At 45.2% G+C, this 184237-nt stretch carries 160 protein-coding genes, 7 tRNA genes, 3 pseudogenes and 1 riboswitch (1 of these 171 cut by a window edge); of the genes and pseudogenes, 136 read left to right on the top strand and 34 right to left on the bottom strand.

The window, feature by feature from the left end; genetic code table 11:
• Positions 1-1305, bottom strand: partial view of a DNA polymerase IV gene (dinB, locus tag HXT41_RS05605; protein ID WP_064621618.1) — the 5' portion only. 6 nt of this gene lie to the left of the window's left edge; the window shows 1305 of its 1311 coding nt (coding positions 1-1305); the start codon lies at positions 1303-1305; its stop codon lies beyond the left edge, outside the window.
• A gap of 109 nt (positions 1306-1414) precedes the next feature.
• Here dinB and HXT41_RS05610 point away from each other — a divergent pair, with 109 nt between their 5' ends.
• From HXT41_RS05610 to HXT41_RS05815, 42 genes are all read left to right on the top strand, one after another.
• A complete protein-coding gene (locus tag HXT41_RS05610; protein ID WP_004105538.1) occupies positions 1415-2347 on the top strand; it encodes an EamA family transporter in 933 nt (310 codons plus the stop codon).
• Between the two features lie 112 nt (positions 2348-2459).
• Positions 2460-2546: transfer RNA gene (locus HXT41_RS05615), tRNA-Ser, on the top strand.
• A 308-nt stretch (positions 2547-2854) separates the two neighbouring features.
• A complete protein-coding gene (locus HXT41_RS05620; protein WP_415691676.1) occupies positions 2855-5713 on the top strand; it encodes a peptidase in 2859 nt (952 codons plus the stop codon).
• Positions 5714-5896: 183 nt separating this feature from the next.
• The gene (locus HXT41_RS05625) at positions 5897-6190 is read left to right on the top strand and encodes a metal-sensitive transcriptional regulator (RefSeq protein WP_004109707.1); all 294 of its coding nucleotides are present in this window, start codon (positions 5897-5899) and stop codon (positions 6188-6190) included.
• A 16-nt stretch (positions 6191-6206) separates the two neighbouring features.
• Complete coding sequence (locus tag HXT41_RS05630) at positions 6207-6875, top strand: YigZ family protein (protein ID WP_415691677.1); 669 nt, start codon at positions 6207-6209, stop codon at positions 6873-6875.
• A 10-nt stretch (positions 6876-6885) separates the two neighbouring features.
• On the top strand, positions 6886-7512 hold the full coding sequence (locus tag HXT41_RS05635; RefSeq protein ID WP_421788627.1) for an AbrB family transcriptional regulator: 627 nt from the start codon (positions 6886-6888) through the stop codon (positions 7510-7512).
• Positions 7513-7520: 8 nt separating this feature from the next.
• Positions 7521-9695, top strand: coding sequence for a 4-alpha-glucanotransferase (gene malQ, locus HXT41_RS05640; protein WP_421788629.1), 2175 nt, complete (start codon positions 7521-7523; stop codon positions 9693-9695).
• 260 nt (positions 9696-9955) lie between these two features.
• On the top strand, positions 9956-10405 hold the full coding sequence (rplM, locus tag HXT41_RS05645; RefSeq protein WP_012913824.1) for a 50S ribosomal protein L13: 450 nt from the start codon (positions 9956-9958) through the stop codon (positions 10403-10405).
• Between the two features lie 17 nt (positions 10406-10422).
• Positions 10423-10911, top strand: a complete 489-nt coding sequence (gene rpsI, locus HXT41_RS05650) for a 30S ribosomal protein S9 (protein ID WP_410310961.1) — start codon at positions 10423-10425, stop codon at positions 10909-10911.
• Between the two features lie 356 nt (positions 10912-11267).
• A complete protein-coding gene (adhE, locus tag HXT41_RS05655) occupies positions 11268-13973 on the top strand; it encodes a bifunctional acetaldehyde-CoA/alcohol dehydrogenase (protein ID WP_116773821.1) in 2706 nt (901 codons plus the stop codon).
• 326 nt (positions 13974-14299) lie between these two features.
• Entirely contained in the window at positions 14300-14608 is a 309-nt protein-coding gene (gene rpsJ / locus HXT41_RS05660; protein ID WP_003808013.1) for a 30S ribosomal protein S10, read from the top strand.
• 16 nt (positions 14609-14624) lie between these two features.
• The gene (gene rplC, locus HXT41_RS05665) at positions 14625-15275 is read left to right on the top strand and encodes a 50S ribosomal protein L3 (RefSeq protein ID WP_004105519.1); all 651 of its coding nucleotides are present in this window, start codon (positions 14625-14627) and stop codon (positions 15273-15275) included.
• Positions 15276-15280: 5 nt separating this feature from the next.
• Positions 15281-15946: a 50S ribosomal protein L4 gene (gene rplD, locus HXT41_RS05670; protein ID WP_012913826.1), complete on the top strand. Its 666-nt coding sequence runs from the start codon at positions 15281-15283 to the stop codon at positions 15944-15946.
• Positions 15947-15951: 5 nt separating this feature from the next.
• Positions 15952-16248 (top strand): 50S ribosomal protein L23, encoded by a 297-nt coding sequence (gene rplW, locus HXT41_RS05675; protein WP_004105515.1) that lies wholly within the window; start codon positions 15952-15954, stop codon positions 16246-16248.
• Positions 16249-16282: 34 nt separating this feature from the next.
• Positions 16283-17113: a 50S ribosomal protein L2 gene (rplB, locus tag HXT41_RS05680; RefSeq protein ID WP_004574091.1), complete on the top strand. Its 831-nt coding sequence runs from the start codon at positions 16283-16285 to the stop codon at positions 17111-17113.
• A gap of 15 nt (positions 17114-17128) precedes the next feature.
• Complete coding sequence (gene rpsS / locus HXT41_RS05685; protein WP_004114357.1) at positions 17129-17407, top strand: 30S ribosomal protein S19; 279 nt, start codon at positions 17129-17131, stop codon at positions 17405-17407.
• A gap of 16 nt (positions 17408-17423) precedes the next feature.
• Positions 17424-17783, top strand: coding sequence for a 50S ribosomal protein L22 (gene rplV / locus HXT41_RS05690; RefSeq protein WP_004105510.1), 360 nt, complete (start codon positions 17424-17426; stop codon positions 17781-17783).
• 2 nt (positions 17784-17785) lie between these two features.
• Positions 17786-18604, top strand: a complete 819-nt coding sequence (rpsC, locus tag HXT41_RS05695) for a 30S ribosomal protein S3 (protein ID WP_004574090.1) — start codon at positions 17786-17788, stop codon at positions 18602-18604.
• A gap of 4 nt (positions 18605-18608) precedes the next feature.
• Entirely contained in the window at positions 18609-19028 is a 420-nt protein-coding gene (gene rplP, locus HXT41_RS05700) for a 50S ribosomal protein L16 (RefSeq protein WP_004109684.1), read from the top strand.
• Complete coding sequence (gene rpmC, locus HXT41_RS05705) at positions 19028-19279, top strand: 50S ribosomal protein L29 (protein WP_004105502.1); 252 nt, start codon at positions 19028-19030, stop codon at positions 19277-19279. The genes rplP and rpmC overlap by 1 nt, the downstream gene beginning before the upstream one ends.
• Positions 19280-19281: 2 nt before the next feature.
• A complete protein-coding gene (gene rpsQ / locus HXT41_RS05710; RefSeq protein WP_004114365.1) occupies positions 19282-19548 on the top strand; it encodes a 30S ribosomal protein S17 in 267 nt (88 codons plus the stop codon).
• Positions 19549-19638: 90 nt separating this feature from the next.
• The gene (gene rplN, locus HXT41_RS05715; protein WP_004574089.1) at positions 19639-20007 is read left to right on the top strand and encodes a 50S ribosomal protein L14; all 369 of its coding nucleotides are present in this window, start codon (positions 19639-19641) and stop codon (positions 20005-20007) included.
• A gap of 1 nt (position 20008) precedes the next feature.
• The gene (rplX, locus tag HXT41_RS05720) at positions 20009-20344 is read left to right on the top strand and encodes a 50S ribosomal protein L24 (protein WP_012913827.1); all 336 of its coding nucleotides are present in this window, start codon (positions 20009-20011) and stop codon (positions 20342-20344) included.
• Positions 20341-20913 (top strand): 50S ribosomal protein L5, encoded by a 573-nt coding sequence (gene rplE / locus HXT41_RS05725; protein ID WP_004109679.1) that lies wholly within the window; start codon positions 20341-20343, stop codon positions 20911-20913. Before rplX ends, rplE begins: the two co-directional genes overlap by 4 nt.
• A gap of 1 nt (position 20914) precedes the next feature.
• Positions 20915-21100, top strand: coding sequence for a type Z 30S ribosomal protein S14 (locus HXT41_RS05730; RefSeq protein WP_003808046.1), 186 nt, complete (start codon positions 20915-20917; stop codon positions 21098-21100).
• A gap of 86 nt (positions 21101-21186) precedes the next feature.
• A complete protein-coding gene (rpsH, locus tag HXT41_RS05735; protein WP_004105495.1) occupies positions 21187-21585 on the top strand; it encodes a 30S ribosomal protein S8 in 399 nt (132 codons plus the stop codon).
• Between the two features lie 16 nt (positions 21586-21601).
• Positions 21602-22141, top strand: a complete 540-nt coding sequence (gene rplF, locus HXT41_RS05740; RefSeq protein ID WP_004109673.1) for a 50S ribosomal protein L6 — start codon at positions 21602-21604, stop codon at positions 22139-22141.
• Position 22142: 1 nt separating this feature from the next.
• The gene (gene rplR, locus HXT41_RS05745) at positions 22143-22514 is read left to right on the top strand and encodes a 50S ribosomal protein L18 (protein WP_004109670.1); all 372 of its coding nucleotides are present in this window, start codon (positions 22143-22145) and stop codon (positions 22512-22514) included.
• Positions 22511-23239 (top strand): 30S ribosomal protein S5, encoded by a 729-nt coding sequence (gene rpsE, locus HXT41_RS05750; RefSeq protein ID WP_004574087.1) that lies wholly within the window; start codon positions 22511-22513, stop codon positions 23237-23239. The genes rplR and rpsE overlap by 4 nt, the downstream gene beginning before the upstream one ends.
• Entirely contained in the window at positions 23239-23421 is a 183-nt protein-coding gene (gene rpmD, locus HXT41_RS05755; protein ID WP_004105491.1) for a 50S ribosomal protein L30, read from the top strand. Before rpsE ends, rpmD begins: the two co-directional genes overlap by 1 nt.
• Before the next feature lie 2 nt (positions 23422-23423).
• Complete coding sequence (rplO, locus tag HXT41_RS05760; RefSeq protein ID WP_004109667.1) at positions 23424-23879, top strand: 50S ribosomal protein L15; 456 nt, start codon at positions 23424-23426, stop codon at positions 23877-23879.
• A gap of 194 nt (positions 23880-24073) precedes the next feature.
• Positions 24074-25417, top strand: coding sequence for a preprotein translocase subunit SecY (gene secY / locus HXT41_RS05765; RefSeq protein WP_004574086.1), 1344 nt, complete (start codon positions 24074-24076; stop codon positions 25415-25417).
• A 28-nt stretch (positions 25418-25445) separates the two neighbouring features.
• A complete protein-coding gene (locus HXT41_RS05770) occupies positions 25446-26006 on the top strand; it encodes an adenylate kinase (RefSeq protein ID WP_012913828.1) in 561 nt (186 codons plus the stop codon).
• Positions 26007-26148: 142 nt separating this feature from the next.
• Positions 26149-26367, top strand: a complete 219-nt coding sequence (gene infA / locus HXT41_RS05775) for a translation initiation factor IF-1 (protein ID WP_004105485.1) — start codon at positions 26149-26151, stop codon at positions 26365-26367.
• A gap of 20 nt (positions 26368-26387) precedes the next feature.
• A complete protein-coding gene (rpmJ, locus tag HXT41_RS05780) occupies positions 26388-26501 on the top strand; it encodes a 50S ribosomal protein L36 (RefSeq protein WP_003842636.1) in 114 nt (37 codons plus the stop codon).
• A 144-nt stretch (positions 26502-26645) separates the two neighbouring features.
• Positions 26646-27023, top strand: a complete 378-nt coding sequence (rpsM, locus tag HXT41_RS05785; protein ID WP_004105472.1) for a 30S ribosomal protein S13 — start codon at positions 26646-26648, stop codon at positions 27021-27023.
• A gap of 83 nt (positions 27024-27106) precedes the next feature.
• A complete protein-coding gene (gene rpsK, locus HXT41_RS05790; RefSeq protein ID WP_004105468.1) occupies positions 27107-27505 on the top strand; it encodes a 30S ribosomal protein S11 in 399 nt (132 codons plus the stop codon).
• A 79-nt stretch (positions 27506-27584) separates the two neighbouring features.
• Entirely contained in the window at positions 27585-28580 is a 996-nt protein-coding gene (locus tag HXT41_RS05795) for a DNA-directed RNA polymerase subunit alpha (RefSeq protein WP_004574084.1), read from the top strand.
• 77 nt (positions 28581-28657) lie between these two features.
• On the top strand, positions 28658-29092 hold the full coding sequence (rplQ, locus tag HXT41_RS05800; protein WP_004129014.1) for a 50S ribosomal protein L17: 435 nt from the start codon (positions 28658-28660) through the stop codon (positions 29090-29092).
• A gap of 127 nt (positions 29093-29219) precedes the next feature.
• Positions 29220-30479: an Mbeg1-like protein gene (locus HXT41_RS05805; protein WP_004109646.1), complete on the top strand. Its 1260-nt coding sequence runs from the start codon at positions 29220-29222 to the stop codon at positions 30477-30479.
• 118 nt (positions 30480-30597) lie between these two features.
• The gene (locus HXT41_RS05810) at positions 30598-31515 is read left to right on the top strand and encodes a tRNA pseudouridine synthase A (protein WP_103013792.1); all 918 of its coding nucleotides are present in this window, start codon (positions 30598-30600) and stop codon (positions 31513-31515) included.
• A gap of 90 nt (positions 31516-31605) precedes the next feature.
• Positions 31606-31691, top strand: a tRNA-Ser gene (locus HXT41_RS05815).
• A 164-nt stretch (positions 31692-31855) separates the two neighbouring features.
• On the opposite strand, the gene HXT41_RS05820 is transcribed toward HXT41_RS05815, so the two are convergent.
• Positions 31856-32857: a hypothetical protein gene (locus tag HXT41_RS05820; RefSeq protein WP_102703347.1), complete on the bottom strand. Its 1002-nt coding sequence runs from the start codon at positions 32855-32857 to the stop codon at positions 31856-31858.
• Between the two features lie 170 nt (positions 32858-33027).
• On the opposite strand from HXT41_RS05820, the gene nusA reads away from it, so the two are divergent.
• From nusA to HXT41_RS05870, 10 genes and pseudogenes are all read left to right on the top strand, one after another.
• Positions 33028-34110 (top strand): transcription termination factor NusA, encoded by a 1083-nt coding sequence (gene nusA / locus HXT41_RS05825; protein WP_004109632.1) that lies wholly within the window; start codon positions 33028-33030, stop codon positions 34108-34110.
• Between the two features lie 318 nt (positions 34111-34428).
• Positions 34429-34576 (top strand): annotated as a pseudogene (locus HXT41_RS05830) (translation initiation factor IF-2 N-terminal domain-containing protein); the annotation flags it as partial.
• 176 nt (positions 34577-34752) lie between these two features.
• Positions 34753-37284 (top strand): annotated as a pseudogene (infB, locus tag HXT41_RS05835) (translation initiation factor IF-2); the annotation flags it as partial.
• A gap of 2 nt (positions 37285-37286) precedes the next feature.
• Positions 37287-37811 (top strand): 30S ribosome-binding factor RbfA, encoded by a 525-nt coding sequence (gene rbfA / locus HXT41_RS05840; protein ID WP_103013795.1) that lies wholly within the window; start codon positions 37287-37289, stop codon positions 37809-37811.
• Positions 37812-37859: 48 nt separating this feature from the next.
• Positions 37860-38963, top strand: a complete 1104-nt coding sequence (truB, locus tag HXT41_RS05845; RefSeq protein ID WP_103013796.1) for a tRNA pseudouridine(55) synthase TruB — start codon at positions 37860-37862, stop codon at positions 38961-38963.
• Between the two features lie 61 nt (positions 38964-39024).
• Entirely contained in the window at positions 39025-40269 is a 1245-nt protein-coding gene (gene ribF, locus HXT41_RS05850) for a bifunctional riboflavin kinase/FMN adenylyltransferase (RefSeq protein ID WP_199172871.1), read from the top strand.
• A 90-nt stretch (positions 40270-40359) separates the two neighbouring features.
• On the top strand, positions 40360-41403 hold the full coding sequence (locus HXT41_RS05855; protein ID WP_103013797.1) for an ADP-ribosylglycohydrolase family protein: 1044 nt from the start codon (positions 40360-40362) through the stop codon (positions 41401-41403).
• Positions 41404-41457: 54 nt separating this feature from the next.
• The gene (locus HXT41_RS05860) at positions 41458-42579 is read left to right on the top strand and encodes a PfkB family carbohydrate kinase (protein ID WP_103013798.1); all 1122 of its coding nucleotides are present in this window, start codon (positions 41458-41460) and stop codon (positions 42577-42579) included.
• Positions 42580-42658: 79 nt separating this feature from the next.
• The gene (locus tag HXT41_RS05865) at positions 42659-44182 is read left to right on the top strand and encodes a purine-cytosine permease family protein (protein WP_103013799.1); all 1524 of its coding nucleotides are present in this window, start codon (positions 42659-42661) and stop codon (positions 44180-44182) included.
• Positions 44183-44224: 42 nt separating this feature from the next.
• The gene (locus HXT41_RS05870; protein ID WP_102155434.1) at positions 44225-44782 is read left to right on the top strand and encodes a cysteine hydrolase; all 558 of its coding nucleotides are present in this window, start codon (positions 44225-44227) and stop codon (positions 44780-44782) included.
• Positions 44783-44810: 28 nt separating this feature from the next.
• Here the strand turns inward: HXT41_RS05870 and radA are convergent, their stop codons facing one another.
• The gene (gene radA / locus HXT41_RS05875) at positions 44811-46298 is read right to left on the bottom strand and encodes a DNA repair protein RadA (protein ID WP_103013800.1); all 1488 of its coding nucleotides are present in this window, start codon (positions 46296-46298) and stop codon (positions 44811-44813) included.
• A gap of 107 nt (positions 46299-46405) precedes the next feature.
• Between radA and HXT41_RS05880 the strand changes: the two genes are divergently transcribed.
• Both HXT41_RS05880 and HXT41_RS05885 read left to right on the top strand, forming a co-directional pair.
• The gene (locus HXT41_RS05880) at positions 46406-47062 is read left to right on the top strand and encodes a hypothetical protein (RefSeq protein WP_004109607.1); all 657 of its coding nucleotides are present in this window, start codon (positions 46406-46408) and stop codon (positions 47060-47062) included.
• A gap of 106 nt (positions 47063-47168) precedes the next feature.
• Complete coding sequence (locus HXT41_RS05885) at positions 47169-47258, top strand: 30S ribosomal protein bS22 (RefSeq protein ID WP_004268639.1); 90 nt, start codon at positions 47169-47171, stop codon at positions 47256-47258.
• A gap of 138 nt (positions 47259-47396) precedes the next feature.
• On the opposite strand, the gene rpiA is transcribed toward HXT41_RS05885, so the two are convergent.
• The 4 genes from rpiA to HXT41_RS05905 form a co-directional block, all read right to left on the bottom strand.
• A complete protein-coding gene (rpiA, locus tag HXT41_RS05890) occupies positions 47397-48095 on the bottom strand; it encodes a ribose-5-phosphate isomerase RpiA (protein WP_004110197.1) in 699 nt (232 codons plus the stop codon).
• A gap of 598 nt (positions 48096-48693) precedes the next feature.
• Complete coding sequence (locus HXT41_RS05895; RefSeq protein ID WP_103013801.1) at positions 48694-49779, bottom strand: ribonuclease H family protein; 1086 nt, start codon at positions 49777-49779, stop codon at positions 48694-48696.
• Between the two features lie 35 nt (positions 49780-49814).
• Positions 49815-51488 carry a phosphoglucomutase (alpha-D-glucose-1,6-bisphosphate-dependent) gene (gene pgm, locus HXT41_RS05900; RefSeq protein WP_004112076.1) on the bottom strand — a complete coding sequence of 558 codons (1674 nt, stop codon included), beginning with the start codon at positions 51486-51488 and terminating at the stop codon, positions 49815-49817.
• Between the two features lie 30 nt (positions 51489-51518).
• Complete coding sequence (locus HXT41_RS05905; protein ID WP_103013802.1) at positions 51519-52619, bottom strand: diacylglycerol/lipid kinase family protein; 1101 nt, start codon at positions 52617-52619, stop codon at positions 51519-51521.
• 381 nt (positions 52620-53000) lie between these two features.
• Here HXT41_RS05905 and HXT41_RS05910 point away from each other — a divergent pair, with 381 nt between their 5' ends.
• The 5 genes from HXT41_RS05910 to HXT41_RS05930 all read left to right on the top strand — a co-directional run bounded on the left by HXT41_RS05910 (position 53001) and on the right by HXT41_RS05930 (position 62129).
• Positions 53001-54818 (top strand): L,D-transpeptidase, encoded by a 1818-nt coding sequence (locus HXT41_RS05910; protein WP_116431919.1) that lies wholly within the window; start codon positions 53001-53003, stop codon positions 54816-54818.
• The gene (locus HXT41_RS05915) at positions 54815-56299 is read left to right on the top strand and encodes an App1 family protein (protein ID WP_415707408.1); all 1485 of its coding nucleotides are present in this window, start codon (positions 54815-54817) and stop codon (positions 56297-56299) included. The genes HXT41_RS05910 and HXT41_RS05915 overlap by 4 nt, the downstream gene beginning before the upstream one ends.
• Positions 56300-56388: 89 nt before the next feature.
• Positions 56389-58869 carry a S9 family peptidase gene (locus HXT41_RS05920; protein WP_421788634.1) on the top strand — a complete coding sequence of 827 codons (2481 nt, stop codon included), beginning with the start codon at positions 56389-56391 and terminating at the stop codon, positions 58867-58869.
• Between the two features lie 169 nt (positions 58870-59038).
• A complete protein-coding gene (locus HXT41_RS05925) occupies positions 59039-59749 on the top strand; it encodes a Crp/Fnr family transcriptional regulator (RefSeq protein ID WP_004110206.1) in 711 nt (236 codons plus the stop codon).
• 58 nt (positions 59750-59807) lie between these two features.
• Complete coding sequence (locus HXT41_RS05930) at positions 59808-62129, top strand: transglycosylase domain-containing protein (protein ID WP_421788636.1); 2322 nt, start codon at positions 59808-59810, stop codon at positions 62127-62129.
• A gap of 143 nt (positions 62130-62272) precedes the next feature.
• Here HXT41_RS05930 and HXT41_RS05935 read toward each other — a convergent pair whose 3' ends face one another.
• Positions 62273-63427 (bottom strand): quinone-dependent dihydroorotate dehydrogenase, encoded by a 1155-nt coding sequence (locus HXT41_RS05935; RefSeq protein WP_248893607.1) that lies wholly within the window; start codon positions 63425-63427, stop codon positions 62273-62275.
• A gap of 203 nt (positions 63428-63630) precedes the next feature.
• On the opposite strand from HXT41_RS05935, the gene HXT41_RS05940 reads away from it, so the two are divergent.
• From HXT41_RS05940 to rsmD, 15 genes are all read left to right on the top strand, one after another.
• Positions 63631-64488 (top strand): DeoR/GlpR family DNA-binding transcription regulator, encoded by an 858-nt coding sequence (locus tag HXT41_RS05940; RefSeq protein ID WP_064621441.1) that lies wholly within the window; start codon positions 63631-63633, stop codon positions 64486-64488.
• Positions 64489-65018: 530 nt separating this feature from the next.
• Positions 65019-65588: a peptidase gene (locus HXT41_RS05945; RefSeq protein ID WP_421788638.1), complete on the top strand. Its 570-nt coding sequence runs from the start codon at positions 65019-65021 to the stop codon at positions 65586-65588.
• A gap of 412 nt (positions 65589-66000) precedes the next feature.
• The gene (gene rpsF, locus HXT41_RS05950; RefSeq protein WP_004574062.1) at positions 66001-66297 is read left to right on the top strand and encodes a 30S ribosomal protein S6; all 297 of its coding nucleotides are present in this window, start codon (positions 66001-66003) and stop codon (positions 66295-66297) included.
• 150 nt (positions 66298-66447) lie between these two features.
• On the top strand, positions 66448-67029 hold the full coding sequence (locus tag HXT41_RS05955) for a single-stranded DNA-binding protein (RefSeq protein ID WP_410309389.1): 582 nt from the start codon (positions 66448-66450) through the stop codon (positions 67027-67029).
• 135 nt (positions 67030-67164) lie between these two features.
• The gene (rpsR, locus tag HXT41_RS05960) at positions 67165-67413 is read left to right on the top strand and encodes a 30S ribosomal protein S18 (protein WP_004105399.1); all 249 of its coding nucleotides are present in this window, start codon (positions 67165-67167) and stop codon (positions 67411-67413) included.
• Positions 67414-67429: 16 nt separating this feature from the next.
• Positions 67430-67876 carry a 50S ribosomal protein L9 gene (rplI, locus tag HXT41_RS05965; protein WP_102703364.1) on the top strand — a complete coding sequence of 149 codons (447 nt, stop codon included), beginning with the start codon at positions 67430-67432 and terminating at the stop codon, positions 67874-67876.
• Positions 67877-68155: 279 nt separating this feature from the next.
• A complete protein-coding gene (gene mvk, locus HXT41_RS05970) occupies positions 68156-69358 on the top strand; it encodes a mevalonate kinase (RefSeq protein ID WP_421788640.1) in 1203 nt (400 codons plus the stop codon).
• 135 nt (positions 69359-69493) lie between these two features.
• Positions 69494-70591: a diphosphomevalonate decarboxylase gene (mvaD, locus tag HXT41_RS05975; protein WP_103013808.1), complete on the top strand. Its 1098-nt coding sequence runs from the start codon at positions 69494-69496 to the stop codon at positions 70589-70591.
• A 9-nt stretch (positions 70592-70600) separates the two neighbouring features.
• Positions 70601-72940: a type 2 isopentenyl-diphosphate Delta-isomerase gene (gene fni / locus HXT41_RS05980; RefSeq protein ID WP_415693577.1), complete on the top strand. Its 2340-nt coding sequence runs from the start codon at positions 70601-70603 to the stop codon at positions 72938-72940.
• A 128-nt stretch (positions 72941-73068) separates the two neighbouring features.
• A complete protein-coding gene (rpmB, locus tag HXT41_RS05985; RefSeq protein ID WP_012913853.1) occupies positions 73069-73263 on the top strand; it encodes a 50S ribosomal protein L28 in 195 nt (64 codons plus the stop codon).
• A 103-nt stretch (positions 73264-73366) separates the two neighbouring features.
• A complete protein-coding gene (locus HXT41_RS05990; RefSeq protein ID WP_103013809.1) occupies positions 73367-75778 on the top strand; it encodes an ATP-dependent DNA helicase RecG in 2412 nt (803 codons plus the stop codon).
• Positions 75779-76067: 289 nt separating this feature from the next.
• A complete protein-coding gene (locus HXT41_RS05995) occupies positions 76068-77216 on the top strand; it encodes a PfkB family carbohydrate kinase (protein ID WP_076002633.1) in 1149 nt (382 codons plus the stop codon).
• 320 nt (positions 77217-77536) lie between these two features.
• Entirely contained in the window at positions 77537-78475 is a 939-nt protein-coding gene (locus tag HXT41_RS06000) for a nucleoside hydrolase (protein ID WP_033888576.1), read from the top strand.
• A gap of 118 nt (positions 78476-78593) precedes the next feature.
• Complete coding sequence (locus HXT41_RS06005; protein WP_004110247.1) at positions 78594-80018, top strand: MFS transporter; 1425 nt, start codon at positions 78594-78596, stop codon at positions 80016-80018.
• A 254-nt stretch (positions 80019-80272) separates the two neighbouring features.
• Complete coding sequence (gene rsmD, locus HXT41_RS06010; protein WP_103013810.1) at positions 80273-80857, top strand: 16S rRNA (guanine(966)-N(2))-methyltransferase RsmD; 585 nt, start codon at positions 80273-80275, stop codon at positions 80855-80857.
• A 708-nt stretch (positions 80858-81565) separates the two neighbouring features.
• On the opposite strand, the gene trmD is transcribed toward rsmD, so the two are convergent.
• The 7 genes from trmD to cysS form a co-directional block, all read right to left on the bottom strand.
• Positions 81566-82432 carry a tRNA (guanosine(37)-N1)-methyltransferase TrmD gene (gene trmD / locus HXT41_RS06015; RefSeq protein ID WP_199172883.1) on the bottom strand — a complete coding sequence of 289 codons (867 nt, stop codon included), beginning with the start codon at positions 82430-82432 and terminating at the stop codon, positions 81566-81568.
• Between the two features lie 41 nt (positions 82433-82473).
• Entirely contained in the window at positions 82474-83073 is a 600-nt protein-coding gene (gene rimM, locus HXT41_RS06020) for a ribosome maturation factor RimM (protein ID WP_174182733.1), read from the bottom strand.
• Between the two features lies 1 nt (position 83074).
• Positions 83075-83308 (bottom strand): RNA-binding protein, encoded by a 234-nt coding sequence (locus HXT41_RS06025; RefSeq protein WP_004105376.1) that lies wholly within the window; start codon positions 83306-83308, stop codon positions 83075-83077.
• A gap of 2 nt (positions 83309-83310) precedes the next feature.
• Positions 83311-83781, bottom strand: coding sequence for a 30S ribosomal protein S16 (rpsP, locus tag HXT41_RS06030; protein WP_033888579.1), 471 nt, complete (start codon positions 83779-83781; stop codon positions 83311-83313).
• A gap of 116 nt (positions 83782-83897) precedes the next feature.
• A complete protein-coding gene (locus tag HXT41_RS06035) occupies positions 83898-85073 on the bottom strand; it encodes an endonuclease/exonuclease/phosphatase family protein (RefSeq protein ID WP_174182662.1) in 1176 nt (391 codons plus the stop codon).
• Positions 85070-86740, bottom strand: a complete 1671-nt coding sequence (ffh, locus tag HXT41_RS06040) for a signal recognition particle protein (protein WP_004105368.1) — start codon at positions 86738-86740, stop codon at positions 85070-85072. The genes HXT41_RS06035 and ffh overlap by 4 nt, the downstream gene beginning before the upstream one ends.
• Before the next feature lie 88 nt (positions 86741-86828).
• Positions 86829-88466, bottom strand: coding sequence for a cysteine--tRNA ligase (cysS, locus tag HXT41_RS06045; protein WP_116432045.1), 1638 nt, complete (start codon positions 88464-88466; stop codon positions 86829-86831).
• A gap of 471 nt (positions 88467-88937) precedes the next feature.
• Between cysS and HXT41_RS06050 the strand changes: the two genes are divergently transcribed.
• The 6 genes from HXT41_RS06050 to rpmF all read left to right on the top strand — a co-directional run bounded on the left by HXT41_RS06050 (position 88938) and on the right by rpmF (position 93635).
• Positions 88938-90275, top strand: coding sequence for a nicotinate phosphoribosyltransferase (locus HXT41_RS06050; RefSeq protein ID WP_004110271.1), 1338 nt, complete (start codon positions 88938-88940; stop codon positions 90273-90275).
• 234 nt (positions 90276-90509) lie between these two features.
• On the top strand, positions 90510-90839 hold the full coding sequence (locus tag HXT41_RS06055) for a DUF3039 domain-containing protein (RefSeq protein ID WP_004110275.1): 330 nt from the start codon (positions 90510-90512) through the stop codon (positions 90837-90839).
• A gap of 126 nt (positions 90840-90965) precedes the next feature.
• On the top strand, positions 90966-91514 hold the full coding sequence (coaD, locus tag HXT41_RS06060) for a pantetheine-phosphate adenylyltransferase (RefSeq protein ID WP_012913867.1): 549 nt from the start codon (positions 90966-90968) through the stop codon (positions 91512-91514).
• Between the two features lie 15 nt (positions 91515-91529).
• A complete protein-coding gene (locus HXT41_RS06065; protein WP_116431911.1) occupies positions 91530-92567 on the top strand; it encodes a hypothetical protein in 1038 nt (345 codons plus the stop codon).
• Between the two features lie 2 nt (positions 92568-92569).
• Complete coding sequence (locus HXT41_RS06070) at positions 92570-93256, top strand: YceD family protein (RefSeq protein WP_004110281.1); 687 nt, start codon at positions 92570-92572, stop codon at positions 93254-93256.
• A 184-nt stretch (positions 93257-93440) separates the two neighbouring features.
• Positions 93441-93635, top strand: a complete 195-nt coding sequence (gene rpmF, locus HXT41_RS06075) for a 50S ribosomal protein L32 (RefSeq protein ID WP_004574042.1) — start codon at positions 93441-93443, stop codon at positions 93633-93635.
• 49 nt (positions 93636-93684) lie between these two features.
• On the opposite strand, the gene rnc is transcribed toward rpmF, so the two are convergent.
• A complete protein-coding gene (rnc, locus tag HXT41_RS06080; protein ID WP_116994885.1) occupies positions 93685-94515 on the bottom strand; it encodes a ribonuclease III in 831 nt (276 codons plus the stop codon).
• Positions 94516-94642: 127 nt separating this feature from the next.
• Here rnc and HXT41_RS06085 point away from each other — a divergent pair, with 127 nt between their 5' ends.
• The 3 genes from HXT41_RS06085 to HXT41_RS06095 all read left to right on the top strand — a co-directional run bounded on the left by HXT41_RS06085 (position 94643) and on the right by HXT41_RS06095 (position 98294).
• On the top strand, positions 94643-96757 hold the full coding sequence (locus HXT41_RS06085) for an ABC-F family ATP-binding cassette domain-containing protein (protein WP_116994884.1): 2115 nt from the start codon (positions 94643-94645) through the stop codon (positions 96755-96757).
• A gap of 66 nt (positions 96758-96823) precedes the next feature.
• A complete protein-coding gene (gene rph / locus HXT41_RS06090) occupies positions 96824-97585 on the top strand; it encodes a ribonuclease PH (protein WP_012913873.1) in 762 nt (253 codons plus the stop codon).
• Positions 97586-97607: 22 nt separating this feature from the next.
• Positions 97608-98294: a non-canonical purine NTP pyrophosphatase gene (locus tag HXT41_RS06095; RefSeq protein WP_004110290.1), complete on the top strand. Its 687-nt coding sequence runs from the start codon at positions 97608-97610 to the stop codon at positions 98292-98294.
• Positions 98295-98307: 13 nt separating this feature from the next.
• On the opposite strand, the gene HXT41_RS06100 is transcribed toward HXT41_RS06095, so the two are convergent.
• Both HXT41_RS06100 and HXT41_RS06105 read right to left on the bottom strand, forming a co-directional pair.
• Positions 98308-98388 (bottom strand) — tRNA-Leu (locus tag HXT41_RS06100).
• Positions 98389-98458: 70 nt separating this feature from the next.
• A tRNA-Thr gene (locus HXT41_RS06105) sits at positions 98459-98531 on the bottom strand.
• Between the two features lie 353 nt (positions 98532-98884).
• On the opposite strand from HXT41_RS06105, the gene pgi reads away from it, so the two are divergent.
• The 10 genes from pgi (at position 98885) to HXT41_RS06155 (ending at position 111712) form a co-directional block, all read left to right on the top strand.
• Positions 98885-100579, top strand: a complete 1695-nt coding sequence (pgi, locus tag HXT41_RS06110) for a glucose-6-phosphate isomerase (RefSeq protein WP_004110292.1) — start codon at positions 98885-98887, stop codon at positions 100577-100579.
• Between the two features lie 171 nt (positions 100580-100750).
• A riboswitch (M-box (ykoK) riboswitch) is annotated at positions 100751-100911 on the top strand.
• A 105-nt stretch (positions 100912-101016) separates the two neighbouring features.
• Positions 101017-101163, top strand: a complete 147-nt coding sequence (locus HXT41_RS06115; protein WP_004574037.1) for a hypothetical protein — start codon at positions 101017-101019, stop codon at positions 101161-101163.
• Between the two features lie 260 nt (positions 101164-101423).
• Complete coding sequence (locus HXT41_RS06120; protein WP_116431906.1) at positions 101424-103172, top strand: ABC transporter permease; 1749 nt, start codon at positions 101424-101426, stop codon at positions 103170-103172.
• An 80-nt stretch (positions 103173-103252) separates the two neighbouring features.
• The gene (locus HXT41_RS06125) at positions 103253-104767 is read left to right on the top strand and encodes an ATP-binding cassette domain-containing protein (RefSeq protein WP_116432044.1); all 1515 of its coding nucleotides are present in this window, start codon (positions 103253-103255) and stop codon (positions 104765-104767) included.
• 247 nt (positions 104768-105014) lie between these two features.
• On the top strand, positions 105015-105380 hold the full coding sequence (rplS, locus tag HXT41_RS06130; RefSeq protein WP_004105329.1) for a 50S ribosomal protein L19: 366 nt from the start codon (positions 105015-105017) through the stop codon (positions 105378-105380).
• Between the two features lie 28 nt (positions 105381-105408).
• A complete protein-coding gene (gene lepB, locus HXT41_RS06135) occupies positions 105409-106197 on the top strand; it encodes a signal peptidase I (protein WP_421788643.1) in 789 nt (262 codons plus the stop codon).
• Between the two features lie 66 nt (positions 106198-106263).
• The gene (locus HXT41_RS06140) at positions 106264-107007 is read left to right on the top strand and encodes a ribonuclease HII (protein ID WP_004110301.1); all 744 of its coding nucleotides are present in this window, start codon (positions 106264-106266) and stop codon (positions 107005-107007) included.
• A 13-nt stretch (positions 107008-107020) separates the two neighbouring features.
• Positions 107021-108124, top strand: a complete 1104-nt coding sequence (locus HXT41_RS06145; RefSeq protein ID WP_012913876.1) for a LacI family DNA-binding transcriptional regulator — start codon at positions 107021-107023, stop codon at positions 108122-108124.
• Positions 108125-108394: 270 nt separating this feature from the next.
• The gene (locus HXT41_RS06150) at positions 108395-110950 is read left to right on the top strand and encodes an ABC transporter (RefSeq protein WP_174182659.1); all 2556 of its coding nucleotides are present in this window, start codon (positions 108395-108397) and stop codon (positions 110948-110950) included.
• 51 nt (positions 110951-111001) lie between these two features.
• Positions 111002-111712, top strand: a complete 711-nt coding sequence (locus HXT41_RS06155; RefSeq protein ID WP_033888582.1) for an HNH endonuclease family protein — start codon at positions 111002-111004, stop codon at positions 111710-111712.
• A gap of 53 nt (positions 111713-111765) precedes the next feature.
• Here HXT41_RS06155 and HXT41_RS06160 read toward each other — a convergent pair whose 3' ends face one another.
• The 3 genes from HXT41_RS06160 to trxA all read right to left on the bottom strand — a co-directional run bounded on the left by HXT41_RS06160 (position 111766) and on the right by trxA (position 115034).
• The gene (locus HXT41_RS06160) at positions 111766-113394 is read right to left on the bottom strand and encodes an MDR family MFS transporter (RefSeq protein WP_102155413.1); all 1629 of its coding nucleotides are present in this window, start codon (positions 113392-113394) and stop codon (positions 111766-111768) included.
• Between the two features lie 163 nt (positions 113395-113557).
• On the bottom strand, positions 113558-114544 hold the full coding sequence (locus tag HXT41_RS06165) for a G5 domain-containing protein (RefSeq protein WP_102155412.1): 987 nt from the start codon (positions 114542-114544) through the stop codon (positions 113558-113560).
• Between the two features lie 148 nt (positions 114545-114692).
• Positions 114693-115034, bottom strand: coding sequence for a thioredoxin (gene trxA / locus HXT41_RS06170; protein ID WP_012913881.1), 342 nt, complete (start codon positions 115032-115034; stop codon positions 114693-114695).
• Between the two features lie 106 nt (positions 115035-115140).
• Between trxA and serS the strand changes: the two genes are divergently transcribed.
• Together serS and HXT41_RS06180 are read left to right on the top strand one after the other, a co-directional pair.
• Positions 115141-116427, top strand: coding sequence for a serine--tRNA ligase (gene serS, locus HXT41_RS06175; protein WP_119522418.1), 1287 nt, complete (start codon positions 115141-115143; stop codon positions 116425-116427).
• A 196-nt stretch (positions 116428-116623) separates the two neighbouring features.
• Positions 116624-116708: transfer RNA gene (locus tag HXT41_RS06180), tRNA-Ser, on the top strand.
• Positions 116709-117078: 370 nt separating this feature from the next.
• On the opposite strand, the gene HXT41_RS06185 is transcribed toward HXT41_RS06180, so the two are convergent.
• The 4 genes from HXT41_RS06185 to HXT41_RS06200 all read right to left on the bottom strand — a co-directional run bounded on the left by HXT41_RS06185 (position 117079) and on the right by HXT41_RS06200 (position 122328).
• A complete protein-coding gene (locus tag HXT41_RS06185) occupies positions 117079-118392 on the bottom strand; it encodes a hydroxymethylglutaryl-CoA synthase (RefSeq protein WP_415691680.1) in 1314 nt (437 codons plus the stop codon).
• A 23-nt stretch (positions 118393-118415) separates the two neighbouring features.
• Positions 118416-119750 carry a hydroxymethylglutaryl-CoA reductase, degradative gene (locus HXT41_RS06190; RefSeq protein WP_421788646.1) on the bottom strand — a complete coding sequence of 445 codons (1335 nt, stop codon included), beginning with the start codon at positions 119748-119750 and terminating at the stop codon, positions 118416-118418.
• Positions 119751-119836: 86 nt separating this feature from the next.
• Positions 119837-121099 (bottom strand): acetyl-CoA C-acyltransferase, encoded by a 1263-nt coding sequence (locus tag HXT41_RS06195; RefSeq protein WP_174182655.1) that lies wholly within the window; start codon positions 121097-121099, stop codon positions 119837-119839.
• 647 nt (positions 121100-121746) lie between these two features.
• Positions 121747-122328, bottom strand: a complete 582-nt coding sequence (locus tag HXT41_RS06200; RefSeq protein WP_421788648.1) for a xanthine phosphoribosyltransferase — start codon at positions 122326-122328, stop codon at positions 121747-121749.
• 189 nt (positions 122329-122517) lie between these two features.
• On the opposite strand from HXT41_RS06200, the gene HXT41_RS06205 reads away from it, so the two are divergent.
• The 23 genes from HXT41_RS06205 (at position 122518) to HXT41_RS06315 (ending at position 148587) form a co-directional block, all read left to right on the top strand.
• A complete protein-coding gene (locus HXT41_RS06205; protein WP_421788650.1) occupies positions 122518-125535 on the top strand; it encodes an ATP-dependent helicase in 3018 nt (1005 codons plus the stop codon).
• Between the two features lie 142 nt (positions 125536-125677).
• On the top strand, positions 125678-126091 hold the full coding sequence (locus HXT41_RS06210) for a DUF4418 family protein (protein WP_004110325.1): 414 nt from the start codon (positions 125678-125680) through the stop codon (positions 126089-126091).
• A gap of 38 nt (positions 126092-126129) precedes the next feature.
• Positions 126130-127341: an FtsX-like permease family protein gene (locus tag HXT41_RS06215; protein WP_116440369.1), complete on the top strand. Its 1212-nt coding sequence runs from the start codon at positions 126130-126132 to the stop codon at positions 127339-127341.
• 2 nt (positions 127342-127343) lie between these two features.
• Positions 127344-128126, top strand: a complete 783-nt coding sequence (locus tag HXT41_RS06220) for an ATP-binding cassette domain-containing protein (protein WP_116431897.1) — start codon at positions 127344-127346, stop codon at positions 128124-128126.
• A gap of 436 nt (positions 128127-128562) precedes the next feature.
• On the top strand, positions 128563-129189 hold the full coding sequence (rpsD, locus tag HXT41_RS06225) for a 30S ribosomal protein S4 (RefSeq protein WP_004105277.1): 627 nt from the start codon (positions 128563-128565) through the stop codon (positions 129187-129189).
• A gap of 141 nt (positions 129190-129330) precedes the next feature.
• Positions 129331-130005, top strand: a complete 675-nt coding sequence (locus HXT41_RS06230) for a histidine phosphatase family protein (RefSeq protein WP_004119283.1) — start codon at positions 129331-129333, stop codon at positions 130003-130005.
• A gap of 148 nt (positions 130006-130153) precedes the next feature.
• Complete coding sequence (locus tag HXT41_RS06235) at positions 130154-130600, top strand: DUF948 domain-containing protein (protein ID WP_174182731.1); 447 nt, start codon at positions 130154-130156, stop codon at positions 130598-130600.
• Entirely contained in the window at positions 130600-130845 is a 246-nt protein-coding gene (locus tag HXT41_RS06240; RefSeq protein WP_174182652.1) for a hypothetical protein, read from the top strand. The genes HXT41_RS06235 and HXT41_RS06240 overlap by 1 nt, the downstream gene beginning before the upstream one ends.
• Positions 130846-131051: 206 nt before the next feature.
• Positions 131052-133736: an alanine--tRNA ligase gene (gene alaS / locus HXT41_RS06245; RefSeq protein ID WP_102703380.1), complete on the top strand. Its 2685-nt coding sequence runs from the start codon at positions 131052-131054 to the stop codon at positions 133734-133736.
• Positions 133737-133790: 54 nt separating this feature from the next.
• Positions 133791-134249: a Holliday junction resolvase RuvX gene (gene ruvX, locus HXT41_RS06250; RefSeq protein ID WP_004110340.1), complete on the top strand. Its 459-nt coding sequence runs from the start codon at positions 133791-133793 to the stop codon at positions 134247-134249.
• A 45-nt stretch (positions 134250-134294) separates the two neighbouring features.
• Complete coding sequence (gene mltG, locus HXT41_RS06255; RefSeq protein ID WP_012913894.1) at positions 134295-135485, top strand: endolytic transglycosylase MltG; 1191 nt, start codon at positions 134295-134297, stop codon at positions 135483-135485.
• Between the two features lie 172 nt (positions 135486-135657).
• Positions 135658-136074, top strand: coding sequence for a peptidase A24 (locus tag HXT41_RS06260; RefSeq protein ID WP_080551028.1), 417 nt, complete (start codon positions 135658-135660; stop codon positions 136072-136074).
• Between the two features lie 49 nt (positions 136075-136123).
• Complete coding sequence (gene aroC, locus HXT41_RS06265; RefSeq protein ID WP_421788655.1) at positions 136124-137311, top strand: chorismate synthase; 1188 nt, start codon at positions 136124-136126, stop codon at positions 137309-137311.
• Positions 137308-138990, top strand: a complete 1683-nt coding sequence (locus HXT41_RS06270; RefSeq protein WP_004110702.1) for a bifunctional shikimate kinase/3-dehydroquinate synthase — start codon at positions 137308-137310, stop codon at positions 138988-138990. The genes aroC and HXT41_RS06270 overlap by 4 nt, the downstream gene beginning before the upstream one ends.
• Positions 138991-139009: 19 nt before the next feature.
• On the top strand, positions 139010-139465 hold the full coding sequence (locus tag HXT41_RS06275; protein ID WP_004110700.1) for a type II 3-dehydroquinate dehydratase: 456 nt from the start codon (positions 139010-139012) through the stop codon (positions 139463-139465).
• A 62-nt stretch (positions 139466-139527) separates the two neighbouring features.
• Positions 139528-141210, top strand: a complete 1683-nt coding sequence (locus HXT41_RS06280) for a CTP synthase (RefSeq protein WP_012913898.1) — start codon at positions 139528-139530, stop codon at positions 141208-141210.
• Between the two features lie 332 nt (positions 141211-141542).
• Positions 141543-143081 carry a Fe-S cluster assembly protein SufB gene (sufB, locus tag HXT41_RS06285; RefSeq protein WP_049762345.1) on the top strand — a complete coding sequence of 513 codons (1539 nt, stop codon included), beginning with the start codon at positions 141543-141545 and terminating at the stop codon, positions 143079-143081.
• The gene (gene sufD / locus HXT41_RS06290; RefSeq protein WP_116994872.1) at positions 143081-144328 is read left to right on the top strand and encodes a Fe-S cluster assembly protein SufD; all 1248 of its coding nucleotides are present in this window, start codon (positions 143081-143083) and stop codon (positions 144326-144328) included. Before sufB ends, sufD begins: the two co-directional genes overlap by 1 nt.
• A 9-nt stretch (positions 144329-144337) precedes the next feature.
• A complete protein-coding gene (gene sufC / locus HXT41_RS06295) occupies positions 144338-145114 on the top strand; it encodes a Fe-S cluster assembly ATPase SufC (protein WP_004110671.1) in 777 nt (258 codons plus the stop codon).
• A 103-nt stretch (positions 145115-145217) separates the two neighbouring features.
• Positions 145218-146549, top strand: coding sequence for a SufS family cysteine desulfurase (locus HXT41_RS06300; protein ID WP_033888639.1), 1332 nt, complete (start codon positions 145218-145220; stop codon positions 146547-146549).
• A gap of 86 nt (positions 146550-146635) precedes the next feature.
• Positions 146636-147337 (top strand): Fe-S cluster assembly sulfur transfer protein SufU, encoded by a 702-nt coding sequence (gene sufU / locus HXT41_RS06305; protein WP_004110667.1) that lies wholly within the window; start codon positions 146636-146638, stop codon positions 147335-147337.
• Between the two features lie 32 nt (positions 147338-147369).
• Positions 147370-147843, top strand: a complete 474-nt coding sequence (locus tag HXT41_RS06310) for a metal-sulfur cluster assembly factor (protein WP_004110664.1) — start codon at positions 147370-147372, stop codon at positions 147841-147843.
• Between the two features lie 57 nt (positions 147844-147900).
• A complete protein-coding gene (locus HXT41_RS06315; protein ID WP_049762312.1) occupies positions 147901-148587 on the top strand; it encodes an alpha/beta hydrolase in 687 nt (228 codons plus the stop codon).
• On the opposite strand, the gene HXT41_RS06320 is transcribed toward HXT41_RS06315, so the two are convergent.
• From HXT41_RS06320 to HXT41_RS06330, 3 genes are all read right to left on the bottom strand, one after another.
• Positions 148584-149252 carry a DUF4125 family protein gene (locus HXT41_RS06320; protein ID WP_415690163.1) on the bottom strand — a complete coding sequence of 223 codons (669 nt, stop codon included), beginning with the start codon at positions 149250-149252 and terminating at the stop codon, positions 148584-148586. The two genes, HXT41_RS06315 and HXT41_RS06320, sit on opposite strands and share 4 nt — an antisense overlap.
• On the bottom strand, positions 149249-151255 hold the full coding sequence (locus HXT41_RS06325) for a DUF4037 domain-containing protein (RefSeq protein ID WP_116994871.1): 2007 nt from the start codon (positions 151253-151255) through the stop codon (positions 149249-149251). Before HXT41_RS06325 ends, HXT41_RS06320 begins: the two co-directional genes overlap by 4 nt.
• Positions 151256-151476: 221 nt before the next feature.
• Positions 151477-151550: transfer RNA gene (locus tag HXT41_RS06330), tRNA-Pro, on the bottom strand.
• A gap of 238 nt (positions 151551-151788) precedes the next feature.
• Between HXT41_RS06330 and lysS the strand changes: the two genes are divergently transcribed.
• Positions 151789-153486 (top strand): lysine--tRNA ligase, encoded by a 1698-nt coding sequence (gene lysS / locus HXT41_RS06335; RefSeq protein ID WP_012913904.1) that lies wholly within the window; start codon positions 151789-151791, stop codon positions 153484-153486.
• Between the two features lie 155 nt (positions 153487-153641).
• Entirely contained in the window at positions 153642-154382 is a 741-nt protein-coding gene (locus HXT41_RS06340) for a phosphoglyceromutase (protein WP_004112459.1), read from the top strand.
• Positions 154383-154538: 156 nt separating this feature from the next.
• Here HXT41_RS06340 and phoU read toward each other — a convergent pair whose 3' ends face one another.
• Complete coding sequence (gene phoU / locus HXT41_RS06345; RefSeq protein WP_004110636.1) at positions 154539-155219, bottom strand: phosphate signaling complex protein PhoU; 681 nt, start codon at positions 155217-155219, stop codon at positions 154539-154541.
• A 189-nt stretch (positions 155220-155408) separates the two neighbouring features.
• Between phoU and HXT41_RS06350 the strand changes: the two genes are divergently transcribed.
• Positions 155409-156677 carry a sensor histidine kinase gene (locus HXT41_RS06350; RefSeq protein WP_116431885.1) on the top strand — a complete coding sequence of 423 codons (1269 nt, stop codon included), beginning with the start codon at positions 155409-155411 and terminating at the stop codon, positions 156675-156677.
• A 35-nt stretch (positions 156678-156712) separates the two neighbouring features.
• On the opposite strand, the gene HXT41_RS06355 is transcribed toward HXT41_RS06350, so the two are convergent.
• Positions 156713-156979 carry a DUF2530 domain-containing protein gene (locus HXT41_RS06355; protein ID WP_004110629.1) on the bottom strand — a complete coding sequence of 89 codons (267 nt, stop codon included), beginning with the start codon at positions 156977-156979 and terminating at the stop codon, positions 156713-156715.
• A 185-nt stretch (positions 156980-157164) separates the two neighbouring features.
• On the opposite strand from HXT41_RS06355, the gene HXT41_RS06360 reads away from it, so the two are divergent.
• The 3 genes from HXT41_RS06360 (at position 157165) to HXT41_RS06370 (ending at position 160313) form a co-directional block, all read left to right on the top strand.
• Positions 157165-158310, top strand: a complete 1146-nt coding sequence (locus tag HXT41_RS06360; RefSeq protein WP_116773805.1) for a CHAP domain-containing protein — start codon at positions 157165-157167, stop codon at positions 158308-158310.
• Between the two features lie 113 nt (positions 158311-158423).
• Positions 158424-159146: a C40 family peptidase gene (locus HXT41_RS06365; RefSeq protein ID WP_116994870.1), complete on the top strand. Its 723-nt coding sequence runs from the start codon at positions 158424-158426 to the stop codon at positions 159144-159146.
• Between the two features lie 141 nt (positions 159147-159287).
• Positions 159288-160313: a universal stress protein gene (locus HXT41_RS06370; protein ID WP_004105206.1), complete on the top strand. Its 1026-nt coding sequence runs from the start codon at positions 159288-159290 to the stop codon at positions 160311-160313.
• A gap of 668 nt (positions 160314-160981) precedes the next feature.
• Here HXT41_RS06370 and HXT41_RS06375 read toward each other — a convergent pair.
• Positions 160982-162283, bottom strand: coding sequence for a glycosyltransferase (locus HXT41_RS06375; RefSeq protein ID WP_421788660.1), 1302 nt, complete (start codon positions 162281-162283; stop codon positions 160982-160984).
• Positions 162284-162405: 122 nt separating this feature from the next.
• On the bottom strand, positions 162406-162825 hold the full coding sequence (locus HXT41_RS06380) for an OsmC family protein (protein ID WP_421788662.1): 420 nt from the start codon (positions 162823-162825) through the stop codon (positions 162406-162408).
• A 151-nt stretch (positions 162826-162976) separates the two neighbouring features.
• On the opposite strand from HXT41_RS06380, the gene HXT41_RS06385 reads away from it, so the two are divergent.
• The 9 genes and pseudogenes from HXT41_RS06385 (at position 162977) to HXT41_RS06425 (ending at position 173073) form a co-directional block, all read left to right on the top strand.
• Positions 162977-163849: a thymidylate synthase gene (locus HXT41_RS06385; RefSeq protein WP_421788664.1), complete on the top strand. Its 873-nt coding sequence runs from the start codon at positions 162977-162979 to the stop codon at positions 163847-163849.
• Positions 163850-163893: 44 nt separating this feature from the next.
• Positions 163894-164529, top strand: a complete 636-nt coding sequence (locus tag HXT41_RS06390) for a dihydrofolate reductase (RefSeq protein ID WP_421788666.1) — start codon at positions 163894-163896, stop codon at positions 164527-164529.
• Positions 164530-164592: 63 nt separating this feature from the next.
• A complete protein-coding gene (locus HXT41_RS06395) occupies positions 164593-165147 on the top strand; it encodes a low molecular weight protein-tyrosine-phosphatase (RefSeq protein ID WP_076002669.1) in 555 nt (184 codons plus the stop codon).
• Between the two features lie 151 nt (positions 165148-165298).
• The gene (locus HXT41_RS06400; RefSeq protein WP_076002670.1) at positions 165299-166666 is read left to right on the top strand and encodes a dipeptidase; all 1368 of its coding nucleotides are present in this window, start codon (positions 165299-165301) and stop codon (positions 166664-166666) included.
• Positions 166667-166781: 115 nt separating this feature from the next.
• A complete protein-coding gene (locus HXT41_RS06405; RefSeq protein ID WP_076002671.1) occupies positions 166782-167420 on the top strand; it encodes a DUF3043 domain-containing protein in 639 nt (212 codons plus the stop codon).
• A gap of 189 nt (positions 167421-167609) precedes the next feature.
• Positions 167610-168383 carry a DUF4191 domain-containing protein gene (locus HXT41_RS06410; RefSeq protein WP_102155780.1) on the top strand — a complete coding sequence of 258 codons (774 nt, stop codon included), beginning with the start codon at positions 167610-167612 and terminating at the stop codon, positions 168381-168383.
• A gap of 442 nt (positions 168384-168825) precedes the next feature.
• A complete protein-coding gene (locus HXT41_RS06415) occupies positions 168826-169434 on the top strand; it encodes an ECF transporter S component (protein WP_076002672.1) in 609 nt (202 codons plus the stop codon).
• Between the two features lie 54 nt (positions 169435-169488).
• A pseudogene (locus HXT41_RS06420) lies at positions 169489-172231 on the top strand (ATP-binding cassette domain-containing protein).
• Positions 172232-173000: 769 nt separating this feature from the next.
• Positions 173001-173073: transfer RNA gene (locus HXT41_RS06425), tRNA-Arg, on the top strand.
• 20 nt (positions 173074-173093) lie between these two features.
• Here HXT41_RS06425 and HXT41_RS06430 read toward each other — a convergent pair.
• A complete protein-coding gene (locus tag HXT41_RS06430) occupies positions 173094-173357 on the bottom strand; it encodes a Txe/YoeB family addiction module toxin (RefSeq protein ID WP_080550925.1) in 264 nt (87 codons plus the stop codon).
• A 17-nt stretch (positions 173358-173374) separates the two neighbouring features.
• Positions 173375-173650: a type II toxin-antitoxin system RelB/DinJ family antitoxin gene (locus tag HXT41_RS06435; protein WP_174182636.1), complete on the bottom strand. Its 276-nt coding sequence runs from the start codon at positions 173648-173650 to the stop codon at positions 173375-173377.
• A 740-nt stretch (positions 173651-174390) separates the two neighbouring features.
• On the opposite strand from HXT41_RS06435, the gene HXT41_RS06440 reads away from it, so the two are divergent.
• From HXT41_RS06440 to HXT41_RS06450, 3 genes are all read left to right on the top strand, one after another.
• Positions 174391-180438, top strand: a complete 6048-nt coding sequence (locus HXT41_RS06440; RefSeq protein WP_421788669.1) for a Rib/alpha-like domain-containing protein — start codon at positions 174391-174393, stop codon at positions 180436-180438.
• Between the two features lie 272 nt (positions 180439-180710).
• Positions 180711-182342 carry a SpaH/EbpB family LPXTG-anchored major pilin gene (locus HXT41_RS06445; RefSeq protein WP_421788671.1) on the top strand — a complete coding sequence of 544 codons (1632 nt, stop codon included), beginning with the start codon at positions 180711-180713 and terminating at the stop codon, positions 182340-182342.
• Positions 182343-183010: 668 nt separating this feature from the next.
• Entirely contained in the window at positions 183011-184141 is a 1131-nt protein-coding gene (locus HXT41_RS06450) for a class C sortase (RefSeq protein ID WP_421788673.1), read from the top strand.
• Positions 184142-184237: the final 96 nt, after the last annotated feature.

Consider the following 184237-nt stretch of genomic DNA (forward strand, 5'->3'; position numbering starts at 1 on the left):
TCCAATGTGGGCAGCGTTGTTGCCGTATTTTTTGCGAACGGCATCTAAAGCGTGTTCTGCGTGACGCAATCTAGTATTTTTATTCATTGTGGACATGATGTTTTGTGTAGGATTTTTAGATTCGCGAGTATTTTCCTCCAGAATATCGTTTAGAGAAGGCTGAAGTGAAACTTTGTTTGCTGGCACAAGATTATTCGCTGTAACACCAGCTAAACGAACTGGGCTTAAAAGCTTTGTGTTATTGCCTCCAAGAATGTAATTATGCACAGTTGGATTAGCTTTAGAAAGCAAAACAACGACATGCTCGTAAAACTCGTGTGTTGAATCAGTTGCGTTTTGCAAAGTAGAAGATCTAGTAACATAATGCAAGTCGCCAAAGCGTAGTTTTAACGTTATAGTGCGTGCCATAAGTTTTCTGTTTCGCAACTGTTGAGTTACTTCGCTGCAGCATTGCTGTAGTAATTGTTTAACAGCATTCTCGTTCGTGGTATCTGTATCAAGAGTTCGCTCAGTTCCAATGGATTTTTCAGGGGCATGTGCAGTCACAGTGCGCTCGTCTATGCCCCTAACTGATTGATATATCATTCTTGCTAAGATTTGCGAACCCGTTATGCGAGTAAGCGTTGCTTCGTCAACATTTTTAAGCGACGCAACAGTAGATAAGCCCCAATCCTCAAGCTTATGTATTAAAGATGAGCCAATTCCTGGTATTGCGCGCAATGGCATTATTGACACAAAATCTTCATTACATTTTTGCGGAATAAGAAGCATTCCGTTAGGTTTTGCGTTAGTTGAAGCCATCTTTGCAATAAGTTTATTGCTGGCAATGCCAACCGAGCATGTAATATGATACTTTTCAAATACTTCTTTTCGTACCCAAGTTCCAATATTTACAGGCGATTTCCACTGTAATAAAGCCGATTTAACATTCATATAGCATTCGTCAACAGAAACTTTTTCAACTTGATTAGTAATATGCAAAAAAATATTTTCAAAAATACTTTTGGAAACGCTTGAATAGTAAGGAATGTCAACTGGCAAGAAAACTCCTTGTGGACAAAGATTTCTAGCTTTAACAACGGGCATAGCGGAATTAACGCCGTAAGCGCGCGCTTCGTAGCTTGCTGCAGAAACAACAGCGCGATTGCCTGTGCCGATAATAAGCGGCTTTCCTTTAAGCTCCGGGTGTCTTGCAACTTCTAAAGAAGCATAAAATGCATCCATGTCGACATGAAGTATGTTACAACCTGAGGTGTCGTGCCCCCAATCACGTTTCGCTGCTTGTACTCTCGGTGCTGTACTCATAAGTTTATAATAGAACAAACGTTCGATTTTATGGAAAAAATTTGTGGATTAAACTAATGTTTTTGTAAAAAAGCGTATGTCGAATCAATATTCATGTAGGGTTGTTGCTATGAAGCAATTTGTCGTCAATCTTTTACATCGCATGCCTGTGCTGCTTATTATCGTCATTGAGGCTTCAATGGTGTATACAGCAACTTCTGTTGCAAAAGTAGCTTTTAGCCAATTGGATCCTCTGTATGCAGTGTGGTATCGCGTAGGATTTATGACATTGTTGCTTTTGGCTTGGAGAAGACCATTTTCTCGCAGCAAACGTAGTCTTTTGCCAAAAACGCTACGAGAATGGGGGATTGTTGCAGCTGTTGGCGTGTCGTTAGTTGCTATGAACACTATGTTCTATGTTGCTATTAGTTGCATGGCTGTTGGTGTTGCGGTAACTATAGAATTCATAGGTCCCTTGCTTGTAGCTGTTATTACAGGTCATGAATGGCGAGAGCGTGTGGGAATTGTGATTGCTGTTTGTGGCATTATGCTGTTAGCTAGCGCTTCTATACATAGTTCAGTAAGCCCGCATTTTCTAATTGGGTTATTCGCCATTCTTGTTGGCGGTTCAATGTGGGGCCTATATATTGTTTCAGGTCGCATGTTGGCAAAAAGTTCGCACGCTATTGATCGTGTAAGTGTTGCAGCTCTTATTGGTTGGCTGTTGCAATCTGTTGTTCTTGCTGTTCCTGCAGTGCAGCATGTTATTTCGCCTAAACCAGAAGCTACTTGGGCTGCTCGCCCTGGTGGTTCTTTTGCTTTACTTGCGTTAATGTTGGTTATTGCAATATGTGCTTCTTTCTTCCCAACTTTGCTTGATCAGGTTTTATTGAAACGTGTTACTTCTGCAAAATACTCTGTTATGCAAGCGTTGTATCCTGCAATCGCGGTTATTATTGGAATGGGATTTGGTGAAATTCCAACATTGACTGATATTGCAGGAATAATTCTTGTTATGTTTGCTGTAGTTGTAACGTTTTCTGGAGATCACAATCCTGTGTAGCACTGGATATTGTTATATTAAATGTTATCTTAAAGTGTGTCGCCAAGCTTGTTTACAGTCCTTAAGAGGTGCTATAGTGTCAATCTGTTGCTGTTATGTACAGTAAACAAGTGGAGTCATGCCTGAGTGGCCGATAGGGGCACCCTGCTAAGGTGTTAGTCGTGTAAGCGGCTCGAGAGTTCGAATCTCTCTGACTCCGCGGATTACTCCGGATTGCTTTTTGCAGTCCGGAGTTTTTGTTTTTTTTAAAAATCTCCACATGAAAAAATTGGGTAAGCGGCGGGTAAACGGCAAAAATTTAGGCAAGAGATTTAAGCAAAATTGTGGATTTGTGCATAACTTTTATCCAAATACTACCTTTTAACCACAATACTAAAAAAATATTTACGCAAATCTTTTCTAAAGTCATAGTTGATGTCATGAGCGCTTACTCTAGTGTTCAATGCAAATAGAAAATTATTCTCATAATTCGCTATTGCATTAAGGGTTGGGTTAAAGGAGATTTTTATGGAAACATATTTGGGGAAGCATACTAATTTTAGTTGTGCGAATAAATTGCGAAACCTCATGAAACAAAAAAATATTCGCAAAATGTTGGCATTGTTTACTTCCGCAGTACTAGTTCCTTCGGTGCTTTGTTCGCAAATTGCTATGGGATCTGTCGATAAATTAACGGGTTATTATTACAAAAAGTCGAATACTGTTGAATGGCTAAGCGAAAAGATTGCAAGGCTAAGGCTCGGTCCTGTTACGGATAAGTGGGAGGGTAGAAAGAATTCTATTTTTTGCATGGAATCTTCCGTGTTTATAGATTACAAAGGCAATATTAAGCAGATGAATGGTGAAGATTATCGTATTGCTGCAAATATTATTAAAACGCACAACAACAATGACGATGATTTAACTCAGGCTGCTTTGGCGTTTATGATTCATAATCATTTTGATATTAATCAAGATAGATGGAAGGAGGCTGTTGAAAACGGATTTGTAGACGTTGAAACAGAAACTTTAAGGAATAAGGCAGATAAGTTGTGGCAGCAGGGTGTTAAAGAAACTCCGGTTAAGGCTGTGCTAAAAAATGATTACACTAAGGGCAAGCGCATTGGCGTAATGCATATTAGTCTGCAAAATTCTAATGGAGATTCTTTAGGAGGAGTACCTATTAAAGTAAAATCCTCAAATAATCTTATTAAATTTGCTAACGGATCTGAGTCTTTTGAAGGAAAATCTAAAAAAGAAGGTTTAGATATTACTTGGAACGCACTTGATGCTGGAAACGCTCGAATTGAAGTTTCTTTTAACGCTCCAAAAGCTGAACGTTTATTCTCTCCAGATGGTCAAGATGTGATTAGATCTTTTGAAAATACATGGTATCCGCAAGATTTTTCTTTTGGTGTAGAAAAAACTTTCCAGCCGTTACTTAAGTCGAAAATATCAAAGCATGAGCTGCGTGCAGGAGAGCAGGTAGATAGTACTGTAACTAGCAGTGTTGCAGGAAATGATTCTTGGCCAGAAAATGTTCGTCTTCGCGCGCAAGGCTACTATTTTGTAGGTTCAGCTGAAGATATTTTGCATATTCAACAGCGAAATAGTGGTGAATCTGCTAAAGAGTACTTGAATCGCATGCGTTCTATGCCTAATTTGCGCCAAGTTGCTGCGGCTAAAGCTAATTTCTCTAATTCTGGCGAAACTATAACTGCAGTAGCAAAACGCGCTAATGGCGATATTACAGCATCTGATCTTGATAAAGCAGAAGCTTATAAAGTAAATGATTTAGAAGCAGGTTTGTTTGGCACATGGGTTTGGATTATTTCTCGCGATTCTCAGAATAAATCTGACCGAGAGTTTCTGAAAGATGATGTTGTGCAGCTATTTGGTTCTACAGACACTACGGCTGTTCATCAAGCAACCGTGAGCTCAGATATTGTTGCTAAGCAGCAAACTGTTGGGCTTAATACGGAAATTGTTAATGAGATTACTGTAAGAGGTCTTCCTGAAACTTACGGATCTTTTAAGGGAAATAACAGTTACGGCTTTAATGAAGATAAAAAAGCGCATATTCGCGTTTGGTGGGCTGGTGCAGGTAGCGAAAATCCTACTAAAAAAGACAACGAAAATTATATGCCGGGATCTAAAGGCGAGCCGTCTTATCAAGAGCCAAAAGAAGATAGTCATCATCGTTTGATTGCAAAGTGGGATGTTCCTGCAGTTAATGGCGTGTACAAGATTGGCAACGGAAATATTACGCTTAGACCTATTGCTGGAACTGATAGGTCTACTACTGAGCCGAAAGTTTTGGAAAATAACGTGCATATTCGCGCTAATAAAAATAGTGAGTCAGGATGGTATGTGTTTGTTTATGATTTTCCTGGTTCTTCACGCGCTTTAGCTCATAAATCCGCGTATGACGGATTGTGGAGTCGTGCCTTAGTTGAACCGGATGTTTTAACTACCCCTGTATCTGTTACAACTAGAGTAAGCGATGAAAAAGTTAAGGCTGGTGAAAAGTTCCACGATAATGCTCGTATTACTGGCACGTTGCCAAAAGGAAGTTACGTAGTGTTTAGTGCATACGAGTATGAAGATGGTAAGGGGAATAAGAGTGATTCTAATGGAGCTAAATGTAGCGATGCTAAGAATGGTGACGCTAAGAATGGCGATGCTAAGAATGGCAGTGATTCTGAAACTAAGGAGATTAAGAAAGCTAAGAAAGCTAAGGAAGCTAAGGAAACTAAAGAGACTAAGGAAACTGTAATATCTGCTGAAATTGAGAAAAAAATGCCTCAATCTCGCGTAAATATTACAAATAAACAAGCTGAAGAAAGTAAAAAGTCTTCTATTTCTGTAAGTTCTGCAGATATTACATTAGATCATGAAGGAACTGTTTATTGGAAAGCTGAAGTTTACGATGCTCAGGGTAATCCTTTAGCAACTCACGCATTGGGTGTAGAAGGAGAGACTGTGCAAGTTTCCGGCGGCGAGGATCGTTCTAAGAATGATGAAAATGAGGAGAATAATAAAGAAAACAAAGAAAATGTAGAAGAAAATCATAGTAAAACTGGCAGTGATGATTCAACTGATTCGAAAAATGATGTGAATGATAATGCTTCCAATCAACACGACAGCACAAATAGCAACGAAAATGCTAATAAGAATTATGTTAATCGAAGTAATACAATTCCAACATCGCTTGCTGTTACTGGTGCTTCTTCAATAACTGTGATACTTCTGGCTGTTATTACGTTAACCTTTGCTTCAGGTTTATCGTTAGGTCGTTTTTCATCTATAGTTCCTAAGCATGGGAGAATGTCTGGTGGAGCGCGACATGGCGGGATTCCTCCAATGAGGCGTCGGTTAGTGAAATAGTGCATTTTTAATGTAGAATATTTGGCGCGTTAGTCTATTGAGATTTTTTTGAAGTAGATTAACGCGTCATTTTGCAATAAATAATACGATGATGCATAATATAGATACAACGATTTATTGTATTAATTTATATATGATGTTATAACCTTTATGTGGTTGTGTAATTGATAAATCGGAGTAACGATGAAAAATTATGATATTGATAAAGAAAAACTGATAGTACGCATGCATCGAGTACAAGGTCAGCTTGCAGCAGTCAATACTATGATTGAAAACGATGCGAAGTGTCAAGATGTTCTTATGCAGCTTTCCGCTGCAACTGCTGCTTTACATTCTTTAGCAGTGATAGTGGCAAGGGAACATGTCAATAAAGAAATACATGAATCTGTAAAAATTGGTACCGAAGAAGGTGCCGATGCAGCAATGGAAGATATTTCTGGTATCATTGACAGGTTATTGCGTTACGAAAAAGCGTAGTATTGGGTAGTATCTAGTGACTAATTCGCATAATATTCTGCACACTGTTCGTCAATTGCAATCGCAGCCTTTCGAGGCTTCTTTCGTAGAGAAAAAATCAGAGTTTATTGGATGCATTTGTCATATTGATAATCTTGACGATGCTGCGGAATTTATGCAATCAGTGCGTTTTAAGAATCCTAAAGCTCGCCATGTTGCGTATGCTGCAATTTGTGGCTCGTCGAAAGCTCAATTGCATGAGCGCATGAGTGACGATGGTGAGCCAACTGGAACAGCAGGAAAACCAATATTAGATGTACTTAGATCGTCAAATTTAACAGATTGTGTAGTAACAGTAACGCGATATTTTGGTGGTATTTTGCTTGGAGCTGGTGGTCTAACCAGAGCTTATGCGCGTGCAGCAAGTATGGCAGTAGAATCTGCGCAAATAGTTGATATTATTACGTGCACTCGTTTTACTTGCAAGTTGCAATATCAACAATTGCGAATGTTGCAGCATATTGTAAGCCAAATGGAAGGCATAATTGACAACGAAATTTATGGTGCTGAAATTTCTCTTAATATTGCTATTCCAACTTTAAAATCACAAGAATTTCTTGATATGGTTCAGAATGCTTTTTCTGGAAGTGTTGTGCCGGAAGCAGATGGTACTCTAAGTAATAAGCTGATAGATACTAAGCGTTAAAGGTGATTTCATGGAAAAGACTAATGAAAAAACAAACACTATTGACGATTCATCTTATGAACCTTTAACTGCTGTATATGAGCATTTACGACATAGCGAAGATTCAGCTGAGCTTCATGAATTTGCTAGGAGAGAATTACCGGATCGATCAGACCAAGCGGCATTTTCTAGAGCCACCTCCTTGCTTGAAGCAGTTGCAGGTAATATCAATACTCCAGAAGAAGACCGTATTTATTTAGCTACAGAAATGCCTTTCCCAAACATATTAGTGAAACTTTCTGAAGATTCTGCTGATAAAGTACGTTTGGCTGTTGCTGAAAATAAAAATGCTAAAAATTGGTTAGTTGGAAGACTTACTAAAGATTCATGTAACGCAGTTCGAAATGCTGCATTATGCAATCCAAAAGCTTCTTGGAAAATGCGTTTAGAGGGTGCGCAATCGGATGGCATAAGTGTTGAAACATTGAAATATCTCGCCTCCCTTGGTGTTAGTGCAGAAGAAAACGCTCCAATTGTATTAGCTTCCATGGTACGAAGAGCTGTTGCGCTAAATCCTGGTGTTCCACAAAATGTGCTGCAAGAACTATGCAACGATAAATCTGAAGATGTATCATCAGCGGCGCGCAGTCGTTGCTAACGCGAATAATGGAGCGTATGGATAATACAACAGATGAAGAAGTAGCAATGAAGCCATTACACCGTCTTGCTGAATTAATGGGCGTTGGCGTGAGTTTTATTGGTTCGGATAATCAAAAACACGAGATTCAAGATAACGTATTAGTTTCTGTCTTAGGCGCATTAGGCGTAGATGCTTCCACAAATGAGACAATAGAAAGATCTACAAACGACGTTTTAGCGTATCGACACGGTCGTATTGTTGCTCCAACAGTTTTGCACACTGTTGGCAAATGTGATGAAGTTACAGTTAATACGGGAATATTAGAATACCCAGTTGCAACATTGACATTGGAAAATGGTGAACAATATAAAGGCGATTTAACTATTGTTCCTAACGAAAATGATGTTGCATACCCTGTAAATGGAAAATTTGTTGCAACATCTCTTATAAAAATTCCTGAAGATGTGCCAATGGGTTATCACACATTGCGTGTGATAGTTGGTGAGAGACAAGAAGAAGCAACACTTATTAGTGCTCCAGAAAGCATTGATACGCTGAATTCCTTAGAGTCCAATGGAGAACAGCTTTGGGGATGGATGGCACAACTTTACTCAATCCGTTCTTCGAAGTCTTGGGGTGTTGGTGATTTTGCTGATTTGGCGACTCTTCTTACTGAAGCTAAGCAAAAAACTGGCGCTGACTTTGTGTTAATAAACCCAATGCATGCAGGTGAGCCTATAACTCCGCTTACTCCATCCCCATACCTGCCGGTTGCTCGAGGAATGGTAAACGTAACGTATATTAGCCCAGAAAGTATTCCTGAGTACGAAACGTTAAATGATAAAACTCGCAAAGAAATTGAAAAGCTTCATGGACAGGTTGAGCCGCTTAACAATGACGCGCAAATAATAGACCGTGATTCCATGTGGCGTGTAAAAATGCGTGCATTGTGGCTGATTTTCAAGGCTGGTATGTCTGAAAATCGCGCTCGCATTTTTAATGAGTTTAAGCATGAGATGGGTGACAGGCTTGAATCTTATGCCACTTGGTGCTTGTGCTACGACAAGTGGGGTGTTCCAAAGGGTGACGATTGCTGGGAGAAAACTCTTACTAAGGATTCTGAGCAAGTTCGCGAATTAGCTAATCGTTTCCCAGATACTCTTGAGTTTTATCGTTGGCTTGAGTGGGTTGCTTTTACGCAATTGCATGATGCTCAAGTTGCTGCACGTAAAGCTGGTATGAAAATCGGCATTATGTCTGATATGGCTGTTGGCGTGCATCCTGCAGGATCTGAAGTTTGGTGGAATCCGGAGAGATTTGCTAACGGAGCTACTGTTGGCGCTCCACCTGATTACTTCAATCAGCAAGGTCAAGATTGGTCTCAGCCACCTTTGCACCCATTTGAGCTTGAGCGGACTGGTTTTAAAACATACCGAGATATGGTTCATGGAATGTTTGCTTCAGCAGGTGCTGTTCGCATTGACCATATTCTTGGACTTTTCCGCTTATGGTGGATTCCAGAAGGTTCAGCTCCAAGTGGCGGTGCTTATGTTTACTACGATGCTGATATTATGCTTGGCATTTTGGCAATTGAAGCCGCTCGTGCTCACGGTGTAGTTGTTGGCGAAGATTTGGGTGTTTTGCCCGCAAATGCTTTGGAAGTGTTGCGCAAGAAGGCTGTGCTTGGTTGCACGGTTGAATGGTTCGAAGAGCGTGACGGCGAATTCCGTACTCCAGACAAGTGGCGCGAAATGACGCTTGCATCTGTAAATACGCATGATTTGCCTCCTGCTGCCGGCTATTTGCGCTATGAGCAAGTTAATATTCGTGAGCGCTTGCACTTGCTTACTGGTTCTGTTGAAGAATTCCGCGCTGGAGCTGAGGCAGAGCATCGCGCTATGATGCGAATGTTGGTCAAAGGTGGTTATTTGGATGCTCAGTTGCTTGAGGATGAGGATGCTCATACTCAGGAGATTGTTGAAGCATTGTACCGCGCTTTGAAGGCTGCTCCTTCCAGATTGTTGGCTGCTTCTTTGGTCGATGCAGTTGGAGAGTGTCGTGTGCAAAATCAGCCTGGAACGAATGACGAGTATCCGAATTGGCGTATTCCATTAGCTGATGGTGAAGGCAATCCTGTGTCCTTGGATAATATGTTTGATTTGCCTCGAGTGCAGTCGCTTTCTGCGATTATGAATGCATAACATTTTGTGATTTATTTTGTTTGACAATTTGTTTAGCAATTTGTTTTGTATTCGTCTCAGCCTTATATAAAATAGACACTTGCAAGTAGTCGCCACTTGGCGATATACTTGCAGATTGTTGTGTTTCCCTAAGGGGTCCTTCAAAGCGCTTTTCCCACTCGCCATCGAGGACTTTCAGGGAGCCCACGGATTATGAGTAAAATATTTTCTATAAACCAAGAAGATATACGCTCGAAACACAATAGAGAAAAGGTACGATTGTGAAGACTTTCACACCGAAACCAGCAGATTTAACTCATGACTGGTACATCATCGATGCCACTGACGTGGTACTTGGTCGTTTGGCCTCTCAGGTAGCAATCTTGCTGCGTGGTAAGAATAAGCCAACGTTTGCTCCTCATGCTGATTCTGGCAATCACGTTATTATTATTAACGCTGAAAAGATTGCTTTGACTGGCAATAAGTTGAGCAAGGAACTGTATTCCCACTCTGGTCGTCCGGGCGGCCTTCGTCGTGATAGCTATGCAGAGCTTTTGGAAAGGAATCCAAAGCGTATTATCATGGCTGCCGTTAAGGGTATGCTTCCAAAGAATCGTCTTGCTAAGGTGCAGCTTGACCGTCTTCGTGTGTTCACCGGAGCTGAGCATCCGCACACTTCGCAGAAGCCACAGGTCTTCGAGATCGCTCAGGTCTCTCAGCAGGCTAAGTGAGATCAAGGAGAATAGATATGGCAGAAAATAACAACTCCGCGGTTCTTGAGAACGAAGAAGAACTGACTAGCTACACCACTGAAACCAATGCTGGTGCAGGCACTGGTACTTCCGCCATCGAGCCAGGCTACGGCACTGGTCGTCGTAAGGAAGCTGTTGCTCGCGTGCGTTTGGTTCCTGGCTCCGGTAAGTGGACTATCAATGGTCGCACTTTGGAGGAGTACTTCCCATCTCGTTTGTTGCAACGCGAAGTGAATTCACCAATCGTGTTGCTCAAGCTTGAAGGCAAGTTTGATGTTGTAGTCCTCGTTGACGGTGGTGGTACCACTGGTCAAGCTGGTGCTATTCGTTTGGGTGTTGCTCGTGCATTGAATACTATCGATCGCGATGCAAACCGTGTTGCTTTGAAGAAGGCTGGCTTCTTGACTCGTGACGCTCGCGTTGTGGAACGCAAGAAGGCTGGTTTGCACAAGGCACGTCGTGCACCTCAGTTCTCGAAGCGTTAAGTTTCGCGAATTTATATTTACAAATGGCTCCTGGTTTTGCTGGGAGCCATTTTTGTATTTTTTATTATTTATTAAATTTGTTGAGTAAATGTTATAAATAGTGTGTAATTATCTGTCAAAATTGACATTCTAGAAAAATTTATCTATTAATCGAACATAAATCATTACAAAAAAGAACAAATAACGAACAATAGAGGATAAAGCTCGCTCATAAATAGCGCAACTCGCTTCAAAGATGCGAAAGTACAGCAAAGAGACTAAATTGTGACTTGTATCACATATTTAGCGGTGAATACTAAATTAGTTTGTTCATAAGTCTATTGATACCGCTGGTGGAACTATCGAGGAGGATACTCATGGTTGAGGCACAACACCAAGCCGAAACTGGCAAAACTGCTAGTGCTGATGACATTGCGTTAGCTGCTCAAAATGAAGTTGATAAACTTGTTGAAAAAGCAACTGTCGCTTTGAATGAGTTTGAGAAGCTTAATCAGCAGCAAATTGATCATATTGTTGCTAAAGCTTCAGTGGCAGCGTTGAATAAACATTTGGTTCTTGCAAAGATGGCTGTTGATGAAACAGGTCGTGGTTTAGTAGAAGATAAAGCTACAAAAAATATCTTTGCATGCGAACATATTACGCATTATCTAGCAGGTCAAAAAACAGTTGGTATTATTCGCGAGGACGATGTTCTCGGAATTGACGAAATAGCTGAACCGGTTGGTATTGTTGCAGGCGTCACTCCAGTTACAAACCCAACTTCTACAGCTATTTTTAAGTCGCTTATTGCACTTAAGACTCGTTGCCCAATTATTTTTGGATTCCATCCTTTCGCGCAAAAGTGCTCTTCTGAAGCAGCTCGAATTGTTCGCGATGCTGCTGTGGCTGCAGGCGCGCCAAAAGATTGCATTCAGTGGATTGAGCATCCTTCAATTGAAGCTACTGGTGCATTGATGAAACATCCAAAGATCGCAACTATTCTTGCAACAGGCGGTCCTGGAATGGTTAAGGCGGCGTATTCTTCAGGAAAACCTGCTCTTGGTGTTGGTGCTGGAAATGCTCCTGCATATGTCGATAGTGATGTTGATATTGTGCGTGCTGCAAATGATTTGATTCTTTCAAAGCATTTTGATTACGGAATGATTTGTGCAACAGAGCAAGCAATTATTGCGCATAAGGATGTATATGAGCCATTGCTTCGCGAATTGAAGCGCAGGAAAGCATATTTTGTTAACGCTGACGAAAAAGCTAAGCTTGAACAATATATGTTTGGATGCACTGCATATTCTGGAAATACGCCAAAACTTAATTCTGTTGTTCCTGGTAAGTCTCCGCAATATATTGCGCACGAAGCTGGATTTGAAATTCCAGAAGATGCTGTGATTTTGGTTGCAGAGTGCAAAGAAGTTGGCGAAATGGAGCCGCTTACTATGGAAAAGCTCGCTCCTGTACACGCAATGCTTCGCGCAGAAAATAAGGAACAAGGCTTCAAGATGTGTGAACAGATGCTTGTGCATGGAGCTGGTCACACTGCTGTAATTCACACAAATAATCAAGATCTTGTGCGCGAATATGGTGTTCGTATGCATGCTTGCAGAATTGTTTGGAATTCTCCTGGATCTCTTGGTGGCGTTGGAGACATTTACAACGCGATTGCTCCTTCGCTTACTCTTGGATGCGGATCTTATGGTGGAAATTCCGTTTCTGGCAACGTACAAGCTATAAATCTTCTTAATATTAAGCGTATTGCACGAAGGAATAATAATATGCAATGGTTCAAGATTCCGGCTAAAACTTATTTTGAGCCGAATGCTATTCGTTATTTGAGAGATATGTACGGCGTTGAGCGCGCAGTTATTGTGTGCGATAAAGTTATGGAGCAACTTGGCGTAGTCGATAAGATTGTTGATCAGCTTCGTGCTCGAGATAATCGCGTTAGCTTCCGTATTATTGATTATGTTGAGCCTGAGCCAAGCGTTGAAACAGTTGAGCGTGGCGCAGCAATGATGCGTGACGAATTCCAGCCAGACACAATTATTGCTGTTGGTGGCGGTTCTCCAATGGATGCTTCTAAGATTATGTGGCTTATGTACGAGCATCCGGAGATTTCTTTCGCTGATTTGCGAGAAAAGTTCTTCGATATTCGTAAGCGCGCATTTAAGATTCCGCCTCTTGGTAGCAAAGCTAAGCTTATTTGCATACCAACTTCTTCCGGAACTGGTTCTGAAGTTACGCCTTACGCTGTTATTACAGATCACAAGACTGGATACAAGTATCCTATTACGGATTACGCTTTGACTCCAACGGTCGCAATAGTCGATCCTGTTTTGGCTCGTACTCAGCCGCGTCGATTGGCGTGCGATTCTGGTTTTGATGCTTTAACTCATGCTATGGAAGCTTATGTTTCTGTTTACGCAAATGATTTTACGGATGCTATGGCTTTGCACGCTTCGAAACTTATTTGGGAAAATCTCAACGATTCTGTGAATTGTGAAGATTCTCAGCGCAAGATTGAAGCAAAAGAAAAAATGCATAATGCAGCTACTATGGCTGGAATGGCGTTTGGTTCTGCATTCTTAGGAATGTGCCACGCTATGGCTCATACTATTGGTGCTTTGTGCCACGTTGTACACGGTCATACGAACGCAATTTTGCTGCCTTACGTTATTCGTTATAACGGTCAAATTCCGCAAGAGCCAACTAGCTGGCCAAAGTACAACCGCTATATTGCTCTTGAGAGGTATCAGGAGATCGCTAAGAATCTTGGTGTAGATCCTGGTAAAACTCCTGAAGAAGGCGTTGAAAATCTTGCTCGTGCTGTTGAAGAGTATCGAAATGAAAAGCTTGGCATGGACGCTTCGTTTAAGGCTTGTGGCGTAGACGAAGAGTACTACTGGTCGATACTTGACAATATTGGCATGCGTGCTTACGAAGATCAGTGTGCGCCTGCAAATCCTCGCATTCCACAAATTGAAGATATGAAGGATATTGCTATTGCTGCATATTATGGTGTTTCTCAAGAAGAAGGCCATCGCATGCGCTTGGAGCGTGAAGCGGCGTAATTATTTGCATATCTAGTTAATAATGGCAGAAGCTCAACTATAATTGTAGTTTCTGCCATTTTTTGTTGGAAAATAGCCGACACGCCCGGTTTTTAATAATCGAAGGTTGATGGTTTAATTACTTAGTTGCCTGTTTTAAGGCTCGCATATTGTAATTAAAAAAAGCGAGCGCGGAAGCAAAAACTTTGAATCGAAATTTTTTTTTGTATGAATAGGTTTCTGATGCCGCGCACTGATGTGGAATTACCCTAGGGGTTTATTCTCGCCGGTGCCCTTGAATTCAGGTTGGTAAACAGTAAACGAATCGCTAGAAAGGGCGGACGGCAATGGCGGGACAGAAAATCCGCATCAGGCTTAAGTCCTATGACCATGAGGTCATCGACCAATCGGCGAAGAAAATCGTCGAGACGGTGACGAACGCGGGCGCCACAGTGGTGGGTCCGGTTCCTCTGCCGACCGAGAAGAACGTGTTTGTTGTTATCCGTTCTCCTCATAAATACAAGGATTCTCGCGAGCATTTCGAGATGCGCACTCATAAGCGTCTCATTGACATCGTAGATCCAACGCCAAAGGCTGTGGATTCTTTGATGCACATTGACCTGCCTGCGGATGTAAACATCGAGATCAAGCTGTAGGAAGGGGGAGAAAGTAATGTCGCAGAATAAGAATCGCACTGCATTGCTCGGCCGCAAGCTGGGTATGTCGCAGGTTTGGGATGAAAACGGCTTCTTCGTCCCCGTAACTCTGGTTGAAGTTGCTACTAACGTAGTTACCGCTGTAAAGACTGTAGAGTCTGACGGTTATTGCGCAGTACAGCTCGGTTACGGCCAGATTGATCCTACCAAGGTGACTAAGCCATTGGCTGGTCATTTTGCAAAGGCTGGTGTAACTCCTCGTCGTCACCTCGCTGAGGTGCGCACCGAGAACGCGGCAGATTATCAGCCAGGTCAGGAATTGACTGCTGAATTGTTCGCTGAGGGTTCTGAAGTAGATGTCACTGGCACTACCAAGGGTAAGGGTTTTGCTGGCACTATCAAGCGTTGGGGCTTCAAGTCCTATCGTCGTACTCACGGCTCGCACAAGAACGAACGTCGCCCAGGTTCTGTGGGCGCTTGCGCAACTCCAAGCCGCATTTTGAAGGGCAAGCGTATGGCTGGTCGCATGGGTCATGTGACTTCCACCGCGCTTAACCTCACCATCGTTTCTTCGGATGTCGAGAACGGCATTCTCGCTATTAAGGGCGCTGTTCCAGGTCCTAAGGGCGCAATCGTTCTCGTCCGTTCGGCAGTGAAGGGAGCCTGATAATTATGGCAAACGTAACTCTGAACGTCACTGATACTAAGGGCAATGCAAACGGAACCGTTGAAGCTCCTGCTGAAATTTTCGGCATCTCCAACGAAGACGTTTTAGCTCACGGTCCACTGGTTCATCAGGTCGTAATCGCTCAGCTTGCTGCTGCTCGTCAGGGCACCCATGCTGTGAAGAATCGTGCTAATGTTTCCGGCGGCGGTAAGAAGCCATGGAAGCAGAAGGGCACCGGTCGTGCTCGCCAGGGTTCCATTCGTGCTCCTCAGTGGGTACATGGTGGCGTTGTTCACGGTCCAGTTCCTCGTAAGTACGATCAGCGTACCCCGAAGAAGATGAAGGCAGCTGCTCTTCGCTACGTTCTTTCGGATCGTGCAAATGCTGGACGTATTGCTGTAGTTGACTTTGGTATTAAGGATGTTCCATCCACCAAGACAGCTGTTGCAGCACTTACTCCTGTGACCAATAACCAATTCACTACTGTTGTTCTTTCTCGTGAGAACATCAATGAGTGGATGTCTGTACGCAACATTCCAACTGTTCACGTGATCTTCGCTGATCAGCTCAACACTTACGATGTTGTTACAGCTCAGTACGTCGTCTTCTCCAAGGAAGGCTTCGAAGCCTTCGTTGCTGCTAAGACCGAGCCTGTCGTTAAGGAGGCCTGATTTAAATGGTCGCAGTCCATAACCCAGCACATGACGTAATTCTTAAGCCAGTTGTTTCTGAAAAAAGTTACGCAGCTTCTGATCGTGGTCAGTACACTTTCGTAGTGGCTCCAGATGCTAACAAGGTTCAGATCAAGCAGGCTATCGAAGAAATCTTCAAGGTCAAGGTGACAAACGTTAACACTTTGAACCGCGCTGGCAAGTTGAAGCGCTCTCGCACCGGTTTCGGCCGTCGTGTGAACCAGAAGCGTGCTATTGTCACCGTGGCTGAAGGTCAAACGATTGACATCTTTGGTAACTGAAGGCTAGCCGAGAAAAGTAAAGGAATACTATATTATGGCTATCCGCGTTTATAAGCCGACGACTGCAGGCCGTCGCAACGCTTCGGTTTCGGATTTTGCCGAGATCACGCGTTCTACGCCTGAAAAGTCGCTGGTACGCAAACTCAGCAAGACTGGTGGTCGTAACTCTTACGGCCGCATGACTTCTCGCCATCGCGGCGGTGGTCACAAGCGTCAGTATCGTCTCATCGACTTCAAGCGTTGGGACAAGGATGGCGTGCCAGCAAAGGTCGCTCATATTGAGTATGACCCTAACCGTTCCGCTCGCATCGCTTTGTTGCATTACGCAGACGGTGAGAAGCGTTACATTATCGCTCCTGAAGGCGTTGCCCAGGGTGATGTTATTGAGACCGGCGCTCAGGCTGATATTAAGCCAGGCAACAACCTGCCTCTGAAGAATATCCCAACTGGTACCGTGGTTCACGCAATTGAGCTTCGTCCACTTGGTGGTGCGAAGATTGCTCGTTCCGCTGGTGCTGCTGTTCAGCTCGTCGCTAAGGATGGTGCTTATGCGCAGTTGCGTATGCCATCTGGCGAAATTCGTAACGTGGACGCTCGTTGCCGCGCTACTGTTGGCGAAGTAGGTAATTCCGATCACGCCAATATCGAGCTTGGTAAGGCAGGTCGCGCACGTTGGCTTGGTCGTAGACCAATCACCCGAGGCGAATCCATGAACCCTGTGGACCATCCACATGGTGGTCGCACCCGTGGTGGTAAGCCACCAGTTTCTCCATGGGGCAAGGGCGAGGTTCGTACACGTCGTCCAAAGAAGGCTTCGAACAAGATGATTGTTCGTCGTCGCCCGAATGGTAAGAACCGCAAGTAAGGGAGTGTCGAATAGATGACTCGTAGCATCAAGAAGGGCCCTTTCGTCGACGCCCACTTGCAGAAGAAAGTCGACGAGCAAAACGACAAGGGTACGCACAATGTCATTAAGACTTGGTCGCGTCGTTCGATGATCACTCCTGATTTCATTGGACACACCTTTGCCGTACATGATGGCCGCAAGCATGTGCCGGTATTCGTTACCGAAGCCATGGTTGGTCATAAGCTCGGTGAGTTCGCCCCGACCAAGACCTTTAAGGGTCATGTGAAGGACGACAAAAAGGCACGCCGCTAAAGGAGAGTTAGGACACATGGAAGCTAAAGCAATCGCTCGTCACGTTCGCGTGACGCCGCGCAAGGCTCGCCGCATGGTCGACCTCATCCGAGGCAAGCGTGCAAGCGAAGCTATTACCATTTTGAAGTTTGCTCCTCAGGACGCATCATTGCCGGTGCGCAAGGTTCTTGAAAGCGCGATTGCTAACGCTCGCGTTAAGGCTGAAAAAGCCGGTGAACCATTCCGTGAGCAGGACTTGGTCATCAAGGAAACCTATGTGGACGAGGGTGTAACGCTTAAGCGTTTCCGTGCTCGTGCACAGGGTCGCGCTGCGCGCATTAACAAGCGCACAAGCCATATCACTGTTATCGTCTCGCTTAAGGAAGGAGCCCGCTAAAGATGGGTCAGAAGATCAATCCTTTCGGCTATCGCCTGGGCATCACCGAGAATCATCGCTCTAAGTGGTTCTCTGACTCCAACAAAGCTGGCGAGCGTTATCGTGACTTCGTCCTTGAGGATGACAAGATTCGCAAGGAAATGAGCCATGACCTCGAGCGTGCTGGCGTATCTCGTATCGTTATCGAGCGCACTCGTGATCGCGTTCGTGTAGATATTCACACTGCTCGTCCGGGTATTATCATCGGTCGTCGTGGCGCTGAAGCTGAGCGCGTTCGCGCAAAGCTCGAGAAGCTCACAGGCAAGCAAGTACAGCTCAACATCTTCGAAGTGAAGAACGCTGCACTTGACGCTCAGTTGGTTGCTCAGGGAATTGCGGAGCAGTTGACAAACCGTGTTACATTCCGTCGTGCTATGCGTAAGGCACAGCAAGATGCAATGCGTGCAGGTGCCAAGGGTATCCGTATCAAGCTCTCCGGTCGCCTTGGTGGTGCCGAAATGAGCCGCTCTGAGTTCTATCGCGAGGGTCGCGTTCCACTGCAGACCCTTCGTGCCTTGATTGATTACGGCTTCTTTGAAGCTAAGACCACATACGGTCGTATCGGCGTAAAGGTCTGGATCTACAAGGGTGATATGACCGAGCGTGAGTTCGAAGAGCAGCAGGCTCAGCAGGGTAAGCGTGAAGGTCGTCGTGGTGGCGATCGTCGTCCACGTCGTGGCGCACGTCCTGCTAACCAGCAGAAGGCTGCTGAAGCACAGGCTGAAAAGCCAGCTGAAGCTGCAGCTGCTGAAGCTCCTGCCGCAACGGAAACGAAGGAGTGAGCAGATGCTTATCCCAAAGAGGACTAAATATCGTAAGCAGCACCGTCCTACCCGTAGCGGCATGTCTAAGGGTGGCACCGAGATCGCTTTCGGCGATTTTGGTATTCAGGCGCTGGCTCCGGCTTACATCACTAACCGACAGATCGAGGCAGCTCGTATCGCAATGACTCGCTACATTAAGCGTGGCGGTCGTGTGTGGATTACGATCTTCCCAGATCGTCCATTAACCAAGCACCCGCTTGGTGCGCGAATGGGTTCCGGTAAGGGTGCTCCAGAATTCTGGATTGCCAACATCCACCCAGGACGCGTAATGTTCGAGATCGGTGGTGTTTCTGAGGACATCGCTCGCGAGGCTTTGCGCCGCGCTATCGATAAGCTCCCAATGAAATGCCGTGTTATTGCGCGTGAAGGCGGTGACATCTGATGCCAGTCGGAACTGCAGACTACACCATCAAGAATTTGAACGAGAAGACAAATGCTGAGATCGAAGGCTTCTTGAAGAAGTCTAAGGAAGAGCTATTTAACTTGCGCTTCCAGGCAGCAACTGGTCAACTCGAAAACAGCGCTCGCCTCAAGGCGGTCAAGCACGACATTGCCAGGATGTATACTATCCTGCGTGAGCGTGAACTCGGCATCAGCCAAGAGCCTGGCGCCACTGAGGTCAAGGAGAAGTAAGCATGGCTGAGAACCAAGAGCGCAACTTCCGCAAGGTTCGTCGCGGCTACGTCGTGTCCGAGGCCATGGACAAGACAATCGCCGTTGAGCTGGAGCAGCGTTCGACACACCCGCTTTACGGTAAAGTCGTTCGCTCCACCCGCAAGGTCAAAGCCCATGATGAACACAATGAGGCACATATTGGCGACCTCGTGAGTATTATGGAAACTCGGCCACTGAGCAAGACCAAGCGTTGGCGTCTCGACTCGATTATCGAGCGCGCCAAGTAAACAAGTTCGGCAAGGCTCCGCGCTTCACCTGTGTCTGCTAATGTGTAGACACAGGTGAGTGGGGAGAACCAGCTCGGCTAAGGAGAATCAATGATTCAGCAGGAAACGCGGCTTCATGTCGCCGACAACACGGGTGCTAAGGAGTTACTTGCCATCCGCGTGCTCGGTGGATCGAAGCGACGCTATGCCGGCATCGGCGACATCATCGTCGCCTCCGTCAAGGACGCGATCCCTGGCGGGTCGGTCAAGAAAGGCGACGTAGTTAAGGCTGTCGTCGTCCGTACTGTCAAGGAGCATCGCCGTGTCGATGGTTCCTATATTAAGTTCGATGAGAACGCCGCCGTAATTCTCGGCTCCGGTCGTGAACCAAAAGGCACTCGTATCTTCGGACCAGTCGGTCGTGAATTGCGTGATCAGCGCTTCATGAAGATTGTGTCCCTTGCTCCGGAGGTGATCTGATATGGTAGCCAAGATTAAGTCCGGCGACCAGGTGAAGGTCATTCGCGGCAAGGATCGCGGTAAGGAAGGCAAAGTAGTTCGTGTACTAGCCGATGACCGTTTGATTGTAGAAGGCGTTCAGATCGTTAAGAAGCACGTTCGCGCCACCCAGCAGGGTCAGCAGGCGGGCATTGTTTCGGTTGAGGCTCCAATCCATCGCTCTAATGTGATGGTTATTGATCCAGAGACCAAGCAGCCTACACGCGTTGGCGTGATTGTTAAGCAAGAGGCTCGTGACGGCAAGGTTAAGACCGTGCGCGTGCGTGTCGCCAAGAAGTCCGGAAAGGAGCTGGCATGACCGATACTACAGTTGAGTTGCCGGCAACTCCGCGCTTAAAGCAACAATACAAGGATGAAATCGTACCAGCCTTGGAGAAAGAATTCGGCCACACTAATCCTATGCAGGTGGCTCGCGTGCAGAAGGTTGTCGTCTCTATGGGTGTCGGCGCTGCAGCTCGTGATTCTAAGCTCATTGAAGGTGCGATTAAGGATCTCACTTTGATTGCCGGCCAGAAGCCAAAGGTAACTAAGGCAAAGAAGTCTGTCGCTCAGTTCCATTTGCGCGAAGGTCAGGCTATCGGTGCTTACGTAACTCTTCGTGGCGATCGTATGTGGGAATTCTTGGATCGTTTGCTCACTCTGGCTTTGCCTCGTATCCGCGATTTCCGTGGTATCAATGGCAACCAGTTTGACGGTCAGGGTAATTACAACTTTGGTCTTACGGAACAGTCTATGTTCCATGAGATTGATCCTGACTCGATTGATCATCAGCGTGGTATGGACATCACCGTGGTGACTACCACCAAGGACGATGTGGAGGCCAAGTCTTTGCTTAAGCACCTCGGTTTCCCATTCAAGGAGAACTGAAATGGCAAAAACCGCTCTGAAAAACAAGGCGGCCGCCAAGCCGAAGTTCAAGGTACGCGCTTATACGCGTTGCCAGGTTTGTGGTCGTCCTCACTCCGTGTATCGCAAGTTCGGTCTGTGCCGCATCTGCCTTCGTGAGAAGGCTCATCGCGGTGAGTTGCCGGGTGTTACGAAGTCCAGTTGGTAAATATCGACGCTGAAGGTCCACTGCTTGAAGACAAAGTTCTCATATAGAGGCGGTGGAAACCACGGCGAGAAAGGGCGTTAGCCCACATGACAATGACAGATCCAATCGCAGACATGTTGACACGTCTGCGTAATGCGAGCGCGGCAAAGCACGATACCGTGGAAATGCCGTACTCCAAATTCAAGGCGAATATCGCCGAGATTCTGAAGCACGAAGGCTATATTAAGGACTTCGCTGCTAAGGAAGCTAAGGTTGGACAGACGTTGGAAATTACGTTGAAGTATGGCTCCAATGGCCAGCGTTCTATCCAGGGCATCAAGCGCATTTCTAAGCCAGGCTTGCGTCGTTACGCAAAGTCTGATGCTTTGCCAATGCCTCTTGGTGGTCTCGGTATTGCTATTATCTCGACCAGCTCGGGATTGTTGACTCAGAAGGAATGTCTCGATCGAGGCATTGGCGGCGAAATCGTCGCCTACGTATGGTGAGAAAGGAGAGCTGAAGATGGCATCGCATATTGGTAAGCTCCCCGTCGACATTCCTGCAGGCGTGGAAGTAAAGATTGAAGGTCAGTCCTTCAGCGTCAAAGGCGCTAAGGGTTCTGATTCTTATGAAATTCCAGAGGGAATCACCGCAGCAGTCGCTGACAATCAGATTGTTCTGACTCCAGTTGACGATTTGCGTCCAACTCGTGCAAAGCATGGTTTGGCTCGCGCAATTGTTGCTTCTATGGTGAAGGGTGTACATGAAGGCTACACCAAGACTTTGGATATTGTCGGTACCGGTTATCGTGCAGTGATGAAGGGCAAGGGCATTGAGTTCTCGCTCGGTTATTCTCACACTATTACCGTTCAACCACCGGCAGGTATTGAGTTCGAGTTGCCAAATCCTAACCAGGTAATCGTAAAGGGCACCGATAAGCAGACTGTTGGTCAGGTTGCTGCTAACATTCGTAAGCTTCGTGCTCCAGAACCTTACAAGGGTAAGGGTATTAAGTACACCGATGAACGTATCCTGCGCAAGGCTGGAAAGGCTGGTAAGTGATATGAGCGTTAAGATTTTCGGTAAGGGTACCAAAGTCGCACGTTTGCGTCGTCACGCCCGTCTTCGTAAGCACATTGCCGGCACATCTGAACGTCCTCGTTTAGTTGTTTCCCGTTCTAACCGTCATATGGTTGCTCAGATTGTGGATGATACCAAGGGAATTACTTTGGTAAGTGCTTCCACTTTGACTGCTGACTTCGCTGGTTTCACTGGCACGAAGACTGAAGCTGCAACCAAGGTTGGCGAATTAGTAGCGGCTAAGGCGAAGGAAGCGGGTATCACCGCTGTAGTCTTCGACCGTGGCGGTAACAAATATCATGGTCGCGTCGCAGCAGTGGCTGAAGGCGCCCGTCAGGGAGGTCTGGCACTGTGAGCGACAACGAAAAGGAAACCCAAGTGGCTGAAGAAACTCAGAACACTCAGGCATCCGCTGAGGAGCGTAACGATGATCGTCGTTCTCGCCGTAACAAGGGCGAGGGTAAACGCGGCGAACGTCGTAATCGTCGTGAAGAAAACCGTGGCGAAGAGCTTCTGGATCGCGTAGTTACTATTAACCGTGTTTCCAAGACCCACAAGGGTGGTCGTACCTTTAGCTTTGCAGCACTTGTTGTTGTTGGCGACGGTAAGGGCACTGTTGGTGTTGGTTACGGCAAGTCTCGCGAAGTTCCAGCTGCTATTGCTAAGGGTCAGCTTGACGCTAAGAAGCATATGTTCACTGTTCCACGCATTCGTGGCACCGTCACTCATCCAGTGCTCGGTCACGATGCTGCTGGTACTGTGTTGCTCCGTCCAGCTGCTCCAGGTACTGGTGTAATTGCTGGTGGTGCTGTACGCGCTGTTATGGAATGCGCCGGCATCACGGACATCCTCACCAAGTCCATGGGCTCTGCAACTGCTGTAAACGTAGTGCGTGCTACTGTGGACGCTTTGAAGAAGCTCGAAGAGCCAGAAGAGATTTCTGCTCGTCGTGGTCTTTCTCTTGAGGAAGTCGCTCCTGATGCTTTGCTCCGTGAGCGTGCTGCTGGCATTGCCGAAGCTCGCAAGGCTCGCGAAGAAGCTCAGGCCGCCAAGGCATCTGAAGCAAAGGATGGTGAGTGATGTCAAATTTGAAGATCACTCTGGTGCATGGTTTAGTTCATACAACTGAGCGCCAGCGCGCGAATGTTCATACGCTCGGCCTTCATAAGATTGGTCACAGCGTAGTTCGCGAGGACACCCCCGTCAATCGTGGCTTGGTTATGGCCGTTCGTCACTTGGTGAGCGTCGAGGAGGTCGACTGATTATGGCTAACGAAGAACCAATGCTGCATATGCACACGTTGCGTCCAGCTCCAGGAGCTAAGAAGGATCGCATCCGTGTAGGTCGTGGTGAAGGCTCTAAGGGTAAGACCTCAGGTCGTGGTGATAAGGGCACAAAGAAGCGTTATCAGGTTCGTCCTGGCTTCGAAGGTGGTCAGCTCCCACTGTATATGCGCTTGCCTAAGTTGCGTGGCTTCAAGAGTCCTTTCAAGAAGGAATTCCAAGTCGTCAACGTTGCAGATCTTGCTGACCTTTTCCCAAAGGGTGGCGAGGTTACTGTAGCTGACCTTATTACTAAGGGCGCTGTACGTGATGGCTATCCTGTAAAGGTTCTTGGCGATGGTGAATTGACTGTTGCTTTGACTCTTAAGGGTATGAAGGCTTCTGCTTCTGCTAAGGCAAAGGTTGAGGCTGCCGGCGGCTCCATCAGCGAAGAGTAGTTAAAGGCTACTTAAAGCTTGATGCAGTTATAAATCTGTGATAGTCCCTCTAGCATTGTCTAGAGGGACTATTTTTATCACCAAAACTCACAATAACCTATTTCAGTAGGTACCGTGGGTTAAACTATCGTCTCAGAGTTTGTTTTTTGCACTGTTGCGCCTAGGAGTGCGCGAAAAAAGGGAGGAAGACCCAGGTGAAAACGTTAATCCAGGCCTTCAGGACGAAGGAGTTGAGGAACAAGATCCTCTTCGTCTTCGCTATGATAATTATTTATCGTATTGGTTCATTTATTCCGATTCCGGGTGTGGACTATAAAGTTGTGCACGCTTGCACTGTTAAATTAGCTTCATCGAGCGAGAACTTTATTGGGTTAGTTAACTTGTTCTCAGGTGGCTCGCTGTTGCAGCTTTCTATTTTTGCTTTGGGTGTTATGCCTTACATCACTGCTTCCATTGTGATTCAGCTTTTGCGCGTGGTTATTCCTCGCTTCGAAGCTCTTCATAAGGAAGGTCAGTCTGGAGAAACAAAGCTTACGCAGTACACGCGTTACCTAACTATTGGATTGGCAATTTTGCAATCTACTACGATTTTGGTAACAGCACGTACGGGTGCTTTGTTTAATTATCAGTGCGGAAATAATATTATTCCAGACGGAAGCATGTGGAGCCTTATTGTCATGGTTTTGATCATGACTGGCGGCACTGGTCTTATTATGTGGATGGCAGAACTCATTACCGATAAGGGTATCGGTCAAGGCATGTCTGTCTTAATCTTTATGTCTATTTGCTCTGGCTTCTTACCAAAGCTTTGGGAGATTGGTTGGGGAACCAACGGTTCTAATGGCGATTGGAATAAGTTCGCTATTGTTGGTGGCGTTTTGATTGTTATCCTCATATTTGTTGACTTTGTTGAGCTTGCTCAGCGTCGTATTCCTGTGCAGTATACGCGTCGCATGATTGGCCGAAAAATGTATGGCGGCTCTTCGACTTATTTGCCATTAAAGGTAAATATGAGTGGTGTTATTCCACCAATCTTTGCTTCGTCAATTCTTGCTGTTCCTACCCTTATTGCTCAGTTTGGAGATAAGAGCAAGGCTTGGGTGAATTGGATTGAAGCTAATTTGGCTAATTCCACTTCTGCTTGGTATATTGCGTTTTACACAGTAATGATTGTGTTCTTCTGCTTCTTCTACACAGAGATTACTTTTAATCCTGATGAGACTGCAGATAACATGAAAGAGTATGGTGGCTTCATACCAGGCATTCGCGCTGGTAGTGCTACAAGTCATTATCTTAGCTATGTTATGAATAGGTTGAATACTGTCGGTGCTATTTATTTGCTCTTTGTTGCATTGATTCCTACCGTTTTGATTATGGCTTTGCATTTGAATACAAAATTGCCATTTGGTGGTACAACAATTTTGATTATTGCTGGCGTTGGTTTGGATACGTTGCGTCAAGCAAAGGCTCAGACTGAACAATTCCAGTATGCTGGTTTCTTGTTCAAGCATGATGAGCAAAAGCAAGTATCTAAGTAACTACAGTTATTGAGCTAAGGAGATGAATATGCGATTACTAATTATGGGTCCACAGGGCGTTGGAAAAGGCACTCAGGCCGCTTTGTTAAGTGAGCATTATGGCATTCCAGCGATTTCTACTGGTGATATTTTCCGCTATAACCTTAAGAATCATACTGAGCTTGGAAAACAGGTTCAGGGATATCTTGACAAGGGCGAGTTGGTTCCAGATGAGCTGACTAACAGCATTGTTAAGGATCGTCTTGCTCAGGACGATGCAAAGAGCGGCTGGATTCTCGACGGTTATCCTCGCAACGCTTCTCAGGTTCAAGCTTTGGATCGTATGTTGGAAGAGCTTGGCACTCCTCTCGATCACGTTGTGGCTCTCGAGGCTGAGCGCGATGTTTTGCTCGAACGCATGCAAAAGCGTGCAGTGGAGCAAGGTCGTTCTGACGATACTCCAGAAGTAATTGCTAAGCGTTTAGAAACGTATGAGAAGGAAACAGCTCCATTGCTTGATATCTATGATAGCCGCGGTCAGTTGGTTGAAGTAGATGGCGTTGGAGATATTAAGGAAATCAATAATCGCATTGTTGAATCACTTAATTAAGTAGTGCGTTTTTAAATTTAAAAAGTAAAATGCGTTCTGTTCGACACGCCGAGTGTTGAATGGGACGCATTTACTGTATTATAAAAGATTGGCGTGTCTTCGGATGCGCAAAGTAGTATGCCCAAGGAACGGAACGAGGCTCATGGCAAAAGACGGTGTGATTGAAGTCGAAGGCACGGTAGTAGAAGCACTACCAAATGCGATGTTTCGCGTTCAGCTTGAGAATGAGCACATTGTTTTAGCTACGATTTCTGGTAAGATGCGTAAAAATTATATTCGCATTCTTCCTCAAGATCGTGTAGTGCTAGAAATGAGCCCTTACGATCTAAATCGTGGGCGTATTACGTACCGTTATAAGTAAGGTACAAGCAAAGGAAAACCATGAAGGTCAGCCCTAGCGTGAAGAGGATCTGCGAAAACTGCCGCGTGATCCGCCGTCACGGCCGCGTCATGGTGATCTGCATTAACCCACGTCATAAGCAGCGTCAGGGCTGAGCAGATTTCCATCGCGGAATACAAAGAATAAGGCGCTAAGTCACAGCCTAAGCTGAACCCTGGGTGCGCAGGCCCAGGCCGCACTTAATTTCTATTAATGCGGAAGACTTGGTGCACGACCTGCGTAACAGTAAAGGAATTACAATGGCACGTCTTGCCGGAGTAGATATTCCCAATGAGAAGCGCATTGAGATTGCCCTCACCTACATTTTTGGTGTTGGTCGTACTCGCGCTAAGGAAACGCTTGCCGCGACCGGTGTTAATCCGGACACTCGCGTCAAGGATCTTACGGATGAACAGCTGATCACCTTGCGTGATTATCTTGAGGCCAATTACAAGATTGAAGGCGATTTGCGTCGTGAGATTGACGCTGACATCCGTCGTAAGATTCAGATCAACTGCTATCAAGGCCAGCGTCATCGCAAGGGTCTTCCTGTGCGTGGTCAGCGTACTAAGACTAATGCTCGTACTCGCAAGGGTCCGAAGCGTACTGTCGCCGGGAAGAAGAAGGCCACCCGATAGTAGTCGGTGGTCGGCTCTAGGCCACGGATATATTTCCATCGTCTAGACATACCAACTCATTCGTCATTAGGAAACGAGGGTCAATGGCAGCTGCAAAGCAAGCCTCGCGCAAGCCGCGTCGCCGGGACCGCAAGTCGGTGCCGGTTGGGCAGGCGCATATTAAATCAACATTCAATAACACGATTATCTCCATTACCGATCCATCCGGTGCAGTCCTTTCTTGGGCTTCCGGCGGTGATGTCGGCTTTAAGGGTTCCCGTAAGTCGACTCCTTACGCTGCAGGTATGGCTGCTGAGTCTGCTGCACGCAAGGCAATGGAGCATGGCCTCAAGAAGGTCGACGTGTTTGTTAAGGGTCCAGGTTCCGGTCGTGAAACCGCTATCCGTTCCCTCCAGTCCGCGGGTCTCGAAGTTGGTTCTATTACCGACGTTACCCCACAAGCGCATAACGGCGTACGCCCACCAAAGCGTCGCCGCGTCTGAGCACTCTTACGAATCCATCCATCCAACCCGCTTATGGGCGGCGAGTGCACCACCGACCAGAAGCTGAAAGGATACCAAAGTGCTTATCGCACAGCGTCCGACACTTACCGAGGAATCACTGAATCCCCAGCGTTCTCGCTTTACTATTGAGCCGCTGGAACCAGGTTTTGGCTACACTCTCGGCAATTCGCTGCGTCGTACCTTGTTAAGCTCTATTCCAGGTGCTGCCGTTACTTCGGTTCGCATCTCTGGAGCTTTGCATGAGTTTACGACTCTGCCAGGTGTTGAAGAAGATGTCACTGAAATTCTGCTGAACATCAAGGGCATCGTGCTCACGAGTGAGTACGACGAGCCTGTAGTGATGTATTTGCGCAAGAATGGTAAAGGTGAGGCCACTGCTGGAGATATTACTCCTCCAGCCGGTGTTACTATTGCTAATCCTGACTTGCATATTGCTACACTCGCAGAAGATGGTGAACTTGAAATTGAGTTTACTGTTGAACGCGGTCGCGGTTACGTGCCAGCTCAGATGAACAAGCAGGAGAACAGCGAAATCGGCCGCATTCCTGTGGATTCGATCTACTCACCAGTTTTGAAGGTGAGCTATAAGGTCGAAGCTACCCGCGTGGAACAGCGCACGGACTTCGATAAGCTCATCCTGGATGTGGAAACCAAGCCAGCTATTACACCGCGTGATGCAGTTGCATCTGCAGGCTCGACTTTAGTTGAGCTTTTCGGTCTTTGCCGTGAGCTTAACGTTGATGCTGAAGGTGTTGAAGTTGGTCCAGCGCCAACTCATGATGAAGCTGATTCTCAGTTGGCTATACCGATTGAAGATATGAATTTTACTCAGCGTAGCTATAATTGCTTGAAGCGTGAGGGTATTCATACAGTCGGCGAACTGGTAGTTCACACTGAGCAGGATTTGCTCGATATTCGTAATTTCGGCATGAAATCCATCGATGAAGTTAAAGAGAAGTTGCAGGCAATGGGTCTGTCTTTGAAGGCTTCACCGATTGGCTTCGACGCCAATAATCTCGAAGGTGGCACTTTCTTCTCGCCTGAAGACGAGTAAGTTCCGCCTGCAATCGTCGTAACGTTCGGATGTTCGGGTTGATGCCCACCTGAACGATGCGACAATAAGGAGTAATAATGCCTACACCGAAACAAGGCCCTCGTCTGGCTTCTAGCCCGGCTCATGAGCGCCTGATGCTGGCCAATATGGCGACCAGCCTCTTCCAGCACGGTCGTATCGTAACGACGTTGCCAAAGGCAAAGCGTCTTCGTCCGCTTGCTGAGCGTTTGATTTCGTTCGCTAAGCGTGGCGATTTGCATTCGCGTCGTCGTGTGTTGCGTGTAATTCGCAACAAGTCCGTGGTTCACGTGCTTTTCACTCAGATTGCTGAGCAGATGAAGCAGCGTGAAGGTGGTTACACACGTATCGTGAAGATTGCTCCACGTCGTGGTGATACCGCTCCTCAGGCAATTATTGAGCTCGTAACTGAGCCAGTAAGCCCAAAGAAGGCTGTTGTGAAGGAAGCTGAAGCAGCTACCAAGGTTGCAGCTAAAGAAGAAGCTGCCGAGTAGTTTGCATTCCAGCTTTACGCATCGGTAAAGTGAATCTTAAAGCAAGCGTTTAATCGCTTCTTGAAGAATTGCTAAAACGAGTCGAGGATTTCCTCGGCTCGTTTTTTGTTTGTATTATTATTAAGTTATGCCGAATATTTTGGATCAAGTAAGAAGCGATTTTCGTACTTTTGCTCAAAGAAGTTTTAATTCTGTTGATGCTTTGATTTTGTGTGAGCTTTCATACATAAATATGCCAAAATCTATTCCGCTATATAACAGTGAGTCAAAAGTTATTTCGACTACGCCTATTTACGATCTGCTACGTTTTGAAGATTTTTCGTCGATGTTTTCTTCTGGAGTAGCTAAGGTTGATAAGTTTCGTCAAGAGTTACTTTTTGCAGTTGCAGCTAATCCGCGCTACAGAGGTATTAAAGTAGGCGAAATTCTTGAACGATTTGATAAATCGAATGCTCATGAATCTTGTGAACAGCAGTTTGCTGGTGTTACTTTTGACCTTAGTTCTTGTGAAGGAATTGATAATCCGAATACTATTGTTGTTGCTTTTAGAGGAACTGATAATACGCTTGTTGGGTGGAAAGAAGATTTTAATATGGCCTTTCGCTGCCCAATTCCAGCTCAGGAGTCAGCAGCAGAATATTTAATTTCTGTAACACAAAGATATAGTAAATATATTGCAAAAAAAGCTAGTTTATTACAAAAAATTTCCTCGTTTTTCGCAAAATCAACTAATTCGAAGCGTGACAATTGCGATAACAATAATAAGCGCGATAATAATAACAAGCGCAATAACAGCCCGAATATTATTGTCACAGGTCATTCAAAAGGTGGGAATATGGCGTCCTATGCTACTATGCGATTGGATGCGGAAAATGAAAAACTTGGCAATCTTGTATCTAAAATTTATTCAATGGATGGGCCGGGTTTTGCAAATGATGTAGTAGATACTAGCGTTTTTTCGTGCGTGGCAAGTCGAATAGAGAAAGTTGTGCCGCAATCTTCGATTATTGGGCTTCTTATGGATAATGGATTGCCATATAAAGTAGCTAGGGCTGATTCTGTTGGTTTAATGCAACATTTTGGCATGTATTGGCATGTTGAGGATGGTGATTTTGACTATCGAGATGAAGTTACTGCTCGCGCTGCTGCAATCGCAAAAGCTATGAATTCTTGGATGTTTGATTTGCCTGTTGAGGAACGAAAACGCAGGATTGATAGTGTGTATAACGTTTTGTCGAGTTTAGGTTATCCTACTTTTGATTTATTGGGTTCTCATTGGTCTGAGCTTGTGCCAAAATTACTTGGAATGGCAACGCACTTGGATGCGAAGTCTTATGAGCTTATACGCGGAATTATTGCTGCTGTTGCTGGCGTAGGCGTGAAGTAACTGTGGTGAAGCAAGCTTTATGAGTAACTGTAGATGGAAAGTAATACTAAGCGGAAGCAACTGTAAACGGAATTTAATTGCGGAATTATTTAGTTACGACGAATGGAAGGTTTTTTAAATGCGACTTCGCTTAGATTTAGCGTATGATGGCGGCGGATTTTACGGTTGGGCTAAGCAGCCTACTTTGCGCACCGTGCAGGGTGAAATTGAGGGTGCTTTGCATACAGTATTGCGTGTTCCAGAAGGGGATGCTGCTGAGCCGCTGCGCCTTACTGTGGCTGGACGTACGGATACGGGCGTGCATGCATCGCATCAGGTTTGTCATCTTGATGTTTGTGAAGAAACTTTATTGCGATGCGTAGGTCATACTGGATTGGACGGTGTTTGCGCGCTCGAGTACAGGCTTAAGCATGTTTTGCCACAAGATATTTCGTTGCATAAGGTTAGCGTTGCGCCCATTGGTTTTGATGCACGCTTTTCTGCGTTAGAGCGCACGTATGTGTATCGTATTTGCGACGCTTCTGATTATTGTGATTATGACCCTCGTATGCGCGGTTTTGTTTTGAAACTTGATGATGTTTTGGATGTTGATGCAATGAACCAGGCTGCGAGGCTTATGATTGGCCTTCACGATTTTGGATCTTTTGCGCGCCCTAATCCTGGAGGCACTACTATTCGCGATGTAAAAAGTGTCTGTTGGGAACGCGTGGGAACGCGTGCTAATGACGTGCGCGTTAAGCTTAAAACTGGATGCGTGCCGCCTGTTGAGCAGGGTTTGCTTGAATTTACTATTGTCGCTGATGCTTTTGCGCACAATATGGTGCGTTCTCTTGTGCAAGCTTGTGTGCAAATTGGTTGTGGGAAGCGTTCTTTTGATTGGTTTGAGGAAAAGATCAATGTTCCTCTTCGTGAAGGCTCGACGGGTCCAATTGATCCTCATGGATTGACATTGGAATATGTAGCTTATCCTCCTGATGAGGAGCTTGCTTCTCGCGCTGAAAAAATTCGCGCTCGCCGTGATTCTGCTGAGTTATAGCGTTTCAACTCGCCATAAATTTATATTCGCGCCATGGTTTACAATTGAAAAGTTGCGTTTGCGCGCGATTTTGTTGCGCGAATCGTAAGTGGATGAATGTCCGAGCGGTCTAAGGAGCACGCCTCGAAAGCGTGTGAGGGTAAAATCCTCCGCGAGTTCGAATCTCGCTTCATCCGCGAATTAACCAAGCCTAAAGCATGTAAAATTGCTTTAGGCTTTTTAATTCGCCGAACTTCGTAAGCGATCGTAATCCGTGCGAACTTTCTCTCGCGTTTGAAGTCGAGTCCTATTTTGTGTGTAAAGGGAATGCCCTATAGGCTAAAAGCCCCAAGGTTAAGTTTTACTTCAAAATAAGCTTCGTATCAGTAGGATACCCAAGTTCATAAGCTCTTAGCAGTCTAGATGTGATTAATTGCACAGTTGCATTTTTAAGAGTTTGTTGAGCGCGTATTACAGAATCGTTATCATCGCTTTTTGTAGTAACGTTATTCTCGGATGCATTATTATTTTTTGACGTAATAGTTATTATTTGATTAAAAGCAGCTAGCTCTTCTCTAGCGCAATCCATATAAGCTATAGCGGTAATCGACAGATCTTTTCCGCTTGCTGAATCATGTGTTTTTCCGCTTTCTAACGCCTCTTGAGGAATATCGTAAACTTTTTTGCGCAAGTCTGTTCCTTCTCCTGCAACTCGCATAAGAGTTTGAGCGTTTGTCGACGCCATATCGCTGTATTCCAATGTTATATTTTGCTCTTTTCTCGCTGCTAGTGTTTGTAAAATAAAAGCAAGTTTGTCTTCAGCTTCTGCAGCTTGAGCTAAGGGTTGATGTGTCCATTTGAAGTTTTTGTAATGATTTATTACTTCTATAAGATTCGCGTATGAATCGTGCTCCATTTGTTGCGCTGTTGTAGTTTTTGTATTTTCTGAGCTTTCGTTTCCGCTTTTATTGCTTACATTATTTGAATTTTCGTTACTATTTTTCTTCGAAAGCATTTCCCATTGAGCTTGCGTGCTGTATATAATGCTTTCACTTAATCTTCCTGGGCATTGCTGAGCGACAGTTTTCCAATATTTTGCTGCGGTTTCAAAATTCTTAATGGATGTGTTGTTTTGGTTCTTTTTGATTTCACGCTGCTTTTTTTGCGCAAGTCTGTATGCTTTAGCACATGCATTTTCTGGAGCTGCTGTGTGAACTGTATGCTCGACGTGAATGTTTTGTAATGTTCCACAGGCTGTTAGCAGTGGAGATATTAAAACGCATATAAGAAGCACGAGTGCTCTGGCAATACTGCGTTTTACTTGTTTGCGCATGTCATTTAACAAAACATAAAGTGTCTGCATAATCTACTAAAATAGCCACTGACTGTGACCAATATCGATTTATTAATTTGGTATTTGTTCTAAGTCTGCAACAATTAAAGCTAACTGTCGTTAGAAGAAAAAATAAGTGTGCTTTAATAGTTACAATTAATAATCATAAATTAATGCGTTATAACGAGAGGACGTGCGCGATGGAATTGGATTTGGCGGGAATGCATCAGCTTGCGGCACAGCAGGGGATTAATGCCGAGGAGCTGGACGAGGCGCTCGCCGAGGCCTTGCGTCTTGCGTATATGAAAACCGCTCATCCTGCAAAGCATGTGCGAGTTGAATTGGACGAACGTGCAGGTTCGTTCACTGTGTGGGCTAGGGATGAAATTCCTGGTAAACCTACTGAAGATAACCCGTATCCAGCTCCAACGCTGGGAGAGGAGTATGACGATACTCCTCATGATTTTGGTCGTTTAGCTGCTGCAACGGCTCGTCAAGTTATTAGTCAAATTTTCCGTAAAGCTGAAGATGATCGCGTGTTTGGTGCGTTTTCTGGTCAAAAAGGAAAGCTTATTAACGGCATTATTCAACAAGACGCAAAAGATAACACTAATATCCACGTTGCTGTTGGAGATGTTGAAGCTATTTTGCCGCGTCGCGAGCAGGTTCCAGGTGAACGTTACCGCCATGGTGAGCGTATTCGCGTATATGTTGTAAATGTTGCTCGTGGTCTGCGTGGTCCGGAAATTGTTGTTTCACGTTCACATCCTGAATTAGTTCGTCGTCTTTTTGAGCGAGAAGTGCCGGAACTTGTTTCTGGAGCAGTTTCTATTATGTCGATTGCACGTGAAGCCGGAGCTCGCACAAAGATTGCTGTTAGAGCTAATACTGAAGGTGTGAATCCAAAGGGTGCTTTAATTGGTCCTGGCGGTTCACGCGTGCGTGCTGTAATGGAAAACTTGGGTCAAGAGAAGATTGATATTGTCGATTGGTCGTCTGATCCAGCAAAGTTTGTTGCTGCTGCTCTTTCGCCTGCTACTGCTACACAAGTGCAAGTAGTGAGTGAAAAGAATCAAACTGCAGTTGCTTTTATTCATGATGCTCAGCTTTCTCTTGCTATTGGTAAAGAAGGTCAGAACGCTCGTTTGGCTGCAAAGTTGACTGGTTGGAAGATTGGTATTGAGTCTGCGGAAGAGCATGCTAAGAAGGTTGCTGCAGCTCAAGCACAAAATGCTCAGCCTGCTTCAGCTGATTTGAATAATAACGCATCTGCTGCTGAATAGATTGTTAATTGAGAAGTGCTAAATATTTTTAGATTGATATTTTCGCAATGTTTAGCACTTCTTGATTGTTTATTTTGCTAGTGGTGTGCAAATAAAGTAGTCTCTCGCGTGGCATTTAGCGACACTCGAGTCAATCCAACGTTTCGAGTATGCTAAAAGCTGGAATCTGGGCGAAAGGCAATCGCCATCGTCCGGCGGGAGACGAGGTATAAGATCATGGTCGCACGATGATATATCGCACGATAATAAATAATAAGCTCGCAATAATGTAAAGTGGTCGCGTGTACTAGCGCTGCCACAGACAGAGGAGAACACTGAGTGGTTAAAAAGCGCGTGTATGAACTGGCCAAAGAATTTGGTGTAGACAGTAAAACCGTGTTGGAGCGTTTGAAGAGCATGGGCGAATTTGTTAAGTCTGCTTCTTCAACAGTTGAGGCTCCAGTAGTTCGTCGTTTGCAAACAGCGTTAGCATCTGACGGAAATAAGTCCGAAAAGGCATCTAGTGCAAGTAAGCCTGCTGCGCCAAAAGCTAAGCCTCAAGCTAAGCCGCAGACTAAACCTCAAGCTAAAGATTCGTCACACAGTGATTCTGTAGCTGGCTCTTCTGCTAACCAGCCTGTGCACAACACAGCTTCTCATTTTGTTCCAAAGCCGGGTGCAAATCATACTCGTTCAAACAATCCTTCGCGTTCTAATGCTGCTGCCGGCGAAAATAGAAAAAATGATCGTCGCAATGATAATCGCGGCGAATCGCGACAGCAAGCTCAAGGTCAATCTCACTCAGATCGTTCACAGATGCCTCCTCGCCCTCGTCCGCACCAGAATGCACAAGGTGCAGGCGCATCTGCTCCACGTCCTGGTAATAATCCGTTTAGCCGTAAGCAGGGTATGCGTGCTCCTACACCTGGAGATATTCCACGTCCTCATCCGATGTCTCGTCCTGGTGCTGAAAATGGCCGCGGTGGTCGTCCAGGTCAAGCTGGCTCTGGACCTCAAGGTTCGCGTGGTGAACGTGCAGAACGCGGTGGCCGCTCGCGTGGTGGCCGCTCTGGTCAAGGTGGCGCACGCTCATCGCAGTGGTCGGGTCAGCGTCGTGGTCAAGGTGGCGCAGGTGCTGGCTCTGGTGCATCTTCTCGCCCATCTGCAGAATCTCGTTTTGCATCTCAAGGAGCTAGCTTCCAGGCTGCTGCAGCAGGCGCACCTAATGGTGGTCCATCGCGTGGCGGCGGTCGCGGTCGTGCAGGAGCTGCAGGCGCATTCGGTCGTCAAGGTGGTAAATCTTCTAAGGCTCGTAAGAATCGTTTAGCGAAACGTCGTGAATACGAAGAGCTTAAAGCACCAGTGATTGGCGGCGTGCGTATTCCTTCTGGTAACGGCGCTACGATTCGCTTGCGTCAAGGCGCAACTCTTTCTGATTTGGCGGAAAAGATTGATGTAAATCCAGCAGCTTTGGTAACTGTGCTCTTCCACTTGGGAGAAATGGCAACATCTACACAATCTTTGGATGAATCAACATTCCAAATTTTGGGTGAAGAAATCGGCTGGAATATCAGCATTGTTTCTGCTGAAGAAGAAGATAAAGAGCTTTTGCAGCAGTTTGACATCGATTTGGACGAAGAAGAGCTGCAAGAAGATGACGATTTGCAATCTCGTCCGCCTGTTGTTACTGTTATGGGTCACGTCGATCACGGTAAAACTCGCTTGCTTGATACCATCCGTAAGTCGAATGTTATCGATCGCGAAGCAGGTGGCATTACTCAGCGTATCGGTGCTTATCAAGTAACTGTAAATCTTGAAGGAAAGCCTCGTAAGATTACGTTCCTCGATACTCCAGGCCACGAAGCGTTTACTGCTATGCGTGCTCGCGGTGCTGAGCTTACAGACGTTGCAATTCTTGTTGTTGCAGCAGACGACGGCGTAATGCCTCAGACTGTTGAAGCTATTAACCACGCTCAAGCTGCTCATGTGCCAATTGTTGTGGCTGTGAACAAGATTGATGTTGAAGGTGCCAACCCAGATAAGGTTCGCGGTCAGCTTACAGAATACGGTTTAGTTGCTGAAGATTACGGTGGAGACACCATGTTTGTGGATATTTCTGCAAAGCAGGGCACGAACGTCGATAAGCTTCTTGAAGCTGTGTTGTTGACTGCTGACGCTGAGCTTGATCCTAAAGCAAATCCAAATATGGATGCTCGCGGTGCAACTATCGAAGCTCGACTCGATAAGGGTCGTGGTGCTGTTGCTACTGTTCTTGTGCAGCAAGGTACTCTTCACGTTGGTGATTCTATCGTTGCTGGCACTTCTTATGGTCGTGTGCGCGCTATGCTTGACGAGAACGGCAAGCATTTGCAGGATGCGGCTCCTTCCACTCCTGTTCAGGTGCTTGGTTTGACTTCTGTTCCAACCGCTGGCGACTTGTTCTTGGTTACTTCGGACGACCGTTCTGCTCGTCAAATTGCTGAAAAGCGTGCAGCTACAGAGCGTGCAGCTCAGCTTGCTAAGCGCCGCAAGGTTGTGTCTCTTGAAAGCCTTAAGGAACAGTTCGCTAAGTCTGAAGTTGACATGCTGAACATCGTTATTAAGGGCGATTCTTCTGGTTCTGTTGAAGCTTTGGAAGATTCCTTGATGAAGATTGAGGTCTCTGAGGAAGTTGGCATCCAGGTTATTCACCGCGGTGTTGGTGCAATTACTCAGAATGATGTGAACTTGGCAACTGTCGATAAGGCTGTGATTATTGGCTTCAACGTGCGTCCAAACCGTCAGGTTGCTGATTTGGCTGAACGCGAAGGTGTGGAGGTTAAGTACTACTCGGTTATTTACAAGGCAATCGAAGATATCGAAGCTGCTTTGAAGGGTATGCTTAAGCCAGAATTTGAAGAGGTTGTCACTTCTCACTCTGAGATTCGCGAAATCTTCCGTTCTTCCAAGTTCGGCAATATTGCTGGTGTTATGGTTCAAGATGGCGAGGTCAAGCGCGGTACGAAGTGCCGTATTTTGCGCGACGGCGTTGCTACAGTCAACGACTTGGAGATTTCCAGCTTGCGTAGGTTTAAGGATGACGTGCAATCCGTTAGCGAAGGTTACGAAGCTGGTATTAATCTCGGCAGCTTTAATGACATTGAGCTTGGCGATATAATCGAAACCTTTGAAATGAAGCAGATTGAGCGCAAGTAATTATGGCAGGAACGAATCCTAGAGCTGCACGTATTGCAGCATTAATTCAGCGCGTAATCGCTTCTAATATGGAATCGCATTTGCATGATAAGCGTTTGGCAAGTGTGACTATTACGGAAGTGCGTGTTACGAACGATTTGCAAATTGCAAAGGTTTACTGGACTCAACTTGGTCACGAAGGCAAAGAGCAGGGCGAGCGTCAGCGTGCAGCACAAGCTTTGCAGCAGGCTCACGGTCGACTGCGCTCTTTGGTCGGTGCAAAAGCTGGATTGCGTTTGACTCCTCAATTGCAATTCATTTATGACGAAGTGCCGTCTGAAGCGCACGAAATTGAGGATATTCTTGTTGCAGCTCGTCATCGTGATGAAGAATTAGCTAAGTTGCGTGAAAATGCTAAGTATGCTGGTGATGTCGATCCGTATAAGAAGCCACGCGAAGTTGAAGAATCTGACGATGATTTCGAAGAGGGCGACGACTTTGAAGAGGGCGACTTTGAAGACATGTCTGAATCGTCTGACAACAATTAGATCTCAAAGCAAACTCAATGTGAATCGTATAGTAGTTAGATTTAACTTATGTGCATACCAGATTCGGGATTACTGCTTGTAGATAAGCCGCAAGGTGTTACAAGTCACGATATTGTTGCATGCGCTCGTCATTTGTTGCATACAAAGCGAGTTGGGCACGCAGGAACGCTTGATCCTATGGCAACAGGATTGCTAATCATAGGTTTTGGCAATGCAACGCGACTTTTAAATTACATGTTGGGGCACAATAAAACCTATGAAGCAGTAATCCGCTTAGGAGAAGCAACTACTACTGATGACGCAGAAGGTGAGATTCTTCCGGATAATGCATTAAATATAGGTCCGGGGGTTCATGTCGATAATGACGACACGTCTTTTGAAAAGTCACTGTCTTTTGAGCGAATTAAGCAAGTTGTTAGCGAAAATTTAGTAGGCAAAATTATGCAAGCTCCTACTGCTTTTTCTGCTATTAAAATTAATGGTCAACGAGCTTATGATTTAGCGCGCGAAGGAAAATCAGTAGAGATTGCTCCTCGAGAGATATTTGTTAGTGATTTTTCAGTAAGTAATCCTCGAATTACTAGGGGAGTGAGTGGGAAACTCGTATGCGATATATCTGCAAAAGTTTCTTGCAGTAGTGGAACATATATTCGCGCTTTAGCTCGCGATTTAGGTCGCTTACTAGGAGTTGGTGGACATCTTACTCAGCTTCGTCGCACTAGCATTGGTGATTTTTCGGTTACTGATTCGCGAGTTCTTAAACTTCGCGCTCAAATGCGAGAATTTACTGATCGCAATGGAGTATTGCAGCATCGCTCAAAAGCAGTTCCTAGTGACGATTTTGACGCAAATAATATGCTTCCTAAAATTTGCTTAAATATGATGGATGCAGCTTCGCATTCGCTTCCAACTTTAAGCATTGATGAGAATCAAGCTAAAGACTTACGTTTTGGGCGCTGGATTGAGCTTAAATCTGGCATAAATTACGAAAATTATCCTGCAATAGCGTACGTTCAAAACGCAAATACTGAGGAATGTGACGTTGTTGCAGTAGTTGAATTGACAAAAAATATAAAAAGTAATCAAATCAAACCAATTGTGGTATTTCCGGCAAGCGAGAAGACTGGTAAACTAGATAAGTATTTAAAATAACGAATTGCGTATTTTGCGTAGTTTGCTTGAGTAATGCTTGAACGCGGATAGTAAGGATATCATGAAGGTCATCGACATTCGACCAGATGCCAACGGCATGATTAATTGGCCAACGTTAAGTGCGGAGCGTAAAGCGGTTGTTACCATTGGCGTATTCGACGGTATGCACAAAGGTCATCGCGAGGTTATTCGTCGTACTGTGGATCTTGCGCATCGTCATGGAGCGTTTTCAGTAGTGATTATGTTTGATCCACGTCCAAGCGTAGTGCATGCTAATCCTGATTTATACGATGATTTTGGCGACGTTAATTCTAAACTTCCGGACGATCCTGATGCTCTTACAAGCGTGCGTCAACGTTTGCGCGTGATGTCGCAGTTGGATGTTGATCATGTTGTGATTGTGCGCTACAGCCTTGCTTTTGCTGCAAAATCGTACCGTTTCTTCTTAGGTCAGCTCGTTGGAAAGCTTGGTATGCGAGCATTAGTTCTTGGCTCTGATGCTGCGCTTGGTGCTCGTCGTGCTGGTGATATCAAAGCAATTCGCGAGTTGTCTCAAGCAACTGGAGTTTTTGAGCTTATTGAAGTAGAGGATTTGGGTCCAGACGACGTTCGCGTGCCTGATCCTATTGTTCGTGAGGTTCCACAGGAGCCTGGAGACCCTAAAGATCCTTCTGATGGCATGAATAAAGCTGAATATCGTGCTTGGAGCAAGAGCATGCCAAATAAGAAAGTGCGTGCTTGGAGTTCTACAAATGTGCGCTGGATGTTGGCTACTGGTCGAGTCAAAGAAGCGCGTGAAATTTTGGATCAGCCGCATCGCGTTGAAGGAACAGTAGTTCATGGAGACGAGCGTGGGCGCGAGATTGGATTCCCAACAGTAAATCTTGGCGAAAAAATTGAAGGCTATGTGCCAGTTGATGGCGTGTACGCAGGCTGGGTTGTTGATTTAGATGCTGACAATAAGAACGATGTCAGACCATCGAAAAATGCTGTTCCGGATGTGAGTGTTTTGCGTCGTGACGAGCTTCATTTAGGCGTTCATTCTCCGTGGCGTTGGCCTGCTGCGATTTCTATTGGAACTAAGCCAACATTTAATAAAGATGGCGAAGAAGATGCAGAGCGCACTGTTGAAGCTTACGGATTGTTCGACGATTGGAAAGACTTGTACGGGCATCGTGTTTGCATCGAGTTTGCTAGTTTCTTGCGCCCGCAGCAGACTTTTGATTCGGTTGATGCGCTAAAAGATATGCTCAAAGCTAATGTTGAGCAAGTGCGCGAGATTACAGATGCTGAGTCTGAAATCTGATTTTGATATTTGTTTAGCTGCGTTTAATTGCGTTTAGCTTATAGCCCAAGTGCTTTTAAAATTGTGTCTGCGAAAGCATAAAATATACTTATGATAAACGCAGCAATCAATCTTGAGCAAAGTGAAACATATAATCGCGCGTTTGGAGCTATTGTTGGTCTTGCTATAGGCGATGCGCTTGGAATGCCAACTCAAAGCATGAGTGCTCAAAGCATACGCCGTTTTTATGGCGGTCCAATTACAAAATTAATGGACGCTGTAAGTCAGCAGCCAATCGCGCCAAATATGAAAGCAGGTTCTGTAACAGACGATACGGAGCAAGCTTTTTTACTTGCTGAACGCATAATCGCAGATAATGGCAATATTGACAACAACAAGTATGCGCAAAATCTTCTAGATTGGGAAGGTGCAATGCGCGAAAAAGGTTCCTTGGATTTGCTAGGACCGTCAACTAAGTCAGCTTTAAAAGCACTTGTAAATGGAGTAATTCCTGAAGAAACAGGCAAATTTGGCACAACTAATGGTGGTGCAATGCGCGCGACACCAATTGGCATTGCTTTCAAACCAGGTGAATCGCTTGCTAAGGCAGCCAGAAAATCATGCTTAATTACTCACAATACGACTCAAGGAATTGAATCTACAACACTCGTTGCTGCGGCAGTAAGTTTAGGTATTGAAGGTTGTGAAAATCCGCTTAAAGAAGCAATAAAATTCGTAAAATTGCTTCCAAAATATGGTAATTGGAGCGCAAAAGCAAGCGTTATAAGTAGGGTCGAATTTTTCACTAAAAAAGCTGAGGAGTTGAGTTGCTTATCTGTAAGTGACGATGATTTTGCTGAAATGTTGCAAAATGATTGTGGTACAAGTGTTGAAGCTAATGAATCCGTAGCTGCAGCTTTCGCAATTGCAACTCGCTTTGCAAATGAACCAACCAAAGCTGCGTGTTTTGCAGCATCGATTGGCGGAGATACCGATACGATTGCTGCAATGTGTTCTGCGATGTTGGGCTCACAGTATGGGTTGCAAGTGTTCGATGAAAAAATACGAGAACGCGTTTTAGAGAATTTGCGAGTCGATCACTGCTACGACGTAGAAAAGATAGTGTATGCTTTGTGCTTAATGAGAAAAAATTAGAAGATTGAGAAAAGTAGAGAATATGCTGCATAGTAGCTTTCAGAGGCGATTGCAATGTACGAATCAAACATAAGCTTGAATGAAAAAGCAAGTTTGGTCGTGCCGCAAGTAATCTCACTTGGTCAAATTATTGTAGATGTAACTATGAAAGTTAGCTCTGTTCCTAAACCAGGTGAAGACATATTTGCAAACTCGTATAGTATGAGCGCTGGTGCAAGTTACAACATGCTATTTGCTGCAAGTCAAATGGGAGCTAAAGCGCAATGGGCTGGCGTTTTGGGTGAAGGATATTTTGCAAATATTATTTCTAAAGCTTTAAACGAAGCACGTATTTCGCATATTGGCACAAAAAATTCCATGCTTGATTCAGGATTTTGCATAGCTCTTACGGATAAAAGCGCAGAACGAACTTTTATATCTACTAAAGGTGCGGAAACTAGTGGTGACGAGCATGCTTTTGACTTTGTAAATCCTAATCCGGAAGATGTTGTGTACATTAGTGGATACACGTTTGTGAGTCCTATAAAACGTGCGCTTTTGCGGTTTATGCTAAGAACAAGCGGTTTGTGCGGTTTAAGTAGTAGTGCTTTAGAGAGTTCTTTTGATAAACACAAGCGCCGGTTTACAGCGATTTTTGATGCGTCGCCAATGATTGCAAATATTTTAGATGAAGATTTAAAAGCCTTGATTGACTACGCGCCAATTTGGTTGTGTAATGCTAGAGAAGCTGAGATTTTAGCAAAAAGGCTTAACGCTTGGGGAAATGACGAAATCGAAGATGATTGCAGCGAAGATGCTGACGAAAGCAAAGATGCTGATAGCAAAAACTTTAATGACGAAACAAATAATCAACTTACAAAACGAAAGATTGAGCGTTTACAGCGTGCGCTAAGAGCTCCCCTCATCGTTCATGCAGGATCTCACGGAGCTTGGGTGTGTGATTTAGGTAAAGAAGCCGAGCATATTAAAGGATTTCAAGTAAAAGCAGTAGATACGAATGGAGCTGGCGATGCGCATACTGGCGTACTTGCGGCTTGCATAGGCTACAAAATGACGCTTAAGCAGGCTGTTTTATGCGCGAATGCTGCAGCTGCTATTGCTGTCACAAAATATGGGCCTGCAACGTGTCCTACAAAAAAGGTGATAGAAGATTTTATTAAAACAAATGTTTATTAATACCAACATTTATTGGATTTTCTTAAATTATTCACAAATCTATAAAACAAAATCAATATAAAAAGAAGCTAGGTGAAAAATGAGTAAAGCTCAAGTAGGAGAATCTAAAACTCAACAAGCCACAGACTCGTCGAGTCAACATTCCTTAAGCATTGAGGAACAAGGCATAGACACAATCAGTGAAAGCGAGCGCAAAGGAACGCCATCAAGCCTATTCTGGCCGTGGTTTGCAGCGAATATTTCCGTATTTGCAATGTCGTACGGAGCGTGGGCGCTTGGTTTTGCAATATCCTTCTGGCAGGCAACGTTAATGACAATAATCGGCGTAATTGTGTCATTCCTGCTGGTTGGAGTGATTTCAATAGCCGGCAAACGTGGAAACGCTCCAACAATGGTATTGACTCGCGCAACGTTCGGCGTACGTGGAGCAAACATTCCAGCAGCACTAAGTTGGATTGCAACGCTCGGATGGGAGATTTCTCTAGCAATAACTGCCGTTCTTGCAATGGCAACAGCCGCAGAAAAGATCGGCTGGGGTAGTGGTACGAGTGTTAAAATCGTGAGCACAATCATCGTAGTTGGATTAATTGTAATTGTTGGAATTTACGGCTACGACTTAATTATGAAGTGTCAGCAAGTTATAACAATTGTAACGGGAATAATCACTCTTGGATTCTTCGTACTAGGTTGGGGACACATAAACTTTGCTGCGATTGGTCAAATTCCAAACGGATCTCTTCCTGCAATGCTCGGTTGCTGCTTCTTCGTTATGACTGGCTTCGGCGTAGGCTGGGTTAATGTTGCGGCTGATTACTCTAGATACTTGCCTAGAAAATCTTCAAATAGCGGAATCGTTTTTTGGACTACTTTTGGAGCGTCAATTGCAAACGTGTTCCTAATTTTCTACGGTCTTCTACTCGCAGCTTCTAATATGGAATTAGCTCAAAACGTTGGAAACGACCCGATTGGAGCAATTGCTGCAATCTTGCCAGCGTGGTATTTGATTCCGTACACGATTGTAGCGGTTCTAGGACTTATGTCTGGAGCAATTATGGACAATTATTCAAACGGTCTTGCGTTGCTATCTTTTGGAATACGTATTCCTCGAACTGTTGCAGCAATTATTACTGCAATTCTAACTACTCTTGGCGTTGTTTATGTCACGTTCTTCTCCGACACATTTATTGGACCATTCCAAGGCTTCTTAACGACTTTGGGAGTGCCAATGGCTGTTTGGGCTGGAATGTTTACTACGGATGTGCTTGTTCGCAAAAAAGATTATTGCACTGAGGACTTGTATAAGCCGGAAGGTCGCTACGGTGCTTGGAATGTTAAAGCTTTTGCAATTCTTTGCGTTGGAACGATTGTTGGATGGGGTTTGGTCGTAAACTCTGCAGCGAAATGGCTTACATGGCAAGGTTATTTGCTTTGGTTTGTTGGCGGAAAATCAAGTAGCTGGGCTGGTGCAAACTTGGGCGTAATAGTTGCGCTACTAATCGGCTTAATTGGCTCTTTAATTTTCCAGCGTAAAGATATTGCTAAGCAAGAAGCGGATTTGCCAACAAGCGAAGTAGGTTTGCAGACAAGCGAAATTGCAGAATAAAAATAAAAATGAAAAAGGATATTCGTATGAAAGGATATTCAAATGATTAAAGAAGACGAATGGTTAGTGGTAATCGACAGACAGCGCGTTTTTTGCGAAAGTGAGTGGTCGACTTGGGCGTGTGCAGATCACACTTACGATTCAACAACAGAAGCTTTTACAAAACTTGCAAAAGCTTATGGTAATCGAGTAATTTACACGCGCTATGTAGCACCGCTTAAGCCAGAAAACGCTTGGATTGACTATTTTAAAGATTGGCCACAATTCCTCGTAAAACCTGATGACCCAATGTATGACTTCACTCCAGAAACAGCAGAACTTGCGGAAGGTCACACTGTAGTTACTTGCGAAACTTTCGGAAAGTGGGGTAGGAAACTTAAGGCTGCATTAGGCGAATGTCGCAAAATAACAATTTGCGGAGTTGCAACAGATTGTTGCGTATTAACAACTGCTTTAGCTGCAGCGGATAATGGCGTTGCTGTGCGTATTGCAGAAGATGCTTGTGCAGGAAGCACGCCGGAAAATCATAAGCTAGCTCTTAAAACTATGGAGCTTTTTACACCGCTTATAACAGTGTGCAGCACAAGCGAAATTCTTTAAAGTAGTAGCACTTGGGCATTTGCTTAGCTTATAGCCCAAGTGCTTTCAACGCTTCTCGCACTGTGCTAACTTCAATAATTTCTAATCCTGGAATATTAACATTTTTCCACATATGGCAAACTATTGCGCGCTTATATCCTATTCGCGCAGCCTCGCGCAATCGCGGCTCTATTCTTGGCACTGGGCGAACTTGACCAGTTAAGCTCATTTCACCAATTGCGCAAGTTTTAGGAGTTACTGCTTTCCCGGCAGCAGTGCTAGCTAAAGCTGCTACGATTGCTAAGTCGCAAGACGGCTCTTTTGCCAACGCTCCTGCAATAGTAGATACGTACAAATCTTTTGCAAGCAAATTAACGCGTCCGTGACGATACAAAACTGCTGTAAGCATTGCAAGACGGTTAGAATCAACACCAGAAACTGCGCGGCGAGGAGTAGGCAGAGCTGATTGCGTTACAAGTGCTTGTATTTCAATCGGCAGGCTTCTGTGTCCTTCAAGCGTAAAAGTGACGCAAGTTCCGTCGTTTGTGCAATCTTGCGCATTTTTACCTTGATTAGCGTTTTCTGTAGAAGACAAAAACAGTCCGGAAGGATCCGGCACTTCCTCAATTCCTTCACCGCTCATGTCGAAGCATCCAACTTCGTCTGTAGGTCCAAAGCGATTCTTTACGGCTCTTAGCATGCGTAGTGCTGTTTGTGTGTCGCCCTCAAATTGACATACTGTGTCAACTAAATGCTCAAGCGTTCGCGGCCCTGCTATTGAACCATCTTTTGTAACGTGCCCAACTAAAAGTATCGGAATATTGTTAGCTTTAGCAACGTCGATAAGTGCACTCGCAACTTCTCTAACTTGTGTAGAACCGCCTGTAATACCATCTACTTCTTGTGCGGAAATCGTTTGCGCAGAATCGACAATAGCAAGCGTAGGGTGATGCGTTTCAATAAGATCCAGCACAGTGTCAAGATCGCCTGTTGTTGCAAGTAATAAATAATCGTTTACAGCGTTAATTCTAGACGCGCGCAATTTAACTTGTGCTGCTGATTCCTCGCCGGAAATATACAATACCGGGGGAGTGTTGCTTTCTTTTGATTGCTTAGATACGTAAGCTGCTGTTTTTAGAAGTAGTGTTGATTTTCCGATACCTGGCTCTCCTGCTATAAGAGTTACGGAGCCTGGCACAAGTCCTCCGCCTAATACGCGATCGAATTCGCTAAAACCAGTGTGGATGCGCATTGCGTCGTCTGCTTGAATTTCGCTAATTGGTTGCGCGGATGTTGCTGAATCGAGAGTTGAATGTGCGCTATTGCGATTAGAAGTAGTTATGCTATCTGGTGAATATGCGCGCGATGCTGTTGTTGCGCGCGGTGTACGTGTTGTACGAGATAATCCGCTAACTCGCGCTTCTCTAAACTCGTTCACTGTGCCCCATTCGCCACATTCAGGGCAGCGACCGTACCATTTTGAGCCGCTCCAACCGCATTCAGAGCATAAATAGTGAAGAGTAGATTTACTAGCCATATCTCGACGCTATACGCTTTATTAGACAATCATATTTTGTATTTGTTTTTGATTGTAAAGCGCTTTTGCGTACTAAAAGCGTCATCGCGATGTGACATAATGCAAGTATGTCGAAATCGAATGCTTCAAGTATGAATGCTTCAAAGATGGGTGCGTTGAATATGAATTCCTCAAGTGTCAATAATTCATCACACAGCAAGTTATTAGTTGTGTTGACTTCAGCTGCAGTAATTGTGGTTTTGGCTCTAATTTCAGCATTTATGTGGCCAGGTTGGGCATTAAATCACGAAAACGTTGCGAGCAAAAATCATATGGTAATGCCTAAAACGCCTTCTATACCATCGAAACCTTTGCCAGCATCTTCTACGGCATTGCTTAAGGCTATGCCAGATAGCGTACTTGATTTCGCTCGTGTTGACGCTATACCTAGTGCAACTTGGACTGAATCGTCGCCTTTGGAGGAATATTCTGTTAAGTACTCAACTGGTCAGCCAGATGGGGAAGTGTCTGTAACTGTTGCTCAATGGTCGAATCGTGATTCTGCAAACAAACAGTATGAGGCGTTAGTTGATGGACTTAAGGGTTCTGATATCGCAAGTGGAAAAATTCAAGTTTCTGGCAAGACTTCCGGTAGCTATGTGTTGCGAAATGATGAAAATGATAAATCACAGGCTAGTGCATTGTGGCAGAACGATACCGCTGTTTTTGAAGTGAACGGCGCAAAGCAAGCAGTAGAGCGTTTTTATCACAGATTCCCAATGTAAATTGTTGTAAAAAAAATGATGTTCTTTGTAATATCACTCCACAAAGTCGTTAAAACGGTGTAACATTAGGCAAGTTGCACACTTTACATAGGAATGGAGGCTTCAGATGGGTTCTGTCATCAAGAAGCGCCGCAAGCGGATGAGCAAGAAGAAGCACCGCAAACTGCTGCGTAAGACTCGTCACCAGCGCAAGTAATTTTCTTGCTATGCGTTGATGCGTGTCTGAACGTTTAGGCACGTGAGACTTTTTTTGAAGCGTCGGTTTTCCCGGCGCTTTTTTATATACAAAAAAATAGAGCCCGTGTTTACAGACTCTACTTTTCGCTTAGTTTCGCTACTTATTTGGGTTGGTAAGCGTGCGAGGGCCGTTAGGATCGCCGACGATCACGGTGTCAACCATGTTCAAGAACAAGCCGTGTTCCACAACGCCAACAGTTTCAATCAAATCCTTCGCCAACTCCTGTGGATGCTCAATGCGCTCCATATGCAAATCAACCACGAAGTTGTTCTCGTCGGTGCGAACTTCTTTGCCGTCTGCATCAAGACGCAAAACTGGCTTATATCCGCGCTTTTCGAACTTACGAATCACTTGCGCGGAGCCGAATGGAATCACCTCAACAGGAAGTGGGAACTTGCCAATCGTGTCGACTACCTTGCTTGCATCAACAATCCACACAATGCGGTCAGAGTTAATAGCCACAATCTTTTCCCAAAGAAGAGCTGCGCCGCCGCCTTTAATTCCGTTGAAATTCTTGTCAACTTCGTCGGAGCCGTCGATTGTAACGTCAATGTGATCCACTTCGTTAATGTCGAGAATCTTAATGCCGTAGCCTTCTGCTTGCTCTTGTGTGCGACGAGAAGTGGTAACTCCCGTAAAGCTCAAGCCTTCTTCCTGAACTCTGCGGCCAAGCTCGTCAACCAAGAAGCGCACTGTAGAGCCGGTGCCAAGGCCAACCATCATTCCATTCTTTACAATCTTTGCGGCTTCAATGCCTGCTGCTTTTTTAAGCGCATCTTGTTGTGCTTTATCCATTATCCCTGCTTTCTTGTTTTTGTTATTCCCGAGTTCGCCGATGAACTTCCATCGCTATTTGCGGGAGAGGCTTTGTGTTTTTATGCGTGCCTCATTTTCGTACATTTCCATATTAGTCTGCGTGCAGATTTTTAGGGCTATGTGCATTTTAATTGTGCCTTCATTCATTCACGGGATATTCGTGTGGTAGAGATTTGAGATTTTTTGCACTGATTGGATGCTTGCACGTTCATGAAGTTTTGCAGTTGCGCTCTGCAGACGTTGAGTATTTATTGCTTAGAGAACACTAGCGTCATTGCTACTGCATGGTGCCACACCAGGCACTCATACCACACCACAGAACGCTAGCGGTTTTATTAGTAGTGGGAGATAGGAATTGCTTGGTCGAGCAATATAAAAGCGGAACGATAGTAATAATCTTGTTGATGAATACTATTTTTGCAGAAAAAGTAAGTAAAAAACTAAACTTAACTATGCAACCGCTAAGCTCAAATAAGGTATAAGAGCGGAGCGCTGCGAGACAAGTAATTCCTATCTCACACAGCCACTTCAGAAATCCGCCAGCCAAACACCACACTAAACGAATTGCAAAAAATAGCTATGAAAGGTAGAAGGCGGTTGGAGATAAATGCAAGGTGCCGTCTGGTTCTACGTAGCCGTTTACGTTGATTGTGCCGGAAATAAAGCGCGCCTCGCCGTTAAAACTTGGGCTTGTGTTTGGTGGTGGAGTAAATTGCAGCACGCCAGAAACACTTAATCCTTGAACTGGTTTAGATGCAGTTTGCGTAACATTTTGCTTTGTTTTTGGAACTTCTTGAACAATAGTTATAGCATCTTGCTGGTGTGCAACTTGCTGGTGTGCATCTTGTTCATTTTCTATTGATAGTGCATCTTTTTCGCTATTTTCTAACGTTTCACGCTTTGTTTCACGCGCTTGTTCGCGCGCTGATTCATTTGCAGATTCAGTTAGATCACTAGTGTTTTTACTATTTTGTGCAGAAAAATCAGGATTAATATCTTCGCCAACTGTGCGTTCAAGATGGTATTTTGCATGAGAAATTTTGCCATCTAAAAGCATTTTCGCATCACTTGGCACATTCGTACCTTTTGCATATTCAGAAGCAAGAAGCGACTTCCAGCCTTCTAAAGGCAAGTATCCGTCCTTCAAACCATTTCGGCAATCTTCCGCATATCCGCGCGCTAATGTATCAACTTTTTCGTTTCCTTCGTTTCCTGCGTGACCCTTAACCCACACGAATTTTACGGCGCCTTCGCGCTTAGTAATTTCCGCGTCGATTGCTCGAATCAGCTCGGCATTTTTAACAGGTTCATTTTTAGAGTTTTTCCAACCGTTCTTTTTCCATCCGTGAATCCACGTAGTTGCGCAGTTTATAGCGTATTGTGAATCACTTTCGATTGTGAGCGGCTCTCTTCCAGGATGTGCTCGTAAAGCTTCCAAAACCGCGCATAATTCGCCAATTTGATTTGTGCCATTAGTTGCGCCTCCAGCATCTGCATTGCCTGTGTGATGATGTTCGTTAGAGCTACCAGACTCGTCAATGTGATCTGCCCACGCCCAACCCATTGAACCATTTGGGTTTCCGAGCGCGGAACCGTCTGTTGAAACAACAATCATGACAAAACCTTTCAAAAATGCGCCGGCTGCAGATTGCAACCAGCGCAATTAGTAGATTTCTTTATTTACGCAAGATTATTACGTTACGCTAAAGCCTTGTCGACTACAGCAGTAGCTTCCTCAAGCACCTTGTCAAGTGCTTCTGGAGAAACGAAGGATTCTGCGTAAACCTTGTAAATATTCTCGGTACCAGATGGGCGAGCAGCGAACCAGTTGTTCTTCGTCGTCACCTTCAAGCCACCAATCTTTGCGCCGTTTCCAGGAGCTTCTGTAAGCTTTGCGGTAATATCTTCGCCGGCAAGCTTGGTTGCTTCCACGTCGTTGCCGCTCAAAGCTGCGAACTTCTGCTTCTGCTCAAGCGTGGTTGGGGTATCAACGCGCTTATACCAGCTTTCGCCAAAGCGCGCAACCTGATCCTGGTGAAGCTGAGCTGGGTTCTTGCCAGTCTTTGCAGTAATTTCCGCAGCGAGTAAATCAGGAATCAAACCATCCTTATCGGTGGTCCACACGCGACCATCTTTGCGCAAGAAGCTCATGCCGGAGCTTTCCTCGCCGCCGAAAGCAACTTCGCCGCTAAAGAGTGGGTCAACGAACCACTTGAATCCAACAGGAACTTCCACAAGCTTTGCGTTAATAGAAGCAGCTACGCGGTCAATCAAGGAAGAAGACACAAGCGTCTTGCCGATAGCAGTATTCTTTGGCCAATCCGGGCGAGCACCGCCGAACAAGTACTCCACGCACACCGCGATGTAATGGTTCGGGTTCATAACGCCCCAGTTCGGGCACACAATACCGTGACGGTCAGCATCTGGATCGGTGCCGCCAACCAAATCGTACTTATCCCAAGCGCCAGCGTTAAGCTGATCAACTAAGCCCTTCATTGCGTAAGGGGAGCTTGGATCCATACGAATCTTGCCATCGTGGTCAATAGTCATGAATCGCCAGGTTGGGTCAACTTCTGGACGCACAACGCCAATGTTCAGGCCGTACTTTTCGTTCATAAGTGGCCAGTAGTTTACGCTTGCGCCGCCGAGTGGGTCAATTCCCAAACGCACGCCGCTGGAACGAATCACGTCGAAGTCGATTACGTTTGCCAAATCGCTAACGTAGTGTTCGCGGTAATCGAAGCCTTCAACCAAATCAGACTTGATTGCTTCCTCGAAAGGTACGCGCTTTACGGACTTGTAATTGTCGAGCAATTCGTTTGCGCGAGCTGCAATTGCGTTAGTTACTTCTGCAGGTGCAGGGCCGCCTGTTACAGGATCGTACTTAAAACCACCGTCGGTTGGTGGGTTGTGTGAAGGAGTGACGACAATGCCGTCAGCCAAGCCGTCGCCGCTAAAACGCTGAGTGCCGTCGGCTGCGCGATTATGCGTCAAAATAGCTTGAGAAACAACAGGAGTTGGCACGAAATCTCCGCGAGAATCCACGCGAACGTGAACTCCGTTAGCAACCAAAACCTCAATAGCGGTTTTTTGAGCAGGCTCAGAAAGAGCGTGCGTATCGCGACCAATATAAAGAGGACCAGTTACGCCAGCTTTCTTGCGATATTCAGCAATAGCTTGCGTAATTGCCACAATATGAGCTTCGTTAAACGAAGTTTTTAAAGCAGAACCACGGTGACCGGACGTGCCGAAAATCACGCGCTGTTCTGGAATGTTGGAATTTGGAACTTCATCATAGTAAGCGCCAACCAAAGCGTCGACGTCGACTAGATCTTCTGGGGTGGCGGGCATTCCCGCATTTTTTGCTACCATAATTTTTTATTTTGCCACGGTGCTTGTATTTTATTTATTTTTTGGCACTCTTACGCACAATGCTTGCTTGTCAACAGTGAAGCGCAAATGTTTCGTATAGCCCAAAATGTCGCCGTCTACTTGCACTGGAGCAGATTTTTCTAATTGCACTTCTGCGCTAAAACCTTGCGTTTGGTCAATTCTTGAGCCTGCAGAAAGCGAATCCTGCTGGAGCGCGCGCCCTGTTAGCGTTTGGTGTATTACTCCTCGGAACAAATTAGCCCAACCAATTAAACCGCCCGAAGTGTCAATAATCTCAAAATCAAGCACACCATCGTCATATGCTGCTTCTGGCATAAGCGAAAACATAGGAATCTGACCGCAATTTCCAGCCATAAGTGTGCGGAAAGTCAATCCTTTTAGCACGCTTTCGTCGCCATTCGAACGCTGTAAGGTAACGGTTGCGCGATATTTTGGCATAAACAAATGCTTTACGCCAGAGACAAAATAAGCAAGCCAACTAATATTCTTTTTTAAGTTTGGATCAGTGTCGTCAATCATTAACGCGTCAAAACCAATGCCTGCAATAATTAAGAATGCGTGTCCATGATCTTCTTCTGGATTGTCGAGAATCGTTACGCGCCCAACGTCAACCTGCCTAGAGCCGTGAGAAGTTGCAACACGCAACGCAGCATCCACGTCGTTTACTGGAATTCCCATATTTCTAGCAAAAAGATTGCCAGTTCCAATAGGAATAATTCCCATCGCGTGACCTTTACCGCTTACTGCGCTCGCAACAGTACGAACCGTGCCATCTCCGCCTACTGCTACTACTACGTTAGCTCCGTTTGAAAGTGCTTCTAAAGCGCATTCGCGTCCATCTTTATCTAACTGTGTATCAATAATTTCGTAGGTTAAATTGCGTTCTTTGCAATAATTTTTAATACTTTCGCGATACGATTTCGCTTGTGGTTTTGAAGGATTAAGTATGAATGCGTAATGCACTGAGTCGCCATGTCGTTGAGCAAGTTTTTCTGCCAAATGATGACGTTTTAAAGCGCGCGAAACAATCATGATGACGAATGGAGCGAGTACAAGCGCGAATACAATCATCATAAGAGCAATAGTCGCTTGAATAGGCATAGTTGGCATACCTCCTATTCTTGCACATTATTTTTTCTACAATACTAAATTTTGCGGCATATTGCGAATATTTACGTTTTTTACACATTTGTATAGTATGTATTGTTTTTATAAATACCGTTTATTGCTTGTATTAGATGTTTATTAGTTACTCATCAGGTGTCGGCTAGTTGCTAGTTAATTGTGCATTTTGATGCTTTTGCTTGTTCTTTGCTCGTTTTTCACGTGTATTATTCGCATTAATTCTGTACTAAATATTTAGTTAGTTATATAGCTAGTTATGTAACCAGTTATGCTCTCCTGCTTCGCTAATACTAATTTCGTGCGTCGCTAGTGGTAAACTGTGCAAGCGTATCTGTCGCATACAACTATTGAGCAGAGGTTTTGAATATGGCTGAATTACAGCAAAATTTTGAGGGAGATGAATCCCTCAATATTACACCTAGTAATATGCCTGATGATGCTAGTGACGATACTGTTGCTTTTATGCAGGTTCCTCAAAGTCATGTAGAAGATCAAATAGCTGATAATTCTGTTAATTATGAGGGAACTCTTGCTGATAATTTAGACGAAGTCGCCGATGAAGAAGATACTTCTGGAGACATTGTTGACGATATCGTTGAAGATATTGCCGGTAATAAGAAGAATGTGTTTGGTAATAATGCTGCATCTTATGGCATGTATGCAAATGCAACTCCTGCCGATTCAACTGCAACCGATTCATTTAGAGTAGTAGAGCCGAAAGCAAAGAAACATCGTACGAATCGTTCCGCAATGGCGTTGATGTATTCGCTTCTTATTTTTGTTATTTTGTTAGCAGCAGCATTTTTTGCACTTCATTTGTATTTCAACAATCGAGTTGCTCCAGGTGTTGATTTTGGTGATGCTTCTATTACGCGCAATCTCACTGGCTATCAGGAAGATTCTGTAAGCAAGACTGTTCAGAATGCTGTGGATCATAGCGAATTAGAAATTAGTGACGATCAAGGAAATAGTATTGATGCAGATTTGAGTCAGCTTGGTGTCAAGATTGATAAGAACGCAACTGTAAAAGCTATTATGAATGCTAAGCGAGATAATTTATTTACTCGTATTATGCCTTGGGTTCATCAAACTGTGAGCTTGAAAGCTGTACGTGATGATTCTGCTTTGGATTCGTACTTATTGCATAAGTTTATTCGTGAGAAGGATCGTGCTGTACCTTATAGTGCAGTTTTCGACAAGGATTCTGAATCTTACAAGGTAGAGGATGGCATACCTGGTCGCACTATAGAAACTATGTCTGTTCGTGAAGCAGTAAAAAAGTTAATTGCTTACCCTGGTAAAACAGTAAAAGTTTCTGTTACATCTCGACGCACTGACGCTCCTATTAAGCTTGATGCAGCGCAGAAACTTGTAAATGATTTAAATAAACTTCTTGAGAAAAAAATCACGTTTAATAACGGTGACGGTAAAGATTTTACGGTTCCAAAAGAAGCGATTGCGTCTTGGATCAGTATAAAAGCAGATACGACTCGCCGTAAGCTTTCTTACACAATTGATGCAGATAAAGCAGATTATTATTTGTCTCAAGTTCTTCCAAAAGAACTTAATCAGCAAAAAATTAATCAAGAAGATGCAATTGATAAAGAAGGTAGGTTTATTTTCACAACGCTTAAAGGTTCTAATGGTGTTGAAATTAACTATTCCAATAGTGTTGCGAAAAAGGCTGTAGAATCTTTGCGCAATGGCAATGATTTCAAGATGGCTGTTCCTGCGAAAATCACTAAGTTTACCGTTGAAAAGAAGCTTGTTGAAATGCGCATTGTTGTTGACAAAACAACCCAAACGGCTTCTGTTTATAAGAATGATGAACTTGTAAAAACATTCCCTGTTTGCACAGGTAAGCGCGGTGCTGATGATTCAGCTTCCGGCACATTCTTTATTTACTTGCGTTATGCTTCACAAGATATGCGCGGTAGGAACGGCGATGGCTCTCCTTACTTCTCTCCTGGAGTGCGTTGGGTTAGCTATTACCATGGTGGAGAAGGCTTCCACACTGCTTCTTGGAATTATAAGGGTATTGCAACTGGCGATGCTGCAAATCACGGCTCTCATGGTTGCATAAACATGTATGAGCAGGATGCTCGTTGGATTTTTGAAAATTGCCCACGTGGCACTATTGTACAAATTGTTGGCACGACTCCAGATGGTCCGGTACGCGAATGAGCGAATCTGTGGGTAACTCACTTAACAAAGATGAACGCGCCGAAGAACTTTTGCTTTCTGCGCGTTCTAATCTTGAGTGTGTGCAAAGTCCACAATCTACTCCGAAGTTAGCTGCGTCTAGACGAATTAGCAGCGCGCCAATTCCTGTGCATGTTACTGCAACATTGTTTGACACTCCGTCTAAAGCTGAGTGTATTGACAATAAGCCATTGCTTGTGCGTTTTGGTCGCAGGCTCGTTACGTCTATTGTCGGCATGTGGATGCGTCTTGCTGGTCGTGTTGCTCGTCGTCTTGGCTGGTTTCCAAGTGTTGAGCCATATATTGGGTATGGAACGCATAGATATGCTCGCTTGATTTGCAGAACTGTGTATGCTCCAAAGCTTGGTCATCATTCTGCTCTAAAACGCGGAATTTACGCGATGCTTGTTGTTCCTGCTGTGCGTGTGCGCGTGGCTTTGTCTATTGACGGTATTCCTGTAGAAACAGCTCAAATTGGCGATTCTGAAATATACGATAAGCCTGAAGGTTCGCGCGATGGTAGTGCAGAGTATTGTATTTCTGACCGTGCAGGGTATTTAGATTTAATTACTGAGCGCGCTTTAGAGCCTGGTCGTCACGTTGTTTCGTATTCTGTTAGTGACCGTGAGCCTGTAAAAGCGAGCTTGTTTGCTATTGACGCAAATGTTCCTGTTGGTGTTATTTCGGACGTTGACGACACTATTATGGTAACTCAAGCGCCTTCGCCAATTCGTGCTGCTTATAACTTGCTTATTATGAATCCTGCTCATCGTTCGCCAGTTACTGGAATGTCTGAGTTTTTCCAGTCTTTAGAGCGTTTACGTGACGATATTCCATTTTTCTATCTTTCTACTTCTCCGTGGAATGTTGAGGCTTCAATTCGTCACTTTATTGATCGCGAAAAGTTTCCTGAGGGTCCTCTTCTTCTTCGTGATTTGGATCCACGTCCTAAAACTTTTATCCCAAACGGACCGCAGCATAAATTAGAATTTGCAACTCAGCTTATGGATGATTTTCCGGGTATGCGTTTTGTGCTTATTGGCGATGATGGTCAAAAGGATCCTTTAACGTATGCGAATATTATTCGTAAGCATCCAGGTCGTGTGCTTGCAGTAGGTATTAGGCAATTGCGTAAGCATGCTACTGTTGAGGATTTTCGTCGTAAATTATCTCGTGATTTTGCGGTTGCTTTAAGTGCGTCTAAGCGTGCATATGTTTTTTCGGATGCTCTTGATACTACGTGTGAAGCTGCGCAAGAAATTCCTACTATGGCGATCGAAAAATTACATAATGCTAACGAGTTTTCTGGTGATATTGATGATTTTGATGATGCTCAAATGCGCATAATTGAAGCAGAAGGTGCTGTTGGTACTTTGCAAGGCGTGCCATTTTTTGCAGCTCCTCAAGGCAAAGATTTAGCCAAAGTAATGCTTCCGTTTATAGAGGAAGCGATTGCGAAATAGTATAAAATAATTGCAAAATAATTTTGTAATATTAAAGAATTGCAGAAAATATTTCGTTACTAATATATAAAAGCTGAAGAAAATACTTAATGAAAATTAAAAGAGGTGTAGCTATGAGTAATCAAGATTTCGCAAAGCCAAAAGCAGCAGAACGCATACCGTCGGCACGTGAATTCCATGGCGACACTTATATAGACGAATATGCTTGGATGAAAGATCGCAATAATCCTAAGCTTATGGAATACGTCAATAGTCAAAACGCTTATACTGAACAGCGTGTAAAGCACTTAGAAAACTTGCGTTCTACATTGTTTGACGAGTTGCGTTCAAGAGTTCAAGAAACAGACATGTCTGTTCCTGTGCGCATGAATAATTATTGGTATTACGTGCGTACTGAAAAAGGCAAACAATACGCTGTGCAATGCCGTATGAAAGTCAAAAATAGTGACGATTGGAATCCGCCAACTATCGACAATTCTGCAAAACCTGGCACAACTGATGGTGAAGAAATTTTATTTGATGCAAACCTTGAATCTGAGCACTCTGGTGGCAAGTTCTTTAGAGTCGGTGGAATGGATTTGAGTACCGATGGTTTGAGAATGCTGTACGGTGTCGACACTCAAGGCGATGAACGCTTTAACTATTTTATTCGTGACTTTTCTACAAAAACATGTTCTTGGTTGCAGTTAGAAGAATCGTGGGAAAATCTTGCTTCTGCTTCACTTTCTCCAGATGGAAAATGGGTGTTTTATGTAAAGCTTGATGATGCTTGGCGTCCTTATCAAGTTTGGAGGCATAAGGTTGGCACTAGCGTTTCTAATGATGTAAAAGTTTTTGAAGAAACTGACGAGCGATTTTTTGTTGACGTGTATGAAAGTTTTGACGAACGATACATGATGATCAGTAGTAGTTCAAAGACTACGTCGCGCGTGCTTATGCTTCCTTTGAGCAATCCTGAAGGCGAATTCCGTATGGTTATTGAGCCGGTTGAGGGGGTGGAATACGATATTTCTTTCGCTTGCTTTGAGAATGCTGGCGAAAATGGTGAAGATATTCCAATTGCGATTGTGTGCCATAACGCTAAAAATCCTAATTTTGAAATTGACATTATTGATATGAGAGGAAATTCCGGCAAGTTTGATGAGCATATAACGTATAAGCTTTCGGATGGAGTATGTGTTGCGTCGGGTTCTCCTTATGGTTGCGAGCAGGGAGATGCTTGGCAACAAGGTGCTGGAAGTGAGCCTATTACAAAGCCTTATAATTCGCTTCAAAATCCTGAAATATTGCAAAATGCAGTTGGATTGAGCATAAGCGGATTGTCAATGTACAAAAATTATGTGGCACTAGCTTATCGTTCTCAAGGTTTGCCGCATTTGGCTGTAATGAGCAAGAAGCGCGCTGTTGAAGATTTTTTGCAAGCAAAACCGTGGCGTTTTTGCGAAGTGCGACCGCTTTCTTCCCAGCTTGCGAATCAATTTACGGATCAACTTTCTTCTCAACTTGCGGATCAAGCGCAAGCCGAATCACGTGCTGCGCTCGCAAATATTTCACAAGAAGAAATCAACAATAATCGCCTATTGAGTATTTCTATGACTGGAAATCCTTCGTACGAAGCTCCGCGTATGCGTTACGCTTTTGGTAGTTATGCGACTTTAGGTCAACTTCGCGAGTTGGATCCTTTAACAGGCGAAGATGTGTTGCTCAAGCAAGGTAAAATTTTAGGTGAATTTAATGAGCGCAATTATGCTGAAAAGCGCGTTTGGATTACTGCTCGAGATGGTGAGCGTGTGCCAGTGTCTCTTGTATGGTGTCCGAATAAAATTTCTCAAACTGACTCAATGTTTATTACTGGTTATGGAGCGTATGAAGTTAGTTCAGACCCTACTTTTTCTGTCGGTCGCTTGAGTTTGCTGGATCGCGGCGTGTTATATGCGCAAGTGCATGTGCGAGGCGGCGGCGAAATGGGTCGTGCGTGGTATGAACAGGGTAGGCGCGTCAATAAAAAGCATACTTTTGAAGATTTTGCTGATGCCACGCGTGCTTTGCAAAATGCTGGTTTTGCTTCCGCTTGTCATACTGTTGCAAACGGTGGTTCAGCAGGAGGCTTGCTTATGGGTGCTATAGCAAATATGGCTCCGGAATGTTATGCAGGAATTGAAGCAGACGTGCCTTTTGTAGATGCCCTTACGTCTATGCTCGACTCTTCTTTGCCGCTTACTGTAACAGAGTGGGATGAGTGGGGCAATCCACTCGATGATCCTGAAGCTTATGCTTATATGAAATCGTATACTCCTTACGAAAATGTGCCTTGCGTAAAAATGGAAGATGGTCGCAAAAAGTTAGCTGATTTTCCGAAAATCTTAATCACGTCCTCTATTCACGACACGCGCGTGCTTGTTACGGAACCTTTAAAATGGCTCGCTAAATTGCAAGCTTCTGGAGTTGACGCAATTGCTCGTATTGAAACTGACGGTGGTCACGGTGGCACTTCTGGCAGGTACAGGCAATGGCAGGAGTTAGCTTATGAAAACGCATGGTGCCTGCATGTTATGGGTATAAACAGTTAGTTGGAAGCGGCAGAAACTTTACTGCGTTGTAAAGTAAATGTCGTTTCCACGCCTTTCGTGATATCATGGGTCAAGTGATGTGCGTTTTTCGCTTGCGTTTGCGCTCATTTACATACAGGTAGTTCAATGGAGATATCTACTTATTGCTTAATGAAGGGGTAGAGCAGCAATGGCAACACTCAACGTTGACAGCGATGAATTTTCACTGCAACATACCGCATTGTTTAAGCAAGTTCCAGCTGATCAAGTAAAAGAATTGATGCAGTATTTACAAGAATCAACATTTAAAAAAGGTTCTGCAATTTTTAATGAAGGCGATACTGACCATCGAATGTACTTGCTTGAGCGTGGAAGAGTAAAATTAGTTCGTCATTCAAACGACAATCGTGTGCAATTGTTAAGTATTCACACTCCTGGCGAAATTCTAGGCGAAATTCCCGTTTTTGACCCTAGCGGCGGTCCTCGTACAGCTTCAGCAATATCTATTACCAACAATACTAGAGTTTTATGGCTAGAAAATGACGTGTTATTCCATTGGTTAAACAATCACCCTAGTGTTGCAGTAGATATGCTTCAAGTGCTTGCAGCGCGCATGCGAGCAAATAATGAGCGAATTTCCGATTTAGTTTTTATGGATGTTCCTGCTCGTTTAGCAAAGACTTTGCTGAATTTAGCTTCAAGATTTGGTGAGCCTATGAGCGATGGCTTGCTTGTGCCGCATGATTTAACGCAAGAAGAGCTTGCGCAACTTGTTGGCTCGTCACGCGAAACAGTTAACAAAGCGCTTATGGATTTTGCAAACAGGGGTTGGATTATGCGCCAAGGCAGGTCAATTATTATCTATAAGCCTGGCATGCTTATTCGTCGAGCTGAACGTTAAAATGCGAATGTTTATGATGTCAGTTTTCAAGTAGAGGCAAACCTTTAAAATAGTACGCATGCCGAAAAAGAATTCACTGACTGTTCGCCGTGTGTTAGCGCTGTTCCTTACCTACATCACTTTGTGTGTTGCAGGAGGTATTGCAGCAAGTATTATGTTTGTTCCTGGCGTAATGAGCGTGAATAGTGTAGTGAAAACAGTAGTGCCTTCACTTCGCGTTGACGGCATCGATTTTGATGTTACCGCGTTGCCGCAAAAATCGCGACTTTACGCTTCTGATGGCAAAACTATTATTGCAACTTTTTATGCTCAAAATCGCACTGTAGTGCCGCTTCGACGCATATCGCAATATATGCAGCGAGCAATGGTTGCTCGTGAAGACCGTCGATTCTTTGAGCATTCCGGCGTAGATATGCAAGGTGTTATTCGCGCATTCGTGCAAACATTCGTTAAAAAGGGAGATATGCAAGGTGGCTCTTCCCTAACCCAGCAATATGTAAAAAATGTGCTTATGATTAAGGCTCGCGAAAATAACGATTCTTTAGCTGAGTATCACGCTTCTGAAGGCACTATTGCACGTAAATTACGCGAAATGCTTATTGCAATTCAAATGGAGAAAAAATACTCTAAACTTGAGATTTTGCAGGGATATTTAAATATTGCGCAGTTCGGTAGCAATAATATTTACGGCGTAGAAACTGCAGCTCATCGCTACTTCAATACGAGCGCTGCAAAACTTAATCTTGTGCAATCAGCAACTATTGCTGCAATTACAAAGAATCCTTCGCGTTATGATCCTTCTATTGAAACAAATCAGCCTGAAGCGCAAAAGCAGCGCAATATTGTACTTGATTTAATGCTTCGTCAAGGTTTTATTACTAAGAGCGAGCATGATTCCGCTGTTACTATTCCTCTTAAAAGCACTCTTAACATACAGAGGGAAGTTTCTAAAATTGGATGTCAAGCTGCAGGCGACGCAGCATTCTTCTGCGATTATGTGACGAAGAAAATTTTGCACTCTCGCGAGTTTGGTAAAACTGCTGCCATGCGAGAAAAGTTGCTTACTGAGGGTGGTCTTGATATTTACACAACTATGGATTTGCGTGCTAGCAAGGCTGCTATGAAAGCTGCTAGAGATACGATTCCTGTGAACGATAAGAGCGGTTTTGAGGTTTCAATTGCGGCAATTAAGCCTGGAACTGGTGAAGTTTTGGCGTTCGGCAGTAATCGTATTTATGATGCTACGGATGCTGCAAAATCAGATCCTACGCATACTGCTTTGAACTACGCTGTAGATGAGCGCGATGGTGGCGGTCTTGGTTGGCAAATTGGTTCTACTTGGAAGCCAATTAATATGGTTGCGTGGATGCTTGCTGGAAAGTCAATTAATCAGCCTCTTCGCACTTCTATGCTTTATAATAATGCTGATTTTAATTGCAGCAAATTCCGCGGAGTTGGTAGTTGGTCAGTTCAAAACTCTGGTGGTGGCACAACTAATCCGGAAACTCCTTTGCAAGGTCTTGTGCGCTCGCATAACACTACTCAGGCTTCTATGGCTCAGCAAATTAAGCTGTGTTCAATCGCGGATGCTGCTCGCATACTTGGCTACCACAATTCGCCTCTTGGTCAGGAAAGCGTGTATTCTGCTAACTCGCTTAATCCGCCTATGACGATTGGTTCTGTGCAAGCTTCGCCTTTAACTGTGGCGAATGTGTATGCAACTATTGGTGCTGATGGCGTGGCATGTGATCCTATTGCTATTAAGCGAGTTGTTGACAAAAACGGTAAGCGTTTGAAAGTTCCTAGTGCGCATTGCCATCAAGCAATTCCAAAGGGAATCGCTCAAACTGCTGCTTATGCGCTGAATCAGGGTGTTGTGCAACCTGGCGGCGAGGCTTCAACTACACAACTTGATGGCGGTCGCAAGACTTTCGCAAAAACTGGTACTAACGAGCAGTACTACATGACTACAGCTGGTTTTGTGCCGTATCAAGTTGCTTCGTTTGTGGCAGTTGGTAACGCTGAATCACAGAAAAGCTTTAATGGCATGACTATTAACGGTCGCACAAGGGCAGCCTGGTATGGTATGTATATTGCAACCCCAGCGTGGAAACAGTTTATGAACGACTATTTGAAAGCTGCTAACATTCCTGTTGACAACGATTATGGCAAGCCTGATCCAAAGTACACTGCCGGTGGAACTCTGCCTGGCACGCCTAAAAATACTGTTAAAACTGATCAGCAGAAGCGAGATGAAGACGCCAGAAAGCAGGCAGCACAAGAACAGCAGGAAGAAGCTAAGACGCAAAAGAACATGCAAGATCAGTACGGCACTGCTCGCCGCGACGACTATGGTGATTCAGAAACTGATAATTACTAAATGGTATTTGTTAACTCGTAATTGCTAGTTAACTTACTAAATACTAAGTTGTTTTGTGCTGTTCCTTATACAAATAAACCCTTACTTATGCTACTTGATTGTGAGCAAAGTAAGGGTCATTTTTAGCGCAAATACGCACTGTGCTAGTTCAAATCCGCACCAACTGCGTCTGCAACATGCTCAAAGCCGTCGCGTTTCAAAAGATCCGCAAGTCCGCGTTTCAGCGTCGTGATTTGCTGTGGTCCTCTGTACATAAGTGACGTAATAAACATAACCAAGTCAGCACCTGAGCGAATCTTCTCATATGCTTGCTCTGGCGTAAATACTCCGCCAATGCCTGCAATAGCAAAACGTTCACCAAAAGCTTTGCGCGTGCGTCGAATAAGATCGTTGCTTGCGCTATAGGTAGGACCTCCAGAAAGTGCTCCTTGCCAATCTTCCGGAACATCAAGTCCTGCGCGATTCTTTTGCAAGTTTGCAATACTTACTCCGTCAACTTTATGTTCGGCAAGTACGTCAAGCAGAGATTTGAACTGTTCCCAACCGCCGTGTAAATTAAGCGGCATCTTAACTAACGTTGGCTGAGGTCGCTTAATAGTGTCAAGATCGGTGAATAATTTGTCAAGTGCTTCCGGCTGACTAAATGGTTCACCCACACGCGTGTTCGGGCATGAAATATTTACTTCAATTATTGAGCTTTTTCCGGCTGCACGTTCCATAGAAATATGGTAGTCTTCAATTCCTTCTTCCAAGTCGCCAACTAAGTCGTCGTTTGTGCGCGCAATAGAAATAGACATATTCATAGATTTTGCGTGCGTCCAAGCTTTCTCGGCTCGTGCAACAACGGCTTCGCTGCCATCGTTTGCTAGTCCTGCGTGTACAAGAATAGAGTCATATTCTGGAAGGCGATGATACCAAGGTTTTTGATTTCCTTCGCATGGTCGGCTTGTGGTAGAGCCAACTGTTTCAAATCCAAAGCCGGCGTTGTCTAGCACGGTTGCCATTTGGCAATTTTTATCTAGTCCTGCACTTAAGCCAAACGGGTTTGCAAAATTCACACCCATAACGTTAGTTTCTAGCACCGGGTCTGTGTAGTTAAGCATTTCGCGAAGAAGCCACATTAACCCAGGAGTGCGCTCGCTAAATTTGCAAAAATTAATCATGCGATCATGCGCTTCGTCTGGAGGAATGTTAAAAACGAAATGCGGTTTAATAATGTGTTTGTATGAGAATGTAAAAAGGTCTGTCGTTGTTTTATTGACGACATTGTGTAATGAGTGTTCAGAAACGTAATACATATTTATATAGTAGGGCATTATTGTTATATACGCCATTCCTTAGTGTATTTTGTGCGTTTTCTTCCTTAGTACGCGTTCGTTTTTGTGCGATTTTTCACAAAACCTGCTTTACTTGACAACAAAATGTGCGTTCTTTTCGTTTTAATGCCCTGAAACGCTCAATTACGTTTGTTTTTTGCGTTTACGTGTGCGATAATGTTCGTATGATTTCTTCACAGCGTCAACATTTGATTTTAAGTCGTCTCCGTACGCGCGGTGCTGTTCGCATTACTGCGCTTTCTAAAGAACTGAACGTTTCTGCTATGACGGTTCGCAGGGATATCGCAGAGCTTTCGGATCGTGGGCTTTTAAAGCGCGTTCACGGCGGTGCTGTAACGACTAATACTCTGCTTTCGGAGCCGCTGTTTTCTGTAAAGTCGCAAATGGACATTGGTTTGAAGGATGCGATTGCGCGTTTGGCTGTGGACTATGTTTCTCCTGGGGATGTGATTGCTATTGGCGGCGGTACCACTGCTTATGTGTTTGCGCAGCATTTGCTCGAGTCTCGCAGGGCTTCTGGCATTACGATTTTGACTAATTCGATTCCTGTTGCGGAGCTTGTGCAAGCTTTAGAGTCGAAGGATGTCGAGGTTATTGTTACCGGCGGCGTGATTACGCGTTCCAATTCGCTTGTTGGGCCTATTGCAGATAAAGTTGTTGCTTCTCTTCGTGTGAATACCGTTTTTCTTGGCACGCATTCTGTGTCTCTTCCTCGCGGATTCCTTATGCCAAATTCTTTGGAAGCTGCTACTGATATGGCGTTAATGGATATTGCGGATCGCACGATTATTTTGACGGATCATACTAAATGGAGTTGTACGTCGCTTTCGCTATTTGCTCGTTTTGATCAGGTTGATACTGTTATTACCGACGATGGTTTGGATGCTGATTCTCAGCTTCGCACGCGTGAGCTTGTAAAGGATTTGGTTTTGGCACCTGTTATTGACGAGCGAGATGTTCTTGATGCATCTAATGGTGACGATTTAGCAAATTCTGAAGATTCTGACGATTTGCTTGATTAGTATTTTGCAAGTATTTTTGCAAAGTTTGATTTTGCGCGCTGATGATTTTAATGCCCGAGTGAGTTATTTACTCGGGCATTTTGTTCTTGCTGTTTGGTTTGGTTTCAAGTGTGCCGATGTTTAAACAAATTTTGCTATGTTTAAATAAAGCGTGCCGATGGTTAAATATTGCGTTTTTTGTTGTTTTATAAGGCTGTTAGAGAAATCACAAAACTCAAACCTTAAAGAAAGCTGAAAAAATGTTAAAAAAATCCAGTATATGGCGTGTCGCGTAATTTTTATCAAAAAATACAGAAAAATGCCGTAAATATTTCTGCTTTTTAATGAATATAACGAATATTTATCAAGATTTTTTGTATTTTTGATGCTGAGAAACCTGAATTTTAGTGTTGAGTTTTCTGAGAGCTTGCGGTAAGTTTTAACTCAGTTACCGGTTGAATCCCTAGTTCACTGGTACGAGCGGGAAACCGCAAATGGCAAATTTTTCTTCGCATACCCTAGTGCGAAGGAGAAGAAGAAAGGAAAATATTATGTTGAATAAGAAGGCTATCGCCGCATTCGCTGCTGGCGCCACCCTCCTCTCTGGTTTCGCTTTTGCTGTCCCAGCAATGGCTGAGACTCCTGCTGCTCCTGCTGCTCCTGCTGCTCCTGCTGCTCCTGCTGCTCCTGCTGCTCCTGCTGCTCCTGCTGCTCCTGCAGCTCCTGCTGAACCTACTTATAATAAGTCATTCTATAAGACTGAAGACGCTGGAGAGCTTGATGCTCGTTTGGCTAAGGAGAAGGCTGATAAGGAGGCTAAGGCTAAGGCTGAAGACGAGAATGATAAGTATGAGCATTCTCCATTTGGCAATAAGGACATGGATTACGCGAAGTGTGTGAAGCTTTACGGTAAGGATTCTCTCGAGTGCAAGGCTGTCGCTGACTACCTCAAGCGTCATGGTCAGAAGGTTGATGACAAGGCTAACGACAAGAAGTCTGACAAGAAGTCTGATAAGAAGGCTGCTCCATTGGCTAAGACCGGTGCTGCTGTAGCTTTGGCTGCTGTTGCTGCTTCTGTGCTTGCTGGCATGGGTGCTGCTCTTCGCAAGATCCGTCACTAAGCTGAAATCTGATTCAGTGATGAATCATTTGGGCTTTAGCTTATTGGTTGATCGTTGAGTCGGTTTTTCTGTGAATTACTTAGTCTAGTGTGCTGAAAGGTGCGCTAGACTAAGTTTTTTTATGACAATTTTGTGCTCTGCACGCTCGTGTTCACGTCTTCGTCCTCTTTTTACGCAACTGTAAAGTTTCTGTCGTTATTTGCTGGTTTCGCGGCTTTTTCTTTACGCTGCTGTAAAGTTTCTGCCGCCTGACACCATCGTTTAAGCGCGTAACTCTCGTCGTCATGAGCGTGCTGTAAAATAGCAAAGTTGTGTGCGGTTTTGGTGCTTATCATCAAACATATCGCGCATATTTTGCAAACACACTCCTGCTGTGGAAGGTCCACAGCCGATAGTCCGAAGGAGGTGGGTGATGTCTGCACATAAGTATGAACTGATGTTCATTGCAAATCCTGAGCTGGATGAGCACGGTCTTAAGAAGTTGACCGAGCAGTATCTTGAGCTTGTCACCAACGAGGGCGGTTCCGTTGACGGCACCGATTACTGGGGTCGCCGCAAGTTTGCCTACGAAATTGAAGGCAAAACCGAAGGTAACTACGTTGTGGTGAACTACACTGCCGAGCCATCTGTAAGTGACGAACTTGACCGTGTTTTGAACCTTAATGAATCTGTAATCCGCACGAAGATTCTTCGCAAGGACGCTAAGTAAAAACTAGCAAAACTAAGTAAGCTCTAGTGAATTAAATAAAAACTAGTTAAGCTAAATAAATACGTAAACAACCGCGCATAAGTTGCGCACAAAATTGCCAGTAATCACTGATATGTGATTACGAGTAAAGCGAGAAAGAAAAGGCACGATATGGCAGGTGAAACGATTATTACCGTCGTGGGAAATCTCACTTCGGATCCTGAATTAAGGGCACTTTCCAACGGTGCTTCTGTTGCGAGCTTTACCATTGCATCCACACCTAGAACGTTTAATCGTAATACGAATCAGTTCGAGGATGGGCCTGCATTATTTATGCGTTGCTCAGCGTGGAGAGACTTGGCAGAACATTGTGCAAACAGCCTTTCTAAAGGCACGCGCGTGATTGCTCAGGGCAGGTTGTCGCAGCGTTCGTATCAAGCGCAAGACGGCTCGAATCGCACAGTTGTTGAACTTACGGTTGACGAAATTGGTCCATCTTTGCGTTATGCAACTGCGCAAGTTAACCGCCAAAGCTCTTCAACAGGTTTTGCTGGTGGCTCGCGCGCATCAAATGCTGCTGGCGTAGGTTATGCTGGCGGAGCAAATTATGCTGCTAGCCAGGCTGCTTCTCAGCATGCTGCAAGTTCTTCAGCGGCTGATCCGTGGAGTGCTGCTGCGCCAACAAACGATAGTTTTTCAACTTTCGGTGCTAATTCTGATTTTGGCGGCGATTCTGAAGAACCTGAGTTCTAGCGTTTTAGTTGAGCTATAGATAGCGTATTTATTTGTTTATTTATGCACTTATTTACGCGCTTACTTAATCCTTATAAATACATCATCAGTTACATGTTATGCAAAAAGCATAACGGATTTGAGAGAGGACATCTTATGTCACGCAAAAGGCCGCAACCACCGGTCAAGCCTTTCAAGAAGAAGCCAAATCCTTTGAAGGCTGCCAAGATTACTGAAATTGATTATAAAGACGTTGCTTTGCTGCGCAAGTTCGTTTCTGACCGCGGCAAGATTCGTTCCCGTCGTATCACCGGCGTAACCGTGCAGGAACAGCGCAAGATCGCGAAGGCAGTGAAGAATGCTCGCGAAATGGCTTTGCTTCCTTACGCCACTACCGGTCGCTGATTGAGAGGATAGGAATATGGCTGAAACCAAGGTTATTCTTACCAAGACTGTTGCCAACCTCGGTCACTCTGGTGACGTTGTTGAAGTTAAGGCTGGCTATGCACGCAACTACCTGATTCCTCAGGGTCTTGCTTTTGCATGGAACAAGGGTGCTGCTTCCCAGATTGAAGCAATGCGTCGCGCTCGTCTTGCCAAGGCTGTTGCCACTCGTGAAGAGGCAGTTGCAGCTAAGGCTCAGATTGAAGGTACCGTTGTGGAGCTTTCTGCTAAGGTTTCCGAATCCGGCAAGCTTTTCGGTGGCGTTTCTGCCGAGAAGATTGCTGCCGCTTTGGCTTCCAAGGCTCAAGTTGAGGCTCGCGCAATTAAGGTTGCTACTATTAAGACCACTGGTGAGTTCCCAGCAACCGTAACGTTGCATCCGGAAATCACCGCTTCCTTTACTGTTAAGGTTGTGGCTGAGTAAGTAGCTTTGTGAATTTTACAAAACATGTTGTAGCAAGCAGATTCTTGCTTTTAGTGGTTTTCTGCTTGTAATACATGTGGATTGAACTTAAGCATTAGCTCTGCGTTTGCGTTGTATTGAGTTTTCTCATTGCGATGCTGCGCAGAGTTTTTTTATGCTGCAATATTTTGAAAATGTGAATGTGTTGTAAGTGTCACGTGCGTAACGTAGTTTTTTAAGTTCTACTCGACTAAATTAGAACAGTTGGAAAATTACGAAATTATCAAGGAGATGCAAACTGTGCTGGAAAGCAAATATGAACTGGCCGACGAGTTTAGTATGAACGCAAAAGCGCAAGATGCCAGCATATCTGCTATTCGCAATGACGAAGAGTATGCTTGTAAAAATTCCGCAATTACACCTTCCGCAATTACGAATCTCGAAAACGCAATAAAATACAGCAATCACAAAGGATACGGCGAAACTTGCGCGAAGGTTATTCTTTTTGGCGAACATTCCGTGGTTTATGGTCATTCTGCAATAGCTTTGCCGCTTAAAAACTTGCGTATGCGCGCTGTCGTAACTAATTGCAATGAATCTTTAGTACCTGTATCGTGTAAATCTTTATCTTCTGCTTCGTGTGAATCTTTAGCATCTGCATCACGCGAATCTTTAGCATCTACGACGAATCTCGATTCACATATAACTCTTTCGTGCCTTGACTTTACTGGCAAACTTTCCGAAATTCCTACGCGCTTTAATAGCATACAAACAGCAATTCGCGCGTCGCTAGAGTTTGCAGGGTGGAGCGGTGAGAATTTGCACATTTTTACCGAGTCTGATTTTCCAGCAGAACGAGGTCTTGGCTCGTCTGCGGCTGCTGCTGGTGCTATAATTCGTGCGATTCTTGACTATTATGGCGTTTCAGCTAGCGATGATGAGATTTTTAAGTTGACGCAGACTGCTGAGTGCGTGGCTCACGGACGTTCTTCAGGCTTGGATGCCACTGCAACCGCTGCTTCCTGGCCTGTGCGTTTTAGTCGTGGCTGTTTTGATCGCATGGAAATTAACATGCGTGCGTGGCTTGTTTTGGCGGATTCTGGATGCAAAGGAATGACTCGCGAAACAGTTGAAGCTTTGCATTCTCGTTTAGAATCGAATCCTGTTGAAGTTGGAGCGCAGCTCAATAAATTGGGGGAGATTGCGGCTGTTGCAGAAGATGATTTGGTGTTTGGTCGTATTGAAAATATGGGTAAGCAAATGACTTTCGCACACCGTATTTTGGCGGATTTGGGCGTAAGTACTGCGAAACTTGACACTTTGGTAGATGCTGCTTGCAAACATGGCGCGTTGGGTGCAAAACTTACTGGCGGAGGTGGTGGAGGATGTGTCATTGCGCTGGCTGATAGTGAGGATGCTGCTAAGCGAGTGAGTGAAGCTTTTAAAAATGCAGGAGCTTGCGATACGTGGATTGTGAATATAGGTGATTCTGCAATAAATTGAATCTTATTTTTACTTGAAATGTAGCATAAACTTTACAGTTATTTAAAGAAAAGAAGCTTGTGCGCACTGTTTTGCTAAAACATTGACTAGCACATTAACAAACGAGAATTACGTATCTGCCGCAAAAGGAACAGTATGCAAAATGTTGAAATTCAGCCAAAAATAACGTTTGACGCTAGTCTTTCACCCAACTCAGCTTTTGCTAAAGCAAACGCGAATATTGCGCTGATTAAGTATTGGGGTAAGCGCGATGAAAAGCTGATTTTGCCTTATACTTCCTCGCTTTCGCTCACCCTTTCGGATTTGTTTACAACTACAAGCGTAAGTTTTGCGAATAATCTTGAACAAGATACTTTTACTTTAGATAATGAAAAGATTTCGCCGTCTGCAAAACCTTTTCGTCGCGTAGTCGCTATGCTCGATTTGGTGCGTGAAATTGCAGGAATTTCAACGAAAGCAAGCGTTATTTCGCATAATATTGTGCCAACTGCTGCCGGTCTTGCATCGAGCGCGTCTGGTTTTGCAGCTCTTGCGTCTGCTGCCTCGTACGCTGCTGGATTAAACCTAACTCCACGAGAACTTTCTAGACTTGCAAGATGTGGTTCTGGTTCAGCTTGTCGTTCGATTTTTGGAGGACTTTCAATTTGGCATGCAGGTTGCGACGACGAAACATCTTACGCAGAGCCTATTGAAAACGCACAAGTTGCGCTTAAAAATTTAAACCTTGCTATGATTGTTGTTACTTTGGACGATAGCAAAAAGCCGATTTCTAGCCGAGAAGCGATGCGCAGAACGGTTGAAACTTCGCCAACGTATATGCAATGGGTTGAGCAGTCGAAAGACGATCTTGAAATTGCTAAAAACGCAATTAAGCGAGCAGATATTGAGCAATTGGGTGAGGTTGTTGAACGCAATGCTTTTGGAATGCACGAAACTATGCATAATGCTGTTCCGTCGGTGAATTATTTAACTAGCAGCACGCATATTGTGCTTGAAGCGGTTAAAAATATGCGAAAAGATGGTTGGCTGGTGTGGTCTACGATGGATGCTGGTCCAAATGTGAAGGTGCTTACTTCTGGAGATGATGCTTATCGTGCGATGTGTCAGTTGCGCTCGCGAGTTGAGGATGGTTTACGTAATTCTAGCGTTTTTTGTAATACAGAATATTGCGAGCCGAAATTTGCGATTGCGCTGCCAGGTGACGCTGTGACGGTGAGTACGAGTTTAAAATAGGCGGATAATATGACTCAAGTGCGCTCTAGTGCCCCAGGAAAGCTTTATATTGCTGGCGAGTATGCTGTTGTTGACGGCTGTGCTGCAATTGTTGCTGCTGTTAATCGTTATGTAACAGTTAGCATAAGTGATGAAACCTTAAACGAAGAGTTACGCGAAAATTTGCAGAAAAATGCGCCTAGTAGCAGAAATTATTGTGGTGTGATTACGTCAGATGCTGAAAAATATAAACCGCTTCTTTGGGCGCGTGCATCCGACGGAAGTATTGAAATACAAAACGACGGAAAATATGCTTATGTGCTCGCTGCAATGGGCGTAGTCGACGCTTATGCTAGTGAGAAATGTGCGCCAAATATTAACCGAAAAAGTTACAATGTGCATATTTTTAGCGAACTTGATGATGTAAAAACTGGTAGAAAATACGGTCTTGGATCTTCTGCTGCAGTAACTGTTGCAGTTATCCGCGCGTTGTGCAAATGGTATGATTTGAATCTTTCGACTCCAGAAATTTGCAAGCTAGCATTGATTGCGTCGTCGAGTGTTAAAAAATCCGGAAGCGGTGGAGATGTTGCTGCCAGCTCTTATGGCGGTTGGATTATGTATCGCGCGTATAACCGAGAGTGGCTTGAAGCTGAGCTGACGCTAGTAAAATCCGGATGCTCTGATTTCGGTGAGTTGTTGTACAAAAAGTGGCCACGACTGGAAGTTAAGCGTTTAAATGTAGATAAGTCGCTAAAACTTTTAGTCGGGTGGACTGGTTCTCCTGCGTCTAGCGCAAAGCTAGTAAGTAGCGTAGAAAGTAGCGTTAAAACTAGTGCTGAAGGTAGTACGGAAAGTAGCGTCGAAACTAGTGCTTTTGACAATAAAAATCAACTTTTTACTTACGAAGATTTTTGCAAACAAAGTGAGATTTGCGTGCAAAAACTTGCGCGCGCAATTGAAAAGTTTGAAATAAGCGAAATTTCTAGCGGTTTTGCTCAAAATCGTGCGTTGTTACAAAAATTAAGTGCTCTTACTGGAACTGTTATCGAAACACATGAACTTACAAAATTTATTGAAATTGCGACTTGTGCCGGTATTCCTGCAAAAACTAGCGGCGCAGGCGGGGGAGATTGTGCAATTGCGCTGTCGACAATTTATGACAATAATGTAATTGAAACTATGAAATCTACTTGGGAAGCCAATGGAATAAAGCCATTGAATATTGATGTTACGGAAATTTTTGGAACTGGTAAGCCTTCTGAAAATATTGTATTAGACGCGTTTGTTAAGAGTCGCGAACCTAATGCACAATCTGCTCAATCTTGCACAATACAAAACCGCAAAGACGCGCATATTGCGCTTGCGGACAAGCAGTATAAAACTCGTGCAGATTCAGATTTTGACAAAGTGCGTTTTGTGCCGAATGCTTTGCCGCAAGTTGCGCTTGAAGAAATTGACGCTAGCGTGAACGTGCTAGGAAGCGAAGTATGCGATTCTGTGCATTGGTGCTCGCCGATATATATTAACGCAATGACCGGCGGAAGTGATGCTGCTAAAAAAGTGAATGCAAGTCTTGCTAGAGTTGCTGCAAAAAATTCTGTTGCTATGGCGAGTGGATCTTTGAGTGCTGCTCTTCGAGACGAAACTTTACTCAGCACTTTCAGTGTCATAAGAAGCGAAAATCCACATGGATTTGTGATGGCAAATGTTAGCGCTGGAACTAGTGCGTCTGATGCATTGCGTGCTGTAAACATGATTCATGCGAATGCGTTACAAGTGCATTTAAATGCTGCACAAGAGTTGGTTATGCAAGAAGGCGATCGCGATTTTCGAAATTGGTTGTGCAATATTGAGTCTATTGTCAGTGCGTGCGAAGCACTAAGCGTGCCTGTGATTGTGAAGGAAACTGGATGCGGAATTTCTGCTAAAGATGTTCATCGTCTTAAAGATGTTGGAGTGCGCACTGTAGATGTTTCTGGTCGTGGCGGAACTAATTTTGTAACAATAGAGAATGCTCGCAGGAACTTAGGCGACTGTGATTATTTGGCTGATTGGGGTCTTACTACTGTTGAGTCGCTGGTTGACATACGCAAGTGTGATTCGTTAAAAAATATGGAAGTTTTCGCAAGTGGAGGAGTTCGCACGCCTTTGGATGTTGTGCGTGCGTTGGCTTTGGGTGCTTCTGCAGTTGGTGTCGCTGGCGAGTTTTTGCATACGCTTATGCATGAAGGTGAGGATGCGCTTTCTTTGCAAATTGATAACTGGCAGAAGCAAATTAGGGTGATTATGGCTCTTCTTGGATGCAAGACAGTCAAGGATTTACAAGAAAAGACTGAGTTCGTGCGCGCGGATTGTCTTGGTAAGTGATATACTTGTGTAGTTGTGCGTTCAAGCGTGCTTATTTGTTTATGCAATGTGCGTAAGTAATTTGCGTAAGTAGTTCGTGTGTTTGAATGACGCAAGACTTGCAAGTCAAAGAAAATAGGAGTCCAATTATGGCAGCTCGTTGCGCAGTATGTGGCAAGGGACCTCAGACTGGTTTCACTGTTTCACATTCGCATATCCGCAATAAGCGCACCTTCCGCCCGAACCTTCAGCCGGTTCGCACCACCATTGATGGCGAGAACGTTCGCCTTCGTGTGTGCGTGAAATGCATTAAGGCTGGCAAGGTTCAGCGCGTTGAGGCGTGATTTGCGCATTGTATTGCGTTTAAATTGTAAGGCCCTGAGTGTTGCTCGGGGCTTTTTTGTATTTGCATATTTTTTCGTGCGCACGTTATATTCCTGATTGCGAATGATTTATAATCGAAATATGCTAAATACGCCCACGAACTCAGCCAAAATGCATACTTCGCTTTGTGCAATAATCAGCAATAAGCGACGCGTTTCTGCATTAAAATCTTTGGGCATAGTCACAGTCAAAGACGCGCTAACTTACTACCCATTTAGAGTCACAAGTCCACTGAGAATTGCGAACTTAAAAGATGTAAAAATTGGCGAAGAAGTGGCTTTCTATGCGCAAGTTCAGTCAATTAACGTTGTGCCTATGAACGCTCGTCGCGGTTTTAGAATCGAAATTAACGTTTTGCAAGATATGCAAGTGGTAGCTCAGCTTATTTATTTTTCTAAAAATCGTCAATACGCTCAGTGGCTTTCCGCAAAGATGCATGTTGGCGAAATGGTTGTTGTTGGCGGCATGTCTAGCGCTTTTAATGGTAAATTGCAATTTACGCATCCTCAAATTCTTACTGTATCTGCTGCAGAAGAAAGCGATAGCTTGCATCAATCTCGCGATACTGTAAGAAGCGTGGAAGATGGTTTGGCGCGTATGAGCGCTCCTATGCCCGTGTATCATGCAAATTCGCGAATCTCTAGTGAGCATATTCACGAAACAATACTTTCTATGCTGTCTGCACTTTCTGAAGATTCTGCATCTTCCGCATCTTCCGCAGCTTGCGCTACTGAATCCCTGCAAATCCCAAATATTACGCCTGAATCAGTGCTAAAAAAACGTAACCTCATGACTAGAGCGTCAGCAATATACTCAATTCATAATCCGCAATCAGTTGACGAATTTTATAAAGCTGTTGACTCGTTGCGCTATGAAGAAGCTTTTATTTCCCAAGTAGCTGTATTGCGATCTCGTGAAGATTCTAAAGATAATCAAGCAAAATCTTGTAATAATTCTCTTATAAGAAATGAATTTGTGGAAAGTTTGCCGTTTGAGCTTACTGCAGGTCAAAAAGATGTAATTGATGAGATTGTACGTGACATGCGTGAGCACCATCCGATGCGTCGCTTGCTTCAAGGTGAAGTTGGTTCCGGAAAAACAGTTGTTGCGCTCGCTGCAATGCTCGAGGCAGTTGGATCAGGCTATCAGGCTGTGCTTGTGGCTCCTACTCAAGTTCTGGCGTCTCAACATGCCGAAAATTTGCGCCAAATGATTGCGCGCGCGAATCTAAAAGTGCCTGTAATCGTCGTAACTGGCGGCATGAGACTTGCGGATCGCAGACGTGCGCTAGCGAGTGTGGCAAGTGGAGAGCCTTCGCTTATTGTTGCAACTCATGCAGCGTTCTCGTCGACTTTTAAGCCGACTAATTTAGCTTTGGTAATTATTGACGAGCAACATCGTTTTGGTGTTGAGCAGCGCGATGTTTTGTTGCGCAAAATGAGCGTAGATTCGCATAATAGTGCTGAAAAGTCTTTTACACCGCATCTTTTAGTAATGACTGCAACGCCTATTCCGCGCTCTGCTGCTATGACGTGGTTCGGTGATTTGGATGCTTCGTATTTAACTGAACTGCCTGGAGGTAGAAAACCTATTCGCACTTTTGTTGTGCAAGAATCGGATGCGAATACTATGGCGAGAATGTTTGCGCATATTCGTGCTCGCATTGATGCAGGTGAGCGTGCGTATGTTGTTTGCGCGCATATTGATGATGATTTTAATGAGGATTCTGGTAGGGATTCTGGTAGTGCTTCTGTTAGTAATTTTGGTAGGGATTTTGATAGCGATGAATCTGAAGGTTTTGAAGATGTTTCGCAATCTGTGCAATCTAATCAATCTGAAGAAAATAACGCAGATTCTTTGCGCAAACTTCATACAGTTAACGGCATTTTGAAGCGGCTTTCAGCTTTGCCGCAATTTAAAGGCGTTACTTTTGCTAAGCTTACTGGTCGCGACGATGATGCTACGAAACGCGAAACGATGGAACGTTTTGCGCGCGGAGATGTGCAAGTTCTTGTAGCTACAACGGTTATTGAGGTCGGTGTTGATGTGCCTCAAGCGAGTTGCATTGTGATTTTTGACGCGGATCGTTTTGGTCTTGCGCAATTGCATCAGTTGCGTGGACGTGTTGGGCGTGGTGGCACGAATTCTTGGGCATTTTTGGTTGCGCAAACTGAGGATGGAAGTCTTGCTCAAGAACGTTTGCAAGTTGTTGAAAATTCGCTAGATGGTGCCGTAATTGCTAAGAAAGATTTGGAATTGCGCAATGTTGGCGATGTTCTTGGCGATAAGCAGTCGGGTGGTCGCTCGAGTTTGAAGATTTTGCGAGTTGTTAAGGATGCAAAGATTATCGCTATGGCTCGTGAAGATGCGTTGGAGACTTTGCAAAAAGACACTCATCTTGTTTCGTTGCCGTATCTTGCAGGTGCAGTGCTTGATTTTACGAGAGGTGGAAGTGCGCAAATCGTAAGCAATTAAAATTCTAAAGTTCTGAATTTGCGCGCAAAATATCTTATAAAGATTACAATATTGTATGAATAAATTATCCTATAAAAAAAGTATAAAGAAAAAATTATTGCATATTTATGCACTTAATTTAGTAAAAAATACGGTAAGAAACTATTTTTAATTGATAATTAATATCAACTTTTGTTGGATATAATATAAAAAAACAACAAAATTACATAAATTTACGTGCATATTATGAGAATTGTGAATATCCTAGATAGTAGGCATCATTTGTAATCACAATAGAGATGAGGCGACAATGACCGAACGCGAACAACAAATCTTGACTTGGATTCAACAAAACCCGATGATTAGCCAACAGGAACTTGCAAATCTCGCAGGAATTACTCGTTCAGGTGTGGCTGCTCATATTTCCAATTTAATTCGCAAAGGATATTTACGAGGTAAGGGATATATTGTTACTCCTCCAAGTTATGTGACTGTTGTTGGCGGAATTAGCATGGATGTTCTTGGCATTGCTTGCGGAGATTTGATGGATTACACGTCTAATGCTTCCCGTGTGCGCTATATGCTAGGCGGTGTTGGAAGGAATATTGCAGTCGCGTTGGAACGTCTTAATATTCGCACAAGCATGGTTTCTGTCTACGGTGGCGATCACAACGGAGAGCTTTTCCGCATTGATGCTGCTGCAAACGGCTTAGATATTGGTTATGCGAAGCAACTTCCTGAGTCAATGACTGCTTCGTACATGTATGTTGGTGACGCTTCTGGTCAGCGTTTGCTTGCTTTAGACGATATGAGTATTTACGACCACATGACTCCTGATTTTTTGCGTGAGCGCATGTCCATTATTGAAAATGCTGATATTTTGGTGTTGGATACTAATATTCCGCAAAAGTCAATTGAGTGGCTATGTGACCGTTATCGCCGTCCTATTATTGTTCGTGCAATTACGGATGCAAAAGCTCCTCGAGTGCTTTCTAGATTGTCTCGTATTGACACCCTTATTTTAGATACTGCTGAATCGCAGGCTTTAACTGGCGTTAATGCTGTTGACGAGCGTTCTGCAATTCGCTGTGCGAATGTGCTTCTCAAGCGTGGAGTAAAACGTGTATTTGTAAATGCCGGTCGCGCAGGAGTTGCTTATGGTGTTGCAGATGAGGGAGTGTCGTTCTATCCTGTCCCAGTTAAGCGCGTCCAGAGAATGATGCTAACTCGCGGAAATAGCAATGTTGGTGTTGAAGCAGTCGGCAACGACAACGGTTCTAGCGATGCTGCTACTGCGGCGCTTATTTACGCGCGATATAACGAATTTGATTCTTCAAAAACTGGCAGATTTGCGGTTGCTGCTGCAGCTTTGAATACTGAATCTATGCAGCCTGTACATGAGTTGTTTAATCCAGAACTTATTTCTCAACGCATGACGAATATTCATGAGCGCATTTAATTAGTGCTTTTTGCGCTGATTTTATTTCTTTTATTTAATTTACGAATTAATCTTGTAAATTTTTCTTGCATACAATAGTAGGTCTGCTATACTTGTTATTAGTCATTTGTTTAGTTATATAAACAAATGTTAGGTAATTAGTGTTGTATGATGCAATGGAGCGTATGTGCAGCGAAATGCGTAGTGGCGTACGAGCATGGATCATAGAGCAATTTACGCATAAATTAACAGCAGTTAGTAGCAAACGTAATAGCAAAAATAACTGAAAACTATTTACGTAAGTTATTAACAAGAAGTTAGTTATCTACGAAGGAGTAATGATGACTTCAATCATCCTAGATTGCGATCCTGGCCATGATGACGCCATGGCTATTCTGTTGGCACTTGGTAACCCAAATATTGAGTTGCTCGGCGTAACTACAGTTGGCGGCAACCAAAGCCTTGAAAAAGTCACGTATAATGCGCGTGCAACTCTCGAAATGGCTCGTGCAACTCACATTCCAGTTCACGCAGGCTGCGACCGACCAATGGTCCGCCCTCTGGAAGTTGCGGCTTCCGTGCACGGCGAAAGCGGCTTAGACGGCGTAACGCTTCCAGAACCAACGCGACCATTGGACGAAGGCCACGCTGTAAATTGGATTATTGATACGATTATGAGCAACGAACCTGGCACGATTACGCTTGTACCAACTGGTCCGCTCACCAATATTGCTATGGCAGTGCGCCTTGAGCCACGAATCGTAAGACGTGTGAAGGAAGTTGTGCTCATGGGCGGCGGATATCACGTTGGTAATTGGAGCGCGGTTGCTGAGTTTAATATTAAGGTTGATCCAGAATCTGCGCATGTTGTGTTTAATGAGGATTGGCCTATTACTATGGTCGGTCTTGATTTGACACATCAGGCACTTTGCACTCCTGAAGTGCAAGCAAAGATTAATGCTATTGGCACGCCTCTTTCTGCGTTTGCTAGCGGTTTGATGGACTTCTTCCGTAAAGCGTATAAGGATAATCAAGACTTTATTGATCCGCCAGTTCATGATCCTTGCACGATTGCTTATTTGATTGACCACAGTGTGGTGGCTACTCGTCGCTGCCCTGTAGACGTTGAAATTAAGGGCGAATTAACAGTTGGTATGACCGTTGCAGATTTGCGCGGACCAGAACCATCCGCAGAAGAATGCCATACGCAAGTTGCAACCAAACTTGATTTCGATAAATTCTGGGATTTGATTATTGACGCGCTGAAGCGTATCGGCTGATTTGTACTAGAATTATTCACGATATTTTGCGCAACAATACTGCAAATTTACCGAAAGAAAATAAAGCGGCAAAGTTGCGCGAAAATAAAATTTATACGAAATTTGATATGAGGCTATTATGACTGAAGTTTCATCTCCAACGCCTTCCATGCTAGACAAGGGTGGGCGATCAATTGTTGCGTTAATGACGGCGCTACTCGTTGCTATTTTTGCTTTCCAGCTCAACGCTTCAATGCTTTCTCCAGCATTAGCAACAATGACAAAAGAGCTTCACGCAACCGATACGCAAATCGGCTTAACTCAAACAGTGTTCTTTACTGCTGCTGCTTTATTCTCACTGTTTTTGCCGCGCTTATCTGATTTAGTCGGTCGTAAGAAGGTGCTTATTGGCATTTTGATTTCAACGATTGCGGGCTGCGTAGTGTCTGCGCTTGCTCCAGATGTGAATATTTTGATGCTTGGACGTATTTTGCAGGGTGCTTCTGGTCCTGTAGTGCCGATGTGCTTGATTATGCTTCGCGTGCGCGTAACTGAAGAAAAGCGTTACGCAAAGCTAATGGCAATTTTGACATCTGTAAACGGTGGTATTGCTGGCGTTGATGCGTTGCTTGGCGGTTGGCTTGCTGGAAAGTTTGGTTTCCGTTCGGTGTTCTGGACTATGGCAGGTATTGCTGTAGCGGCAGTGATTATGGTGATTGTTGCTGCTGAAGAATCTTATGCGGAGGAAACTTCAAAGATGGATTGGTTGGGCGTTGTGACGCTTGGTATTGCGTTCCTTGCAGCATATCTTGCTATTAATGAAATTGATAAGCTTGCAAATGCTAACTTGACTATGGTTGCAGGCCTTGTGGTAGTGGCTGTAATCTTCTTCGCGATTTTCTGGAGAATTGAAGGAAAGATTGCTGCTCCTTTGGTTTCGACGCATTACATGAAGCAGCGTCGCACGTGGGGCTTGCTTTCTTGCACGCTGCTTACCATGACTGGCGTTTTTGCTTTGATGAATGGTGTAGTGCCGCAGCTTGCTCAGGATGCTAAGTTTGGTGCTGGCTTGGGTGCTGACGTGGTGAGCTTTGCAACGTTGACGCCTTACGCAATTATTGGCTTCTTGTTTGGGCCTGTGGCTGGTATGCTGGCTGCCAAGTTTGGTTACCGTTTGGTACTTCGTGCTGGCATTATTGTCAGTGTGATTGGCGTTGTGTTTGGTATGTATGTTGCTAATAATCCATCGGTGTGGTCTTTGGTTGCGCTTTCGCTGGCTTTGGGCGTAAGCTACGCAGGTGTTGCAAACATTATGCTTAACGGACTTGGTATTGTGCTTTCTCCAAAGGATAATCCAGGATACTTGCCAGGCATGAACGCTGGTGCTTTTAACTTGGGTGCTGGCTTAAGCTTTGCAATTCTTTACGCTGTGATGACGAATGTTGCAGGAACTAATGGTGCAACAGGCGGATACATGGCTTCGATGGTTGCGGGCATTGTGTTACTTGCGCTTGCGTTTGCTTGCTCCTTCTTAATCCCGAATCCTGAAGAAGTAAATAAGTAAGATTGACGCGTGAGTTTGCGTAATCTTAAGTGAATAAAATTAAGCGGTAAAGCTAGGATTTCCTATGCTTTGCCGCTTTTTGCTTTCTGCGCGCGACACTTCCTTTACACAGCTGTAAAGCGAGTATCGAAACCGAAAACAAATGCCAGTAAATTCTCCAACAAATGTGTTTAAAACTCATAGACAATACTAAATAATCACAAAATCGCATTGAGTAACAATGACTGTCGGGAGGGGGAGGATAAGCTAGAAGAATGCACATTATTGCTGGACGTTTTAAATCTTTGCCGCTTACTTCAGCGCAGTCGTGTACAAGACCTACTACAGATCGCACGAAAGAAGCGATATTTTCTAGGCTCGATTCGTGGGATGTTATGCACAATGCTCGCGTTCTTGATTTATTCGCCGGCACAGGTGCGTTAGGAGTTGAGGCGCTATCTCGTGGCGCGCGTGAGCTTGTTTCTGTTGAAGCAAATTCGCAAGCGGCTGCGCTGATACTTCGTACGTCGAAAGCGTTGCAGAGTTCAAAGGCTTGGGATTCTGCGCTTTCTATGAGGGTTCTTCGAAAGCGCGCGGAGCAGTTCGTTGCGGATTATAGTGGGGAAGCGTTTGACTTGGTTTTTATTGATCCGCCTTATGCTTACGAAACTGCGGATTGCGAAAGTTTATTGGCTTCGATGATTGCGAGCGGAGTTGCGAGCGTTTCTGCGGATACGTTGATTGTGTTGGAGCGTAGCGCGCGAAGTGTTTTGCCGACTATGCCTGAGGGCTGGGAGCTGTTTGATACGCGTAATTACGGAGAAACTTCCGTGCTGTTCATTCAGCCTAAGCGCGATTGATCTGATTCGGCTTCGTTACAATCTGTTTTTGTACTCAGGATGTGGCGCGAGTTTTGGGGGATTTCTTTTCTCGCATGCGCTACGACCTGCTTGAGCGCAGCATTGTGCGCGCGAAAGCAACTCGGAGCGTGAGCTTGCTCAAGTTGAAAGCACGGTGTGCTTTCAACGCAAGCTCAGTAGCGAGCGCGCTGTGCGCGTGAGCGTTCTTTCGTGCGCTTTATTCTTAAACGTTTTTTAACGATACGCTCGCGTTTTATTACGCTCGCTTGCGAAACTCGCGTTGGAAGTCCACTGGACTTCCAACTTTAGCGAGTTTCCGCATTGAAGTGCCTCTGCGCACTACGGCTTTAAGCGCTCCGGCAAATCAATGCGCAGTCCTCTTTTAGTGCTCGTAAAGAAATCCCCCAAACTCTGCGTGTTTAATCGTTAATAACCGTGCCTTATCGCAGAGATTTTTCGATTTTTCTTCTTCGCTTGGCGAATCAGCAGCCTGCGGCTCTGACGTTCGCCTCGCTCAGTGCGAAAAATCTCAAATCTCACCACACGAATATTAGTACATTGAAGTTAGCGTACTAAACAGGTGGTGGTGTTATGGTGGAGAGATTTTGTGTTGTGCGTGCGGCAGCAATAATGTTAGTGTTCTCTAATCAACAAGTAATTAACGCTAGCATAGCAATACTGTTGTCGGAGTATTTCCGGCTTTTGCTGCTAGCGCGAGTTTTTGCGCGGATGTTCGCCGGAAACTTCCCATCCGAGCGACATAAGCGTTTTTCGATCCGATTTATCTAGCTTGTGGCAGTCCAATTTTTTAATCAAGTCAGGTCGAATTTCGCTTGTACGAGATATAGCTTCATCTCGACGAAAACGATCAACTTTGGCGTGATTTCCGGAAGTGAGTATTTCCGGAACGCTTATACCGCGCCAAGTAGTTGGACGCGTGTATTGATGGTGTTCCAAAAGTGCGTCCGAGCCTGTGTACGACTCTTCAACAATCGACTCAGGATTTCCCATAAACCCCGGGATTAAGCGTGTAATTGCCTCAAGCATAACGCTTACTGCAACTTCTCCGCCATTTAGCACGTAATCGCCAATTGAATACTCGCGTACGTCAATTCCTTGCGCTCGGTAATATTCTGGAATCCTAGCGTCGTAGCCTTCGTATCTGCCGCATCCAAATACTAAATGATTTGCGTTGCTTAATTCTGTTGCGTCTTTTTGCGTAAATAGTGGGGCAGAAGGGTTCGGGAATATAAGAATTGGTTTAGTTGAGTCTATTTTATTAGTCGCGATTTTTGCTTCTTCGCAACTATCGCACGTATCGCACGTATTTTTTACTTCAGATTTTGGCAAGCTAAGCAGCTCGTCTAAGCATTCCGCCCAAACCTCAGGTTTCATAACCATGCCAGCACCACCGCCAACCGGCGTGTCATCAACAGATTGATGCACATCGTGAGTCCATTTGCGTAAATTGTATGCGCGAATTTGCAATAAACCATTATTTTGCGCTTTGCCTAACAAACTTAGGTCTAGCATGCGAAAATATTCTGGGAATACGGAAATAATATCGATGTCCATCATAAGGCACTCTACTACGAAAACTGATAAAACTATGAAAACTACGAAAGCCCCGGAATTAAACCGCCAGGAGGATTAATAGTCAAATACCCGTTTGCAACGTCAACTTCCAGCACAATAGCTTCAACAAATGGCACGAGCGCTGTTTTATGTTCTTCGTCAACCGGATGATCTAAACGGATTTTCAGTAACGATTGCGCGCCGTCGAGCACATCCACGACTTTTCCAATAATTTTAGGAGTAAGCCCAAGCTGATTTTCTTCGCACAAACGCGCTTGCAAACCGACCAAATCCTTAATATACCAAGCATTTTCGGCAGCAAGTTCTTGCGCATCTTCCGCATGCACATACAATTCAGTGCCATTAAGTGCTTCCGCATCGTTGCGATTTTGTGATTCTTCGAATAGTAAAATCCAACGATTTTTGAATGTTCTTGCGTTCTCAATAACGAACTCGCGCTCGCCGTCTGCAGTGCACAATACATTTCCTGGCTCAAAACGTTCGTAAGGCTCATCTGTAAAAATTTGTACAGTAACTTCGCCTTTTAAACCTTGGGCTTTACCGATACGACAAACCCTCAGCAGGTCATTACGACTTTGCTGAGGGTTGTCAAAAGATTGTTGGTCTAATGCCACGTTCATCTCACTTACGTACGTCCATAATGTCAACGCGCACATTGTGGTTGCTCAAAGCTTGCACAACAATGCGAATTGCATTAGCGGTACGACCATTGCGTCCAATAACGCGACCAATATCTTCAGGATTCACGCGTACTCGAAGCAATTCGCCGCGAGCATTTTCGTGAGAACGTACCGACACGTCATCTGGAAAATCCACGATGTTCTTAATGAGATGTTCAACAGCTTGAGCCAGCATGATTACTCAGCCTTTTCCTCGGCTTCGGCAGCTTCCGCAGCTTCAGCTGGGGCTTCTTCGGCTTCGTTTGCAGCGGCTTCAGCTGCAGCCTGAGCCTTAGCAGCGGCTTCAGACTTAGCGGCCTTCAGCTTCTGAGCTTCAGCTTCAACAGCTTCAACGCGAGCCTGTGCGTCTGGACCAGCTTCAGAAGTCTTCAACGTGCCTTCGGCACCGTCGAGACCCTTGAACTTCTGCCAGTCACCAGTGATCTTCAAGAGTTTCAACACTGGTTCGGTTGGCTGTGCGCCAACGCCAAGCCAGTACTGTGCGCGCTCAGAATCAATCTGAATCATAGATGGCTGCTTGTTTGGATCGTAAACGCCGATCTCTTCGATGGACTGACCGTTGCGCTTGTTGCGTGAATCAGAAATGACTACACGGTAGAAGGCATAGAACTTCTTGCCCAATCGCTTAAGACGAATCTTGGTTGCCAAAATGGCTCTCCTTATAACTAGAGTCGTGGAATTTCGTTCGGGTGTGGGGCACTCCTTGCGAGCTTCCACATGTTCCTCACGTGGTCGGGAAGAGGGCGCCGATTCACGCGAATAACTTATCTATTATGCCTGCGTACTTGGACGTTTTTGTCTAGTGATTGTAGGTCGATTGCTGCGATGTATGCTAAGTGATCAGTGCTGTCGACAACTACATTCTTTTGCCATAGTGCGTTAGATTTACAGTTTTTTGCGCAAAATAGCACATGGTCAAGTGTAAGATTTGGCCACTTAAGCCATGTAGGCCATGTGCGTAGACGCTTTCCAAGCGAAAGCGCAACGTCTGTAAATCCGTATTTCAAAAGCGAGCGAAAGCTTGGGTGGTCGACTGTGGAATTAAGATCGCCAGTAACAATAGTAAGAGTTGCTAAATCGCAAGTTTTCGAAGTAGATTCGTCAGCGCATTCGTTAGTGCAATCGGCGAAAGAATCAGTAGTAGAATCAATAGTCGCAAGTGCGCGAATTCCATTACTCCAAGCAGCACACCCACGCATCGGTGACTTTGGATGTGCAGAAGCAAATTTCACCAAAACTTTTTCATTTGCACCAAAATCTAAGCAAGTTGTAACGCTTGGTACGCTTGCAGCTTCAATTTTTACGGAATTATTGCAAGTAGAAATCGCGGAATATTGCGTAAAAATAGCGTTGAATCCGCCGTTATTATGCTCACTTTGCGCACCTACGCACGAAGTTGGAAAAATTTCGTATATTCCAAGTTTTTCAAGATTTTTTACTAAAGACTTGCTTAATTCTTGTAAAAGTAACGTATTTACGTGATGTTTTTTCGTTATTTCTATTATTTCGGATGCGCTCGCTTTTCCGTATCTGCAGTTAAGAGTCATCACGCGTATTTCTTGATGCTGTTCCTTGCAGCTTTTGCGCGACGACCTGCTTTCGTGCAACCTACGCAATTTTGCAAACCAGTACGGCGTATGCGACTTAAGCGAAATCAAAAATAGCACAGCGTACGCAATACATAAATATCCGTAAGATTTCGCGTAAGATTGTGCTAAATTAAGCGATTTCGTTACTTTCTCTGCGCAGCATGTATACAGCAAAAAAGTGCCAAAATTACACAAAAACAGTGCTCCCACAACGTAAGTTGCAAGTGGAAGCAACGCAATAACATACGGAAGTGGGTTATATTTATCCGCACCTGCTGGCAGCCAACGCATCAGCTGCCACAAAAGAAGCGGCACAAATATAACCCACAAAAACGCCAATACTAAAATCATCGACCGAATAAGCCAGCTAATCCGCCGCCAAAGTTAGGTGGCAGTTGATTATCTTGATTTGCGTCTTCGGAATTCATAAGTTCCTTAAGTCCTTCAGGAAGATTCTGAAGATTTGGTTGCTGTGGCTTTGCAAAAGCAGAACCTGCAACATCGTCGCTAGTAGATTCGCCAGAAAGACGCTCACGCAACGCGCGCTCTTCAGCTTCCCTGCGCATTGGATTTCCGGACTTTCCGCCCTTCTTCTTGCCTTTCTTGTCTTTGCGCTTCGACTTACTGCCGGCTCCACCGAATCCAGGAATGCCGCCCATGCCAGGCATTCCAGCTCCACCGCTCATTCGCTTCATCATTTTTGCAGCCTGTTCGAAACGTTGCAAAAGTGCATTAACTTGCGAAACGCTCACACCTGAGCCGGCAGCAATTCTCGCGCGGCGAGATCCGTCAATAATCTTTGTATTTCTACGCTCTTGAGGAGTCATAGAGCGAATAATCGCCTCAGTGCGGTCAATTTCCTTATCGTCAAACTGCTCAAGCTCTTGACGGTGGGCAGCCATTCCAGGCATCATGCCCAAAAGCTTCTTCATTGAGCCAAGCTTACGAACTTGCTGAAGTTGCTCCAAAAAGTCATCCAAACCAAAGCTGCCTTCAGCTATTTTTGCAGCAGCCTTGCGCGATTCTTCTTCGTCGAACTGCTTCTGTGCGTGCTCAATAAGCGTTAAAATATCGCCCATATCGAGTATGCGTGAAGCCATTCGATCAGGATGGAAGATTTCAAAATCTTTCAAACCTTCACCTGTAGAAGCAAACAAAATCGGCTTTCCAGTAACGCTTGCAACCGAAAGTGCAGCACCGCCTCGAGCGTCGCCATCAAGCTTAGAAAGCACAACGCCAGTAAAGTTCACGCCATCGTTAAAAGCTTGAGCAGTGCGAACAGCATCCTGACCAATCATTGCATCAATAACAAACAGCACTTCTTGCGGTTGCACGGCATCGCGAATATTGCGTGCCTGCTTCATGAGCTCTTCGTCAACACCCAAACGACCTGCGGTATCAATAATCACAGTGTCATACATTTTTTCGCGCGCATAATTAATAGAATCGCGCGCAACCTTAACTGGGTCGCCTTTAGTGAACCATGGCAAAGAAATCGCGCTTCCGCCTGTTTGCACGCCCTTTTCTGGAGCAAATACAGGAACTCCTGCGCGCTCGCCAACAACTTGCAGCTGCGTGACTGCATTAGGTCGTTGCAAATCTGCTGCTACAAGCAAAGGAGTATGGCCTGCATCCTTCAGCCAGTAGCCTAGCTTTCCAGCAAGCGTAGTTTTACCCGCACCTTGCAAACCTGCAAGCATAATTACAGTTGGAGGATACTTCGCAAAATTAAGTTGCCTATCTACACCTGCGCCCAATACTTGCGTAAGCTCGTCGTTTACAATTTTCACAACTTGCTGAGCTGGGTTTAAAGCGTGCGAAACTTCCTCACCAAGAGCGCGCTCGCGAATTCGAGCAGTGAATGAGCGGACTACTTCCAACGCAACGTCTGCATCGAGAAGTGCGCGGCGAATTTCGCGAATTGTGCCGTCAATATCGGATTCTGATAGCTTGCCTTTGCTGCGCAAATGCTTAAAAGCATTGGAAAGGCGGTCTGTTAACGAACTAAATGCTGCCATAGTTTTCCATTCTACCTGTTGTTGCTAACGTAACTTTTGTGCAATTGCTAACTTGATTTGCTAACTAATACTTTTGCGTTACTTTCGTTTATTGCAAATGCCAAGATGATTCTTGCGAAGTATCGACAATTACAATTCCTGCGTTATTTAACGCGTCGCGAATAGCATCTGCAGTAGCAAAATCCTTTGCTTTTCTAGCATCTGCTCTAGCTTTAAGTTGCAAAGTAATTAAAGAGTCCAAAGCTGAGTGTTCTTTGCTTTCCTTGCCGTTTGAGCCTTCTGCAGGCGATTGATTATCGTTCGAAGCCCACGTTTTTGCGTAAGGATCCAAGCCCAAAGTATCTAACATAGCTCGCACTTGCAAAACAGCGAAATATATGAGCTTTTGTACGCTTTCGCTTTGTGCTTGTGAAGAATCTTTGCTGCAGTCGTCAATAAGAGTATTTCCTTGACGAATTGTAGTAAATATTTCTGCGATTGCGCCAGAAACGTTAATGTCATCGTTCATAGCGCGAGTGAAATCTTCCGGAAGCTCGTCTGCGTTAACAGAGCGCACTTCTTCGCAAGTTGGCTTCTTGTCAAGCAATCTGTCAGCTCTCTCGAGGAAGTTCATAATGCGATCATAAGCCGATTTTGACTCCACCAAAGCTTGGTCAGACCACTCCAACATTGCGCGATATTGCACTGCTCCCAAAGCATATCGCACAACCCAAGCCGAATTATTTGCCAAAACTACTGGTACGGAAAGCCCATTTCCCAACGATTTTGACATTTTTTCACCTTTGGCGGTAACCCATGCTGAATGCATCCACACATTGGCGCTTTCCCATCCAGCAGCACGCGTTTGTGCCATTTCGTTTTCGTGGTGAGGGAAACGCAAATCCAGGCCGCCTCCGTGAATATCGAAATCATTTCCAAGATAACGATGGCTCATAGCAGAGCATTCAATATGCCAACCAGGGCGTCCCTCGCCAAAAGGAGTTTTCCAGCGCGCATCCGGCTGATCGAAATCGCAAGGTGCTTTCCAAAGTGCGAAATCCCTAGGATCGTGTTTGTCTGGTGAAGCATCTGCAGGATCTGTTGGATTGTAAATATCGTTTTCGGCAGCGTCTACGCTTGGACCTTTCGCGTCTGCGATAGCTGCGGCTTCATCTGCGCAAGTTTCATTTTGGTTCTGATTTTGGTGCGTTAATTCGCCGTAATGCTCCCAACTTGGCACGTCAAAATAAACATTTCCAGTAGGATTTCCGTCATTGTCTTTAATAACATATGCGTGACCGCGTTCGATTAAGCGTTCAATCAGCTCAACCATGTCTGTAATATGACCTGTTGCGCGTGGCTCAACTGTTGGCGCAAGCACTCCTAAAGTATTGTAGGATTTTGTAAATTCGCGCTCGTAAATATATGCTCGTTCCCACCAATTTTGCCCTGATTCGTTGGCTTTTTTCATAATTTTGTCGTCAATATCTGTGACGTTTCTAACAAACGTGACTTTGTATCCTAAACGCAGCATCCAGCGACGGATTATATCGAATGCGATCGCTGCGCGAATATGACCAATATGCGGAGAACTTTGCACTGTTGCGCCGCACACGTACATGCCTACTTGACCATGCTTTTTAGGTACGAAAGTGTTCGTTGAATGTGAAGCCGTGTTGTATAAGTGCAGGTTTTCTGCGGCTTTAGTAACTTTTGCAGTCTCTTCGTTCAAACTCTTATTAAGCATAATTGCTATTATAAATGCTTCTTTATACTGCGATTTGGCATTGCTTTGTCTATTACTCCAAACGTGCGCAACTTTTCTCGCGTTGGCGCGACGGCCTGCTTGAGCGTAGCACAGCGCGCGCGAAAGCAACTCGGAGCGGAAACTCGCTTAGGTTGGAAGTCCAGTGGACTTCCAACGCGAGTTTCGTAAGCGAGTGCTTATAGTGCGAGCTTGTGGTTTGGCACTCCAAATGTGGGGAACTTATCTCGCATTTGGAGCGTTATCCGTTGCGCAGTGCTCAGGTATATCGTCGCGCTCGCTGTTTCCCACACAGCCCAAGTATCAGCCAAGTAACAAGCTCAGTAGATAGAGCTAATATGATTCCAGTGTTACGTTGCGAATACTTATTAACTACTCGCGCGAATACGCCACTCCCAAAGAATTGGTAATTAGTAACTAGTTTTTATTTTGTTCGTTACTGAAAGGAATATCATGGCTGAGATTTCATCTGCTCTTATGACGGACATGTATGAATACACTATGCTCGACGCTGCTCTTAAAGACGGCACTGCAAATCGCAAGTGCGTTTTTGAAATTTTTACGCGCCACTTGCCTCAAGGTCGTCGTTACGGAGTCGTTGCCGGCATGGGTCGCATTTTGGAAGAGCTGCAAAAATTCCATCTTTCGGAAGATGATTTGCGTTTCTTAAGTGATCGTAAAATTGTTAGCGCAGAAACCATTGAATGGCTGGAAAATTTCCGATTCCACGGTAAAATTTCCGGTTATCGCGAAGGTGAGATGTTCTTCCCTAACTCGCCAATTTTGCAAGTAGAAGGCACTTTTGGTGAGTGCACTTTGCTTGAAACTGTGCTTCTTTCTGTGCTTAATTATGATTGCGCGGTTGCGTCTGCCGCAGCACGTATGGTTTCTGCCTCCGCAGGTCGTCCTTGCATGGATATGGGCGGCCGTCGCACAAACGAATATTCTGCAGTTGCTGCATCTCGCGCAGCGGTTATTGGCGGTTTTAAGGGAACCGCAAACTTGCTTGCTGCAAAACTTTACGGATTGAAGGCAATCGGAACCGCAGCTCACTGCTTTACTCTTGTTCACGACACTGAGCGTGACGCTTTCACTTCTCAAATTGCCGCTCTTGGCAAAGGCACTACGCTTCTTGTTGACACTTATAATATTGAGGAAGCTGTAAAGACAGCTGTGGAAGTTGCAGGCCCTGATCTTGGTGGAATTCGTATTGATTCTGGAGATTTGTGCGCTTTGGCTCGTCGCGTAAGAAATCAGCTCGACGAGTTGGGTGCTAAAAACACAAAGATTACAGTTACTAATGATTTGGACGAGTATGCTCTTGCTTCCTTACAAAATGCGCCTGTGGATTCTTACGGCATCGGCACAATGCTTGTAACCGGCTCCGGTGCTCCAACTTGCGCAATGGTTTATAAGCTTACTGAGCGCGAGGGAGCAGATGGTGTAATGCAACCTGTTGCTAAGCGTTCTAAGAATAAAGCGACTGTGCCTGGACGTAAGTTGGCGTATCGTTCATACGATTACAGCAACGATTCTTGCGGTGTAGCTGATTGCGAACGCGTGATTTCTGGTTCGGAAGTTGCGCTCGCTCAGTTTAAGCCTAAGGATTCGTGGGAAAATCTGCTAGTTGATTACATGGTCGACGGTGAAGCTGACGAACAGTTTATGGGTCACGATGCGATTATGCGCGCACAGGATTATTGCGCTTCTGCTTTGAAGCGACTGCCTTTGGCTGCGCAAAGTTTGATGCGCGGAGACCCTGCAATACCAACAGAAATTCAAGTACTGTAAAAGTACTATAAATTAATCTTTTTAAAACTAAACTTTACTAAATAACTAAATAAGATTCGCAAATAATTTTCGCGAATAATTCGTAAATAATTCATGCGTAAAGACTAACGTTTCTGACAGCTTTTTTGAGCGTTTGTTGCGATAATGCTTTATGCTTGATTTTGCTAATAAAATTCAATTAAATTTTAGTGCGCTACGAAATTCGTTACACAATGCGTTACGAAAGGATGCGATATGTTTTCATCTTTAGAAGCAGATAATGCGTTAGATGCTGTTATGGAATCTGGTTCGCAATCCGCAGATCCAGATTCTGGTTCCGGCACAAGCACTTCTGTTCTAGAACGTCCAGAAGTTGACGAAGATGCTCGTCTAGATGATGGTGGTAATGCAGATCGTTTTGCGCACTATGTGTCAAAAGACAGAATTGAAGAGTCGCGCTTAACTGGTCGACCAGTGGTAGCTTTATGCGGTAAAGTGTGGATTCCTCGACACGAAGCAAATGACTACCCAGTTTGCCCTGAATGCAAGCGCATATACGAGGAATTAGGAAAGTTTAATTTTTAAGTAATTATGCTGCGTATTTAAGTAGTTTATATTGCGTATTAGCGTTACTTCTATCTTTAACGATAAAAGTAACGCTATTTTTTAATATATTTTTGTTCTGAGCGCAATGGGTGATAATCTAAAAGCATGACTATAGCTGTGTGCCCCGGCTCGTATGATCCAGTCACTGCCGGCCATTTAGACGTAATACAACGTTGTACGCATCTATTTGATGAAGTACATGTGCTAGTTGCGGTAAATGCCGCAAAGACTCCGTTATTTTCTGAATCTGAGCGCGTAAAAATTATTCAAGAAGCAATAAATAATTTGCCGCAATCTCAAAATAGCTTCAATCGCGATTGCAAAATAGTAGTAACTTCAACAGCTGGTTTGATTACTGACTACTGTACAAAAGTTGGTGCTACAGTAATCGTAAAAGGCTTACGTCAAAACGGTGATTATGAGGCAGAACTTGGAATGGCACTAGTGAACCGCAAATTAGCAGGTATCGAAACGCTTTTCCTACCTGCTGATCCTGTGCTTGAGCATGTTTCAAGCTCTGTGGTTAAAGATGTTGCTCGTCATGGGGGAAATGTTACTGGCATGGTTCCAGATAACGTAATACCCTTATTAAAAAAGCTTTTTAGTGAGCAATCATTAGGCGTAGATAATAATTCATCTATGCTGAACAATTGAACAGGAGAGTAGAAGATGACAAATAAAAATGAACTTACTGACGTGACTTCTGGATTATCTAGTGAAGGAGACGACACGATGGAGCGTGAAGTGCAAGTTGATCGCAATCAAAAGCTTCCATTACATCCGGTTCTCGCAGATGAAGAAGATGCTCAAGACGGCGTTGTAAATACAACACATTCCGACGTGCGAAGTGCGCGTGAAGGCGACCTATTAGTTGATGCAGATGCTGACAATACAGAAACGTCATCTGTTGCGGCAGTTGGAAGTGTTTCTGCTGCGGAAGATGTGCGAGATAATGGCGTTGATAGTGCAAATCAGAACAAGAAAAATAGCAAAGCAGCTTCTTCGCCAGCATCATTTTCTCCTTTCCCTCTTCCAGATTTACGAGAGCGAGAAGATGGTGGCGTTATCGACTTTGAAGAAAATGAATCTGAAACTTCAAAAGTAGCTGCAGAAACAATAAGCGATGAAGCGCGTTCAAAGAGCCGCGCTGAATTTACTACAGTTTACGACATTATTGACGCAATGGAAGCAACTCTTTCGGAAGCCAAAAATGTTCTGTTTGCTGCAGGAATGGTAAAAATTGATCGCGATGAGTTCGTTGACCAGTTAACGCGTTTGAAAGATATGCTTCCTGTGCAATTGGAGCGAGCTTCTGCGTTAATGCGAGAAGCAGAGCGACGTTTGCGTACAGCGCAAGCACAAGCAAGCTCTATTGTTTCCTCAGCGCAATCTCAATCTGCAGAAATAATTGAAGAAGCGCAAGAGCGTGCTCAATTCTTAGCAGGTCAAGAAAACGTAACGGCTTTAGCAAAACAGAAAGCTCGCGACATTCTCGCTACTGCGCAAGCAAAATCAGACAAGCTTACGCAAGGTGCGGATCAGTATTGCGCGACTGTTATGGAAGGCTTAAAGCAGCAGCTAGATAAATTAGAACAAGATGTGCAAGCGGGTCAGCGAGTGTTGGAAGATCGTCGTCGAGCTGCAGCGCACGTACAAAATGACATTAGCTCATCATTGTATGACGATGATGAAGAGGAAAGGAATTAGTAATGGCTTCGCATCCATCCCAATCACCATGGGCTGTTCCAGTAGCGCAAATGGCTGCGCGCGCTGGTAGTAGCATGTCGTTGCATCGCGTATTTCCGGCGCCGGAAGGTATTGGAGATTACGTTATTGGCGTAAAGCCAGGCAGTGATGTTATGGTTGATGGCGATTTTGATGCTGTGGTTGACGGCTTAATGTTTCAGGGCAGTATTACTGCCCCGGTGCATGCAGAATGTACTCGATGCTTGATGCCGCTTCGTCGCGATTGGAAAGTGGATGTGTGCGTATTCTTTCCATATGCTGACTCGCGTTCTAATCGTTCGGATAATCGCAATACTCGTGGCGATGCGGATGAAGCTGAATCGCAAATTTGGGATGAAAATGACGAGTCAGGCAATGTGTATCCTCTAGTTGCGGGTGGTGATTTTGCGGATATTGAGGCTCTTATTCGCGACACGATGGTAAGTGAGCTGCCGTTGCAACCGTTGTGTGAGCCGGATTGTCGCGGACTTTGCTCTCAGTGTGGCGAAAACTTAAACGAGCATCCAGATCATCATCATGACGTTACGGATATTCGTTTTGCTGCTTTAGAGGATTTGAAAGCTCAGCTTGAGCAGAATGAAAAGCGCGACGACCTGCCTGAGCGCTGCGATTTAGCGCGCGAAGGCAACTCGGAGCGGAAACTCGCTTAGGTTGGAAGTCCAGTGGACTTCCAACGCGAGTTTCGTAGCGAGCGCTTAGAGCGCGAGCTTTTGCGCAAAACAGATTTCGCTTAAATCTCACTCAAGTTCACGTAAATTAGCAATTTGTACGGCGCTTGCTGTAATATACAGAACGCTTAAGCTCAATCGATTGAATGAAATAGAGGAAAGAATTATGGCACTGCCTAAGTACAAGACCTCGCGTGCTAATACGCATTCGCGTCGCGCTAATTGGAAGGCGTCTGCCGTGCAGACTGTGACTTGCCCGAACTGCGGTTCTCAGGCATTCCCACACATGGCTTGCCCATCTTGCGGAACCTTCCGTGGTCGTGTTTATCGTGAAGCTATTCGCTCCGAGCACACCAAGTAGGTTTTATTAATAGAAACCCTGCCATCGACGGGTGGCAGGGTTTTTCTTTTTATTTACGCGCGTCGAGTGCGTGCCAAGCGATTTCGGCGGCTGCGAGTTGCGCTTTTCGTTTGCTAGAGCCACTTCCGACTCCCAACACTTCGTCGCCATCCTTATGTGCCAAAACCGCGCGAGCTTCAAATACTGGAGCGTATTCTGGCCCAGAAACAGCCATTCGATACTCTGGATCTTCCAAACCCATATCGTGAGCTTTGACAGTAAGCGAAGTCTTCCAATCGAGAGCTGGTCCTTCAGTTAGCACTTCCGCCAAAGTGTCGTCAATCAAACGATGCACAACTCTGCGAGCTTCATCAATTCCATGTTCAACAAAAGTTGCACCAATAAGTGCTTCAACAATATCGCACAAAATTGAATCTTTATTATTTCCGCCCTGCTCCATTTCTCCGCGACCGAGAAGAATATACGCGCCAACATGCAGCTTTTCGCGCGCAACAGCAGAAAGCGCCCATTCAGACACAGCTTTCGCTCGCATCTTCGCAAGCTGACCTTCAGTCATGTCTGGGTGTGCAGAAAACAGCGTTTCTGTAGAAACTAACTCAAGCACAGCATCGCCCAAAAACTCAAGTCGCTCATAATTTCGTGTGCCAGGATGCTCGTGCGAGAACGAGCGGTGGGTGAGTGCTTCTACCAAAAGATCCGGCGAAATAGTTGTGCCTAAAGCGTTTAAAAGTTCCTGTGTTGGGTCTCCAGGACGTGTTTCACCGCCATCTAATCTCAAAACTCCATCTTCGTTGTGTTGCACATGCGAGTTGTTTTGATTATTTTGATTGTGTTTGCTCTGCATATTCTGCATATTCTGTTGATTGTTCTGAGTTTTCATAGCACGTATTATTATAGTCCTACTACCAACACAAGCGCTTTTAAGCTTCGCGTTCGCATTTGCGATTGCATTTTTCCATATTCCTTCTATATCCTTTCGTATAAGTGTTCAGCTATATTTGTGGATTATGCCTACGTATGATTTGGGATTAGAACGAGTTTCGCTAGAATTTGCTACAAAAACGATTTTTAAAGACGTTACTATTGGAGTTTTTGAAGGTGACAGAATCGGTATTGTTGGAAAAAATGGCGACGGAAAGTCAACGCTACTTCGACTACTTGCCGGTAAAATGCAGCCTGATTCTGGTCGCGTTACGAAGCGCGGAGGGCTTACTTTTGGCATGTTGGACCAGCGCGATCCATTGGACGATAACGCAACTGTGCGCGAGGCTGCTCTTGAAAATCGCGAAGATTACGAGTGGGCTGCAGATCAGCGTTCGCGCGAAATTGTAGAAGCGCTTCTTGGCGGCATAAATTTGGAAGCGAAAGTTGGAACGCTTTCTGGAGGTCAGCGCAGGCGCGCAGATTTAGCAAGATTATTGTTGCACGACTGGGATATTTTGGCTTTGGATGAGCCTACGAATCATTTGGACGTTGTGACGATTCATTGGCTTGCAGAGCATCTTCTTCACCGTTGGCAGGACGGTCAAGGTGCGCTTTTGATTGTGACGCACGACCGCTGGTTCTTGGACGAGGTTTGCACTTCGATGTGGGAAGTGCACGACGGCGTAATTGATCCTTTCGAGGGTGGTTACAGCGCTTATATGATGCAACGTGTAGAGCGCGAACGCCAAGCGGATGTGCGCGAAGAGCGTCGCAGGAATTTGGCGAGAAAAGAGTTAGCTTGGCTTTCCAGGGGTGCTCGTGCGCGTTCTACTAAGCAAAAGTTCCACGTAAAGCAAGCGCGCGAGCTTATTGCAGATGTGCCGCCGCTAAGAGACACTCTTGAATTGAAGAAAATGGCAACTTCGCGTCTTGGTAAGCAAGTTGTTGATTTAATTGACGTTACGCAAATTTTCGATAGCGCTCAGCAGTTAAAAAATATCGATCCGGATATTGCAGAAAACGCATCTTTAGGTGAAGATAATGCAGAAAAATCAAATAAAGTCGATATCGTAGAATCTGCTTTTGCGCAACCAACTCACGTGGGAAGCGTTACTATTGCCGTTGACGAAAATCAAGAAAATTCTCTTGAAAATTCTGCGGAAAATACTTCGGAAAATACTGCTACGAGCGTAGAAAACATTGCAGAAACTTCAGCTGCATCGCGCAAAACTATTACTGGACGCATGATTTTAGACGATGCAACTTGGCTTATAGGTCCAGGCGATCGTTTTGGAATTGTGGGTGCGAATGGAGCAGGAAAATCAACATTATTAAACATTATTGACGGATCTCTAAAGCCTACGCTTGGACACGTAAATATTGGCAAGACTGTAAAATTTGCCGTGCTTTCGCAGCGGCTAGAAGAGCTTGAAAAGCTTGGAAAATATAAAGTAAAAGAAGTTTTAAGTCGCTATAAGCCTAGCTATATTATTGATGGCAAAGAAGTGACCCCAGGTCAGCTTATGGAAAGGCTTGGTTTTAAGCCCGAGCAGCTTATGACACCAATTGCGGATCTTTCGGGCGGTCAAAAGCGACGTATGCAGCTGCTGCTGATTTTGCTAAACGAACCAAACGTGCTGATTATGGATGAGCCTGGAAACGATCTCGATACTGACATGCTTGCAGTTATGGAAGATTTGCTCGATACTTGGCCTGGCACTTTGATTGTTGTTTCGCACGATCGCTACTTGCTTGAGCGCGTAACAGATCAGCAATTTGCGCTTATTGACGGCAAAATTCGTCACCTTCCAGGCGGTGTAGATGAGTATTTGCAAATTGTAGAAAAGCTGCAACGCGATCACGAAAATAGTAGTGGTACTACTGGTACTGTTGGCGCTTCAAGTACTGCGAATGCTTCGAGTGCTGCAAATTCTACAACTAAAGAAAGTTCAGAAAGTACAGTAATTGAGCCCAAACTTACCGGCAAAGCCTATCACGATGCTGCAAGGCGAGTTTCAGCAATCGAGCGAAAACTTACAAAGCTTGAAGAAGAAAAGTCGCAAATTGAAGCGCAAATGGCTGCGCATAACCCAAGTGACTTTGTTGGACTTCAATCTCTTAACGAAGATCTCCAAAAAAACGAGCAAGAAGCAAGTGCTCTTGAGGATGAGTGGATGGAGCTTTCTGAGCAGCTTTAGTACAAAATTGCTGCGTGCTAAGAAGATGAAATAGAAGATAACAGCCACGTGCTAAATTTGTGAGGTATGACTCAAATCAAGGATATGTTGGAATCTGTAAAACCAATTCGCGTTGACGGTCGTGATGTTGACGAGCTCCGACCTGTGCACATAACACGTAAATTTACTGATGTTCCTGAAGGCTCTGTGCTTATTGAGTGTGGCAATACGCGCGTAATGTGTACCGCAACTTTTACGGTTGGTGTGCCTCGTTGGCGTAGAGATTCCGGTTTGGGTTGGGTAACTGCCGAATATTCTATGCTTCCTAGAGCAACAGCTGAGCGAACTGATCGCGAATCTGTGCGTGGAAAAATTGGTGGTCGCACTCACGAAATTAGTCGTCTTATTGGTCGCTGCTTGCGCGGTGTAGTCGATATGAAAGCGATGGGTGAGTGCCAGATTCAAATTGATTGCGACGTGTTGCAAGCGGATGGTGGAACTCGTACTGCTTCCGTAACTGGAGCTTATGTAGCTTTGGTAGATGCGCTTCATTGGGCAGAAAAGAATGGTCATATTCGCTCTGCTGCAAATGTTATTAAGGATTCTATTTCCGCTGTCTCTGTAGGCGTTATTAACGGCACTCCTATGCTGGATTTGCCTTATGTTGAGGACAGTCAAGCTATGACAGATATGAATGTAGCTATGACAGGTTCCGGTACTTTCATTGAAATTCAGGGCACTGCAGAACATCGTCCATTTAATCGCGACGAATTAAATACGTTACTTGATTTGGCAACTAAAGGTAATCGCGAATTGCAAGCTGCTCAAAAAGCCGCTTTAGCAAAATAGAAGAGATTGAAGGAGAACGGGCGTGAAGCTTATTGTGGCAACACATAATGAGGGAAAACTCGTTGAAATCAAGCAAATTTTAGAGGAGCAATTGTCGAAACTTGCAGACAGTTTCGAGTTAGTAACTGCAGGTTCTCTTGGCTTGCCTGATCCTGTGGAAACTGGCGTGACTTTTGAACAGAATGCTTTGCTCAAAGCGCGTGATGTTGCTGCAAGAACAGGTTATCCCGCTATTGCAGACGATTCGGGTCTTATCGTTGATGTGCTTGGTGCTGCCCCTGGTATTCTTTCTGCTAGGTGGAGTGGTGTGCATGGAGATGATAAAGCTAATAATGAGCTTCTTTTGCGCCAACTTTCTGATATCCCAGATCAATGTCGTACTGCTCGTTTTCGTTGTGCTGCAGCTCTTGCTATTCCGGATGGGTGCAGTGAGGTTCCTGAAGGCAGTGTTATGTCGCATTCTCACGGCTTTGAGACTGTTCGAGTCGGAGAAATGGTTGGTCACTTGTTGCGCGAGGCGCGCGGAATTAATGGTTTCGGCTATGATCCGCTGTTTGTGCCAGATCTTCAGCCTATTCGCGATGGTGTGCAAATGAAAGGTTTGACTAGTGCAGAGCTGACTCAAGAAGAAAAGAATGCTATTTCGCACAGAGGTAATGCTTTGCGCGCACTTTTGCCGGAGTTGCAGGCATTATTTATTACTGAATAAGCGAAAAATTTCGTGCGCGAGATGGGACTTGAACCCACACGTCGTAAGACACAGGAACCTAAATCCTGCGCGTCTACCATTCCGCCACTCGCGCATAGACTCATATAAACAATCGAGCGAATAAAAACAAATCAAAAGTATTAATACACTCGAGTGAGTCAGAGAGCCACTTGACAGAATCGAACTGTCGACCTTCTCATTACGAGGGAGACGCTCTACCAACTGAGCTAAAGTGGCATGTTGCCCGAGACGCATTCGCGACTCGCGCACAAATCAAACACTATATATCATATTTTTGAATTTGTCCAATTTGGCGCGTCGTGCAATAGATAATGCTCCAAATGTGAGATAATTTCCTCGCGTTTGGAGTGATAAACCACAGATAACCCTCCAAATGCAGGGTAGGTTGCGCGCGTTTGGAGCACTGCACATCCTCAAACTACAAATTTTTATGTGTAAATTATCAGTGTGATTGTGTTCATTTTTGTGTTAAGCTTCGCGTGTTTCTGTCTGCTTTTGTGAGTATCTTGTGAATTGGACTATAGTGACGGTTGCTGTCACGTCAGTTGAAGAAATGAAAGGACCTTACAATGGCCATCAATCCGCCAGTTGACGCCGTAAAAACCCCAGAGTGGGCTGCATTGCAGAAGCATTACGACGAGTTGCAATCAGAAGGCGTTTGCCTGAAGAAGTGGTTTGCCGAGGACGCAAATCGCGTGGATAAGTTGAGCTTCGAAGCTGGAGATCTCCACTTCGATCTTTCTAAGAATTTAATTAAGCCTGAAACTCTTAAGCTTTTCGCAAACCTTGCAAAGGCAGTCAAGCTTGACGAGCGCACTAAGGCAATGTACACCGGCGTGCACATTAACAATACCGAAGATCGTGCAGTTTTGCACACTGCTTTGCGTCGTCCTGCAGAGGATGCTGGCAAGTTCATTGTTGACGGTCAAGATACCGTTGCAGACGTGCGTGAAGTATTGGGTCGCATTTACGATTTCGCTAACGAAGTTCGTTCTGGCGCTTGGAAGGGCGTTACCGGCAAGAACATCAAGACTGTTGTAAACATTGGTATTGGCGGTTCCGATTTGGGTCCAGTCATGGTTTACGAAGCCTTGAAGCCATACGCTGACGCCGGCATCAGCGCTCGCTACGTTTCTAACATTGATCCAAACGATATGGCAGAAAAGACCAAGGATTTGGATCCAGAAACCACTTTGTTCATCATTGTTTCCAAGACCTTCACCACTTTGGAGACTTTGACCAATGCTCGTACCGCTCGCACTTGGTTGCTGAACAAGCTTCAGGAGTGCGGTGCTATTGACGGAAGCGACGCAAAGAAGGCTGAAGCTGTTGCTAAGCACTTCGTGGCTGTTTCCACCAACCTTGAGAAGGTTGAAGAGTTCGGCATCAACCCAACCAACGCTTTTGGCTTCTGGAGCTGGGTTGGCGGCCGCTACTCTGTGGATTCCGCTGTCGGCACTTCTTTGGCTGTTGTCCTCGGTCCAGAGCGTTTCGAAGAGTTCTTGAAGGGCTTCCACGCAATCGATACCTACTTCGCTGAGACTCCATTCGAGAAGAACGTTGTTGTGCTTCTTGGTATGCTCAACGTTTGGTACCGCAATTTCTACAAGGTTGCTTCTCACGCTGTGCTTCCATACGATCAGTACTTGCACCGCTTCCCAGCTTATTTGCAGCAGCTCACCATGGAATCTAACGGTAAGTCTGTGCGCTGGGACGGCACTCCTGTAACAAGCGAAACCGGCGAAATCTTCTGGGGCGAGCCAGGCACCAACGGTCAGCACGCTTTCTACCAGTTGATTCACCAGGGCACTCAGCTTATTCCAGCTGATTTCATTGCTTTCGTGAACACGCCAAATCCTACTAAGGATGGCGATCAGGATGTGCACGAGCTCTTCTTGGGCAACTATCTTGCACAGACTAAGGCTCTTGCTTTCGGCAAGACTGCTGATGAAGTTCGCGCTGAAGGCACTCCAGAGGAGATTGTGCCAGCTCGCGTGTTCAAGGGCAACCGTCCAACCACGTCCATTTTCGGCGATGCTTTGACTCCATTTAGCTTGGGTGAGTTGATTGCTCTCTACGAGCACATCACCTTCGTTGAAGGTACCGTGTGGGGCTTGGATTCCTACGATCAGTGGGGTGTGGAGCTTGGAAAGCAGCTTGCAAAGCAGATTACTCCTGCAATTTCTAAGGATGATGAAGCTTTGGCAGCTCAGGATGCTTCTACGCAGAGCTTGATTCGCTTCTATCGCGCTCATCGCAAGTAAGATAGTAGTCATATAGGCAATCGTTTTTAGTGATTGTTGGTTTATAAGTCTCTTGGCGTTAATTCGTCAAGAGACTTTTTGTTTAGCATCTGTCGCTGAGTTTTATAGGTCTCAAGTGCATTGCAATGTGTTTTGCTGCATATTGACACAACTGCAACAATAATTTATAATGAGCACGGTCGGTAGGTAAGGCTACCACGGGGATAAGGGTTGCTGCCGCAACACAGTGGAGACACTGCACGCTGGTTAACAGTCGTTGTCGAATTTAAGGCTTCGACTAATGCAACGCCACCGCCCTGCGAAGCTGAAGCTTGAACGACGTGGCACGCTTAAACATGCATTTGTGTGTTTTGGTGCGTCTCTGTTCTCTTGTAAACCTCCGATTCAATGATGAAGATTTGCGCCGGCAGCGCACTAACTTAAGGAGGTGATTTGCCGTGAAACATGACAGTAAAAGCCATAATTCTAGTACTCGTACTGATGAAGGCTCCGACACTATTGGCAGTAGTAGTTCGGATGTTCCTCCTGAATATATGAAGCCGGCAATCACCGAATTTAGGTTGCAAAACTTGCGAAATATATAACTTACGAAATACAACTTATGAAATATAATTTATGGAGTTAAATCGTGAGCTCTAGTTATTTGCGCCTGTAACGTAATCAATGGTGATACGGCTACGCAAGAATTTACACAAGAAAAGTTACGCAGATCTTTACGCAAGAATTTACGAAAATCTAAATAGAAATCCGCATAGAAATCTCAATAGATATCTGCGTAATAAATGAATAGAAATAAAAAATACATGAAGGTGAACCCACTTATTGCCTATTCGAGGACTTTATTATGACCGTATTTACAACTTCGCGCAAAGAAAGCGCAGGTGCGCAAGTCGACGAGAACACTCGTTTCTGGTCGGATATTATTGTGTGCGTTGGCATTATTGCCGTTTTTGGCGTAACTGCCTTCCTTATTCAGCGCATAAATCAGCCGATTGGTCCAAGTGGCATACCATCTAAGGTATCCACGGACTTAATCAATCTGCCTTACTACACTTTGCGCTCAGTATTTCGCATGCTGATCGCATTAGTTGCATCTCTTATATTTACTATTGTTTATGGCTCTCTTGCAGCTCGCAGTCGTAGGCTTGGCAAGGTGCTTATTCCTCTTCTAGATATTTTGCAATCAGTTCCAATTCTTGGCTTCCTTTCGGCAACTGTCACTATTTGGTTGGTAATTTTTCCTGGATCGATGCTTGGTGTTGAAGCCGCTTCGATTTTTGCTATTTTTACGAGTCAAGCATGGAATATGACTTTTTCGTTCCACCGTTCGCTGCTCAGCGAGCCAAAGGAACTGGATGAGGCAGTTCGTAGTTTGCAACTCACGCATTGGCAACGTTTCTGGGTGCTAGACATGCCTAACGCAATGATTCCGCTGCTTTGGAATTGCATGATGTCTGTTGGAGGCGGATGGTTCTTCCTTACAGCTTCGGAAATGATTTCCGTAAATAATCACACTTACGCTCTTCCTGGCATCGGTAGTTTTGTGGCACAAGCTGCTGCCGAAAATAAGCTTGGTCTTATTTGGTGGGCTATTGTGTCGATGGTGATTGTTGTTTTGGCACTTGACTTCTTCTTGTGGAAACCGCTTACAGCTTGGGCTGAGCGTTTCCGCATTACGCAAAGCGCATCTGATAATGAGCGTCACAGTGCTATTTTGACTCTTATTCGTCACTCTCATGCAGATGAAGTTATTAGTAAGCTGTTTTTGCCAATTCGCGAGTGGCTTGAAAAAGTAACGCGCCCATTCGGTCGCACAGGCTCCAAGTGGCCTCATAAGGCTGCTCAGCATAAGCTTGGTGATTGGGTATTCAACGTTATTATGCTAATTATTGTGGCTGCTGGCGCCGCCCATATGCTTTACTTTGTGTATACAACTGCAGGTTTGCATGAGTTCATTACTGCAGGCATGCTTGGTGGCATCACTTTTATGCGCGTTGCTGCGTTGATTTTAATAAGCTCGCTTATTTGGGTTCCTGTTGGTGTTGTAATCGGCATGAATCCTAAGATTTCGCGTATTATGCAGCCTATAGTGCAAATTCTTGCTAGCTTCCCAGCAAACTTCATCTTCCCGTTTGCTATGGCTTGGTTTATGTCTTGGCATATTGATCTTGGTTGGGGAAGTATTATTTTGATGGCTCTTGGTACGCAATGGTACATTCTGTTCAATGTTATTGCAGGTGCTAGTGCTATTCCGGATGATTTGCGTGAAATGACGCGCAGCTTCCGCTTGGATCGTACTTTGCGATGGAAGACGCTTATTTTGCCGTCTATTTTCGGTTCATGGTGCACTGGCGGTATTACAGCTGCAGGCGGTGCTTGGAATGCTTCGATTGTGTCTGAGATTGTGGAATATGGAAAGAACCACATGGAAACTCAGGGTTTGGGTGCATATATTACTAATGCAACTACTTTAGGAGATTCTGCGCGCACTTTAGTTGGCGTAACTGTTATGAGCTTGATTGTTGTTTTAAGCAACCGATTATTCTGGTCGCCAATGCAACGTATTTCCGAAAAACGTTACGTATTGAATTAGATTGACTAACAAATCGACTAATAAATTTACTAATAAATCGCTTAAAATAACAAAATTTTATGGAAAAGATTGGCAAAATTATGAATACTTTAAAGAGCAATGCAAAAAAGGTGCAATCCTCAATTACAAGCGATATTATCGACGCAAAGCACATCAGTCAAAGCTTCACTTCTGACAGTGGCACTACTCAGCACGTTTTGCACGATATTTCTTTCACTCTTCGCGAGGGTGAAATCGTGGCAATATTGGGACGTTCTGGTGCTGGAAAATCAACTTTTCTACGCACAATGGCTGGTCTTGTGCAGCCAACAGAAGGCACAGTAACATATCGCGGACGCGAGCTGACAGGCCCAAACCCAGGAGTTGCAATCGTATTTCAAACCTTCGCTCTTATGCCGTGGCTTACAGTACAAGACAATGTGGAACTTGGCTTGCGTGCTAGAGGTGTTAGTAAAGAAAAGCGTACTGAGCTTGCTTTAGCTGCAATTGATGCAATCGGTTTGGATGGCTTTGAAACAGCGTATCCTAAGGAACTTTCCGGCGGTATGCGTCAGCGAGTTGGTATTGCGCGCGCGTTGGTGCTGAGACCAGATGCATTGTTTATGGACGAGCCGTTCTCTGCTCTCGATGTGCTTACTGCTGAAAACTTGCGTCAGGAAGTTCTTAAGTTGTGGTCTAGCGAGGAGCGAGATATTAAGTCTGTGCTTATTGTGACGCACAATATTGAAGAAGCTGTGCAAATGGCTGATCGCGTTGTGGTTCTTGGATCTCATCCAGGTCACTTAATTGCTGATGTGAATGTTGATTTGCCTCGTCCTCGAGATAAGCACAGTGCTGAATTTGAAGCGATGGTTGATAATTTGTATGCTATTTTGACTGGTTCTGCTCCAGAAAGCACTGCAGAGCAAGACGCTTCCGAAGATGCTGATTCTCAAGATCAAGCAAATAATGCAACTAATGAAGATGCTGAAGATAACGAAGCTGCAGCAATTGCAGATATGCTTATTCAGCGCCACCATGACGATGAAGATGAAGATAAGCAAAGTGAGGATGAAGCTGAAGCAGGTGAGACAAAGACAGAGCCTGTGGCTGTTCGTTTGCTTCCAAACGCTACACCAGGTGGTATGGCTGGTTTGCTTGACGTGATTTCTGAAAGCCCAGATGGCATTGATTTGGCTGATTTGGCAGCTGATTTGTCGTTTGAGATTGATGATTTGTTCCCACTTGTTGATGCTGGCACGATGCTTAATTTGCTTACTGCAGAAAATGGTCATATTACTATCACTTCTGAGGGTGAAGAGTGGCATAATGCCGATATTTTGCACAGTAAGCAAGTTTTTGCTCGTCTTGCGATTGAACATGCGTCTCTTGTGCACGCAATTGATCAAGCTTTGAGTAGGAATCGTAACGGAAAGCTTCGTGGCGAGCTGATTTTGGATTTGTTGCGCAGTAAGCACACGGATGCTTTGGCGCGTCAGCAGTTTGATATTGCAATTAGCTGGGGTCGTTACGGCGAGTTGTTTGATTATGACGCTGATGATGACGAGTTGACTCGTACAGTTGAAACTGCTCCTCTCGATGGAGTTGTGCGCTGAAATAGTGCGGAATAGTGCGGAATTATGCTCAATAATGTCCATTATTGAGCATAAATTTGGTACTTGTATGCTTTCGATAAAGGGATGCCGCATAGTTCTTTTATCTTTTAGGTCTAGTCGCTTCTTATTTAAGATTGCGCGGATCGGAAGTCCCCTAAAAAGCGAACTTTTTGGGGAAAGATTTGCGTAGCACATTTGTTGCTAACGCTTACTATGCGTCGATATGCGGCGGCGATGGAGGAATATTATGGTAAATGCTGTAGAAGCATTTGATGCTAAGCATCTTAAGGCTGCTGAAGAAATTCCAGCTTTCCGTCCTGGCGATACCGTTGACGTCAACGTTAAGATTCAGGAAGGCAACAACACTCGTATTCAGACTTTCACCGGCGTTGTGATTGCTCGTAAGGGTGCTGGCGTGCGTGAAACTTTCGTTGTTCGTAAGGTGAGCTTCGGCACTGGTGTTGAGCGTCGTTTCCCACTTCATTCTCCAGCTATCGATTCGATTAAGCTGGTTCGTAGCGGTCGCGTTCGTCGCGCTAAGCTGTACTACTTGCGCGCTTTGCGTGGTAAGGCTGCTCGTATTGCTGAGCGTCGCGATAACTCTGCTAAGTAAAATAGAACTTATGTGAAGGGTATTTGTTATGACTGATGACACGCAAATTAGCGATACTCATATCGTTTCAGTAGCGGGTCATGGTATAGATCCTTCACCGGTTCCACCAGAGCCGGAAGGAGATTTACCTTCCGGCTCTCGCATGTTTAAGCGCAAAAATAGAAAAGGTAAGCATTTTGCACATTCTAAGCGTGCTAAAAATGACCGCCTAACTTTGCGCGATGCTATAACATGGTTCGGTATTCCAGTATTAGTAGTGATACTTATTCGTGTGTTCCTATTTGGAACTTACACAATTCCTTCTGGCTCTATGCTAGATACTATTCATATTGGTGATTATGTTATTACGACTAAGCTAACTCCGCGCTTATTCCCATTAAAGCGTGGAGATATTGTTGTTTTTGAGGATCCTGCACATTGGTTGAGTGGTGAAAATTCTTCCGGTGTTGTTGGCAAGGATTTAATTAAGCGTCTTATTGGTTTGCCTGGGGATACTGTTGAGTGTAAAGGCGCTGGGCAGCCTATTGTTGTAAACGGTGTTCCAATACGAGAATCTTCCTATATTCGTCCTGGTGTTGACCCGAGTGCTTTTCCGTTTAAAGTAAAAGTTAAAGCTGGTCACGTGTTTGTTTTGGGCGATAATCGTTCTAATTCTGCGGATTCACGATATCATCGCAATGATGGCGATGATGGCTTAGTTCCGATTTCCAAAATCGAGGGCGTTGCTGTGTTTAGATCGTGGCCGCTTGATCGAATTGGTCTTTTAGACGAACACCATGATGATTTTAAAGATGTGCCTGATCGTCCTGCAAAATAAAAAGTATTAACGCAATGAGTATTAACGAAATTGTGTTAGCGCGACTTGTATCTACTGATTTTAATTATGTCAAATAAATCATCCAATATACCGCTTGTTCCATCATTTAAATATGAGCAAGATCTGCTTTGCGAAGGCTATGATTGGGTTATTGGTCTTGATGAAGTAGGAAGAGGCTCTCTTGCAGGTCCTGTGATGGTAGGAGCTGCAGTTATTGGAATTAAACAAGTAAAAGAAAACTATATGCCTGAAGGCTTAGCTGATTCTAAATTGCTGAGTGAAAAGCGTCGAGAAGAGCTTTATGAACCGTTGCAAAAATGGTGTACAACTTGGGCAGTCGGGTCTTGCACTAACACAGAAATTGATGAGTGGGGTATTAGCTATGCTCTTGGTGTTGCTGCATTAAAAGCAATTTCTAAAGTTGAGGAAGATATTAAAAAGCTAAGTTTTAGCGTAAATGCGAATACGCGTGAGAATACGCGTGAGAATTCAAACTTTCGTATTGCAGCAATATTGGATGGACCTTGCGATTATATTGACAAAGTCGCAAATACTTTTGACGCTCCTTACATTCCTGAGCCTGTAAAAGTCCATACTTTAGTAAAAGCAGACAGACAGTGTGCGAGCGTAGCTGCAGCTGCAGTTTTGGCAAAAGTTACTAGGGATAATCTTATGGTATCTCTTGCTAAAAATCCGAAATATGCAGCCTACGATTGGGCAAGTAATAAGGGTTACGGCTCTTTAGCTCATCGCAATGCCATTAAAAAAGTAGGACCTAGCGATTTGCATAGACTGTCTTGGCATCTATAAGCGAGGGGTATATATGGCAGAAAATGAAGCAAAACGCGTGTCAATGATCGATGTTGCGCATGCTGCTGGCGTAAGTCATCAAACTGTTTCTCGCGTTATTAATAATTCTCCTGATGTTTCTGCTAACACGCGAATTAAAGTTCTGCGAGTTATTGAGCAACTTGGGTATTATCCAAGCAATTCAGCGCGCGCATTAGCGACTAAGAGGTCGCGTACTTTAGGGCTTATCGTTGGTGCAGAAAATAGAACATCTCGAAACATTATTGCTCCTATAGAAGCGCAAGCAAAATCTCGTGGTCTTTTTCTTTCTATTAGCATGGTCAACGAAACGTTATGTGAACAAAGTGATATTCAAGATTTATGCGAGAGTTTTGAAGAGCAAAATGTCGACGGATTAATAATTGACGCTCCAACAGACGCAATATTTACGTCACTGTGTCGTACGCGTATTCTTAAGCCGTGCGTATGTGTTACTGCTACTCATGGTGCGATAAGCGCGCATGAAGGCATGAATATGTTGCGTTCTCATAGCAACGTTGAGTATTCAATGATTGGGATTAATCAATCTCGCGCAATGAACGATATTGTGTCACTTATTGCGCATTATGGACATCGAAATGCCATTTATATAGCAGGTCCTTCACAATGGAGAGGTGCTGCAACGCGACTCATTGCATGGCGTTCACTTTCAACTGCTCAAGGTATTCATTCGCATATTGTGCAATGTACTTCGTGGAAGTCTTCTGAAAGTTACGCGCGAATGAATCATATGATTGAGAAATTTGGTATAGATGGCATTGCATTGCCGACTGTTATTGTTGCTTCAAGCGATGAGCAGGCAGTAGGAGTTGTGCGTTCCTTGTATGAGCACGGTTTGAAAATTCCGAGTGATATTAGTGTTGTTGGTTTCGGCGATATTCCGGCAATAAGTGATTTTTTCCCACCTCTTACAACTGTGAGTCTCGATATGCAGCAATTAGGGTCGTTGGCAGTGCGTGAAGCTTTGAGATTAATGAATCATGGGCCTGAACCAGCATTCCCAGATATGTCTCATGGAGTTGGACAAATACCTGCTAGCTTAAAATTGCGTTCTTCTATTGGTGCAGTATTGAGATAATTTTGCGATCGTGAAAAATTGTATTAAAAAATTATTGAGAATAGAATTAAAAATGGTATTTTTAATTATTTTTTTGATTATTTAAATATTGCGTGAAACAGTTGTGAAACAACTTTATTTTCTTAATGCTAATATCTGGCAAAATGGCTTAAAATCAGCATAATTACGCGGCTGTCGGCGTGTTGATGGTGTGTGTGAAGCGTAATCTTAACATCTGTTGGGAGTGTGTGGTTTTTGAATAAATATGGAATAAAGAAAAAGGATCAGGAGATGATAAATCGCTGCTTTGCGTTCGTGCCAGGAATTAAGCATCTAGTTGTTTTAAGGTCGGCGTGTCTTGCGATTTCTTATCTTGTAAACATAGCTTTTGTCTACGTTTGCGTTGGGATGTTGTCTCCAGTATTAAGACCTGTTCGTTCTACTGGAACTTCTTTAATGAGTTCTGTTGAATTTACGTCTTACATTATTGTTTTAGCTGCTATTATTTTGCTGAAATATGCAGTTTTTTACTGGTCGTGTACTGTTTGTGCAGAAATTGAGTCGCGAATAGCTATGCGTTTGCGCCCTAAAATGTTGCGCGCAATGTTATCTCTACGCTCTGTAGATATTGAAGATTCTCATGACATTACTTCTTTGCGCGTAAATGAAGATATTTTTGCAATACAAAGTTTTGTTGCTTCTTTAGTTCCACAAATTATTGCATCTATTCCTGTTCCTGTAGTCGTTTCTGCAGCACTATTTACAGTTAACCCTGCTATAGCTGGGATTTGCGCATTAGCTGCGTTGTTTAATGTTGCTTCTCTTATATTCTCGTTGGCACTAAGCCCAGTATCGTGGCGTTGTGTAAGTGCATTATTTGCCTATGTTATTGCTGGACTCGCAATTGTTGCAACTGTTTGGTTATCTTCCGTTAAAGGTGTAGGTCTTGCTGCAGCTCTGTTGACAATGCCTTTGTTAATGTTAAGCGTCCAGCCACTGAGAATTGTTGGTAAGAATATGCATGTAGTTAAACATGCTGTTCATGGTTTGAATCATGTTGAAGCATTGTTGCAAATGGTTACTGATTCTCCTGCTCCAATAGCATTTAGTGACGACGGTTCAACATTATCTTTGCCTGATGGCTCAACCAATATTGCTTTGCGTATGCGATGCAATATTTCGGAAAATAATGCGAATACTAATGAAGCTCAACGTTTATCGATAATTGCAAAATCTGGTGAATTGCAAGTTATTCCAAGTAAATATCATCATGTTATGCGTGAGAAAATACTTTCTGGAACAGGTTTTAATAAATCTGCTGACATATTGCTTTCTTATAGCGACCGTTATGATATTCATGAAGACGACGTTTCTCCATTTGTAGTTTCTGAAGTATTTGACGCAAACGATAGTGCATCTTACTTGTCGTTGAACGATGCAAGTTCTGCAGCTTTAGCAGATATTGTTACTATAGTTAGCGAGCGAAGTCATCTATTTTCCACAACATTGCGAGAAAACTTACTTTTGGCTGCTCCAACAGCTACGACTACTGCGATGTGGGATGCATTGCGAGCTGTGCGAATAGATGGTGTTGTTTATGCCGATTACGACGGTCTAGATATGCCAATAGATAGACTTTTTAATAATCCTGAAGCATCCTATAATTCTGAAGATTTAAAGCGTCGCGTTATTCTTGCTAGAGCAATTTTAAGACACACTAAAGTGTACGTTTTTGATTATTCCCAATGTGATATTAGCAATCATGAGGCTGAAGAAATTGTTAAAATATTGCGTCGCATAGCGCGTTATGCAAATGTAATAGTATTAATGCCAAATGATGATGGCATTAGCTCAACGGACGAAATAGCAACTGTAGAATCGTATCGTCATGTTGCTAATGATAGTTCTAAAAATATTACGCAACTAAATCAATTAAACGAATCTCAAAACTCGCAAAACTCGCATAATGTTGAGCAAGCTCAGCAAGATCCTAATAAAAACAAGCATATTTCTTCTATTGCAAGTATTGCTTATACTTATGAAGTGAGAACAATCTCAAAGTTCAAACGTGCTATTTTTGCTTTTATATCAATGTTTAGTACTGCTCTCAATCTTGTTTCTGCAGTATGTATTCCTGTTGCTATTGTTTCAGCGATGTTTGCTGTTGCAGGACGTCCAATATTTGGTTTTGTAATGCAACAGTGCGTGCTTGTTGCTGTTGCTTGTATGGCAGTTCGTGCATTAACTCTTGTTACAACATTTGCAGGTGTAGATATGCATCACGAACATTGGCATAAAGCTCATATCAGCATGAATGTTGGAATGATATTTGCAGTTGTACCTCTTATGGTTGTTTTGTACTATTTCGATGCGAATTTGTCTTATGTAGCTATTGTTTCATGCGTGTTTATTATGTTTATTGTTCCTCGATACTTACTTATACGCTCCAAGCATATTGCAAATAAAGTGCGCATTGAACAACATGAAGTTGAGAATGAAGTAAGTGATATTGAGCTTGGTATCGATGAAGTACTTGCATTTAGGCAAGGTGAGCATTGCGTTAATCGAATGGTTACTTCAATGCATAAAGTTTCTCAACAAAGAATGCGTCTGGCTCGTAAAAGTGGAGGCATGTCGGCACTTGTTCTTGCTATATCGTTAATTAGCATTTCTGTAGCCGCACTAGTAGTTTCTCACACCATTCATCCGGTGCCAGCTAATATTCCAGCATGGAGTACGGTTTATGCTGTTATGGCAATGGTTTTGCTGGTAATTATGATTCAGCAAGTTGTAGATGTTGTTTTACAAAGAATACCGTCTGTTATGAGAGTTAAGAGCAGTAACTAACTTTAATTTAAAAAATATTGAATATGCATAAGTTGAGTTGGGGGACTGAGCATGCGTAATCGTTGTAACAAGAGGCAGTTTCTTGCGCTGTTCTGGATGCTGCTGTTTGCTGTTTTATGTGGGATTGTTATTGGCTTGTTGCTTCCTAAAATAAACAGTAGCGTTGGGAAAATTACAGGAGAATATGAAGCAAGCGGAGAAGCTGCGCAAGCATTGGAAAAATTGCGTATATCTAAGCCTTATCGTTACGGGTACGAGCGTCAAGTATTCGGATATCGTACTACCGACGATGACGGTAATGGATGTGACGTTAGGGAAGACGTTTTAGCGCGTGATTTACAAAATGTGAAATACAAGTACGCAGGATCCTGCCAAGTGCGTTTCGGCTTGTTGCATGATCCGTATACTGGCAAAGATATTCACTTCGTGCGTGGGCGAAAAACCAGTGCATTAGTTCAAATAGATCATGTTGTTGCATTACAAAATGCGTGGGAATCTGGAGCGTGGAAATGGAATCGTGCAAAACGATTAAAATTTGGCAACGATATGATGAACCTACTCGCGGTTGAAGGAGCTGCTAATCAAGAAAAAGGTTCCGCGTCCGCAGCTTACTGGCTTCCTTCAAACAAAACCTTCAGGTGCGAATATGTTGCTAGGCAAATAGCTGTTAAGTATAAATATGGTTTAACTGTAACTCGCGAAGAAAAGCAGAGTATGGAAAGCGTATTGCATAACTGTTCTGCACAAAAATTACCAAAGTAAGGATTTCTCAGTTTGGTATTCGTAAAGTGACTTAGTAAGCGTTTAATAAGCGTTTAGTAATGATTATGAGTGTGATCGTGCATTACGTCGTGATGCTCTGCTGAATGAGGAATATGCAACACGCGCATGCGATCAATAGCTCTACGCGCAAGATTGTGAGCAGAACCCGTGCCTTCGCCCTTGACTCCAAAAATAACGATAAGAGCCATAATTCCTGTAATAATAGCACTAATGCGCAAAGTCCATTGAACTCCGAAAATACTAGCAGCAACATCGGCAGCGTGACCTGTGCCAGAATGGTGAAGAGTTGTCAATACTGTCATTGTAACTACTAAAACAGGTGCTCCAATAGCTCCCCAAAGCTGACGCATAGTATTAGTTACAGCCGAACCATCGCCAAGTTCTTCCTTACGCAAACAATTAAGCGACCACGTAGTTATTGGCATAAGCAAGAATCCCATGCCAATTTGGCGAGTAAACTGCCAAATGGAAATCCACCAAATCCACGTATCCATGTCAATAAGACTCATCATTACAGTGCCAAAAAACAGAATAATAGAGCCTGCCATAGCAACTGGGCGCACTCCAAAGCGATCTAGCATACGACCGCCAAAATACTGCGAAATAGCCATGCCGAACGCTCCAGGAAGCAGAATTAAGCCGCTCATAGTTGCTGAAAAACCACGATCAGACTGAATATAAAGCGGAATAAGCACCATAATTGAGCTGAAAGCAAAAAATGTAAGGCAAGCGCAAATAGTACCTACCATAAAGTAGCGGTTTTTAAGCACATTAAGACCAAGAAGAGGAGTGTGACCGCGTTTTTGCGCTCGCAACTGCCTTGTAACAAACCAAGCAATTCCAAAAGCGCCAATAATCATAGGAGCCCAAGATAATGGGTGTGAAATTCCGCATCCTTCAATATTAGTGAATCCAAACATGAGCCCGCCGAAGCCAATAACCGAAAGGCCAACCGAGAAGAAATCAGCATGCGCGTTAAGATCGTGTTCTCCAAAATTATGCAAGAAAAATACTGCCAAAACGACGGATATTGCTCCGATAATAGTAAGAGAGCAGAAAATAGAACGCCATCCATTAATATCAGTTTGCAAACCGCCAATAGTAGGACCGATTGCTGGAGCAATACTCATAGCCATGCCAACGCTTCCCATTGCCATACCTCTGCGAGTAACAGGGTAGACGGAGAATACGGTAATTTGTAAAACAGGCCACATTACGCCAGTGCCAATAGCTTCAAGAGTTCGACCAACAAGTGCCATCATAAAGTCGTTACTAAGCCATGCAAGTACGGATCCAAAAGTAAAAAGCGACATGGAAGTAATAACAATTTGGCGAGTAGAAAAGCGTCTTGTTAAAAATGCTGTAAGTGGAACCATAATTGCCATAATCAGCTGGAAAATAGAAGTAAGCCACTGACCAGTTGTGACGCTTATACCAAATTCTTGAACTATTGTTGGCAATGCTGCAGTAAGTTGTAATTGTGCGAAATTGCCGATAAATGTAATAAACGTAAGAATAGCGAGAGAAATTAAAGCAGGACGTGTAAGACGATTGTTATTGTATGCTTCTTCGCCTGTTAGTGCATGACTGAGATCTTGGCTTTTATTAGACAGCCATGTTGAGTGCGTCAAAATAAAACATCCTTTTTTGTTCTTAAACATAGTTTTTCTTAAGCGTATTTTTAAGCATAGGTGGCAAAAGTCAATCGACTTAAGTCTATTCTCTTATCTATTACAACAAAAATTGCAAAACTTAATTTACGCAAAACAAAAGTTATTTAAAAATTTATTTTGCGCAAAACAATGATATTTAGACTGATTCTAATCAGTAGCTGTGGTAGGAAAGCCAATGATTGTAAGCGCCTTGAATGGAGCCATAACGACCATTGCAATAATTCCAGAACCAGCGGAGCTGCGTTTGATAGTTAGTTGCCCAATCAGCGCCAGCAGAAGCCATTTTTCCGCCTGGCAAAGCTTGAGGTAAACCGTAGGCCCCAGAAGGATTCATTGCGTTTACGCGCCAACCGGACTCATGAGAAATAATAAATACTGTTGCAGTAAAATCAGCTTCACTATAACCGTTAGAGATAAGCCAGTCGTGAGCCCATTGTTGCATCTCGCCAGCAGGAACAGTCGTACCGATAGAAGCAGCTAAGCCAATTGCGGCAGAAGAGCCGCCAGTTCCAACAAGAATAACCTTATCTTTTGGAGCTTTTTTAACATAAGAAGCAAAAATATTAGAGGAAACTATTTTTCCCTTAGCTCGAGTAACTATTTTTGCTGTTTCCATTACGCCGTTAGCGCCTTCACTTTGCACCTTCTCAGTACCTTTTGGAAGTGCAGCAGTTTCCTTTTTAACGACGTTAAACGCGATTGGGTCGTCGGAATTCTCTAATTTTGCGCCTGCGCGATTAATCGTAATAACAGTTGATTCGCTAACTTTAGTTGTAAGAGATGGAGTAACAACATCGTGTGGCTCAAGAGTGATATCTCCAGCATCAAGAACGGATTTTACATCAGTGAAATCAGTGCCCAAAATAGTACGATGATGACCATTTATAACAACGTTAATATATGAAGTCGCACCATTATGCAACATACCACGGCTAGCACTACGAGAAACTTGCGAAGAATCGGTTGCCGAATAAGAAGTAACCTGAACAGCGTGACCTTTAGACGAAGCGTAAAAATCTCGCGAGGCAAAACCAAGTATCACCAAAGCAACGAAGCCCAAAATAACCGCGCTAACTCTAGCCCACTGTCGTAAACTGAGTGAACCAAGCGTAACAGTATGCTTACGGTGACTGGCCATAACCCTCCTTATTTCTGCAATTACTCTATTGATACTTGCAAACGCTCGCAACGTAGACTAATAAAACATGAGAAACATGCGTTAAAATGTATGTGCAAAACGTATATGCAAAACCTCACGTATTATATCTCATGGCATAGTCTATAAATCAGGATTCAGAATCATCAGATTCGTAAGATTTAGCTTGTTCAACCAAATCTTCCAAATCAGAAGCTAGTAATGCTCCAGCTTGTCTATAAATAACTTCGCCGCGCTTAATAACCATTACTGTTGGAACAGCTTGGATTTGAGCAGCTGCAGCAATCTCGTTGCTTTTGTCAATATCAACTTTTACGAAAGGAATTTCGGGATATTTTTCGCTGACCTTCTCAAAAATAGGACCAAAAGATCTGCATGGACCGCACCATGTTGCCCAAAAATCAACAACAACTATTTCATTTGTCGAAGCAATCTTCTCAAAATTTTCTGTAGTAGCATGTATTGCTGCCATATTACCCCCTCGATATTTTGCGTATTTGCTTTATTGTACGTGCCGCCTTGCATAAAGTTGCCGATAGTGCGCTTATCTGTCGTCTTGCGGCACTAGGCTAGGAGTCATGCTTGATATCCAATTTATTCGTGAACATGCCGACGTAGTTAAGGAATCGCAGCGCAAGCGCGGTGAATCCGTTGGGCTCGTCGATGAAGTATTGCGCAGCGATGATTTGCGCCGAACCGCTCTTAAGGCTTTTGAAGAAGCTCGCGCCGAGCAAAAAGCTATTGGTAAGAAGGTTGCAACAGCTAGCGCGGAGGAAAAGACTGCGCTTATTGCCGAAACTAAAGAATTAGCTTCGAAAGTTGCGGAATACAAAGCTGAATCCGAAAAAGCTACTGCCGACTACACTACGGCAATGTGGAAGCTTTCTAACATCGTTGAAGATGAAGCTCCAGAAGGCGGAGAAGACGACTATGTTGTAGTTAAGAAGGTTGGTACGCCTCGCGATTTTGCAGCTGAAGGTTTTGAGCCAAAGGATCATTTGACTCTTGGAACTGGCGTTGCTGGAATTGATATGCGTCGCGGCGTGAAGGTTGCAGGATCTCGCTTCTACTTCTTGCGCGGTGCTGTGGCTCGCTTGCAAATCGCAATGCTTACTATGGCTGTTGATCAAGCCGAAGAGCACGGTTTTACGCTTGCGATTACGCCAACGCTTGTTCGTCCAGAAGTAATGCGCGGAACTGGCTTCTTGAATTCTCACGCGGACGAGATTTACCGTTTGCGCGAACCAGATGATCAGTATTTGGTCGGTACTTCCGAGGTTGCTTTGGCTGGCATGCACGAGGATGAGATTCTTGACTTAAGCAATGGTGCTTTGCGTTATTGCGGTTGGTCGAGCTGCTACCGTCGTGAGGCTGGTGCTGCTGGAAAGGATACTTCCGGTATTATTCGTGTGCATCAGTTCGATAAGGTTGAGATGTTCGTTTATTGCAAGCAGGAAGATTCTCGCGCTGAGCATCAAAAGTTGCTCGGTATGGAGCAGGAAATGCTTGCTAAGGTGGAAGTGCCTTACCGCATTATTGATACTGCTGCAGGTGACCTTGGTTCTTCTGCCGCTCGTAAGTTTGATTGTGAAGCTTGGGTTCCAACGCAAGGACGTTACCGTGAGCTTACTTCTACTTCTAACTGCACTGAGTATCAGGCTCGCCGATTGAATGTGCGCGAACGTATGGAAGATGGCGGAACTCGCCCAGTTAGTACGCTTAACGGCACTTTGGCTACTACTCGCTGGCTTGTGGCTATTTTGGAAAATCATCAGCATGAAGATGGTTCGATTGATATTCCAAAGGCAATGCAGGCTTATATGGGTGGCAAGGAAGTGATTGAGCCGACGAAGTGGGAAGCATGAGTTTACTCGTGCACAAACACGGCGTTTGTTTCAAAAAACCGTTTAATTAGCTACAAAGCCCGGGAAATTGCCTGGGCTTTATTTTTTAGTTGATAAGCTTTTTGAATCTGGGTGTTGTGTGTTGTGTTCTATACGTGATGATATGCTTACCACTTGTGCGTTGAAAGCGGCAATTTGATTGCTTTCGTGCGCAAATGGATGGGTGTCCGAGCGGTCTAAGGAGACGGTCTTGAAAACCGTTGTAGGGAAACCTACCGCGAGTTCGAATCTCGCCTCATCCGCGAATTAACTAAGCCTAAAGCATGTGAAATTGCTTTAGGCTTTTTTAATTCGCTGAGCTTGCTCAGGTTGGAAGCACAGTGTGCTTCCAACGCAAGCGAGGTCTTTCTGCGTCAATAAAGACGCAGAAAGTGTGGGCTAGTGTGTTTAACGTAGTGTGTTAGGTTTGTGTTGCTGCATTTCGCGCTTGAAGCTTTTTTATTCTGCCGAGCTTTCTCAGGACTGAAAGTGCACTGTACTTTCAGTGAAAGCTCGGTCTGTCTTCGTCTCGATTGACGGGAAAGGGCGTGAAGGTGGCGGAAAGTTTGCAGTCGTGTAAAGGAAGGGTCGTTTGCGAGCGAGAATCCGATCGAAACGTGCGCTCGCTCGATTTTAGCGCGCGGAGTAGTGACGCTCTTGTGATGTGATGTCGTCCAGGAAGAAGCTTGCACCTTCGCGGCAAGACGTGCTGCTTTCGAAATCTTCCGGAGCGTAAGGCGCAACGCTTTCAAACATCTCCTCGTAATCAGCAACGCTTAAATGCACGCGCGAATCAAGCATATCCGCATGCTCGCGCGCAAACAGCGCATCTCTAAATCCTGGCGCAATCGTGCCGCTGAAAAATTCACCAACAGCGCCGGAACCATAAGAAAATAGTCCAATCTTATCGCCGCTTTTAAGTGCAGTAAGATCACTATTTTCGCAAGTAAATTCGTCTAACTCAAGTAAAGACAGCAATCCCAAATACAGGGAACCCGTATAGATGTTGCCTACACGACGGCTGTACCTCGTGCTGGTTTCGTAGCGCGAAAGTAAGCGATTGCGCGACGACTCGCTTAGGTTGCTATTATCGCAAGAATCAGAGCAAGAATTTGCGCAAGAATCCATCGCAGCCTTAAGTGCTTTCAAACCCATTTTCGTATATGGCAAATGGAAGCACAATCCGGCGAAATCGCTGAAATTGCAATCGTTTTGCGCGCAATACTTTTGCCAAACTTCGCAGAAAAATTGTATGTATTGCTCGGTTGAAAACTTGCCGCGAGCAAGAGCGGTGTCTTGGTAAACAGGTCGCCAAAAGTCCTGAATATCCGCGGATTTTACAACGCTGTCGTCGTTAATTTTAAGCACGTGCGGATTCGCGCTCACAAGCATTGCCACAGCCCCAGCGCCTTGCGTAACTTCGCCAGGGGTAGCAAGCCCGTAGCGCGCAATATCGGCTGCAATAACAAGCACTTGCGGATTTTTTTCTGCGTGCGCGCGCACGTAATCGCATGCCATCATCAAAGCTGCCGTTCCGCCGTAGCAAGCCTCTTTTACTTCAATAGAGCGCACCCACGGCGTGAGTTTTAGCAGATTTTGAACGTATAGCGCGCTGGATTTACTTGCGTCGACTCCGCTTTCTGTGCCGACGATGAGCATTTTGAGGCGATTGCTATCGATGTATGGTAGTAGTGGGAATGCGGCTTGCGCGGCGAGAGTGACGATGTCTTGGTGATTTGGTGGCACGGATTGTTCGCTTTGACCGATTCCGATTGTGAATTTGTTAGGGTCGATTCCGCGGTGTTCCGCCAATTCTTCGAGGTTTAGGTAATAGTGCGGCGTTGCGAAGGAGATGCGGTCAATGCCGACGGTAAGGGGAGTGGTTGCGGAGGTTGTGGTTGTGTTGGCTGCTGCGGTTGCTGATATTTTGATATTTTGTGTGCTCATTTGTCCTAAACCCCTAAATTTTCTTAATTTTTACTTGATTCTCGTAACTTTTGAAGTAATTGCGTAACTTTTTCTGTAGTTCTTTCTGCAGGGCTAAGTTGCAAAATATTATGCGTGATTTCTGCGATTTCCGCACCTTTGGCACCTGCTGCAATTGCCAGGTTTGAAGACTGCAATGCCATGTGACCTGCTTGAATTCCAGGGCCTGCTAGTGCGCGAAGAGCCGCAAGATTTTGCACCAAACCGAGCGCGGCAAGCGTATTTCTAAAGTCGTTTGCGTTTTTGTATTTGCCGATTTTGATCGCGAGTTTTGCCATTGGAAGCGATGAGATTGAGCCGCCGACAATGCCGATCTGTAGCGGAATTTCAATCCTGCCGTGGAGTATGGTTTTTCCGTTTAAAGTTTCGGTGTTCCACTTTGACAGTGGTAGGTAGCGACCGGAGCGCGCCGCCCACGCGTGTGCTGCCGATTCTAGCGCTCGCGTATCATTCCCGGACGCGAGCGCGGCTCCTGCGATTCCGTTTAGGATTCCTTTGTTGTGCGTGGCGGCGCGTGCAGGGTCGCTGGCGGCAAGCGCGCTCAATGCCGCGATTCGGCGCGCAAGGCGCTTTCCCTCGCGCTCTCGTTCAGAGTCTTCCAGCCGCCTGGATGCTAGTGCTTCAACCGGTATATGCACTTCTGCTGTGGTGGCAACGCGGCTGGTGTTCGTGAGTATTGCAACTAGCGCCTGCACGCCGAGCCAGCTTTCCAGCTGGGCTTTGACGGCTTCGCCCATAGTGTTCACTGTGTTTGCGCCCATTGCGTCGCATGTGTCTACGTCAATCTCGAGCTTTGCGAAGCCGTGCAAAGCTGAAGCGCGGCATTTTCGCGCGCCGCCACCCCTTTTACTCATTGATGGGTGTGACTCGTTTGCAATGCGCAACAGTTCTGCAACCTTTTCTTTATCTCCAACGATTCTGCTCAAGCGCGCCGCCACGCTCCCGTCAGCGTCCTCAAAAGCTATTTGTGCTGTAGTCACGTATTGTGGGGAGCGCGCAATAATTCCGTATCCAACGTCAGTCGCTGCAGCAATTCGCGCCCCATTGCACGCAGCTGCAATCACGGATGGCTCCTCAGTTGCAACCAGCACGTCACGCACTTCGCCGTTCACAATCAGCCCACGCACAACGCCAACCGGCAGCGTATACTTTCCAATTTGATGCTCAATCATATGATTTGCAACGTCTGCAGGAATTGTAGTATCAGAACTTTCCGCAAACTGTTTAAGCAAAAATGCTGCCTCAGTATCGTTAATTGCGCCCTCATTTTGCAAGGTTTTTATGCGATTTTCCACGCTTAATTCACGAAAAGCAGCCATCGAAATCACCTCATGATTTGTAGACTACGAATGCTTCTGATCGCTTTGCATTCTGACTTGGTTGTTTGCATTCTGACTTTATTGTTTTACATTCTGGCTTGATTGTTTCGCATTCTAATTTGCATAGAAACGCCGATTCCGCCGCCGACGCACAGCGCAGCAACTCCATTTAACTTATTGCTATCTCGCAAAGCGTATATAAGCGTCGTCAAAATCCTCGCTCCGCTAGCGCCAAGCGGATGTCCGAGTGCAATTGCTCCACCGCGTACGTTGAGTTTTGACTCGTCAATATGAAGTTGCTCCGAAACGGCAATGCTTTGCGCTGCAAACGCTTCGTTTATTTCGAATAAGTCAATGTTGTCAACGTTGCTGCCAGTCGCATTTAGCATGCGTTCCATTACATGTTTTGGAGCGTATCCCATTAAATCTGGGTCGATTCCGCCTTCTGCGAATCCCACAATTTGTGCAAGATATTCAATTCCGTGCGCTTGCGCGTAATCTTTGCTCATAAGCACTAGAGCTGCAGCTCCGTCGTTAATTCCGCTTGCGTTTCCTGCAGTTACAGTCGATTCGTGCTTGCAAACTTCGTTTTCGCCAACTTCGCGCTTGTCAACTTCGCAAGTCGCGTCCGCAGTTTCTCCCGACGCTTTAAAAAGCGTGCGCAATTTCGACAACTGCTCTAAAGACGTATCTTCGCGAGGATGCTCGTCGCGAGTTATAACAGTTCCGTTTGCAAGCGTTACTGGCACAATTTCAGAAGCAAAATCGCCTCTTTTAATAGCGGCAACAGCTTTTTGGTGAGATTTAAGTGCAAAAATATCTTGTGCTTCGCGAGTGATACCAAATTTTGCTGCAACATTTTCTGCAGTAACGCCCATTGCGTCGCCAGTAAAAGCGTCGTTTAAGCCGTCTCGTTGCAAACCGTCAATAAGCGCAAAATTCCCGTATTTGTGTCCGCTAAATCGCGAATTAGTTGCGTAAAACGGTACGTTGCTCATGCTTTCAGTGCCGCCTGCAACAACAACTTGCGCATCTCCCATAACGATTGCGGATTGTGCTAAGCGCACTGCTTTTAAGCCGGATCCGCATACTTCGTTAATTGTCATTGCGCAGCTAGAAGTATCTAATCCTGCTTTTAATGCAATTTGGCGAGCAACGTTTTGTCCGCTGCCTGCTTGTAATACGTTTCCAAAAATAGCTTGATCCACGTCGTGTGAGCTAATTCTAGCGCGTTCTATTGCTGCTTTTGCTGCGATTGTTCCTAAATCAACTGAGGAAAGCGAAGATAAGCTGCCGCCGAATTTGCCAATAGGCGTACGTACAGCGCTTGCAATCACCACTTCAGTCATATGTTTAGCCACCTAATCAATTGTTTGTTGCAATACGTGTTGAAGTATACCAACCGGACTACTTTATCGTATTTTTCGACAAAATTACCATTTGCGAAAAATTTTTCTCGTTTCCTTCACAATTAAGCGTGCTTCAATGAGTTTGCGCTTCCGAATCCGGCATAAACTTCACAGCCGCGTAAATTAAGAGTCGTATTTCTCCCAAACCTTCTGAAGCTTTGCAGTAATGCTCTGCAAACGTTGATTTACTACTGTCCAAAGAACGCTAACATCCGTGCTGCTGCACACGTCACACCGGGCACAAATACCACACACCCCACCGCAGCTTAATTTCGTGACTTTAGTTGCACGAATACCAGTGTGGTAGAGATTTGAGATTTTTCGCACTGAGCGAAGGACGCTCGCGCAGCGCTTTGACCGAGCTTGAAATCATTGGGATTTCAAGCTCCTTCAAAGCGTGATTTGGCTCAATTGTGAAGCACGGTGTGCTTCACATGCCAAATCAGCCGAACGGCTACCAATAGCCGTGAGGAATAAGCTCGCTACGAAACTCGCGTTGGAAGTCCACTGGACTTCCAACTTTAGCGAGTTTCCGCTCCGAGTTACTTTCGCGCGCTACGCTCTAAGCGCGAAAGCAGGTCGGAGCGCTACTTACGGAACGAAATCGAGCCGTCAACAGGATCCATCGCGTCAACAATCGCCAGCGAATCCAAGTCATATCCGGCTTCACGAAGCGCATCTCCACCACCTTGGAAGCCCTTTTCGATAGCGATTCCAATGCCGGCAACGCTAGCTCCAGCATGATTGCAAATGTCGATTAATCCTTGCAAAGCTTTGCCGTTCGCCAAAAAATCATCCAAAATAAGCACGCGATCTTCCGCACTTAAATACTTACGTGACACAATCACCGGAAACTCGCGCTGCTTTGTAAAAGAAAATACCGTAGATACGTATTGGTCGCCATCGAGATTAATTGACTGAGCTTTCTTTGCAAAAACTACAGGAACTCCGCCAAAATGACGTGCTGCAACACATGCAATTCCAATACCAGAAGCTTCAATCGTAAGAATCTTAGTAATATTTGCGTCGCGGAAATGCTCAGCCCAAGAGGCTCCCATATGATCAAATAAATTCACATCGCACTGGTGGTTCAAAAAAGCGTCTACTTTTAATACATTGCCTGGTTTTACGATACCATCTTGGAGAATGCGTTCTTCCAGTTCTTGCACGATGCGCCCCTTCTTACGAACAATTACATTGCAGTACGCTCAAGCATACCCAAGTTCGTGACACAATACGAGTAAAAACGACTGCAGCATGTGGTAAACCTGATTAAATACGTGCGCAATTAAAACGTGGGGGCGTTTTATTGCTGAAGCTAAAACGTAGGTAATTGGCAGCATTAATGGAGTACAAGTATGAGCGTAAGTATGGGCGCAAGTATGAATGCAAATATGAGTGCAAAAGATAGCGATTACGGATATGTAAGTGATTTGTTGGGGAATCCAGTTGATTCGTTCGATTCTGACGATCGTTTTTACGAGAATGTTGCGGATGTGAATGATTATGCCAACTACAGTTACGACGAGTATGCTGACGCTTACGCTAAAGAGCCTGATTTTACGCAGCAAGAATATGCGTCTGATCAAGAATCAGTGCCTCCTCAAGAAGAAGTGCCTTCCCAACAAGAAGCTCTTGCCCAACAAGAACTGCTTCCTCAAGAATCTCAAGAATATTCCCAAAATTTCGCACATTCTAGAGTTGCAGTTGACGCGCAAAAACTACTCGACGGCTTAAATCCGCAACAATCTCAAGCAGTCCAGTACGACGGACCGGCACTGCTTATTGGAGCAGGAGCTGGAAGCGGCAAAACGCGAGTTCTTACGCGAAGAATAGCTTGGATATTAAGCCAAAAAGGTGCCTGGCCAAGCCAAATTCTTGCCATCACTTTTACAAACAAAGCAGCTGCCGAAATGCGTGAACGTTTAAGCAAACTTATTGGTAGCGAAGCAAATACTATGTGGGTTTCGACGTTCCACTCTGCATGTGTGAAAATACTTCGCAGATCAGGACAGTATATTGGCTTAAAATCAGGCTTTTCTATTTACGATACTTCCGATTGCGAGCGATTAGTAAAAATTATTGCAACAGAGCTTAACGTTGATATTAAGCGTTTTACGCCACGCAGCATTTTGGGCAAGATTTCGGATTGCAAAAATAGTTTAATCACTTGGCGTGAGCAACTAGACATGTATGCTAACGATTACAAGCCTGGTGTTGCAGGTCAACAAATTGCGCACGCTGGCAATTCTGAAGCTGTTTACGCAACTATTTATGCGGAATATCAGCATCGTTTATCTCAAGCAAATGCGGTTGATTTTGACGATTTAATTATGCGAACTGTGCAACTCATGCGCGAAGTACCAGAAGCTGCGCAATATTACCGCCATAAGTTCCGCTATATTCTTGTAGACGAGTATCAGGATACGAATCACGCTCAATACGAGCTTATTCGCGAGCTTGCTGGAGTGGATGTAAAGCAAAATAGTGCAAATCCATCTCAGCAAAATAACACTCCTGCATCAATCACAGTTGTAGGTGACTCCGACCAGTCGATTTACGCTTTTCGCGGAGCAGATATTCGCAATATTCAAGACTTTGAAAAAGATTTTCCAAACGCTACAACTATTATGCTTGAGCAAAATTATCGCTCTACGCAAACTATTTTGGATGCTGCAAATGCAGTTATTTCGCATAATCAAGGACGAAAGCCTAAAAAATTGTGGACGGCATTAGGTAAGGGCGCTCCAATTACTGGTTATGCAGCAGACAGTGCTCAACAGGAAGCAGCTTGGGTTGCGCAAGAAATAGCGCGATTAGCAGGTGAAGAGGGCGTTGCTTATTCGGATATGGCGATTATGTATCGCGCTAATGCACAGTCTCGTTCGCTAGAAGATGCGCTCGTTAAAGCAGGTCTTCCGTATCAGCTTGTTGGTGGCACGAAGTTTTACGAGCGTCGCGAAGTAAAAGATGCGCTCGCATACTTGCAATCTATGGCAAACCCGGATGACGATGTGAATATGCGCCGAATTTTGAATGTGCCTAAGCGTGGGCTTGGGGCGCGTGCGGAGGCTTTGCTGACGCTTTATGCTCAAACACAAGGAGTTAGCTTCTGGCAAGCCTTGGAGCATTTGGAGTCAATCGAAGGCATGCCAACTCGCACTGCAACCAAGCTTAAAGAGTTCCGCGAGCTTATGCACAACTTAATTACGTGTATGCAAAACAATGACTCGAAACCTTCTAAAGTTATTGACAGCATACTGAACGACAGTGGTTTGCTGGAGGATTTGCAACGTTCTGAAGATCCTCAAGATGCCGCTCGCGTGGATAATTTGTCACAATTGCAGTCGGTTGCAGCTGAGTATGAGCAGAATACGCCGGATGCTAGTGTTGCTGGTTTCCTTGAAACGACGGCGCTTGTGGCTGATTCGGATCAATTGCCGGATGAAAATGAGGACACTGGTAAAGTTACGTTGATGACGCTTCACACGGCTAAGGGTTTGGAGTATCCGGTTGTGTTCCTAACTGGCATGGAGCAGGGAACTTTTCCGCATTCTCGCGCTTTGGAAGACGATGGCGAGCTTTGCGAGGAGCGTCGTCTTGCTTATGTTGGTATTACGCGAGCTAAGCAGCGTTTGTATGTTACGCGTGCTGCTGTTCGTGCGCAATGGGGGCAGGCTCAAGATATGCTTCCAAGCCAGTTTTTGGATGAGATTCCAGATAATTTGATTGATTGGAAGCGCAGAGAGTCTGATGTTGAGCGTTGGGGTGCTTCGTCTAGACGCGGCGATGATTTCGATAGCGATTTTGATAGTGATTTTGGCGGCGATTTTGATAGCGACTTCGGCGGCTGGGATGACGATTATAGCGATGCGTTTAGTGAAAAAACAACTTATGGCGGAAGCAGTTACAGTTCTGAAAAATCGCATGGCTCTAAGTCTTACGGAAGAAATAAATCGTATGGCTCGAGTTCTTACGGAAGAAATAAATCGTATGGCTCGAGTTCTTACGGATCTTCTTACGGAAAGTCTTATAGCAAGTCTTATGGCTCTTCTTACGGTTCTTCTTACGGCTCGTCTTATTCTAAATCGAATTGGTCTAAGTCAAGTGCAGTAAAAACGCGCAAAGTTACCGCAAAAACTGCGGCTTCAACAAACGCAACAAAAGTTGGTTCAACTTCCGCAGTTATGAATAAAGACAATCATCTAAATATTCAAGACTTCCAAGTTGGCGACAAAATTACTCACGATACTTACGGCTTAGGAACTGTGCTAGCAACGCAAGATAAGGGCAGAAACTCAATTATTACAGTCGATTTCGGCTCCGATGGAGTAAAGCGACTAATGCTTAGAGTTGCACCAATCGAGAAATTGTAAAATCTTCTATTTATGCACTTTAATGTAAGATAAATTTTTAACAAGGACGTGGCATTCGCGGGTGTGGGTGCCGAGAAGCGTGTTGCATTAACGAAAATGTGACACTAAAAAATAAAAACATACATTTAATGAGGTATAAATTATGAAAAACAAATTATTCGCATCAATTCCTGCAATTATTTTCGGCTTGCTTATTGCCATTGCACCATTGACGTTTGCAAAGCCATGCTCAACTGGAGGCATGCACAAAATGCATATGATGATGCAACCTATGGCATGCTACTACACAGGTCGTGCAGCTGTTGGAATCGGCTTAGTTATTGCAGTACTTGGAATTATTGCGTTATTTGTTAAAGAAAATGTTCGCATTGGTTTAAATATTGCTGTAGTTGTGAATGCTTTGCTTATGCTTGCTGTTACAACATTCCTTATTGGCGTGTGCAAGAGCCCAATGATGCATTGTGCATCCGTTATGCGCCCAACGTTGATTGTTCTGTCTGTGCTCGCATTGGTGTTCGCAGCTGTTTCCGTGTATTTGGATAATAAAGAAGATTAATAGTTCAAATAGTTCGAAAAGCTTACTAAAGCAAAATTATGCGCACTATTACGCTAAAGCGATTGCCGCTGGAAAATCTTAAACGCAAGCCATTGCGCACTGCTGCACTTATTATTGTATCTGCGTGCTTGTCTGCAATATTTTTCGGCGGCTCGCTGATTTCTATGAATCTTGAACGCGGCTTGAACAGTATGCGAGAACGCATGGGAGCCGATATTATGGTTATCCCTCAAGGTACGCACACTAAGGCAGAAGCGTTGCTTACAAACAGTGGTTCAAGCACTTTTTATTTCACTAACGATATTGAGAATTTAGTAAGACGCTCTCCGGGTGTGCAAAAGGCGAGTGCACAAACGTATATTTCTTCGCTTTCTGCAGGATGTTGCGCTGAAAAATTGCAAATTATTGGTTTTGATCCCGATTCTGATTTTGTTATAGGTCCTTGGATTTATTCTCAACATAAGCAGAAGTTACAAAAAGGCGAGATGATTGCTGGCGCAAATGTAATCGTGTCTTATATGAATACTGTTCGTCTTTTTGGACACCAATGGCCTGTAGCTGCACAGCTTGCAAAAACCGGCACAAGCATTGATAATTCAGTGTTTGTGCGACGCGAAAGTGTGCCGCAAGTAGTTGAGTATTCAACGAAAGTAGGGCACACTGCTATTCCAAAGGAATATGCTAAAAAAGCAGTTTCTGCAGTACTTGTAAAAGTACAAAAGGGTTACAGCGCGCAAGAAGTTGCAAAAAATATTCGCAAAACAACTGGTCTTTCAAGCATTGGCATAGTTTTTCCGGGCGGAATTACAGCAACTACGCAAGCTAATCTTGGTGTTTTTACTCGCACGTTGACTTTTATAATTGCTGCGTGCTGGCTAGTTGGATTGCTAGTTTTAGTTGCAGTGTTTTCAACATCTGTAAACGAACGCAAAAAAGAGTTTGCTTCTCTTCGCATACTTGGCACAACAAGAAATATGCTTTTAGGCGTTGTCGTTAGGGAATCTGCGATACTTGGCTTAGTTGGTGGAGTATTGGGTGTTGGATCTGCAAGTCTTATATTGTTCCCTTACAGTTCTCTTATTTCTGAACAATTGCAGCTTCCGTATTTGGAAGTGACTGCGCTACCAGTAGCAGTGCTTATGTTAGTGTCTGTGCTACTTGCGCTTGTTGCAGTTGTTGTAGCTTCAGCGCTTACCACATTGCGTATTGCTATGCGCGAAACGTATTTGACACTTAGGTCAGGTGAGTAAGTATGGAAGATAAGAGTCAAAAACTGCCAAGTAATGAGTTTGATATTTTACCTGTTGTTGAGCTTACTCGTGTAACTCGCGAATTTATGCGCAGAAAACACAAATTTTTTGCAGTAAATAACGTGAGTTTTGCGCTAAATAGCGGCGATTTTGTGGCAATCGTTGGAAAGTCAGGTAACGGAAAATCTACTTTACTAAATTTGATTGCTGGGTTATTGAAGCCAACGCATGGAAGTGTAAAAGTTTGCGGCGAAGAGATTTCTGAACGCACTTTTAGTGATGCAAAAATGTCTCGTTTGCGCGCATGTGATATAGGTTTTGTGACGCAATCGCAGACGCTTTTACAAAATCTTACTGTGCATGACAACATACTTTTACCTGTGCAAATTGCAGCTAGTGCTTGTGAAGTAAGTAAGTCTGGAATAAGTAAGGCTGAAGTAAGTAAGTCTGAAGTAAGCGAAAATTCAAACGAGACTCGCGCGTTAGAACTTTGCAAGCAATTGCATATTGAAGATTTACTGTGGTGCTACCCAAATGAGCTTTCGGGTGGTGAAATGCGTCGCGTAATGATTGTGCGCGCGCTAATAAACAATCCAAAGCTTCTTATTCTTGACGAGCCTACTGGCGATTTGGATGTAGAGCATACTCGCATAGTTGTGAAAATGTTGCGCGAGGCTGCAAAAAATGGTGTGGCAGTGCTCATGGTAACTCACGATGTTGAGGCTGCTCGCTGTGCGGATCGCACATACACAATGGATTGCGGATTGACTTGCCGGAGCGCTTGAAGCGTAGCGCGCGAAGGCACTTCAATCCGGAAACTCGCTAAAGTTGGAAGTCCAGTGGACTTCCAACGCGAGTTTCGCAAGCGAGCGCGTTACTCGCGCGAGCGTTTTGGCTGGTTTGTGGAACATTTGCCGGGGAACTTACAACGTGAGTTTCGCGCTCAGTACGAAAAATATCAACAATTATTCTTACGGGTGTGTAGAATCAGAAACGATGCCTATTTTGTGTAAGCATCATCTGGAGCCTTAGCCCATCAGTGGGTCGGCGTGCGGTAGTTATGGCGTTATTTCAACGTTTTAATACTTGCGCGTTCGTGTGCTAGCACGAAGAAGCACTGGAGAGGCCGGCTCAGCGTGAATAATTTTTAGGCGATTTTGCGATCGACTAAAAACTTGGTTCACGTTCCGTTCAGATAACGACAGAATTAAAGGATTAGTTATGACTAATATTCAGCGTTCTCGCCGTCAGGTGCGTCTTTCTCGCGCCCTCGGCATCGCTTTGACCCCAAAGGCTCAGCGTATCTTCGAGAAGCGTCCATATGCTCCAGGTGAGCACGGTCGCACTCGTCGTCGCACCGAGTCCGATTACGCAGTACGTCTTCGCGAGAAGCAGCGTCTTCGCGCTCAGTACGGCATCTCCGAGAAGCAGCTTCGTGCTGCTTACGAGAAGGGTACGCACACTGCAGGCCAGACCGGTGACGCAATGCTCACTGATTTGGAAACTCGTCTTGATGCTTTGGTTTTGCGCGCAGGCTTTGCTCGTACCACCGCCCAGGCTCGTCAGTTTGTTGTACATCGTCATATTTTGGTTGATGGCAATCTTGTTGATCGCCCATCTTACCGTGTGAAGCCAGGTCAGACCATTCAGGTTCGTGCCAAGAGCCAGACCATGGTTCCATTCCAGATGGCTGCAGAAGGCGTTCATCGCGACGTTTTGCCAGCAGTTCCTGGTTACCTCGATGTGAATCTTGCCTCTTTGAAGGCTACTTTGACTCGTAAGCCGGAAGTCGATCAGATTCCAGTTGAAGTCAACATTCAGTACGTCGTCGAATACTACGCTCGTTAATTCGCCGATTTAATTCTTAAGGACATACCGCTTGACCCCTGCTATGCGATTGCGTGGCAGGGGTCAATGCGTTTTTGTCGATTTCATCGGTTTGTTTGGTGTTTTTGACAGTTATGTACCGCTTAGTGCAATAATGGAGCTATGTTGCTGCATCTTTATTTAGTGCGTCACGGACAGACGCTATTTAATCGCTATAATCGACTGCAAGGCTGGTCAAATTCTCCGCTTACTGAAAAGGGGTTGAAAGATGCGGACACGGCTGCAAAAAAGCTAGAAAATATTGCTTTTGCTGCAGCTTACTGTTCGGATACTACTCGTGCGCAAATCACAGCACAACGTATTCTCGATGCAAATGAATCTGCCGGTAACGTGCGCCCGACGCTTATAAGCGATATGCATTTTCGCGAGCAATGCTACGGCTATTTTGAAGGTCAAGATATGCAAATGGCTTGGTGGGCTGCAGGAGCGCCTCACGGAGCGCACACTTATAACGAAATCGTTGAAAAATTTGGGCTTGCAGCCACTCGTGACATGCTTAAAGAAGCGGATCCTTTCCACGATGCCGAGTCAGATATCGAATATTGGACTCGCGTAGAAGAAGGTTTTGCGTTAATCGCTTCAAATTCTTTGCTTAACGATGGAGATAATGTTTTGCAAATTTCGCATGGCAACACTTTGCTAAGTCTTATGCACCGTTTTGCGCCTGCAGGCTACGATTTAAGCGAACGCCCTCAAAACGGAAGCGTAACCAGACTTGATTTTGATACTACCAAACCTATTGATAATGCCATTACTATTCGAGGCTATAACGAGTAGATTCTACTTTTTAACTTTGTTATATGCGTCGTTACCGTTCGTTAGTCTTAAGTCATTGCGAATGGTTTTAACTGTAGTCTGATTTGCTGTTGTATTAGCTTTCAGCGCGGTGAAGTCTTAAGCAAAAATGGTACAGAAAGAGGTTACGATGAGCGTTGGAGACATAGCTGCTCTTATTGCCGCGATTGCGTTTACTGTGCTTTCGGGTTTTTTGATTTATCCGCTAATTAGATTGGGCAAGTTGTTCGATCAGATTGCGAAAACTGTCAAAGAGTCGGGTGAGCATGCGATGCCTGCAATTGACGAGTCTGTGACGACGATTAAGCAAGTTAATAAGACTCTTGACGATGTAAACGCTGTTTCAGGAGCTACGCGCACAACTGTTACAAATATTAGTGCTCTAACAGATTTGTATGGTGCTTTCCTTGGAAAACCGCTCGTAAAAATTGCAGCTGCCGGTTACGCTCTAAAAGATACTGTTTCTTCTTTCTTCAATAAGCCGACTGTGCCAACAGACAAGAATAGTGCCAATAGTAACGCTTCAAAAGAATCCTCTGATAAGAATGCAACTAAGAATGCAAGCAGGGGGGAGTAATGTTCAAGCGTTTATTTTGGATGTTTGTTGGCATTGTAATTGGTGTTCTTACAGTTACGAAGGCTCGTGCATATGTTAAAGCAAAAATGCCGTCTTCTGCTAGTCATTTTATATTTGATAAGGAACCGAAAAATATCACATTGCGCACAGTAATGGGATTGTTTAAAGATTTTAATACTAGCCGTAAAGAGCATGAAGATGAGCTTAATTCTCGTTATGCTAATCGTAAGAATAGGGAATTTTAAATAAAAAACGAGTTTTTCATAATTTCGTTACTTTGCTAAGTTTAGTTAAGTTAAGTATTGAAGTACTATATTGAATGTTTGCATGATTGCGTCGTGCGTCATGCGGCACGATTTCGTGTGAGCGTTGCATGTGGCTTTTGTTTGTGACGGTTATTTGTGACGGTTTGCGTGGGTCTTGCTAAAAATTACACAAGGAGTTCGTACGTATGCGCACAGCAGAAATTGCAAAGCGTTATCTTGACTATTTTGCTAAGAATGGTCATATGGTTGTTCCTTCGGCTTCTCTTATTTCGCCGAACCCAACAACATTGTTTACTATTGCCGGCATGGTGCCGTTTATTCCTTACTTGCTTGGTGAACAGACGCCTCCTTCGCGTCGTATGGCTTCGAATCAGAAGTGCGTTCGCACTCTAGATATTGACGAAGTTGGTAAGACTACTCGTCACGGCACCTTCTTCCAGATGGTTGGTAACTTCTCGTTCGGCGATTATTTTAAAGAGGAAGCTATTCACTACGCTTGGGAGCTTTTAACTAGTCCTCAAGATAAGGGCGGCTACGGTTTTGACCCAGAAAAGCTTTGGGTAACCACTTACACGGACGACGACGAGGCTCGCGCAATTTGGAAGAACGAGGGCTTTGATCCAGAACACATGCAAGTTTTCGGCATGGAAGATAACTTCTGGACTACCGGCGGCCCTGGTCCTGGCGGCCCATGCTCCGAAATTTACGTGGATCGCGGTCCTAAGTATGGTCGCGACGGAGGTCCGGCTGCTGACGAATCTCGCTTTATTGAGATTTGGGATTTGGTTTTCGAAAATTACCAGGTAGATAACGTCAAATCTAAGACTGATTTGCATATTGCTGGCGAACTCGATCAAAAGAATATTGATACTGGCGCTGGTTTGGAGCGTTTGGCTTACCTTATGCAAGGCAAGGAAAACATTTACGAAACTGACGAAGTTTACCCAGTTATTGAAGCGGCAGAAAAGCTTAGTGGCGTAAAGTATGGCAGCAACGCTGATGCGGATGTTCGTTTCCGCGTTGTAGCAGATCATGTGCGTTCCGCTTTGATGATTATGAGCGATGGCGTGCGTCCAAGCAATGTTGGCCGCGGCTACGTGCTTCGTCGTCTTCTTCGCAGAACTGTTCGCGCAATGCGTATGCTCGGCGTTCAAGATCCAGTTTTGCCAACCTTGTTCCCAGTTTCTAAGTCTGCTATGGAGCCAAGCTATCCGGAGCTTAACGATACTTTCCACGAGGTTAGCGAAGCTGCTTACGGTGAAGAGGATGCTTTCCGTCGCACTCTTGAAAAGGGCACGACTATTCTCGATTTTGCTGTTGAAAAAGCTAAGAAAGAGCATAAGGATGACCCTATAGTTGGCGGCTCCGACGCATTTACTTTGCACGATACTTACGGCTTCCCAATTGAGCTTACTCTTGAGATGGCAGCTGAGCAGGGTGTTAAGGTTGATGAAGCTAAGTTCCGCGAGCTTATGAGCGAGCAGAAGGGTCGCGCTCGCGCTGATGCTTTGAAGAAGCGCCACAACGTGGATGTTAGCGTTTACGACGATATTAAGAAGGCTCTTGAAAAGCCAATTGACTTCCTTGGCTACACTGACTTCTCCAGCCGTTCTAACGTTTTGGCAATTGTTGAAGCAGGTAAGGGCTCTGTTAAAAGCGTTACTGCTCCTGCAAACGCTGAGATTATTCTCGACCGCACGCCATTCTACGCTGAGCGCGGCGGCCAGATTGCTGACCAGGGCGAGATTATTTCCGATGACGGCGCGATTTTGGAAGTTGACGATGTTCAGCGACCAATCAAGGATTTGATTGTTCACAGCTGCCGACTTACCGAAGGAACTCTTAGCGTTGGTGCTCCTGTAAACACCAATATTGACCAGGTTCGTAGAGCTGCTTTGGCTCGAAGCCACACTGCTACGCATACCCTTCACAAGGCTTTGCGCGAAGAGCTTGGTCCACAGGCAACTCAGCGCGGTTCCGTGGTTGATCCAGACCGCTTGCGCTTCGACTTCCAGTGGCCAAAGGCTGTTGATAAGGATGCGCTTTCTCGCGTTGAAGCTCGCGTAAACGAGCGTATTCGCGACGATTTGCAGGTTGTTCCTAAGGAAATGCCAATCGACGACGCTTTTAAGCTTGGAGCAATGCACTTGTTCGGCGAAAAGTACGGCGATGTTGTGCGCGTTGTTGAAATCGGCGACGGTTGGAGCCGCGAGCTTTGCGGTGGCACTCACGCTAAGAGCACCGGAAAGATTGGTATGGTTACAATCCTTTCCGAGTCTTCTATTGGCTCTGGTGTGCGCAGAATCGACGCTCTTTGCGGCGAGGCAGCGTACGAGTATGGCGCCCGCGAGCACACTTTGGTTGCGCAATTAGCAGACATGGTTAATGCTCGCCCAGACGAGTTGGTTGAACGTTTGGAATCTTTGCTTAACAAGATGAAGGATTCTGATCGTAAGCTTGCTTCTGTTTACGAAGCTCAATTAAATGAAGCTGTACCAACATTAGTTGATGAAGCAAAGAATAGTAACGAAAAAGTTAAGTTGGCTCTAAAGAATGTTGGCAACTTTGGCTCATTCGATGCTTTGCGCAAGACAGTCCTAGATATTCGTGCTCGTTTAGGTGAAGATGCTCCAGTGGTTGTTGCACTTGCTGGTGTTAATGAAGACGATCGACCAATGATCGCAGTAGCTACAAACGAAGCTGCTCGCGGTCTTGGTGCTAAGGCTGGCGACTTGGTTCGTACTGCTTCCAAGGTGCTTGGTGGCGGCGGTGGCGGCAAGCCAGACTTCGCTCAGGGCGGTGGTACAGATGCTTCTAAGCTTGATGAAGCTCTCGAAGCTGCGAAATCAGAAGTAGCTAAGCTCGCCTAGTGCGTGTTTTACAGCTTAAAAATTTACGAATCTATACCAAAAGCAACACGAAATATGGTGTGGTTAGGTATTGATTTAGGTGACGCAAGGGTCGGACTTGCACTTTCCGACCCTGGTCTCACCTTTGCGCATCCTATTGGTAATGTGCAAGTGTTTGGAGATTCCTTCCATGCTATAGATGAAGTGCTTGAAGTTATTGAAGATAACAATGTAGAAAAAGTTGTTATAGGCTTGCCTTTGCAACTCGATGGCACTGAAGGAAAATCTGCTAAAAAAGCTCTGCGCTGGGGGAAGAATCTAATAAAACGCATGCAAATATTGCATGACGAAAAAGATTGGGCGTTGGATTATATGCCAGAAGTAGTTTGGAAAGATGAGCGTTTGACAACAGTAAGTGCTCATCGTCAGCTTTTGCAAGCGGATCTTTCTACTAAAAAGCATCGTCCAATGGTAGATCAGCAGTCGGCAGTGTTGATTTTGCAGTCTGCGCTTGACGCAAATAATGCAGAGTAGTTTTGAAAATCGAGTAAAAGCAGAAATAGCGAAGAGGAGAATAGCGTGTCTGACAATTTTGATGAATTTTTTGACAAACATGCAAAGTGGACTGAGCATGATGGCGAGCCGTCGTCAGAATCATCTAATTCTTCTAAATACAAGTCTTCGACTGTTAGCTCCAGAAAACGTGCTAAAGCTCGTCTTGAAGCAAAAAAACGCAGGCGTAGAGCAAAAGTCGTTTTATCTATTCTGCTCGTATTCGTATTAGCTGTTGTTGGATATTTTGGATACAGTGCGGTTCGCGCGTGGAAATTATCTCAAAATAGCGAGTCTGTTGCAGATTGGCCAGGCCCAGGCTTTGGAACGGTTGAGTTTACTATTGACACCGGCGAGGGTGCTATTAGCGTTGCCAACAAATTAGTTAAGGCAAATGTTGTTAAATCTCAATCAGCTTTTACTTCAGCTGTTTCTGCAAATAATAAAATTTTGTATCCTGGCGTTTACTCACTGAAAAAACATATGGCTGCTATTGATGTAGTTGATATTCTTTCAGATCAAACAAAAGCAGGCGGGTTCCTTGAAGTTCGTGCAGGGGATCACGCAGCAGACGTTTTGCAAAAAGCTTCAACATTATCTGGAATAAGTTTAGATAAATTCAAGGCTGCGTTAGCTGATGGTGCTGCAGGAATTCTGCCTGCTGAAGCAAACGGTAGTGTTGAAGGCTGGCTAGAGCCTGGAGTTTATAACGTAAAAGCTATGAAAAGTGCGGATGCTATTCTTTCCGCAATGGTAAAAAAGCGTATTGAAAAACTTGATTCTCTTGGAATTCCTAAAGGTAAAGATAGAGAAAAAGCCTTAATTATGGCGTCTATTGCCGAAGCTGAAGTGAATAATCGCGAATATTATGGCAAAGTTATTCGCGTAATACTGAACCGTTTGGCAAAAGATATGTCGTTAGGAATGGATTCTACTGTTGGTTACGGCGCGGGAGTAAAACCTATTAAACTCACGCAAGCAATGCTTGACGATGCAAATAATCCGTATAATACACGTATTCATAAGGGTTTGACTCCTACGCCTATTGGCATTGCTGGAGACAACGCTCTTCTTGCCACTATTAAGCCTCAAGACGGTCCGTGGCTTTACTTCGTCACCACGAATTTGAAAACTGGCGAAACGAAGTTTGCGGATAACAAAGACGACTTTTTGAAGTTCCGCGACGAGTACAAGCGCAACAATCCCGAAGGTAACTAAACTGTTAAATTAAAATATAGCTTTTAACCACATATATGTTTTGAGGTTGTAACAGTTTCGCAAGTTTTCGTAATCTGCTTTAATGAAGCAATTAATTATTACGATACTATCGGTGCTGCCAACGCTCACATGTTTAATTTCAGTTTGCGCAACAGACATAAAAAGTCGCGTAGTGCCAAGACTTTGGGTTGTTATTGCAGGAATTTTTCAATCTTTTGCGAATCTCATATATTCGGTTATTTTGTTTAGAAATATTAGCGTGCTTATTTTCGGCTGGATTTCTTGCGTAATTATTTTTGTAATTTACTGGAGTATGCGAAAAATTTCCGCAAAAAATGCTATTGGCTTCGGAGATGTTACGAGCGCGTCGATGATTGCGCAAGCCTTGGTATTATTCGGCTTTTACTGCTTAATTTACTGGTTCGCTTTAGTTGGAGCAGTTGGCTTACTTTGGCTTTTGCTATGGAAAATTTACTGCAAAATCTGCTCGCCAATCAACGCATCAATACCATTCGTACCAGTAGAAGCAATATCTGCAATACTCGCAGCATTGCTGTCAATAACAACCTGCTCAATACTTGGTAGTTAGTAGAGTAGAGTATTTAGACGCGTAAATTGCTTGAGAAAGGAGAAATGGCATGCTTAGATGGCAAACGGCAGGGGAGTCGCACGGTGAAGCGTTAGTAGCCATGATTGAAGGTTTGCCGGCTGGCGTGCACATTACTAGCAATGATGTAGTTTCGGCACTTGCTCGCCGTCGCCTTGGTTATGGTCGTGGCGCGCGTATGAAGTTTGAGCAAGACAAAGTGCGTCTTTTAACTGGAGTTCGCCACGGCGTAACGCTTGGTTCTCCGATTGCTGTAGAAATCGCGAATACAGAGTGGCCAAAGTGGACCGAAGTAATGAGTGCAGATCCTTTGGATCACGAGGTTGAGCAAGTTGGCAGAAATGCTCCTTTGAGCCGCCCTCGTCCAGGGCATGCGGATTTAACTGGTATGCGCAAGTATGGTTTTAATGATGCTCGCGAAGTTTTAGAGCGTTCGAGTGCTAGGGAAACAGCTTCGCGCATTGCTTTGGGTGCTATTGCTGATGCGTTTTTACAGCAAGCTTTAGGCGTGCGCACAGTTGCGCATGTTATCGGCATTGGCGGCGAATACACTAACAAAAGTTTAGCTCTACCAACACCAGATGATGTTGCTGCTTTGGATGCTTCTCCAGTTCGCACTCTCGACAAAGATGCGCAAGCGCGAATGATGGCTCGCATCGACGAAGCAAAAGCAAATGCAGATACGCTCGGTGGAGTAGTGGAAGTGCTTGCTTACGGCATGCCTGCAGGAGTTGGCACATACGTTGAGTCGGATCGTCGCTTGGATGCGGCTCTCGCGAGCGCGATTATGGGAATTCAGGCTATTAAAGGCGTGGAAATTGGCGACGGTTTTGCAGAAGCAGATCGCCCCGGATCGGCCGCGCACGACGAAATGGTAACAGACGAAAACGGGAAAATTAAGCGTCTTACTAATCGAGCTGGAGGAATTGAAGGCGGAATGTCGAACGGCGAAATTATTCGCGTGCGCGCTGCGATGAAGCCAATTCCGTCTATTCCACGCGCTTTGCGCACAGTGGATGTGCTTACTGGCGAAGCTGCTCAAGCTATTAATCAGCGCTCCGATTTCACTGCTGTGCCAGCTGCTTCTGTAGTTGCAGAAGCGATGGTAAGGCTTACTTTAGCTAAGTATGCTTTGGAAAAATTCGGCGGAGATTCTTTGCAAGAAACGCGCCGAAATGTGGAGTCTTACGTAGCTTCCTGGCCGGAGAATATGAAATGAGCAACACTAAACTTCCGCTAGCTGTTATTATTGGCATGCCTGCTGCTGGAAAAACGCGTGTTGGCCGCGAAGTTGCGCATCTTATGAATCTGCCTTTTTATGATACAGATGACATGATCGAGTGCGATATTGATATGTCAATACCGCAATATTTCGAGGAATATGGCCAGGATGCTTTTCGTAAAATAGAAGCTCGCATAGTGCGAGAGGCAATTTTGGGAGATACACCTATAGAAGATTCTACAAAGGGAATAGTTTCGCTTGGTGGCGGTGCGCCTATGCGTGAAGAAACTCAAAAAGTTTTGCGTGAGTATATGCGCTGTGGCGGTCGCGTTGTGTATTTGCAAGTCAATGCTAAAGAGGCTATTGAGCGCGCAAGCTGGAATAATAATCGTCCTATGTTTTCTGGAGAAGATGCGCAAAAGCGTTGGATGGAATTATTTGAGCAGAGAGACCCTGTTTTTAGAGCGGTATCGAATATCCACATGCAAACAAAAGGTTCGACTCCGTATATGGCTGCAGAAAAATTAAGGAGCATGATTATGCAACGTATTGTGCACGTAACAGGTGAAGGAATTGAACCATACGATGTGCGAATTGGTGACGGTGCAATGCAACTTCTGCCGCAAATGCTTGGAACTAAGCCAGTTAAAGTGGCGTTAGTTCACACGCAACCTGTTCAGCGTCATAGCGACAAAGCTCGAACTATTTTGCGCCAATCTGGTTACGAAGTTTTCGACATGTTAATTCCGGATGCAGAAGCTGGAAAAACTATTAAAGTTGCAAGTGGATTGTGGGCTAACCTGGCAGAAGCTGGTTTTACTCGTTCGGATGCAATTGTTGGTTTAGGCGGAGGAGCAGCAACGGATGTCGCTGGATTTGTTGCTGCAACTTGGATGCGTGGAATTCGCTATGTAAACTGCCCTACTTCGCTTCTTGCGATGGTTGACGCGTCTACGGGCGGTAAAACTGGTATTAATACGGATGCTGGAAAGAATCTAGTCGGCAGCTTTTACACTCCAGCTGGCGTTTTAGCAGATACTTCTACGCTTGCAACTCTTCCAAACGATATTCTTATTGAAGGCTTGGGCGAGGTTGCAAAATCTGGTTTTATTCGCGACGGCGAAATTTTGAAGATTCTTAGCGATGCCAATAACGCAAGGCTTTTGCGTGAATTTAATGGGGATGATTTAGAAAATAATAACGAACTTCATGAACTGCTCGTGGAGCTTATTGAACGCACAGTTAAAGTAAAGGCGTATCACGTATCGAGCGATTTAAAAGAGCAGGGTTTGCGCGAGTTTTTGAACTACGGGCATACGCTTGGTCACGCTATTGAGCAGATTGAGCACTTCCGTTGGCGTCATGGAAACGCTGTAGCTGTTGGCATGGTTTTTGCGGCGGAGCTTGCGCAAATTTTAGGATATTTGGATGCGGGAGACGTTGCGTATCATCGTTCGCTTTTGGATTCGCTTGGATTGCCAACTTCGTGGCAGTGTGCCAAAGATGCGGATGCTGCTTTTGAGTGTGTGCTTAACCTTATGCATCGCGACAAGAAAGCGCGCGGCAACATGCTACGTTTCGTAATTTTGGATGGTATTTCTAATCCTATGCATTTAGACAATCCGCCTATTGAAGCTGTTCGTGAAGCTTTTGAGCGCGTTTATAAGCAAAAATAATTAATCTTGCGAGGTAAAAATGGAAAATCAGCATACAAAAAAAGTGCTTGTTGTAAGCGGACCGAATTTAGGTCGTTTAGGCGTGCGTCAGCCGGACGTGTACGGTAGCGAGAACTTTGAAACTTTGCGCGAGAAATGCGAAAAGTGGGGTGCGGAACTTGGGTTTGAAGTAGAAGTGCGCCAAAGTGACGACGAAGCGCAAATGGTTCACTGGATGCACGAAGCTGCCGATACTCATACGCCTGTTGTTATGAATCCTGCCGCTTTTACACACTACAGTTACGCGCTCGCGGACGCTGCTCACATGGTTTTGGATGCTGGAGTTCCGCTCATGGAAGTGCATATTTCTAATCCTGCTGCGCGCGATGCTTTTCGTAAAATTAGTGTAATTAGTCCTGTTGCAACCGGCACTATTACAGGCATGGGATTATACGGCTATAAGCTCGCTTTGGAAGCTGTTGCGCATCTTGTTTGATTTTGTTCGATTTTTTGCGAATCAACACCCAGCGTCGAGGCTCGAAGATACCATGGAGTTCCATGGTTAGAAGACAACATGGTAACTCTCAGGAGCATATTACAAAGCATATTTTTGTCACAGGTGGCGTAGTTTCGTCCCTCGGAAAAGGCCTTACAGCATCATCTTTAGGTCGACTTTTACGCAGTCGCGGATTGCATGTATTACAACAAAAACTTGACCCTTATATCAATGTTGACCCGGGTACAATGAACCCATTCCAGCATGGCGAAGTCTATGTTACGGAAGATGGTGCAGAAACAGATCTCGATATTGGTCATTACGAGCGATTCCTCGATGTTTTCTTAAGCCAGAAAGCAAATGTTACAACTGGTCAGATTTATCAATCTGTGCTTCGTAAGGAGCGCGCTGGCGAATATTTGGGTCAGTGCGTGCAAGTTATTCCGCATATTACTGGCGAGATTAAGTCGCGTATGCGCGCGCAAGCTTCCGACGATGTAGACGTGATTATTACGGAAATCGGCGGCACAGTTGGCGATATTGAATCCCAGCCATTCTTGGAGGCTGCTCGCGAAGTTCGTCGCGATTTAGGTCCTGAAAACTGCATGTTTGTGCACGTTTCTTTGGTACCTTATATTGCTGCAGCGCACGAGTTGAAGACTAAGCCAACTCAGCATTCTGTGATGATGCTGCGTCAGCTTGGTATTTCTCCAGACGCGCTTGTTTTGCGCTCCGATCGTCCGCTTAATCAGGCTATTAAAGACAAGATTTCGCTTATGTGTGATGTCGATGCTGAAGGCGTTGTGAACTGCGTTGACGCTCCAAGCATTTACGATGTGCCGAAGATTTTGTTCAACGAGGGCTTGGACGCTTACGTTGTTCGCGAGCTTGAGCTTCCATTCCACGATGTTGATTGGAACGAGTGGGAAGATTTGCTTGAGCGCGTGCATCATCCAAAGCATGAGCTAAACATTGCAATCGTTGGAAAGTATATTGATTTGCCGGATGCTTACCTTTCTGTTACCGAGGCTATTAAAGCTGGCGGTTTTGCAAACTGGGCTAAGGTGAATGTGCGCTGGGTTGCTGCCGACAAGTGCGAAACTCAAGAAGGTGCAGCTGCGGCTCTTGACCAAATGGACGGCATGGTTATTCCAGGCGGCTTCGGCATTCGCGGTATTGAAGGTAAGATTGGCGCACTTCGTTACGCTCGCGAGCATGGTTTGCCAACGCTTGGTCTTTGCCTTGGCTTGCAATCTATGGTTATTGAGTACGCTCGTCACGTGCTTGGGCTTGAGGATGCTAATTCCACTGAGTTCGAGAAGGATTGTGGCGATCCAGTAATTGCGACTATGGAAGAGCAGAAGGATATCGTGGCTGGTAAGGGAGATATGGGTCACACAATGCGACTTGGCTCTTACCCTGCAATGCTTGAAGAAGGTTCTATTGTTGCTGAGCTTTACGGCACTACGCATGTTACTGAGCGTCATCGTCACCGTTACGAAGTGAACGTGGCATATAAGGATCGTTTGCGCGAAGCTGGCTTGCGTATTAGCGGCCAAAGCCCAGATGGTAATTTGACTGAGTTTGTGGAGCTTCCAAAGGAAGCTCACCCATTCTACGTAGCAACTCAAGCTCATCCAGAGTTTAAGTCTCGTCCAACTAAGCCTCATCCACTGTTTGCTGGATTGGTTGCGGCAGCACTGGAACATCAGGAAGCTGCTGCTAGTAGTAAGGCTGATAAGTAAGGCTTAAGTAAGAATTAAGTAAATAGAAATAAGCGGTAAGACTGGGTTTTCCTAAGTTTTGCCGCTTTTTCATTCGCAACCGATCTTTTCTTTACACGCGCGTAAAGTTTCTGCCGTTTTTGTTTTATTAGATTGTGATAAACATTACGTTTTGCGCGTAACACGGCTATACCAAGAAATCGCATTACGAGGTAACCTTAGATAGGTGATAATTGAGTGGGGAGAGTGCAAAAGTAGCGCTTGGGGAGCAGCTTTTGCCAATTGATACGTACCGCGCGCAGGTGTGCGTTAAGTATGGAGGTGTTACAGGCTTTATGAGCGATACTGGCAATATGAATGATACTGGCGTTACTGGCGATACAAGCGTTGCAGCAAGCGATGGTAATCTAGCAAAAAATAAAGCTGCAGACGTTGAAATGAGCCAGTATGTGGCAGATCGCGCTCGCGTAAACGAAGAGAAAATCCGCCAAGATGAGCAAATTGTTGCTGAATTTGGTGATTACAATTACGGCTGGCACGATTCGGACGCTGCAGGCGAGGCTGCAAAAAAAGGTATTGACGAGTCGGTTGTTCGCGCAATTTCTGCCGATAAAAACGAGCCGGAGTGGATGCTAGATCTTCGCTTGCAAGGCTACCGCGCGTTTTTGCAAAAGCCAATGCCGGATTGGGGCGTGGATTTAAGCGGTTTTGACGCTGACGATTTTAAATACTACGTGCGCCCGGTTCACGATCAAGCAAAAACTTGGGACGATTTGCCGGAAGATATTCGCAAAACTTACGATCGCTTAGGCATTCCGGAAGCGGAGAAAAAGCGCTTAGTTTCAGGCGTTGCAGCACAGTACGAGTCGGAAGTTATTTACAATTCGATTCGCGAAGACTTGGCAGCTCAAGGCGTGATTTTTGTTGACACGGATACGGCAGTGCAAAAGTATCCGGAGCTTGTAAAAAAGTATTTCGCAACCGTGATCCCTGTTGACGACAACAAGTTTGCAGCTCTTAACACCGCGGCTTGGAGTGGCGGCTCGTTCGTGTATGTTCCAAAAGGCGTGCACGTGGATATTCCGCTTCAAGCTTACTTTAGAATTAATACGCCGAACATGGGTCAGTTTGAGCGAACGCTTATTATTGCGGACGAAGGCTCTTATGTGCATTACGTTGAAGGTTGCACGGCTCCAATTTATTCCACGGATTCGCTTCACGCTGCAAACGTTGAAATTGTTGTGGAAAAGCATGCGCGTGTGCGTTACACAACAGTGCAAAACTGGTCAAATAACGTGTATAACTTGGTAACTCAGCGAGCTTACGTGCGCGAAGGCGGCACAATGGAGTGGGTTGACGGAAACATCGGCTCCAAGGCAACTATGAAGTATCCTGCTTGTATTCTTGCCGAGCCTTACGCAAAAGCGGAAACTATGTCTTTGAGCTTTGCTGGCCGCGGACAGTACCAAGATACTGGTGCGAAGATGATTCATTTAGCTCCTCACACGAGTTCTACGATTGTTGCTAAGTCGATTTCGCGCGGCGGCGGACGTTCAGCTTACCGCGGTCTTGTGAAGATTATTAAGGGTGCGAAGGGCTCTAGTTCGTCTGTTGTGTGCGATGCTTTGCTTGTTGACGATTTTTCCAGGTCCGATACTTATCCGCATGTTGACGTGCGCGAAGATGACGTTTCAATGGCTCACGAGGCCACTGTTTCCAAGGTTTCGGAGGATCAGCTTTTCTATTTGATGAGTCGAGGGCTTGAAGAAAAAGAGGCTATGGGCATGATTGTTCGCGGCTTCGTGGAGCCGATTAGCCGCGAGCTGCCAATGGAGTACGCGCTTGAGTTGAATCGCTTAGTTGAGTTGCAAATGGAAGGATCCGTGGGCTGATGAGCGAAGATTTAAAAGAGAATTTAGGCAATAAAATGACGGAAAAAGAAATTAATATTCCTATAGCAGACCCTAATGATCCGTATGCGGTTCCTGCAGCAATGCCTTCTAGCGCAGATAAATCCGTGCGCTCGTTTAATGTGGAAGATTTTGCGATTCCAACTAGAAAGCAGGAAGATTGGCGATATACTCCAGTTGAGCGAATTTCCGAGTTTTTCGAGCGTTTTGAACCATCTAATAGTATTCAAGTAACTCTTGAAGGTGTTGGTGGAGCTGCATTGGATGATTCTTACGTTGGTAGCGACGGTTCCGTAAGTTTGCAAGTAAAGCCGAAAAACGAGGCTCCTCATACCGATATGAAGCCGTCTGATCGCGTAGCTGCAGTCGCGTGGAATACAGCGAAATCTGCATACGTGCTTCACGTATCTGGCGAAATCAAAAAGCCAATCGTACTGAAAATTCAGGGTGATAATGTTAATACGCTTGACGCATTGCACTTAGTAATCGAAGCGGATTCTCGCTCGAATGCTGACATTATTATCGAACATACCGGCTGCGCAAAACTTGCTGAAGGTGTGGAAATCATCCTCGGAAAGCACGCGCACGTTTCTACTACCTTTATTCAAGAGTGGGATTCGGGCAGTAAACACGTTGGAAATCAGCGTATTCACGTTGGTGAGGGAGCTTCGCTTCGCCACACGATGGTCACTCTTGGCGGAGATGTTGTGCGTATTCGCATGGATCAGGATTTTGGTGGCGAACAGGGTGATTTGAACATGCTCGGCATGTATTTTGTGGATCCAGGCGAGCATGTTGAGCACCGCACGATGGTTGTGCACAACTATCCAGAATGCAAGTCGCGAGTAGTGTACAAGGGTGCCTTGGAAGGAAAGGGTGCGCATTCAACTTGGGTTGGAAACGCGCTTATTAAGCCGGAAGCTCCTGGCACAGATTCGTACGAGTTGAACCGTAATTTGGTGCTCACTCCTGGAGCAATCGCCGATTCTGAGCCGAATTTGGAAATTGAAAACGGAAATATTATTGGTGCCGGTCACGCAAGTTCAGTCGGCAGATTTGACGACGAAGAGCTTTTCTACTTGCAGTCGCGCGGAGTTAGTGAGGTTGAGGCTCGAAAGCTTGTTGTGCGCGGATTCTTTAACGAGCTGATTGAGGAAATTGGCGTTCCGGAAATTGTTGATCACTTAATGAAGGCGATTGAGCGCCGTCTTGCAAGAACGGAAGAATAGGAGAACATTATGTCAACTTTGGAAATTAAGGATTTGTACGCTTCTGTAGAAACAAAAGAAGGTCGCAAGCAAATCTTAAAAGGCGTAAATCTTACAGTTAATTCTGGCGAAACTCACGCAATCATGGGTCCTAACGGATCTGGAAAGTCTACTCTTGCCTACACTTTGGCAGGACACCCAAAGTATGAAGTCGATTCGGGTCAAGTTCTTCTCGACGGCGAAGATATTTTGAAAATGACTCCTGATGAGCGCGCAAAAGCTGGATTATTCCTCGCAATGCAATATCCAGTAGAGGTACCGGGCGTATCTATGACGAACTTCCTTCGTACTGCAAAAACTGAAGTCGAAGGCAAAGCTCCATCTTTAAGAAGCTGGGTGAAAGAACTTAGCGAGGCTATGAAAAAGCTTCGAATGGATCCAAAATTTGCGTCGCGTTCTGTAAACGAAGGCTTCTCCGGCGGCGAAAAGAAGCGTGCGGAAGTTTTGCAATTAGAGCTTTTGAAACCAAAGTTTGCAATTTTGGATGAAACTGATTCTGGTCTAGACGTTGACGCGCTTCGAATTGTGTCTGAAGGCGTGAATCGCGCCAAAGAGAACACCGGTTTGGGCATTATGATGGTCACGCATTACACGCGAATCCTCAAGTATATTAAGCCGGATATTGTGCACGTTTTTGCGCAAGGTCACTTTGTAAAGACTGCAGGACCGGAGCTTGCGGACGAGCTGGAAGAAGAAGGCTACGACAAGTATTTGCCGGAAGGTGCAACTGAGTCGGCACTGGCTTAAGCGCGGTTCAAATACAGTTTAATCTATCTGTATATTCGTAAAAATAGCGTCAAAATAGCGTAAAAAACGGTTTAATATGACTACAGTGACTACAGAAAATATTATGCGAGAATTTAGTGATTTGCGCTCGCAGTTTCCGATTTTAAGTCGCACGGTTCACGGCACTTCGCTTCACGATACTGTGCACGGAAAACCCTTGATTTACTTGGATTCTGCAGCTACTTCGCAAAAGCCGCAAGTTGTAATCGACGCCGAAAAAGAGTTTTACGAAACAATTAACGCTGGTGTGCACAGGGGAGCGCACGAGTTGGCGGCACTTTCCACGGTTGCGTTCGAAGAAGCGCGTGCGAAAGTTGCGCGTCTCGTTGGAGCTTGCGCGGATGCTGGCAGCGAGGAAATTATTGTTACTCCGGGCGCGACCGGCGCGTTTAATCTTTTCGCAACTGCTATTGGTAACGCTAGTGCGAAGGCGAGAATTTGCAAAAAAGACAGCGATGATTCTGCTGATTTCCGCCAAAATTTTGTGCTTCGAGAAGGCGATGTAATAGTCGTATCTCGCGCAGATCATCACTCTGTTTTGCTACCATTTCAAGAGCTGGCTCTTCGCACTGGAGCGGAGCTTCGTTGGATTGACGTAACAGAGGACGGCCGCGTGCGCACGGACGCGGATTATTTGCGAACAATTATTGACGAGCGCACGAAAATCGTTGCAGTTACGCATATTAGCAACGTTACTGGCGCGATTACGGATGTTTCGTCGATTTGCAAGCGCGCTCACGAAGTTGGTGCGATTTTTGTGCTCGACGCATGCCAGTCAGTGCCTCATATTCCGGTTGATTTTCACACTTTAAACGTTGATTTTGCGGCATTTAGTGCGCATAAAATGTATGGTCCTACAGGAGTTGGATTCTTGTATGGTCGCCGCGAGCTTTTGAACGCGCTTCCACCTGCCAATTTTGGCGGCTCAATGGTAGAGCTTGCGTGGCTTAACAAGCCGGCGCAATACATGGATGCGCCTTACCGTTTTGAGGCTGGAACTCAGCCGGTTGCGCAAATGGTTGCGGCTGGCGTTGCAGCGGATTGGTTGCGCGCGGTGGGCATGAATAAAGTTGCAGAGCATGAGCGGGAAATTGCTGCAGAATTGCTAAAATTGCAAGACGTTCCGGGAGTTCGCATTTTGGGGCCGGCTGATTTAGAGAATCGAATTGGCACGGTTGCTTTTGAAGTTGAAGGTGTGCATCCGCACGATGTTGGACAGTTTTTGGACGCGCAGGGCATTGCGATTCGCGTCGGACACCATTGTGCTCAGCCGATTCACCGTCATTTTGGCGTGTATGCTTCGAATCGCGCTTCTGTTGGCGTTTACAACACAGTTGACGAGGCTCGCGCGTTTGTTGAAGCAGTCTCACACGTTCGCGCCTACTTTGGCGCATAATATTGTTAGCGAGCGAGTTGGAGAGTTAGCGTGTTAGCAAAGCGAATTGGCGAGTTAGCGAATTAGCGAGTAGGTAAGGAGAGCGTATGTTTGATATGGGTTTTGGTGCGGGCGCTGGTTTTTCAGATGCGGCTGGTGACGGCTTGGAAAACATGTATCAAGAAGTGATTTTGGATGCTGCTAGAAATCCGCATGGCAAAACTCATTTTGAAAGCACGGATGCGCTCGCAAAAGCGGAATTGCAGGAAGAATCTCAAGAATCTGCTGAATCTGCCGAATCTGCAGAAAATACAGAATCTTCCGAAAATAAAGAATCTGCTGAAAATACAAAATCTGCCGAAATCACCCTAAATAATACTCACGAAAGTTGCGCTGTTACATCTGACGAAAACTCTGCTTTAGGTCAATCGCACCAATTCAATCCAACTTGCGGCGACGAAGTTACCATGCGCGTGGAGCTTTCGCGCAGCGCAAATAATGACGAAACACCAATAGTATCAAGTATTAAGTGGGACGGTCACGGCTGCTCAATTTCGCAAGCAAGCCTTTCAATGATGGTTGATCTAGTCGAAGGAAAATCAGTTGACGAAGCCTTACAATTAGACGCGCTTTTCCACAAACTTATGGAATCTCGCGGAGAAGGTTTGCAAAGCGAAGAGGACGAAGATGCGCTGGAAGATGCAATGGTTTTGCAAGGCGTATCGCGCTACCCAATGCGAATTAAGTGCGCGCTTTTGGCGTGGGAAGGCTTAAAAGACAGCATTGCAAAGGCTATGAAAGAACTATAAAATCTTTATGTAACGTAAAAGCAAGGAATATTATGGCAGAAAATCAATCGGCATCTGAGGTGATGTATGAAACGCATCCTGCGAATTTAAGCGCGAATGACATTGGCCGAGTTACAGAAGATGATATTTTAGACGCTTTACACGATGTTGTGGATCCTGAGCTTGGCATTGACGTGGTTGATTTAGGCTTGGTTTATGGTATTGAAATTGATGAGCTTGGGCGCGCAATTATTACTATGACGCTTACCACGCCTGCATGTCCGTTAACTGAATTGATTGAGGATGAGTGTGCGAATGCGCTCGCAGGCTTGGTGGAAGAGTTTCGTATTGATTGGACGTGGAAGCCGCGTTGGAGCGTTGAAAACATTAATGAGGACGGTCGCGCGCAGCTTGAGGCGCTTGGCTACAATCTCAACAGTTTGCAAGCGAATTTTGCTGCAGGAATGTACGGTTCTGGCGTAGTTGGCGATGCGTCGATGAGTGCTGGTATTCCGCCAACTGTGTGAGTATTTGGTTTGCGTGCTGTTTTGTTTTGAGAGCAACGTATTGCACAAGTGGGAATTATGGGCGCTGAAATAAAGGCAGTTAGTGCAAGCGGTATCTGTGATATTCGCGAAATAAGTGATGTGCGCAATGATGTGCGCAATGATGTGCACGAAAATAGTGATGTGCGCAAAAATAGTATCCGCGAGTATGCTTTGCGCGGAATAACTGACGTTGTTTTCGACTTGCAATTGCTTGTAGATTGGGATGCGCGCCGCACTCTGGCTGCAGATTATCCTGATTTTATTGGGGAAGTGCTCTTTAGTTTCGAGCCGGAATGGGGTTTTGAGTTTCACGAGTCATTGCGCGAGGCTGGGTGGAGCTGCAAGCAGGCGTTGGATTCGTTTGATGAGCATCACGGGCCGGCAGTTACGTGGCTGTATCGCTTGTATTTTGAGCGTTTTGAGCGCGGTTTCGCTGGCGAGCGCGCGGATGTTTCGGCTGTGGCGCGCGAGTTGATTGCGAGCGGCGTGCGCGTGTGGGCGCTTGGTAACGCTTCTTGCGATTGGGTAAACTGCGCGCGCAAAACTTGCCCAATACTCGGCGAGCTTAACGGCGTTTGTGCATCTTACGAATCGCATTTGCGCAAACCCGACGTAATGCTTTACCGCACGTTTTTGCAACAAACCGGTCTTTCCGCTGCTTTCGCGCTTTTTCTCGAAAGTGACTCTCGCGCAGCTTCTGCAGCGTCGCTGCTTTATTCTTAAGCTGCATTTCTAATCTGCGCGCGCTCGGCCGCTTCGAGCGAATCGTAGCCATACATGTGCACGGTATTCGCGATTATCATTTGCGTAAGATTTAGGTTTTCCGCGCGCAAGTTATGTACAAAACGCTGGTATTTAGCGAAAGTTGCGTCAGAATACGTGCTTAATTCGCCTCGCAAATACGTTTCAAAAGACGTATTCTCTGCCGTATCCTCGCTAGTTTTAAGCACGCGCATCGCAAAACCCAAATTTGGGTAGCGATTGCGAAAACCCACAGCCCACTCAACTTGAGTTAAAATAATCTGCTCCTGCGCGCTTTTTCTAGGCTCCAAAATCGGCTTAATATAAGGCTTAATCGTGCGCTCAAAAATTTCCGGCGCAGTCGACTCCATCATTCGCGCATACTTTTCCGTAATCAAATTGCCGCCGTCGCTATTCGCGAGCTCAAGATCCTGTTTATAAGACTCCTGCAAATCAAGCGGCCACGCCAAAAACTGACTTATGCGCATAATGCGAAAAGTTGGCCAGTTTCCTTGGCAATTCGCGCGTCCACCTTCGTTTTCTGTAAGCTGGAACTGATCCCACTCGAGTTTAGTGATTTCTTCCGCAAGATTTTCTGCTTTCGCAAGCTTTTGCGCTTTCGTATTTACTGATAAATCGCACATCATAAGCTCTTCAAACATGCTGCACGCGAGTGAATATGTGCTTCAACGTACGGCCGCTGCCATTCCAAAAAAGTTTCGCTGCAATCGCTTAAGCCTTGATATTGCAATTCTCGCACAATATCTTCGCAAATGCTGTCAATTATTTGCGTAACTTGCTTTTGCGCAAGTCCAGCGCCCTTGCCGCCTTCGCCAAAACCGTCTCCGCCGGAACCGTCTCCGCCAAAGCATGCAGCGGAAGAAAGTCGCATTACCGACTCAAGTTTGCTGCATACTTCCGGAAGCCTAGATGCCATGCGATTGCTGAGCTTGCGCAATGCCGCAAACTGCCACTTGTAGTAAGGCAAGTAGCCTGCGGTTACAGGATTGTTGAGCAGAAAAACGAGGGAAGCAGTTGCGCGCACGAATTCGTTGATAGAAAGCCATGCTGCGGATGCGTCTTTGCGCGCAATCATGCGTGGGAAATTGTATTGGCCGGCTTGCGAAATCATGCCAAGTCTGCGCGAGATTAGTGAGATTCGCACGTCGTTCGGCATGAGTTTGAAGCTTTGGCGCGCTTTTGAGAACTCGCCAAGAGGATCTGCGAAAATTTTTCCGTTCGTCGCTGCTGCAAGCGTTGACTCGCTTAATGAGAGCCATAAGTGCGGCTCGTTTGCGGCCGGGGCAGTGGGGAAGCCGGTTATATTTTCGAAAAATTCGCTTATGCGAAATATTCCGACGCGCTTGCTGCTTTCGCATGATTTGGCGCGCTGCGTTTCGTTGCGAGATTCAAAACCGGCGTATTTTTGCGGAAGTGCGTTGTAAGCGTTTTGCAAATCCGCGCCAATTTCCGCGTAATCTTCGTCAGTAAGCCACAAGCAGAATCCGGGACCAAAATCGTGGTCGCGCGAAATTTCGTCGTCAAAACCGTAGCATTCCGAACCGTGACCAACTAATCCTGCTGCAATGCGATTTTTGTACCTCGCGAATTTTGGCTGATCAAGTAACGGCTTTCCGTAAGTTTGCCAGTATGATTGCGCTAATTGCATGCCGGTTTTTATGTTATTGTTTGCTGCGTTCTGGGTTGCTGCGTTCTGGTTTGCTGCGTGTGAGTTCGTTGAGTGTTGTTCTGTTATATCTTGGTTTGCTGATCCTTGAATTTTTGTAGATTTTTTCGTAACTTTTTCTGCCAACTCGCGCGTCTGTCGCAAATTTTCCGCCGTAATCGCGTAAGATTCGCTATCTTTTCCGTAGCATCTCGCAATCAAATCAAGTGCCTTACTGTAACTTTCCTCAGCCTGAGCGTACTCGCCGCGCGCGCACTGTACTTGCGCAAAACCTGCCAATGCAGAAGCGTAGTGCGGCTGATTTTCGTTATTCCCCGCAATATACATGCGAACGCTGGTCGAAGCGTGTTCAAAAGCGGATTCAAGAGTTGCGGATTTGCTGTTTGTGCTGGTGTTGGGATGCGAGCACTCCTTCGTACACTCCTGCAGCATCGCAAGCGCAAGATTCGTGTGCGTGGCGGCAATATCGATGTCGCGCTCAGGATCCGTGCTCGTATTTTGCAAAATTTCAAGCGCCTGATTAAGCTCCTCAATTGCATCATGCGTGCGACCGGTTTCGCTGTAAAGCATCGAAAGATTGTTGTGAAGCGCGGCGAGCTTGCGATTTTTGGCGCCAAGAGTCATGGCGGATTCGTTAAGAGCCTGAGTGTAAATTTTTTCGGCGCGATCGTAGTCGCCAGCCGCGCGAAGGCTTGTGGCGGCGTTAATTAGCGTAGTTGTGCCAGCTTCCGTGCCAGCTAGCTGCATTTTGTTTGCAAGATTTAGAGCGCGATTGATGATTGGCTGATTTTTTGTGTGCTCTCCGCGCGAACGGTAAAAGCCCATGAGTTCGTTGAGAATAGACAGTTGCAGGGGATTGGCTTCGGTAAGTTTTCGCAAAAGATACGTTTCAATCGCGTCTGCGCTCGCGTGATTCGCGAACATTTCGTCAAGCTCGTTATAAAATTGCGCAGCGTCCTCCATCAAAGCCCCCTTGCTATTGCGCTTGTTCACAATCAATCGACTTCAATTTTACAGCCATGTAAAGAAACTGCCGCTTTCACGCCAAATTGCGGCAGAAACTTTACGCACGTGTAAAGGAAATATCGCCTACGCGCCTTAATTCGGCAGAAATTTTACAGCCGCGTATAGGAAATGTCGGAATTGCGTGTGCGTGGGTGGAGGGTGATTCTAGAAATCAAAAGTCGGGCTGGCGGGATTTGAACCCGCGGCCTCTTCGTCCCGAACGAAGCGCGCTACCAAACTGCGCTACAGCCCGATGCTGAAACTAGCGAAAGCATATGCGCATAAAAGTTCCAACAACGTCCGTAATGTTACAGGTTGGCTAATACAAATTATTGTAAAGCGTGTGCAAGTCGCGCAAAGCAAGTCACGCAAAGTAAGTCCCGCGTAAGCATATTGCTACAGGCTGCGGAATTTCTTTGTAAACATATCGCAAATTATCACTGCAAGTCGCGTATAAAACCTGTATTACCTACTGGCTACAATTAGCGTTTATGACTGACACCAATACTGCAATGTCTGCCGCGCAAAGTGCCGCAGAATCTGCCGCTAAAAATGCAGCAGAAAACGAAGCAACAGATACCGTCAATGAAATTGACACTGTTGAACATGCCGAAATGTTACTCGCTCAAGACGAGGCAATCGCCAAGCGCGTAAACGAAGGCGCAACCTTGGATGAAGCAATCGACCCAAGCAATAAAGAATTTGGGCCACAAGCTCATCCTGAGCAGGTACAGATGCGCGTTGCTAAGCGTGCAATGATGCTTAAGGAGGGTGTGCAGCCTTATCCTGTGCATCTTAACGTTACTGACACAATCGAAAAGGTGCGTGCTGATTTCGATGGCAAGCTTGAAGCTGGCGAAGAAACCGATACCGAGGTTGGTATTGCAGGTCGCGTGCTTTTCTTGCGTAACGCTGGCGGCTTGTGCTTTGTTAAGCTTTCTGCCGGTGACGGTACTACGATTCAGGCGATGGTTTCCAAGAAGGAAATTGGTGAGGAGTCCATTAAAAGTTTTAAGCAGATGGTGGATTTGGGTGACCACTTGTACGTTCGTGGTCGCGTGATTTCTTCTAAGACTGGCGAGCTTTCTGTATTTGCAACCGAGTGGGCGATTGCGGCTAAGGCTTTGCAGCCGCTTCCGGCTTTGCATAAGGAATTAAGCGACGACACTCGTACGCGCAAGCCTTATATTGGCATGATTGCGGACGAGAAGATTCGCGATATGGTTCGCAGGCGTTCGCGCGCTGTGGCTTCTCTTCGCCGTACTTTCGACAGTCATGACTTCTTGGAAGTCGAAACTCCAATGTTGCAAACGGTTCACGGCGGTGCTGCTGCTCGTCCATTCACAACTCACATGAACGCTTTCGACATTGATCTTTATTTGCGCATTGCTCCGGAGCTTTTCTTGAAGCGCTGCTTGGTTGGTGGCATTGAGCGCGTGTTTGAAATCAACCGCGATTTTAGAAACGAAGGCGTGGACGCAACTCACGCTCCAGAGTTTACGATGCTTGAGGCTTACCAGGCTTACGGCACTTACGATACGATTGCTGCTCTTACTAAAGAGCTGATTCAGAAGGCTGCACTAGACGCATTCGGATCTACTAAGGTGACTTTGCTCAACGGCGAAGAATACGATTTTGGTGGCGAATGGAAGCAGATTACCATGTACGGCTCGCTTTCTGAGGCTTTGGGCGAGGAGATTACTCCGGAAACTTCTGTTGAGCATTTGGGTGCGATTGCAGACAAGCTTGGCGTTGAGCGCGATGACGTGGAAAATCACGGCAAGTTGGTTGAGCACTTGTGGGAGCACTTCTACGAGGATAAGCTTTACGAGCCAACGTTTGTGCGCGACTTCCCAGTGGAGACCAGCCCTCTTGTTAAGGGTCACCGCACAAAGCCAGGAATGGTTGAAAAGTGGGATTTGTATGTGCGTGGATTTGAGCTTGCAACCGGCTACTCCGAGCTTAACGATCCTGTTGTGCAGCGCGAGCGTTTTGTTGCTCAAGCTAAGGATGCTTTGGCTGGAGACGTTGAGGCAATGGATATTGACGAGGACTTCATTGAGGCTCTCGGCGTCGGTATGCCTCCTGCTGGCGGCATGGGAATGGGTATTGATCGCTTGCTGATCGCTCTTACGGGCGCAACTATTCGCGAGACGATTACCTTCCCACTCGTGAAGCCTCTTCGCTAGTTGTGATTATCGCTAGTTGTATTAGTTATAATCAGTTGAATTAATCTTAAAAGTCGTTGAATGCTATTTTAGTGTTCGGCGACTTTTTTGATTAAATTTTTCGTGTTTGTTTACTTTTTGTAAGTAGTCGTACGAAACGAATAGACTAGGTAACTATGACATATAAATTAGTATTGCTCCGACATGGTCAGAGCGCATGGAATAAGACCAATCAGTTCACTGGTTGGGTTGATGTACCGCTGACTGAGCAGGGTGTTGAGGAAGCTAAGCATGGTGGCGAGCTTCTTAAAGAGAAGAATGTTCTTCCAGACATCGTGTTCACTTCTTTGCTTCGTCGTGCTATCAATACCGCGAATTACGCGCTTGATGCAGCCGACCGCCTTTGGATTCCAGTTCGTCGTAGCTGGCGTTTAAACGAGCGTCATTATGGTGCTTTGCAAGGTAAGAACAAGTCTGAGATTCGTCAGGAATATGGCGATGAGAAGTTCATGATTTGGCGTCGTTCTTACGCAACTCCACCTCCTGAGATTGATCCGAACGATGAGTATTCTCAGACGAATGATCCTCGTTACGCAGGCGATCCAGTTCCAGAAACTGAAGCTTTGGCAAACGTCGTGACTCGCGTAACTCCTTACTGGGAGTCGGATATTATTCCAGAGCTTAAGTCCGGCAAGACTGTAATGATTGCTGCTCACGGCAATAGCTTGCGCGCAATCGTTAAGATGCTCGATAACTTGAGCGAGGAAGAGATTTCCAAGGTGAACATTCCAACCGCTATTCCTCTGCTTTACGAGTTGGATGAGAACTTCAAGCCAATCAAGCCTCGCGGTGAGTATTTGGATCCAGAAGCTGCTGCTGCCGGCGCTGCTGCCGTGGCTGCTCAAGGTCAGAAGTGAGACTCTGATTAAGTTAGCTTTGAACTGCTTAAGTTAGCTTTTACAATAAAAGTAGGTTTGCAATTAATTTGCAGACCTACTTTTTTATTCACGTTTTATTTTCGTGCGCACTTTTGAGTAACTTGAAATTGCGTAGCGCGTTTCGCTGTAACCGCTTTACGCTACAACCGTGTCTTTATCTGGCTCCGGCTTCTTGGACGGATCGAATCCGGAAACAATAAACACAATTTGCCTTGCGACGGCAACGCAATGGTCTCCAATTCGCTCAATAAAGCGGCTAAGCAGAACGACATCAATTAACTGCCTGCGTGTACCCTTCCAATTTTCGCCTTCTACCAGCTCAAAAATCTTTTCGTGCAATTTGTCGAGCGCATCGTCGCCAGCAATAATAGTTTCCGCCATTTGCACATCGCGATTTGCAACCATGGTCGTTAAGCGGCCTGACAGTTCGTGCAAGAAATCAACCATTGCAACAATAGTTTCGCGTCCTTCTTGCGCAATAGCAGATTCAGGCCAGGTTCGTCTAGTAATTTGAGCGATATGACTTGTTAAATCTCCCATGCGTTCAAACGTTGCAGCTAATCGCATTGTAGCTACAACTTCGCGCAAGTCCGTTGCCACAGGGTTTTGGCGAGCAAGCAAAGTCAAGCATTGGTCAATAGTGCTTGCTTCTAAAGCGTCTAAGTTTGCGTCTTTATCGATAACAGTTTGAGCAGCTTCCAAATCCGCGTTTAAAAGCGCGCTTCCAGCATCGTTCATAGCTTTTGCTACAAGTTCTGCCATGCGCTCGATGTTTGAAGCAATCGCCTTCATTTCTTCGTTGAAAATTACTCGCATGGTGCGTCCTTTCTCAGTGCTGTGAGTTTATTTGAACGCCTAGTTTGCACGTCTCTATAAGTCAGGCATCCTATGTAATTATAGACGACGCTGGTAACGAAGCGACCGAAACTTTACAGCCGTGTAAAGTTTCTGCCGCTTTTTAGTTGCATAGTTACAAAAGCGCGCAAAATATGAGATTATAGGAGTATGCCTCAAGGTTCTTCTGCGGTTGTGATCGTTGTATTTGTTGCTTTCGGCGTGCTTGCGTTGTGCGTTGTGCTTTCGTTGTGTGTGTTGATGTCGGATTGGTTTTCTACAGTTTTGCGTCTTTTTAAGCGAGCGTTTAATTATATTCGTGGCGCAAGGTATGGCACAAAGTATGACGAAAGCGACGACATAAGCGACGACATCAGCGACAACGCAAGCGACGACATCAGCGACGACGCGTCCCAAGTTTTGGCAATGCTCGACATGCCAACTGTTGTAATTGATGCCAACAATGACGTAATTCGCGCAAGTTCTGAAGCTTATTTGCTAGGTGTTGTTAGCGATGATTCGCTATGTCAGCCTCGCGTTCTTCAAGCTGCTAATTCCGTACGCGCTTCTGGTGGATTCGAGCGCTTCTCTTTGGTCACTTCGACCCCTGAGCGTTATGTGTCAATAACTGCAAATCCTCAAGAGTCAACCACTGTTTCGCGCCCTAATTGGCTTACTGTTACGGCTGGAAGCATTGGAGGCGGTATTGTAGTTGTAATTATTGAGGATACGAGTGCAGCTCACCGTTTTGCGCAAACTCGCGACGACTTTATTTCCAACGTTTCTGAGCAGTTAATGCGATCTACTCGCAACTTAACTCAGCTTACGAAAGTTTTGCAAAACGAACAGGTATCTGCGCAAAAAATTAAAGATATTGCGCAAATTGCCGGTAAATCTTCCAAGAAACTTGAGCACATGCTTGAAGATTTGTTATGGCTGGTTCGCGCTCAAAATCCTATTGATTTAGATTCTGCGCAAGTATTTTCTTTGAATGATGTTTTGTCGTATGTGCAAAATCAAGTTGCTGCGTTTGCTAAGGATTGTTGCGTACGCGTCGTGTCAAAAGTCGATTCGCACTTATGCGTGCGCGGTGAAATTTCGCAAATTCAAGCTGCAGTGCGGAAATTAGTTGAGAATGCAATTACGTATTCTCCAAAAAATTCTACAGTTTCGCTATCTGCGTCACTTTCAACAGATGGTCAATACGCTGTGATTCGTGTTGTAGATCGCGGAGTTGGCATTGATTTGCAAGATCAGTCGCGAATTTTTGAACGATTCTATCGTGCGAATAATCAAAATAGTCAAAGCCAGGATGGTGTAGGTTTAGGGCTTGCAATTGCTAAGCATGTGGCACTTACGCACCACGGAAATATTACGCTTTGGAGTATGCCGGGGCAGGGTACTACCGTAAGTTTTGCGCTACCAATTGCAAATAAATAAGCAGCAAGTTAGCAAGTTAGCAAATCAGCAATAAACTATTTTCCTAAGCGCCTGTAGTCCCAACGGTCAAAATGTTCCCAGATTAATAGCAGAACGCCAATAATTGTTCCCGATACGCAAAACAGCACAGGAAACCAAGTTGTAATATGCAATAACGCAACGATAAGCGCAATCATTGTTGCGACTAGCCACGCGATCGTTCCTATAGCAAAAACCTTTCGCAAATCAACGCGCAGCGGTTTTGGTGCTGCTTTTCGTGCATCAGGATTAACTATAGGTGCAAATTTCATACTTCCAACCATACAACTTACCGAAGTCTAAGTGTGACAAGTGCAGCTTAAGCGCGAAAATTGGCGGATTTAGGTTGTGTGCGTTTCTTACATCCTAACCACGTTGTAACCTTTCACATAGAAGATTGGAAGAAAATCAGTTGGGGGTGTAGCGTTTGTGCGCTGCGTTCCACGTTTAACATAAGAAAGTGATTAGTATGAGACATGCTGCACATGGTGCCACAAAAGCAAAGAGGCGTGGTGATTCGCCGCTTTCGCTGTTTGTAGCTCAGCATGGCGCGCATGGTGCGCATAGTGTGCGCGGTATGCGTTCTGTTCAGGCTAATCGTGTTAGTGAGCGTTTGGCTGCGGTTGCTACTAGCAATGGTGCTGTTGTAGAGCTTCCTGAAGCTGTTTCTGAGCGTTTGCAGGAGCTTGTTCCTCAAAGCAGGCGCGCGCTTAGGTTGTCTAAGCTTGCTAATGAGCGTCGTCACAATGTAATACTTTCGGCTTCTCTTGTTGCAATGGTTGGTACTGTTGCAGCTACTATGGCTTTAACTAAGGTTAATAGTTTTGATGCTCGCGCTTCCGAATTTGAGCCGTCTATGACTGCAGTTGGCGACGCATCTTCAACAGTTTCGCGTTCTAGCCAGCGCGAGTCTCTTGATCCTATGGCGACTATTAATAATGCTGTTGACTCTATTGAGAATGCTGCTAAAAAATCGCATAATGCGGGCTCTGCTGATGCTGCAAATAGCGCGAATGAAGATAGTTCTGCTCGCTCGGATTCGAAGCATGGAAACTTAGCCAATAAGGTTGCTAATTCAGTACAACCTGGCACTTTTTCTACTATATCTTCGAAGTCTGATTCGTGGAATTTAGGTTCTGATTCAGGCTTTAATATTGCGGAAATGTCGCGTTCTGCTGCGAATAATCCTAAGGTTGCTTTGTTGATAGATAAAGACTTTGACGTTTTGCCGAAGGGCTTTAATCCAAATCACGCAACTGGGGATACCGGTAACGCGTATGAGTTCAGCCAGTGCACGTGGTGGGTGTATATTCGCCGCCATCAGTTAGGTTTGCCTGTTGGCTCGCATTTTGGCAACGGAAATATGTGGGCTGATTCTGCGCGCAGTCTTGGCTATTGGGTAGATAATTCCGCTCGTCATGTTGGCGATATCATGGTGTTCCGCTCGGGTCAGGCTGGTTCTGATCCATTCTATGGGCACGTTGCAGTTGTTGAAAAAATTAATTCAGACGGTTCTATTGAAACTTCTGAATGTGGCGCTTCTTACCAAGGACGAACTTTCTCGCGCAAGTTTGACGCTAAGGAAGTTTCTCAATATCAGTTTATTCATTACTAAAGCTGCATTACTGAAGTTTCGTTACTAGAGCTGGTTTGCTAAAATTAGTTTGCTTATTACTGGCGTTGCTATTTTTCTCGTATGTAATACCCAGATGATACACTACGGAAAGTATGCTAAAACAAAGTAGAATTTTCTCAGTTTTTGTATCAGCTGCCGCTGCAGCTTCAATGCTTACTGTTATGGCGCCATTCGCCATGGCAGAGTCTTCGCATGAGCTTTCCGAGTCAGCTGTCACTTCTACGCGCGCATTTCCAAAGGTGACGAATGTGCCTCGCGATATTTTAACTGAATCTACTTCTACTGATGTCGATACAAATTCTCATTGGGGTGGCATAGAAAGCTTGAATGTACCTCAAACTAAGACTCCTAGCGAACAAGCTGCTGAAGTGGCACACCGTGCTTTTGCTGGAAATGCTGCTGCAAGCCGTTCTGGTTTCCGCAGTGGTGTTGAGCAGGTTCCTCTTGCTTCTGTAGTTCCTCCTGACGATAAGTCTGTTGCTTCTCTTTTGAATTTTGCTACTCAATTCTTAGGCAAAGTTCCATATCGTAGTGGTGGCAATACTCCTGCTGGATGGGATTGCTCCGGTTTTGTGCAGTATGTTTTTGCTAGTGTTGGTGTTTCTTTGCCTCGTACTTCTGGAGCGCAGGCAACTGTTGGAACCCCAATCCCAAGTTTGGCTCAAGCGCAGCCTGGAGATATTATCGCGAATGCGCAGCATGCTTCTATTTATGTTGGTAACGGCATGGTAATTAATTCGCAGCTTGCTGGCACTAAGTACGATCCTATCCGCTGCGTGTTCCCAGGCGGATACTCTATTCGTCGCGTTCTGTAGTTTCTATAGCTTCTGTAGAGTTTCTGTAGTCATATATCGCAAAACTGGCCAACACTCAATCTAAAATTACGCTACAATAGTATTTACAAGTTGTGCGCGAGTGACGCTGCTGTCGCAAGTGCAAGTATGAGGAGGTTGGCAATGATCCCAGAAAAAGCTGTATTGGTTGGAGTTGACGGCTCGCACGCGAGCTATAAAGCGGTTTGGTGGGCTGCAAATTACGCAAAGCATGCTGGGTTGCAATTGCAAATTGTTTGCGCTTATTCGTTGCCGAGTTATGCTGCTGTTTCTTTTGATGCCACTTACACTGCGATTGGTGACGATAATGCAGCTCATCACGATGCACAAGAAATTCTATCTAAAGCAAAAGCTGTTGCTCTTGAGCAGGGTGTTGACGCGACTACGCTAATTGTTACGGGCGATCCTTCTTCGGTTTTCGTGGAGCTTTCTCGTAACTATCAGCTTATTGTGATTGGCAATCGCGGCAAAGGTGGCTTGGCAGAGCGTTTGCTCGGCACAACTAGTTCTTCGCTTCCAGCTTATGCGTATTGCCCAATTGTGGTTGTGCCTTACACTGACGATGACGGTCAGCGTATTCATTTGAATAATACGATTACGCGTGTGGCTGTTGGCTCTGACGAGTCGAAGTGGGGGCTTAAAGCTCTTGAAATTGCGGCTGATTTGGCGGATAGCTGGCATGCTGAGCTTGATGTTATTTCTGCAGTGCCAAGAGTGCAAGGTGCTGAGGGCGACACCGCTGTTATGGGCTCGTACATGGAGGATCTTGAGGAGCGCGTGAAGCCAATTTTGCAGCGTTTGCCGGATTTGCAAATTCATCGAACTGTTGTGCCTGGTTCTGCTGTTGAAGCTTTGACTCAAGCTAGTTTGAATCATGATCTTGTGGTTGTTGGTTCTCGCGGTCGCGGTGGCTTTACCGGTTTGCTGCTTGGCTCGATTAGCCAGGGATTGTTGCAGCATTCTTCGAGGCCTGTGTACGTTGTGCCGCGCAAGTATGTGGAATTTAGTGCAGCTCAGGTTGCGGCAGCGCAAAAGCAGCATTCTGAAGCGTCTATTGACGATATTTCCGGAGTGCATGAGGTTGATGTGCCGAAGGCTGGTAAAGAAGCTGCTAAGGAGATTGAACAAACAATCGATCCGCTGCGATAATGCAACGACTGCTTGGGATAACGCTCGCGTTGCTGCGACGACCTGCTTGAGCGCAGCACAGCGCGCGCGAAAGCAACTCGGAGCGCCGAGCTTGCTTAGGGTTGAAAGCACGGTGTGCTTTCAACGCAAGCGAGGTCTGCCTTCGTCTCGATTGACGAAGGCAGGACAGATTTGTGTGGTTATGCTTTAGAAACTAGGTTGTGTTTTGTGTGCGCTGACGACCTGCTTGAGCACTGAATTACTAGCGTTGACTTGCTTTCTGCGCGCGTGTCTCATTTTGCCCATTTTGAGACACTGGTGCAGATGAGTTACTGCGTTATTGTCTCTGTTTGGTTGTTTTCGGACATTAGTGCAGATTGCGTACTGCGTTAGGGTCTCATTTTGCTTGTTTTGAGACATTCGTGCAGATTGCGCTCGCGCTGATTACGCTCGCGCGCGAAACTCGCGTTGGAAGTCCACTGGACTTCCAACTTAAGCGAGTTTCCGCTCCGAATTGCCTTCGCGCGCTAAAATCGCAGCGCGAAAGCAGGTCGTCGCGCTGCGCGCGTGTCTGAAGACCGGCGTAGTGAAACATTTGCCGGAGTTTTTACTGGCGTTTGTTGTTGGTTTTGCCGAAGCTGACCACATTTGCCGGGGATTTTATCCCACATTTGGAGCGCGCAGGTCATCTAGTCTTGCGGCTTTTGCGGCTCTTGCGACTCCGCTTCAGTATTCTCGCGCTTTTTCAGCATAAAATGCGCGCGTCTGGCATCTCGCTTAGCTTTCTTTTCAGCGAGCTTTTCCTTGTTCATCTCGATTGCGCGCTTGTAAATCTTAAGCAGCTCAAGTGCTTGGCTCTTAAAATCGTTATTTTTCGAATACTCGAGCACGTTCGCCTTAAGCTGAGCCTGCTCAGCCTCGCTCATATTCAAAACTTTACTAAAAACAGTTTTAAAATCTTCCTTAGTATCCCACTGATACCCGTTTTGACCGCTGATAATCTGCTTCTCATTCGGTACATCATGCTTTACAAGCGCAAACAGACCGGAAGCCATTGCTTCTAACATCGAAAGTGAGTGCATTTCGGAAAGTGATGCGGTTGTGTAGTAGTCCATTGCGTGCAAATACTTTGGAATTTCCGTGTGAGCAATAGGCCCAAGCAAGCAAATTCTGTCGTCAAAACCATTATCTGCCACGCGCTTGCGCAACGATTCCAAATCAGGACCGCCGCCAATAACAAATAAGCGCGCTTTTTCGCGAGGAAAATCGCAATACATAAAGTTGTCAATTAATTCTGAAATATTTTTTTCAGCACCGATTCTACCAACGAAAACAAACAGCTTAGTAGAGTCAGAAACGCCATATTTTTCGCGGAAAGCTTTGCGGAATGCAAGTCGCTCAGGCGTTGGTAGGAACTTCTTATATTCCACAGCGTTATTCAGCACAATCACTTTTTTATCAACCTTCTGACGGTCAATATATGCCTGTGCTTTAGGAGACATGCTCGTAATAATTGTGGCATTTTTCGAGAATCGCATAAAATATTTCGCCGAAATATTGCGAGAGAACTCAGTAAAATGCTTTAAGCCAATGTAAAACAGGAATTTATCGTATTCCGTGTGAAGCGTATAAATAACGGGAATATGCTCTTTTTTTGCTACTTCCAAGCCGATTTCGCCAATACCAAATTCGTTTTGAATATGAATGACATCCGGCTTAAATTTAAGCGGCAGCTGCTTTCGCATGTGACCAATCGGAAGGGCAACGCGGTATTTGTAAAGCTTTTTAAGCAATATGCCCGGAACGTAAACAACTCCATCTTCAAGCTTGGTTTTGCGCTGTTTTTCGGAGCCGACCGTGACTACTAGCACTTCATGCCCAAGCTCTTCATACATCTTTTTGAGCATGTAAGACTGTGTTGCGACGCCATTTATGTACGGTGGATACGTTTCTGTAAAAATAGCGATTTTCAAAGTTTCCTCCGGTTGCATACATGCATGCGTAGCGTCATTATTGCGCAAATATCTTGTGTACTCAATTGTGCCACACGTGGTGAATTTTAGTGCAAGTTTAGTGCAAGTTTAGTGTGATTTTTCGCGACTTTTGGCTTATCCTAGCGTCGAACCGTAACGTTTACGCTTACTTTCGTCCCATTTTCGAGCGTATGCTTAACCGTGCAACCCCTGGAAATATGACGTTCCATGCGCTCTTTAAGCGCGGCCGCATCTTCCTCGCTTAGTGCAGGTTTTGCGCAAGTTGCGTCAAGAGTGACGTCTTCTTGAAAACGCAAGTACGTGCCTTCTTCCGCGTCATACGTGCCATTTACCACAACTCGCGCGCCGGCACCTTCGCCAACCGCCTGCTCAGCCTCGTACTGGCTGCTAAGAGCTGTGCAACCAGCTAAAGCGATTTGCATTAATTCAACCGGGTTGAACATGCCTTCGCCGTGACCAAACTTCAAGCTCACACCGTCGTCGCTGTGTGCTTCCCAAGTGCCGTCCTCGTTGCGCTCTACCCATAATCTTCTAGACATTTTTGCTCCTTTGCTGTAGTCGTATTTGTTCATGTTATCGTAAGGATTGTAACTTTGTGCTCAATTGTCGAATCTAGCGTTTTGCGTGGTATGCATATGGTTTTACGAGCGCAATTCTTTAAATTTATTAGCACTTTGTTAACATGGCAGCATGGCTTTAACAGAAGAAGAACTTGCAGCAATTCGCGCGCGTGTACCACAAAAACCGCTTTCCAGCATCCCAACTCCTTACGAGGATTTAGTGCGAAAAATCCTTACGGAAGGCACCCTAAAATCAGATCGCACAGGCACTGGTACGATTTCGCTTTTTGGTCAGCAAATCCGCTTCGACATTAGCAAATATTTCCCGCTTATCACCACGAAAACCGTGTTTTTCAAAGGACTTGCGTACGAGTTGCTTTGGTTCCTTAAGGGTTCGAGTAACGTGCGTTGGTTGCAAGAAAACGGCGTTCATATTTGGGACGAGTGGGCGGACGAAAACGGCGATTTAGGTCCTGTTTACGGTGTGCAGTGGAGGAGTTGGCCGGCACCGACCGCGGAAAATCCAAACCGCACAATCGACCAAATCGCAAACGTGCTGGATCTTATGAAGAATCACCCGGATTCCCGTCGCATGATTGTTAGCGCTTGGAACCCTGCGGAAGTTGAGCATATGGCGTTGCCGCCTTGCCATTCGCTTTTCCAATTTTACGTTGCTGACGGCAAGCTTTCGTGCCAGCTTTACCAGCGCTCTTGCGATATGTTCCTTGGTGTGCCGTTTAACATTGCGTCTTACTCGCTTTTGACGATGATGATGGCTCAGCAAGCAGGTCTTGAGCCGGGCGAGTTCGTATGGACGGGCGGCGATTGCCATATTTACGACAATCATGTTGAGCAGGTGCTCGAGCAGCTTTCGCGCGAGCCATACCCGTATCCGCAGCTTGAAATTCGTAAGGTGGATTCGATTTTTGACTACGATTACAGCGATTTTAAGGTGATTGATTACAAGCATCATCCGACGATTAAAGCGCCGGTTGCTGTGTGATAATTGCGAATTATTTTGCTTGATTTAGCGTGTGAGGTGCGTATATGGCAAACAGCGTGTCACATAATTTCCCTGTGCGACTGATTTGGGGCGAGGCTTTTGGTTTGGACGGCAGGCCCGGCGCGATGGGCGTAAACGGAGGCATGCCGTGGCGACTTTCGCCGGATTTGCGCCATTTTAAGGCGATGACTATCGGTTGCCCTGTGATTATGGGTCGCGGTACATGGGATGCGATGCCGCCGAAATTCCGTCCGCTTCCGGGGCGCGAAAATATTGTTGTTACGCATAATCCTGATTTTGTTGCGGATGGTGCGCGTAGTTTTACTAGCATTGATGCGGCTTTAGATTATGCGCGCGAATGGCTGGAAAATAGGGAAGTGCTGGAAAGTCAGGAAAGCGTATCTCAAGACTCGCCTTTAGACGGACGCGCAATCTGGGTTATTGGTGGCGCTGCGATTTTGCGCGAGATGCTTGCGAATTATCACGCAGACGCAGCTTACGTAACGCAAATTGAAGCGAAAGTTGCAGCGGACACATTTGCTCCGAATATTCATGCATTAGTTGATGCAGGAAAATGGCATGTTGCGCGCGAAGGCGAGTTTGAGGAAGCGCCGCTGAAAGTTGGTAGCGAAAGCAATCCTGCACGATACCGGTTTATGGTATATGAGCCTGCTCAGTAAACGAGAAATCGCAAAGTAAACGAGACAGCAAAATAAACGAGACAGCAAAATAAACGAGGAAGCATGACTGAAGAATCAAGCAAAATCAAGGTAGACGCGCGTCACCCATATACCGTTATGACGGTTTGCACAGGCAATATTTGTCGCTCGCCAATGGCGGAAATTGTGTTGCGCAACGAGTTTCAATTGAGGGGATTGGGTGACGTTGTTGCCGTGCGTTCCAGCGGTGTAAGCGACGAAGAGTACGGAAATCCGATTGACCGTCGCGCGCAAAGGGAATTAACTAAGCGCGGATACAGGATTCCTGCGTCGCATTTTGCGCATCGAATTGAAGCGGATGAAATTGCGGAAACGAACCTGTTTTTGCCTATGACGGCTTCGCATATGCACTCGCTTTTGCGTTTGTTGCCGCCGCAAAAGCGCGAACTTGTGCACATGTACCGCGCGTTTGATCCATCGATTCCTAAGCCGCAGCCTGGTCGCGAGATGTTGCTTGACTTGGCTGATCCGTGGTACGGAGGTCCTCGCGAGTTCGAAGTTGCGATGGATCAGGTTGAGCAGTGCGCACCTTATATCGTCGATTGGGTTGCCGCGCGCATTGAGAGGGCTGACCGCTAATCTAAGCGCTCCAAATGTGAGGTAACGTTCGCGCTATAAGCGAGCACTTATAGTGCGAGCGTTTCCTCGTGTTTGCGGACATAGTTTAAATTTGTAGGTATAGTTTTACAGGTATCAATTACCGCTCTGTTACTTTTAGTTGGGAGGATTTATGGCAGGTTTGGCTGTCGAAGACGTGCGCGCTCGCGTGCAAAACGCCTGGAATGATGTAGTTTCCGTGTTGAATAAGAAGATTTCGCTGGCTGCGGTTTCTGCTAAGGGTATTGCCGGCGAGCATATGCAAAAGTCCGCGCAATACGTGGCTGGGGTATTGCGTGAGGTTGGTATTGACGCGCGCGTTGAGCAGTCCACGAATCCGGACGGCACTCCGGGGGCTTTTGAAGTGGTCGGCTCTCGTATCGTAAACCCAAGTGCGCCAACGGTTTTGCTGTACGCGCATCACGATGTGCAGCCTGTTCCGGACCCATCCGAGTGGAACACAAACCCATTTGAAGGCACAGAGCGCGACGGTCGCCTCTACGGACGCGGCTCAGCTGACGACGGCGGCGGAATCGCAATTCACTACGGAGCTTTGCGCGCACTAAGCGACGATTTGCGCGTAAATATTAAGGTTTTCATCGAAGGCGAAGAAGAAATGGGCTCGCCAAGCTTCATCCCGTTCATTGAATCGCATAAAGACGAGTTCGAATCCGACGTAATTATCGTTGCCGACTCCGGCAATTGGTCCGCCGAAATCCCAAGTCTTACAACGAGTTTGCGTGGAAATACCGACGTGGATGTAAGGGTTAAAGTACTTGGTCATCAAGTGCATTCTGGACAGTTTGGCGGTCCGATTTTGGACGCTTACACGCTCGCTTCCATGCTTATTGCCTCGCTTTACAACGAAGCTGGCGACTTGGCAGTTCCTGGAATTGAAGCACAGGAACCGGTTGGCGGTTTGCAGCGCGATTTGGACGAAGCACAAGTGCGCGCCGACGCTTCCGTGGTCGATTCTTATAAGCTTGCAGGCACCGGTTCTCTCGCCGCGCGCATGTGGACTAAGCCAAGCCTGACGGTAATCGGCATGGACGCACATCCTGTTGAGGGCAGTTTTAATGTGATTGCGCACGAAACTAAGTTGCGTCTTTCGCTTCGTACCGCGCCTTCGCAGCGTCCGGAAGAAGCGCAAAAAGCGTTGTGTGACTTCTTGGTATCTCACGCGCCTTTTGGTGCGGAAGTTACTGCAGAGCCGATTGATAACGGCATGGGTTGGGCAATGGATCCGGATGCTGTTGCAACGAAGGATGCGCTCGCTTCTATGCGCGATGCTTTCGGCGTGGAGCCGGTAAACAAGGGCGAGGGCGGCTCGATTCCGTTTATTCCTGAGCTTCAGCGCATCTTCCCGAAGGCGCAGGTGCTGGTGACGGGTCCGGAAGACCCTAAGTCTAATGCACACAGCCCGAACGAGTCGATTTCGCTTTCTGGTTTGCGCGGAAATATTGTGACGGAAGCGCTGCTTTTGGATCGATTGGGCGAGTAATTCTGGCTAATTTTGCGCGAAGGCGGCAGAAACTTTGCAACGCTGTAAAGTTTCTGCCGCTTCTGCCGTTTCCGCCGCGTCTGCATGCGTCTAGTCTGTTGAGTAATCTGCAAACATGACATGGAATCCATTTGCAAAGAAAACTGCCAATAATGAGGGCGCGTCTACTCCTTCGTCGCAAAAGAAAGTAGCGGATGCAGAATCGTCCGTAGCGACGAAATCTCGCGAAAAAAACGCGCCGACTCCTAAGCGCAACGCTGCTCAGGCGCAAAAGCTTCGTCCACTAGTGCCGGCAGATCGCAAGGAAAGTGCAAAACGCGCGCGCGCTCGTCTTCGCGAATCTGAGAATTTGCAATACAACGCAATGCGCACTGGCGATTTGGCGCATATGCCAAAAATTGAGCAGCTTCCGTGGCGTGTGTATATTCGCGATTACGTGGATGCTCGAATTAATATTGGCGAGTTTTTCATACCAGTTGCAGTGTTGATTATGATTTGCTTGTTTGCGCTATCTAAATTTGTGATTGTTTATTTTGTTTTTGCAGTGTTCTTGTACGCGTATTTGTTTGCATCTGTAATTGACATGTTTGTTATGTGGCGTAAGTTGCGTAAGGAGCTGATTCGTCGTTTTGGCGATGTGGCTGTGTCGCGCAAATCGCGTTCCGGCATGTATGCATTCAGCCGCGCTATGCAGCTTCGTCGCTGGCGTTTGCCTAAGCCGAGTAGCGCAAAGCGTGGTAACTGGCCGAAGTAAGTGTAAAAGTAAGTGTAAAAGTAAGTGCACAAGTAAGTGCACAAGTAAGTGCAAATTTATTAATATTTGCACAAGCTACTATTATTATTTGAGATACTCAAAATAACGCGAATATCATGGGGTAAACGCATGGCACAAGATAAAGCACAAAGCAAATCGCAAGGCGCGTCTCAGAGCGCGACGCAAGGTATGAAGAAGCCTAAGAAAAAGCAGGGCATGTTCTCGCAGATTATACGTATTTATAAGTACACGCATTCTGACGATAAGCAGCTGCCTTTGTGGTTGTCTTGCGCGTTTGCTGCACCGATTTTGGTTGCTGTAATTCTTGGAATTGTATCTCGTTGGTCCATTTTGATGTGGATTATGATGTTTATTACAGCGGTGATGCTTGGCTTGCTGCTGTTTACTGTTGTGCTTACGAAGCGTGCAGATAAAGTTGGTTACGCAAAGTTGGAAGGTCGCCCGGGTGCGGCTGCTGGCATTATTTCTGCGATTAATAAGGGCGGTTTTACTTTTCCGCAGCAGCCTGTGTGGGTGGACGCGCGCACGAAGGATGCGCTTTGGCGAGGCACTGGTTTTAACGGAATTTTCCTCGTTGGTGAGGGTAATTACGAGCGTTTAATGCATGCTATGGATCGACAGGAGCACGCTATTAAAAGCGTTACTGCCGGATCTAATATACCTGTATACCGTATTGCTGTTGGTAATGGCGAAAATCAGGTGAAGCTTAAAGAATTGCGCGGAAAGGTGTTGCGCTCGAAGACGCTACAGCCTGTGAAGCACAAGTTTGCGTTGTTCGATAAAATTCATCCGAACCGCCGATTCTTCCTTACTAAGACAGAGCTTGCGATTTTGAATGAGCGTTTGCGCACGTTGCAAAGCAAGAGTGGATTTGGCATTCCGAAGGGCATCGATCCAACGCGTCCTCAGCGCATCAGCCGTCGTGCAATGCGCGGTAAGTAAATTAAGTAAATTTTAGTGTTTTAGCCTTATTGTTGCGTGCGTAAGTGGCGTTTGTTCGTCGCTTGCGCACATTTTTATTGATGCGACGACCTGCTTGAGCGCAGCACAGCGCGCGCGTTTGGAGGGTTGGCGTCGACGCAGTGCCGTACAATCGTCAATCGACACGGGTGCTCTGTGTTATCTCGCTTATGCAAGCGTGAACATTCAGAGCTGAGAGAAAACCGCTTGAACGTGAATCCGGGTAATACCGGCGCACGGAGGTCTGTTTTTCCCGTGCCTGGAGAGGTGTTGCAAGGTTTCTTTGTAACGCAAAGTATTGCATGTAACGCATCACGATGTAACGCGTTTGACGCACAACATCGTAATGTACACATGTAACGCAAAATATTGCATTGCGCACAATGTAACGCATTGCAACACGTAACAAGAAAGGCACATTTTTATGTCAGAAGAAAATTATCAGTCCAACATGCAGTGGCGTGTTGCAGACATCGCAGTTGCTTCCGTAATTGGCGTTGTTTCTGCTTTTATTTATTGGGTTGTTGCCATTTTTAGTGAGGTTCCATGGACTGCGCTAAACAGCATTCTTCCAGGTTTTGCAGGTCTTATTAACGGTCTTTGGCTCTTCGCTGCTCCTTTGGCCGCAGTAATCGTGCGTAAGCCGGGTGCTGCTATTTACGCTGAAGTCGTAGCTGGCGTGCTCGAAGCTTTGATGGGCAATCAGTGGGGTGGTGCTGAAACCTTCGCTATTGCAGTGGTTCAGGGTTTGTTTGCTGAAATTGCGTTCATTATTTTCGCTTACAAGAAGTGGAATTTGAACACAATGATTCTTTCCGGCGCATTGACTGGTATTGGTTGCTGGGGTTACACCTTCCTCGGTAAGTTGCAGGCTGTTAGCGTATTCGGCAAGTATGGTCTTCCATACTTCGCCAGCACAGTGGTTTCCGGAATTGTGTTTGCTGGTGTTTTAATGTGGTTCTTGTATGTGGGAATCGCTAAGACCGGCGCGTTGGATCAGTTTGTGTCCGGTCGCGAAATACGCGAAAAATAGCGAATAACGTATTAAGAAATAACTAAAATCTATCATTGCCATAAAGGATTTACTATGCCTGATGCTACTCAATCGCAAGAATCTGAAACTTTCCTTCCAACAGATTTAAGTGATCGCAAGAGTATCAGCAACGCTAGTGACGCAAGTAGAGCTAGTGATAACGCTTCTAACGCAAGTAACGCTGAACTTCGTTTTGAGAATTGGGGTTATCGTCATGCTTCCCGTCGCGCTTTTGCTGTGCGCGGGTTGGACCTCACGATTAAGGCGGGGCAGCGCGTGTTGCTGCTTGGTGCATCAGGCATCGGTAAATCCACGATTTTAAGCGGCGCGGCAGGTCTTATTGGCAATGATTTTGTGGCGAAAAATAGCGCAAAATCCCAGCAAACCACTCTCGTCGAAGATGCCGATGGTGGCGTGAGTGAGGGTTGCGTTTTGGTTGACGGCGTGCCGGTTCGACGTGCGCGCGGTCGAGTTGGTTTGGTTTTGCAAGATCCGGATGCACAGGCGATTTTCCAGCGTTTGGGGGATAACGTTGCGTTTGGTCCGGAAAATATGAACGTTCCGCGCAACGAGATTTGGGATCGCGTGCGCAAAAGTCTTAAAGAAGTTGGGTTGGATGGCTTGCAATTGCATCGCTCAACTTCGCATTTAAGTGGCGGTCAGATGCAGCGTTTGGCGCTTGCTGGCGCGCTCGCTATGCAGCCGAGCGTGCTGCTTTTGGACGAGCCGACTGCGAATTTGGATCCGGATGGCACGCATCAGATTGTGGGTGCTGTGCGCGCGGTTTTGGATTCGACGCATGCCACGATGGTGCTTGTGGAGCATCACGCGGAGCCGTGGATTGACATGATTGACCGCGTGGTTGTGCTTGGGCTTGAGAATGATGAAGCTGCGAACGGAAAAGCTGCGAACAACGAAACCGTTCACGATGACGATATTGCGCGCGTGGCTTCTTCGCGCACAGTGATTGTGGCGGACGGCACGCCAGACGAGGTGTTTAATCGCACCGATTTGGACTTTGAGGATCTGGGTATTTGGCTTCCGGAACGCTACAAGAAAAAACGTAAAATCTTCTGCAAATGAATCTTCCGTAAGTAATTCTTCCGCAAATGCAGAATCTTCTGAAAAATATTACGAAAACTGCGATCCAGCAGAAGGCTACGGAGAAGTGCTACTTTCCACGAAGGACCTCGCAATCAGCCATAATAGCGAGCCGATTGCGCGTCACATCAATCTTGAGTTTAAAGCCGGACAGATTACGGCTTTGGTCGGCGCGAACGGTGCTGGAAAATCAACGCTTTCGCTCACTTTGGCTGGTCTTTTGCCGGCAGTAAGCGGCGAGGTTGTGGCGAGTGATGCTCTTGCTCAAGGCGCGAATGGTACGGATCCAATGAAGTGGAAGTCGCCTGATTTGGCGAAGCGCATTTCGTACGTTTTTCAGAATCCGGAGCATCAGTTTGCGTGTGGTTCGGTGTTGGATGAGGTTATGTTGGGGCCGCTTCGCACGGGTGTTTCGGCGGATGAGGTGCGCGCGAAGGCTCAGGAGTTGCTGAAGCGATTCCGTCTGGCTCGTTACGCGAAGGCGAATCCGTACACGCTTTCGGGAGGTGAAAAGCGTCGTCTGACTGTGGCGGCGTCGCTTGCTGCGGCTCCGCGTGTGCTGATTTTGGACGAGCCGACTTTTGGGCAGGATCGCAAAACTTGGTTGCAAATTATTCGCTTGATTGCAAGCCTTCGTAGCGAGGGTGTGAGCATTATTGTGGTGACGCATGACCGTGAGCTGGTTGAGGCGTTGGGTGCGCGTTTGGTTGAGCTTGTGCCAGATGTGAAAGCTGAAGATGCTGAAGTGAGTGCTGCTGAAGCTGCTGGTTCTGGAGCGAGTGCTGCTGAAGTGGGTACTGCTGAAGATGTTGAAACAAAATCTTCCGAAGCAAAATCTTCCGAAGCGCTTTCCGCAACTACCGGCGCAACAGACATTTCGCGTATCAAAGTGAGCGCTGTAAACAATCGCGACGAGGAAGCGAAACTTTCAAGCAAATCGCCACTTCTTGCGTCAATTAATCCAGTATTTCGCATTTTTGGAGCGTTCGCGGCTTCGATTCCGCTGCTTTTTACGCTTGATTGCGTTTCTGCTTCGGTCGCGTTGCTGTTGGAATTTGTGATTTTTGCGTGCATTAAGCTTCCGCCATGGCGTGTGATTCGCCTTTCGTGGCCTGTGTGGGTGGGCGCGCCGACTTCCGCGCTCACTGTGTTGCTATACGGCAAAAGTGGCGGAAATACTTGGTTCCAGTGGTGGCTGATGCATGCTACGGATCGTTCGGCTATGCTGGCTGTTGCGACTTCGCTTAGGATTTTGGCGATTGGCGTGCCGTCGATTGTGATGGTGATTGGGCTTGATGCTACGGATTTGGCGGATGCTTTCAGTCAGGTGCTACATTTGCCGGATCGATTCGTGTACGGCGGTTTGGCTGGAATTAGGCTGTTTGGCGTGCTGCAGGATGATTGGGCGGCGCTAACTGCGTCGAGGCGTTCGCGCGGTTTGGGTGATGAGCATCGTGTGAGGGCGTTCTTCCCGCAGTCGTTCGCGCTGCTTGTGCTTTCGATTCGACGTTCGACGACGCTCGCTACTGCTATGGAAGCGCGCGGTTTTGGGGGAGTTGGTGCGCGTTCGCACGCTCGTGTGAGTCGTGTGCGTGCGCGCGACTGGTGGATTTTTGCTGTGTGTGCGATTGTGCCGTCGGTTGCTGTTGTGGCTGCGCTTTACTTCGGCACCTTCGCCTTCCTTGGCGGCGCGTGATGACTGTGCGCGCGATTGCGTGCGCAGGCGGCATAAACTGCGCGCGGCTGTAAACTTTCTGCCGTTTCTTCCGGTTCCGCGCTTCTGCTCGCACCTTCTGTCCGCACTCGTGTAAAGTTTTTGCCGGATTAAGGCGTGCAAACGACTTTTTCTGTACACTCGTGTAAAGTTTCTGCCGTTTCACGCTGCGCATCCGACCTTTATTTTACACAGCTGCACAGTTTCTGCCGTTTTTTGCCGCGTAGGTGACTTTTCCTTTACGCCGCTGTAAAGTTTTTGCCGGATTAAGGCGTGCAAACGACTTTTCCTTTACACTCGTGTAAAGTTTCTGCCGTTTTTTCGCGCGCGCTGTGCTGCGCTCAAGCAGGTCGTCAGCGCACGCAAAACACAACCGAATTCACAATGAACAACCACACTAACCTGCCCTGCCTGCGTCAATAAAGCCGCAGGCAGACCTCGCTTGCGTTGAAAGCACACTGTGCTTTCAACCCTAAGCAAGCTCGGCGCTCCGAATTGCCTTCGCGCGCGCAATGCTGCGCTCAGGCAGGTCGTCAGCGCACACAACCACAACCAAATTCCCAATGTGACTACTTGTGAGTCTGCCCTGCCTTCGTCTTTATTAACGAAGGCAGACCTCGCTTGCGTTGAAAGCACACTGTGCTTTCAACCCTAAGCAAGCTCGGCGCTCCGAATTGCCTTCGCGCGCGCAATGCTGCGCTCAGGCAGGTCGTCGCGCATCCTCACTAGCGTGTATACTTTCTCGAGTTGCGGGCTTGTAGCTCAGTGGATAGAGCGTCTGCCTCCGGAGCAGAAGGTCGTGGGTTCGAACCCCATTAAGCCCACTTTTGATTTTCTACTTTCCCTACTTATCGTCGTAGTGGCCTCTGCAGGCGTAGATTATAATCGAGTCATCTGTAAATGAGTAAACGATTCTATCCTTATCGTTTACTCGTCTACTCCAGCAACCGGAATAGTTTCCTTTGAGTGGTTCAGGCTTACCTTTTCCGTCTATTGGATTCCGCATAATCTCTTTAATAATATTGTTGAGCTTTTTGCGAGTTTTATTATCGCTTTCCCAATAGAGATAGTCGTTCCAGGCATCTGGAGTCCAAGCAATCTTTCTCATTGTTTGAACCCTACGTCCTAATCCATTATTAGATTGTGCTCTTCGAGCTTGATAGTGCCATTTCTCACACCGTCAATCTGCGATTTCAAATATGCTTGATTTGACGGTTCATAAAACGGATCTAGCGAAAAATCTAACGGTATTCTCTTTTCGCGACCAATCGTTTTAATAAACACGTTCAGCGCGGCGCTCATAGAGATTCCGAGCTCCTTGCAAACTCGTTCTGCGTTGAGTTTGTCTTCTTTCTTTGCTCGAAAGTTCACGTTTACTATATCTTTTGTTGCTGTAGTCATTTTGGACTCCTATGTCTATGGTGAATTTTGTACTTTTTCTTATATTTCTCATATAAGTATACAATAATTCTATACAATGTAACGTAGATATCATTAATTATGCAAGCAATTATTGATGATTTTAGCGCGCGTGTCTGAAGACCGGTGTAATGGAACATTCCGTGTATTTTTCCGGCGTTTGTTGTAGGTTTGTCCGCTGCTGACCACATTTGCCGTGTAATTTTACGGCATTTGTTGTCGGTTTAGGTTGGAATCTCGCCCGCTCTACCACAGCATATAGTGGTGCGATGCGTGCGTTATAACAACATGTAGTGCTTTGGGTTGGGGAAGTGGTCGGTTTTTAGACACGCCGAAGATGCGATTTTTGCGTTTTGGCGTCGGAAATTATGCGTTATAAATGCGTTTTACAGTAGATTTTTTAGCGATATTCGCGAATTATAGAAATTTTTTATATGCACAATTATAATACGTGTTTTGCTTGAAATCCTTCATGGGGGGGGGGTATAAATATTAGAGGCTTTTGGCAACCATGCTTGCATATAGGGCATAAGGGTATGTTATACTGACTACCTGTGGTTGGCTCTGTCTATGGTATTTGCAGTAGTGAGTGCACAAGATTTTAGTGCACCGAGCATTGGCATCGCATGCAGGTTGAGTGCGTGAAGTCTTAAAGATTAGAGAGTTGGAATTTGAGATATACTGCGGCTTGTGCAGCAGTGGAGGACTAGGAAGGCGAGAAAATGTTACCAGCAAAGTTCCGTGGATTCGCATCACGCGTGGGTCGTCTTGCGTCGCGCGCTTTGGTCTGGCGTAAGACCAGTGCTGATGGCGCTGTTCGTACTTCCAGCACCGCAGTTATTTCTTCCAGCAATGCCAATACTTTTGGCACCGCCAACACTTCTTTCGACAATGCAGTCACTTCCAGCAGCGCAGCTACTTCCGGCAGCGTCACCATCGCTCGCGCACCATGCCCAGCACACACTCTTCGTCGCGCGCTCTTCGCAATGTTCGTAGCCGCCGCCACCATAGTAACCATGCTCATAGTGCCGCCGGTAAAAGAAGCAAATGCAGCTAATGTTAGTTGGGATTACATTGGTAATGGATATATTTCTCCTAACTCTGTTGCGAGTTGGGATGTATATAGGGATTTCGATGTTCAGCCTCCAGATATAAATACAATAACCGTTAATGGAAAGAAAAAAACAACCATCACTTGGAATGTTCTTTTTAACGCAAATGGATGCAGAATTAAAAAAATAGAAAACCCAAATGTAGATTGTGATGAAAATACTGCTCTACATGCGTATGATGGTAGACCTGATTTTTATCTTATTCTTCCAAAAAACATCAAGGATAATAGCATAAGAATTACAAGGTATCGTACAAAATTTGTTGGCTACAGTGGTAGAAACAAAAAGTTTGTTTGGGAAGAACGAGGCAAAGATCAAATACCAAGCGATTTTAATGGTTATACTAATGCTACGCGCTTACCAGGTGATAGTGATTATGAGAATTTCTGGAAAGCATCTATTGAAAAATGTGGTTTAGGTACAGATGCAACATGTGAAGTAGATACATGGCGTCGAGCTGGTAATTTTGGTAGGTTATTTAAATCTTGGGAACAAGATAACGCTGTAGATTCTATTCGCTGGATTGTTACTGCAGAAGTTGAAGAAGGCAGTGACCCTTATAAGTTACCTTTTATGGCAGGTTGGATTTCCTACTATGGAGATAAGCATAAGTTTACAGTTTTTGGTCCGTATGATCATGATGGCGACGGCATACCAGACTTGGAAGAGTTTAAGTATGGTTTAAATCCTAAAAATGATGATGACATCCAATTCCCAAAGAGGTCTAAAGAGGACGCTGTTTACGGTGAAGTTACTTCCGTGAAACCGTATATAAATACTGGTGAGTGGGTTGGTGATTCTTATAACGGCGATTTTAAATATTATAAGGACATGCCAAATCATGGGGGCAGAACTACGTCTGAGATGATTCCAACTGATGCTGGAATAGAATTTACGTTTAAAAAGAATGAAATTGGAAATAGTGAGATACTTCCGCCCGGTGTTACTAAGACGTATAATCCTAATAATATGCAGCCTGGTCAAGCCTATATTAATCCAAGAACAGGCGAGGTTAAGTATAGTCCTAAGGCTTCTGATAGAAACAAAACTATACATTTTGATGTTCAAATAAACTATCCTGATCCTAAACCTAACAATTGTAAAATGAACAATTCAATTGTGAAGGTCAAAGGCGTTGATATACACGTTGTTTCGCAGGCGTCCCGGTATAACCCTTACTATGACGATACTACAGTAAAAGCTGGTGAAGAAAAGAATTCTCCAAATCCAAAAGACAGGGGAGGGAAGAAATTCCCATCTGGCACTAAGTTTAAGGCAGAAATTTATAATAAGTATCAAAATCCACCAACTTGGGCAAAGATTAATAACGAGTCCACTGGTGTTGTCACTTTCCACCCAAATAAGTGGGTTCCTGCTTCTAAAACTGGTCAGCCTGAGAAGAGACCTGTAGTTGTGCATTATCCTGATGGTTCAACTTCGAAGGATAAAGATTCTGGTAATCATGGTGATCCAGTTAATGCTCCAGTGTATGTAACAAGAGATAACCCTGGCACTGGTGACTTGCAGCTCCATATTCATAAGAACCAAAATGGTCAAGAGATTGACTACAACGATGGATTCGTATTCCGCAAGAATCGTGAAGTTAAGCCACAACCATGGATAGATTCTTGGTCAGTGCAGGAACCTGGCGATATTACTATTCGCTCTGTGTGTGCTGATACTACAAATCCTCTGAATCTTAAGTTTTATCTTAACGGTATTAATGGAATAACAATAAATGGTGAAAAACCGTGGCCTCATGCTACTGATGAGGAACAAGAAAAGTGCCGAAATGGTCAGGGCTGTGCAGCAAACAAATTATTTGATAGCACAGGCAGAACCATGGAGCGTACGCGTGGTAGCATCACAGGAAAGCCACTAAAGGTTGGCAATTACCAGTGCACTGTGTATGCTTTGAAGCCTAAAGCTTTGAAGAAATTTGAGGATGCTGCTAAAAAGAACAAAGATATTGAAAAGCAAACCGGTTCTCCTACCAATATCATTAATCCGGATACCTTCAAGGGTTTAAGAGAAGATATTGATTATACATCTAGGACTGTGCCAATTAAGGTTCACTCCGACGCGCATTATTATAACCCTCAATACGATAAGGTATATGTGCAGGCTGGTGGTAAGTCTAAAGAATCGGCTGCTCCAGTAAGCCATTCTGGTGCTAACGGCGTGAAAGGTAATGACAAGAGTCAACAGGAGCTTGTGCAGAATGGTACTAGGTTGCCAAAAGGCACTTGGTTTGAGCTAAGAACCTATCCTAAAGATAATGAACATGTTCTTACATGGTATAAATTTGTCAATAAGCAAAGTAACAAGAAATCAGGCAAGGATGAGCCTGAAGATAGTACTACTGACGCTAGATATGGCAAAGTTACTTTTTCTCCAGAAAAAACTGTAATGCTTGGTGAATATTTTGCTCCTGTAATTGTGCATTATCCAGATGGTTCCACTTCTGAAGATCCGGATTCTGGTAATCTTGGCAAGCCTGTATATGCGCCTGTAGAGGTAACTAGTCAACCGATCCAAAAAAATGATTTAAAGCTCAATGTTTATTCGCAATATGGCGGAAGACGAATTGAAAACAATGATAAAAATGGTATGCGTTTCCGTAAAGATGAAGTGTTAGGCGACGCTACTGGTAACACTAAGCCAATGTTCTTTGACTCATGGTCAAGTGCTAAGCAAGGAAAAATTTATCAGCGCATGCTTTGCTATAAAAAGAATCCACAAACTGGTAAACCTGAAAGCTATGAGATTGATGGTATTAATGGTCTGACACTTGCCGGTCGAAAAGGTAATACTACAAGCGGTGAATTTATTGATAAACAACCATCACAATGGACAAGAGCTACTGAAAAGAATAAGTATGAATGTACGGTTCATGGTAAAAACTGCAACCGTAACCTTTACTTATACGGTGATGAGCATGATACCGTAGAGCGCACTTGGGGTTGGTTACATGGCAAGGTTAAGGAAAATGGCGACTTTGTGTGCACTGTGTACGCTATTAAAGACCTTGAGGGTAAAAATGGTAAGAATGGTGGTTTACAAACTAAGTTTAATAGTGCTGTAGAAGGTTTTGTAAAGAATCCTGGTAATCGCAAGTTTGAAGATGTTATTAAATCAGTCTTAACAGATAAGCCGGGTAGTGAAGATAGTCCTCAAGAAGCCACTCAAAGGCATATCGATTGGGATTCGGTAACCTTCCCAATTCATGTGCATAGTGATGCTCACTACTACAACCCAGAGTATAAGACTATTAGCATGGAGGCTGGTACCAAACAAGCCACTGAGGTGCCTAAGAGCAAGAAGACTGCCAACGATGCTAATACGTTGCAAGACGATGTGCGTGAAGGTGATCTGCCTGATGGAACTTGGTTTAAGTTTAAGAAACCTTTAAGCTACACATTCTTTGAGGATGATCAAGATAATAAAGCTGACTCTGGTGATTCAGCTAAGAATGGCACGGGTCAGTTTGGTAAGGTTACGTTCCGACCGCACAAGTGGTTCCCTGTTGGTTCTGACAAAGTGCAGGTTATTGTGCACTATCCGGACGGTTCCACTTCTGAAGATAAGGACTCTGGTAATCTTGGTAAACCTATTTATGCGAAGGTAGACATTACGCGATCGCATGATGAGGATGCTGGTAATTTACGGCTGAATGTTGGCGATCGTGAAGGTAGCGGCGACTGGAATGATACTACCATCAAACTCACTAAGGGCGAGGAACTTAGTACTTCTAAAAAGACGACCCGTTGGCTTGATTCATGGTCCAAGTATAAGCCTGGAAAAATCAATTTGCGCACAATTTGCAATAAGATCAATTCAGACGGCACTAAGTCTCACTACCAGTCGGGCGGTATTGCTGGTATTAAGATGCAAGATGTAAAGATTTGGGATCATACTGAAGATGCGTCAGCGCAGAAAGCTTGCGAGAAGGATGCAAGTCAGTGCCACCCTGATAGGCAGCTGTACGACGATTACATTGCAAATGGTAACTCAAAAGATACCACTGAGCGTACTCGTGGGTGGATTAAAGGCAAGGCTAACGAATCCGGCGACTACGAGTGCGTAGTTTACGCGATTAAAGCAAAACAGTTTAGTAAAGACAATAACGATTTGCTTACTAGATTCGATGCAGCTGTTGGCGCACTTAACAAAGATGCAAGTAAGAATAACACTGATCCTTTGAAAGATTTCAAGTGGAAGCTTGATGGTAATAACGGCAACAAAAACGCGGTTAAAGGTGTTGACTACGCGTATCGCGCAATACCAATCCACATTCACAACGACAACCACTTCTACAACCCGAAGTATGTTGATGTGAGCGTTACGGCTGGTCAAAAGGTTGAGAATGCTGTGCCGCAAAGCGTTAAGAGTGCTAACGGTGCGGATAAATACCAGGATGCTGTGAAGGCTGGTGCGCTTCCGGACGGAACTTGGTTTGAGTTTAAGGATGCTACTCACGGATTTGAAGTAAATAATGACGGTACTGCTGGAAACAAGGTGTCTTTAGACTGGTCGTATTGGGCTTCTGGCAATGCTGCCGATAAAACCGGTGAGCAAAGCAATAAGCCTGACAATCCTTCCAAGCAAAAGAAGGGCAAGCACAGTTCCAAGGATGACGGCACTCGCTACGGCAAAGTGACCTTCCACCCAGATCAATCTGTTGCTCCTAAAGCGTACTTGAAAGAGATTGTCATCCATTACCCGGATGGCTCCACTTCGGACGACTCGGATTCTGGTAACAACGGCAAGCCTGTGTATGCGAAAGTTACAGTTGGAGACCTCAGTGGAGCTGAGAAGGATCTTAAGATGACATTGCTCAGATCTCAAGACGCTGATCCTGTTCATGACACGCTTGGTAGTGGTAATTCTCTTACCGTTATGAGCGGCACGAGCCTTACTAAGAATCCGTATGTGCTCGCGTGGAGCTTGAAGGATCGTAGCAATATTTCATTGCGTATGATGTGTGCTAAGCAAGGCGAGCAAAAGTGGAGTCGCGGGCTTGACGATACGCTCAATATGCACCTGAACCAGAATTATGGCGAAAGTGTAAAGCCGTGGGCTTTTGCAAATGCTGATCAGCGAAAGTCTTGCAGTCAAGACAGTAAGAATTGCATGGCTAACTTGCTGTATGGCTTTACGAAGGATAAAGATCCGAACAGCATAGAAAGTGCTGTGTCTCGCAGTGAAGACGATATTGCTGGCGTACCTCAAAAGGCTGGAAATTACACGTGCGCTGTGTTTGCGTTGAAGCCGAATGCGCTGACGGTGTTTAATAACACTGTTAATGGAAGTCTTATTGAAGGTAACAAGTATTCGTCTACAAATATGCAAACAACTCAGCTTGCCGGCGTAACCGTTGGAAAAGACTGGAACAGAATTGCTGTTAATGTGACCGTGATCGATCCGCCTAAATTCGCTCTGCCAAAGACCGGCGGAATGAACTGGAACGTGCTGCTTGGTGCGTTTGCTGTGATTGGCACGGGCGTGATGGCGGCTGGGTTCTTCCTTGAGCAAACCAAGTGGGGGCGCGCGATGCTCGAGGCGTTGCTGCGTAAGACACTGCTTAAAGATTTTATTTGCAAAACTGCCAAAAAGCTTCGCGCTTTAAGGCGACGTAGCGAAAGGTGGCGATGCTGATGAAAATTTTCTGCAGCTTAAAAACTGCAGTATCAACGTTCCATGTGCTGGCAATGGCATTACGCGTTACGTAGTGATGGTACACAGTGACGGTAATTATGCCGACATATGGTTCGTATTTAATCTTGCTGCGCGCGGCGCAAATCGTAGCCGCCGACAGAGTTCATGCGGCTTTGCGATGACTCCGCCGACCGTGCGCAACACAAAATAAAACAATAAACGTATTTTCCTCAAAACCTGCCCACAAGGGCACTGATATAAAGGAGAAGAAAGTGAATAAATTCACTAAACAATGCGTGGCGGCATTCGCCTCGCTCGCAATGGCTGGCACGCTGTGCGTCGCCGGTGCCGTGGTGGCAAACAGCTCTGCTTGGGCTGTGGATACGTGCAATTCTGGCGCGCCTTGGTCTGATGCTTGCAAGGCGCAAAAGGGTTCCATCACCATCATGAAATATGAGGATAAGGGTAAAGATGACACATCCACTCCTCTTGCTAATGCTAAATTCAAGGTACAAAGAGTTACGAAGTTCTCTTCGAATGATGCAGCAGAGCTAGATCTTACAAAATACAAGGATTGGGAAACTCTTGCTGCTAAGGTAAAAGAACTTAACACTAATCCTAAAGTTAACGGAATGCAATTTGATTCAAAGAATACACAGGAAGCTTCAACAGGTATTGATGGTTCGCATAAATTCGATGGACTTGCCGTCGGTCTTTATAAGGTAGAAGAAACACAGCCAGCACCTAATCACTCTAATGATGTGGCACCGTTCTACATGACTATTCCAGAAATCACTCATGAGAATGGTAAAAACATTGAGTATAACTACAATGTAACTGCAAAACCGAAGAACCAGAGCCTTGCTGGTAAGATTAAGAAGACTCTTGTTCATGGAGACAATGAAACATCATTCGTGGGTAATGGCGATACCATGACCTACAAGATTTCTGCTGCTGTGACTAGTAATACCGATACAGAACGTTCGAAGTGGACTAAGGATGATTTGAAGGGATACACTGTATTCGATCAGGCTCCTAAGAATGTATTCACTAGCTATGAACCTTCGACAGTTGTTAAGTCTGTAAAAGTGATTTACAAAGTTAGTGAGCAGAATAAATCTGATGATTTGCTTGCTAACTCCGTTAAAGAAGTTGATGCAAAGGACCAACAGCGTATTAAGGTTTCTTTCAATGAACCTGGATTAACAACAATCGCAAATGCAGCTAAAGCTGATCCTGATGCAAAAGTAGAAATTGAATTTGCGTTCACTATTAAGGATCCTACGAAAGTCGATGAAACGAGTTTCACCAATAAGTCTGGTTTTATTCCGGGACAGGGCAAGAATAAGCCAGTTCCAACTCCAGAAGTTCCAGACGATCCAGGCTCTAAAGTTGATTCTAAATATGGATTCTTACAAGTAAACAAGTACGATGGTACTGATTCCAGTAAGAATACGAAGGTTAAAGACGCCAAGTTCAAGCTTTTCGCTAAGAAGAATGATGCTGATAAGTGTGCTGCCGATACTAAAGCAACAGAATGTGCGAATGCTTCAAAGGTTGGTGAACTCACTACTATTGAAGGTGGTAAGTTTGCCAATCCTGTAAAAGTTGTTATCGATGATTCAACTCATCCATTCTACCTCGTGGAAACTGAAGCACCAGCTAATTATGAGCGTGACCGTCAAGTTCACATAGTCAAAGTTTCCGAATCATCTACAAGTACTGCCCCTACAACTATTGATGTTGCTAACGTCCCGACTAAGGATCACAACTGGTTCAACCTTCCAAAGACCGGTGCTGCAGGCGTGATCATCTTCGCGTTGGCTGGCATGTGCTTGGTTGCTGTTGGTATGTTCATCTTCTTGCGCAACCGCAAGAAGGATGAAGAGCAGCAGGCTGCCTGATTTGGGTTTTGATGCTCGCTGTTAGGTGAGTGTCTTGTGGGGTGCAGGGATTTATACTTCCTGCGCCCCACCCAATTAATAGCTAAAAATAACTAAATAATAAACTAATTCATTAGAGTTCTGCCGACGTTGTTTCTGTAGCTTTGCAGTATTGCTTTGCAAACGGCGATTACTTATTGCTTAGTGAACTTTAGCAGTATTGCTCTGCAGACGTTGAGTATTTATTGCTTAAAGAACACTAGCGTCATTGCTGCTGCACACACTACACCAGAAACCTCAACCTACGAACCCACCCGCAGCTTAATTTCGATACTCTAGTTGCACTTAGTAAACCACGCACTTTACGTAACAAACTTAACGAGTCTATGAGTTTTGTGTTGTGGTCTAATGTGGTAGAGTCTCAAAAGTTTTCGGGCAGAGCAATAAAAGAGGACTGAGGAAGCAACATTCTTTTAAGAACAAAGCAGACAGTAAAACCTTTAACAGTTAAAGCGACGAAGGACGGGAGTTGCGATGCTGAAAACTTTCGAGGCTCATTAGTCCGTTTGCAGAAAACACCAGTCAAAACTCATAGACGATACGTAAGAATATCGCAAACAAAATCGCAAATAAACTAAACCACATAACTTAACCAATTTAAGCCTATTAAACTCACGAAACGAGGAAGCATGAAATTAAACGATGCTGTTGCTAAAGTATATGCTTTCCTCAACAAAATCTCCCTGAATATCCCCATCGTAAGTAAGCTTCTCAAAAACCAAACAAACGCAACCCAAACTAACGAAACCAACTTAACCGAATCAAACGCAACCGAAAATAACGCAACTCAAACCCACGCAACCGAAGCAAAATCCGCCGAAAGTAATCAAAAATCTAAGCAAAAAACCAATCAAAAATCTAAGCTCCGCCGCATCGTCGAGCCAATCGCATTCGTGTTGGCAGGCATTTTGTGTTTCAGTTACCCTGTTGTTTCAACGCTTTGGAATAATCGCGTGTCGAAGGAGATTTCTAACGCGTACGACAAGTATAACCACGATCAGGCTGGTGACGTGCGCCGCGCTCACATTCGCGCCGCGAAGCTTTACAATAAAACTCGCAAAAATATGCTTACCACGGATCCGTATGGTCCGGATGGGCAAAAAGACATAACTAACACGCCTGAATACAAGCGTTATCTTAAGGCGCTTGAGGAGCCTATGGGCATTATCGGCATCGTAAAAATTCCGAAGATTGGCGTAAAACTTCCTATTTATCACGGCAGTTCGCAGGAAGTTTTAGCGCACGGCGCTGGTCATTTGTATGGCACTGATTTGCCGGTTGGCGGCAAGAACCGCCACACAGTTATTACCGCGCACACGGGTCTTGCGGATGCAACCATGTTCGATGATTTGGTGAATTTAAAGAAGGGCGACTACTTCTACCTCGACGTGCAAGGCGAAACTTTACGATACAAAGTGTTCCGCATCAGCGTGGTTGAGCCGCACGATATTAGTTTGTTACAGCGCGAAAAGGGGCGCGACTTGGCGACGCTGCTAACGTGTACCCCGTATGGCGTGAATTCGCATAGGCTTTTGGTGACGGGGTATCGTGTGCTGCCGGACCCTGTGAAGGTGCCGGGTGACCACGTGCAATGGCCGCTTTGGATGACGCTATTCGTGATTGCAATGGCGTTCTCATTGATTATTTTGTCCATGATGATTGCCGCGGCAACGTCTAAGCGATGGCGACAGCTCGACATTCGCGGCAAGCATTTGCTGGTACTTTCGCGCAAGATGCTGCGTAAGTTGCGTCGCGAGTAGCGCGACGACCTGCCTGAGCGCAGTATTGCGCGCGTTTGGAGCGTCGCACAACGCTAATCCCTCCAAATGTGAGAAACTTTCCTCGCGTTTGGAGTG

The sequence above is a fragment of the Gardnerella sp. DNF01189 genome, from assembly GCF_049244195.1.
Classification (GTDB): domain Bacteria; phylum Actinomycetota; class Actinomycetes; order Actinomycetales; family Bifidobacteriaceae; genus Bifidobacterium; species Bifidobacterium swidsinskii.

What these genes read in the sequence shown, in the direction of transcription:
- infA (WP_004105485.1), top strand. Translation starts at nt 26,149, where the DNA reads ATGGCAAAAGACGGTGTGATTGAAGTCGAAGGCACGGTAGTAGAAGCA.
- HXT41_RS06120 (WP_116431906.1), top strand. Translation starts at nt 101,424, where the DNA reads ATGACCGTATTTACAACTTCGCGCAAAGAAAGCGCAGGTGCGCAAGTC.
- rplS (WP_004105329.1), top strand. Translation starts at nt 105,015, where the DNA reads ATGGTAAATGCTGTAGAAGCATTTGATGCTAAGCATCTTAAGGCTGCT.
- HXT41_RS05870 (WP_102155434.1), top strand. Translation starts at nt 44,225, where the DNA reads ATGATTAAAGAAGACGAATGGTTAGTGGTAATCGACAGACAGCGCGTT.
- HXT41_RS05955 (WP_410309389.1), top strand. Translation starts at nt 66,448, where the DNA reads ATGGCAGGTGAAACGATTATTACCGTCGTGGGAAATCTCACTTCGGAT.
- HXT41_RS05990 (WP_103013809.1), top strand. Translation starts at nt 73,367, where the DNA reads ATGATTTATAATCGAAATATGCTAAATACGCCCACGAACTCAGCCAAA.
- HXT41_RS05635 (WP_421788627.1), top strand. Translation starts at nt 6,886, where the DNA reads ATGGAAAAGACTAATGAAAAAACAAACACTATTGACGATTCATCTTAT.
- rplO (WP_004109667.1), top strand. Translation starts at nt 23,424, where the DNA reads ATGGCTAACGAAGAACCAATGCTGCATATGCACACGTTGCGTCCAGCT.
- HXT41_RS06270 (WP_004110702.1), top strand. Translation starts at nt 137,308, where the DNA reads ATGAGCAACACTAAACTTCCGCTAGCTGTTATTATTGGCATGCCTGCT.
- HXT41_RS05940 (WP_064621441.1), top strand. Translation starts at nt 63,631, where the DNA reads ATGATTTCTTCACAGCGTCAACATTTGATTTTAAGTCGTCTCCGTACG.
- HXT41_RS05610 (WP_004105538.1), top strand. Translation starts at nt 1,415, where the DNA reads ATGAAGCAATTTGTCGTCAATCTTTTACATCGCATGCCTGTGCTGCTT.
- HXT41_RS05860 (WP_103013798.1), top strand. Translation starts at nt 41,458, where the DNA reads ATGTACGAATCAAACATAAGCTTGAATGAAAAAGCAAGTTTGGTCGTG.
- rbfA (WP_103013795.1), top strand. Translation starts at nt 37,287, where the DNA reads ATGGCAGGAACGAATCCTAGAGCTGCACGTATTGCAGCATTAATTCAG.
- cysS (WP_116432045.1), bottom strand. Translation starts at nt 88,466, where the DNA reads ATGCTTAATAAGAGTTTGAACGAAGAGACTGCAAAAGTTACTAAAGCC.
- HXT41_RS06140 (WP_004110301.1), top strand. Translation starts at nt 106,264, where the DNA reads ATGTCAAATAAATCATCCAATATACCGCTTGTTCCATCATTTAAATAT.
- sufD (WP_116994872.1), top strand. Translation starts at nt 143,081, where the DNA reads ATGAGCGAAGATTTAAAAGAGAATTTAGGCAATAAAATGACGGAAAAA.
- HXT41_RS05925 (WP_004110206.1), top strand. Translation starts at nt 59,039, where the DNA reads ATGGCAACACTCAACGTTGACAGCGATGAATTTTCACTGCAACATACC.
- trmD (WP_199172883.1), bottom strand. Translation starts at nt 82,432, where the DNA reads ATGGACATCGATATTATTTCCGTATTCCCAGAATATTTTCGCATGCTA.
- HXT41_RS05915 (WP_415707408.1), top strand. Translation starts at nt 54,815, where the DNA reads ATGAGCGAATCTGTGGGTAACTCACTTAACAAAGATGAACGCGCCGAA.
- rnc (WP_116994885.1), bottom strand. Translation starts at nt 94,515, where the DNA reads ATGAAAACTCAGAACAATCAACAGAATATGCAGAATATGCAGAGCAAA.
- HXT41_RS06065 (WP_116431911.1), top strand. Translation starts at nt 91,530, where the DNA reads ATGACAAATAAAAATGAACTTACTGACGTGACTTCTGGATTATCTAGT.
- HXT41_RS05910 (WP_116431919.1), top strand. Translation starts at nt 53,001, where the DNA reads ATGGCTGAATTACAGCAAAATTTTGAGGGAGATGAATCCCTCAATATT.
- HXT41_RS05810 (WP_103013792.1), top strand. Translation starts at nt 30,598, where the DNA reads ATGCGACTTCGCTTAGATTTAGCGTATGATGGCGGCGGATTTTACGGT.
- HXT41_RS05995 (WP_076002633.1), top strand. Translation starts at nt 76,068, where the DNA reads ATGACCGAACGCGAACAACAAATCTTGACTTGGATTCAACAAAACCCG.
- HXT41_RS05920 (WP_421788634.1), top strand. Translation starts at nt 56,389, where the DNA reads ATGAAAATTAAAAGAGGTGTAGCTATGAGTAATCAAGATTTCGCAAAG.
- HXT41_RS06450 (WP_421788673.1), top strand. Translation starts at nt 183,011, where the DNA reads ATGAAATTAAACGATGCTGTTGCTAAAGTATATGCTTTCCTCAACAAA.
- HXT41_RS06025 (WP_004105376.1), bottom strand. Translation starts at nt 83,308, where the DNA reads ATGCTGGCTCAAGCTGTTGAACATCTCATTAAGAACATCGTGGATTTT.
- HXT41_RS06355 (WP_004110629.1), bottom strand. Translation starts at nt 156,979, where the DNA reads ATGGTTGGAAGTATGAAATTTGCACCTATAGTTAATCCTGATGCACGA.
- rpmC (WP_004105502.1), top strand. Translation starts at nt 19,028, where the DNA reads ATGCCAGTCGGAACTGCAGACTACACCATCAAGAATTTGAACGAGAAG.
- rpmF (WP_004574042.1), top strand. Translation starts at nt 93,441, where the DNA reads ATGGCACTGCCTAAGTACAAGACCTCGCGTGCTAATACGCATTCGCGT.
- HXT41_RS06000 (WP_033888576.1), top strand. Translation starts at nt 77,537, where the DNA reads ATGACTTCAATCATCCTAGATTGCGATCCTGGCCATGATGACGCCATG.
- HXT41_RS06185 (WP_415691680.1), bottom strand. Translation starts at nt 118,392, where the DNA reads ATGAGCACACAAAATATCAAAATATCAGCAACCGCAGCAGCCAACACA.
- lysS (WP_012913904.1), top strand. Translation starts at nt 151,789, where the DNA reads ATGACTGACACCAATACTGCAATGTCTGCCGCGCAAAGTGCCGCAGAA.
- HXT41_RS06385 (WP_421788664.1), top strand. Translation starts at nt 162,977, where the DNA reads ATGGCTTTAACAGAAGAAGAACTTGCAGCAATTCGCGCGCGTGTACCA.
- alaS (WP_102703380.1), top strand. Translation starts at nt 131,052, where the DNA reads ATGCGCACAGCAGAAATTGCAAAGCGTTATCTTGACTATTTTGCTAAG.
- HXT41_RS06415 (WP_076002672.1), top strand. Translation starts at nt 168,826, where the DNA reads ATGTCAGAAGAAAATTATCAGTCCAACATGCAGTGGCGTGTTGCAGAC.
- HXT41_RS06210 (WP_004110325.1), top strand. Translation starts at nt 125,678, where the DNA reads ATGAAAAACAAATTATTCGCATCAATTCCTGCAATTATTTTCGGCTTG.
- HXT41_RS05905 (WP_103013802.1), bottom strand. Translation starts at nt 52,619, where the DNA reads ATGCCAACTATGCCTATTCAAGCGACTATTGCTCTTATGATGATTGTA.
- HXT41_RS06395 (WP_076002669.1), top strand. Translation starts at nt 164,593, where the DNA reads ATGACTGAAGAATCAAGCAAAATCAAGGTAGACGCGCGTCACCCATAT.
- HXT41_RS05855 (WP_103013797.1), top strand. Translation starts at nt 40,360, where the DNA reads ATGATAAACGCAGCAATCAATCTTGAGCAAAGTGAAACATATAATCGC.
- HXT41_RS06070 (WP_004110281.1), top strand. Translation starts at nt 92,570, where the DNA reads ATGGCTTCGCATCCATCCCAATCACCATGGGCTGTTCCAGTAGCGCAA.
- rpsK (WP_004105468.1), top strand. Translation starts at nt 27,107, where the DNA reads ATGGCAGCTGCAAAGCAAGCCTCGCGCAAGCCGCGTCGCCGGGACCGC.
- rpsR (WP_004105399.1), top strand. Translation starts at nt 67,165, where the DNA reads ATGTCACGCAAAAGGCCGCAACCACCGGTCAAGCCTTTCAAGAAGAAG.
- sufC (WP_004110671.1), top strand. Translation starts at nt 144,338, where the DNA reads ATGTCAACTTTGGAAATTAAGGATTTGTACGCTTCTGTAGAAACAAAA.
- HXT41_RS06315 (WP_049762312.1), top strand. Translation starts at nt 147,901, where the DNA reads ATGGGCGCTGAAATAAAGGCAGTTAGTGCAAGCGGTATCTGTGATATT.
- HXT41_RS06150 (WP_174182659.1), top strand. Translation starts at nt 108,395, where the DNA reads ATGATAAATCGCTGCTTTGCGTTCGTGCCAGGAATTAAGCATCTAGTT.
- nusA (WP_004109632.1), top strand. Translation starts at nt 33,028, where the DNA reads ATGGAATTGGATTTGGCGGGAATGCATCAGCTTGCGGCACAGCAGGGG.
- adhE (WP_116773821.1), top strand. Translation starts at nt 11,268, where the DNA reads ATGGTTGAGGCACAACACCAAGCCGAAACTGGCAAAACTGCTAGTGCT.
- rpmB (WP_012913853.1), top strand. Translation starts at nt 73,069, where the DNA reads ATGGCAGCTCGTTGCGCAGTATGTGGCAAGGGACCTCAGACTGGTTTC.
- HXT41_RS05770 (WP_012913828.1), top strand. Translation starts at nt 25,446, where the DNA reads ATGCGATTACTAATTATGGGTCCACAGGGCGTTGGAAAAGGCACTCAG.
- rplD (WP_012913826.1), top strand. Translation starts at nt 15,281, where the DNA reads ATGGCAAACGTAACTCTGAACGTCACTGATACTAAGGGCAATGCAAAC.
- HXT41_RS06440 (WP_421788669.1), top strand. Translation starts at nt 174,391, where the DNA reads ATGTTACCAGCAAAGTTCCGTGGATTCGCATCACGCGTGGGTCGTCTT.
- HXT41_RS06145 (WP_012913876.1), top strand. Translation starts at nt 107,021, where the DNA reads ATGGCAGAAAATGAAGCAAAACGCGTGTCAATGATCGATGTTGCGCAT.
- HXT41_RS06165 (WP_102155412.1), bottom strand. Translation starts at nt 114,544, where the DNA reads ATGGCCAGTCACCGTAAGCATACTGTTACGCTTGGTTCACTCAGTTTA.
- HXT41_RS06240 (WP_174182652.1), top strand. Translation starts at nt 130,600, where the DNA reads ATGTTCAAGCGTTTATTTTGGATGTTTGTTGGCATTGTAATTGGTGTT.
- HXT41_RS06160 (WP_102155413.1), bottom strand. Translation starts at nt 113,394, where the DNA reads ATGTTTAAGAACAAAAAAGGATGTTTTATTTTGACGCACTCAACATGG.
- HXT41_RS05820 (WP_102703347.1), bottom strand. Translation starts at nt 32,857, where the DNA reads ATGCAGACACTTTATGTTTTGTTAAATGACATGCGCAAACAAGTAAAA.
- HXT41_RS06005 (WP_004110247.1), top strand. Translation starts at nt 78,594, where the DNA reads ATGACTGAAGTTTCATCTCCAACGCCTTCCATGCTAGACAAGGGTGGG.
- HXT41_RS06390 (WP_421788666.1), top strand. Translation starts at nt 163,894, where the DNA reads ATGGCAAACAGCGTGTCACATAATTTCCCTGTGCGACTGATTTGGGGC.
- radA (WP_103013800.1), bottom strand. Translation starts at nt 46,298, where the DNA reads ATGGCTAGTAAATCTACTCTTCACTATTTATGCTCTGAATGCGGTTGG.
- rpsS (WP_004114357.1), top strand. Translation starts at nt 17,129, where the DNA reads ATGACTCGTAGCATCAAGAAGGGCCCTTTCGTCGACGCCCACTTGCAG.
- rpsJ (WP_003808013.1), top strand. Translation starts at nt 14,300, where the DNA reads ATGGCGGGACAGAAAATCCGCATCAGGCTTAAGTCCTATGACCATGAG.
- HXT41_RS05805 (WP_004109646.1), top strand. Translation starts at nt 29,220, where the DNA reads ATGCCGAATATTTTGGATCAAGTAAGAAGCGATTTTCGTACTTTTGCT.
- HXT41_RS05625 (WP_004109707.1), top strand. Translation starts at nt 5,897, where the DNA reads ATGAAAAATTATGATATTGATAAAGAAAAACTGATAGTACGCATGCAT.
- HXT41_RS06195 (WP_174182655.1), bottom strand. Translation starts at nt 121,099, where the DNA reads ATGACTGAAGTGGTGATTGCAAGCGCTGTACGTACGCCTATTGGCAAA.
- rplX (WP_012913827.1), top strand. Translation starts at nt 20,009, where the DNA reads ATGGTAGCCAAGATTAAGTCCGGCGACCAGGTGAAGGTCATTCGCGGC.
- aroC (WP_421788655.1), top strand. Translation starts at nt 136,124, where the DNA reads ATGCTTAGATGGCAAACGGCAGGGGAGTCGCACGGTGAAGCGTTAGTA.
- HXT41_RS05930 (WP_421788636.1), top strand. Translation starts at nt 59,808, where the DNA reads ATGCCGAAAAAGAATTCACTGACTGTTCGCCGTGTGTTAGCGCTGTTC.
- HXT41_RS06300 (WP_033888639.1), top strand. Translation starts at nt 145,218, where the DNA reads ATGCGAGAATTTAGTGATTTGCGCTCGCAGTTTCCGATTTTAAGTCGC.
- HXT41_RS06370 (WP_004105206.1), top strand. Translation starts at nt 159,288, where the DNA reads ATGATCCCAGAAAAAGCTGTATTGGTTGGAGTTGACGGCTCGCACGCG.
- HXT41_RS06435 (WP_174182636.1), bottom strand. Translation starts at nt 173,650, where the DNA reads ATGACTACAGCAACAAAAGATATAGTAAACGTGAACTTTCGAGCAAAG.
- HXT41_RS06230 (WP_004119283.1), top strand. Translation starts at nt 129,331, where the DNA reads ATGTTGCTGCATCTTTATTTAGTGCGTCACGGACAGACGCTATTTAAT.
- HXT41_RS06190 (WP_421788646.1), bottom strand. Translation starts at nt 119,750, where the DNA reads ATGGCTGCTTTTCGTGAATTAAGCGTGGAAAATCGCATAAAAACCTTG.
- HXT41_RS06340 (WP_004112459.1), top strand. Translation starts at nt 153,642, where the DNA reads ATGACATATAAATTAGTATTGCTCCGACATGGTCAGAGCGCATGGAAT.
- rplQ (WP_004129014.1), top strand. Translation starts at nt 28,658, where the DNA reads ATGCCTACACCGAAACAAGGCCCTCGTCTGGCTTCTAGCCCGGCTCAT.
- HXT41_RS05935 (WP_248893607.1), bottom strand. Translation starts at nt 63,427, where the DNA reads ATGTATTACGTTTCTGAACACTCATTACACAATGTCGTCAATAAAACA.
- HXT41_RS06235 (WP_174182731.1), top strand. Translation starts at nt 130,154, where the DNA reads ATGAGCGTTGGAGACATAGCTGCTCTTATTGCCGCGATTGCGTTTACT.
- HXT41_RS06410 (WP_102155780.1), top strand. Translation starts at nt 167,610, where the DNA reads ATGAAGAAGCCTAAGAAAAAGCAGGGCATGTTCTCGCAGATTATACGT.
- HXT41_RS06380 (WP_421788662.1), bottom strand. Translation starts at nt 162,825, where the DNA reads ATGTCTAGAAGATTATGGGTAGAGCGCAACGAGGACGGCACTTGGGAA.
- mvaD (WP_103013808.1), top strand. Translation starts at nt 69,494, where the DNA reads ATGCAAAATGTTGAAATTCAGCCAAAAATAACGTTTGACGCTAGTCTT.
- HXT41_RS06430 (WP_080550925.1), bottom strand. Translation starts at nt 173,357, where the DNA reads ATGAGAAAGATTGCTTGGACTCCAGATGCCTGGAACGACTATCTCTAT.
- rpsM (WP_004105472.1), top strand. Translation starts at nt 26,646, where the DNA reads ATGGCACGTCTTGCCGGAGTAGATATTCCCAATGAGAAGCGCATTGAG.
- HXT41_RS05730 (WP_003808046.1), top strand. Translation starts at nt 20,915, where the DNA reads ATGGCAAAAACCGCTCTGAAAAACAAGGCGGCCGCCAAGCCGAAGTTC.
- rplE (WP_004109679.1), top strand. Translation starts at nt 20,341, where the DNA reads ATGACCGATACTACAGTTGAGTTGCCGGCAACTCCGCGCTTAAAGCAA.
- rpsQ (WP_004114365.1), top strand. Translation starts at nt 19,282, where the DNA reads ATGGCTGAGAACCAAGAGCGCAACTTCCGCAAGGTTCGTCGCGGCTAC.
- HXT41_RS05885 (WP_004268639.1), top strand. Translation starts at nt 47,169, where the DNA reads ATGGGTTCTGTCATCAAGAAGCGCCGCAAGCGGATGAGCAAGAAGAAG.
- coaD (WP_012913867.1), top strand. Translation starts at nt 90,966, where the DNA reads ATGACTATAGCTGTGTGCCCCGGCTCGTATGATCCAGTCACTGCCGGC.
- rplF (WP_004109673.1), top strand. Translation starts at nt 21,602, where the DNA reads ATGGCATCGCATATTGGTAAGCTCCCCGTCGACATTCCTGCAGGCGTG.
- HXT41_RS05880 (WP_004109607.1), top strand. Translation starts at nt 46,406, where the DNA reads ATGTCGAAATCGAATGCTTCAAGTATGAATGCTTCAAAGATGGGTGCG.
- serS (WP_119522418.1), top strand. Translation starts at nt 115,141, where the DNA reads ATGCTTGATATCCAATTTATTCGTGAACATGCCGACGTAGTTAAGGAA.
- rplB (WP_004574091.1), top strand. Translation starts at nt 16,283, where the DNA reads ATGGCTATCCGCGTTTATAAGCCGACGACTGCAGGCCGTCGCAACGCT.
- rplC (WP_004105519.1), top strand. Translation starts at nt 14,625, where the DNA reads ATGTCGCAGAATAAGAATCGCACTGCATTGCTCGGCCGCAAGCTGGGT.
- HXT41_RS06125 (WP_116432044.1), top strand. Translation starts at nt 103,253, where the DNA reads ATGAATACTTTAAAGAGCAATGCAAAAAAGGTGCAATCCTCAATTACA.
- HXT41_RS06050 (WP_004110271.1), top strand. Translation starts at nt 88,938, where the DNA reads ATGGCTGAGATTTCATCTGCTCTTATGACGGACATGTATGAATACACT.
- HXT41_RS06400 (WP_076002670.1), top strand. Translation starts at nt 165,299, where the DNA reads ATGGCAGGTTTGGCTGTCGAAGACGTGCGCGCTCGCGTGCAAAACGCC.
- HXT41_RS06220 (WP_116431897.1), top strand. Translation starts at nt 127,344, where the DNA reads ATGGAAGATAAGAGTCAAAAACTGCCAAGTAATGAGTTTGATATTTTA.
- HXT41_RS06375 (WP_421788660.1), bottom strand. Translation starts at nt 162,283, where the DNA reads ATGCAACCGGAGGAAACTTTGAAAATCGCTATTTTTACAGAAACGTAT.
- HXT41_RS06310 (WP_004110664.1), top strand. Translation starts at nt 147,370, where the DNA reads ATGGCAGAAAATCAATCGGCATCTGAGGTGATGTATGAAACGCATCCT.
- HXT41_RS06085 (WP_116994884.1), top strand. Translation starts at nt 94,643, where the DNA reads ATGCCTACGTATGATTTGGGATTAGAACGAGTTTCGCTAGAATTTGCT.
- HXT41_RS06405 (WP_076002671.1), top strand. Translation starts at nt 166,782, where the DNA reads ATGACATGGAATCCATTTGCAAAGAAAACTGCCAATAATGAGGGCGCG.
- HXT41_RS05865 (WP_103013799.1), top strand. Translation starts at nt 42,659, where the DNA reads ATGAGTAAAGCTCAAGTAGGAGAATCTAAAACTCAACAAGCCACAGAC.
- HXT41_RS06275 (WP_004110700.1), top strand. Translation starts at nt 139,010, where the DNA reads ATGGAAAATCAGCATACAAAAAAAGTGCTTGTTGTAAGCGGACCGAAT.
- pgm (WP_004112076.1), bottom strand. Translation starts at nt 51,488, where the DNA reads ATGGTAGCAAAAAATGCGGGAATGCCCGCCACCCCAGAAGATCTAGTC.
- rph (WP_012913873.1), top strand. Translation starts at nt 96,824, where the DNA reads ATGACTCAAATCAAGGATATGTTGGAATCTGTAAAACCAATTCGCGTT.
- rpiA (WP_004110197.1), bottom strand. Translation starts at nt 48,095, where the DNA reads ATGGATAAAGCACAACAAGATGCGCTTAAAAAAGCAGCAGGCATTGAA.
- rplW (WP_004105515.1), top strand. Translation starts at nt 15,952, where the DNA reads ATGGTCGCAGTCCATAACCCAGCACATGACGTAATTCTTAAGCCAGTT.
- rpsC (WP_004574090.1), top strand. Translation starts at nt 17,786, where the DNA reads ATGGGTCAGAAGATCAATCCTTTCGGCTATCGCCTGGGCATCACCGAG.
- malQ (WP_421788629.1), top strand. Translation starts at nt 7,521, where the DNA reads ATGGAGCGTATGGATAATACAACAGATGAAGAAGTAGCAATGAAGCCA.
- rplN (WP_004574089.1), top strand. Translation starts at nt 19,639, where the DNA reads ATGATTCAGCAGGAAACGCGGCTTCATGTCGCCGACAACACGGGTGCT.
- HXT41_RS06325 (WP_116994871.1), bottom strand. Translation starts at nt 151,255, where the DNA reads ATGGAGGACGCTGCGCAATTTTATAACGAGCTTGACGAAATGTTCGCG.
- pgi (WP_004110292.1), top strand. Translation starts at nt 98,885, where the DNA reads ATGGCCATCAATCCGCCAGTTGACGCCGTAAAAACCCCAGAGTGGGCT.
- ruvX (WP_004110340.1), top strand. Translation starts at nt 133,791, where the DNA reads ATGGTGTGGTTAGGTATTGATTTAGGTGACGCAAGGGTCGGACTTGCA.
- HXT41_RS06320 (WP_415690163.1), bottom strand. Translation starts at nt 149,252, where the DNA reads ATGATGTGCGATTTATCAGTAAATACGAAAGCGCAAAAGCTTGCGAAA.
- rpsD (WP_004105277.1), top strand. Translation starts at nt 128,563, where the DNA reads ATGACTAATATTCAGCGTTCTCGCCGTCAGGTGCGTCTTTCTCGCGCC.
- HXT41_RS06055 (WP_004110275.1), top strand. Translation starts at nt 90,510, where the DNA reads ATGTTTTCATCTTTAGAAGCAGATAATGCGTTAGATGCTGTTATGGAA.
- rpsI (WP_410310961.1), top strand. Translation starts at nt 10,423, where the DNA reads ATGGCAGAAAATAACAACTCCGCGGTTCTTGAGAACGAAGAAGAACTG.
- HXT41_RS06360 (WP_116773805.1), top strand. Translation starts at nt 157,165, where the DNA reads ATGAGACATGCTGCACATGGTGCCACAAAAGCAAAGAGGCGTGGTGAT.
- lepB (WP_421788643.1), top strand. Translation starts at nt 105,409, where the DNA reads ATGACTGATGACACGCAAATTAGCGATACTCATATCGTTTCAGTAGCG.
- HXT41_RS06365 (WP_116994870.1), top strand. Translation starts at nt 158,424, where the DNA reads ATGCTAAAACAAAGTAGAATTTTCTCAGTTTTTGTATCAGCTGCCGCT.
- HXT41_RS05620 (WP_415691676.1), top strand. Translation starts at nt 2,855, where the DNA reads ATGGAAACATATTTGGGGAAGCATACTAATTTTAGTTGTGCGAATAAA.
- rplR (WP_004109670.1), top strand. Translation starts at nt 22,143, where the DNA reads ATGAGCGTTAAGATTTTCGGTAAGGGTACCAAAGTCGCACGTTTGCGT.
- rplV (WP_004105510.1), top strand. Translation starts at nt 17,424, where the DNA reads ATGGAAGCTAAAGCAATCGCTCGTCACGTTCGCGTGACGCCGCGCAAG.
- rpsH (WP_004105495.1), top strand. Translation starts at nt 21,187, where the DNA reads ATGACAATGACAGATCCAATCGCAGACATGTTGACACGTCTGCGTAAT.
- HXT41_RS06215 (WP_116440369.1), top strand. Translation starts at nt 126,130, where the DNA reads ATGCGCACTATTACGCTAAAGCGATTGCCGCTGGAAAATCTTAAACGC.
- rimM (WP_174182733.1), bottom strand. Translation starts at nt 83,073, where the DNA reads ATGAACGTGGCATTAGACCAACAATCTTTTGACAACCCTCAGCAAAGT.
- rpsF (WP_004574062.1), top strand. Translation starts at nt 66,001, where the DNA reads ATGTCTGCACATAAGTATGAACTGATGTTCATTGCAAATCCTGAGCTG.
- phoU (WP_004110636.1), bottom strand. Translation starts at nt 155,219, where the DNA reads ATGCGAGTAATTTTCAACGAAGAAATGAAGGCGATTGCTTCAAACATC.
- HXT41_RS06155 (WP_033888582.1), top strand. Translation starts at nt 111,002, where the DNA reads ATGCGTAATCGTTGTAACAAGAGGCAGTTTCTTGCGCTGTTCTGGATG.
- ribF (WP_199172871.1), top strand. Translation starts at nt 39,025, where the DNA reads ATGAAGGTCATCGACATTCGACCAGATGCCAACGGCATGATTAATTGG.
- sufU (WP_004110667.1), top strand. Translation starts at nt 146,636, where the DNA reads ATGTTTGATATGGGTTTTGGTGCGGGCGCTGGTTTTTCAGATGCGGCT.
- HXT41_RS06035 (WP_174182662.1), bottom strand. Translation starts at nt 85,073, where the DNA reads ATGATTTTAGTATTGGCGTTTTTGTGGGTTATATTTGTGCCGCTTCTT.
- HXT41_RS06205 (WP_421788650.1), top strand. Translation starts at nt 122,518, where the DNA reads ATGAGCGTAAGTATGGGCGCAAGTATGAATGCAAATATGAGTGCAAAA.
- HXT41_RS06280 (WP_012913898.1), top strand. Translation starts at nt 139,528, where the DNA reads ATGGTTAGAAGACAACATGGTAACTCTCAGGAGCATATTACAAAGCAT.
- sufB (WP_049762345.1), top strand. Translation starts at nt 141,543, where the DNA reads ATGAATGATACTGGCGTTACTGGCGATACAAGCGTTGCAGCAAGCGAT.
- rpmD (WP_004105491.1), top strand. Translation starts at nt 23,239, where the DNA reads ATGTCAAATTTGAAGATCACTCTGGTGCATGGTTTAGTTCATACAACT.
- truB (WP_103013796.1), top strand. Translation starts at nt 37,860, where the DNA reads ATGTGCATACCAGATTCGGGATTACTGCTTGTAGATAAGCCGCAAGGT.
- HXT41_RS05945 (WP_421788638.1), top strand. Translation starts at nt 65,019, where the DNA reads ATGTTGAATAAGAAGGCTATCGCCGCATTCGCTGCTGGCGCCACCCTC.
- HXT41_RS06350 (WP_116431885.1), top strand. Translation starts at nt 155,409, where the DNA reads ATGCCTCAAGGTTCTTCTGCGGTTGTGATCGTTGTATTTGTTGCTTTC.
- ffh (WP_004105368.1), bottom strand. Translation starts at nt 86,740, where the DNA reads ATGGCAGCATTTAGTTCGTTAACAGACCGCCTTTCCAATGCTTTTAAG.
- fni (WP_415693577.1), top strand. Translation starts at nt 70,601, where the DNA reads ATGACTCAAGTGCGCTCTAGTGCCCCAGGAAAGCTTTATATTGCTGGC.
- trxA (WP_012913881.1), bottom strand. Translation starts at nt 115,034, where the DNA reads ATGGCAGCAATACATGCTACTACAGAAAATTTTGAGAAGATTGCTTCG.
- rplI (WP_102703364.1), top strand. Translation starts at nt 67,430, where the DNA reads ATGGCTGAAACCAAGGTTATTCTTACCAAGACTGTTGCCAACCTCGGT.
- rsmD (WP_103013810.1), top strand. Translation starts at nt 80,273, where the DNA reads ATGCACATTATTGCTGGACGTTTTAAATCTTTGCCGCTTACTTCAGCG.
- rplP (WP_004109684.1), top strand. Translation starts at nt 18,609, where the DNA reads ATGCTTATCCCAAAGAGGACTAAATATCGTAAGCAGCACCGTCCTACC.
- rpmJ (WP_003842636.1), top strand. Translation starts at nt 26,388, where the DNA reads ATGAAGGTCAGCCCTAGCGTGAAGAGGATCTGCGAAAACTGCCGCGTG.